Origin of the sequence: Porphyrobacter sp. AAP60, from assembly GCF_001296025.1 — a bacterium.
In the GTDB taxonomy this organism is placed as follows: Bacteria; Pseudomonadota; Alphaproteobacteria; order Sphingomonadales; family Sphingomonadaceae; genus Erythrobacter.
Map to the genome: position 1 here is coordinate 1 of NZ_LJHV01000008.1, position 230,686 is coordinate 230,686.

General features: G+C 63.5%; 197 protein-coding genes, 4 tRNA genes and 1 pseudogene (1 of these 202 cut by a window edge). 81 read left to right on the forward strand and 121 right to left on the reverse strand.

What is annotated here, in order from left to right; translation table 11 throughout:
* Positions 1-87: 87 nt before the first annotated feature.
* From IP79_RS15430 to ruvA, 3 genes are read right to left on the reverse strand one after another with little or no spacing between them, the layout of a single operon-like run.
* Positions 88-318 carry a hypothetical protein gene (locus tag IP79_RS15430; protein WP_156318147.1) on the reverse strand — a complete coding sequence of 77 codons (231 nt, stop codon included), beginning with the start codon at positions 316-318 and terminating at the stop codon, positions 88-90.
* Between the two features lie 9 nt (positions 319-327).
* Positions 328-876, reverse strand: coding sequence for a DsrE family protein (locus IP79_RS06035; RefSeq protein ID WP_054118388.1), 549 nt, complete (start codon positions 874-876; stop codon positions 328-330).
* Positions 877-885: 9 nt separating this feature from the next.
* The gene (gene ruvA, locus IP79_RS06040; protein WP_054118389.1) at positions 886-1,494 is read right to left on the reverse strand and encodes a Holliday junction branch migration protein RuvA; all 609 of its coding nucleotides are present in this window, start codon (positions 1,492-1,494) and stop codon (positions 886-888) included.
* A 79-nt stretch (positions 1,495-1,573) separates the two neighbouring features.
* Between ruvA and aroC the strand changes: the two genes are divergently transcribed.
* The 5 genes from aroC (at position 1,574) to katG (ending at position 8,767) form a co-directional block, all read left to right on the forward strand.
* Entirely contained in the window at positions 1,574-2,644 is a 1,071-nt protein-coding gene (gene aroC / locus IP79_RS06045) for a chorismate synthase (protein ID WP_054118938.1), read from the forward strand.
* 138 nt (positions 2,645-2,782) lie between these two features.
* Positions 2,783-3,613: an alpha/beta fold hydrolase gene (locus IP79_RS06050; protein ID WP_054118390.1), complete on the forward strand. Its 831-nt coding sequence runs from the start codon at positions 2,783-2,785 to the stop codon at positions 3,611-3,613.
* Positions 3,614-3,830: 217 nt separating this feature from the next.
* Positions 3,831-4,397 carry an alkyl hydroperoxide reductase subunit C gene (gene ahpC / locus IP79_RS06055; RefSeq protein ID WP_054118391.1) on the forward strand — a complete coding sequence of 189 codons (567 nt, stop codon included), beginning with the start codon at positions 3,831-3,833 and terminating at the stop codon, positions 4,395-4,397.
* Positions 4,398-4,700: 303 nt separating this feature from the next.
* Positions 4,701-6,290: an alkyl hydroperoxide reductase subunit F gene (gene ahpF / locus IP79_RS06060; RefSeq protein WP_054118392.1), complete on the forward strand. Its 1,590-nt coding sequence runs from the start codon at positions 4,701-4,703 to the stop codon at positions 6,288-6,290.
* Between the two features lie 263 nt (positions 6,291-6,553).
* The gene (gene katG, locus IP79_RS06065; protein ID WP_054118393.1) at positions 6,554-8,767 is read left to right on the forward strand and encodes a catalase/peroxidase HPI; all 2,214 of its coding nucleotides are present in this window, start codon (positions 6,554-6,556) and stop codon (positions 8,765-8,767) included.
* Positions 8,768-8,842: 75 nt separating this feature from the next.
* Here the strand turns inward: katG and IP79_RS06070 are convergent, their stop codons facing one another.
* On the reverse strand, positions 8,843-9,682 hold the full coding sequence (locus tag IP79_RS06070; RefSeq protein ID WP_054118939.1) for a LytTR family DNA-binding domain-containing protein: 840 nt from the start codon (positions 9,680-9,682) through the stop codon (positions 8,843-8,845).
* Between the two features lie 175 nt (positions 9,683-9,857).
* Here IP79_RS06070 and IP79_RS06075 point away from each other — a divergent pair, with 175 nt between their 5' ends.
* Both IP79_RS06075 and IP79_RS06080 read left to right on the forward strand, forming a co-directional pair.
* A complete protein-coding gene (locus tag IP79_RS06075) occupies positions 9,858-10,415 on the forward strand; it encodes a DUF2306 domain-containing protein (RefSeq protein ID WP_054118394.1) in 558 nt (185 codons plus the stop codon).
* A 111-nt stretch (positions 10,416-10,526) separates the two neighbouring features.
* The gene (locus IP79_RS06080) at positions 10,527-11,750 is read left to right on the forward strand and encodes a GNAT family N-acetyltransferase (protein WP_082337049.1); all 1,224 of its coding nucleotides are present in this window, start codon (positions 10,527-10,529) and stop codon (positions 11,748-11,750) included.
* Here IP79_RS06080 and IP79_RS06085 read toward each other — a convergent pair.
* Positions 11,747-13,768, reverse strand: coding sequence for a hypothetical protein (locus tag IP79_RS06085; RefSeq protein WP_233994103.1), 2,022 nt, complete (start codon positions 13,766-13,768; stop codon positions 11,747-11,749). The two genes, IP79_RS06080 and IP79_RS06085, sit on opposite strands and share 4 nt — an antisense overlap.
* 153 nt (positions 13,769-13,921) lie before the next feature.
* On the opposite strand from IP79_RS06085, the gene IP79_RS06090 reads away from it, so the two are divergent.
* The gene (locus tag IP79_RS06090; protein ID WP_082337050.1) at positions 13,922-16,264 is read left to right on the forward strand and encodes a trypsin-like serine protease; all 2,343 of its coding nucleotides are present in this window, start codon (positions 13,922-13,924) and stop codon (positions 16,262-16,264) included.
* 104 nt (positions 16,265-16,368) lie between these two features.
* Here the strand turns inward: IP79_RS06090 and IP79_RS06095 are convergent, their stop codons facing one another.
* Together IP79_RS06095 and IP79_RS06100 are read right to left on the reverse strand one after the other, a co-directional pair.
* On the reverse strand, positions 16,369-16,605 hold the full coding sequence (locus IP79_RS06095) for a hypothetical protein (RefSeq protein WP_156318149.1): 237 nt from the start codon (positions 16,603-16,605) through the stop codon (positions 16,369-16,371).
* A gap of 45 nt (positions 16,606-16,650) precedes the next feature.
* Positions 16,651-18,648, reverse strand: a complete 1,998-nt coding sequence (locus tag IP79_RS06100; RefSeq protein ID WP_197273757.1) for a TIR domain-containing protein — start codon at positions 18,646-18,648, stop codon at positions 16,651-16,653.
* 243 nt (positions 18,649-18,891) lie between these two features.
* Between IP79_RS06100 and IP79_RS06105 the strand changes: the two genes are divergently transcribed.
* Both IP79_RS06105 and IP79_RS06110 read left to right on the forward strand, forming a co-directional pair.
* Entirely contained in the window at positions 18,892-19,725 is an 834-nt protein-coding gene (locus IP79_RS06105) for an SPFH domain-containing protein (protein WP_420705624.1), read from the forward strand.
* 7 nt (positions 19,726-19,732) lie between these two features.
* Complete coding sequence (locus IP79_RS06110) at positions 19,733-19,978, forward strand: Arc family DNA-binding protein (protein WP_054118400.1); 246 nt, start codon at positions 19,733-19,735, stop codon at positions 19,976-19,978.
* Here the strand turns inward: IP79_RS06110 and IP79_RS06115 are convergent.
* The 12 genes from IP79_RS06115 to IP79_RS06170 all read right to left on the reverse strand — a co-directional run bounded on the left by IP79_RS06115 (position 19,975) and on the right by IP79_RS06170 (position 32,199).
* Entirely contained in the window at positions 19,975-20,211 is a 237-nt protein-coding gene (locus IP79_RS06115) for a hypothetical protein (RefSeq protein WP_054118401.1), read from the reverse strand. The two genes, IP79_RS06110 and IP79_RS06115, sit on opposite strands and share 4 nt — an antisense overlap.
* A gap of 135 nt (positions 20,212-20,346) precedes the next feature.
* Positions 20,347-20,751, reverse strand: coding sequence for a hypothetical protein (locus IP79_RS06120; protein WP_054118402.1), 405 nt, complete (start codon positions 20,749-20,751; stop codon positions 20,347-20,349).
* 83 nt (positions 20,752-20,834) lie between these two features.
* Complete coding sequence (gene tssH, locus IP79_RS06125) at positions 20,835-23,495, reverse strand: type VI secretion system ATPase TssH (protein ID WP_054118403.1); 2,661 nt, start codon at positions 23,493-23,495, stop codon at positions 20,835-20,837.
* Positions 23,492-24,535, reverse strand: a complete 1,044-nt coding sequence (gene tssG / locus IP79_RS06130) for a type VI secretion system baseplate subunit TssG (protein ID WP_054118404.1) — start codon at positions 24,533-24,535, stop codon at positions 23,492-23,494. The genes tssH and tssG overlap by 4 nt, the downstream gene beginning before the upstream one ends.
* Positions 24,499-26,355 (reverse strand): type VI secretion system baseplate subunit TssF, encoded by a 1,857-nt coding sequence (gene tssF / locus IP79_RS06135; protein WP_054118405.1) that lies wholly within the window; start codon positions 26,353-26,355, stop codon positions 24,499-24,501. Before tssF ends, tssG begins: the two co-directional genes overlap by 37 nt.
* A complete protein-coding gene (tssE, locus tag IP79_RS06140) occupies positions 26,355-26,885 on the reverse strand; it encodes a type VI secretion system baseplate subunit TssE (RefSeq protein ID WP_054118406.1) in 531 nt (176 codons plus the stop codon). Before tssE ends, tssF begins: the two co-directional genes overlap by 1 nt.
* Positions 26,886-26,887: 2 nt before the next feature.
* Positions 26,888-27,679: a type VI secretion system accessory protein TagJ gene (locus IP79_RS06145; protein WP_054118407.1), complete on the reverse strand. Its 792-nt coding sequence runs from the start codon at positions 27,677-27,679 to the stop codon at positions 26,888-26,890.
* Between the two features lie 30 nt (positions 27,680-27,709).
* Positions 27,710-28,192: an Hcp family type VI secretion system effector gene (locus tag IP79_RS06150; RefSeq protein ID WP_054118408.1), complete on the reverse strand. Its 483-nt coding sequence runs from the start codon at positions 28,190-28,192 to the stop codon at positions 27,710-27,712.
* A gap of 42 nt (positions 28,193-28,234) precedes the next feature.
* The gene (gene tssC / locus IP79_RS06155; RefSeq protein WP_233994104.1) at positions 28,235-29,725 is read right to left on the reverse strand and encodes a type VI secretion system contractile sheath large subunit; all 1,491 of its coding nucleotides are present in this window, start codon (positions 29,723-29,725) and stop codon (positions 28,235-28,237) included.
* A 55-nt stretch (positions 29,726-29,780) separates the two neighbouring features.
* Positions 29,781-30,302 carry a type VI secretion system contractile sheath small subunit gene (tssB, locus tag IP79_RS06160; RefSeq protein WP_054118409.1) on the reverse strand — a complete coding sequence of 174 codons (522 nt, stop codon included), beginning with the start codon at positions 30,300-30,302 and terminating at the stop codon, positions 29,781-29,783.
* Positions 30,303-30,393: 91 nt separating this feature from the next.
* Positions 30,394-31,416: an ImpA family type VI secretion system protein gene (locus IP79_RS06165; RefSeq protein ID WP_054118410.1), complete on the reverse strand. Its 1,023-nt coding sequence runs from the start codon at positions 31,414-31,416 to the stop codon at positions 30,394-30,396.
* 30 nt (positions 31,417-31,446) lie between these two features.
* Positions 31,447-32,199 (reverse strand): OmpA family protein, encoded by a 753-nt coding sequence (locus IP79_RS06170; RefSeq protein WP_054118411.1) that lies wholly within the window; start codon positions 32,197-32,199, stop codon positions 31,447-31,449.
* 231 nt (positions 32,200-32,430) lie between these two features.
* Here IP79_RS06170 and IP79_RS06180 point away from each other — a divergent pair, with 231 nt between their 5' ends.
* The 3 genes from IP79_RS06180 (at position 32,431) to tagH (ending at position 36,822) form a co-directional block, all read left to right on the forward strand.
* Positions 32,431-34,419 (forward strand): type VI secretion system Vgr family protein, encoded by a 1,989-nt coding sequence (locus tag IP79_RS06180; protein WP_054118413.1) that lies wholly within the window; start codon positions 32,431-32,433, stop codon positions 34,417-34,419.
* An 88-nt stretch (positions 34,420-34,507) separates the two neighbouring features.
* Entirely contained in the window at positions 34,508-35,083 is a 576-nt protein-coding gene (locus tag IP79_RS06185) for a DUF6931 family protein (RefSeq protein WP_054118414.1), read from the forward strand.
* The gene (gene tagH / locus IP79_RS15855) at positions 35,080-36,822 is read left to right on the forward strand and encodes a type VI secretion system-associated FHA domain protein TagH (protein ID WP_054118415.1); all 1,743 of its coding nucleotides are present in this window, start codon (positions 35,080-35,082) and stop codon (positions 36,820-36,822) included. Before IP79_RS06185 ends, tagH begins: the two co-directional genes overlap by 4 nt.
* 20 nt (positions 36,823-36,842) lie before the next feature.
* On the opposite strand, the gene IP79_RS06195 is transcribed toward tagH, so the two are convergent.
* The 6 genes from IP79_RS06195 to tssK are packed head-to-tail and all read right to left on the reverse strand — an operon-like array spanning position 36,843 to position 46,353.
* Positions 36,843-38,795, reverse strand: coding sequence for a serine/threonine protein kinase (locus tag IP79_RS06195; protein ID WP_054118416.1), 1,953 nt, complete (start codon positions 38,793-38,795; stop codon positions 36,843-36,845).
* Between the two features lie 3 nt (positions 38,796-38,798).
* Entirely contained in the window at positions 38,799-39,518 is a 720-nt protein-coding gene (locus tag IP79_RS06200; RefSeq protein WP_054118417.1) for a PP2C family protein-serine/threonine phosphatase, read from the reverse strand.
* A gap of 2 nt (positions 39,519-39,520) precedes the next feature.
* Positions 39,521-40,018 carry a type VI secretion system-associated protein TagF gene (gene tagF, locus IP79_RS06205; RefSeq protein WP_197273759.1) on the reverse strand — a complete coding sequence of 166 codons (498 nt, stop codon included), beginning with the start codon at positions 40,016-40,018 and terminating at the stop codon, positions 39,521-39,523.
* Between the two features lie 8 nt (positions 40,019-40,026).
* Positions 40,027-43,524 (reverse strand): type VI secretion system membrane subunit TssM, encoded by a 3,498-nt coding sequence (gene tssM / locus IP79_RS06210; RefSeq protein WP_054118419.1) that lies wholly within the window; start codon positions 43,522-43,524, stop codon positions 40,027-40,029.
* A gap of 25 nt (positions 43,525-43,549) precedes the next feature.
* A complete protein-coding gene (icmH, locus tag IP79_RS06215; protein ID WP_054118420.1) occupies positions 43,550-45,019 on the reverse strand; it encodes a type IVB secretion system protein IcmH/DotU in 1,470 nt (489 codons plus the stop codon).
* Complete coding sequence (gene tssK, locus IP79_RS06220) at positions 45,016-46,353, reverse strand: type VI secretion system baseplate subunit TssK (RefSeq protein ID WP_054118421.1); 1,338 nt, start codon at positions 46,351-46,353, stop codon at positions 45,016-45,018. Before tssK ends, icmH begins: the two co-directional genes overlap by 4 nt.
* A 97-nt stretch (positions 46,354-46,450) precedes the next feature.
* On the opposite strand from tssK, the gene IP79_RS06225 reads away from it, so the two are divergent.
* Complete coding sequence (locus IP79_RS06225) at positions 46,451-47,905, forward strand: peptidoglycan DD-metalloendopeptidase family protein (RefSeq protein WP_054118422.1); 1,455 nt, start codon at positions 46,451-46,453, stop codon at positions 47,903-47,905.
* On the opposite strand, the gene IP79_RS06230 is transcribed toward IP79_RS06225, so the two are convergent.
* From IP79_RS06230 to IP79_RS06285, 12 genes are all read right to left on the reverse strand, one after another.
* Entirely contained in the window at positions 47,883-48,377 is a 495-nt protein-coding gene (locus IP79_RS06230) for a DUF4123 domain-containing protein (protein WP_054118423.1), read from the reverse strand. The two genes, IP79_RS06225 and IP79_RS06230, sit on opposite strands and share 23 nt — an antisense overlap.
* A gap of 13 nt (positions 48,378-48,390) precedes the next feature.
* Positions 48,391-48,822 (reverse strand): PAAR domain-containing protein, encoded by a 432-nt coding sequence (locus IP79_RS06235; protein WP_054118424.1) that lies wholly within the window; start codon positions 48,820-48,822, stop codon positions 48,391-48,393.
* A gap of 4 nt (positions 48,823-48,826) precedes the next feature.
* Positions 48,827-51,955 carry a CHAT domain-containing protein gene (locus IP79_RS06240; RefSeq protein ID WP_054118425.1) on the reverse strand — a complete coding sequence of 1,043 codons (3,129 nt, stop codon included), beginning with the start codon at positions 51,953-51,955 and terminating at the stop codon, positions 48,827-48,829.
* Between the two features lie 13 nt (positions 51,956-51,968).
* Complete coding sequence (locus IP79_RS06245; RefSeq protein WP_054118426.1) at positions 51,969-60,722, reverse strand: filamentous hemagglutinin N-terminal domain-containing protein; 8,754 nt, start codon at positions 60,720-60,722, stop codon at positions 51,969-51,971.
* A 26-nt stretch (positions 60,723-60,748) separates the two neighbouring features.
* Positions 60,749-62,476 (reverse strand): ShlB/FhaC/HecB family hemolysin secretion/activation protein, encoded by a 1,728-nt coding sequence (locus tag IP79_RS06250; protein WP_054118427.1) that lies wholly within the window; start codon positions 62,474-62,476, stop codon positions 60,749-60,751.
* Positions 62,477-62,611: 135 nt separating this feature from the next.
* The gene (gene bchJ / locus IP79_RS06255; protein WP_054118428.1) at positions 62,612-63,220 is read right to left on the reverse strand and encodes a bacteriochlorophyll 4-vinyl reductase; all 609 of its coding nucleotides are present in this window, start codon (positions 63,218-63,220) and stop codon (positions 62,612-62,614) included.
* A 2-nt stretch (positions 63,221-63,222) separates the two neighbouring features.
* Positions 63,223-64,845, reverse strand: a complete 1,623-nt coding sequence (gene bchE / locus IP79_RS06260) for a magnesium-protoporphyrin IX monomethyl ester anaerobic oxidative cyclase (protein ID WP_054118429.1) — start codon at positions 64,843-64,845, stop codon at positions 63,223-63,225.
* Between the two features lie 192 nt (positions 64,846-65,037).
* A complete protein-coding gene (locus IP79_RS06265) occupies positions 65,038-65,577 on the reverse strand; it encodes an EF-hand domain-containing protein (protein ID WP_054118430.1) in 540 nt (179 codons plus the stop codon).
* A gap of 164 nt (positions 65,578-65,741) precedes the next feature.
* On the reverse strand, positions 65,742-66,308 hold the full coding sequence (locus IP79_RS06270; RefSeq protein WP_054118431.1) for a VOC family protein: 567 nt from the start codon (positions 66,306-66,308) through the stop codon (positions 65,742-65,744).
* Complete coding sequence (gene hppD / locus IP79_RS06275) at positions 66,305-67,414, reverse strand: 4-hydroxyphenylpyruvate dioxygenase (protein ID WP_054118432.1); 1,110 nt, start codon at positions 67,412-67,414, stop codon at positions 66,305-66,307. Before hppD ends, IP79_RS06270 begins: the two co-directional genes overlap by 4 nt.
* 82 nt (positions 67,415-67,496) lie before the next feature.
* Positions 67,497-69,020 (reverse strand): acetyl-CoA acetyltransferase, encoded by a 1,524-nt coding sequence (locus IP79_RS06280; RefSeq protein ID WP_054118433.1) that lies wholly within the window; start codon positions 69,018-69,020, stop codon positions 67,497-67,499.
* A gap of 1 nt (position 69,021) precedes the next feature.
* Positions 69,022-70,290 carry an acetyl-CoA C-acetyltransferase gene (locus IP79_RS06285; RefSeq protein WP_054118434.1) on the reverse strand — a complete coding sequence of 423 codons (1,269 nt, stop codon included), beginning with the start codon at positions 70,288-70,290 and terminating at the stop codon, positions 69,022-69,024.
* Positions 70,291-70,411: 121 nt separating this feature from the next.
* Here IP79_RS06285 and IP79_RS06290 point away from each other — a divergent pair, with 121 nt between their 5' ends.
* Together IP79_RS06290 and IP79_RS06295 are read left to right on the forward strand one after the other, a co-directional pair.
* Complete coding sequence (locus tag IP79_RS06290; protein WP_156318153.1) at positions 70,412-71,191, forward strand: crotonase/enoyl-CoA hydratase family protein; 780 nt, start codon at positions 70,412-70,414, stop codon at positions 71,189-71,191.
* 201 nt (positions 71,192-71,392) lie between these two features.
* Entirely contained in the window at positions 71,393-72,556 is a 1,164-nt protein-coding gene (locus IP79_RS06295; RefSeq protein ID WP_054118435.1) for an acyl-CoA dehydrogenase family protein, read from the forward strand.
* A 366-nt stretch (positions 72,557-72,922) separates the two neighbouring features.
* Here IP79_RS06295 and IP79_RS06300 read toward each other — a convergent pair whose 3' ends face one another.
* Together IP79_RS06300 and IP79_RS06305 are read right to left on the reverse strand one after the other, a co-directional pair.
* Positions 72,923-75,496 carry a TonB-dependent receptor gene (locus IP79_RS06300; RefSeq protein ID WP_233994105.1) on the reverse strand — a complete coding sequence of 858 codons (2,574 nt, stop codon included), beginning with the start codon at positions 75,494-75,496 and terminating at the stop codon, positions 72,923-72,925.
* Positions 75,497-75,712: 216 nt separating this feature from the next.
* Entirely contained in the window at positions 75,713-77,743 is a 2,031-nt protein-coding gene (locus IP79_RS06305) for a TonB-dependent receptor plug domain-containing protein (RefSeq protein WP_054118436.1), read from the reverse strand.
* A 127-nt stretch (positions 77,744-77,870) separates the two neighbouring features.
* Between IP79_RS06305 and IP79_RS06310 the strand changes: the two genes are divergently transcribed.
* The 4 genes from IP79_RS06310 (at position 77,871) to IP79_RS06325 (ending at position 82,245) form a co-directional block, all read left to right on the forward strand.
* Entirely contained in the window at positions 77,871-79,379 is a 1,509-nt protein-coding gene (locus tag IP79_RS06310; protein ID WP_054118437.1) for a flavin-containing monooxygenase, read from the forward strand.
* A 133-nt stretch (positions 79,380-79,512) separates the two neighbouring features.
* On the forward strand, positions 79,513-80,274 hold the full coding sequence (locus IP79_RS06315) for a competence/damage-inducible protein A (protein WP_054118438.1): 762 nt from the start codon (positions 79,513-79,515) through the stop codon (positions 80,272-80,274).
* Positions 80,275-80,342: 68 nt separating this feature from the next.
* Positions 80,343-81,323 carry a polysaccharide deacetylase family protein gene (locus IP79_RS06320; RefSeq protein ID WP_054118944.1) on the forward strand — a complete coding sequence of 327 codons (981 nt, stop codon included), beginning with the start codon at positions 80,343-80,345 and terminating at the stop codon, positions 81,321-81,323.
* A 13-nt stretch (positions 81,324-81,336) separates the two neighbouring features.
* The gene (locus tag IP79_RS06325; RefSeq protein ID WP_054118439.1) at positions 81,337-82,245 is read left to right on the forward strand and encodes a GNAT family N-acetyltransferase; all 909 of its coding nucleotides are present in this window, start codon (positions 81,337-81,339) and stop codon (positions 82,243-82,245) included.
* On the opposite strand, the gene IP79_RS06330 is transcribed toward IP79_RS06325, so the two are convergent.
* The 11 genes from IP79_RS06330 to IP79_RS06370 all read right to left on the reverse strand — a co-directional run bounded on the left by IP79_RS06330 (position 82,204) and on the right by IP79_RS06370 (position 89,971).
* Positions 82,204-82,563: a hypothetical protein gene (locus IP79_RS06330; RefSeq protein WP_156318155.1), complete on the reverse strand. Its 360-nt coding sequence runs from the start codon at positions 82,561-82,563 to the stop codon at positions 82,204-82,206. The genes IP79_RS06325 and IP79_RS06330 overlap by 42 nt on opposite strands.
* Positions 82,564-82,841: 278 nt before the next feature.
* Entirely contained in the window at positions 82,842-83,534 is a 693-nt protein-coding gene (gene rplA / locus IP79_RS06335; protein WP_054118441.1) for a 50S ribosomal protein L1, read from the reverse strand.
* Positions 83,535-83,538: 4 nt separating this feature from the next.
* Positions 83,539-83,970, reverse strand: coding sequence for a 50S ribosomal protein L11 (gene rplK, locus IP79_RS06340; RefSeq protein WP_054118442.1), 432 nt, complete (start codon positions 83,968-83,970; stop codon positions 83,539-83,541).
* Positions 83,971-84,127: 157 nt separating this feature from the next.
* Positions 84,128-84,304 (reverse strand): hypothetical protein, encoded by a 177-nt coding sequence (locus IP79_RS15660; protein ID WP_197273760.1) that lies wholly within the window; start codon positions 84,302-84,304, stop codon positions 84,128-84,130.
* A 164-nt stretch (positions 84,305-84,468) separates the two neighbouring features.
* A complete protein-coding gene (gene nusG / locus IP79_RS06345; protein WP_054118443.1) occupies positions 84,469-85,005 on the reverse strand; it encodes a transcription termination/antitermination protein NusG in 537 nt (178 codons plus the stop codon).
* 53 nt (positions 85,006-85,058) lie between these two features.
* Positions 85,059-85,301 carry a preprotein translocase subunit SecE gene (gene secE / locus IP79_RS06350; protein ID WP_054118444.1) on the reverse strand — a complete coding sequence of 81 codons (243 nt, stop codon included), beginning with the start codon at positions 85,299-85,301 and terminating at the stop codon, positions 85,059-85,061.
* A 180-nt stretch (positions 85,302-85,481) separates the two neighbouring features.
* The gene (locus IP79_RS15665) at positions 85,482-85,631 is read right to left on the reverse strand and encodes a hypothetical protein (RefSeq protein ID WP_197273761.1); all 150 of its coding nucleotides are present in this window, start codon (positions 85,629-85,631) and stop codon (positions 85,482-85,484) included.
* A 327-nt stretch (positions 85,632-85,958) separates the two neighbouring features.
* Positions 85,959-88,148 carry a xanthine dehydrogenase family protein molybdopterin-binding subunit gene (locus IP79_RS06355; RefSeq protein WP_054118445.1) on the reverse strand — a complete coding sequence of 730 codons (2,190 nt, stop codon included), beginning with the start codon at positions 88,146-88,148 and terminating at the stop codon, positions 85,959-85,961.
* Complete coding sequence (locus IP79_RS06360) at positions 88,145-89,134, reverse strand: FAD binding domain-containing protein (RefSeq protein WP_054118446.1); 990 nt, start codon at positions 89,132-89,134, stop codon at positions 88,145-88,147. The genes IP79_RS06355 and IP79_RS06360 overlap by 4 nt, the downstream gene beginning before the upstream one ends.
* The gene (locus tag IP79_RS06365; protein ID WP_082337055.1) at positions 89,131-89,637 is read right to left on the reverse strand and encodes a 2Fe-2S iron-sulfur cluster-binding protein; all 507 of its coding nucleotides are present in this window, start codon (positions 89,635-89,637) and stop codon (positions 89,131-89,133) included. The genes IP79_RS06360 and IP79_RS06365 overlap by 4 nt, the downstream gene beginning before the upstream one ends.
* Before the next feature lie 19 nt (positions 89,638-89,656).
* On the reverse strand, positions 89,657-89,971 hold the full coding sequence (locus tag IP79_RS06370; protein WP_156318158.1) for a hypothetical protein: 315 nt from the start codon (positions 89,969-89,971) through the stop codon (positions 89,657-89,659).
* Positions 89,972-90,081: 110 nt separating this feature from the next.
* Here IP79_RS06370 and IP79_RS06375 point away from each other — a divergent pair, with 110 nt between their 5' ends.
* Positions 90,082-91,119, forward strand: a complete 1,038-nt coding sequence (locus tag IP79_RS06375; RefSeq protein ID WP_233994106.1) for an endonuclease/exonuclease/phosphatase family protein — start codon at positions 90,082-90,084, stop codon at positions 91,117-91,119.
* Between the two features lie 38 nt (positions 91,120-91,157).
* Here the strand turns inward: IP79_RS06375 and IP79_RS06380 are convergent, their stop codons facing one another.
* Both IP79_RS06380 and IP79_RS06385 read right to left on the reverse strand, forming a co-directional pair.
* On the reverse strand, positions 91,158-93,323 hold the full coding sequence (locus tag IP79_RS06380; protein WP_082337057.1) for a catalase: 2,166 nt from the start codon (positions 93,321-93,323) through the stop codon (positions 91,158-91,160).
* A gap of 88 nt (positions 93,324-93,411) precedes the next feature.
* Complete coding sequence (locus IP79_RS06385; RefSeq protein WP_054118450.1) at positions 93,412-93,849, reverse strand: ferritin-like domain-containing protein; 438 nt, start codon at positions 93,847-93,849, stop codon at positions 93,412-93,414.
* A 75-nt stretch (positions 93,850-93,924) separates the two neighbouring features.
* On the opposite strand from IP79_RS06385, the gene IP79_RS06395 reads away from it, so the two are divergent.
* On the forward strand, positions 93,925-96,351 hold the full coding sequence (locus tag IP79_RS06395) for a putative bifunctional diguanylate cyclase/phosphodiesterase (protein WP_233994107.1): 2,427 nt from the start codon (positions 93,925-93,927) through the stop codon (positions 96,349-96,351).
* Positions 96,352-96,637: 286 nt separating this feature from the next.
* Here IP79_RS06395 and IP79_RS06400 read toward each other — a convergent pair.
* Positions 96,638-96,713, reverse strand: a tRNA-Trp gene (locus tag IP79_RS06400).
* 81 nt (positions 96,714-96,794) lie between these two features.
* Here IP79_RS06400 and aat point away from each other — a divergent pair.
* Positions 96,795-97,379 (forward strand): annotated as a pseudogene (gene aat / locus IP79_RS15770) (leucyl/phenylalanyl-tRNA--protein transferase); the annotation flags it as partial.
* Between the two features lie 71 nt (positions 97,380-97,450).
* Here aat and IP79_RS15195 read toward each other — a convergent pair.
* The 4 genes from IP79_RS15195 to IP79_RS06425 are packed head-to-tail and all read right to left on the reverse strand — an operon-like array spanning position 97,451 to position 99,638.
* Positions 97,451-98,038: a DUF2155 domain-containing protein gene (locus IP79_RS15195; protein WP_082337059.1), complete on the reverse strand. Its 588-nt coding sequence runs from the start codon at positions 98,036-98,038 to the stop codon at positions 97,451-97,453.
* Positions 98,039-98,043: 5 nt separating this feature from the next.
* Complete coding sequence (locus IP79_RS06415) at positions 98,044-98,475, reverse strand: NADH:ubiquinone oxidoreductase subunit NDUFA12 (RefSeq protein WP_054118455.1); 432 nt, start codon at positions 98,473-98,475, stop codon at positions 98,044-98,046.
* A 48-nt stretch (positions 98,476-98,523) separates the two neighbouring features.
* The gene (locus tag IP79_RS06420) at positions 98,524-99,039 is read right to left on the reverse strand and encodes a DUF192 domain-containing protein (RefSeq protein ID WP_233994108.1); all 516 of its coding nucleotides are present in this window, start codon (positions 99,037-99,039) and stop codon (positions 98,524-98,526) included.
* Positions 99,033-99,638 carry a RecX family transcriptional regulator gene (locus tag IP79_RS06425; RefSeq protein WP_233994109.1) on the reverse strand — a complete coding sequence of 202 codons (606 nt, stop codon included), beginning with the start codon at positions 99,636-99,638 and terminating at the stop codon, positions 99,033-99,035. Before IP79_RS06425 ends, IP79_RS06420 begins: the two co-directional genes overlap by 7 nt.
* Before the next feature lie 227 nt (positions 99,639-99,865).
* On the opposite strand from IP79_RS06425, the gene IP79_RS06430 reads away from it, so the two are divergent.
* Entirely contained in the window at positions 99,866-101,614 is a 1,749-nt protein-coding gene (locus IP79_RS06430) for a fatty acyl-AMP ligase (RefSeq protein ID WP_054118458.1), read from the forward strand.
* Between the two features lie 121 nt (positions 101,615-101,735).
* Here the strand turns inward: IP79_RS06430 and IP79_RS06435 are convergent, their stop codons facing one another.
* From IP79_RS06435 to IP79_RS06445, 3 genes are all read right to left on the reverse strand, one after another.
* Entirely contained in the window at positions 101,736-101,954 is a 219-nt protein-coding gene (locus tag IP79_RS06435) for a helix-turn-helix transcriptional regulator (protein ID WP_054118459.1), read from the reverse strand.
* 3 nt (positions 101,955-101,957) lie between these two features.
* Entirely contained in the window at positions 101,958-102,359 is a 402-nt protein-coding gene (locus IP79_RS06440; protein WP_054118460.1) for a hypothetical protein, read from the reverse strand.
* Positions 102,360-102,555: 196 nt separating this feature from the next.
* On the reverse strand, positions 102,556-104,127 hold the full coding sequence (locus tag IP79_RS06445; protein ID WP_054118461.1) for a TIGR00341 family protein: 1,572 nt from the start codon (positions 104,125-104,127) through the stop codon (positions 102,556-102,558).
* A gap of 228 nt (positions 104,128-104,355) precedes the next feature.
* Here IP79_RS06445 and IP79_RS06450 point away from each other — a divergent pair, with 228 nt between their 5' ends.
* The 3 genes from IP79_RS06450 to IP79_RS06460 are packed head-to-tail and all read left to right on the forward strand — an operon-like array spanning position 104,356 to position 106,676.
* Positions 104,356-105,567 (forward strand): toxic anion resistance protein, encoded by a 1,212-nt coding sequence (locus IP79_RS06450; RefSeq protein WP_054118462.1) that lies wholly within the window; start codon positions 104,356-104,358, stop codon positions 105,565-105,567.
* Positions 105,567-106,373, forward strand: coding sequence for a hypothetical protein (locus IP79_RS06455; RefSeq protein ID WP_054118463.1), 807 nt, complete (start codon positions 105,567-105,569; stop codon positions 106,371-106,373). The genes IP79_RS06450 and IP79_RS06455 overlap by 1 nt, the downstream gene beginning before the upstream one ends.
* A gap of 3 nt (positions 106,374-106,376) precedes the next feature.
* Positions 106,377-106,676: a polyhydroxyalkanoic acid system family protein gene (locus tag IP79_RS06460; protein WP_054118464.1), complete on the forward strand. Its 300-nt coding sequence runs from the start codon at positions 106,377-106,379 to the stop codon at positions 106,674-106,676.
* A gap of 45 nt (positions 106,677-106,721) precedes the next feature.
* Here the strand turns inward: IP79_RS06460 and IP79_RS06465 are convergent, their stop codons facing one another.
* The 3 genes from IP79_RS06465 to IP79_RS06475 all read right to left on the reverse strand — a co-directional run bounded on the left by IP79_RS06465 (position 106,722) and on the right by IP79_RS06475 (position 109,401).
* Positions 106,722-107,522 carry a class I mannose-6-phosphate isomerase gene (locus IP79_RS06465; RefSeq protein ID WP_054118465.1) on the reverse strand — a complete coding sequence of 267 codons (801 nt, stop codon included), beginning with the start codon at positions 107,520-107,522 and terminating at the stop codon, positions 106,722-106,724.
* On the reverse strand, positions 107,519-108,568 hold the full coding sequence (locus tag IP79_RS06470) for a mannose-1-phosphate guanylyltransferase (protein ID WP_054118466.1): 1,050 nt from the start codon (positions 108,566-108,568) through the stop codon (positions 107,519-107,521). The genes IP79_RS06465 and IP79_RS06470 overlap by 4 nt, the downstream gene beginning before the upstream one ends.
* Positions 108,569-108,666: 98 nt before the next feature.
* Positions 108,667-109,401: a hypothetical protein gene (locus tag IP79_RS06475; protein ID WP_054118467.1), complete on the reverse strand. Its 735-nt coding sequence runs from the start codon at positions 109,399-109,401 to the stop codon at positions 108,667-108,669.
* A gap of 109 nt (positions 109,402-109,510) precedes the next feature.
* Between IP79_RS06475 and IP79_RS06480 the strand changes: the two genes are divergently transcribed.
* Complete coding sequence (locus IP79_RS06480; RefSeq protein WP_054118468.1) at positions 109,511-112,567, forward strand: hybrid sensor histidine kinase/response regulator; 3,057 nt, start codon at positions 109,511-109,513, stop codon at positions 112,565-112,567.
* 106 nt (positions 112,568-112,673) lie between these two features.
* Here the strand turns inward: IP79_RS06480 and IP79_RS06485 are convergent, their stop codons facing one another.
* From IP79_RS06485 to IP79_RS06495, 3 genes are all read right to left on the reverse strand, one after another.
* Complete coding sequence (locus IP79_RS06485) at positions 112,674-115,946, reverse strand: TonB-dependent receptor (protein WP_054118469.1); 3,273 nt, start codon at positions 115,944-115,946, stop codon at positions 112,674-112,676.
* Between the two features lie 252 nt (positions 115,947-116,198).
* Positions 116,199-117,128, reverse strand: a complete 930-nt coding sequence (locus IP79_RS06490) for an isopenicillin N synthase family dioxygenase (RefSeq protein WP_054118470.1) — start codon at positions 117,126-117,128, stop codon at positions 116,199-116,201.
* Positions 117,129-117,180: 52 nt separating this feature from the next.
* Complete coding sequence (locus IP79_RS06495; protein WP_082337060.1) at positions 117,181-118,665, reverse strand: NupC/NupG family nucleoside CNT transporter; 1,485 nt, start codon at positions 118,663-118,665, stop codon at positions 117,181-117,183.
* A gap of 218 nt (positions 118,666-118,883) precedes the next feature.
* Here IP79_RS06495 and IP79_RS06500 point away from each other — a divergent pair, with 218 nt between their 5' ends.
* On the forward strand, positions 118,884-119,597 hold the full coding sequence (locus IP79_RS06500; RefSeq protein WP_054118947.1) for a queuosine precursor transporter: 714 nt from the start codon (positions 118,884-118,886) through the stop codon (positions 119,595-119,597).
* 62 nt (positions 119,598-119,659) lie between these two features.
* The gene (locus IP79_RS06505) at positions 119,660-119,968 is read left to right on the forward strand and encodes an MliC family protein (protein ID WP_054118471.1); all 309 of its coding nucleotides are present in this window, start codon (positions 119,660-119,662) and stop codon (positions 119,966-119,968) included.
* Between the two features lie 148 nt (positions 119,969-120,116).
* Here IP79_RS06505 and IP79_RS06510 read toward each other — a convergent pair.
* From IP79_RS06510 to IP79_RS06525, 4 genes are all read right to left on the reverse strand, one after another.
* Positions 120,117-120,192, reverse strand: a tRNA-Lys gene (locus IP79_RS06510).
* 31 nt (positions 120,193-120,223) lie between these two features.
* A complete protein-coding gene (gene folK, locus IP79_RS06515) occupies positions 120,224-120,712 on the reverse strand; it encodes a 2-amino-4-hydroxy-6-hydroxymethyldihydropteridine diphosphokinase (RefSeq protein WP_054118948.1) in 489 nt (162 codons plus the stop codon).
* Between the two features lie 16 nt (positions 120,713-120,728).
* Positions 120,729-121,607, reverse strand: a complete 879-nt coding sequence (gene aguB, locus IP79_RS06520) for an N-carbamoylputrescine amidase (RefSeq protein ID WP_054118472.1) — start codon at positions 121,605-121,607, stop codon at positions 120,729-120,731.
* A gap of 18 nt (positions 121,608-121,625) precedes the next feature.
* Positions 121,626-122,477 carry a class I SAM-dependent methyltransferase gene (locus IP79_RS06525; protein WP_054118473.1) on the reverse strand — a complete coding sequence of 284 codons (852 nt, stop codon included), beginning with the start codon at positions 122,475-122,477 and terminating at the stop codon, positions 121,626-121,628.
* Between the two features lie 97 nt (positions 122,478-122,574).
* On the opposite strand from IP79_RS06525, the gene msrA reads away from it, so the two are divergent.
* Both msrA and IP79_RS06535 read left to right on the forward strand, forming a co-directional pair.
* The gene (msrA, locus tag IP79_RS06530) at positions 122,575-123,141 is read left to right on the forward strand and encodes a peptide-methionine (S)-S-oxide reductase MsrA (RefSeq protein ID WP_054118474.1); all 567 of its coding nucleotides are present in this window, start codon (positions 122,575-122,577) and stop codon (positions 123,139-123,141) included.
* A gap of 129 nt (positions 123,142-123,270) precedes the next feature.
* Positions 123,271-124,269, forward strand: coding sequence for a glycerophosphodiester phosphodiesterase family protein (locus IP79_RS06535; RefSeq protein WP_054118475.1), 999 nt, complete (start codon positions 123,271-123,273; stop codon positions 124,267-124,269).
* Between the two features lie 240 nt (positions 124,270-124,509).
* Here IP79_RS06535 and IP79_RS06540 read toward each other — a convergent pair whose 3' ends face one another.
* Positions 124,510-125,763 (reverse strand): RsmB/NOP family class I SAM-dependent RNA methyltransferase, encoded by a 1,254-nt coding sequence (locus IP79_RS06540; protein ID WP_054118476.1) that lies wholly within the window; start codon positions 125,761-125,763, stop codon positions 124,510-124,512.
* A gap of 55 nt (positions 125,764-125,818) precedes the next feature.
* Here IP79_RS06540 and IP79_RS15200 point away from each other — a divergent pair, with 55 nt between their 5' ends.
* Positions 125,819-125,989 (forward strand): DUF1674 domain-containing protein, encoded by a 171-nt coding sequence (locus IP79_RS15200; protein ID WP_082337062.1) that lies wholly within the window; start codon positions 125,819-125,821, stop codon positions 125,987-125,989.
* A 326-nt stretch (positions 125,990-126,315) separates the two neighbouring features.
* Here the strand turns inward: IP79_RS15200 and IP79_RS06545 are convergent, their stop codons facing one another.
* The 4 genes from IP79_RS06545 to IP79_RS06560 form a co-directional block, all read right to left on the reverse strand.
* Entirely contained in the window at positions 126,316-127,713 is a 1,398-nt protein-coding gene (locus IP79_RS06545) for a cytochrome P450 (protein ID WP_054118477.1), read from the reverse strand.
* 62 nt (positions 127,714-127,775) lie between these two features.
* Complete coding sequence (hemH, locus tag IP79_RS06550) at positions 127,776-128,822, reverse strand: ferrochelatase (RefSeq protein ID WP_054118478.1); 1,047 nt, start codon at positions 128,820-128,822, stop codon at positions 127,776-127,778.
* Positions 128,823-128,901: 79 nt separating this feature from the next.
* Entirely contained in the window at positions 128,902-131,175 is a 2,274-nt protein-coding gene (locus tag IP79_RS06555; RefSeq protein ID WP_054118479.1) for a molybdopterin cofactor-binding domain-containing protein, read from the reverse strand.
* 3 nt (positions 131,176-131,178) lie between these two features.
* Positions 131,179-132,186 carry an Mrp/NBP35 family ATP-binding protein gene (locus IP79_RS06560; protein WP_054118480.1) on the reverse strand — a complete coding sequence of 336 codons (1,008 nt, stop codon included), beginning with the start codon at positions 132,184-132,186 and terminating at the stop codon, positions 131,179-131,181.
* A gap of 132 nt (positions 132,187-132,318) precedes the next feature.
* Here IP79_RS06560 and hflK point away from each other — a divergent pair, with 132 nt between their 5' ends.
* The 3 genes from hflK to IP79_RS06575 all read left to right on the forward strand — a co-directional run bounded on the left by hflK (position 132,319) and on the right by IP79_RS06575 (position 135,985).
* Positions 132,319-133,416 carry a protease modulator HflK gene (gene hflK, locus IP79_RS06565; protein WP_054118481.1) on the forward strand — a complete coding sequence of 366 codons (1,098 nt, stop codon included), beginning with the start codon at positions 132,319-132,321 and terminating at the stop codon, positions 133,414-133,416.
* Between the two features lie 5 nt (positions 133,417-133,421).
* Positions 133,422-134,270: a protease modulator HflC gene (gene hflC, locus IP79_RS06570; RefSeq protein WP_054118482.1), complete on the forward strand. Its 849-nt coding sequence runs from the start codon at positions 133,422-133,424 to the stop codon at positions 134,268-134,270.
* Between the two features lie 176 nt (positions 134,271-134,446).
* Positions 134,447-135,985, forward strand: a complete 1,539-nt coding sequence (locus IP79_RS06575; protein ID WP_082337063.1) for a Do family serine endopeptidase — start codon at positions 134,447-134,449, stop codon at positions 135,983-135,985.
* A gap of 58 nt (positions 135,986-136,043) precedes the next feature.
* On the opposite strand, the gene IP79_RS06580 is transcribed toward IP79_RS06575, so the two are convergent.
* From IP79_RS06580 to IP79_RS06595, 4 genes are all read right to left on the reverse strand, one after another.
* Positions 136,044-138,233 carry a transglycosylase domain-containing protein gene (locus tag IP79_RS06580; RefSeq protein WP_054118483.1) on the reverse strand — a complete coding sequence of 730 codons (2,190 nt, stop codon included), beginning with the start codon at positions 138,231-138,233 and terminating at the stop codon, positions 136,044-136,046.
* A 133-nt stretch (positions 138,234-138,366) separates the two neighbouring features.
* A complete protein-coding gene (gene msrB, locus IP79_RS06585; RefSeq protein WP_156318160.1) occupies positions 138,367-138,774 on the reverse strand; it encodes a peptide-methionine (R)-S-oxide reductase MsrB in 408 nt (135 codons plus the stop codon).
* 106 nt (positions 138,775-138,880) lie between these two features.
* Positions 138,881-139,549, reverse strand: a complete 669-nt coding sequence (locus IP79_RS06590; protein ID WP_054118484.1) for a glutathione S-transferase family protein — start codon at positions 139,547-139,549, stop codon at positions 138,881-138,883.
* 66 nt (positions 139,550-139,615) lie between these two features.
* The gene (locus IP79_RS06595; RefSeq protein ID WP_054118485.1) at positions 139,616-139,975 is read right to left on the reverse strand and encodes a hypothetical protein; all 360 of its coding nucleotides are present in this window, start codon (positions 139,973-139,975) and stop codon (positions 139,616-139,618) included.
* 110 nt (positions 139,976-140,085) lie between these two features.
* Between IP79_RS06595 and IP79_RS06600 the strand changes: the two genes are divergently transcribed.
* Positions 140,086-140,478, forward strand: a complete 393-nt coding sequence (locus IP79_RS06600; RefSeq protein WP_054118486.1) for a VOC family protein — start codon at positions 140,086-140,088, stop codon at positions 140,476-140,478.
* On the opposite strand, the gene metW is transcribed toward IP79_RS06600, so the two are convergent.
* Both metW and metX read right to left on the reverse strand, forming a co-directional pair.
* A complete protein-coding gene (gene metW, locus IP79_RS06605) occupies positions 140,479-141,066 on the reverse strand; it encodes a methionine biosynthesis protein MetW (RefSeq protein ID WP_054118487.1) in 588 nt (195 codons plus the stop codon).
* Positions 141,063-142,169 carry a homoserine O-acetyltransferase MetX gene (metX, locus tag IP79_RS06610; RefSeq protein ID WP_054118951.1) on the reverse strand — a complete coding sequence of 369 codons (1,107 nt, stop codon included), beginning with the start codon at positions 142,167-142,169 and terminating at the stop codon, positions 141,063-141,065. The genes metW and metX overlap by 4 nt, the downstream gene beginning before the upstream one ends.
* A gap of 109 nt (positions 142,170-142,278) precedes the next feature.
* Here metX and IP79_RS06615 point away from each other — a divergent pair, with 109 nt between their 5' ends.
* Both IP79_RS06615 and IP79_RS06620 read left to right on the forward strand, forming a co-directional pair.
* A complete protein-coding gene (locus tag IP79_RS06615; RefSeq protein ID WP_054118952.1) occupies positions 142,279-143,400 on the forward strand; it encodes a pyridoxal phosphate-dependent aminotransferase in 1,122 nt (373 codons plus the stop codon).
* Positions 143,397-144,305, forward strand: coding sequence for a prephenate/arogenate dehydrogenase family protein (locus tag IP79_RS06620; protein WP_054118488.1), 909 nt, complete (start codon positions 143,397-143,399; stop codon positions 144,303-144,305). Before IP79_RS06615 ends, IP79_RS06620 begins: the two co-directional genes overlap by 4 nt.
* A gap of 6 nt (positions 144,306-144,311) precedes the next feature.
* Here the strand turns inward: IP79_RS06620 and IP79_RS06625 are convergent, their stop codons facing one another.
* A complete protein-coding gene (locus IP79_RS06625; protein WP_233994111.1) occupies positions 144,312-144,935 on the reverse strand; it encodes an LON peptidase substrate-binding domain-containing protein in 624 nt (207 codons plus the stop codon).
* Positions 144,932-145,867: a tetratricopeptide repeat protein gene (locus IP79_RS06630; RefSeq protein WP_054118490.1), complete on the reverse strand. Its 936-nt coding sequence runs from the start codon at positions 145,865-145,867 to the stop codon at positions 144,932-144,934. The genes IP79_RS06625 and IP79_RS06630 overlap by 4 nt, the downstream gene beginning before the upstream one ends.
* 230 nt (positions 145,868-146,097) lie before the next feature.
* Here IP79_RS06630 and IP79_RS06635 point away from each other — a divergent pair.
* The 3 genes from IP79_RS06635 to IP79_RS06645 all read left to right on the forward strand — a co-directional run bounded on the left by IP79_RS06635 (position 146,098) and on the right by IP79_RS06645 (position 149,082).
* Positions 146,098-146,172, forward strand: a tRNA-Gly gene (locus IP79_RS06635).
* A gap of 163 nt (positions 146,173-146,335) precedes the next feature.
* Entirely contained in the window at positions 146,336-146,743 is a 408-nt protein-coding gene (locus tag IP79_RS06640) for a hypothetical protein (protein WP_197273763.1), read from the forward strand.
* 158 nt (positions 146,744-146,901) lie between these two features.
* Positions 146,902-149,082 carry a TonB-dependent receptor gene (locus IP79_RS06645; RefSeq protein ID WP_054118492.1) on the forward strand — a complete coding sequence of 727 codons (2,181 nt, stop codon included), beginning with the start codon at positions 146,902-146,904 and terminating at the stop codon, positions 149,080-149,082.
* Positions 149,083-149,187: 105 nt separating this feature from the next.
* Here the strand turns inward: IP79_RS06645 and IP79_RS06650 are convergent, their stop codons facing one another.
* Together IP79_RS06650 and dcd are read right to left on the reverse strand one after the other, a co-directional pair.
* Positions 149,188-150,363, reverse strand: a complete 1,176-nt coding sequence (locus tag IP79_RS06650) for a saccharopine dehydrogenase family protein (RefSeq protein WP_054118493.1) — start codon at positions 150,361-150,363, stop codon at positions 149,188-149,190.
* 112 nt (positions 150,364-150,475) lie between these two features.
* Positions 150,476-151,030, reverse strand: a complete 555-nt coding sequence (dcd, locus tag IP79_RS06655) for a dCTP deaminase (RefSeq protein ID WP_054118494.1) — start codon at positions 151,028-151,030, stop codon at positions 150,476-150,478.
* Positions 151,031-151,182: 152 nt separating this feature from the next.
* Here dcd and IP79_RS06660 point away from each other — a divergent pair, with 152 nt between their 5' ends.
* Positions 151,183-152,262 carry a fatty acid desaturase gene (locus tag IP79_RS06660; protein WP_233994112.1) on the forward strand — a complete coding sequence of 360 codons (1,080 nt, stop codon included), beginning with the start codon at positions 151,183-151,185 and terminating at the stop codon, positions 152,260-152,262.
* 22 nt (positions 152,263-152,284) lie between these two features.
* On the opposite strand, the gene IP79_RS06665 is transcribed toward IP79_RS06660, so the two are convergent.
* Both IP79_RS06665 and putA read right to left on the reverse strand, forming a co-directional pair.
* Positions 152,285-153,010, reverse strand: coding sequence for an endonuclease/exonuclease/phosphatase family protein (locus IP79_RS06665; protein ID WP_054118495.1), 726 nt, complete (start codon positions 153,008-153,010; stop codon positions 152,285-152,287).
* A gap of 60 nt (positions 153,011-153,070) precedes the next feature.
* On the reverse strand, positions 153,071-156,244 hold the full coding sequence (gene putA / locus IP79_RS06670) for a bifunctional proline dehydrogenase/L-glutamate gamma-semialdehyde dehydrogenase PutA (protein ID WP_054118496.1): 3,174 nt from the start codon (positions 156,242-156,244) through the stop codon (positions 153,071-153,073).
* 147 nt (positions 156,245-156,391) lie between these two features.
* Between putA and IP79_RS06675 the strand changes: the two genes are divergently transcribed.
* Complete coding sequence (locus tag IP79_RS06675; protein ID WP_233994113.1) at positions 156,392-156,679, forward strand: YciI family protein; 288 nt, start codon at positions 156,392-156,394, stop codon at positions 156,677-156,679.
* Positions 156,680-156,807: 128 nt separating this feature from the next.
* On the opposite strand, the gene IP79_RS06680 is transcribed toward IP79_RS06675, so the two are convergent.
* Together IP79_RS06680 and IP79_RS06685 are read right to left on the reverse strand one after the other, a co-directional pair.
* Complete coding sequence (locus IP79_RS06680; RefSeq protein WP_054118497.1) at positions 156,808-157,203, reverse strand: VOC family protein; 396 nt, start codon at positions 157,201-157,203, stop codon at positions 156,808-156,810.
* Between the two features lie 280 nt (positions 157,204-157,483).
* Positions 157,484-158,323: a flagellin gene (locus IP79_RS06685; protein WP_054118498.1), complete on the reverse strand. Its 840-nt coding sequence runs from the start codon at positions 158,321-158,323 to the stop codon at positions 157,484-157,486.
* Between the two features lie 271 nt (positions 158,324-158,594).
* On the opposite strand from IP79_RS06685, the gene IP79_RS06690 reads away from it, so the two are divergent.
* From IP79_RS06690 to IP79_RS06775, 18 genes are read left to right on the forward strand one after another with little or no spacing between them, the layout of a single operon-like run.
* Positions 158,595-159,893 carry a sigma-54 interaction domain-containing protein gene (locus tag IP79_RS06690; RefSeq protein ID WP_054118499.1) on the forward strand — a complete coding sequence of 433 codons (1,299 nt, stop codon included), beginning with the start codon at positions 158,595-158,597 and terminating at the stop codon, positions 159,891-159,893.
* Positions 159,890-160,261: a flagellar hook-basal body complex protein FliE gene (fliE, locus tag IP79_RS06695; RefSeq protein WP_054118500.1), complete on the forward strand. Its 372-nt coding sequence runs from the start codon at positions 159,890-159,892 to the stop codon at positions 160,259-160,261. The genes IP79_RS06690 and fliE overlap by 4 nt, the downstream gene beginning before the upstream one ends.
* A gap of 3 nt (positions 160,262-160,264) precedes the next feature.
* Entirely contained in the window at positions 160,265-161,926 is a 1,662-nt protein-coding gene (gene fliF, locus IP79_RS06700; RefSeq protein ID WP_054118501.1) for a flagellar basal-body MS-ring/collar protein FliF, read from the forward strand.
* Positions 161,923-162,978, forward strand: coding sequence for a flagellar motor switch protein FliG (gene fliG, locus IP79_RS06705; protein WP_082337064.1), 1,056 nt, complete (start codon positions 161,923-161,925; stop codon positions 162,976-162,978). The genes fliF and fliG overlap by 4 nt, the downstream gene beginning before the upstream one ends.
* Positions 162,962-163,603 carry a FliH/SctL family protein gene (locus tag IP79_RS06710; protein WP_156318164.1) on the forward strand — a complete coding sequence of 214 codons (642 nt, stop codon included), beginning with the start codon at positions 162,962-162,964 and terminating at the stop codon, positions 163,601-163,603. The genes fliG and IP79_RS06710 overlap by 17 nt, the downstream gene beginning before the upstream one ends.
* Positions 163,600-164,934, forward strand: a complete 1,335-nt coding sequence (locus IP79_RS06715; protein WP_054118956.1) for a FliI/YscN family ATPase — start codon at positions 163,600-163,602, stop codon at positions 164,932-164,934. Before IP79_RS06710 ends, IP79_RS06715 begins: the two co-directional genes overlap by 4 nt.
* Complete coding sequence (locus IP79_RS06720; RefSeq protein ID WP_054118503.1) at positions 164,927-165,367, forward strand: hypothetical protein; 441 nt, start codon at positions 164,927-164,929, stop codon at positions 165,365-165,367. The genes IP79_RS06715 and IP79_RS06720 overlap by 8 nt, the downstream gene beginning before the upstream one ends.
* 28 nt (positions 165,368-165,395) lie before the next feature.
* Entirely contained in the window at positions 165,396-166,823 is a 1,428-nt protein-coding gene (locus tag IP79_RS06725) for a hypothetical protein (protein WP_054118504.1), read from the forward strand.
* A gap of 47 nt (positions 166,824-166,870) precedes the next feature.
* Entirely contained in the window at positions 166,871-167,473 is a 603-nt protein-coding gene (locus tag IP79_RS06730) for a flagellar basal body-associated FliL family protein (protein WP_054118505.1), read from the forward strand.
* Positions 167,470-168,417 carry a flagellar motor switch protein FliM gene (locus IP79_RS06735; RefSeq protein WP_054118506.1) on the forward strand — a complete coding sequence of 316 codons (948 nt, stop codon included), beginning with the start codon at positions 167,470-167,472 and terminating at the stop codon, positions 168,415-168,417. The genes IP79_RS06730 and IP79_RS06735 overlap by 4 nt, the downstream gene beginning before the upstream one ends.
* Positions 168,417-168,746, forward strand: a complete 330-nt coding sequence (locus tag IP79_RS06740; protein WP_054118507.1) for a FliM/FliN family flagellar motor switch protein — start codon at positions 168,417-168,419, stop codon at positions 168,744-168,746. The genes IP79_RS06735 and IP79_RS06740 overlap by 1 nt, the downstream gene beginning before the upstream one ends.
* Before the next feature lie 15 nt (positions 168,747-168,761).
* A complete protein-coding gene (locus IP79_RS06745; RefSeq protein ID WP_054118508.1) occupies positions 168,762-169,043 on the forward strand; it encodes a flagellar biosynthetic protein FliO in 282 nt (93 codons plus the stop codon).
* Complete coding sequence (gene fliP, locus IP79_RS06750) at positions 169,043-169,846, forward strand: flagellar type III secretion system pore protein FliP (protein WP_082337065.1); 804 nt, start codon at positions 169,043-169,045, stop codon at positions 169,844-169,846. Before IP79_RS06745 ends, fliP begins: the two co-directional genes overlap by 1 nt.
* An 18-nt stretch (positions 169,847-169,864) precedes the next feature.
* On the forward strand, positions 169,865-170,137 hold the full coding sequence (gene fliQ / locus IP79_RS06755; protein WP_054118509.1) for a flagellar biosynthesis protein FliQ: 273 nt from the start codon (positions 169,865-169,867) through the stop codon (positions 170,135-170,137).
* Between the two features lie 4 nt (positions 170,138-170,141).
* Entirely contained in the window at positions 170,142-170,933 is a 792-nt protein-coding gene (locus tag IP79_RS06760) for a flagellar biosynthetic protein FliR (RefSeq protein WP_054118510.1), read from the forward strand.
* On the forward strand, positions 170,934-172,070 hold the full coding sequence (locus tag IP79_RS06765; protein ID WP_054118511.1) for an EscU/YscU/HrcU family type III secretion system export apparatus switch protein: 1,137 nt from the start codon (positions 170,934-170,936) through the stop codon (positions 172,068-172,070).
* A 30-nt stretch (positions 172,071-172,100) separates the two neighbouring features.
* Positions 172,101-173,531, forward strand: coding sequence for a flagellar filament capping protein FliD (fliD, locus tag IP79_RS06770; RefSeq protein WP_054118512.1), 1,431 nt, complete (start codon positions 172,101-172,103; stop codon positions 173,529-173,531).
* Positions 173,532-173,543: 12 nt separating this feature from the next.
* Positions 173,544-173,909 (forward strand): hypothetical protein, encoded by a 366-nt coding sequence (locus tag IP79_RS06775; protein WP_054118513.1) that lies wholly within the window; start codon positions 173,544-173,546, stop codon positions 173,907-173,909.
* 43 nt (positions 173,910-173,952) lie between these two features.
* Here IP79_RS06775 and IP79_RS06780 read toward each other — a convergent pair whose 3' ends face one another.
* The 6 genes from IP79_RS06780 to IP79_RS06805 form a co-directional block, all read right to left on the reverse strand.
* Complete coding sequence (locus IP79_RS06780) at positions 173,953-174,831, reverse strand: alpha/beta fold hydrolase (RefSeq protein ID WP_054118514.1); 879 nt, start codon at positions 174,829-174,831, stop codon at positions 173,953-173,955.
* 55 nt (positions 174,832-174,886) lie between these two features.
* Complete coding sequence (locus tag IP79_RS06785) at positions 174,887-176,377, reverse strand: lipopolysaccharide biosynthesis protein (protein ID WP_054118515.1); 1,491 nt, start codon at positions 176,375-176,377, stop codon at positions 174,887-174,889.
* The gene (locus IP79_RS06790; protein ID WP_054118516.1) at positions 176,370-177,485 is read right to left on the reverse strand and encodes a GNAT family N-acetyltransferase; all 1,116 of its coding nucleotides are present in this window, start codon (positions 177,483-177,485) and stop codon (positions 176,370-176,372) included. The genes IP79_RS06785 and IP79_RS06790 overlap by 8 nt, the downstream gene beginning before the upstream one ends.
* A 93-nt stretch (positions 177,486-177,578) precedes the next feature.
* Positions 177,579-178,412 (reverse strand): S-formylglutathione hydrolase, encoded by an 834-nt coding sequence (gene fghA / locus IP79_RS06795; protein WP_082337066.1) that lies wholly within the window; start codon positions 178,410-178,412, stop codon positions 177,579-177,581.
* Positions 178,412-179,524 (reverse strand): S-(hydroxymethyl)glutathione dehydrogenase/class III alcohol dehydrogenase, encoded by a 1,113-nt coding sequence (locus tag IP79_RS06800; RefSeq protein WP_054118517.1) that lies wholly within the window; start codon positions 179,522-179,524, stop codon positions 178,412-178,414. Before IP79_RS06800 ends, fghA begins: the two co-directional genes overlap by 1 nt.
* 54 nt (positions 179,525-179,578) lie before the next feature.
* On the reverse strand, positions 179,579-179,764 hold the full coding sequence (locus IP79_RS06805) for a DUF5522 domain-containing protein (RefSeq protein WP_054118959.1): 186 nt from the start codon (positions 179,762-179,764) through the stop codon (positions 179,579-179,581).
* Between the two features lie 152 nt (positions 179,765-179,916).
* On the opposite strand from IP79_RS06805, the gene IP79_RS06810 reads away from it, so the two are divergent.
* Positions 179,917-182,355 (forward strand): M1 family metallopeptidase, encoded by a 2,439-nt coding sequence (locus IP79_RS06810; RefSeq protein WP_054118960.1) that lies wholly within the window; start codon positions 179,917-179,919, stop codon positions 182,353-182,355.
* Positions 182,352-182,843 carry a DUF6702 family protein gene (locus tag IP79_RS06815; protein WP_156318166.1) on the forward strand — a complete coding sequence of 164 codons (492 nt, stop codon included), beginning with the start codon at positions 182,352-182,354 and terminating at the stop codon, positions 182,841-182,843. The genes IP79_RS06810 and IP79_RS06815 overlap by 4 nt, the downstream gene beginning before the upstream one ends.
* Here the strand turns inward: IP79_RS06815 and IP79_RS06820 are convergent, their stop codons facing one another.
* The 3 genes from IP79_RS06820 to IP79_RS06830 form a co-directional block, all read right to left on the reverse strand.
* Entirely contained in the window at positions 182,844-185,024 is a 2,181-nt protein-coding gene (locus IP79_RS06820) for a putative bifunctional diguanylate cyclase/phosphodiesterase (RefSeq protein WP_054118519.1), read from the reverse strand.
* A gap of 111 nt (positions 185,025-185,135) precedes the next feature.
* The gene (locus IP79_RS06825; RefSeq protein ID WP_054118520.1) at positions 185,136-185,780 is read right to left on the reverse strand and encodes an NrsF family protein; all 645 of its coding nucleotides are present in this window, start codon (positions 185,778-185,780) and stop codon (positions 185,136-185,138) included.
* Between the two features lie 3 nt (positions 185,781-185,783).
* Positions 185,784-186,308: a sigma-70 family RNA polymerase sigma factor gene (locus IP79_RS06830; protein WP_054118521.1), complete on the reverse strand. Its 525-nt coding sequence runs from the start codon at positions 186,306-186,308 to the stop codon at positions 185,784-185,786.
* Positions 186,309-186,688: 380 nt separating this feature from the next.
* Here IP79_RS06830 and IP79_RS06835 point away from each other — a divergent pair, with 380 nt between their 5' ends.
* Positions 186,689-189,721 (forward strand): TonB-dependent receptor, encoded by a 3,033-nt coding sequence (locus IP79_RS06835; protein WP_054118961.1) that lies wholly within the window; start codon positions 186,689-186,691, stop codon positions 189,719-189,721.
* Positions 189,722-189,856: 135 nt separating this feature from the next.
* Here IP79_RS06835 and hisN read toward each other — a convergent pair whose 3' ends face one another.
* The 3 genes from hisN to IP79_RS06850 form a co-directional block, all read right to left on the reverse strand.
* Positions 189,857-190,627, reverse strand: coding sequence for a histidinol-phosphatase (gene hisN, locus IP79_RS06840; protein ID WP_054118522.1), 771 nt, complete (start codon positions 190,625-190,627; stop codon positions 189,857-189,859).
* On the reverse strand, positions 190,624-190,971 hold the full coding sequence (locus IP79_RS06845) for a hypothetical protein (RefSeq protein WP_054118523.1): 348 nt from the start codon (positions 190,969-190,971) through the stop codon (positions 190,624-190,626). Before IP79_RS06845 ends, hisN begins: the two co-directional genes overlap by 4 nt.
* A 115-nt stretch (positions 190,972-191,086) precedes the next feature.
* Entirely contained in the window at positions 191,087-192,022 is a 936-nt protein-coding gene (locus IP79_RS06850; RefSeq protein WP_054118524.1) for a ribose-phosphate pyrophosphokinase, read from the reverse strand.
* A 220-nt stretch (positions 192,023-192,242) separates the two neighbouring features.
* On the opposite strand from IP79_RS06850, the gene IP79_RS06855 reads away from it, so the two are divergent.
* Complete coding sequence (locus IP79_RS06855) at positions 192,243-193,208, forward strand: glutathione S-transferase family protein (RefSeq protein WP_054118525.1); 966 nt, start codon at positions 192,243-192,245, stop codon at positions 193,206-193,208.
* 82 nt (positions 193,209-193,290) lie between these two features.
* Here IP79_RS06855 and glpX read toward each other — a convergent pair whose 3' ends face one another.
* The gene (gene glpX, locus IP79_RS06860; RefSeq protein ID WP_054118526.1) at positions 193,291-194,319 is read right to left on the reverse strand and encodes a class II fructose-bisphosphatase; all 1,029 of its coding nucleotides are present in this window, start codon (positions 194,317-194,319) and stop codon (positions 193,291-193,293) included.
* A 65-nt stretch (positions 194,320-194,384) separates the two neighbouring features.
* Between glpX and IP79_RS06865 the strand changes: the two genes are divergently transcribed.
* The gene (locus IP79_RS06865; RefSeq protein WP_054118527.1) at positions 194,385-195,023 is read left to right on the forward strand and encodes a hypothetical protein; all 639 of its coding nucleotides are present in this window, start codon (positions 194,385-194,387) and stop codon (positions 195,021-195,023) included.
* A 12-nt stretch (positions 195,024-195,035) separates the two neighbouring features.
* On the forward strand, positions 195,036-195,761 hold the full coding sequence (locus tag IP79_RS06870) for a hypothetical protein (RefSeq protein WP_054118528.1): 726 nt from the start codon (positions 195,036-195,038) through the stop codon (positions 195,759-195,761).
* A gap of 105 nt (positions 195,762-195,866) precedes the next feature.
* On the opposite strand, the gene IP79_RS06875 is transcribed toward IP79_RS06870, so the two are convergent.
* Entirely contained in the window at positions 195,867-197,171 is a 1,305-nt protein-coding gene (locus tag IP79_RS06875; RefSeq protein WP_054118962.1) for a homoserine dehydrogenase, read from the reverse strand.
* An 89-nt stretch (positions 197,172-197,260) separates the two neighbouring features.
* Positions 197,261-198,100 carry a hypothetical protein gene (locus IP79_RS06880; protein ID WP_054118963.1) on the reverse strand — a complete coding sequence of 280 codons (840 nt, stop codon included), beginning with the start codon at positions 198,098-198,100 and terminating at the stop codon, positions 197,261-197,263.
* A 445-nt stretch (positions 198,101-198,545) separates the two neighbouring features.
* On the opposite strand from IP79_RS06880, the gene IP79_RS06885 reads away from it, so the two are divergent.
* The 4 genes from IP79_RS06885 to IP79_RS06900 all read left to right on the forward strand — a co-directional run bounded on the left by IP79_RS06885 (position 198,546) and on the right by IP79_RS06900 (position 201,193).
* Positions 198,546-199,232: an energy transducer TonB gene (locus tag IP79_RS06885; RefSeq protein WP_054118529.1), complete on the forward strand. Its 687-nt coding sequence runs from the start codon at positions 198,546-198,548 to the stop codon at positions 199,230-199,232.
* Positions 199,233-199,298: 66 nt separating this feature from the next.
* Positions 199,299-200,069 carry a MotA/TolQ/ExbB proton channel family protein gene (locus IP79_RS06890; RefSeq protein WP_054118530.1) on the forward strand — a complete coding sequence of 257 codons (771 nt, stop codon included), beginning with the start codon at positions 199,299-199,301 and terminating at the stop codon, positions 200,067-200,069.
* Positions 200,070-200,204: 135 nt separating this feature from the next.
* The gene (locus IP79_RS06895) at positions 200,205-200,735 is read left to right on the forward strand and encodes an ExbD/TolR family protein (protein WP_197273765.1); all 531 of its coding nucleotides are present in this window, start codon (positions 200,205-200,207) and stop codon (positions 200,733-200,735) included.
* A 29-nt stretch (positions 200,736-200,764) separates the two neighbouring features.
* Positions 200,765-201,193, forward strand: a complete 429-nt coding sequence (locus IP79_RS06900; protein WP_054118531.1) for an ExbD/TolR family protein — start codon at positions 200,765-200,767, stop codon at positions 201,191-201,193.
* 189 nt (positions 201,194-201,382) lie between these two features.
* Here IP79_RS06900 and IP79_RS06905 read toward each other — a convergent pair whose 3' ends face one another.
* From IP79_RS06905 to IP79_RS06925, 5 genes are all read right to left on the reverse strand, one after another.
* Positions 201,383-203,911, reverse strand: a complete 2,529-nt coding sequence (locus tag IP79_RS06905) for a ligase-associated DNA damage response DEXH box helicase (RefSeq protein ID WP_420705625.1) — start codon at positions 203,909-203,911, stop codon at positions 201,383-201,385.
* Complete coding sequence (locus tag IP79_RS06910; protein ID WP_054118532.1) at positions 203,868-204,779, reverse strand: hypothetical protein; 912 nt, start codon at positions 204,777-204,779, stop codon at positions 203,868-203,870. The genes IP79_RS06905 and IP79_RS06910 overlap by 44 nt, the downstream gene beginning before the upstream one ends.
* Before the next feature lie 125 nt (positions 204,780-204,904).
* Positions 204,905-206,320, reverse strand: a complete 1,416-nt coding sequence (gene pgmG, locus IP79_RS06915) for a phosphoglucomutase/phosphomannomutase PgmG (RefSeq protein ID WP_054118533.1) — start codon at positions 206,318-206,320, stop codon at positions 204,905-204,907.
* 138 nt (positions 206,321-206,458) lie between these two features.
* Positions 206,459-206,791 (reverse strand): molecular chaperone DnaJ, encoded by a 333-nt coding sequence (locus IP79_RS06920; RefSeq protein WP_054118534.1) that lies wholly within the window; start codon positions 206,789-206,791, stop codon positions 206,459-206,461.
* Between the two features lie 3 nt (positions 206,792-206,794).
* Positions 206,795-207,652: a division plane positioning ATPase MipZ gene (locus IP79_RS06925; RefSeq protein ID WP_082337067.1), complete on the reverse strand. Its 858-nt coding sequence runs from the start codon at positions 207,650-207,652 to the stop codon at positions 206,795-206,797.
* Positions 207,653-207,750: 98 nt separating this feature from the next.
* On the opposite strand from IP79_RS06925, the gene panC reads away from it, so the two are divergent.
* The 5 genes from panC to IP79_RS06950 all read left to right on the forward strand — a co-directional run bounded on the left by panC (position 207,751) and on the right by IP79_RS06950 (position 211,956).
* Positions 207,751-208,611: a pantoate--beta-alanine ligase gene (gene panC / locus IP79_RS06930; RefSeq protein WP_054118967.1), complete on the forward strand. Its 861-nt coding sequence runs from the start codon at positions 207,751-207,753 to the stop codon at positions 208,609-208,611.
* 62 nt (positions 208,612-208,673) lie between these two features.
* Positions 208,674-208,747 (forward strand) — tRNA-Gly (locus IP79_RS06935).
* Positions 208,748-208,947: 200 nt separating this feature from the next.
* Entirely contained in the window at positions 208,948-210,177 is a 1,230-nt protein-coding gene (locus IP79_RS06940; protein WP_054118535.1) for a tyrosine-type recombinase/integrase, read from the forward strand.
* Between the two features lie 674 nt (positions 210,178-210,851).
* A complete protein-coding gene (locus IP79_RS06945) occupies positions 210,852-211,277 on the forward strand; it encodes an EF-hand domain-containing protein (RefSeq protein ID WP_054118536.1) in 426 nt (141 codons plus the stop codon).
* Positions 211,278-211,335: 58 nt separating this feature from the next.
* Positions 211,336-211,956, forward strand: coding sequence for a DUF4136 domain-containing protein (locus IP79_RS06950; protein WP_054118537.1), 621 nt, complete (start codon positions 211,336-211,338; stop codon positions 211,954-211,956).
* A 54-nt stretch (positions 211,957-212,010) separates the two neighbouring features.
* Here the strand turns inward: IP79_RS06950 and IP79_RS06955 are convergent, their stop codons facing one another.
* From IP79_RS06955 to IP79_RS06970, 4 genes are all read right to left on the reverse strand, one after another.
* Positions 212,011-212,283 (reverse strand): hypothetical protein, encoded by a 273-nt coding sequence (locus IP79_RS06955; protein ID WP_054118538.1) that lies wholly within the window; start codon positions 212,281-212,283, stop codon positions 212,011-212,013.
* A 155-nt stretch (positions 212,284-212,438) separates the two neighbouring features.
* The gene (locus IP79_RS06960; RefSeq protein ID WP_054118539.1) at positions 212,439-213,086 is read right to left on the reverse strand and encodes a 2-hydroxychromene-2-carboxylate isomerase; all 648 of its coding nucleotides are present in this window, start codon (positions 213,084-213,086) and stop codon (positions 212,439-212,441) included.
* Between the two features lie 79 nt (positions 213,087-213,165).
* Complete coding sequence (locus tag IP79_RS06965; protein WP_082337068.1) at positions 213,166-215,016, reverse strand: flavin-containing monooxygenase; 1,851 nt, start codon at positions 215,014-215,016, stop codon at positions 213,166-213,168.
* Between the two features lie 168 nt (positions 215,017-215,184).
* Positions 215,185-215,805 carry a TetR/AcrR family transcriptional regulator gene (locus IP79_RS06970; RefSeq protein WP_054118540.1) on the reverse strand — a complete coding sequence of 207 codons (621 nt, stop codon included), beginning with the start codon at positions 215,803-215,805 and terminating at the stop codon, positions 215,185-215,187.
* Positions 215,806-215,927: 122 nt separating this feature from the next.
* Between IP79_RS06970 and IP79_RS06975 the strand changes: the two genes are divergently transcribed.
* Entirely contained in the window at positions 215,928-217,403 is a 1,476-nt protein-coding gene (locus tag IP79_RS06975) for an MFS transporter (RefSeq protein ID WP_233994115.1), read from the forward strand.
* Between the two features lie 15 nt (positions 217,404-217,418).
* Here the strand turns inward: IP79_RS06975 and IP79_RS06980 are convergent, their stop codons facing one another.
* The 3 genes from IP79_RS06980 to IP79_RS06990 all read right to left on the reverse strand — a co-directional run bounded on the left by IP79_RS06980 (position 217,419) and on the right by IP79_RS06990 (position 221,491).
* Positions 217,419-218,387, reverse strand: a complete 969-nt coding sequence (locus IP79_RS06980; protein ID WP_197273766.1) for an alpha/beta fold hydrolase — start codon at positions 218,385-218,387, stop codon at positions 217,419-217,421.
* A 157-nt stretch (positions 218,388-218,544) separates the two neighbouring features.
* A complete protein-coding gene (locus IP79_RS06985; RefSeq protein WP_054118542.1) occupies positions 218,545-218,943 on the reverse strand; it encodes a DUF4345 family protein in 399 nt (132 codons plus the stop codon).
* A 7-nt stretch (positions 218,944-218,950) separates the two neighbouring features.
* Entirely contained in the window at positions 218,951-221,491 is a 2,541-nt protein-coding gene (locus IP79_RS06990) for a TonB-dependent receptor (protein ID WP_197273767.1), read from the reverse strand.
* Between the two features lie 378 nt (positions 221,492-221,869).
* On the opposite strand from IP79_RS06990, the gene IP79_RS06995 reads away from it, so the two are divergent.
* Entirely contained in the window at positions 221,870-223,543 is a 1,674-nt protein-coding gene (locus IP79_RS06995) for a sulfatase (RefSeq protein ID WP_054118544.1), read from the forward strand.
* Positions 223,544-223,556: 13 nt separating this feature from the next.
* A complete protein-coding gene (locus IP79_RS07000; RefSeq protein WP_054118545.1) occupies positions 223,557-224,387 on the forward strand; it encodes a hypothetical protein in 831 nt (276 codons plus the stop codon).
* Here the strand turns inward: IP79_RS07000 and IP79_RS07005 are convergent.
* A complete protein-coding gene (locus IP79_RS07005; RefSeq protein WP_054118546.1) occupies positions 224,381-226,171 on the reverse strand; it encodes an arylsulfatase in 1,791 nt (596 codons plus the stop codon). The two genes, IP79_RS07000 and IP79_RS07005, sit on opposite strands and share 7 nt — an antisense overlap.
* Before the next feature lie 3 nt (positions 226,172-226,174).
* Positions 226,175-226,570 carry a hypothetical protein gene (locus IP79_RS07010; RefSeq protein ID WP_054118547.1) on the reverse strand — a complete coding sequence of 132 codons (396 nt, stop codon included), beginning with the start codon at positions 226,568-226,570 and terminating at the stop codon, positions 226,175-226,177.
* Between the two features lie 131 nt (positions 226,571-226,701).
* Between IP79_RS07010 and IP79_RS07015 the strand changes: the two genes are divergently transcribed.
* Entirely contained in the window at positions 226,702-227,709 is a 1,008-nt protein-coding gene (locus IP79_RS07015; protein WP_324608177.1) for a formylglycine-generating enzyme family protein, read from the forward strand.
* Here the strand turns inward: IP79_RS07015 and IP79_RS07020 are convergent.
* The 3 genes from IP79_RS07020 to IP79_RS07030 all read right to left on the reverse strand — a co-directional run.
* Positions 227,706-228,686 (reverse strand): glutathione S-transferase, encoded by a 981-nt coding sequence (locus tag IP79_RS07020; RefSeq protein ID WP_054118548.1) that lies wholly within the window; start codon positions 228,684-228,686, stop codon positions 227,706-227,708. The genes IP79_RS07015 and IP79_RS07020 overlap by 4 nt on opposite strands.
* A gap of 11 nt (positions 228,687-228,697) precedes the next feature.
* Complete coding sequence (locus tag IP79_RS07025) at positions 228,698-229,765, reverse strand: MBL fold metallo-hydrolase (RefSeq protein WP_054118549.1); 1,068 nt, start codon at positions 229,763-229,765, stop codon at positions 228,698-228,700.
* 352 nt (positions 229,766-230,117) lie between these two features.
* Positions 230,118-230,686 carry the 3' portion of an alpha/beta hydrolase gene (locus tag IP79_RS07030; RefSeq protein ID WP_054118550.1) on the reverse strand. It continues 415 nt past the right edge of the window, so only the last 569 of its 984 coding nucleotides appear in the window; its start codon lies beyond the right edge, outside the window — the gene reads right to left on this strand; the stop codon is at positions 230,118-230,120.

Sequence of the window (230,686 nt, forward strand, 5' to 3'; positions counted from 1 at the left end):
TCCTGCCCGACGAATTCGGCCAATCGGCGCGGGCGCAGGGCCGCGTCCGGATCACCCGGCTGGCGGGCGGGGGTGTGGAGGGGGGTGTCAGTCAAACTCGCGTTCTCTCTTTGGTGCTGGCTCACAAAACGCGCTGATGAGTGCTCCGCCAATCCAGTCCCCGCCCTTGGCTTCACAAGCCTCCACTCGATCGCGGAAAGCATCAAAACGCCATAGCGCACCGGCTGCGGCGATCAGAACAAGCAGGCAAAGCCCTCCCCACACCTTAATAGCAGGGTTGAGTTTCGTATTGCCCTTGATGCCCCTCACAAAAATCATCTCACGGTCTCAAAACGGGTTCACCGTAAAGCCATTCGCCTGCAACAGCGCGTGCGCGGTCATGGCGGAAAGCGACATTTCGACGCCGGGGATCAGGTCTTCGGGCGCGATGCCGTAAGCCGCCGCGCTCTGGCCGCACAGGATAAATCGCACGTCCGCCTCCAGCAGCGCCTCGACCAGTTTGCCTGAAGGGTTATCGCCCTGACGCGAAAGCGGGTTGGCGGCGTGTGCGGCGTTGGTCAGCAGTTCCAGCGAGGCCTTGCCGTGGACGACCACCACCAACCGGATGTTCTCCGGCGGTACCCCGTTTGCCACATGCATATTGAGGAACCGCGCCGCGCTGTCGAAACCGCGATTGGTCGACCCCTCTGCGGCGGGCGTTGCCACATCGAAGGCGATCGCGAACTGGCTGTCGGCGGGCAGTTGCGTCATCCCCGGCACCGGAGCGTGTGCACCGAATTCGGTCAGCACCGGGCCGGGTTTGAACACGCTCATATCCTGCGCGGCAAGCGGTGCGGCGGTGAGCGCCAGAACCAATGTCAGAGCAATACGCATCATGTCGTCCTCCTAAGATGCCGCCTTCTTCAGCGCCACGCGGATCAGGTCGCCCTCGCTCGCACCCTCGCCCAGTTCCTCCAGCGCCCGCGCCACGGCCTGCGCGGCCACGGCAGGCTTGAAGCCGAGGTTCTCCAGCGCGCTCGCCGCATCCGCGCCCTTGCTGCCCGCAGGGGCCGCCGCAACGCCAGCCGCAAAGCCGCCGGAGCCGCCCGGCATTCCGCCCGCCTTGTCCTTCAACTCGTTGACGATCCGCCCTGCCAGCTTCGGGCCGACGCCCTGCGCGCGGGCGACCATCGCGGCATCGCTTTTGCCGCAGGCGTCGCGCAACTCTCCGGTCGAGAGCGCCGAGAGGATCGCCAGCGCGACCTTGCTGCCCACGCCCTGCACGCCGGTCAACAGCCGGAACCAGTCGCGCTCGCCGCTGTCGGCAAAGCCCAGCAGGCGCATGTCGTTCTCGCTCACCTGCAATTGCGTGTGGACGGTGCAGCCCTCTCCGACCTCGCCCAGCGCGGCGAGCGTGCGGCTGGAGCAATGGACAAGGTAGCCCACCCCGCCCACGTCAACCACGGCCCAATCCTCGCCGGTCGCATCAAGCCTGCCTGAGAGTTTCGCGATCATGGTTTGTTCTTGGCCCAAGCCGAAAACGGCGTCCAGCCTTTATGGACAGATGCCCACACTTGCGCCAGATGGCGAAACCATGAGCTGGAACACCTTCGGGCGCGTGCTGCGCTTTACCACTTGGGGCGAAAGTCATGGGCCCGCGCTTGGCGCGGTGGTTGACGGGTGCCCGCCGGGCCTCGCGATCAGCGAAGCGTTCATCCAGCCCTTCATGGATGCAAGAAAGCCCGGCACCAGCCGCTTTACAACGCAGCGGCGCGAGGATGATCTGGTGCGCATCCTGTCCGGCGCCTTCGAGGGCAAGACAACCGGCACGCCGATCAGCCTGATGATCGAGAACACCGATCAGCGGTCGAAAGATTATTCCGACATCGCCCAGCAATACCGCCCGGGCCATGCCGACTACGCCTATGATGCCAAATACGGCATCCGCGACTATCGCGGCGGCGGGCGGTCATCCGCACGCGAAACGGCGGCGCGGGTGGCAGCAGGCGCGGTGGCGCGGCTGGTGATCCCCGAAGTCAGTATCACGGCCTATGTGTGCGAGTTGGGCGGCGATCAGATTGACCCGGCGCGGATCGACTATGCCGAAATCGCGAACAACCCGTTCTTCTGCCCCGATCCCGAAGCTGCCAAGCGCTGGGAAGCCAAGGTCGATGAAGCGAGGCTGGCCGGATCATCGTTGGGCGCGGTGGTGGAATGTGTTGCAACCGGCGTCCCGGCAGGCTGGGGCGCACCGATCTATGCCAAGCTCGACAGCGATCTGGCCGCAGCGATGATGACGATCAACGCGGTCAAGGGCGTGGAAATCGGTGACGGTTTCGCCGCTGCGCGCCTGACCGGCGAGCAGAACGCCGACCGGATGCGGCCCGGCTCTGACGGCAAGCCAGAATATGCCAGCAACCATGCGGGCGGCACCGCGGGTGGCATTTCGACCGGACAGCCGGTGGTGTGCCGGGTGGCGTTCAAACCGACCTCGTCGATCCTGACCCCGGTGGAATCGATCAACGCGGCGGGCGAGGCGGTCGAGGTGGTCACCAAGGGCCGCCACGACCCATGCGTCGGCATCCGCGGCACCCCGGTGGTCGAGGCAATGATGGCGCTGGTGCTGGCCGATCACAAACTGCTGCACCGCGGACAAATAGCGTAAGCGGTAGTACGGCAAGAAAGCGGGCAGTGCGTGCAATAACGCCTTGGCCCGTTGCAGCGCTGCGCCAATCCGACGGAACATCACGCCTCCTTGTGACCTTTCCCCATGAAAGTTTTTTACAAGCAAGGAGTTTGCCGCATGCCGCAATTCAAAACCCGTGATGATACCGCGATCCGTTTCAAGGAATTGGGCGAAGGCCGCCCGGTCATTCTGATCCACGGTTGGCCCCTGTCGGCCGACAGCTGGGACCCGGTGATGATGCATCTGGCCGAAAACGGCATGCGCGCCATCGCCTATGACCGGCGCGGATTCGGCGCGTCGGATCACGCGCCCGGCGGGTATGATTACGACACCTTCAGCGACGACCTGGCCGATCTGATCGCGCATCTCGGGCTGACCGACAACATTGCGCTTGCCGGCTTCTCGATGGGGGGCGGGGAAATCGCTCGCTACATGAGCCGCCATGGCGGCAAGGGCGTCACGGCCGCCGCACTGGTCAGTTCGGTCGTTCCCTACATGCTCAAGACCGATGACAATCCCGATGGCCTGCCCGACGCGACTTTCCAAGAGATGACGCAGGGCATGAAGGACGATTTCCGCGCGTTCTTCACCGGCTTCTTCAAGGATTTCTACGGTGTCGGCGGCCCGGGTACGCAGGTCAGCGACGAAGAACGGCACTGGGCATGGCTGACCACGATGAAGGCATCGCAATATGCCACGCTGCAATCAGCCGCGGCGTTTGCCTACACCGATTTCCGCCCCGATCTGCCGCACTTCAAGGTTCCCACGCTGGTCATCCACGGCACCAACGATCAAACCGTTCCTATTGATGCAACGGGCCGTGCAGCAGCGCAGCATATCGAAGGCGCGACACTGATCGAATATGCCGATGAACCCCATGCGGTGTTCGCCACCGTCACCGATCGCCTCAAGACCGATCTGGCCGAGTTCTTCGCTGCCAATATCTGACACCAATCAATGTCCCTGCGGCGGCCCCTATGACGGGCCGCCGCAGCAGGACCGGACCCGATCATGTTTCGATAAAAGCGATCGGTTCCCGCGCCACAGATTGAAAAAAGCGATCTTCGCAATCGCAACAATCAACTTTTGTGCAGCGCAAAACACCTTATCTGGGCATCACAAGCTTCAACCAAACCTCTCAACCCCATCAAAAGGACAAACTCCCATGGGTATCATCGGTTCGACCATCCAGCCCTTCACCGCCACCGCTTTCCAGGCTGGCAAGGACTTCTTCGACGTCACCAACGAAGACCTCGCAGGCAAGTGGTCGGTGTTCTTCTTCTATCCGGCCGACTGGACCTTCGTTTGCCCGACCGAGTTGGAAGACATGGGCGAAAAGTACAGCCAGCTGCAGGCCATGGGCGTTGAAGTCTATGCCGTCAGCACCGACACGCATTTCAGCCACAAGGCCTGGCATGACAATTCGGACAAGATCAGCAAGCTGACCTTCCCGTTCCTGGGTGACCAGAATCACGTATTGTCGAATCAGTTCGGCGTGCTGCGTCAGGATTCGGGCCTTGCCGATCGTGCGACCTTCGTGGTCGATCCGGACGGCGTGATCCAGATCATGGAAATCACCTGCGAAGGCGTGGGCCGCAATGCCAACGAACTGACCCGCAAGATCAAGGCCGCCCAATATGTGCGCGCCAACCCCGGTCAGGTCTGCCCGGCAGCGTGGGAAGAAGGCAGCGACACGCTGGCCCCTTCGCTCGATCTCGTCGGCAAGATTTAAGCCGACCACCGAACCGGCCAGCGCGGGGCTTCTCCCCCCTCCCCCTCGGCACCGCGCTGGCCGTAAAATCCCGAGAGCCTGAGCCCTCGGGTCGTAGCCGGGACCGGATGTGCCCGCCCCTCCCCTTTGGGCAGGGCCACCGGTCCCGCGTTACCCAACCAAACGCCCCTTCCTCGTCATTGCGAGGAGCCGGAGGCGACGCGGCAATCCATGGCCTCACGTTACTGCCGCTGGAACGATCATTCCATGGATTGCCACGTCGCCCCTTGTGGGGCTCCTCGCAATGACGAAGGACACACTGCCATGCTCGACGCCGCCATGCAGGCCCAGCTCAAAACCTACCTCGGCAACTTGCGCGAGGGCATCGAACTTGTCGCCAGCATCGATGACAGCGAAAAGTCGCGTCAGACCCGCCAGCTGATCGAACAGATCGCCGCGCAGCACGATCTTGTCACCGCCCGGTTTGACGGGACGGATGATCGCAAGCCCAGCTTCATCATCCGCCGCGCTTCGGACGCAACGAAGTGGGTGCGCTTTGCCGGCCTGCCGATGGGCCACGAATTCACGTCGCTGGTGCTCGCGTTGCTGTGGGCCGGCGGCCACCCGCCCAAGGTTGACGCCGACCTGATCGAACAGGTGCGCGCGCTGGAAGGCGACTTCCATTTCGAGATGTTCTTCTCGCTGAGCTGCCACAACTGCCCCGATGTGGTGCAGGCGTTGACGCTGATGGCGCTGGAAAACCCGCGCATCACGGCAACACTGATCGAAGGCGGCACCTTTCAGAGTGAAGTCGAAGCACGCGACATCATGGCTGTGCCTGCGACCTTCCTCAACGGTGAGCCGTTCTACAACGGCAAGATGGAACTGGCCGAAATCCTGTCGAAGCTGGATGTGAACGCTGATGCGCGTGCAGCCGAAAAGCTGGCCGCCAAGGCTCCGTTCGAGGTGCTGGTGATCGGTGGCGGCCCCGCTGGTGCATCGGCGGCGGTCTATACCGCGCGCAAGGGTTTCCGCACCGGCATCGCGGCAGAACGCTTTGGCGGGCAGTTGATGGATACACTCGGTATCGAAAACCTGCCGGGCACCCCCTACACCGAAGGCCCTAAGCTGACGGAAAGCCTGAAGAGCCACGTTGGCGAATACGAAATCGATCTGATGGATCTCGCCCGCACGGTGGAACTGAAGCCAGCCAAGGACGTGGGCGGCTATCACGAGGTCGTGATGGCCAATGGCGCCGCCTTGCGCGCACGTTCGCTGGTGCTCTCCACCGGCGCGCGCTGGCGCAACCTCGGCGTGCCGGGCGAGGCCGAGTATCGCAACAAGGGCGTGGCCTATTGCCCGCACTGCGATGGGCCGCTGTTCAAGGGCAAGCGGATCGCAGTCATCGGCGGCGGCAATTCCGGCGTCGAAGCAGCGATCGATCTTGCCGGGATCGTCGGCCACGTGACGCTGATCGAATTCGACACCAAGCTGCGGGCTGACGAAGTGCTGCAACGCAAGCTGCGCTCCATGCCCAACGTGGAGATCATCACCAATGGCCAGACCACCGAAGTGCTGGGTGACGGCACCCGCGTGAACGGCCTTGTCGTGAAAGACCGTGCGAGCGGCGATGAACGGCAAATCGTGCTGGAAGGCGTGTTCGTGCAGATCGGCCTTGTTCCCAACACCGAATGGTTGCGCGAAACCGGCCTTGAACTCAGCAAGCACGGTGAAATCGTGATCGATGATCACGGCGCAACCAACCTGCCGGGTATCTACGCGGCGGGCGATTGCACCACCGTGCCGCACAAGCAGATCGTTGTCGCGATGGGCGAAGGCGCAAAGGCGGGCCTTGGCGCGTTCGACTTCCTGATCCGCAACGAGACGGTGGCGGAAGTGGCGCAGGCTGCGTAAGCTACGTGCCCACCCCTAACCCCTCCCGCAGGCGGGAGGGGGACTGGTTGCGCTGATAATCCCCTCCCGCCTGCGGGAGGGGTTGGGGGTGGGCACGAAAGGCCCGCCCTTTCTTTTGCCGTCTATGCTCACTAATCGCCTCAATCAATCAAACCCTCCGCATTAATCGATTGGACGCTCCATCCCGAAAGCGTCATTCTCTCTCCATAGACCACGCTCTCGGGGCGAGTCTGACGCAATCAAAACGCGAGGAGAGAACGATCATGGATGCAAAAACTGGCGAGATGAGCGGTTGCCCGTTCCACGGCAGCCAAGAGATGCGCAGCCTGCTGGGCCGCACCAACCGCGATTGGTGGCCCGAGGCGATGCAGCTCGATATCCTGACCGAAGGCGGCAAGAGCGCCAATCCCTACGGCGAAGATTTCGACTATGCCGAGGCCTTCAACGCGCTGGATTACAACGCCCTCAAGGCCGATCTGACCGCGCTGATGACCGACAGCCAGCCGTGGTGGCCGGCCGATTACGGGCATTACGGCCCGTTCTTCATCCGCATGGCCTGGCACGCGGCCGGCACCTATCGCACCGGCGACGGGCGCGGTGGTGCGAGCTCCGGTCAGCAGCGGTTCGCGCCGCTCAACTCCTGGCCCGACAACGGCAACCTCGACAAGGCACGCCGCCTGCTGTGGCCGATCAAGCAGAAATACGGCAAGAACATCAGCTGGGCCGACCTGTTCATCCTGACCGGCAATGTCGCCATTGAAAGCATGGGCGGCCCGGTGTTCGGCTTCGGCGGCGGCCGTGCCGATGTGTTCGAGCCCGAAAGCGTCTATTGGGGTACCGAAGAACAGTGGGTCAACGAAGGCGTGGCCACCCGCATCCAGCCCAAGGAAGGCATGGCGCTCGACAACCCGCTCGCCGCGATCCAGATGGGCCTGATCTACGTCAATCCCGAAGGGCCGGGCGGCGATCCGCACGATCCCGAAGGCATGGCCCGCGACATGCGCGAAACCTTCGCCCGCATGGCGATGAACGACGAGGAGACCGTGGCGCTCACCGCTGGCGGACACGCCTTCGGCAAATGCCACGGCGCGCACCCGGCCGACACCTTCGGCGGAGCGCCGGAAAGCGAAGACCTGCACCTGATGGGCTTCGGCTGGCTCAATGACGAAGCTGAAATCGCTGCGGGCAACATTACCACCTCCGGCATCGAAGGCGCGTGGACACCCAATCCGACCGCTTGGGGCAATGACTACTTCCGGCTGCTGTTCAAATATGAATTCGAACTGGTGAAGTCGCCCGCCGGGGCGCATCAATGGACGCCGATCAACCCCGATCCCGAAGACATGGCCCCGGACGCGCGCGATCCGTCGAAGAAGGTGCCGACCATCATGACCACCGCCGACATGGCGCTGAAGCGCGATCCGGAATATCGCAAGATTTCCGAGAAGTTCCTGAACGATCAGTCCGCGCTCGACGATGCCTTTGCCCGCGCATGGTTCAAACTGTGCCACCGCGATATGGGGCCGAAGGTGCGTTACATGGGCCCCGAAGTGCCGGAAGAAACGCTGATCTGGATGGATCCCGTTCCGGCTGGCACCACGCCTTCGGATGCGGAAATCGCGCGGTTCAAGGACGCGATCCTTGGCAGCGGGCTTTCGGTGCGCGAACTGGTCAAGGCGGCGTGGGCTTCGGCCTCCACCTATCGCAATTCCGACCATCGCGGCGGCGCCAATGGCGCACGCATCCGGCTAGAGCCGCAGCGCGGCTGGGCGGTCAATGATCCGGAAGAACTGGGCAAGGTGCTGGACACCATCGAAGCGCACCGTGGTTCGCTGAGCATGGCCGATGCGATAGTGCTGGCAGGCTCGGCAGCCGTCGAGAAGGCCGCGAAGGATGCCGGGTTCGATGTGACCGTGCCGTTCATGGGCGGTCGCGGCGATGCGACCGACGAACACACCGATGCCGAAAGCTTCGAGCCGCTGGAGCCGTTTGCCGATGGCTTCCGCAACTACCTGAAGACCAAGGCAAGCGTGAAGACCGAGGACATGTTGATCGACCGGGCGCATCTGCTCGGCCTGTCGATCCCGGAACTGACCGTGCTGGTTGGCGGGATGCGGGCGCTGGGTGCGGTGAGCGATCACGCCCATCACGGCCACCGCATCGGCGTGCTCACCGAAACGCCGGGCAAGCTGACGCCGGACTTCTTCCGCAACCTCTTGGACATGAACACCAAGTGGGCGCCCGTGGATGAAAGTGGTGACGAGGAATATGTCGGCACCGACCGCAAGACCGGCGAGGAGCGCTGGCGCGCGACCCGCACCGATCTGGTGTTCGGATCAAACTCGCAATTGCGCGCCCAGGCGGAAGTCTATGCCGAAGCCGGAAACGAGGGCAAGTTCGTGTGCGACTTCATCTCGGCCTGGAACAAGGTGATGAATGCCGATCGTTTCGACGTGAGCTACGCCAAGTATCACTGAGCGTATCACTGAGACGACTGGTACGATGTCAAAGGGCCTCCGGTAGCAATACCGGGGGCCCTTTTTTATGCCCCTTCACAACCAGCGCACATCGCGCAGATCGGCCACCTTGGCGCGGGCGACCGGAGCCTCGATCCCGCGCGGCAGTTTCAGGCGGATATTGCGCCCGTCGCGCAGCACATCTTCCACCGCGCCGCGCGCTACCCACCAACTGCGGTGCACCTGCATGCCTTCAAGCTCGCCCAGCAGCGCAATCCCGTCACGCAACCGCATCAGCACCAATGCCGATCCCAGCGCGGTGTGAACGCGCAGGTAGTGGTCTTCCATCTCCAGCGCGATGATATCGCTGCCAAGGTCAGCCGGAAGCTGGTCGAACAGCGGGTTGGGCGGTGGAACCGGCGGCACAGGGGCCGGGGCAAACACCGGAGAAAGCATTGGCGCAGGCATCGGGCCCGGGGCGGCCATCGGCGGCGGGGCGCCGGCGGGGGCGATTTCCCCCGGCTTGGCCAGATTGAAGAATGCGGTCACCGCGCCGCCGATCACCAATACCGAAAAATAGGTCGCCATCGCCGATTCAAGGCCGGGCCATGAAGGGGCATTCGGCAGGCTGCCGATCGTAATGATCGCAGCCGACATCGGAAAAGTCGCAATCAGACAGGTGCCGATCAGCAGCGCCCAGCGCGGCAGATCGAGCGTGCGGTGCGCCCATGTCGCCAGCGGGTCCATCGGGCGGTAAAAGACATAGCCGAGCAAGGCAAAGCCGGTCCAGCTGGCAACCCGCACAGGCAAGGGCGCGGCGCTGCTGCCGAACGGCCCGATCACCCCCAGAAACACGCCGATCGCCACCATGACCGCCAGATCGATCACGATCCGGCGCACAAGATTGCGGCGCGGGAGACCCGAAGGGCTGTTCATGTGCCCTTGGTGCCTGCCCGTTCGCGCTTCGTAAAGTGGCAAACCACCGATCTTGCGGCGGTTTCGCGCCATTTCGCGCAAACCCGGCCCCATCGGCGCAAGCGCGATTGCGCGCCAACGGGGCGGCGGCATCCTGATCCCAGCAAGCAACAACCTGCCAAGACGGAGACCTGCCATGACCGCCTTCACTCTGACCCCCGCGCCCTCAACCACCGCCCGCCGCATCATCGGCAAGCCCGCTGCCAGCTTCGATATCGGCCCGGTGGCCCGCACGGCTGTCAGCCTCGCCTGCTTCACCATGAGCTTTGCCGTGCTGCTCGCGCTGGGCAAGGCGGCGTTGGGGATGGTCGAGAACCTGCACCACTACAACAAGCTGCCGGTCATCATCCATGTCGCCGCCGTGCTGCCCACCATCCCGCTGGGCGGGTGGCTGCTGCTGGCGAAGAAAGGCACCACGCTGCACAAGCAGCTCGGCAAGCTGTGGCTGGTGCTGATGCTGATCACCGCGACATCGGCGATCTTCATCCAGTCATCGGGCGGTTATAGCTGGATCCACCTGTTCGTTCCGATCACCTTCCATGCGGCGTGGAAGGTGGTGGCGACGGCCCGGCGCGGGGATATTCAAGCGCACAAGCGGCATCTGGTGTTCACCTATCTGACCGCGCTGATGCTGCCGGGCGTTGCCGCCTTCATGGTGCCGGGCCGCCTGATGAACGTGATGCTGCTGGGCTGAAGCCGCCCATCATATTACCATCACCCTGCTGCAACATATTAACGGCCTCTTTACCGGAATCACGTAAACCCCTCATATCGAACAGGGATTTTACTTGGCAGGGCCGCAATCATGTCACTGATGGACCCCGGTTCGGTGCGCAAATTTACGGCAACACCACCGCGCGCGCCGAACCGGCTGTCATACCCGCTGATCGACCGCTGGTCGGCTGCGCTGAACACTTCGTTCGCTGCTGCGCTGGCCAAGGTCGAACTGCGCCGTCCTGCGGGCCTGCCGCAGCACGAACGCAAACGCTGGGCCGAACTGGCTGCGCGGGCCACACCGGGAAATATCTTTGCGCAAGACTGGTTCATGGAACCAGCGCTGCGCCATTGTGGCCGCGAATGGTCGTTACGGCTGGCGGTTGTGCGGCAGGCGTCTGGCGAATGGCTTGGCGCGCTGCCTCTGGTGATGAGGCCGGCGATCGGGCGGGTGCCTGTGCCCGCACTGCACGGTTGGCACGCCGCCGATCAGTTTCTGGGTACGCCGCTGGTGTTGCCGGGCGCAGAAAAGGCTTTCTGGCAGGCACTGTTGGCGCGGCTCGATCGCAAGCCAGGTGTGGCATTGGGGCTGTGCTGCGGACCGATGCCGGTAAACGACCCGGTGACGCTGGCATTGGCCAGCCTGTGCGCCGAGCAGGGCCGTATCATGCATGTGAGCGACAGCTTCACACGGCCCGCGCGCCTCGCTTCAAGCCAACCCGATCCTCTGGCCATGGGCAAGCTCGACACGCGGCTCGATGCGCTGGAGGCGCGGCTGGCAAGCGATCTTGGCCCGGTGCGGCTGGTGCTGCACGACAGCGGCGAGAGTTGCGATCCGTGGGTGGCGGCCTTCCTCGCGCTGGAACGTGCGGGGTGGAAGGATCAGGCCGGCAGCGCATTGGCCTGGGACAGTGCCAACAGCGCGCTGTTCCGCGAAGTCATCCGCCACGGCCACAGTAGCGGCACAGTGCGGCTTGCCAGCCTGACTGCGGGCGAGACAATCGTGGCGATGACCAGCTGGTTCGTCACTGGCGGCCATGCCTATGGCTACAAGCTGGCGTTTGACGAGGCATACCGCAGCGCCGCGCCCGGACAATTGCTGATGCGCCATGTGGCACGCACTCTCGACGGGGAGCCGCCGGTGCTGTTCGACACCTGCACCGCCCGCGATGCGCCCGCCGATCCGCTATGGCCCGATCGCCGTGCGTTCGGGACATTTGCGGTTGCTATCGGCAGCCCGGCGCGGCGGCGGCTGTTCGATGGGTTGATGCGCGCAAAGATCGGGGCGACCGGAAAGCCCGAGCAGATGGCTTAGGCCGGCAGCGCCAGATGCTTGGCACCGAACACCGATTGCCAGCTGGCAATTTCCTCGACCACCGCATCATCCAGCGCGTGCACCAGATCGGCGGCGGCGGCATAGGTCAGCGCGGCTTCGTCACCCGATAACAGCAGCGTGACCCGCGCCTCGATCTCGCCAAGCCGCTCTGCCGCCACCCGCGAAATCGCGCCGAAACGTTCGAAATCCCCGAAATAGCGTAGGCCTGCAAGGTTCGCGCCGAGTGTGGGGAAGGCCACGCCGAGGAAAGTGAACAGCGGCGACAGGTCGGCGGCCAACTGCTTGGGCACCACCCCTGCGATCCCCCCGCCCTTCAGCAGCAGATAGCCAACCACCGAAACCACAGCGAGAACGAAACAGGTCTCCGCCGTCTTGTCGAGCCGGTGGTGCACCTTCTCCAGCCGGTGGGCTTTGGCTTCGTGATAGGTGCGTTGGGCGGTGAGGTGTGGCAGCGCCAGCCCGGCCAGCCCGGCGCGCAGATAGTCCCGCGTCACGCGCACCTGCGGCAATCCGGCTTCGCGCAGCGCGTGACGCACGAAATGTTCGGGCCACTCGGCATTGCCCTCGCCCCCGCCTTCCCGCGCCCAGCGACCGGTGGGGCGGGCCACGCCGAGCAGCAGCAGCGCAGGCGCATGGCGCATATATTCCGCCACCCGCCGCAGTTCGAACCAGCGCCGGTGCCAGCCGAGCCGCGATCCCGCCGCCGTCAGCCCCAGAATGCCCGCCAGCAGCAGCAGTTCAACCGCGGCAAAGGCCCACTTGTATTCGCCAAGGCCGGTGGGGAGGAACGCGATCCCGATGATCACCGCCAGCGTCGCCAGCACGAAATTGACCCCCATGCCGCTGCGATAGGCATCGGCAAGGCGGCTGGCGATGCCATCGGCCCAGGCGAACAGCGGCAGCACTCCGTTGGCGAGATGCGCCGCCATCGCCGCATCGCCGCCCGGCATGGTCTGCGCAGCGGTGACGACAGGCGCGCCGCTGCCTTGCGCAATGGCATCGGGCGCTTCGTAATCGACCCGCAACGAACCGAAGATCGCACCGCCGCCGCCGAACACCCGTTCGATCCGGCGATACAGCCCGAACCACCGGCTGCTGCGCCCGCGCCACACCTCGCGCGTCAGCTGATCGGCGCTCCACCCGTCCACCGCCATGGCAGCGCCGATGATCGCTTCGAGCCGGGCGACATCATGCGCGCCTTCAGCGGGCGCTGGCTGGGCCAGTTCTTCGGGCCGGGTAACGATGCGCCATGCCCCCGACGCTGCCGGGTCGATCAGCAGCACCGGCGTGCCCATCGTCAGCGCAGTCACAATCGTGTGCCCCGTTCCACCCGGCAGATTGGCGACCTTCCCGTCCCACACTGCGATCACCAGATCGGTGCGTTCGATCATCACGCGGCCTGCCAGCGCGACATTGTCCGATACCAGCGCATCAAACGCCCGCGCCGCGCCGCGATCATCGGGATCGGCGAGACTGGCAAGCCACAGCGCCTCCACCTCGGCATCGCGGTCTGCCAGTTCGAACAATTGCGCGCGCGCCGTGATTGCCCGGATGGCCGCAGCCTTCGCCTCCACCGCAGGATCGGCAGACGGCCTGCCCGCCAGCATCGCAGCGGCATCGGCAGCGCTGGCCGGATGGGCATTGATCGCGCTGTTCAGCACCGCGCCGAACGGCAAGGGCACCGCCAGTTCCCACCCGCATTCCAGCGCCAGCCGCGCTGCCACCTGATCGGTTCCGTCCACCATCAGGCTGTGCAACCGCACCGCGCCCTGCGCACCGGGCAGCACGGCGACCATCGCTTCGATGCGGGCAAACAGTTCGGCCAGCGACGCCGCAATCGCATCGCCGTGCGCGCAGAACGAATCATTGGATGCGCGGTGCCCGGTAATGCCCAGCGCAAGATGCGGCTGCCAGCTATCGCGGATTTGCGTACCGATCTGCGCCGCCCCGGTTTCCAGCCCAGTTTCCGGCCCAGTTTCCGGCCCAGTTTCCGGCATCGCCCCGTCACCCCCTCGCCCGCGCAACGTCGCAGGCCTGTGATTGCTTAAGCCCTTGTGCTTGCCCGTTACAAGAGGGATGCGATCCGGTTTGCCGGTTTGACGGGTATTGGCGTCAGGTGCATAACGGGCGTCTCTGGGGGGAGGGTTGCGATGGCTATCCGGCTTCTATCACTGTTGGCGCTGCTGATTGCCTTGGCAAGTCCGGCCACGCCCGCGTGGGCAAATCCGGTGCCCGCCGATCTGCCGGTACCGCGCGTTTATCCAACAAAAGGCATCCCGCGTGCCGATCCTGCTAAACCCGCCGAACAGCGTGCCCGGGAAGAGGCGCAGGCCGATACCTACGAAATCGCCTGCACAGGACGAGCAGGGGCCGGAACTAGGGCAGATAGATGGGCGGCCTGCGCCGATCTTGGCCGCGCCTACTACCTCGGTGAAGGTCGGCCGCAAAACCGTCCGGTGGCCGAATTGCTGTTTCGCCGTGCTTGCGATGGTGGCAGCGGCGCCGGATGTTTCGACCTGGGAACAGTGCTTGAGGAAACAGAAAGCGATGATGACAAGCTCCTCGCCAACCTGTTTTACGCCCGTGCCTGCACGCTGGGAATGTTGAATGGCTGCGATGCAGAAGCTGACGCTTTGGCGTTCGGCACCTTTGCCGAACCTGACCTGCAAGCCGCCGATGCCCTGCGCCGCGCCACCTGCGAACGCGGCGGGCAGGCCGCGTGCCGCACGCTGGCAGCATTGTTGATCGGGCCGGACAGCTCACGCGCTCAACAGGACGAAGGCCGCGCTTTGCTGGACCGGCAGTGCCGCGCGGGCGATATGAAGGCCTGCGAGGATGCCGCAGCCCACTGGTACCGGCTGATCGAATATGACTCTGCCGCGCGGTTTGCAGAGTATCAGCAACTCGCCTGCGCGGCTGGCAGCGCCCAATCATGCGATGAACGCGGACGCGCCGTGCTGAACGATGCCTATTTGCGTGATGAGCCGGTGCGCGCGGCCGCGCTGCAATATTTCGATCGCGCCTGCATGCTGGATGAATACTCCTGTTCGCCCGCCGCCCATATCCGCGCCGAGCCGCTGCTTACCGTCCAATGTGATAGCGGGGATCAGACATCGTGCCTCACCTTAGGGCAAATGCTGGCAGATGCTGCCAGCCCTGTTGCCGATAAAATGCGCGCTCTGGCGGTGCTCGGCGCGGGATGTGATGCCGGTGCAACCAAAGCCTGCTGGCCTGCTGCCAGACTGCTGATTGACCAATCACGCGCAAATATCGCGTCCGATCCGGCCCGCCTGCAATTCTATCTCGATCGCAGCTGCGCCTCTGGTGAACGAGCCGTCTGCGAAACTCTTGCCGATCTGCTGGCCAAGGGCGACCTGTTGCAACAGGACGAAGCCGCGGCTGCCACCCTGTATCTCGATATTTGCGAAAACGCGGTCTTCTCTGGCAAGGCCTGCGATTTTCTCAAAGATTACGGGGCGCGTAATGCAGCTGCCCCGCTGGTGCTGGCCAAGGCCAATTTCGGCCCTGACCTTACACCTGAGGAAGTGGAGCAAGAGGCGGAACGGGAGCGCCAGCTGGCAGAACAGCGGAAGAAGGAAATCCAGGAAGATTACAAACGCGCCTGCACCACCACCACCGTGGTGTTCGAAGGGCAGAGCTACAGCGACACATTGTGCGTGCCCGTTGTCCGCGTGATCAGAGGCTTTACCGTGACTCGCGGCGAAGCCCCGTGGCAGGCGCTGCTATGGCGCCCCCCCGTGCTGGGGCAGGAAACCTATGTTCCGGCACAGCGGGTTTTGTGCGGGGGCACCGTAATCAGCGAAGGCTGGATCCTCACCGCTGCGCACTGTCTGACCGATCAGGATTTTTCCATCGACAAGGCCGGGCACCGGGTGCGGCTGGGTCTCAGCAATCCGCTGACGGATGAAGGCTTCAGCTATCCGATCCTGCGGGCGATCCCGCATCCCGATTATGATCGCGAGGTGCTGGCCTTCGATATTGCGCTCGTCCAGTTCGACACACGGCGGGGCACGCGCGGGCGCAAGGCAACGCCCCCGGCGCGCGTGCGGCTGGATCCCCTGCCGCTTGAACAGCGCAAGCTGGAAGCGCTTGAACCGGTGATGACCTATGGCTGGGGCGTGACCAAGGTGGGCACGGGATTGATACCCGATCACCTGCGCGGTGCGCGGTTGCGGCTGCGCGACAGGACATCCTGCACCAACCAGACCAAACTCAGGGACAGCAAGCGGCGCGATTCGGTGGTGTGCGCCGATCAAAGCAGGGCCGAAGATGGCGGACAAGCCTGCGACGGCGACAGCGGCGGCCCGCTGATCAGCTTTGGCGATGTCGACAAGGTACCAACCGTGATCGGCGTGGTCAGCGGCGGCAAAGATTGCGGCACAGCCGACAAACCAAGCCGCTATATCCGCGTTGCCCACCCGAAGGTCAGGCAATGGCTGGCACAATATCTGCCCATTTCCAGGATGCGCTAGGCTGCGGCTTGGTCGCTCCAGGTGTCGTCTAGACCCCCTCTAGACCCCGCCTTGCCTTCGCCCCGTGCAATGTTTCACGTGAAACATTGCACGGGAAGGTAGGCCTATTCAGCCGCCGGAGCAGCCCCGGCCTCGGTCATCGGCGCTTCAGCAGGGCGGATCGGATTGCTGGTCGGATCAATATCCGCGGCGGCGGCAGCGGCTTCGTCGACCGGTTCTGCGGCAGGTGCCATCATTTCGGTTTCAGCCGGTGCAGCCGGTTCTTCCGCGGTCTTGCCTTCACACGCAGCCAGTGCCAGCGCGCCACCTGCAACCGCTACGAAAGTCAGTATCTTTCTCATGTTCATTACCCCCTTTGATCACCCCACATCGGGCACGTTTTGGTATCATGACCCAAGGCGCGAAAGCAAATCCCTGAATTCCGCCTCGCCGCGCAAGGGATCAAGCAGCGGATCATTGGGTGCAAACAGCATCCCAGGATCACGCGCCACGTAAGCCTGTTCGAGCCGCGTCAAGGCCTGCGCTGCCGCACCGCGCTGCGCCAAAATCTGCGCCTGTTGGTACCGACTGACATCGCCATATTCACGCATCACCGCATCGAAGGCAGTCTGTGACGCTGCGACATCACCTTGTTTTGCCGCCGCAATGGCGGTGGCTGTCAGCCTGAAGATCGGCACCGGTTCCTTCGCCGCAGCAGCCAGTGCGCCCGCCGCATCACCCTGCATCAATCGCGCATTGGCGATGCCGAAATGCGCGCTGGAAATGCCGGGATTGAGCTGCAAAGCGCGTTCCATCCGGGTGATGACCAGCGGATAATCGCGGGCGAACAACGCAATGAACCCTGCCGCCAGAAACGCCCGTGCATTGAGAGGATCCAGTTCCAGCACCCGCGCGATCATCCGCGCGGCAAGCGCCTGATCCGTGCCGTAAGAATGGAACAATGCCACCCCGCGCAAGGCATCGGCGTCGCCCGGCGCAAGCTGTTCTGCCGCGCGGTAATGCTCCGCCGCGGCGGCGCGCTGCAACTGTCCGTTGTTCAAGGCAAATCCCAGGGCAAGGTGGCCGCGCGCCAGCTTCGGCTCGATCGCGATGGCCCGCTCTGCCGCAGTGATGGCCTGCGCATAAAGCCGCCGCGTCTCGTCGGCTTGGCTGGCGGCATTGGCGATAGCGGCCAGCATGGTCGATCGCATCGCGTGGGCCGCAGCATAGGCCGGGTCTTCCGCAATTGCCCCATCAAACTGTGCCAGCGCCGCCCGGTCTGTCTCCTGCCCGGTCGACAGGTCGTAGAGCGCAAACCCGCGCAGATATGCTTCATAGGCGATGACCGAACGGGTGCCCCCGACATCCTCCTGCGCGGCGACAGCGCTTTTCGCTTCCTGATCGGTCGCGATTTCGGCGACCAGAGAAAGCGCAACCTTTTCCGATATTTCAGATTGTACTGCGAAGATATCTTCCAGGCCCCGGTCATAGGTTTCGCCCCAGCGAACCACCCCGCCATCAATCGCCACCAGTTGTGCCGCGATCCTCAGGCGGGTGGCATCGCGCTGCACGCTGCCGCGCAGGATGTGGCCCACGCCCAGTTTGCGGCCGATGGCGAATTCATCCTCACCCTCGATCGCGCTGGACGAGGTCGGGGCCGATACCCTGAGCCGCGGATTGCGCGCGAGGACGGAGCGTAACTCATTGGAAAGCCCTTGGGAAAACCACTCTTTCTCAGGGTCGCCGGTGAGGTTGGCAAACGGCAGAACGACCATCGAGATCGCCCGTTCCCCCGCACCGCCCAGCAAGCCGGACTTCCATACACCCAGCACACCGGCACCGCCCGCCAGCGCCGCACCGCCCAGCATCAAGGTGCGGCGCGACAGTGCAAATCCGCCAGCGGGCGCGGGTCTGGAGGCAGGCAAGACAGGGTCAAGCGCGGGCAAGACAGGGTCTAACCCACCCTGCGCCCCGCCTGCCTTGGCCCGCACTGCAACCACGATCCGGGCGGCTTCGGGTGCGTCAGCCTTGCCATTCCAGCTGCTGATATCAAGCAGTTGGAACTGCCGGAAGCCCAGCGGCGCCATTGTGCCGTCAATCGACAGCGGGACAAGGCACCCGCGTTCCCGCCCGCGCTGCGCTTCGTCGCGCACCCAGTGCGAATCCACCGATGTCGCCGACCACAGCACAACCACCGCCGCCGCCCCTTCCAGCGCGGCCTCGGTAGTCCTGAGGTAATTCTCCCCGCCTTCCAGCCGCCCGTCCCACCACACATCGAAGCCCGCCCCTTCGAGCAAATCGATCACCGGACGGGCATGGGGCAGATCGACACGGGAATAGCTGAGGAACAGCACCGCTCGCCTTGGCACCGGTGGCGGCGATGGCGCATCATTGCCAGTCTGCACTGCTTCAGCCCCCCTTCGCCGCTGCATGACAACACATGCTACAGCCAAACGGGGCGGCACGCCAAGCGGCGATCCACATTGCCCGTTCCAGCCGGCAACCAAATCTGCTTGACGGCCATGCGATCTGATATAAATATGATATCATAATTATATCGCCAATGGAGATTCGTCATGTTCACTTCTGTTACCCCCGGGCTCAACCGCAGCCATGAAACCCCGGCCAGCACCCAAAGCGGATATATCATGCTGCTTGTCAGCCTTGTGCTGGTGGTGGCTGCGGTGTGGCTGTTCATCCGGGCGGTTGCGCCCGATCCGCAAGTCGATGGGCTGATGATGATCGGGGCGATCATCAGCGGCCTGATCGGCCTGTTCATCCTCACCGGTTTTTACATGATCAACCCGAACGAAGCCGCCGCGATCCAGCTGTTCGGCGCATACAAAGGCACCGATCGCAACGAAGGCCTGCGCTGGGTGCTGCCGTGGCTCGCCCGCAAGAAGATCGCGGTGCGCGCCAACAACGTCATCAGCGAGAAGATCAAGGTTAACGATGCACGCGGCAATCCGATCGAAATGGCCGCGCAGGTGGTGTGGCGGGTGACCGACACTGCGCAGGCATTGTTCGATGTCGATGATTATCGCGAATTCGTGACCGCCCAGATGGAAGCCGCCGTGCGCGCCATCGGATCGCGTTACCCCTATGATGATATCGAACATCTCGAAATCACCCTGCGCGGCAATCACGAGGAAGTCGGCGTGGAACTGCGCGCCGCCCTGATCGAGCGGCTTGCGGTTGCCGGCATCACGGTGGACGAATGCGGCCTGACCCACCTGGCCTACGCCCCGGAAATCGCTAGCGCGATGCTGCGCCGCCAGCAAGCCGAAGCCGTGATCGCAGCCCGCGCCAAGCTGGTGGAAGGCGCGGTTTCAATGGTTGAAATGGCATTGAACCAGCTGAGCGAGAAGGGCGTTGTCGAGCTGGATGATGAACGCCGCGCCGCAATGGTATCCAACCTGATGGTGGTGCTGTGCGCCGAACAGGAAGCCCATCCCGTGATCAATGCAGGGTCACTTTATTGAGGTCGTGATGCCTGCCAAGAAAGCCTTTGCCCTGCGCCTCGATCCGGCGCTTCACGATGCGGTGCAGCGGATGGCAGATGCCGAACTGCGCAGCGTCAACGCCGAGATCGAGGTGCTGCTGCGCGAAGCGCTGGCGCGGCGCGGGGTGAAGGTTGCGATCAGCAAGGGCCCGAAACGCGGACGGCCTGCGGGGGCGGCATCCGATGACACCGAGCAGGGCGGGCATGAGCGCGGTGCGGGTTCCAGAGCCTAGCTGATCCGTAAATCTTTGCCTGTCTGGAACTTGATCTGCTGGCGTAGCGGTTGCAACTCGCGCCGCATGAAGCCTATAGAATCCTCCGGTGACTTGTCGGCACGGTCAGCGCAATCGTTCAGCATTTCGATGAACTTTTGCTTCTGTGGCGAACTGACGGGCAAATATTCATCGATAAGTTGCTGGATGCTCTGGCAAAAATTACCGATTCGCTTGTCCAAATAGTCAGCCATACTTCCTCCTTTTAAAATCCGATTCGAAAATTCATTTTAATGAATTCAACGGTTATGAAATTGTGAAAAGTCAACTACTATCCTAATTTAGTACTTGAGCGCGACATACTCCATATGTCTCGATAGATTGAGCCACTACGCCGCTAATAATCCAATCCTGTCGAGGCAGCCGCCACTGTCAAACCAGTCGTAGCTGCAAGGCTTATAATTGCGATCGCACATTGATGCCTGGTACTCATTCCACCCAGAATCATCAATTTTTTGAACTTTTACCATCGCGCCAACATCTAGTACCTTCGAAGGATTGACATTTTTCAAAACGACGAAAGCGATATTGGACAGGCTTACGCTACTGAATGTGTTGAAGATCTTTAACTCCTTTGATGGAACCCTAGTCTCGACGATTTTCAGTAAATCAATACCTTTCTGTGCGAAAATGACTTCAAGTGGCTTTCCCTTTTGCGCCGCCTCTGATGCCATATCGAGGCTTGCGCTGAATATCCCCGTCAAACCGGCAATGATCGCCGTGTTTTTCGCCATTTCCTAGACTTCAGGGTTTTGCGATTGTTTAAGCAAAGCGGCAGTCTCCGTCGAACACATCGCGACCATAAATCCTTCCCCCCTCACCCGAAATCGTAAACAAACCCGCTCTCGCCCGCCTTTACTTCGATGCTGGTCACCGCCGCGCCGTCCATCTGCTTTTCCAGCAGTTGCACCGACATTTCGGGCAGCATCGTGTTGGTCAGGATATTGTCGATCATGCGCCCACCCGAATCTCCGTCGGTGCAGCGCGCCACGATGAATTCGATCACATCATCGCCGTAAGTGAAGGCGATCTTGTGGTTGCCCTGGATGCGCTTCTTGATCCGGTCGAGCTGGATGCGCACGATCCCGCCGAGCATTTCCTTGCTGAGCGGCACGTAAGCCAGCTGCACCGTGCGCCCGATCAGTGCGGGCGGGAAGACCTTGAGCAGTTCAGGCCGCAGCGCGGTGGCCATGGCTTCGGGCGGCGGGGTCAGTTCGGGATCGGACGTCATGTCCATGATCAGATCGGTGCCGCAATTGCTGGTCAGCAGGATCAGGGTGTTCTTGAAATCGATGTACCGGCCCTCGGCATCGTTCATGAAGCCCTTGTCGAACACCTGGAAGAACATCTCGTGCACGTCGGGGTGGGCCTTTTCCACCTCATCCAGCAGCACCACCGAATAGGGCCGCCGCCGCACCGCTTCGGTCAGCACGCCGCCTTGGCCGTAACCCACGTAACCGGCAGGCGCGCCCTTGAGCGTGGAGACGGTATGCGCTTCCTGAAACTCGCTCATGTTGATGGTGATCATCGATTCCTCGCCTGCAAACAGCAGCTCGGAAAGCACCACCGCGGTCTCGGTCTTGCCGACGCCCGATGGGCCGCACAGCATGAACACGCCGACCGGCTTGTTGGGATTGTCCAGTTTCGCGCGGCTGGTCTGGATACGCTTGGCAATCGCGTCCATCGCGTGATCCTGCCCGATGACGCGGGCCTTCATGCGTTCGGCCAGATCGAGCGTCGACTTGATCTCGTCCTTGACCATGCGGCCCACGGGGATGCCCGTCCAATCGGCGACGACTGCCGATACGGCATCGCTATCCACCACGCCGAACACCATCGGATCATCGCCCTGCGCGGCGTGAAGTGCATCGAGCGCCTCTTTCAGCGCGGCCATCGCAGCGGTTTCATCGCCAGCAGGCTCCGCGCCTTCTTCCACCGGGGCGCGGGCAGCGGTCAGCGCATCGCGGGCTTCGACCACCTTGGCGAGCGCGGCTTTTTCGCCCTCCCACTTGGCCATCGCCTCATCGAGCGCCACCTTGGCGTCCTCGATTTCGGCGGTGATCTTTTCGTGGCGATCATCGTCGCGGTATTGCGCGCCGCGTTCCCGCTCGACCACTTCCTTTTCGACTTCGAGCAGTTCGAGCTTGCGCTTGCGATCCTCGACCCGGGCAGGGGTGCCATGCTGCGAGACCGCAACGCGTGCGGCGGCGGTATCGAGCAGGCTTACCGCCTTGTCGGGCAACTGGCGGGCAGGCACGTAACGCTGCGACAGGGTGACAGCGGCATCAACCGCTTCATCCAACACCACGGTCTTGTGGTGGTTCTCCATCATCGGCGCGATCGAACGGATCATCAGGATCGCCTTTTCGCGGTCAGGCTCGGCGATATCGACTGTCTGGAACCGGCGGGTCAGCGCGGGGTCTTTCTCGAAATACTGGCGGTATTCGGCATAGGTTGTCGCGCCGATGGTGCGCAGATTGCCGCGGGCGAGCGCGGGCTTGAGCAGGTTGGCCGCATCGCCCGTGCCCGCCGCGCCGCCTGCGCCCACCAGCGTGTGGATCTCGTCAATGAACAGGATAATCGGGGTGGCAGAACCCTCGACCTCGTCGATCACCGCGCGCAGGCGCTTTTCGAACTCGCCCTTCACGCTCGCGCCCGCCTGCATCATCCCGATGTCGAGCGTGCGCAGGGTGACGCCTTGCAGTGACGGCGGCACATCGCCTTCGGCCAGCCGTTTGGCGAAGCCCTCGACCACCGCGGTCTTGCCGACGCCTGCCTCACCCACCAGAATCGGGTTGTTCTGGCGGCGGCGCAGCAGGATATCGACCAACTGACGAACCTCGGCATCGCGGCCGATGATCGTTTCGATCTTGCCGTCCTTTGCCTGCTGCGTCAGGTCGATGGAGTACTGCGCCAGCGCGCTGCCTTCACCTGTCGCCCCGCCCGCACCGGCCCCGCCGCCTGCATCGGAAGTGGCAGTCGCGCCTGCCACCTGTGTGGTCTCGGTCGATCCGCGCATCACGTTCTCGAAATCGCTCGCAAGGCGGTTCGCGTCGATCTTGCGGAATTCGAGGCTGATGTTCTGCAAGGCATTGCGCAGGGTGTTGGTCTTCAGCATCCCGTAAATCAGATGCCCGCTGCGCACCTTGGCCGCGCCGAATTGCAGCGAGGCGTAGAGCCAGCCCTTCTCGATCGCCTCTTCGATCTGCGGCGAGAAATCCGAAATCGCGCTCGCCCCGCGCGGCAAGGCATCAAGCGCCGCCACCGTATCGCGTGCCAATTGCGTATCATCGATGTTGAACGCCCGGCGGATCGCTGCGACATCGTTCTGGGCATCCTGCAGCAGGATATGCACCCAGTGCACCAGCTCCACATAGGGATTGCCGCGCATCTTGCAGAAGCCGGTGGCGCTTTCGATCGCTTTCAGTCCGGTCGGGTTGAGACGCCCGAACAGGGCGGAACGGCTGATTTCGGTCATGTCACTTGTCCCCCAAGACGCGCGCCCTGCTGCAATCTGGCAGAGGAGCGGCGCAAATGTACATCGCTGCGAATATCATCATTGGCCGGCTTGCCGATCCATGAAGACCAGCCCAGTCGCGCCCCATCGCCCAGCCGCGCTGGCCGCACTTCGGCCTGTGGCAGGCACAATGTCATGCCCCATTCGAGATGCGACGGCGCAAGCGCATCAAGCGCCTCTGCCGCCAGCGGAAACTGATCACCGCCGGGCAGCAACCGCCGGAATTGCTGATGGGTCTGCGCGGCGATCTTCACCTCGAACCGGTCTGCCACCAAATAGACCTGCCGCCCCAGCATCGCATCGCCCAGGCGGTGGTGGCACACCCCCAGCCGGGTCTGATCCTCTGGCGCGATATCGCGCATCACCGGCACGAATTCGCGCACTGTCACCGACAGGCCAAGCAGGTGCTGCAATCCCCCCGCAATCGCCCCGGCACTGCGGCGGGATGCAAACAGCGCGGCGTAATGCAGGCGGGCATTGGCCGAGAACGCCGATTGTTCGGTCGCGCCTTCGCGCGCGCCGGTTAACGCACCGATGAAATCGGCGAAATGATCATCCTCCACCCGGTCAGCCTGCACCGCGGGCTGCGACACGGCCCAGGCGCGGTAGAACAGTTGCAGGAAGCGCCCGGCCAGCAGATCGAGGAAATCGCCGAACGGATAGGTCTTGGCGTATTTGCGTTCATAGGCCGCAAATTCTGTCAGGTGCAGCGGCAGCGGTGACATCGGCCCGGTCAGGCCAAGCCAGTAGCCCGAAGCCTCCGCCCGCCCGCCCTCTATATCCACACGTTCAAGAGTAGCGGCAGGAAAGCGGGTGTGCGGCACCTGCCGCAAACGGACGATATCCTGCGAAGGCAGGCGGCTTTGCCCGACCGAAGGCTTGCCCAATGCCCGTGCCGCCAACCCGCGCACCAGCGCAAACAGGCTGAAGCGTTGCGGCGCGGCGGCCGCGCGCTCGGCGAAGGTCAGATAGGCTCGCGCGTCCCGATCCTCGGTGGCCATTTGGCGACCTCCCCCTGCGTTTTGCTGTGAAAATGGGTTTCGGTGAAGGAATTGACCGTCACAAACCCGCTCAGGAACCGTTCGATCACCGCGCTGAACAGGAAAATGCGCGATTGATCGAAGGCGGCATCATCCAGCTCGATATCGATCCGAAGCCCGCGCGCCAGCGCCATACGCCCCAGCCCCGGCACACGCCGGGTCACATGTTCGCCCTTCACCGCGACGATCCCGTCGATCTGCGAACGCATCACCGGATCATCGGCGCGGCCATACAGCGCAAGGTGATTGCGCAGCATCCCCCCATCACTGCTGCCTTCACCGATCAGCGTGGCGTAATTGGGGGTCAGATGTCCGATCACCCGCCATGCCGCATCGCCCAGCCCCAGCGGCGGCAGCGGGCGGGTGGGCGAACGCACAATCTTGATCGCCCGTGCGGCCACACTGGAAGCAGTCAGATGGAAATCGCCCGACACTTTCAGGTCGACCGGCAGTTCGCGGTTGGTCACCAGCGCGCGCAGGGCCAGATCATGCACGCTTTCAAGGCGGCCCGGATCACCCGGACTGGTCAGCGATATGAACATATCGGTGCCGATATAATCCTCGCGCCCGCGCATCCGGCGCTCCTTGCGCGACATCTGCCGCAGCCGCAGCCGCGAGGTATAGAACAGCGCCGAACGGTAATCATACAGCAGCGAGCCATAGGAATAGAGCGGCGCAACCTCGCGCGGGTTCTGGTTCTCGCGATCGAACGCCTCGACCTTGAGCAGCCGGAACACCTCGAAATCGAGTGGCCCGTCACGGTCTGCCAACACCTGGAATTCATGTTCCGCTTCGTTGAAGGGGATACGGCTCAGCGGCTTTTCGAACAGGTTAATCGCGGGGGTGGCAAACAGGCGCAGGTTGGCGGTCCCCACCGATTGCACCAGCGCATCGGATGATCGGCCAAACAGAATGGTGATCTCCACCGCCTTTTTCGACAGCGCCAGCGCCTTGCGCAGCGACCGCAGCTTCACGAAACGAAAGCGTTCGGGGCAGGCGAAATATTCGGTCAGCAGCCGGTAAGCCGATAGCGTACGCCCGTCATCCGGCAGCAGCGCGCAATCCTCGCCGAACCCGTGCTGCACCGGTGTGTCCAGCAGAACATGAGCCGCCCCTGCCACATCGAGCGGGCGGGCGACCACAGCAATCGCATCGCCGATCAGCTGCCGGTAAAGCTCGTTTGCGACGCCTTCGCCGCCATCGAGATAGATCGGCAATTCATCCGCAGCGATGGTGGACAGGTCGATCCCGTCCTGCGCCTCCAGCCGGATCGTCAGCGCCGCCTGCGCGCGCACGCCCGCCAGATCGGCATAACGCGCCGCACCCGCCCGGCTGCCGACATATTCTGCCGATCCGATCCTGAGCGGCCACAGCGTGACATCCTGCCCGCTTTCAAAAATCACCGGCGTGCGCGACTTGCCCTGCGGTTCGGCCGAAAACTGCGTGCGGCGCGGGATGTGATGCCCGCGGGCAAGGCCGGGATCACCCACCACCGGATCAATGCTGACAATGCACATCGAGGGCGTGGGTGCGAGGTAGTGCGGCTGCACCGCCTGCAGCAGATGCTGGGTGAATTCGGGAAACTGGTCGTCCAGCTTCAGCTGCACCCGGCTCGACAGGAAAGCCACGCCTTCCAGCAGCCGTTCGACATAGGGATCACGCTCGCCGCCAGTCAGGCCCAGCCGGGTCGCCACGGTTTCATGCTTGGCGGCAAATTCGAGCGACTGGACCCGCAGATATTCCAGTTCGGCCTCGTAATATTCGACCAGCCGGGGATCCATCACTCGCTCACTTCAACGGTCATGGTTTCCACATCGACATCGGTCTTCAGCCGCACCGGCAAGGCCTGCGGGCCGCCGGTAATCTCGCCTTCGATCACGAAACCGACCTTGCCCGATCCATCCACCCGCCCGCGCGGTTCCACCCGCAGGCTGGCCGGATTGATGCGCGGTTCGAAACGCAGGATTGCACGGCGGATCTCGCGCGCCTGTTCGCGCGCAGCGTCCCGCCCAAGCGAACGCCCGGCAAAATCGCGCACCCCGAAATTGAGCACCGAATCGCGCACCTGTGGATGGCGCGACAAGTCCTGCGTCGATTCGAACGAAATTGTATTCAGCAGCCATGCCAGGTCGCGCATGACCGAAGCCCGCAGCGATTTTTCGGTAAAGCGCTCAAGGTTGGCGACCGCGAAATTGCGGAAGTCCTCGCGCCCCACGGTGGGCATGTCGGCATCGGCAGACAGACCGCCGAAATCATTGCCCGAAGCCAGCTTGTCAAACAAAGTGGGGGTAAGACGAACCTTGACCGACATCGTCAGTTTGTTCGCATGGTCAATTCGCGCAGTTCCTGCACCGGCACTTCGCTGCCGTCCGAGAAGGCGAACAGCCGGTGGCCCAAGGGGTATTCACCATTGTCATCGGCCAGCCAGCCGGTGGCAGTGCCGCGCACCATCGCGGCGTCATCCGCCGCTTCGCTGCCGGGATAGCGCAGCGGAATGAACCCGGCGACGCGCGCGCCCTGGGTCAGCCCGAATTCGGCCTGAACCCACACCGTATCGCGCAAATCCACCGGCGCGTTGATGGTAAGATTTTCCAGCGCGCAGAACGGCATCAACCCGTACCGCCCGGCGATGATCGCCTCGGTCACCGGGCCAAGCCGCGGATCGGCATCGGCGATCCAGTCAAATTCGTGACCGGCATCGGTGGTACCGGCGGTGGTCGGCGCGGCATCAAACACCTGCGCGTAAAGATCGTCGGCGTCGCCCGCGCCGCTTTGCCGGGCCATCAATGCTGCCGACAGGGCATCGCCCCATTCGACCTTGGCGAGAATGGGCGCCGGTTCCTTGCCGGCAAACACGCTGGCCCGCACGGCTTCAGCCGCGATGCACTGCGTGTAGGCGACCGAGAGCATCCGCGCTTCGGGATCGAGTTTGGCCAGCGTTTCCAACTGCGCCTTGGCCCTGTCCCATTCGCCCAGCAGGGCACACATCTGGAACAGAAACATGCGAACCCCGACATCGCCGGGGTTCGCACGCACTTCTTCGATCAGTTGCTGGCGGGCAGCGGCGACATCGCCAGAGGCAAGCAATTCATTAGCCTTGACCATCTCTTGCCTCGCTGCCCCCCAATGGGCTGATTAACCGGCCTTATTGAGCAGAACGTCGAAGTAACCTTCGACCTTGCCCTTCGACGTGCCCTTTTCATCGCGCTGATCGTAGATCTGGCGGATCTTGGCATAGGTCAGGCTACCGCTTTCATCGGCCATGCTGGATGCCGAGAAATTGTAGTTGTTGATCACGACGTTTTCGAGTTCGTACTTGAGGAAGTCGATTTTCTTGTCGTCACCGACGTTCGACTGGAACGAGATCACGCCCTTGGGGATGACCTTGCCGGCAGCGCAGGCCTTGAACAGGGCGACCGAAGTCTTGTCGACTTCCTTTGAAAAGGCGATGTCGCCCATGTTGGCCTGGCCCTTCGAAACGGTCTTCGAAGCGTTGTTGTAAGCCGAGGAATTGAACGCCGAAAAGCTGAAGCTGCTCAGCTTGATTTCATTCGGGTGCGCTTCATCGGTGGATTCACCCTCGATCCCGTCGAGTTTCAGAAAGATCGAAACTTCCATGTTATTTCTCCATCGCTTGGAAATGCTTCACGCTATTGAAACTTACTTACCCTGAGGCAGCTGCGACACCATGCTGACGCTCACGTCCATACCTTCCAACTGGTGGTGCGGCACAAACAGGAAGCGGCTCTTATAATAGCCCGGATTCTCGGGATCCGGTTCGACAGTGACCTCGGCACGCTTCAGCGGGAGACGCGCCTTGGTTTCTTCAGTGGCCGAATCCGGGTCGGCGGTAACATACTGGTGAACCCAGTCGCTGAGATCGGCCTGCAATTGCGGCCCTTCGCGGGTGCCGCCAATCCAGTCGCGCACCATGCACTTGAGGTAATGGGCGAAACGGCAGCTGGCGAACAGGTAAGGCAGACGCGCTGCCAGCCGCGCATTGGCGGTGGCATTGGGATCGTCATACTTGGCCGGTTTGTGAACGGTTTGCGATCCGATGAAGGTCGCATCCGTTGTGCCCTTGCGGTGAATCAGCGGGAGCAGGCCGAGTTCGGAAAGTTCTGCCTCGCGCCGGTCAGAAATCGCCACTTCGGTCGGGCATTTCTGGTCAACGCCGCCATCATCGGTCGGGAAAGTCGCCAGCGGCAGATCCTTCACCGTGCCACCGGATTCAACCCCGCGGATGCGCGTGCACCAGCCGTATTCGCGGAACGCGGCATTGATGCGCACACCCATCGCGTAGGCCGAGTTGACCCACAAATGCTTGTCATGTTCGCCATCGGTCGTTTCGTCGAACGCGAATTCTTCGATGGGGTTGTCCTTCATCGAATAGGTCGCGCGGCCGAGGATGCGGGGCATCGTCAGCGCCAGATATTTGCTGTCATCCGAGCTGCGGAAGGCATTCCACGCGGCGTGTTCGGTGGTGTCGAACCGGTTGGCGAGATCGCGCGGGTCGGACACTTCCGTCCATGTGTCCATGCCCAGTAGGTTCGAATCCGCCGCCGCGATCATCGGCGCGTGCGAGGCTGCGCCGATACGGGCGAGGCCCTTCATCACGTTCAGATCTTTCGACGAGTGGTCGAAATACATATCGCACACGAAAGCGCCGAAAGGCACGCCGCCCAACTGGCCGAATTCGGATTCATAGACTTTCTTGAACAGCGGGCTCTGGTCCCAGGCATTGCCGCGATATTGCTTGAACATCGCCGAAAGTTCGGACTGGCTGATGTTCATTACCCTGATCTTGAGATCCTGCCCGGTCTCACTGCCCGAGACGAGATAATCGAGCCCGCGCCACGCCGATTCCAGAGCCTGGAGTTCGGGGTGATGGAGGATCGCATTCATCTGCTGCGACAGCTTGCGATCGATCTCGGACACCATCGCATCGATGGTCGAGAACACGTCGTCGCCCATCTTCACCGCGCCCGAAAGCGCCTGTTGTGCGAGCGTTTTGACCGCCGCTTCGATCTGACCGCGCTTCTCGTCCGAGCGCGGCTTGAAGTCGCGCTGGATGAGCTCGGCGAAATCATCGACCGTGATCGCCTCTGCGACCTGTGCTTGATCCAGCTTCGATGGATCCGATGCCATCATGTCCTCCGTTACGAACTCGAGAAAACCAACGCCCGGCGGGCGCAAGCAGAAAGGCTTATTCGCCGCCGTCAGTCGTGCCGGCACCTTGCTCGGCCTGGGCCGCGCTCAGCGCCTTGAGCAGGTTTTCGTCCTGCATCACCTTTTCGAGCAATTCGGTGGCGTTCTGCTTGCCATCCATGGCGATCAACAGATCGTTGAGCTGACGGCGGGCATCAAGCAGCTTGGCCAGCGCAGGCACAGCCTCGGCGATCTTGCCGGGATCGAAATCGTCCATTTTCTTGAACGTCAGATCGACCGCCAGCTTGCCTTCGCCTTCGATTTCATTGTCGACGAAAAACGAGGCACGCGGCGCGATGGCGCCCATGCGCTTATCGAAGTTGTCGACATCGAATTCGAGGAAATCACGATCCTTGAGATCTTTCTTGGCGACTTCGCTCTTGCCGGAAAGATCGGAGATGACGCCCATGACAAACGGCAATTCAACCGACTTGCGCGCACCATAGGTTTCGACATCGTAAGAGATGTGAACGCGCGGCGAGCGATTGCGGCTGATAAACTTCTGACCGGAATCTGACATTATATTCCCCCTTTGATCGGCCCTGGAACTGTTCCAGCAAAAACGATTTCGACTCGCCCTGCCGACCGTTGAAAGACTTGATCAACCATGATCATTCCACATCGCTGCGCTCAAGCAAAACACTTTTAACGTCATCAAGACTACGCGGGGCGATGTCTTCAAGGATTTCCATGAAGTCCTTGTTCACCCAACTGCGCATCCGTCCCATGGCAAGCCGCATCGGGTGCCCCGGTTCTGCACGGGCATAGTATTGTTCGATCGCGTTCAGCGCCTTCATCACGTCGTCACGCGATTTGACCGCGCCGCCGAAAGCGGGCCCACCGGGTCCGGCCGATTCGGTATCACCCGCCTCATCATCGCCGTCACCTTCGCCATCTTCCGCTTCGGGCACCGCGAGCCCTGCCAGCGCAAGGTAGGCTTCTTCCACCAGACTGATCGTATCACGCAGAGTGCTGAAATCGGGCCGGCCACTGACGCCCTGTTCGCGCAAGACGGCCTCGATCCGCGTCAGGGAATCGAGCATCGAGGCAAGCTGCGCCGCAATCGCGCCTTTCGCCTCATCGTCGAGTTGATCGAGCGTCCCGCGCACCGCCGGATAGGAATCCGAAGCGCCGCCATTCTCATGCACATCGAGCAGTTGTTCAGCCTTGATGCTGCCGCGATTGCCGAGGATCAGCGGCATGCCGAGGAACGGCATCGCAAATGCGCCGCGACGCGCCAGATCTTCGAATAATGGCCCGCGCAGCCGCCCGCCGGGATCATCCACCAGCGGATAGACCGTGTCCCAGTGCTCTTCCAGCAGCCGCGCAGCAAACTGCAAGCCCTGATCCACAATCTCCGGATCGCCGCGCACAATGCCGCAGCGGGCATAGCTTACGGCGAGGTAGAGATCCTTGGTCTGACCGCAAAGTTCTTCGATATTGTCGAAAGTATCCGACCAGTTGACCGGCGCCAGCCGCTTTTCACCATCGGCCAGCGAAGCCATACCGGTATCTAGCGCGAAATCCTCATCGAACGCAGCGCGCAGCGTGTCGAACTCCAGACTTTCGTCCAGATCCTCACCGCATGGCTGCTCGTCAGAGACGGGCGCCAGTAATTCTTCGATAGTCTTCAAGCTCGTTACCCCCCCGATCGAGCTGGTCGTTTAATCGATAACGACCGCCTCGACCCGGCGATTGATCCCGTGCGTGGGCGCGTAACCATCGATCGGCTGCTGGCTGCCAAACCCTTCAGCTTCAAGCATCTCTGCCGCAATCCCGCGCTCCAGCAGCGCCTGCCGCACAGCAGCCGCACGATCAGCCGAAAGCTTTGTGTTCACCTCATCATCGCCGGTGGCATCGGTGTGGCCCGCAATCCGTACGCGCTTCAGCTGACCGGCCTCGCTGTTGAGCCGGATGGCTTCTGCCAGCGTGCTGATTTCCTTGATCGCCGAAGGTTCAAGCTCGGCCGAGCCCAGGCGGAAGGTCACAAACAGATTGGCGCGCTTGGCAACCGCAGCTTCGGCTGCAACCGCAGCGCCGACCGAACTGCGCCTGCCCACCACAGGGGCTGCCATGTCACGTGATGCGACTCGCGCCACATCACGGCCCGGCCGAGTCGCAGCAGGCACCATCGCAGGGGCAGCGCCGCCGCCCTTCTTTTTCATCGCCTGAAGCGTCTTGAAATCAGGGAACGGGCTGGCCGCACGTCCGGAAGCATTGCCGGCCCGCACATCAACCACAACATCGCCGGTTTCGTCCCCCGCAGCAAGAACGCCCGCGGGCTCCCCGCACTCGCCGCCAAGCTGGCAGCGCAGTTCGGCGAGGCGCACCGGATCAAGTTCCTGTTCAGCAGCATGAGCAACCGCCGGGATGCTCAACAGAGCGGCCGCAGCAATCATCGGAAAACGGGTCATCATGATTCGACTCCAGATCGAATTGCTCTGCACAAGCAGAGCGGGAAACACTATTGCGACCAGACCGATTTTGGATTTGTCTTTTGTTAGCCTTTCGGTAACACCTTGGCCGACGACTTACAAGCCGAACGAGATCGGCACGTCCCAATTGGGAGCAGTCCTGTTGGGAATAGTGGCCGACAGCGGAACCGGGTGGCACCGCGTGTTGATCAAGTTTGTGGGGGGCTTTTCGCGATGACATCAGAATACCGCGAAATCAGGCTGGCGGTTGGCCTCGGCGGGGAGCAAGTCGAGTATGTCTCGCTCTCCACGCGAGAAGAACTGTCCAATCCGTTCGAAGTGGAATTGCAGATTGTCGCAACGCTGGGCGAGATTGATCTTGCCCCGCACATCGGCGAACCGGTGAGCGTTACGGTTTACGAAGAACAGGACATCGTCCGTTACTTCAACGGCCTGCTGGTGGAAGCCGCGCATCTGGACGAAGATGGCGACGGGTTCCATTACAATCTTTCGCTGCGCCCCTTCACCCACTTCATGGCAAGCAAGCGCGGCTTTGCGATCTTTCAGGAAAAGACCGTGATCGACATCATCAAGGATGTCTTCGCGTCGGCCGGGATCAGCGACTACGAGCTGCGCGTCACCGAAAGTTACGAGCCGTTCGAATACTGCGTCCAATATGGCGAAAGCGATTTTCACTTCCTGTCGCGCCTGATGGAGCAGGAAGGGCTGTATTATTTCTTCGAACATTCCGAAGAAAAGCACCTGATGGTGATCTGCGACAAGGCCAGCACCCACAAGCCGGGCAAACATCCGACCATCGCATTCAACGCGGCTGCGGAAACCGCGCAGGCCTATCATGTTTCAGCCGATCTCGGCGGACACCACGCGCTCGGCACCTGGGCCGAACGGGTGGCCAGCAGCGGGCACGAACAGGTTGCCCTGCGTGATTATGATTTCAAAAAGCCTGTCGATGCTGTCGATGGCAAGGCGGTGGACGAATCGCAGCATCCCAAGGATGCACAGGAGCATTACGATTACCCCGGCCAGTTCATCACCGCCGCCCGCGCCAACCGGTTAAGCAAGGTGCGGCTCGAAGAGTTCCGCGCCCGGCGCCGCACCTTCATCGGCCGCACGACCGCCAAAAGCCTGTGCGCCGGCGCGACGATCAAGGTCAGCAATCACCCGGTTGCCCGTTTCAACGATGAATATCTGATTGTCGCCACCCAGCACACCTTGCGCGCGCAAAACTACCATTCAGGCACCGGCAACATGGGGCAGGACGACGTCAGCTTTCTGGCGATCCCGGCCAAAACCCAGTTCCGCGCCGTGCGCCGCACTGAAAAGCCGCGTGTTGTGGGGGTGGAATCGGCGATCGTCACCGGGCCTTCGGGCGAGACGATCTACACCGACGAATATGGCCGCGTGAAAGTGCGGTTCCATTGGGACCGTGCCAGCACGCCGGATGAAAAGTCCACCTGCTGGATCCGCGTGTCGCAAACCGGCGGGCTGGGCAATATCATCCTGCCGCGGGTCGGCCATGAAGTGCTGGTCGATTTCCTCCACGGCGATCCCGATCAGCCGGTAGTGACCGGGCGGGTGTTCAATGCCGAAGCGATGCCCATCTATCCGCTACCCGCCAACAAGACCCGCGCGGTCTGGCGTACCCTGACCTATGGCGAGCAGACAGCCTACACCAAGGCTGAAAAACTCGACACGGGTGAGCCCAAGGCCAACGAACTCCGCTTCGAGGACAAGGGCGGCAAGGAAGAGGTCTTCCTGCATGCCGAGCGCGATATGAACGTGCGCGTGCGGTATGATACCAGCACCCATATCGGGCATGACGAAGAACTGAAGGTCGGCCACAATCGCCAGCGTTACGTCAAGGAAGACGAAAAGGTCACGATTGACGGCAACCGCGAATACAAGCTGAAGAAGAACGAAACCAACACCATCACCGATGGCAACCGCAAGACCACGATCAGCAAGGGCAATGACGATCTGACGATCAGTCAGGGCAACCTCACCATCAAGACCAGCATGGGCAAGGTCACGATCGAAGCAATGCAATCGATCGAACTGAAGGTGGGGCAGACGGTGCTCAAACTGACCCAGACAGAAGCATCGATTACCTCGCTGATGGTCAATGTGAAGGGCCAGGCCATGACCGAGGTTTCCGCCGGCGGGATTTTGACCGAAAAGGGCGCGCTGATTAAGATCAACTGATCGCGCAGCCGGCGGTCAGCCTGTCGCCCGGCCTATCGATTCGTCCTCATCGACCCGCACATGCGGTAAAGGAACATTTCGGCACATCATGACTGACTGGAATATCGTCTTCTGGAGCTCCGCCCGCCAGATCGCCGAGGAAGCGAAGCTGGCGCGCGCGCTCTGGCCTGATGAGGACGTGTCGCCCGACGGTTATTTCCGCGACCTGCGTACCAGGGGCGAAGTGATGGCGGCGATCACCTATGTCGCTGCGGCCCTGCCCAAACTGGAAGCGATCGACTGGGCGCTGTCCAGTCTGCCCCCGCTTGATCCTTCGGCCGACGATTTCGCCGCCCGGATGCTGGTGCGTGACACCATCCAGCGCTGGCTGGGCGAACCGGATGATGAAAACCGCCGCGCGGTGGAACGTCTGGTCGAACAGGCGGACCGCGATTGGCCGGAAACGCTGATCGGTCTGGCAGTGTTCTTTTCAGGCGGATCGATTGCGCCGGAAGACACTCCGCCGGTGCCTGCCGAACCGGGCCTTATGGGCCAACTGATCGCTGGTGCCATCCAATCGGTAATCGCCGCAGGCGCAGCCGAGGGAGCCGGGCTTTCAGGGCGCATTCTTGATCTGGCCGATCAATTGGCCACCAACGGACGCAAGCCGGCCCTGACGCCATGACCCTGACGCTCAAGATCATCAATGGTGCAGGTATAGAACACGGCGCCAACACCGAACTGGTGCTCAACAACCGCGGTGCCAATCTGGGCCGCTCGCTCACCTGCGAATGGGTGCTGCCCGATGAAGCGCGCTCGGTATCGAGCAAGCATTGCGAGATCCAGTTCCGTGACAACAGCTATTATCTGATCGATTACGGCAGCACCAATGGCACCTTCGTCGGCGCTTCGGATCAACGGCTTGATGGTGCGCACCGGGTGGCGCCGGGCGACCGCATCCGGATCGGCCCCTATCTAATCGAAGCCCGGTTGAGCGGCACAGCCTTGCAACAGCACCAGGCCGAACAGGAACAGGCCGCTGCCTCTGCGCGCGGGCCTTCGTGGCAGGCGTGGGACGATGTGCCCGGCGGCCGACCATCCGCGCCAGCGCCCGCGCCCGCCGCATCGGGCTTCCCCGAAGATGGGGGCTGGGACATTCCCGGAGGCGGCGGGACGGCGCCGGATCGCAATTCGGTATGGTCGGAAGATCTCGCGCGCGCCTCCAACACCCCAAGCGCCGATGACATCTTCAGCGATTTCACCGCCAAGAACGAAATCGACTGGACCAATGCCTCGTGGTCGGTCGATCCGGCGTTCGATCCCTTTGCGGTCGACGGCGGCGAACCTTCGGGCTTTGCGCCGCTACCCGGCGGCACACCACCTGCTGCGCCCGCGCCGCCCCCCGCCAGCAGCGGCGGGTTCGATCCGCTGCCCGGCGCCGCTGCCCCGGCACCACCTTCCGGGGGCGGGTTTGCGCCGCTTTCGGATGACCCTTTCGCGCCCGCACCCGGGCCTATTCCGGCGCCAGTACAGTCGCCACCGCCACCGCCAACGCCACCGCCTTCGGGCGGGAGCTTCGCGCCGCTCGATCCCGGCGCGCCGCAAGCCCCCTTCCCCTCATCGCCGCCCCCAGCCGACCCGTGGCCGGATCCGGTCGATCAACCGACTGTCGGTCCATGGGGTCCGGGTGCTGAAGCGCCCGCTTCTTCGCCCGCCCATGCACCCGCACCCGCGCCGGCCACCCCGCCGATCCATGTGCGGCCCTCGCCGGTTCCCCATGCGGCCGCAGCCGACAATGATGCTACCATGCCGGTGCCGCAACCGCCCCCGCCCGCTCGACCGGATGCCGTATTCGGCGCGCTGCTGGGCGAACTGGGCGTGCCCGCCAGCCAGATCAAGCTTTCGCCCGAGGAATCCGCCGCCAAAACCGGACGGATGCTGCGCCACCTGCTCGCCGGATTGATGATCCTGCTGGAAGCCCGGGCCCGCGCCAAGGACGAAATGGGCGCCGCCGGAACCGCGCTCGGCTTTGATGGCAACAACCCGCTCAAATTCGCCCGCAATGTCGATCAGGCGTTGCAGATGATGATGAACCCGAAGCTGCGCGGCTACATGGAAGCCGAAGACGCGATCGAGGAGGCTTACCGCGATCTTCAGGCCCACCAGATCGCCACGCTCAAGGCGATGCAGGGCGCGCTGCGCGAGACGCTGAACCGTTTCTCTCCCGCCGCGATCAAGGCCCGCACCAAGGAACAGGGGCTGCTGTCCAAAGTGCTGCCGGGCCAACGCGAAGCGGCCTTGTGGAAGGCATACGAAGCGCAATTCAGCGGCGTGGCCGAAGGATCGGCAGAGGCCTTTCTCGAAGTCTTCTCGCGCGAGTTCCGGCAGGCTTACGAAGAAGCAAACCAGCGTCCGCGGCGCTGACGCCCCGTCGCACCGAACCGTCAACCGGGCTGGCGATCCTCGGCAGTCGCCCACATCACATCTGCCGCCCAGCCCTTCGTCTTCACTCCATCGCGGAAGCGCTCCGCCCAGCCCGCATCGACGTTGCGCATATTTTCGGGCAGCGGGGTTGGACTGGTGATGACGATCAGGCCAAAATCGACCCGCTTCACCTCCGACATCAGCGCCGGGTAATACATCGAGTAACCCGATCCGGTGACGTTGCCCTTGAAGCTGGTGACGAAGGCTTCCAGTTCGCTGCGGTGCAGGCCCAGTACGCCGCGCGATCCTCCATCGGTGATCGCCAGCAAGGCGACATCGTCACCCGCCTTTACCCCTTCGATATTGATCGGCACCTTGGCATGAAGCTGTTCACCTTCGAAATCGGCGCCCAGCGATTCCATCCGTGCTTCATAGGCGAGCTGCGGGGTCTTGATCGTCACGCCGCGTCCGCGCCCTTCGCGAAGCGCGTCGATGAAGGCGCAATCATCCCTGGTAAAGCGCACGACATTGCCAAAATCGAGCGCAGGCACCCGCGCGCCGCCCGCTTCCAGCGCCCGCGCCAGTGCGGTCTGCGCCTCGGCCGGAACCGCCGCTGCGCCGGTGAATTTCGCCGCTCCGCTGTCAGCGCTGGCCAGCGTCAGCCACGAACACGGGACGTTGCCGGCTGCCTGTTTGGCGAGGGCTGCAAACTCGGGCGAACCGGGGGCAGGCCCGGCCACAGCGCCATTATCCGCTTCCGCAATCTCCGCAGCGGGCGCAGGCACGGGATCATCGCCGCCAAGGCTGACCGCGATCACCGTGCCGACCAGCGCCAGCAATGCCACAACCCCGCCGCCGATCATCAGTGGCAGGCGGTTGTTGCCAGACCCGGCGGGCAGCATGCCGCCCAGCTTTTCGGCCAGCCCTTTGCCGCCAGAGGGTTTGGCGTCGAGCTTGGTCTTCCCGGTCGGCCCGCCTGCTGCGGCGGCATCTGCCGATGGCTGCGCGCCGCCCTTGGGCCGCGCATCTGTCAGCATCAGATTGAACGCCGCCATCGATTGCGGTCGTTGCGCCGGGTCGGGCTGCAACGCTGCTTCGAAAGCGTGCCGGAACTGCGGCGGAATATCCGACAGGTCGGGCACGGTCATGCGCTTGCGCACAGCATCGGACAGCGAACCGCCCATGTCCGAATGCTTGCCCGCCAGCACCGCGCGCAGCGTCAGCGCAAGGCTGTAGATGTCCGACCACGGGCCGACATTGCGGCCATATTCGCCCAGCTGTTCGGGCGCGACATAGCGCAGCTTGCCGGCAAAGCCGTCGCCCACAATCGTGCCCGATTGTTCGCGCGCATCCTTGGCAATGCCGAAGTCGATGATCTTGGGGCGCGCCGGATCGTCCCCTGCCAGCAGGATATTGTCGGGCGCGATGTCGCGGTGAATTGCGCCCAGCGTATGCGCGGTGCCAAGACCTGCGGCGAGCTTCTGCGCCACGGCGACAAATTGGGCATCGGTCAGCTTGAGCTTGCCCAGCCGCGCTTCGAGGCTTGGCCCGTCGATGAATTCGGTAACGATATAGGGCCGCCCGAGGCTGTCGCGCGCGGCGAGCCGGTATTGCACGATCGCTTCGTGATGCAACCGGGTGAGCGTTGCGGCTTCCTTGGCGAACATCGCGGCGACCAGTTCGTCCTGCGCCAGATGCTGGAGCATCACCTTGACCGCGACCTTCTCGCTGGTCTGGTGGACATTGACCGCTTCGTACACCTCGCCCATCCCGCCCTTCGCGAGGAAGCGGGTGATGCGGTAAATGCCGTTGAGCACTTCGCCATTGGCAATCTGCTGGCCGGTCGTGTTGGGCTCTGCTGCGGGAGTCGCAGCGGCAGGTGCATCGGATGCAGGCGCCGGTTTGGGCGTCGGGGTTGGCGTGCCCTTGGGCTGGTAGACCGTGCGGTCTTCGTCTTCGGGGGGCGAGCTCATGGTCTAGAAAGCACCGATTTCGATCACAACCGCCGTAACATTGTCAGGCGCGCCTCTGGCATAGGCGCGTTCGATCAGCGCGTCGACCGCCGCCTGCGGATGTTCTGCGTGCAAAAGATCGCGAATTTCCGCGTCGGTCACAGGGCCGCTCAACCCGTCGCTGCACAACAGGAAACGGTCGCCCGGTTCAACTTCGTCCTTGATGATGTCGACCTGCACCTGCGGGGCAACTCCCAGAGCGCGGGTCAGCACGTGCGACATCGGATGGCCGATTGCATCGGCGGGGGTGAGGATCCCCTCGTCGATCAGATCCTGCACGTGGGTGTGATCGACGGTCAGCTGGAACAACCCGCCGCGCCGCATGATGTAAGCACGGCTATCGCCCACCCAGCCGGCCGCGAATTCACGCCCGCGCATGATCAGCCCCACCGCCGTGGTGCCCATCGTTCCGCCGCCATTGGCCTCGGCAGCCTCAGCGATCTCGGCGTTCACCTGATGGATCGTGCTGGCAAAGCCTTCGATCGCGCTGTCGAAATCTTCAGGCAAGCGCACCTCGGCAAAGGCATGGGCCGCCATGCGCGAGGCGGTTGCCCCGTTCTGGTGACCGCCCATTCCGTCAAACACCACCCACAGGCCGGTTTCATCATCGAGGAGCATCGAATCTTCGTTTTGCGACCGCACGAGTCCGGTTTCGCTGCGGCCAGCCGCCCTGAAGGGGATCATCGTCACACGAAGCATCCTTCCACTGAAGGCCACGAACCCACGCTGTCGGGCATGGGCAAAAGTTGTTCGGCGCCATCGGGCAGGAACCAGCGCGGCTTGCGCCCGCTTTGAGGCGCGCTGGCCGCAAGGGCGGCAAGAGCACCTCGCAGATCATCGGCCGAGGTGCCTTCAAGCAGTGCTTCGACCATCGCATCATAAACGGATTGGGTCATGCGGTCGGGCGCAGTCAGCACCAGCAGCGGGAAGCGGCGGCCGACAGCATCCATGCTTGGCAACAGCACGGCGGTGACGTTGGCGCCTTCGAATAACCACGGCGCGGCGACTTCGTAATCGGATTCGAAAGTTTCCGCCCGGTCTGCCCGTGCCGCGGCGAGCCAGTCGCTCAGCCAGTGATCAATCACGCTGCGCAGGTCACCGGACAGGCCACGGCTGATGAAATCGCCGTGCCCCGGCAGCTTGCCGAAAATCGCCGGGTGATCCAGCCCCGCAGCGTCGATCATTGTGCGGGTCAAAGCATCTGCGGGCATTTGACCGACCACAGACCGCCAAGGGTGAAAGGGTTGCGATCTTCCGGGAAGGAAATGCGGAAGACCGCGCGCGCCGGGCCGGGGTTGAACACCGCCTCCACCTCGCCTTCGGACAGGTTGCGGATGCGGGCGCGCTCCAACAGGCGGAACAGCGACCACGGGCCGCTTTCGGGCCGCCGCCAGATCACCTGATCGGATGCATCCAGCCCGTCGATCCCGCCATTGCCGATGATCTTCAGTTCGGACGCCTGCACCATTCCGCCGCCGACTTGCCAGGTCAGTTCCTCGCCCGGGTTTTCATCAAGATCGAACTGCATGGGAATGCCGCCGGTGGTCAGTTCGACCCGCCCCGCCTCACGCCCCAGCTGGGTCAGTTCGATCCGCATGGGCAGGCCTTCGCCGATGGTCAGCGTCAGCGCCGAAGCCTTCTGCATGTTGCTCGGCGTGACCGGGTTGAAGCTCGCCACCACCGGATCGCCGGTAGCCCAGCGCCAGTAATCGCCGCTGCGATCGAGATAGCCATCAAGCCGGCTTTGAACGAACACCGGTACCAGTCCGCCGGGGCCAAAGGCGGCACGCACGTCGGAAACCTCGGCATCGCTGGCGGAGGCTTTCTCGAACGGGAACTTGCCCGTTACCGCCGTCTCGCAAGCGGGCAGCACCTGCTGGCTATAGGCCAGCGTGGTTTCTCCTTGCAGCACGCTCACCTGCGCCGACCCACCGCCGCTGACGACATCGCCGGCAAACTTCTGGATCATTTCCGGCGCCTGCGTGGCGACCGTATCGAGCTCCCCCTTGATCTGCGCCAGGCGGTCTGCACTGCCGGTGACTGATCCCGGTGCGCCCGATGCGCGCACCTGCGAGAATGTCTGGCGCACGGCGGTGATGAAATCTGCCACGCCGCCGGGCGCTTCGGGCGTGCCCGTCCATGAATTGAGATCGGCAAAGGCCATGCTGATTTCGGCATCGGCCGACATTGCCCCGCCGCCGCCCGGCCCGATGATCTTGCTCGCGGTGTTCACGAACCGGTTCTGCTTGGCGCGCTTGCCCGCCAGATCGGCAGCCCGGCCCATGGCACTGGCCTGCGAGAAATCGGTATTGGCCCGCACTTCCAGCAGCACTGTGCGAAGCGGCGAAGGATCCTTGGTCAGCGCGCGGAAAGCCTGCGGATCGTTGAAGTAATCTGCCGCCTGGAGCGAATCGACCACACCCTTCCAATAGGCGATGTATTCCTGCGCATAGATGGTCGAGATGCCCTGACGCAGCCCGCCCATTTCGCTCTGCACGCTGACGGTGTTCTTGCCGAGCACCCATTGTTCGCGCTTCAGATCTGCCTGAACGGTTTCGCGCGCGACGGTATAGGCCTTTTCAAAGCCTTCGCGCTTGAAAAGGTATGGCACACGGATTGCCAGCACCTTGTCGGGATTGGCAAATGCGGCGGCATCGCCCGCTTGCAGCACTTCGGCCATCACCCAGTCTTTCGACGGGTCGGAAGCCTTTTCGCGCATGATTGCAAAGGCGCGCTGGGATAGCGACATGCTCGACACCGCCTGGCGCGATGACGCCACCAGTTGCGCATCCAAGGGCGCACGCCCGCCCGCCCATGCCGCAGACAGGTTCTGGTCTTTCGACAGGGCATCGAGGTGCAGGATCAACCGTTCGCGTACCTGCGCCATTTCAGACCCCGGATACAGATCGGTCGCCCAGTCCCTTGCCACATGACGGCGGACGGTTTCGGGGTCGATCACGCCTTCGGGCGCTCCGCCGCCCAGCATCAGATAGACCTTGAGCGGTTCGTACAGCGCCAGCGGATCGGACAGTTCCGCGCGCATCTTGTCTTCCAGCCGCAGCATGATGCGCGGCAGAAGAATGCGCCTTAGCCCGACATGATAGGCTTCGGCATTGCGCTGGGCCAGACCGCTCTGGAACAGGCCGAAACGCCGCGTCAGCGAAGGCCCGCCTGCCGCCTGCGCCTGATAGCCTTCGGGCAGATCGCGCAGGGCATCCAGCAGCGGCAGCACCTGTTCGAGCGAGGCATCGCTATTGCCGATCCGCACCAGATCGATCCGGCTCGCGTCAATCTCCTGACCGAGCGCCGAGGACGCTGCCAGCGTATCGCTCTGGAAAGAACGGTTGCCAATGAAGCTGACCGTCCACGCGACCACCGCCAGCACCACCGCGGCGGCAAGCCCGATGCTGGCTGCCATGATCTGCGACTTGCGCTTGCGTACCAGTGCAGCATCGGAAACGGGCAGGCCGGCTTCCTTGAACACCACATCCTGCAACAGGCGGTTGAGGAAAAACGCCTTGCCATCGCGGGACGCACCGCCCGCAGCCGCGCCGGTATCGCCGTAGGTCTTACTGACGCCTTGCAGGATGCGATCAATCGCGCTGCCATCTTGCGTGCCGGACGTCAGATAGAACCCGCGCAGTTTGCCGCTCGGGCGATCCTCGTTCAGAAACGCGCCTTCGATCAGGCGGAACAAGGCCGGGCGCAAGGCATGGAGCTGGCCGGGAAAGCCCAGGATCAGCCCGCGGCGGCGCATGTCTTTTTCTTCCTCCAGCCGCTTGGGCTGGCGCGCGGCGACATCATTGGTGACGTCGTCGAACGCGGAAGTCACATCCTCGGCCGACAGCCGCGGGCCTTTCCAGTCGAAGGTGTGGCCGATCACCGCGCGGCGGCCATCGACATCCAGATCGCCGAAATATTCGCCCATCCCGGCCAGCAGATCAGCCTTGGTGATCAGCAGATAGACCGGCAGTTCGACCTGCAAGACCTCGCGGATTTCGCGCAGGCGGCGGCGGATGATCGCGGCGTGATTATCGATCACCCGCACATCGCCAACCTGCAAATCGTCAGCCGGAATCGCCACCAGAATGCCGTTGACGGGTTCGAACGGGCGGTGCTTGCGCAGCAGTTCGAGCAGGCGCTTCCACCCGGCATTATCGACCGCGCTGTCCGAATCCTGTGTGGTGTATCGCCCTGCCGTATCGACCAGCACGGCTTCTTCAGCGAACAGGAAATCCAGATTGCGGGTGCCCCCGCTGCCCGCCAGCGTCTGATCGGCGAGCGGGAAACGCAGACCGGAATTGAGCAGCGCGGTGGTCTTCCCCGCGCCCGGAGGGCCGATGATCACATACCACGGCTGGGCGTTGAGATATCCGCGCTTGCCTCCGCCAGCTTCGCGCAACTGCTTCAGCGCTTCGGCCATCCGGCCCTGCACCGCGCCCGCTTCTTCGGCGCTGGCATCAGGCCCGGCAAGCTCGGCGGCCAGTGCGGCCTCGGCCTTTTTTGCCGCCCGGCGGCGCAGCAGGAACCACGTGAGCCAAACCGCCAACAGCAGCCCGGAGATGGTCAGCCGTACCCACAGCGGTTGGAGGAATTCCACAAACAGCGGCAGGCCCACACACAGCAGCAGCGCAAGCAGCACGATGGTACCGATCGAAATCGTCCACCAGCTTGTCAGGAACTTCTTCATCGGTCTTCGCCCCCGCGTGTGCTGATCACTGGCCCGTTTCGACCACGAATTCGACCCGGCGGTTCTGCGCCTTGCCCTCTGCCGTGGCGTTCGTGGCAATCGGCACGGTATCCCCCAGACCGACTACGCTGACCCGGCCCGGATCGGTCAACTGCGCACGTACAATCTGCGCCACCATGTCCGCCCGCGCTTTGGACAGGGCGAGGTTATCGGCAAACTGGATGGTCGGGCTGATCCTGTCGGAATCGGCATGGCCTTCGACAGAAACCGGGCCTTTTTCCAGCTGGATCGCTTTGCCGATCTTCTCGAAAATTCCTGCACGGCCAGTGACCAGATCGGCGGCGGCGGGTTCGAACAAAGTGCCCACCGTGGTGCGCACCCGGTTGCCCTGCACCACCACCAGCCCTTGCGCGATTTCTTCGGCAAGGAAGGTGCGCAGACGCTGCTCCGTGCCGGTCGGTGGGAGTTCGAGTACCTGCGCCTCGCGGGCCAGCGCCACCGGCTCTGCGGGAAACAGGCCCGCGACGCGATCATAGGCGTCCTGTCCGGTCAGCATCAGGGTTACGAAGAACACCAGATAGATCAGGAAGCACAGGCCCGCAGCAGCAGCCGCGGCCAGCCCGATGATGCTCCAGAAATTGTGGGGTTTGCGCGGCGCCGTCTCGCCGCGCCAATGGCTGACAACCTCGCTCTGGGACAGGCTGCGCACATGTTCGAGCGCGCCGATCAGGCTCGCCATCACCTGGCCTTTCTTGCTGTGACCATCGGGCATGGCGCGGGTGCGGCCTTCGAACCCTGCGGCAAGGCAGGCGTGAAAAAGCTCGATCAGATCGCGGTTGCGCGCCGGATCGCGCAGGATCTCGTTGACGAAATCCCAGAAACGGTCGCCCGCGATATTCTCGCGGAAGAAGGTAACCACCATGTTGCGCTGCGCCCACTGGGCGCCGCCGCCGCCCACGCCGGGCAGGTTCTGGGCGATATCGTCGATCGTGGCGCATAGCGCATATTTGGCGCGCTGCTTGACCCCGTCGGGATAGGCTGGCTGGATCGCGGCATCAAAGGCGCTGATCGCATCCTTGGCACGGCGGTGGAACTCGCCCATCGACACCTGCCAGCGGCCCGATTGCAGCGCGGCGGCCATTGCCAGCACCGGGGCTGCGTGCGCCATGATGATGTTGCGATCACGGCGCGGTTGCGGCGGCTGCGGCACCGAATCGCTGAACTGCTGCTCGGCCAGCACTGCCCCGCCGGGCGCTGCCGCCCCCCCGGCAGGTGCGGTCGCAGCGAAAGGATCGCTGCCCAGCGGACTGAACCCGCCGCCGCCCGATGACGGTGGCGGAGCCGAAGCCGGAGCGGTCTGATCCCAGTCGTCCATTCCGGAAAAACCGCCTGCTGCCGGCGGCGGCGTGCCCGGAGTTGCAGCATTGCCATCGCCCCCGCCGCGCTTCAGCGGCGAAGGCCTGAACACGGTCTTGTTGCGATCGTCGCTGGTCATTGTTTCTGCTTAACCGCCCACAGCTCGAGTTTGAGTTCGGGCCAGTCGTCGGATACGAACAGGCCCAGCGCCGCTGCGTCGTAAACCTCCGGCCAATCCGGAGATCCGCGATCGAGTTCGAAATAGACAAAGCCGGGCAGCACATGCAGCTGGCTTGGCGGGGTGGTGGTGTGGCGCAGCGTAATGCCCGGCAGCGCGGATGCCACCAGTGTCGGCATCTTGGTGTTGGGGCCGATCTTGCACACCGCGGGAAAGCGCTTGCGGATATCCTCCATTGCCTTCGTCTTGTCCGACACGGCGAGATAGATATAGCTCTGGCGCAGCAGCGTGCGGTTCTTGATCACGTGCATGAACTGCCCCGGCCCGCGCGCCACCAGCGGCAGCGGCTCGACCGAACGTTCGATCACGCCTGACAGCAGCAATTGCAGCAGGTCGATCAGCGGATCAAAGCAGCCTTGCAGATTTTCGTGATCATACAGCGGCAGTTCGGGCGGGCGGCGTTCCTTGCGGGTCAGCGTGGACACCTCGCCAGCCATGGCGCGCAGATTTTCGAACACCCTTTCGGGGTGGATTGCGGGCATGTGCGCCAGATGTCCGAGGATCGCGACCCAGCGGTTCAATGCCTGAAGCAGCAGAAACGCCTTGTAGGTATCCTGCCCGCCGTCGGTCGTTTCAGCGGCGCGCAGGGCCAGTTCGGAAACCATCTGGTCGGCCCGGCCGATCAGATCGGACAATCCGGCGCGCAACCGGCAGGCCTTGAGATCGAGCGTCGGCGCGATGTAGCGGTCATCGAACACCAGTTTCTTGCCGGCCACTTCGCGGATGCGGGCAAGGCCCAGCAGCAGCCGGCCCTCGGTCTCGTCGGGCGTGACGCCGTAACGCAGGTTGGCGGTGCCAAGTTCGATGTCTTCGCTGGTGCGCTCGGTCGAAAAATTGTCGCCGATGGTCTGCTGCGCCACCAGGAAGCGCGCATCGAGCGAGCCGCTTTCCTTGTCCATGAATTCCACCGCCCCAGACACACGCGGCGGCAGGGTGAGATAGATCACCGCATCGCGGGTTTGCGGGCTGATGGCCAGCGGCTGCGGCGCGGGCATATCGGCGGGGATCGCAAACGGCGTGCCATCGGGCATGATGCCGCGCGCCTTGCGGATCGCGAACTGGCCCAATTCTGCCAGCGCATGATCGATCTCCAGCTCGGCCACGCCCCACGAAAATGGCAAGGCCCAATCGTGCCGCGCGGCGACATAGCTTTCGACAAAGCGATCCTGCGCCTGAAAGTGTTGCGGACGCAGGAACATGCCCTCCCGCCACGCAACACGATTTCGATCGCTCATCCCTTGCCCCCCAATTCCGCAGCAGTTAAGCATAGGATGCGGGACAGATAAAGCACGGCGTTCATACCCGTTATCGTTTTCGATCCCCTGGCCGGATGTGGAACAGGTGATCGCCCGGATTGTGGAAGCGGCGGCGATGGAAACAGAATCCACCAGTTTCAATCCGCGCACCTGGGTAAGCCCGGCTCCGCCTGCCGATTCCGTATCACAAATCGCGCCCGAACCCGTTGTTTCCGAAGCTCCCCCCGCCAAGCGTCCGACAGCACTGTGGGTGGGCGGCAGTGTGATCGGGCTTGCCGCCATGGCGGGGCTTGCCCTGCTGGTGCCGTGGGGCGCTTTCTTCGGAAAGCCAGGCGCCGAAGCGCACCAGAGCGCGCCTGCGCCGGTTGCAGCTGCCGCTCCGATGGCAGCGCCGCGTTATGATACACGGATATTTCCGGCTGCCGACATGAACGAACTCGGCCTCAGTCTGGAAGAAATGGGAATCGATACCGGCGATGCCTATTTCGCTGCCGAAGAAGTGATTGCCGCGCTCGGCACGATGGAGCCGATGACTGTCACGGTAGAACTCGACAGCAAAGGCGCGAAGCCCGCGATCCACTCGCTCACCGCCGAACTGGAAAATGGCGCGGCGATCCGCCTGATTCGGGCGGGCGACGGAGGGTTCAAGCGTGAAAGCGTAGTCGAAACCGCGCAGGTGCGGGTGCGGCAGGTAGGCGGGACGATCAAGCACAACATCTTCTACCTTTCGGCAGTGGAGGCGGGGATCCCCAACAGCCTCGTCAGCGATTTCACCAAGGCTTTCGCCTTTGATATCGACTGGGGTCAGATCAAGCCGGGCGACCGGTTCAGCGCGACCTGGGAAGAAAACGTCACCCGCGCCGGACGCGAGGTCGAACCGCCGCGGCTGATCGCGGTCGAATACGAAACCGACGGGATCAAGCGTAGCTTCTATGCCTTCACTCCGCCCGACGAGGCCGAGCCGCGCTGGTTCGACGAGGGCGGGCAAGGCAACGCCCGGTCGCTGATGCGCACTCCGGTGGATGGCGCCCGCATCACATCACGCTTCGGCGTTCGCAAACATCCGATCTACAACATCCAGAAGGCGCATAACGGGGTCGATTTTGCCGCACCCACCGGCACCCCGATCTTTGCGGCGGGCAAAGGCACAGTGATCTTTCAGGCGATGGCGGGGGGCGCAGGCAATCTGATCAAGATCGATCACGGCGACGGGCTGGAAACCCGCTACATGCACCTCAATGCCTTCGCCGAAGGGCAGGGAGTGGGCGCTTCGGTGATGCAGGGACAGGTGATCGGCTATGTCGGCACAACGGGCGGTTCAACCGGCCCGCACCTGCATTTCGAAATTCGCACCGATGGCAATTATGTCGATCCGTTGAGCTTTGAAAACACCGTGACAGAAGCGCTGACGGGGGCTGAATTGCGTATGTATCTGGCGCAGCGCAAGGCAACCAGCGCCGAAATCGCGGCGGCGAACAGCCCGAAGAAGCCTGCCGCAAAACCTGCTGCTAAGCCGAAACCCCAGGGTTAGAGCTGGGCGCGGCCTGCGACATTTTCAGGCTCTCGCCCTCCCACCAGTACCGGCGGCGGCCATCGGGGCCAAGATCGATAATCACGACTTCGACCCCGTTGAAGAACGGGCCGATTTCCTCAGGCGTGGCGCTTTCGGCAAAGGTCGCAAAGACGCGTGGGTCCCAGAACCGGAACAGCACGACATCGCCCAGCGGCAGGCGCGCAGTGGTGAATTTGCGCAAGTGCCGCCGCAGGGCGCGCAGGTTCAAGGATGATTGGCACGCCATGCCCCAGAACCGCCCGGATTCGTGCCGCCGCCACAATTCGGGCAATTGTTCGCCCGGCACCATGCGGACGAGATGCGGCAGCGCCGAAAGCGTTTCTTGGGGGTAATCGGCTTCATAAAGGCAAACGTGCTGACCAGCGGTCTGGATCACCGGATAAAGGCGCGGATCGGCCGCCCCGTCGACGATCGCGAACCAATCAGCCACAGGCACTCATCCGCTATTTCTTGCAGATGCGGCAGAACGGTTTGCCTGCCTTGTGCGCGCCGATCATCGTCTTGGCCTGCAGGTTGGGCGCGGTCAGCGGCACTGGCACGGCCATACCCATGCCGCCGCCAGCCCCGCCGCCGCCACTATTGGCGGAATCGCCGATCAGCACTGTCGGCGCACCGGTCACGATCACGCCCCCATGCGCGGTATTATCGCCCATCCTCGCGGCCGGCAGGCTGCCCACCAGCACGGTTGCAGACCCCTTCACAATGATATCGGGCGGGCCAACGCAGACACATTGATCCGATACGCGCGCCTGCGGCATCATGCAGGTGAGCACGTTGGGCTGCCCCTTGATCACCGGACCGCCGACATGCGGGACCGGCCCGGGATTGACCATCGGGCAGGTGTGCATGTCGGTGATACGGGCGGCGGGGGGCATGGGCTTATCGCGCCGCCACCGTCATCTTGGCGCCGCCAAGAATGGTATTGTCGGTATCGCCCACCACAAAGAAGCTCGCCCAGAAGAACGGGTGCGAGGTTTCCGGGATATCGATCAGCGTGTTTTGCGCGACGCTGAGCGATTCCGAAATCGTCTTATCGCGTCCGGCAGCATAGAATTCCGCCATCAGCAGCGTGGTTGCATCATTATTGGCCGCTTCCCAATAGGTCGCCATGACCGACCGGCTGCCCGCTGCAAAGAAGGCACGCACCAGCCCATCCAGCGTGCTGCCCGGCTGGGCCTCGCCCGCGCGGATCTGTGTCCCTTCCCCCGTTCGCGAAGCAGTGTCGCAAGCTGAAAGAACCACCAGATTGGCATCAAGCTTGAGGCTGGCGATCTCGTCATAGCTAAGGAGCAGATCGGAGGCATCACTACCGCCGAACGATGTCAGCAGGGCAGCGGGCGCGCCTTTGCAATCAAACTGGCCTTCGGTCAGCCCGTGGGTGGCGAAGTGCAGAACCTTGTAATCGGCAAAACCGTTTGCCGCTGCGCCCCGCCGCACCATTTCGGTATCGGAGAAGCTCGCACCGCTGACCAGTGTCGGCTGGCCATTCAGCCCCAGCGCTTCGGCCGCGATGAAGATTTCGTCTGCGGCAATAGGCGAGAACCGGTTGCTATAGGCAGTAACCGCGGTGGAATCGATCAGGCACGGGCCAATGCGGAACTTGCCCCCCGTGCCGATCGGCTGCTGGCCGATGCCTTCCGGCGCAGCGAAGCCGATCAAGCCCTGCGTGGCCCGCGAAGGCGCAAATTCACGCGAAGCGATAAAGCTGCGCGGCGACATCGCCACCGAATTCGGCACCTGCTTCGCCAGAAAGGCGACCCCGCTGTAATCGTGACGGGCCTTGCCCTTGGAAGCGGGCGCGGGACGATCGGTCACAAGCAGACCGGCGGGCAGACCGGCCAGCACCGCGCCGCCATCGAACACCAGTTCCGTGCGCGCCCGCAGGTTGCCGTCAACCCCGGCGAACAGCGCCTTATACAGCGCTGTTGACGCGCCGACCGAGAAATCGGGCAGCACCCGGTCATCGCCGACTTCGGACGAACGTCGCACGGCATTGGCCAGCCCGATGATATCACCGGAGGACAGGCTTGGACGGATCGGATAGGCATCGTCACGATCGACCAGAATGCCGAACACGCGGTCATTCATCACCGTCAGGCGGACATAGCCTTCACCCGGCTTCAGCTTGGCTTGCACCGCAGCCAGATCAGCCGGCCGGTCAGACACCTGCGCAAGGCGGGAGTTGGCGGCCAGTTCGGCTTCGATTTCGCTGAAGGCGGCCTGCGTACGGGCGCGATCGGCTTCCAGCTTGTCCACTGGCTGGCCCAGATTGCGGGCATCGACAATGTTGGCCGCGATTTCGCTGAGCTGGCGGCGCAGGTCGAGCCGTTCGCGCTGCTTGACGGCAATCGCCGGGTCTTCGCCGACCACTTCCTGCAACTGGCTGAGCTGGCGTGCGGCGCTGCTTTCGCCAGCGACCTGCAAGGCATCGAAATAGCGTTTGGCCGCTGCCTTGTCGCCGCTGGCAATGCGCACGGCAAGGCGATCAAGATAGGGATGCAACAGGGCGGTCGAAAATCCTCCGCTGGCCTCACGCGCGAAAAGCATGGCGTCGAGCGCCTCGCCATAGGCTGCCTCGACCTCGCCGGCCGGGCGCCCTGCGCGATCGACCATCGATGCGCGTTCCAGCCGCAGTTCGGCGACGACCGGATCATCAGGCGCAAAGGTGCCGCCCCGGCCAGTCGCCGTCAGGGTGGAAATCGCCTTGTCGAAAGATGCAACGGCACCGGCGTAATCGCCGCTTTCGGCCTGGATGCGGCCACGCTGGCGCACCAGCCGCGCGTTCAGCCAGAACAGCCCGTCCTGATTGATGCGCTGCCCTTCAAGCGAACGGCTGAGACGTTCCAGCTCGTTCTGCGCCAGATCGATCGCCCGCAGCGCCGCCCCGCGATTACCGGACGACAATTCCGCCACGCTCAGCGCCCAGTTGCCTTGCACGCCGATCACGGTTTCGCGCGCGAGTTCGAGATTGGGCACGGCAATTGCCGAACGGATATCGCCGGTGTCGTTGCCGACCGCATTGAGCTGCACCAGCGTGGCCGGATCGTTCAACCCCTGCACCCGGGTGCTCGCCCGGTTGGCAAGCGGGGCGAGAGTCCTGCGTGCTGCGGCAAAATCGCGCTGGTTGAGCGCGTGAAGCCCGCGATAGGTATCCAGCTTGGGCCGAAGGACGCGTTGATCGGCACCGCCAAGCCCGCGAATGACGGACTCGGCCTCAGCCAGATTGCTGTCGGCGCTACGGAAGAAGCGGATGTTGGAATCCGCCAGGCCCGCCTCGAGCAGCAACTGCGCCCGCACCCGGGGCGGTGTGCCTGCGGGGAGGCGGTTGAGTTCGTTGCGCAGGAACCGTGATGCATCGGCGCTCAACCCGCGAAAGTTCAGCTCGGTCGCACGGGCCAGCAGCGTGTCGGCGGTTTCGCGCGGGCCGTCCGATTGCGGCCCCACTGCCAGATCGGTCGGCAGCGCGGCGAGGCTGGCAAGATCAACCGGCGTGCGGGCCGATGTCACATCGCCATCGCCCTGCTGTCCGGTCAGGAGCAGGGCAGCCTGATAGCCTGCACCCACGGCATTGCTGGCAGCGGATATCTGCACCGCGCTGGCACCCTTGTCGGCATCGACCACAATCGTCGCAAAGCCCAAGGCCGGATCGAAACAGCGCCGTGCGCTGGCCCGGTCAAAACCGGCCAATGCGACATCGCTGGACGCGCCGCACTGCAGATCGCCGCTGGCAGCGGTACGGGCCGCGACCGAAGGGAACACCCGGACGCGCGCCAGAGCATCGGTGACCGCGCCGGTGCAATTGACCGAGTAGATGTCCGGGTTCTTGATGAAGCCGGGATGCGCCGGATCAGTCCAGTTGGGCAAAGCCGTGCAGCGTTCCCCGCTGGCATTGTTGCCCAGCGCCAACACCCCCACAGGCCCGGAGGCCGGCACTGTAGCACAGGCCGACAGCACGAGGGTCAGCGCTGCGCCGCCGATGATATTCCGGGTCAGCCGTAGTCCTGACATGTTGCAAAGCTCCCTAGTTGCTGACGCAGACGCCGTTGGCATCCCGGTTTTCGCATTCCTCTTCGTCCGCCGAAGCGCTTGCCGCATCGGAGAACAGGCTTTCGTTGTTGGTGCCCACCAGCGGATCGAACGGCACCAGCAGCCGGTCTTCCGCGACCAGCAGCGAGATCACCTCGCGCGGTACCGTCATCACGACATTGCCGACGATGGTGGTAACGCAGTCCGCACCGCTGCCGATGACGCAGCCGTTGATGCGCGATGCATCAAGCAACACATCACCATCCACTCCGATCACCGATTGACCCAGCAGGGCTGCGGCCGATCCGTCGAACCCGTTGATGCTGCCGAACAGCGCAAAGGCATTGGTCGCCGGCCCGCTGCCACCGCCGCCCGGGGCATCCGGGGTGAGCGCCAGCGTTGGCAGTCCACTATTGCCGCCTGCCAGCACCACCCCGCTGAAGATGTTTCCGGCCGTGCGCGTCGAAGTGTTCTGGAACAGTGCCGATCCGCCATAGGTGACGGAGAGGTTGCCCGCCGTCAGATAGACCGGATTGGTGATCGCCGCGCGCGGATCATACAGGATCGAGTTCGGGTTCGAGATGAAATCGCGCACCAGTTCGGCGATCGACAAGTCGCGCGTGGCCTCATCAAACTCGGTCTGGCCGAACACGATGGCATCGCCGCGCAGTTCGAGCGCATTGGTGCCAAGGTTCACATTCGCGCGGTTGATGTCGGAAGTGATCCGCGATGCCCGTCCGGTGCCGGCTGCCGTGCCGCCGAACCGGAACGTGCGGGTCCCTGCCGTGCCGGTAATGTTGCCGGTGATGTTGATCTCGCCCGTCGTGGCAATGGCGACGGTGTCGCGGCCGGCATTCGCCCCGAAGGTGACCTCCGCGATGCCGACCCGGCTCGTCCCGGCATTGATCAGCAGGCTATCCGCCTGGATCAGGCCGAGTTCGGTATCGGTCAGGCTGAAATCACCCGTTTCCGAACCAAGCCCGACTGAGCCGTTATCGAACGAAGTCAGGATCACATTGCGCGCTTCGACCGGCCCGGCGGTGAGAGCGAGATCGCCCGCCTCGATATCGATCGTGCCGGTGCTGGCCCGCAGCGCCTGCGTGGTCACAAGGCCGCTGGCGTCCACGCTCATGTTGGCAGCCTGCGCGGCGCCATTGAAGGTGACAGTCGAAGTCCGCACCGCTGTGCCGATCGTAAGATCGCCGCCTGCGGTGATGGCATCTGTAATGACACTGCCAGCGGTGTCGATGGCGATGCCCTGTGTGGCTGTCATCGCCCCGGGCCTCACCGTTCCGCCTGCCGTGCTGTCGATATCGATCGCACCGCCAACACCGCCCGCGCGGCTTGCCGACACTGTCCCGGTGGTGATTGCGCCGCTCGCCTGCAGCAGCACATCGCCGCCGGTTGCGGCAATCGCGCCGGAATCGATCGTCCGGCCATTGGCCGCAATCGCGCCGCCACGCGCAGTGAGCGATCCGGTCATGATCGCGCCCTGCGTGTCGAGCGAGATGCCGAGATCGGCCAGCAGTGCTGCAATGTTGAGCGTGCCAGCAGCTTCTCCGGTACCGGTGCTGTCGATATCGATGGCGCCCCCAACGCCGCCCGCGCGGGTCGCGGTGATCGCGCCGGTGGTGATATCACCAACCGACGCCAGCTGGACATCGCCGCCGGTCGCTGCCACGGTATTTGCCGTGATCGTGCGGGCATCGATATCGATGATTCCACCGGTCGTCGCCAGGTTCTGACCGGTGAAGACGCCGCTCACATCAACCGTGATGCTGCCCGCCGTCGTGTCGCCGGTGAAGGATACGGTGCCCGGTTCAGCCGTACCGCCGACAACCAGCGCGCCGCCCGCAGTGATCGCGGCGACGGCGATGTTGCCGGTGGTATCGAGCGTGATGCCGGCACCCGAACCGAGCGGGCCAAGGTTAAGCGCGCCGCCCGCCGTACTGTCGACATCGATCGCGCCGGAAGAGGTGATCGAGGAGGTCTGCACACCATTGACAGCCTGCAAGGTTGCACCGCCGCCAGTCGCCGAGAGCGTCAGCGCGGTGATCGTGCCTGCGTCAATGTCGATCGCGCCCGCTGTCGAGGTCAGGTTCTGGCCGCTGAACGCCCCGCCTGCATCAACCGTGATGCTGCTGCCCGATACGTTGCCGGTGAAGGTCACCGCACCCGGTTCGCGCGCCGCGCCAACCACCAGAGCGCCGCCAGCGGTGATCGCCCCGGTGGTGACCGTGCCGAGTGTATCGAGCGCAATACCGCCACCTGCCGACAGCGTGCCGAGATTGAGCGCGCCGCCATTGGTGCTGTCGACATCGATCGCACCGGTCGCAGTGATCGAGTCGGTTGTGACGAAGGTGGTCGCCAGCAGGGTCGCATTTCCGCCGGTGGCTGAAATTGCGTCAACCGCGATTGAGGCCGCGCCGATATCGATGGCACCATTGGTCGAAGCAAGGTTGAGCGCTTCGAGCGCGCCGGTCGTATCGATTGTGATGCTTTGCGCGGAAACGTCATCGAGGAAGGTGACACCATCGGGCGCAAGCGTCTGGCCCACTTGCAGCGCGCCGCCAGCGGTGATTTCAGCAGCGGTGATGCTGCCCGCGGTGTCAAGCGCGATGCCTGCGCCCGCATCGAGCGTGCCGAGGTCGAGCGCGCCGCCATTGGTGCTGTCGACATCGATCAGGCCGGACGAAGTGATCGCCGAGGTGGTCACCCCGTCCTGCGCAAGCAGCACCACACCGCCGCCAACCGAAGTCAGCGTGTCAGCGTTGATCGAGAGAGCGTCGACATTGATCGCGCCACCGGTCGTCGTCAGATCGAGCGCATCGAACGCAAGGTCGGCATCAACCGTGATGCTGCCCGCGGCGACATTTCCGGTGAAGGTCACAGCGCCCGGCGTGCGCAGCTGGCCAACTGCCAGTGCCCCGCCCGCCATGATCCCGGCGGTGGTAATGCTGCCAGTGGTATCGAGCGCAACGCCCAGCCCGGCATCCAGCGTGCCCAGATCAAGCGCGCCGCCGCCGGTGCTTTCAGCCGTAATCCCGTCATCGGCAGTGATCGTTGCCGTGGTGATGCCGCCGGTGGCGAGCAGAGAAACACCGCCGCCATTCGCCTCGATCGCAATCGCATTGATCGAAGCTGCATCAACATCGATCAGCCCGCCGGTGGAAACCAGATCAAGCGCTGTCAGCGCGCCTGCCGCAACAATACCGATATCCAGCGCGCTGACGTCGCCAGTGAAGCTGACCGCCGATGGGGCGCGCGTGCTGCCGACCAGCAGGCTGCCGTCCGCGGTGATCGCGGCTGTCGTCAGGCTGCCGGTGGTGTCGAGCGTAACACCCGCGCCTGCATCGAGCGTGCCGAGGTTCAGCACGCCGCCACCGGTGCTTTCGGCCGCAATCGCATCGCCCGCGGCAACCGAAGCCGTGGTGATGGCGCCAAGGGCTGTCAGGTCGACACTGCCGTTGACCGCTGCCAGCGCCTGAGTGGCAATACTGGCGGCATCAAGCGTGATGTTGTCCTGCGCAGTGACAGTTCCGCTGGAAAGCGCGCCGTCTGCTGTGATAGCGACATTGCTGCCGGTCAGCGTTTCAGCCGCAAAGCCGAAGGTGGAAGCACCCGCTGCTCCGTTGAACGAAACCAGGTTGGCATCGCTACCAAGGCCGGTTGCAAGAATGTTGCCGGTGGTGACGCTGCCGCCCGCACCGATGATTGCATCATCGCCCACGGTGATCGCACCTGCGACGAAGTTGCCCGCGGCTTCGACCAGCAGATCCTCACCCGCAGTCAGCATGTCGGTGGTGATATTCTGGCCAGCATGAAGCCCGATGGTGCCTGCGGTCGAACTGCCCATCAGCGAAGTGGCTACAACGCCGGCGGTGATCGCATTGGCCGCAGTGACAAGGATATTGCCATTATTGGTGCGCAAATCGCCCGCGATCACGTTGGCACCCGCGCCGTCGGCTGACAGCGACAGGCTGGCACCAATGTTGCCCAGGGTCACATCACCAACCTGCAGGTTCGCACCAGTGGTACCCAGTGCGAGGGATTGGTTAGCCAGAATGTTGCCGGTGGTGATCCCGCCGACTGCCAGCAGCGTGATCAGATCGGCTTCGAGGTTGCCGGTGGTGATCGGGCCGCCGACATCGACGTCGATTGCGTTGGTGGCGGTCATGTCGCCAGCCATGAATGCGCCAAGCGCATCGATGGTAATCGCCGATGCCGAAACGCTCCCCGTGAAGGTTACGGCCGATGGTTCTGCGATCGAGCCGACCACCAGGTTTCCGCCAGCGGCAACAGTGCCCGCCAAAATCTGGCCTGTGGTGTTGAGCGTGATGTCCCCGTCAGCGGTAAGGCTTGCGAGATCGAGATTACCGCCTGCAGTGCTGCGTGCGTCGATGAATTGCGGCAGGCCGCCGTCTGCAGTGGCACTGATCGCGCCAGTGGTAACGCCACCGGGGGCCGCAAGCAGAACATTGCCGCCGACAGTTGTGATCGTACCGGTCGTGACAGATGCGCCGGAATTATTGTCAAGTATGGACGCGCCGATAGTAGCGTTTCCGCCCGTTGCCGAGACATTCCCGGTCACGGTATTGCCCAGGAATGACCGCACGCTGACGCTCCCGGCTGTGCTGGTCACATCGGCAACGGTGATGTCAAAGCCGGAATTGAGGTTGACACTCAATCCGCGCGTTTGCCCCGTCACCACGATTGTGCCTGGAAGCGAGCCGGTGTTCCCCACGTTGCCGCCGGTCGAAACCAAGCTCGCAAATTGCGCCTGTCCCAAGGAAGAGCCTGCGAAACTGATGTCACCGGTTGCCAGCACGTTGCCCGCAATCAGATCATCGTTATTGCCCGTCAGGAGCGAAACTGATCCGCCTGTGGCTTCGATATCTTGCGCGGCAATCCCGGTCAGGCTGGTCAGCGCGATGCTCTGCGCGGTCACATTGCCGGTGATCGTGATTCCGTTGGGGCCAGTCGTTCCGTCACCAACCTGCAGGCCTCCTCCAGCCAGGATCGCCCCGGTGGTGAGATTGCCTGCGGTGTCGAGCGTAATGCCCTGGGTCGCTGTCAGCGCGCCCAGATCAAGCGCACCGCCGCCGGTGCTGTCGACATCGATCGCGCCGCCAACCATTGCTGCAGCGGTCGCCGCAATCGAGGCTGTGGTGATATTGCCGACCGCCACCAGATTGACATCGCCGCCGGTTGCCGACAGCGCGCCGGTCGCAATCGAGGCGGCGTCGATGTTCAGATCACCATTGGTCGTGGTGATATCCTGTGACACGAACGGGTTCGCAGTTGTATACGCAAAGCTGCCCGCCGTGATATTGCCGTTGAGATTCAGCGTGGCCGGATCGTTGAGCGCCCCGATCACCAGCGCCCCGCCGACATTGACCGTGCCCAGCGTCAGCGTGCCGGTCGTATCAAGGTTGGCCGCACCGCTGCCGGTCAGCGCACCCAGATCAAGCGTCCCGCCGCCGGTGCTGTCGACATCGATCGCACCGCCCGATCCAAACGCCTGATTCGAGGTGATCGAAGCGGTGGTGATATTGTTCGTCGCCGACAGGATCACATCGCCCTCGGTCGAGGTCACCGCGCCTGCGCTGATCGCATCCGCAAGGATGTTAAGATCGCCACCGGTCGAAGCGATGTTTTGCGCCGTCACCAAACCGGTCGCGTCGATGTCGATCGCATTCGCGCTGACATTGCCGGTGAAGGTCACCGTGGTCGGCGTGGCGGTGCCGCCAATGGTCAGATCGCCCAGCGAGCTGATCGTGGTCGCGGTCACCAGGCCGCTCGTATCCAGATCAATATTCCCGTCGCTCGACAGCGCGCCCAGATTCACCGTCCCGCCGCCGGTGCTCTCGACGTCGATGAACCCGTTGACGATCCCCGGCTCGTTCGATGCAATCGAGGCCGTCGTGATGTTGCCGGTTGCGGTCAGGATCACGCCGCCGCCATTTTGCGCAGCCAGCGCGCCGGTCGCAATCGAGGCCGCGTCGATGTTCAGATCACCATTGGTCGTGGTGATGTTCTGCGACACGAATGGATTCAGCGTGGTGTAAGCAAAGCTGCCCGCCGTGATATTGCCGTTGAGATTCAGCGTGGCCGGATCGTTGAGCGCCCCGATCACCAGCGCCCCGCCGACATTGACCGTGCCAAGCGTCAGCGTGCCGGTCGTATCAAGGTTCGCCGCCCCGCTGCCAGTCACCGCACCCAGATCAAGCGTTCCGCCGCCGGTGCTGTCCACATCGATCGCGCCGCTGGCACCGATCGAGGTTGTGGTGATGCCGCCACTCGCCAGCAAGATCACATCGCCGCCGGTCGCCGAGACCGCGCCTGCGGTAATCGAGGCCGCATCAACGTCCACCCCGCCTGCGGTCGCAGTCACACCCTGCGCTAAGAAGGCACCGCTGGTATCGACAGTGATGCTCGCCGCGCTGGCATTGCCGCCGAAAGTCACGGCATTGGGTACAGACGTCCCGCCAACTGTCAGCGCGCCGCCGGCTGTAATCGCACCGGTTGTCAAACCGCCGGTGGTATCGAGCGCAACGGTACCATCTGCTGCAATCGAACCAACACCAACGTTGCCGCCCGCGTTGCTCCGCAATGATGCATTGCCACCGACCATGCCGGCAGCCGTCGACAGGACAGAGCCGACGGTGACATTGGAGATTGCGTCAATATTGACGTCACCGCCTGTGGCACTGACTGCGCCAGCATCAATCGAGACGGCAGAAAGGGTCGCATCGCCAGCAGTGGCGGTCACGTTGCCGACATTCACCACGTTGGCGCGCAGGAAGGCCGCAGCGCCCGATGTTGTTCCGGAGATCGTAATTTCGAGCGGGCTGGATCCCATGGGGCCCTGACCGATCAGTGCATCACCTGCATCGTCGCCATCGCTGTCTGCCGTGACACCCGCCGCCACAAACGAGCCAGCACCTCTGAAAACGACATCATCGGTAGCGCTGAGCAAGCCGCCTGACAGCGCGTTGGCATTCACCGCGATGCTGCCTGCCGTCGCCGTCAGATCGGCTGTCGAGACCAGACCCGGAGTGTCAATCGTGATCGACTGCGCGCTGGCGTTGCCGGTGAAGGTCACCGCGCTCGGCACCACTGCTCCGCCGACAGTCAGCGCGCCGCCTGCGGTAACCGCAGCCGTGGTAATGCCGTCGAACGTGTCGAGCGCGATGTTCCCGCCGGCTTCGAGCGTGCCCAGATCGAGCGCACTGCCGCCGTCAATGTTGATGGCACCGGTCGTGGCACGAACCGAAGTCGTGGTTATGCCGTTCACGGCGTTGAGCGTGATTGTGCCGGTGCTGGCCAAGACATCGCCCGCCGCAATCTGGTTACCCGCAACAAGGCTTGCGTTGCCAGCGGAACTTATGTCGTCTGCCGTGATCGACCCGTTGATCGAAGAGAGCGAAACGCCGCCGGAGGTGGCCGTCACATCGCCGAGGTTAAGTGCATTAATGCCGAACAGGTCAACCACGGTGCCTTGGGTCAATCCGGCAACCGAAACCGTCCCTGGAATGGCGCCGGAGACGGCGACCATGCCACCAGTCGAAACGAGGCTGGCAAACGATGCTTCGGCAGTGCCGGGCGCGGTGAAAAAGATTCTGCCCGTGGCCTGAACATCACCAGCAACCAGATTGCCGCCAAAGACATCAAGATCGATAGCACCCGCCGTCGCAATTAGATCAGCGAAGTTGGCTGAACCGCCAGCCACAAAATCGATGCTGCTGCCGGTAATCCCCGCAGCGGTGCTGAAGTTGCCATCCGTCCGCAGATCGACCGCGCCCGTGCCGGTCATAGCCTCGCTCAGTTCAACCGTGACAGTGCCCGCGCCGGCCTGTTCGGCAAACAGGCGCACACCATTATCGGTGACGGCTGCCGCATTGGCGGTGACGGTCGCATCCACCTGCAGCACCGCATTGACCACACCGGCGGCGGTGAACATCGCGAAATCGACCCCGGCGCCTTCGATCGCGCCCGCGATGGTCTGGCCCTGCGCCACCGTTGTCCCGGCGTTGACCACATAGGTCAGCGGGCTGCCGGGCGTGAAGGTGACATCGACATCAGCTGCCGTGACAAAGCTGACGCGGCCCGACCCGGCATCGAAATTCGCGTCAAGATTGAGCTGTTCGGAAACGAACATCAGCGACCCGTCGGTCACAAAGGTCACGTTGGGCGAAGCGGTGGTGATCCCATTGCCGAGCGATCCGGAGAAGTTCAGCCTGTTGGAAGGGCCGCCAAACCCCATGGTGCCTTCGTAGAAATCGAAGACATCTTGGTTCGCAACGTCGATGGTCGAGGCAAAGAACGACGCGCTGTTCACCGCAGCGCCATCGCCGAACACGATCCCGTTCTGGTTGATCAGCCACAGGTTCACGTTTTGCGCGTTGATCGTGCCGCTGATGTCCGAGAAGTTGGCACCGATCACGCGGTTGACCAGCGTCGCGGTCGGATCGACGGTTCCGTTGAGGACATTGACCGTTGTGCCGGTGGTGACGTTGAAGCGGTTCCAGTTGGCCACCACAACGCGGCTCAGCACCGTCATATCGGTCTGCGTCGCGCTGGTATCGACAACCGTCAGCTGCCCGCCATTGCCGCCGCTGTCGACTGCGCTGACCAGATCGCCCGAGTTTACCAACTGGGCATGGGCCACCCCCGGCACAGCGAAAGCTGCGACCATGGCGGTGGAGAGCAACATGCTCGTGCGGAACTTCCGGTTCGCAATTGCCATTTCGAATTCTCCTTCGCCTGAGGGGCTCAACGGAACAGTGCCGGGAAGCGGGTAGTGAGCGTGAACAGCACGCGCTCAGGCGGTTTTTCCGCATCGAATGCCAAGGCCTTGTCGAGCGGCTTGGCGTAGGCGACTTCGATATTGAGGCCTTGCCCCAGCGAATATCGCAGCCCCCCGCCGACCGACGCGAGCGTGCGTTCGGGCGAAGGGGTATTGGGATCGAGGTTTTCCAGCTTGATCATGTCGTAGAAGCCGAAAGCCTGCAGGCGGTGCTTCATGTCATCGAACAGGGTCACGCCCGGTTCGACCGAGAAGCCGATCGCGCGGTCGCCGCTGTTCGCGCCCGGATCATAACCGCGCCCGATGCTGAGGTTGCCGATCGAATATTCTTCGAAGTTGAGCAGCGGATCATCGGTCCACTGGCCTTCGACGCGGGTGCGCAGATCGAAGGTCTGGTTGAGATACCAGGTCGCATCAAAGCCGCCGCGCACCACCAGCGCAGTGGATTTGCCGAACGGACGAGAGGCGGAAATACCGTCGGTCTGGGCAAAGCCGAACGCCCCGCCGAATTCTGTCGCGCCGAACAGGCTGAGGCCCTTGCGCACTTCGGTAAAGGCCGCGTAACTCAGCCAGGTCGAACGGTCGAGCCGGGTCTTGCGGCCCCGCGTTTCGGCCCGCAGATACAGCGTGCGCAGCGCATCCTTGCTGAGCGTGGTCACGCCGACCGTATTGTCCTGATCGATGTAATCGAACCCGAGCGAAATATCCGTCTGCTTGAGCGGGGTGCGCACCAGCGGATAGGTCAGCGCGATGTTCGCCAGCAGCGTATCGGTTTCAAGATCGAGGTTCTGGATCGTCGGCTTCGCCCAGGCATAGGTCACCTGACCGCCCAGCCGCAGCCCGCTGCCGCCCAGCCCGAATTCATGGCCGCCCTGCACGATGGTCTGTTCTTCGAAATCGATGGTGGTCTGCGCGCCGATGAAGGTCACGTCCGAAAGCCCGGTCAGGCCGTTGATATCCACCCGCGCAAACGCGGTCTCGCGCCCGATGCTGCGGGCGTTGTAATTGCGGACATTGAAGAACGCGGCGTAACGCTGGAAATCGACGGAAAGGTTGCCGATCACCACACCGGGCGCTTCGCCCGATGGCGCCAGCGCCAACCGCACGCTCAGCCCAGGAATGTCATTGGCGTTAAGCAGAATACGTTCGGCATCGCGTTCGTTCAGCGGATCGAGCGCCTGCAACGGTTCAAGCACATTGGACAGCGCATTGCGATAGGGGCCAGCATTGCCGTTGACGCGGATTTCCGAGATGCGCGCCGAAATCACGTCAAGCCGCAGTGTATCGGCCAAATCCTGCTGCGGCACCTGCACGCTGGCAATCCAGCCGTCTTCGCGCAGCGCCTGATTCGCGGCATCGCGCACGTCGCAAACCACCGCGATTGATTGCATCCCCTGGGGTGCAGACACGCGCGCAAGCGACCGCGCCAGCTTTTCATCCAGCTCGCCGCCGCCAGCCTTGCCGAACTGCAACTTGTTGATGGTGACCTTGAGATCGCTGCCGTCGAACGGGCACGGCGCCTTCATCCCGCCATCGCGATCAACGCGCACGCCCTGGGCCTGCTCGTCACGCTGGGTATCGGGGAGGCGCAGATCGTTCGCTGATTGCCCGTTCGATTGTGCCAGCGCCGGCGCGGCTGTGGCAATCGCGCACAGCGAAACAAATGCGCCAATGTGGGCTGTAGCAAACTTCATTCAGCTTCCCCCCGGAACTGCTTATGGGTTGTCCGCTAGGTTAACCGCGCGAACCAGTCAGTGGTTTACCGGATATTAAGCCCCGCTAAGCGAGTCAACGTAGAGAAGTAAAATAAAACGCTGGACTCAGACCCGTTACTCTGACGCCCGATTTTGCCGCCGCGTTATATTGTATAAAACCGACAACGGCCGGTCTAGCGGGGCACCAACAATAGTGCAGTTACAGTCATCTGCAACCAACTGCAGGTAAAGTTGGGTGAACACCGCTGCATACCAGTGAAACAGACTGTCGGGCGGCGGAACCGGGTCATCGGCTGCGGTGCGATCGATCGTGAAAGCCCACGCCCCTTGTGCGGAAAATGACCCGGCGCCGATGAAAGTCCACGCATGTCTACCGATAGCCGCCATCAGCAGCGGTGCGGCGAGCATCGCGGGCAAACGCCGCAGCAGCCACACCGCAGGCTGCGGAATGCGGTTGGCGATGATGTAATCGGCGGTGCGGGCGCCCGCTTCTTCGGCGATGGTGAAGCTGCCGACGGGATCGTGCAACGCCAGCCAGCGATGGAGCCGAAGCGCCTCGATTTCGGGGATCATGTGGTCGCCCGAAGGAAGCGCGCCGATCCGGGCATCGGCGAGGATCGCCTGTGTTTCGGCCTGCCCCAGCCTGTCCTCCATCACCGCCACCGCCTGAAGCACCGCATTCGGCCCGATCAGCGCGCTCTTGCTGTGCGCCAGGCTTGCCATGGTTACAGCTCCAGCCGGTCTTTGGCGCGTGTTTGCGCCCGTTCATCGCCGCGCGCTTTCATCTGCGCGCGCACGGCATCCCGGCGTTCCTGCGCCTGTGCGGCTTTGTCGGCGTTGGTCTGCCAGTCGGTCGCGGCATCGGCGGCGGCGGCGCGGCTTTCATCGAAGTGGAAATCGACCTTTTTCGCGGTCTGCGGCCCCCAGTATCCGGCTTTGCCCAGATCATAGAAGGTACGTTTGAAGCCCGCCCGCAGGAAGGCATAGAGGCACCCCAGCAGATACCGCCGCCGGAAACCGGTGCCGCGCCACGGATAGTGGAACAGCGCCTTTTGCATATAAAACCGGCGGTAGTTCTTCATCACCCCGTTGAGCAGTTCCCCGCGCTCCATCGCGGCGGGCTTCATGATCGGGGTGACGAAGTTGTATTTCGAGAAGTCGTGGACCTCGACCTGATCCTTCAGCTCTTCGAACAAGGGCGTGTAGGGCCACGGTGTGTACATCGCCCAATTGGCGAGATCGGGCTGCCAGTCCCACGCCATCTGATAGGTTTCCTCCAGCGTCTCGGCGGTTTCATTGTCCAGCCCGACGATGAATTGCGCTTCGACGAAAATGTCGGCTTCGCGAAGGAGCCGGATCGCCTCCTTGTTCTCGCCGACCTTGGTTTCCTTGTTGAAACGGTCGAGCTTCATCTGTGCGGCGGCTTCGGTGCCCAAGCTGACGTGGACGAGACCCGCGCGGCGGTAGAAAGACAGCAGTTCCTTGTCGCGGTAGATATCGGTGACGCGGGTGTTGATGCCCCATTTCACCTTGTCGGGCAGGCCGCGGTCGATCAGCTCCTGACAGAAGCGGACGAAGGTCTTGCGGTTGATGGTCGGCTCCTCGTCCGCAAGGATGAAGAAGCCGACGCCGTGCTTTTCATGGAGTTCCTGAATCTCGTCGACCACGTCTTTCGGGTCGCGCACGCGGTAGTCGCGCCAGAACTTCCATTGCGAACAGAACGAGCAGGTGAAGGGGCAGCCGCGTGCGAGGTTGGGAATGGCAACGCGGGTGCCGAGCGGAATGTATTTGTACTGATCCCAGTCGAGGATATCCCAATCGGGCTTGATCGAACCCATGTCCTTGATCGTGGGCGCGGCTTCGGTGGCGATGATTTTCTCGCCGTCGCGGTAGGCGAGGCCCTTGATCCGCGCCCGGTCATCGAGCCAGCGGCCTTCGGCAATCGCGGTGAACAGTTCGACCGCAATCTCCTCGCCCTCGCCGCGAACGATCACGTCGATATGCGGCGCTTCAGCCAGCACCTGCCCGTACATGAAAGTCGCGTGGATGCCGCCCAGCACCCGCACCGCACGCGGCACGGTGAGCGCTGCGACCTCCAGCACGCGTTCGGCGGCGTAGATCGAAGGCGTGATCGCGGTGGTTCCGACGACATCGGGCTGCAATGCGCGCATCCGCTCGGCCAGATCGTCATCAGACAGGCCTTCGGTCATCGCGTCGATGAAGTGAATATCGTCAAACCCGGCGCGGCGCAGCGGCCCGGTGAGATAGGGCACCCAGGCGGGCGGCCAGGTTCCCGCTATCTCTGCCCCGCCGGAACGGTAATTGGGATGAACGAACAGAATGCGCATGAACCGATTCCCCCTCCTTGGATGGCCCAAAGTGCGGGAAAGGGCGCAGCTGCGCTTTGCGTTGGATCAATTTGAAAGCCCCTCCCCTGATAGGGGGCTCGGGGTGAGTATGCGGCGTCGGCTGGACTGGCGCAAAAAGCCCGGCAGGCCAGCCCGCAAGGGGCCTCGCCTGCCGGGGAATATCAGCGCATGTCAGCCCTTTGCGGTGCCGCGCGCAGCCTTGCGTTCTTCAGGGGTGACGATGCCGTCACCATTGACATCGAGACGGTCAAACCGCGCCGCAGCACGCGCCGAAAACTCTTCGCTGGTGATCAGCCCGTCGCCATCGGCATCCATCCGCGCCAGCCAGCCGCGCTTGCCCTTGGCCCGCTCACCGCGCGCCTCGGTGCCGCTGGCGGCGCGCTTGGCCCAGCGCTCTTTCATCGCCGCGCGGCGCTCTTCCATCCTGGCCTGTCGCTTGGCCTTGTCCTCTTCGCTCATCGCGGCCATCCGCTCGGCGCGTGCAGCCTTCATGGCTTCGCGGTGAGCGGCCATTTCAGCGGCATCGATCGCGCCATCGCCATTGGCGTCCAGCTTGGCAAAACGCTGATCGACCTTGGCCATCATTTCGGCGCGGGCCATCGGCTCGCTGCGATCATAGCCTGCGCGCTTGCCGTCGGGAGCGGCCATGGCAGGGGCTGCCAGAGCAAAGGCAATCGCGCCTGCAGTCAGAATCGGGAGGGGTCGCATCATTTATTCCTTTCATTGCCAGCGGCAAGCAGGGCGCCATCAACCTGTGGCCTCAGCCAATAAAGTGGCGCCCACGGGCCTGCGGGGTCAGGTCCGTTCGCGTTCATCAATACGGGCCTTTTGCTGAACATCAGGTGAGCGGCACATCGCCCTGCCGGAAAGGAAAGTCAGCCCTTGGATGCATGCTCCGCGCGGGCCAGTTCATGCAGCCAATCAGCGTGGCGCGGGGCTTTCTTGGTCTGCGACCATTCCTCCAGCATCACGGGCGCCACGCGGGCGAGTTCGGCATATTGCTCCGCCGTGCCGATATCGGCAGCGAGTTCCACGCGGTGGCCGTTGGGATCGAAGAAGTAGATCGATTTGAAGATGCCGTGATGCGTCGGGCCGAGCACGTCGATCCCCTGCGCCTCGATATGGGCCTTGGCGGCGAGCAGCGCCTCTTCCGAAGGCACCTTCAGCGCCAGATGCTGCACCCATTGCGGGGTGTTGGGATCGCGGCCCATGTCCGGCTGGTTGGGCAGTTCGAAAAACGCCAGAATATTGCCGTTCCCCGCGTCGAGGAAGATGTGCATGTAGGGATCATATTCGCCGGTGGAGGGCACGTGATCCTCGGCAAAGGCGGTGGTGTAGGTCATGCCCAGCACGCGGGCGTACCATTCCACCGTCTCCTTCGCGTCCTTGCAGCGATAGGCGGCGTGGTGGATTCCGGCGAGGGCGATGGGGTGGGCGGTCACTGTGCCTGTTCCTCTACCGACAGCACGCCGCGTTCGATCTGGTCGCGTTCCATGCTTTCGAACAGGGCCTTGAAGTTGCCCTCGCCAAAGCCGTCGTCGCCCTTGCGCTGGATGAATTCGAAGAACACCGGCCCGACCTGCGCCTGCGCGAAGATCTGCAGCAGCAGGCGGGGGCTGCCGCCTTCCGTTGTGCCATCCAGCAGAATGCCGCGCATCTGGAGCGCGTCCACATCCTCGCCGTGGCCCGGCAGGCGACCTTCCAGCATCGCATAATAGGCAGCAGGCGGCGCGGTCATGAAGGGCACGCCCAGCGCCTTGAGGCGGTCCCAGCACGCCACCAGATCATCGCAGATCAGCGCAATGTGCTGGATGCCTTCGCCGTTGAAAGCTTTCAGGAACTCGTCGATCTGGCCTTTACCGCCTTCGCCCTCTTCATTCAGCGGGATACGGATCTTGCCGTCGGGCGCGGTCAGCGCCTTACTGGTGAGGCCAGTATATTCGCCTTTGATGTCGAAGAAGCGGATCTCGCGGAAGTTGAACAGGGTCTCGTAGTAATCGGCCCAGTACTTCATCCGCCCGGTGTAAACATTGTGGGTAAGGTGATCGATGGTGTGGAAGCCCGCGCCCACCGGATAGGGATCAACGCCGGGCAGATACTCGAAATCAATGTCGTAGATGGTCAGATTATTGCCCGCGCCCGCGTAACGATCCACCAGATAGAGGATCGCCCCGCCGATGCCGCGGATGGCCGGGATGCGCAGTTCCATCGGGCCGGGTTCGTTGGCGACGGGTTCCGCGCCCTTGGCGATCAGATGATCGTAGGCCTTGGCCGCATCGCGCACGCGGAACGCCATCCCGCAGGCCGACGCGCCATGTTCGCGCGCGAAATACCAAGCCGCGCTGCGCGGTTCGTAATTGGCGATCAGGTTGATGCCGCCCTGCCGCCACAGATCGACATCCTTCGAACGGTGATGCGCCACGCGGGTGAAGCCCATCGCTTCGAACACCGGTTCCAGCACGCCCTTTTCCGGCGCGCAGAATTCGACGAATTCGAACCCGTCGAGGCCCACAGGGTTTTCGAACAGGTCTTTTGTCGGTGCATTCATCGGTGCAGTCCCCGCTGGCGATTTAGTTTCAATTGAAACCAAATACCCGAAACCAGCGATTCGCGCAAGGTCAGGCCCAAGGTCAGGTGATGCGCCCCAGCGTCCGCCCGCGATCATCCTGCGTCAGGGCGAGGCGTGCGCCGAATGGCTCACCCCCCTCGAACGCCGCAGCGGTTGCAGGGTCGGCCAAGTCGGCATTGCCCACCACCCGCTCGCCTGCGTCGCTGCGGCCGATGAAGATCGCTTCGGCACCCTTGGGGCTGCGGTTGATGGTGTAGGTTTCGACCACCGCGCTATCCACCGGCCCCTTGGCCAGTGCCACTGTGTCGGTCGCCTTGGGCAGCACGGCGAAGCGATCATTCGCGCTCCAATCGGCAGGCTCGGTCGAGTAGATGCCGGTGGCATATTTGCTCATCCAGCCGCCATTCGCCCCGACCAGCGCGAAACTGCCCCGGTCACCGCGCACCCGCTGCACCGCCTCGGCGATGGCATGGGCCGAATAATTGTTCCCTGCCCCGCCGAAGAACGGCAGGCCGCCCGTCAGAGTGAGACCTCTCGGGTCGTCCACCGCCAGCCCGAAATGGTCGCACTGGTTGAAGACGGGAATCGCAAAACACGAATAGAAGTCGAGGTACACCATGTCGGCCATGCCCTTCCCCGCCCGCGCCAGCGCGGCATCGACGGATGCGAGCGAGGCGGGATTGCCCGCCAAGTCAGGCCGCTGTGACAGCTTCAATTCGGTCGCGGCGGTGACGGCGTGGATATGCACCCACTTGTCCTCCGGCACGCCAAGCTGGCGAGCCAGACCGGCGCTGCACACGATAATCGCCGCCGCCTGATTCACCTGATCGCGCGCCACGGTCATGCGCGGATAGGGTTCTGCGACGATGCGGTTGCGGTCGGTGACGGTGGCGAGTTCTTCTGCCGTGCGCACGACCGGAGCCGCGGAATGCGGGTTCGCCGCTGCCACCCTGGTGAAAGGCGCAAATAGTGTACCGATTTCCAGCCGGTATTCCTCCAGCCCCATGCCCAGCCGGTGGCGCCGCGCATTCTCCGCCAGCGCGTAAAGCGGGATTGCCCCGCTTGCGCCATGCGCAAACAGCGCGGGCTCCATGAGTTCATCGACCCCGAAGCCCTGATCTTCAAAGTCCCCGCCGATCTCCTCCGACCAGTCAGGCGTCTCGCCCTTGGCCGACAGCGCCAGCACGGTTGAGATCGCTTCGGAACCGACGATCACCGCACACTGGCTTTCCCCCGCCGCGATGGCCTGCGCAAACTCGCCCACCAATTGCTGGTTGGCCTGCCCGCCGGTGGTCGTGAGGATCGCCCGCGCCGGGTTTGCGCCCACGCGCTTGGCAATCGCACGCGGCACATTATCCGCCGCGCCGAACGGCGGCTTCCTGTCAGGCCGCGACATTTCAAAGGCGCGGATCGCGGCGAGGGTGTCGATGGCATCGGCCACAGAACCGCTCGCCCCGGAATCCGCAATCGCCTCTGCCAGCGCCCGTCCGGCCAAGTCCATGTAGGAGAGGGCGGCATAGCCCGGCTCGCCCACCCTCTCCGAATATTGGCCCACCCCGATGATGACCGGGGTGTTATCTGGCACCTCAGTCGACAAAGTCTTCGACCCGTTCGACGATGATCGCAGGGGCCATGCCGCCCGCCGCGCACATGGTGACAAGGCCATAACGCCCGCCGCGCCGTTCCAGCTCGTCCACCACGGTGCCGATCAGGATCGATCCGGTCGCGCCGATCGGGTGGCCCAGAGCGATGGAACCGCCGTTGACGTTCACCTTGTCCCAATCAAGCTCCAGATCGCGCACGAACTTGGCGGCGACGACCGCAAAGGCTTCGTTGATTTCGAACAGGTCGATATCGTCGGTGGTGAGGCCAGCCTTCGCCAGCACCTTCTTGGCCGCCGGCACCGGAGCGTTCAGCATCAGTGTCGGATCATCGCCCATGTTGCAGGTGGCGACGATGCGCGCGCGCGGCTTCAGCCCGTGCTTTTGCGCATAGTCCTTGGAAGCAATCAGCACCGCCGCAGCACCATCGACCACACCGGAAGAATTGCCCGCATGGTGGAAATGCTGGATGTCCAGATCAGGATATTTCTGGTTGATCAGCTTGCGGAAGGTGGTGCCATTGGCGTCCAGCGGCACATCGGCGATCTTGGGGAAGGCCGGTTGCAGGTTGGCAAGGTCTTCGCGGGTGGTTTGCGGGCGCGGGTATTCATCGTGATCCAACAGCACGGTGCCATCGTCGGCCACCACCGGCACCACCGATTTGGCGAAATGCCCGGCCGCCATCGCAGCGGCAGCACGCTGCTGCGAACGGTATCCGACTTCGTCCAGTTCTTCGCGGGTGAAGCCTTCCATGCTGGCGATAGCATCGCCGCAAATGCCCTGATGCGACTGCGGATGCACGGCCTGAAGGCGTTCATTATAGCTGCCCATCATCGGCGGCTTGATCCCGGCCTTCATCTTTTCCTGCGCCATCGCGCCGGTCAGGCTCATCATCTCGGTGCCGCCCGCGATCACGCAATCTTCCATCCCGCTCATCACCTGCGCCGATGCCAGCGCCACGCTGGTGATCCCGCCGCCGCAGAAACGATCGAGCGTGGTGCCCGACGAGGTGATGTCAAAGCCCGCATCCAGCGCGGCCATGCGGCCCATGTCGCCCGCCTGCATCCCGTCCTGCGTTGAAACCGACCAGATCACGTCATCAACGGTGGCGGTGTCCAGACCGTTGCGGTCCTTGATCGCTTTCAGCACGGTCGCGGCCAGATGCTGCGGATGTTCGGCAGCCAGCGCGCCCTTGCCCTGCTTGCCGATCCCGCGCGGGGTGCGCACTGCGTCGATGATGTAAGCCTCGGCCATGATATTCCTCTCCCGATGTAGCGAAAATGCGGTTGACGCATCCGTAAACCCGCTGCACCACTCGCACAAGAATTGCGTTTCAAATTGCAATGGCAAATTCGATAGGGCCAAAGAGAGGATAATGATTGTGAGCGACACCACCGCACCCGAAGTGCTGACCGAAGTGGAGGACGGCGTCCTCATCGTCACCATCAACCGTCCCGAAGCCAAAAACGCGATGACCCGCGCTGCTGCCGAAGGAATCGCGGCCGCGATGGACCGGCTGGATGCGGAAGACGATCTGCGCGTCGGCATCATCACCGGGGCGGGCGGCACCTTCTGTTCGGGCATGGATCTCAAAGGCTTTCTGCGCGGCGAAACCCCCAGCGTCGAAGGGCGCGGGTTTGGCGGCGTGGTGCAGGCTCCGCCCGCAAAGCCGCTGATCGCGGCGGTGGAAGGCTATGCGCTGGCAGGCGGGCTGGAACTGATGATCGCCTGCGATCTGGTGGTGGCCAACGCCAATGCGAAGTTCGGCATTCCCGAAGTGAAGCGCGGGCTTGTGGCAGCGGCGGGCGGCGTGATGATGCTGCCTGACCAGATCCCCGAACGCATCGCGCTGGAACTGGCGCTGACCGGCGATTTTATCGGGGCAGAGCGCGCTTATCAGCTGGGCCTGATCAACGAAGTGACCGAAGGTCCGGCGCTTGAAGGTGCCAAGGCGCTGGCGGCGAAGATTGCAGCCAATGGCCCGCTGGCGGTAAAGGTGTCCAAGGCAGTGATGAAGCAATCGCGCGGCTGGGCGATGGAAGACCGCTATGCCAAGCAGGGCCAGCTGATCGGCCCGGTGTTCGTCAGCCACGATGCCCGCGAAGGTGCGGCCGCTTTCGCTGAAAAGCGCAAGCCGAACTGGACGGGCAAGTAAGAACAGGCCCGCGTTTCCCCGTGGCAGGCGGGAAAATACCGGTGCCAGGTCGATCTTGATGCCGGTTAGACCCCCGCTTGATGCAGGCCAGGTCGATGTTTCACGTGGAAGCGAAGCTCTACGAAGTAGAATCATTGGCGCTGGCAGGGGCCCCGCCGGGATCGAGGCGCGCCAGACGTTTTGGGATCACAGGAGAGAGAAATGCCCGTCATTGATGTGCCGCAGCCAGCCTTCATGGAAGAAGAGGAAATCGCCATCTTCGCCGACGCGGTCGGCAAGTTCTATGCCCAGCACGCCCCGCAAAAGCGGGTCGAGAAATGGCGCGAGGACGGGATGGTCGAACGCGAATTCTGGCGCGAAGCGGGCGCAGCAGGGCTGCTTGGCGTGTCGGTGCCGACCGAATATGGCGGCCACGGCGGCGATTTCCGGCACGACATGGTGGTGATCGACCAGCAGGGCAAACACGGGGTCGACGGCTTCGGCGCAAGCCTGCACAACACGATCATCCTGCCCTATCTGGTGCGTCACGGCACCGAGGAGCAGAAGCAGAAATACCTGCCGCGCCTTGTCGCAGGCGACCTCGTCAGCGCGATCGCGATGAGCGAGCCTGATGCCGGGTCTGATCTGCAATCGATCAAGACCACCGCGCTGCAAGATGGCAACGGCTACCGCCTCAACGGCTCGAAAACGTGGATTTCCAACGGTCAACTGGCGGACTTCATCATCGTCGTCGCCAAGACCGATCCGGCGGAAGGTGCCAAGGGCATTTCGCTGCTGCTGCTCGAAACTGACGGCGCGGAAGGCTTTGCGCGCGGCAAGAAGCTCGACAAGATCGGGCTGGATGCGCAGGACACCAGCGAGCTGTTCTTCGATAACGTCTTCATTCCGGCGGACAATCTGCTCGGCGGGGTCGAGGGGCGCGGGTTCTACCAGCTGATGGGCGAACTGCCGCAGGAACGCCTGGTGATCGCGATGAACGCCATTTCGGGGATCGAAAAGGCGCTCGATGTGACGGTCGAATACGTCAAGAACCGCAAGGCTTTCGGCAAGACGATCTGGGATTTCCAGAACACCCAGTTCGTGCTGGCCGACCTCAAGGCGCGCGGCACGGCGGCGCGGGTGTTCGTCAATGATTGCATCGCCAAGCTGCTCGAAAGCAAGCTGGATGTCGCCACCGCCAGCATGGCGAAATACTGGGTCACCGAGCTGCAATCGGAAGTCGTCGACAAGTGCCTGCAATTCCACGGCGGCGCGGGCTACATCAATGATTACGCCATCGCCCGCATGTACCGCGACACCCGCATTGCGCGGATTTACGGCGGTTCGAACGAGATCATGAAGATGCTGATCGCGCGTTCTATGTGATGCGTGCCCGCCTCCGCGGGCACGTCCTCGGTGCGTTTCGATCCTTGCAGGATCGAGCACCTGCGGACGGCCGGTCGGCCTTGCGGTCGCTGGCGCGACCGTTCCGGAGTGAGGATTGAAATTGGAGAAGGCGGCCCCGCAACGGGCCGCCTTTTTCGTGCCTGCACCACACCTTGCCAAGTGGCGATGGAACGACGCCGCATGCGTCGCAAGCGCGACCGCGCGCCCGCAGGGGCCCGTAGCGTAGCGGAGGAACAGCCCCGACGACGAAGGCGCGGAGGCGCCTTCGCAAACAAGAAAAGGCAGCTCGCCTAAGCGAGCTGCCCCCTCTCCCGCTCCTTTTCGGAGCTAACTTGCGCTGCGCCCTTAGAACTTGGCGCGCAGTGTCACGCCGTACTGGCGCGGCGGCAGGGTGAAGGCCGAACGCGAGTTCGCCGCACCCGATCCGCGCAGCGTGGTGTTGAAGGTCACACCGCGCACCACTTCGTCGGTCAGGTTGTTGACCCAGCCTTCGATCGCATAGGCGCCATTGGCAAACTTCAAGCCCGCACGCAGGTTCACGAAAGCCTTGCCGTCCTGAATGTCGGCGATGATCGGCGGGGCTACGTCAATCGCTTGCTGCAGACCGCCGTTGGCTGCGATTTCAGCGGCACCCGGCAGGATGATCGCCTGGGTCGAAGTGCGCTGATCGCTCTCCATCCGGACCTGACCGGAGAAGAAGAACTCAGTCGAATCGCTGATCGGCTTTTCCCACAAGGCACCGATCAGACCCACAAAGTTCGGCGCATTGGTCAGGTCATTACCGCACAGCGACAGCACCTGCACCGACGTTTGCGTGCCTGCGCAATCATCAGGGTAGCTTGCTTCGAGCAAGGTGGCACCGAGGTTCAGGGTAAGTTCGTCATTGGGCCGGATCAGGCCTTCGACTTCGATCCCCTTGGTTTCAGCCTTGGGCACGTTGAAGGTGGCGAACGCCGTCCCGGTGAATTCGAGCACCTGGAAGTTGCTGAACTCTTCGTAGAACGCCGCCACGTTCAGCGTCACCGCGCCATTCGCGGTGCGCGCCTTTACGCCCACTTCGTAAGCATCGACCTCTTCCGAAAGGAAGGTCGGGTCTGCCCCGCCAACTGCTGCAGTGGTATCAAGGTTGATACCGCCAGCCTTGTAGCCGTGGGTGAAGCTGGCGTAGCTGTTCACAAACGGGCTGAATTCATAGCCGAGCTTGATCGTGTAGATCAGTTCCTCGTCATCGAAATCGGACTGGAAGGTGCGCACCAGCGGCAGCACGGCGGCTTGCGGCAGGTCGGCCGGTGCGGTGAAGCCGAAGCAACCCAATGCGACGAACGTGGGCGCCAGAGAGGCCGGTACCACTGCGGGCCTGCCGGCCGCCCCAATCGCACCCAGCGTAGCGGGGCATATTTGGTTGTTGACTGCCGGCTGCGTGAACCCGCCCGACTTTTCTTCCCACGAATAACGGGCGCCCAGTGTCAGCTCGAGACCCTGAGCCAGCTCGAGCGAGTTATGCGTGAAAATCGCGTAGCTCTTTGCATCCTGCTGGAAGCGGTTGGTGTTGCGCGTTCCGGCCGGATCCACTCCGGTGAAAAGAGTTAGCGGATTGGGCCCAAGCGCACCTGCAGTGGCAGGAAAAAGCAACGCGCCGACATTCTCGCCGTAGTCCTGACCCAGCGCAAAGCTGATCGACTGATCGAGCCTTTCGTCAGAATAGAACCCGCCGACCATGTAGTTCAGCTTGCCACCCATACTTTCGCCCTGAAGGCGCAGTTCGGCCGTCCAGGTATCGATCTCGAGGTTCAGGGCATCGACATTGAAGATATCGAGGCCGGTGAAGTCGGAATCGTAGGCTTCGAAGCTCTCATAATGGCGGTACGAGCCGATGAAGATCAGATCGGCACTGTCGGAAATCGGGAATTCCAGTTCGCCGGTCACACCGTAGTTGTCGACATCGGCGCGCGGGGCGAAGTTGGCCGACACAACACGGTTGTCCATCGCCCGTTCGAATGCGCCTTGATCATCGCGGCTGGTGGCGACCGATGGTTGACCATTTCCGCCGTTTGCGCCCAGGCCGACCGCAGCATAGGCGCCGCCAGTTACCAACGGTGACTGAAACAGTTCAATCGCCCCGCAGCAGCTGGCCTGACTATTGGAATAGTCAGCGATGATGCGTCCGCGTAGGCCGCTTTCGGTGTCCCAGCCCAGCTGGCCGCGCACCAGCCACTGATCGACATCATTGGTTTCGCCAATCTTGGCGCCTGTGCGGTCGACCACATCGAGGAAACCGTCACGCTGGCGATAGGCGCCGGTGAGACGCAGCGCGAGCGTGTCTTTCACAATCGGTGCGTTGATGGCGCCTTGCACGCTGACTTCATTGAAGTTGCCGTATCCGGCATTCACGAAGCCGCCGAATTCGGTGACATCAGGGCGAACATTGGTGACGTTGAGCGCGCCGGCAGAAGTGTTGCGCCCGAACAGCGTGCCCTGCGGGCCGCGCAGCACTTCGACCCGTTCGACATCGACAAATTCACCAAGCGCAACGCCGGGGCGTGACTGATAGGCGCCATCAATGAAGATACCGACCGCGCTTTCGAAGCCGATGTTGTTCGACGTCGTGCCGACGCCGCGAACGCGCAGCACCACGGAGCCGGATGCCAGCTGCGCCTGCGAGCTGCTGAAGCTGGGAGCAAGCGCGGTGACTTGCTGGATGTTGACCACACCCTGGTTATCGAGCTGCTGCGGCGAAATCGCCGTAACCGCCAGCGGAATGTCCTGCACGTCCTGCGCGCGGCGGGTGGCGGTCACGATGATGACATTGTCGCTCCGAACCTCGGGGCCGTCAGCTGTTTCATCCTGAGCGAATGCGGGGGCAGTCAATGCGCTGCAGGCCATCAGGCCGCAGGCGAAAGTTGCAAACTTGCGCGTCATATTTTCCCTCTCTCCACATGCCAGCCGGTCTTTGCGCCGGGCTTGGCGTTGCGGAGGGAAGCCTATCACCCTTGCGCCGCCTAACAAGGGTAACAGGGAAGTTCTCGGCGATAGTATCAAAAATGCAACATAGTGTGTTGCGGCGCAGCATGACTTCGCAGGCGCACTCTATTCAGCAACTATATTGCGCGCGCTTCTCTGATTAGCTGGAATTCATCAGAATCCGTAACGTAAACCCAGCCACACGGTGCGCGGCACGCCGAGATCGATTGACCCACCCTGATTGCGCGTCACGATCTCCGCCCCGGTCAGGTTCTCTGCGCGCAGCACCAACGACAATTTTTTTATCAGCGGAGCGGACAGGAATGCATCCAGTGTCGTCGCGGGGGCGAGCCGATCCATCTGCAGATCATCTTCGAACTGGGCCGAGACATGGCGCAGCGTTCCGGCGAGTTGCCAGCCGGGCGCGGGCTGCCAGCCGAGGGTCAGGCTGGTGGCGAATTGCGGTGTCTGTGCCGGGCGATTGCCATCAAGGCTGAGCGATGCGCCCTCCCCGCGCACCTCGGCGTCGGTCCAGGCCATTGATCCGTGGATGCTGACCGCGCCGAACCTGGCTGCCAGTTTGGCCTCGATCCCGCGCGCGGTGATTGCCGGCAGATTCTGCCGCTGGCGCAGGTTGGGGGCGATGGTCACATTGGCGATGGCGTTTTCAACCTCGTTGTCGAACGCCGTGACCGACAGCACCAGCGCATTGACCGGCTGCCAATCGAACCCGATCTCGAACCCTTCAAGCCGCTCGTTCTCCAGCGCCGCATTGGCCTGGGTTACCACCGGGAAGACCACGAAAGGCCGGTAGAGTTCATTCAGCGTGGGCAGGCGCAGCCCGGTGTAAGCCGCCGCGCGCAGATCGAGCCTGCGGGTGGCGTTGAGCGATGCGCCTGCACGCCAGCTCAGCGTCCAGTCGCTGCGGTCAGGCGCCACCAGCGTGCTGACCGGCACACCGGCAGCGGTCACGGCGTCAAAGAACCCCCCGGTGATGCTGGAACGGTCCGCGCGCAGTCCCCCGTTCACCAGCAGCGGGCCGATCTGCCAGTCATCCTCGACAAACAGGCCGAGGTTCGCAGTGGCCCCGCCTGCACGGCGGCGTTCGGTAATCAGGCCGGTAAAGGCGCTGATCGCTTCTTCCTGCAATTCTCCTTCCGCGCGGCGGTAATCGGCGCCGATGCGGATATCGTGGCCTTCCAGCAGCGGCGGCCGCAGTTCGAACTTGCCGCCGATCCCGGTCGACGGTGTGCGGCGCTGATCGAGTGCCGGGGTAAAGCGGGTGGAGCTGATCACAATGTTGGAAAAATCGCGCGTTTGCACATAGGCCAGCGCATCGAACGCCCACGCCCCGCGGCCGACAAAGCGGATCGAGGCTTCCTCGCCCTCGCTGGTGGAATCCGCGCCTTCAAAGCGCAGCGTGCGCGCATCGCGGAACGCGGCGACGCGGGCCTGCACTTCGACATCGTCGGTCAGCGGGGCAACCGCTCGCAGCGCGGCATTCCAGCTATCGAATGCGGCGCGGGCGGTGGCAGGCAGTCGCTGGTCTTCAGGCGTGGTGAAGAACCCCTGCCCCCGATCCCAGCGCCCGCTGGCGACGGCAAAGCCGCGCCCCAATCGCTGGGTCAGCACGCTTGAAAGCTCGGTTTCGGCCCGGTCATTGATTGCCGCGCTGCCAAGGAAACCTGCGGTTGCCCCCGGCTCGGCACTTTCCAGCTCGATCGTGCCAGCCAGCGCGCCCGCGCCGAACGGCCCCGAGCCGCCCCCGCGCGTGACGCGTATTTCGCCCAGCGTTTCGGGCGCGATAGCGGACAGCGGGATATAGCCGAAGAAGGGGTCGGCCAGCGGCACCCCGTCGAGCAGCACCAGCGCGCGGCTCGTCGCATTGCCGCCCAGCGCGCGGAGCGTTACGCCTTGCGCGCTCGAGTTCGATGAGCGGCTGTCCGAGCGGCGGAACTGCTGGAAGCCCGCAACCCCGCGCAGCACATCCTCGATCCGGCCAGAGGGGCTGGCGATGATGACCTCGCGATCCAGCGTGGTCGTGGCGTAAATGCCGGTCGACAGCGCCGGATCAAGCCCGCGCCCGGTGACGATGATCTCCCTGGCCCCGAACTCATCATCGACGACCTCATCGTCCTGCGCGGCAAGCGGGGCGGCAAAGGCAATAGCAAGCGAACAGGCGGACAGGCGCAGCAAGTTTCTCATGGGCCAGCGCCTAGCGCCTCGGCCGCAGCGCGTCACCCAAAACTCAGTTGCAGTTTGCTATTCAAGACTCGCTTTTGCGCGGGCCTTGTGATTACATCTGCCGCAACACGGGAGAGAGAGACCCACCATGCTTGCAACACCCCCAGATTTTGACGTTTTGATCGTCGGTGCCGGGATTTCCGGAATCGGGATGGCCGCGCATATGCACATGAAAGCGCCGCACCATTCCTACGCCATCGTCGAACGGCGCGACAATCTCGGCGGGACGTGGGATCTGTTCCGCTATCCCGGCATCCGTTCGGACAGCGACATGCACACGCTCGGCTTCGATTTCGAACCGTGGCGCCACGAAAAGAGCATCGCCGATGCGCCCGCGATCCTCGATTACCTCGACCGGATCGTGGATGAACGCGGCATCCGCCAGCACATCCGCTTCGGTCACAAAGTGATCAGCGCCGATTTCCGTCATGATGAGGCGCGCTGGCATGTGGAGATGGAGCTGGCCGATGGTTCGCGCACGCGGCTGACGGCGAACTTCATCTACCTCGGATCAGGCTATTACGATTACGACGAGGCGTACGATCCCGGCTTCGATTTCGGCGCGTTCGAGGGACAGGTGCTGCACCCGCAATTCTGGCCTGATGATTGCGATTACGCCGGCAAGAATATCGTCGTGATCGGTTCGGGTGCGACCGCAGTGACGATTGTGCCAGCGATGACAGACAAGGCCGCGCACGTCACCATGCTCCAGCGCACGCCGACATGGATGTTCACCCGCCCGGCCAAGGATGCGGTGGCCAATTTCCTGCGCAAGGTGCTGCCGGAAAAACTGGCCTATCGCCTGACGCGGTTCAAGAACATCAAGATGCAGGATTTCAGCTTCAAACTGGCGCGTGACAATCCGCAGAAGGTGAAAGACGCGCTCTACAAGAAGATCGAGGAAGCGCTTGGCCCGGATTACGACAAGGCGACCTTCACCCCGCCCTACAACCCGTGGGAACAGCGGCTGTGTCTGGTGCCCGACCAAGATCTGTTCACTGCAATGAAGGCGGGCAAGGCCGATATCGTCACCGGCCAGATCGCTAAATTCGAACAGGGCGGCGTGCGGTTGGCCGATGGGCAGTTTCTGCCTGCCGACATCGTGGTGACAGCGACGGGGCTGAAACTGGCTGTGGCAGGCAAGATTGCCATCAGCGTCGATGGCGAACCGGTCGCCTTCAACCAGCGGTTCTACTACAAGGGCTGCATGTTCTCGAACCTGCCCAACTTGGCGGTGGTGTTCGGATACTTGAACGCCAGCTGGACGTTGCGCGCCGATATCAACTCCGATTACGTCTGCCGCGTGCTCGAACAGATGCGCAAGACAGGCAGCACCATCGCCACCCCTGTGATGACCCCCGAAGGCGAAGCCGCAATTGTCGAGGACGACGTGTTCGATTTCTCGTCCGGCTATATTCAGCGCGGCAAGCACATCATGCCGCGCAATTCGGTGGCTTATCCGTGGCGGCTCAATCAGGAATATGTGCTGGATCGCAAGCGGATGAAGGATGACCCGTTGGCCGATGGGATCCTGACCTTCTCCAAGCCCGGTGCCAATGCGCGTGGAGCCGAGGAGCAATTGGAAGCCGCAGAATAGGGCGCCACCAAACGCCGTTCATGTCGAGCGTAGTCGAGACACCTGCGCGGTGGCCTCTCGACTACGCTCGAGGCGAACGGTTTGGGTGACGAAAGACTTTTGCTGACTGCCATTCTCCCCTAACCCTCACCCCATGACCTCTCCCGAAAAAATCTGGACTGCCGGCCTCATCGTCATCGGTGACGAGATCCTGTCCGGCCGCACCCATGACAAGAACATCGCGCAGGTGGCCAGCTGGCTGCAGGTGCAGGGCATCCGCCTTGCTGAAGTGCGCGTGGTTCCCGATGTCGAAAGCCGTATCGTCGCAGCAGTGAACGATTTGAGCGCTGCCTATGATTACCTGTTCACCACGGGCGGGATTGGCCCCACCCATGATGACATCACGGTGGACGCAGTGGCTGCCGCGCTCGGCGTGCCGGTGGTGATCCATCCCGAAGCCCGCGCATTGCTGGAACGCTATTACGAAACCCGCGGCGGGCTGAACGAAGGTCGGTTGCGCATGGCCCGCGTGCCCGAAGGGTCGCAGCTCATCCCCAATCGCATGTCGGGTGCGCCCGGCATCCGCCGCGGCAACCTGTTCCTGATGGCGGGCGTGCCGCACATCACGGCCGGAATGCTCGATGCGCTCACTGGCCAGTTGGAAGGCGGCGCGCCGCTCTTGTCTGAAACCATTGGCTGCTGGGTTGCCGAAAGCGAAGTTGCCGCATTGCTGCGCCAGACCGAAGCCGCGCATGAAGCCTGCCAGATCGGTTCCTATCCGTTTTTCCGTGAAGGCCGGGTTGGCGCCAATTTCGTGATCCGGTCGACCAGCGCGGATGCTCTTACAGCCTGCGCTGAAAGCCTGTGCAAAGGCCTCGCCACTCAGGGTCACGCCTTTACCCCCGGCGGTATCTGACCGCACTCCGGTGAGGCGAAGGTAACATCATCACCTCGCTTTAACCCTTTCCGGTTATGGCCATAATCATGCCGACACGGGTCTTCATCACCATCGATACCGAGTATTCCTCGGGGCTCTACACCGGGCCGGGACTGGCTGACCGGGCAGAAAATTTCGCCCGGTCGATCGCCTGCGTCACACCGGAAGGGCCGGCGGGGATTACCCACAAGCTCGCGTTGCTCGAACTTTACGGGCAAAAAGCGGTGTTTTTCGTCGATCCCATGCCCGCGCTGGTGTGGGGCGTTGCCGCAATCGAGGATGTAGTGGGCCCGATCATCGCTGCGGGGCAGGACGTGCAATTGCATTGTCATACCGAATGGCTCGCACTGGCGGGCGGGGCCAATCCGCTGTCATCGGGACGCACCGGCCGTAACATGGCCGATTTCCCGTTCGAAGATCAGTGCGAACTGCTCGATTACGCGCGCACCACACTGATCGCGGCGGGCGCGCCCGCGCCAGTGGCATTCCGCGCAGGCAATTACGGCGCGAATGATGATACGCTGCGCGCGCTTGCGGCGGTCGGCATGGACTACGATACGAGCTTCTGTCCGGCGATACCCGATGCTGATTGCCGGATCGGCCTTGGCCCCCACCACCTTGATCCCGTGGGACACATGGGGGTGATCGAAGTGCCCATCGGCTCAATCGGAACACTGGGCGGCGGGCAAAGACACGCCCAGATCACCGCGCTGACGCTGGCCGAAATGCTCGCCGCGATCCGGCATGCGTGCGATTGCGAGCGCAGCAGCTTTACACTGGTGAGCCATTCCTTCGAACTCATCAACCGGCGCAAGCTGGCGGTGAACCACATCGTGCGTCGCCGTTTCATCGGACTGGTCAAGTCGCTGGCTTCGATGCGCAAGGTGGAGACCGCGAACTACAAGGACAATCCGCCAGGCTTGCGGATGATCACCAAGGATGACCCGTTGCTGCCCGCCAATCCGGTGCGTACGGGGATGCGGCTGGCCGAACAATTCGTATCCAACGCGCTTTACGGCGCGCGCTAGAGCGGGCCCCGCCATGGCTGCCGCCCAAACCATCAGCATCGATTTTACCCTCGGCTCTCGCCGCCTGCTGAGCGTGCCGCGGCAGCTGGCAAACTGGGCCTTCACGCTGGAAGATGTGCTCGCCGGCACTCCGCCCGAAGCGCCGCCCAGCGGCCCCGACGGATTGCGCGTACTGTCTGCCCCGACCGCCAGCCTGCCTTACGTTGCGGCGCATTTTCCCGGCTATGTCGCGGGCGGACGGCAGGATTACCGGCGCCATTATATCGACATGGGGCAGGGCTTTTCCGAATACATGGCGGGGTTTTCAGGCAAGACCCGTTCAACCCTGCGGCGCAAGGCAAGGAAGCTGGCGGACGAGGCAGGCGGTTACACCGTCAGCGAACATCGCACTCCTGCCGAGATCGACGTCTTCCTCGCGGCGGCCCTGCCCCTTTCGGCCAAGACCTATCAGGCCCGGCTGCTCGATGCCGGATTGCCAGACACTCCCGAGGCTCGCCAGATCATGCTGGCGGCTGCTGAGGCGGACCGGATGCGCTGCTTCCTGCTCCATGCTGGGGGCGAGGCGGTGGCCTATCTGGCTTTGCCAGTGACAGGGCAGACACTGGTCTATGCCCATCTCGGTTACGACCCGGCATGGGCGCGGCTTTCACCCGGCACTGTGTTGCAGATGGACGCGCTGGAACGGTTGTTTGATGAGGCGCGCTATCGCTGGTTCGATTTCACCGAAGGCGACGGTGCGCACAAGGAAATGTTCGGCACCGGCCATGCCGCCTGTTCCAGCCTTGTCCTGCTGAAGCCGACGCTGGGTAACCGCACCTTGCTGGGCGCGCGCGCCGGGTTTGATGCAGGCGCAGCGCAAGCCAAGGCCTTGGCGCAGCGATCAGGGGCGCTGGGGCGAATTCGGTCCCTGCTGCGGGCCTGACGGCATCACCGCAGCGACCGGGGCGGGAACTGGCAACGGAGCAACCCGGGCCATCTGCGCGGCCGCCAACCGGCGATTGCTCGCCTGCTGACGCACCCGTTCCACCAGCACGCTGCGTCCGGACTCCGCCGCGTTGTGCGGGGCATAGCGCAAGGCGAGATACAGCCAAACGAATCCGGCAGCGGCAAGCAGTGCGCCCGCTGCCAAACCAAGCCGGACATCATAGGTAATGATCAGCCCGAACACGACCAGCGCAAAACCGGCCACGAACCACTTGGGGTCAAGCCACGAGCTTCCATCTTGAGACGAAGCGGGCATCACAGAACCTCTTTCCGGACAACGCAGCGGGGCGGGGAGAGAGGCGCTGCACCTTATCGATACGAAATGGTGCAGCCGGGGCCGATCACAAGGGGGGCGAATGACTTAGACAACAAAGCAAAGGGGCCGAAAGCAGATGCTCCCGACCCCTTTGTTTCTTTGGTTTCCAACCGCCGAGCCCGAAGGGCTCGCAAGTCCGACCGGGCGCCCGCAGCGATGGAGCCTTCAGGCTCCGTGAGCGAGGAAAGGCGAGCGCGGACGCGGTCGCCTCGCCAAAATCACGCCCCTTCGACTTCCGAAAGGTCGACCTTCAGGCCCGGGCCCATCGACGAGGTCACTGTGACCTTGCGGACGTACTTGCCCTTGGCGCCTGCGGGCTTCGACTTCACGACGGCTTCGGTCAGCGCCTTGAAGTTGGCCTTCAGCGCGTCGTCCGAAAAGCTGAGCTTGCCGATGCCTGAGTGGATGATACCCTGCTTTTCGACGCGGTATTCGACCTGGCCGCTCTTGGCGTCCTTGACCGCTTGCGCGACGTTGGGGGTGACGGTGCCGAGCTTGGGGTTCGGCATCAGGCCCTTGGGGCCGAGCGTCTTGCCCAACCGGCCGACCACACCCATCATGTCGGGCGAGGCGATGACGCGGTCGTAATCGAGATTACCGGCCATCATGTCTTCCATCAGGTCTTCCGCGCCAACCTTGTCGGCACCGGCGGCCAGCGCCTTTTCGGCGTTGTCGCCGCGGGCGAAAACGGCCACGCGCACGTCCTTGCCGGTGCCCGAAGGCAGCGACACCATGCCGCGCACCATCTGATCGGCGTGACGCGGATCGACGCCGAGGTTCATAGCCACTTCGACGGTTTCGTCGAACTTGGTCTTGTGCTGACGCAGCACGGTCAGCGCTTCATCGACGGTGTAGAGCTTTTCGCGGTCGAGCGAAGCCAGCACCTTGGCCTTCTTGGTGATCTTGGTCATGTTTTTAGCCCTCCACCACTTCGAGGCCCATCGAACGGGCAGAACCCGCGATGATCTTCATGGCCTGATCAATATCGTTCGCGTTGAGATCGACCATCTTGGCTTCTGCGATTTCGCGGATCTGCGAGCTCTTGATGGTGCCAGCCGAAATCTTGCCCGGCTCCTTCGAGCCCGACTTCAGGTTGGCGGCCTTCTTGATGAAGTAGGTCGCCGGTGCGGTCTTGGTCACGAAAGTGAACGAGCGATCCGCATAGACCGTGATCACGGTCGGGATCGGCATGCCCTTTTCCATTTCCTGCGTCGACGCATTGAACGCCTTGCAGAATTCCATGATGTTCACGCCGCGCTGACCCAGCGCCGGACCGATCGGCGGCGAAGGGGTGGCAGAGCCCGCGGGCACCTGCAGCTTGATGTAGCCTTCAATTTTCTTGGCCATGTGGCCTTACTCCTGTCGCACTGTTGCCGCGCTGTTTCCATCGCGGCTCATGTTAAGCGGTCAAACGCCCCGGCTGCGTGCACAGCGGCGGCTCCCGCACGGAATCACTGCCCTGAAGGCAGCGAAGGCGCGCGCATAGGCGGCACGGGTTACGAAATCAACCGAAACCGCGCGGCGGACGCAGCCCCTTGGTGCGGCTGGTGAGATGGAATTGCTTACAAAGCGCGCATTTGTAAGTGCGCAAGGCAACGTCGGCCCGCAAAGCTGCCGCGTCGGCTTCTTCGCGCGAGCCATAGCGGCGCTTGCGCTGACAGATACCGGGGCGGGTTTTCATGACCTAAAATCGCAAGCGCTGGGTCGGCCTCGAAGAGGGCGCAAGGGCGGAGTCGAAGCCGAAGGCGCAGACGTGCAAAGCACACCTGCAAGGCCGCCCGCAGGCGCCCGCGCGAAGCGCGGAACAGCGCCGAGGACGCTCGCCCGGAGGGGCGAGCGCAAAACTCACTTCGCCAGTTCGACGTGCTCGAAATCGAGCTCCACCGGCGTTCCGCGACCGAAGATCGAAACCGAAACCTTGACCTTGGCCTTGTCGAAATCGAGTTCTTCCACAATCCCGTTGAAGCTGGCGAACGGGCCTTCCAGAACCTTGACCGAATCGCCGATTTCGTAATCGACGCTGATCTCGCGCTTGGGTTCGGCCTGTGCTGCGGCAACGCCGCCGAAATAGCGCGAGGCTTCCTTTTCGGAGATCGGCTGCGGCTTGTTCATCGTTCCGAGGAAGCCGGTCACCTTGGGGGTGTTCTTCACAAGGTGATAGACATCATCGGTCAGATTCAGCTTGGCCAGCACGTAGCCGGGCATGAACTTGCGTTCGACCTGCACCTTCTTGCCACGCTTCACCTCGGTGATGGTTTCGGTGGGAACCTGCACTTCCTCGACGCCTTCGGACAGGCCAAGCCGTTCGGCTTCGGAAATGATCGCGTCGCGCACCTTGTTCTCGAAACCGGAATAAGCGTGGATGATGTACCAGCGAGCCATGAAGTGTCCTTGGAATTGGGGTCTGACGGGCAGAAGGTTGCGGCCAGGCGGCCTTATTGCAGCAGGCCGATCGCGGCACGCACGATTGCGCCAAACGCGCTGTCGATGGCGAAGAAGAACAGCGACAGAATGATCATGAAAATGAACACGAAGATCGACGTGCGGATCGTCTCTTCACGAGTCGGCCACACGATCTTGCTGGTTTCGGTGCGCACCTGATTGGCGAATTCGCCGACCGAGGTCTTGCGCTTCTTTTCTTCGGCTCCGCCTTTGGCGGGGGTGTTCTGTTCGGCCATGATAGCCCGTTTCCTTCGCGTAATGCCTGCGCCTTCGCCGACCGGCTTTCAGGTAGGGGGCCGCGCCGCCCGGGACAAGGTCGCCGGAGGGGCTGGATACACTACCAATGTCGGAAAAGACGTCGGCTCCTTACGCCGGGCAGCGGACAATTGCAAGAATGCTTGGGCAGATTGCGCGGCTCAGCGCAAGCTGAACAGGCGCTCCAGCAATCCGGGCTGCTGCATCGGCACCAGCGGGCCATGAATTGCACGGCCGCGCGCAGGATCACGCGTGGGGCGCGGGCTGACCCATTGATCGGGGCGCGAGGAACGAAAGGTGTAGGCACTCATCTTCGTATCTCCTGTGCGTTGATGAACTCGTTTCATCGACAGGAATACACGTTTCGCCTTGCGACGGGATGAACAAAGGTTCGCGGGAAAGCCCCGCCAACGCTGCAATCGGCATTTCTTCTGGATAATCTGCCATCATTGCCCGCGCCCCCATCCTAAACACAGCCGCACCAGCAAAGCATTTGATTCAAATTGACATTACCGCGCATTTGATCCCGGACTTGCGGTCTCATAGCATTAATCGTTGAGCGAGCGCCCCCCTTGGAGACGCAGCTTGCCTCGCGTCTCCCCATGGCGGATTCGCGCCCCGCGGCGGCTGTTCGGCTGTCAATCAGGCATGGCAGCAATCACACGGTCTGGCGTCATCGGGAAGTCCAGAACACGCGCGCCGCTGGCATTGTAGATGGCATTGCCGATCGCCGCTGCACCGCCGCACATCCCTAGTTCGCCGATGCCTTTGGCCTGAATCGGGCTTGCGGCCGCGTCGCGTTCTTCGACAAGGATGACATCGAGGTCAGGCACATCGCGGTTCACCGGCACGTGGTATTCGGCCAGATCGCCATTGACCAAGTGACCATCGCGCGGATCGAATTCGAGTGCTTCGGTCAGGGCCGTGCCAATGCTCCATGTGATACCGCCAAGACATTGCGAGCGTGCGGTCTTGCGGTTGAGAACCCGGCCGAAGCCGAACGCGCCCAGCATCCGGTCAACCCGCGTTTCGCCGGTAAACGCATTGACCCGCACCTGCGCAAAGAAAGCGCCGAAGCCCGATGCAGTGAAATCCTCCGAGATCGCGCCGGGTTCGTAATGGCCTACGCGCGCCAGATCCTCGCCCCGCAGAAGTTCGGTAAGCTGCGTGCCGGACGATGTCGCGCCATTGCGCAGTGCCAGATCGGGCTCGTCGATATCGAGGCGCTTTGCCAATTCCTCGCGGATCGCCTTGCACGCGACATAGAGAGCCGACCCGATCGAAGGCGCCCCCCAGCTGCCGCCAGAGCCCGGCCCGCGCGGATGCCGGCTGTCGCCAAGGTCAACAAGAACACGGTCAGGCGCGAGACCCAGCATTTCGCCCACAATTTGCGCAGCGATGGTGTACGTGCCGGTGCCGATATCCGTCATGTCGGTTTCGACCACCGCCGTGCCATCGGCCTTCAGTGTGACGCGGGCCTTGGCTTCCATGACGTTATGAACGCGCGCCGCGCTCGCCATGCCGGTGCCGATCCACCATTCGCCCTTGCGCGTTTGGCGCGGTTTGCGCAGGCCATGATCCCAACCGAACGCCTTTGCGGCCTGGGTGAGGCAGTCGGCCAGCGTATGGCTGGAGAAGGGGAGCCCTTTTTCCGGGTCCTTTTCGGGAATGTTCATCAGCCGCAACTTGACCGGGTCGATACCGGCCGCCTCGGCGAGCATATCCATCGCGCATTCCAGTGCGGGCATCCCCACCGCCTCACCGGGCGCGCGAACCGATCCGGCCGTCATTCGGTGGATCCGGGCTAATTCCAGCTTCAGCTCCCGATTGGCGCCGGCATAAAGGAAATGCGAGGATTGCAGCACGGGCTCGGCAAACTCTTCCCCCGGAAGGTTGGACACCAGCGCATGATGTCCGAATCCAGTCAGCTTCCCCGCAGCATCGACGCACAGGCGAAGGCGCTGGGTGCTTTCAGAGCGGCGCATGATTGCCTGGAACACGTGCTGGCGGGTCATCACGACCCTGACCGGGCGCCCGATTTCTTGCGCCGCAATCGCGGCTGCAACCACTTCCTCGCTGATACCCAATTTTGATCCGAACCCGCCGCCGACATAGCGCGCGATCAGGCGGATGCGCTGCTCGGGAATGCCCAGCGCATCGGCCAGTTCGGTGATGTTGTAGTTGAGCATCTGGAGCGATGCGTGGACGGTCAGATCATCGCCGTTCCAACTGGCGATGGCGGCGTGAGGCTCCATCGCAGCCGAGGCATGGCCTTTGGTCGTGAACGTCACATCGACCGCATGGGCCGCTGCGCTCATGGCGGCGTCGAGGTCGCCTTGGCTGACCGTCTCTTCGGTCTGCTCCTCGGGCTTGACGGCTTCAGGGTCGACCGGCGCGTCCACCTCTTCGCCGTAGTCGACGACGAGATGTTTTGCGGCATGGCGCGCCTGTTCAAAGGTTTCGGCCACCACCAGAGCGATGGGCTGACCCCAGTAGCACACCCGCGCTGGATCCTGCTGCGGGGCCTCATCTGCGGTGCCCTGCGCGGCCCTGGTCGTGAGGCGCGGATCGTCGATCACGGCGATAACCCCGGGAAGCGCGAGCGCGGCTTTCTTGTCGATCGCGTTGACGACACCCCGGGTAATCGTGGCAGTTGCCAACACGCCTTCGGCGCAGTTATCGGCCGAATACTCGGCTGCGTATAGCGCCGTTCCCGTTACCTTGGCCAACCCGTCGATGCGGGACATGGCAGTCCCCAGCACGCCTTGCTTCATGCCGTCGAGCCGATTGGCCGTATCCGGGTTGTCCTGCTTTTCGTGGACGATCATGATGATGCTCCGGTCACTTCCTCAAGAACTGCACGAAGCGTCCGCCGCGCCAAAGGGATCTTGAAATCGTTTTCGCCGTAACCTTGCGCAGTTTCCAGCAACAGGTCGGCCGCCTTGTCGAACAAGGCCGCAGAAGGCGCTTCGCCCACCAGTAGATCGCCGATGCGCGGATCGTGCCAAGGCTTGTGCGCAAGCCCGCCGAACGCCAAATCGGCGCGGGCAATCTTGCCCTGATCGTCCATTGCAACAATGGCCGCTACCGAAACGAGCGCAAAAGCATAAGATGATCGTTCTCGCACCTTGCGATAAGTCTGCAGCCCGCCAACGGGCGCAGGCAGCGTGACCGCGGTGATGATGTCGCCCTCTTCGAGCACGTTCTCGCGCCACGGCGTATCGCCGGGCAGGCAATGGAAATCGGCGACGGGCACACTGCGCGCATGCCCGTCAGCCCCAACAATCTCGACAACGCCGCCAAGCGCGGTCATGGCCACGGCCATGTCGCCGGGATAGGTCGCGATGCAATGTTCGCTCGTGCCGAGCACGGCATGGAGCTTGGCGATGCCGCCGATTGCGCCGCAGCCGCTGCCCGGATCGCGCTTATTGCAGGGCTGGTCGGCATTGGTGAAATAGAAGCAACGGGTGCGCTGACACAGATTGCCGCCGGTGGTGGCCTTGTTGCGCAGCTGTTGCGTCGCGCCGGCAAGAATGGCGCGGGCCAATAGCGGGTAATCCTTGCGGACCCGCTGATGCACTGCGGTCTGTGTGTTCGTCACCAGCGCACCGATGAATAGCCCACCGTCCGGCGTATCGGCGATGGTCGCAAGATCAAGGCGGCTGATGTCGCACACGGCGGAGGGCGTTTCGACCTGCAATTTCATCAGATCGAGCAAATTGGTGCCGCCAGCAATAGCCTTGGCGGACGTTTCAGCCAACCGGCGGCCCGCCTCTTCCAGCGATACTGGGCGAATGTAATCGAAGGCCCTCATGTCCGCTGCTCCGCCACGTCGCGAATGGCCGCGACGATATTGGCATAAGCGCCGCATCGGCACAGATTTCCGCTCATGCGTTCCCTGATTTCCTCGTCGGACAAGGTGAGCGTGCCGACCAGATCGCCGCTTGCATCGCTGGGCCAATTCGACGCGATTTCATCCAGCAGCGCGGTGGCCGAACAAATCTGGCCCGGCGTGCAATAGCCGCATTGGAACCCGTCGTGCTCCAGAAAAGCCTGCTGAAGCGGCGAAGGCGCATCAGGCGTTCCAAGGCCTTCGATAGTAGTAACCTCGTCGTCTTCGTGCATCGCTGCAAGGGTAAGGCAACTATTGATACGGATTCCGTTGACGATGACGGTGCAGGCACCGCACTGGCCGTGATCGCAGCCTTTCTTGGTGCCCGTGAGCCTCAAACCGTCTCGCAGGAAATCCAGCAATGAGACCCGCGGATCATTGGGGAGCGGATGAGCGGCGCCGTTCACGGATATTGATCGGGTCACGTGGGTCTCCTTTCCGCCTCTAAGCCATCACGAAGCGCGAGTGTTCCATCGCCCGCACGGTTTTCTTCTGCTTGCTGCAAATCAAGCTGCAGAAGTGCGACCCCTGACCCGCAAAAACCGCTGCCCCGTTGACCGCCACATCGCCGACCGCAAAACAGAAGGTATGGGCCCGCGACACCGCATCGCGCGCGAAGATCCTGCCGCCCATCTGCTGGGTCTGCCTGCCAGCGACGCCTCCCTTGCTGCTGGTGTTTTGCTCACGGATGATTGCCGCCGGCGGCTTGCATCTGCTGCGGACCATTAAGGGGTCTCGCCATGAGGCCAAATTGTTCATATTGCGCGCATTCGATCGACAATCTGCAAAGGGATGCAAGGGCTTTGGCGCGAGAATGGACGCGATTGGGCGGCGTGGGCTTGTGGACCGTGCGTGCGTTGGCAGTGATCATGATTGCAGGGTCGCTGGCGAGCGCCACCTGGTTTGAACAATGGTGGATTCGGGTCTGGGATTTCCCGCGGCTCCAGATCTTCATTACTCTTTGCGTGCTTGCAGGTCTGACAGCCGTGCTGGATCGCAAGACCCGTCCGGTTCTGCCGCTGCTTCTGGCAGTGTGCGCAGTGTGGCAGGGCTATCGCATCTTCCCGCACAGTTTTCTCGCTGCAACCGAAGTCAAATCGGCAGCGGCTGCCAGTGACGATGCAGCGTGCATCCGCGTGTTCGCCTTTAACGTGCTGCAGGATAATCGCGATTACGCCCGAGCGCTCGAACTGATCCGCGAGGAAAACCCGGATGTCATCCTGCTCACTGAAACAGATGACGCTTGGGCTGCGGCGCTCGAACCTGTGCTGCGCAATTATCCGCACCGGCTCGATCGGCCGCTGCCCAATACCTATGGCATGATGTTCGCCTCTCGCTTCGCCATGACCGATGCAACCATTCAAGACCTTGCGATGCCCGAAACGCCTTCGGTCATGGCAACCCTGTCGGTCGATGGGCGCAAGGTGCGGTTCTTCGGCATCCACCCCCACCCGCCGCGCCCCGGCATTGACACCGACGAGCGCGACTTCGAACTGGTCAGGGTCGGCAGACTTGCCGAAACCGAAACGCGCCCGGTCATGGTGGTAGGCGATTTTAACGATGTGGCCTGGTCGAATACCTCCGAATTGTTCAAAAAGACCGCCCGCCTGCTCGACCCGCGGATCGGCCGGGGCAGCTTTGCGACCTTTCCGTCAAACATGATCTGGCTCGCCTGGCCGCTCGACCACATTTTTGTAAGCGAGCATTTTCTGTTCAAGGACATGCGCGTGCTGCGTGATATCGGATCGGATCACCGCGCGATCGTGAGCGATCTTTGCCTTGATCCTGACCGTGCCGAGCGCCTCAATGACGAGCCCGAAGCAGCGGATCGAAGCGACCGCGCCAACGCCCGTGACATTGCCGAAGACTATGTTGAGGCCCGCAAGGACAAAGCCGCCGGCAACTGAAGCCAGTCACCGGCGGCCTTGCTTTCTGTCACATAGGATTACGCCAGATCGCGGACCTTGGGTTCGCGGTGCCAATGGCGGATCGGGCCGGTCTTCACGAAGTCTTCCGGATCGACGATGCCGTCGTCCGGCTCGATATTCGCCTTGGGCAGCAAATGCTCGCGCGTGCCGCCGCAGGCGCCGATGGTCTTGCAGTGGAACCAGGCATCGGCAAACCACGCGACCGCGCCGACATCCTTGGCGAGCTTTTCGGCACGCTCGGGCATCAGGATCGCGACCACCGCATCGAACATCACCGAAGGCGTGCCGGCCAGCTGTCCATCGGCCTTGAGCGTGCCGCCCTTGACCTTCAATGGCCCGATCTTGGGCGCGACCAGGAAACTGGTGCCGCCCGCCTTTTCGACTCCGGCGACGATCTCATCGATCAACTCCTTGTTCGACCCTTCGTCGAACAGGATACCAACCTTGCGGCCTTTGAAAGTCGCCTCGGCGTTTTTCTGGATCGAGAGCGCATCAGACGTGCCCAGATCGACCGGCTCCTTGGCGGCCTTAGCCTTCGTGGGCAGATCGACGCCGAGCCCTTCAGCGACCCGCTTGGCAAGGTCTTCGTCGATGTTGCGCAAACGGGCGATGACCGCCGGCGGGATGTGTTCGATGCTCACCTTGGAAAGTTCGAACACCAGCGCGGAGGCGATGTGCGCCTGCTCGTTCTCGGTCTGCGAGAGGTAGAACATCCGCGCCTGGCTGTAGTGATCGGCAAAGGTATCGGCCCTCACGCGCAGCTTTTCCGTGGGATCGTTACGCTCGGCGTTTTCGCGGAACGATGTGAACCCGGTTTCAGGGCAAGCGCGCGGGCCGCCGTCCTCACCAGCTTCAGCGAGCGAGTTGGGTTCGTAATTCGCGCGGCCCTTGGGCACGAGCGTCTGCATCATCCCGTCGCGCTGCATGTTGTGGAACGGGCACTTGGGCGCGTTGATCGGAATCTGGTGGAAGTTGGTCGTGCCCAGCCGCGATTTCTGGGTGTCGAGATAGCTGAACAGGCGGCCCTGTAGCAGCGGGTCATTGGAAAAATCCATACCAGGCAAAATGTTGGTCGGAAGAAAGGCAACCTGTTCGGTTTCGGCGAAGAAATTGTCGACATTGCGGTTCAGCGTCATGCGGCCGATCACTTCGACCGGGATTTCCTCTTCAGGAATGAGCTTGGTGGCGTCGAGCACATCATAGGGCTGCTTGGCCGCCCACGCCTCGTCGAACACCTGCACGCCCAAGTCCCACTGCGGATAATCGCCTGCATCGATCGCTTCCCAAAGATCGCGGCGGTGGAAATCGGGATCGGCCCCGGCAATTTTCACCGCTTCGTCCCATGTCGTGCTCTGAAGACCCAGCACCGGCTTCCAGTGGAATTTCACAAACCGGCCTTCACCTTCTGCATTGATGAGACGGAAGGTGTGGACGCCGAAGCCCTCAATCATGCGCAGCGATCGCGGGATGCCGCGATCCGACATCGCCCACATCACCATGTGCATCGTTTCGGGCATCAGGCTGACGAAATCCCAGAAGGTATCATGCGCGCTGGCGGCCTGCGGGTAGCCGCGATCGGCCTCCATCTTCACGCTGTGCACGAGGTCGGGAAACTTGATAGCGTCCTGAATGAAGAACACCGGGATGTTGTTACCGACCAGATCCCAGTTGCCTTCCTCGGTATAGAGTTTGACTGCAAAGCCGCGGACATCGCGCGGCGTGTCGACGCTGCCGGAGCCGCCTGCGACCGTCGAGAAGCGGACGAACACGGGGCAGGTGGTGCCGGCGTTCTGAAATAGCCCCGCGCGGGTCCATTCGGGGATTGGACGGGTAACCTCGAAAGTGCCGTGTGCACCGGAGCCGCGGGCGTGGACGATCCGCTCAGGGATACGCTCATGGTCGAAATGGAAGATCTTCTCGCGCAGCACGAAATCCTCGAGCAGCGTCGGTCCGCGTTCGCCTGCGCGCAGCGAGTTCTGGTTGTCGGCGATGCGGTGACCGTGGTTGTCGGTCAGGTGGGCCGCGCCATCGCCATGGTCGCCGCTGGCCTCAATGTCCTGATGCAATTCGCCCGCATTGCCGGTGTTGTCAGTGAAGGTTGCCGAACCCTCGCCCTGCTGGCGGTCGCGCAGCGCGTTGCCGGTTGCCGGGGATATGTCGTCGGGGGAGGGTTTGCGGGCCATAATGGGTGTCCTCGAAAAGTGGAAAAATGCAGGAACCAGCAGCGCGGCGCGCGGGGGGGTGGGGGCGCCGCGCTGCCGGATCGAAAAATCAGTCGTACTGATCGGCCAGGCGATCGGTCATGCGTTCGCCTTCGCGGATTTCGGAAAGGGCGGACTGAACCACCGAGCGCGTGGTCGGATCGAGATCGGTTGCCTCGAGCGCTTGCTCGAACTTCTTGGCGAGGTAATCTTCGCCTTCCTCGACACGCTCGACTGCAACCTTGTCGCCGCTCGCGAACAGGTCGGTAAGGTCCATCCACAGCCGGTGCAGTCCGCCGGTTGCGGTGCCCTTGGTCACCAGATTGCCGCCCAGACGGGTCAGTTCGGCGTTGAGCTTATCAAGCGTCTTCTGGCGCTTTGCGGCCTGTTCCGACAGGATCCGCTTCAATTCGGGCGACTTGGCGGTTTCGCCAGCCTTGCGGTAGCCTTCGACCGAATCATAGGTCGTGTCGATCAGCGTTTCGAGCGCGGCGGTATTGACGTTCATAATTATGTTTTCCTCAAATTTGTCACATGCGATTTCAGCATGTGTTCGAACTTAAGGAAGATGGAAAAGCGATGAATGTTCCGTAGCCGGGTCGAGCTGCCCGCTTTTCAGGGTAGCCGCAATTGCCCGGTCGCGGCGTCAGCAATCCTGTCCGGCCGGCTTTTTCAGAAGCAGGCTCGGGATCGCAATCAAAACTGCGGCGAAAGAGACCGGCGTATGCGCGTCGGTGAATTGATCACCACCCCCGCGGCCGGGTTGCGGCGGGAAGAATACCTTTGGGATCGACTGGCGCTGAAAGATAGCTTCGATGGCATGCATTACGCTGCCTCTCTCGGGTATTCCAAGCCCGATCAAAACTTCTACCGTGCCGTAGAAGCCGCCGTTCATAGGGGGACTGCGGCATGGCTGCTTCCTCCAACTGGGGGAATCTATTTATCATCTAACACCGTTGTCTTTAACTCGGCCGCTTTAAAGTCGCGCCTTGGTGCGGTCACACGGAAGGCCACTTGTAAGGCAATGCGAGATATCATCCGACTTTTCGATCTGGACACGAGCGATCCAGAATTGATGCGAGCGCAATTCCGCTCGTTTCAGGGGCATATCCCGCTTCTTTACGGGATTCTCGTCTGCAATACGGTGGCTATCACCGTGACGTCTTTCAATGCAGCGCTGCTGGTCAAGACGCTGTTTGCTCCAATCGCCATTTCCGCAATCGCCATCACCCGGGCGATCTGGTGGCTACGACAGGGTCACGCGCAAAATTTGAATGACACACAAATCTCGAAGCATCTCAAGCGCACTTGCCTGCTTGCCGTGATGATGACTCTGACTTTCAATGCCTGGGTGATTTGGGTCTATCAGGACGCGGGTGCGTATGCTCGAAGTAACCTTACCTTTTTCCTCGCACTGAGCCAGGTCAGCACCGTCTTTTGTCTGATGACCCTGCGGGCGGCTGCGATGCTGGTCGCGGCGGTGAGCACGATTTCCTTTGCGCTCTATTTCTCATGGGTGGAAGGTGGCCAGCTGTTACCGCAATCGCTGGTGCTGTGCTGCGTGTGCATCGGCATGGCGGTTGTCACGCACAGCTTCAACCGCTCCTTTTCCGAAGTCGTGCAGTCACGCCGCACGCTGCACACCCGCCAGCTGGAAACCGAAAAGCTGAGTGAGGAAAATCGCCGTATCGCGTTTAGCGATCCGCTTTCCGGCCTACCCAATCGGCGGGAGCTTCTTGCCCGGCTTGATCGCCTGGAACAGCAGGAAGGATTGCTGAAAAACAGTTTGGCCATTGTGTTTATCGACTTGGACGGCTTCAAGTTGGTCAACGACGAACATGGCCATCATGCCGGTGACGAACTGATCCGCACCGTCTGCCAGCGCCTGCGCGAACAATGCCCCGACAATGCTATCCTGGCCCGGGTGGGCGGGGATGAATTCGCGGTGCTGCTGGAATCCGCCGGGATTGCCGAAAATGCGCATGCATCAGCCCTAACGTTAGCGCTGCGCCTGCTTGAACAGATGGCGCTGCCCGTGCTGGTTGATCGCCATGTGCTGCAAATCAGCGGATCGATCGGCATTGCCAGCAATACAGACGCGGGCGTGAACCCGCGCGAACTGCTGCGCCGGGCAGACCTTGCGATGTATCACGCCAAAACCGGGGGCAAGGGGCAGGTAGCGATTTACAGTGATGAGCTTGACAAGGGACGGCTGAGACGCATCGAGATCGAAGGCCAGATCGGCACCGGGTTGGGCAGCGGCGAATTCGATTTGGTGTATCAACCGATTATCGATGCAGCCAGCGGCGCGATTGTCGCTGTCGAAGCACTGCTGCGTTGGCCTCGCCGCGCCCAAGGCGCGCTTTCACCTGACGAGTTCATTTCAGTCGCGGAAATGACGGGCCAAATCCACCCTCTCGGCCTCTATGTGCTTGAGCGCGCTTGCCGCGAGATCCAGCCTATTAGCGGGCTGGGCCTAAGCGTGAATGTGTCGCCGGCCCAATTCCGGCATCCGGGATTTGAACGGCAAGTTCTCGATATTGTGAAGCAGACCGGCTTCCCGCCCGAATGCCTGCAGTTGGAGATGACGGAAAGTTATCTGCTGACCAATCCACGTATGGCGATCAAGGCGATGAATACCTTGAAAGCGGCTGGCATTTCGCTTGCGCTAGACGATTTTGGGACGGGTTTCACCAGCATCCACTACCTCAAGTCTTACGGCTTCACCCACATCAAGATCGACAAGTCCCTGCTGAAGGGGCTCGAGCCCGGTAGCAAGGCAACCATGCTGGTTGCCGGCGCGGTCACGCTGGCAATGGCGCTTGATATGAACGTTATCGCCGAAGGTGTGGAACACGAAACGCAAGCCAGCATCCTGCGCGATCTGGGGTGTCACGAGATGCAGGGCTACCTCTTCGGAAAACCGGTCCCATTGGCTGAGCTTAAGGGCATTCTTGATCGTGCGGGCGAAAAGCAGCGACAAAAACAAAGGCTGCATATGGTGCCGTAAATCGAGTGGGTAGATCAAGACAATGCATACGGGATGGAAACGAACCGAAATTCTTCGACTGCTTTGCCAGTGCCTGGCAATCGGTCAGGCGGATCCATTCTGGGCCACAAATATATGATTGCACGGGATAAATTGAGAAGGGATCTCCAGCCTCAAATCCCTCGCCTATTGCAGTCCAAGAGAGGCCGAATCATGATGGTCAAATCAGACCATGCCAGGGTGCCGCGGGGTTTCCGCTTGCAGGGTAGAGCAAGTCTTTTCAGCGGCTTACATTACTTTACAGTAATGGCAGGGGTGTGCGGACTCGAACCGCAGGCCCTCGGTTTTGGAGACCGATGCTCTACCAACTGAGCTACACCCCTGCAGCGCTTTGGAGCGGTGCCTTTATCGAAGGCGGGGGGGATAGGCAATCCTCTTTGCCGCCTGTATTATGCGGCGCAACCATGCACGCGCCGCAACGCCCTCCGATCCCGGTCGAAACCCTGCTCCTGGCCTATCGCAGCGGCATCTTTCCGATGGCCGATACCCGCGAGGATACCGAAGTGTTCTGGGTGGAGCCGCGCGAGCGAGCAGCCATCCCGCTGAATTATCTCCGCATGTCGAAGTCGTTGCGCAAGGTGATACGCGCTGATCGCTTCACCGTGACAGTTGATCGCGCATTCGAACAGGTGATCCGCGCTTGCGCGCAGCCACGCGCCGATCATCCCGAAACCTGGATCAGCGAACGGATCGTGCAGAGCTATCTCGGCCTTCACCGTGCCGGTCACGCCCATTCGGTCGAATGCTGGCTGGAGGATGGTGAGGGCGCGCCGCAGCTGGTTGGCGGATTATATGGCGTCTCGTTCGACCGGGTGTTCTGCGGAGAGAGCATGTTCAGCCGCGTGCCCGATGCCAGCAAGGTTGCGCTGGCGTGGCTGGTGGCGCTGATGCGGGACGCGGGGTTTGCCCTGCTCGATTGCCAGTTCATGACCGATCATCTGCGATCGATGGGCGCGGTCGAACTGGCGCAGGCCGATTACCGCAAGCTGGTGGAAGACGCCGGGGGCCAGCCGCACGCCAGCCTTGGCATGGCGTGGCGCGGCTTTACCGGGGGTGCGGCTTACGCTTCCGGCGCAGGAGCTGTCGAAGCAGCGGGCGACGGGCGCGGCGCAGCGGGTTTGGCCGCAGGCTTATCCGCCGCTGCCGATCCTTCCTCGCCCGGGAAGCGCATCGTGCAATCCTTGACCCAGACATCATAGACCGGGTGTTCGACCACATTCAGGCTGGGCGATTCGCGGAACAACCAGCCGGAAAAGACGCGGCGGCGCTGCTGGGCCCCGCGCTCCTGGATATCGACCTGGACGAAAGCGCCGGTTTCCTGCGGCATTTCCCAAGGCGCCGTGCGCTCGCAAGCGGAAAGGCGGATGGCGACCGGGCCCCTTTCGACCGATTCGCCGGGCTTAAGCCTGATCTCCTCGGAAACATTGTTGCGCTTGTTCAGCAGCCCGATCACCGCAATGCGATCTTCCATCGGAGTGGCGCCATAATCCTTGCTCGGCGCAGCAGGTGTGGCGGCTGCCGGTGCGGCAGGCGCTGCATCGTCAAGGTTGATCGTGACGGTATCGGTCGGCGTGCCCGCACCCTCCCCGCAAGCCGCCAGCGGCAAAGCGCAAGCAAGCGCTGCGGCAAGGCGGAAAGCCGGGGCCATCGGTCTCAGATATCCGCGCTACCGGGGGTCCACGCCTCGTAATCGCCCACGGCCCGTGCGCGCTGGCCGCCACGTTCCAGAGCGCCCTGCGGGACATAGGCCTGCGCGGTGCCGGTCGCATTGGGGGTATAATCGACCTCCCAGATGCGCGGCGGCGGCAGATGGCTTTCAGGCACCTCGTCATAGGTGCCGTGCAGCCAGCCGTGCCATTCGGCCGGCACGCGGCTGGCATCATTGGCGCCGTTGTAGATCACCCAGCGCTTGTCGCGGCTGGTATAGGAACCGTCCGAAGGGCCGGCGGATTTCGCCTTTGCGCGATAATACTTGTTGCCTGCCGCATCGGTGCCGACGTGGTCGCCTTTGGCGCGGCTGGCCCACAGCTGTGTGCCCAGCGTTGCGCCGTCCCACCAGGTGAAGATCTTTGCAAGGATTCCCATAGCGGCGCGCGTAGCGGAATTGGATCACAGCGCCAAGAGGGAGTTGTTTCAGGGCAGGGTATACACAACCCGGTCTCCCGGCATGATCCCAAGCTCCGCCGCGCGGCCCGCGCGCAGTTCCAGAACCGCGCTGGCAAACCCGGACGACGCCACCGAATCGAGCGAATAGGGCACGGTATTGGCCGCGATGTTGCTGATCCGTCCATCCGCGCCAACAAAGATGATGTCGAGCGATAGCGGCGTGTTCTTCATCCAGAAAGACTGCGGCTCCGGCGCGGCGGAGGGGAACAGCATTCCTTCATTATCGCCCAGTTCGGTGCGGAACATCAGCCCCTTGGCCCGTGCTTGGGGACTGGCGGCAACTTCAACCCTGAACGGCAGCGCCTTGCCCCCGCGATCGACCACCAGATCGATCACCTCCAGCCCGGAGACCGGATGGCGCGCTGCCTCTGCCGCCTCTGCCGCCGCGGGAGCCTGCGTGCGCGCGGTGGCGGTTTCGGCCGGCGAACATGCCGCCAGCATCCCCAGCGCCATCGCCCCTGCCACCAGCATGTGCCTTACCATATGCCTTCGCTTCCTTCCTGATCGGCTGCTTCTTCCAGCCACTGCTCGACATCCTCGGGCCCCTTGGCAGCGAGAACGTAGCGCACATGATCATACTGGTGGCCTGCCCGCAGCATTGCTGCAACGGCTTTTTCATGGGCCTTGCGCGCTGCCAGCGGATCGGTTGCCGGATCGCGCCCCATGCTCCACGGGCCGATCCGCTTTTTCTGTGCCATCAGCGCGGCAGCGCGGCGTCCGGCGGCTTCGCCCGGCGCATGGGCCGCCCGCACCTTTGCGCCCACACCCGCAAACCGCAGAGTCTCTTCCACCCGCCGCCCGCCGTATCCGCGCGCGCCAAGATCCCGCGCCCGCGCCCGGGCATAGGCATCATCATCGACGTAGCCGAGCTCCACCAAACGGGCGACAAGTGCAGGAATATCAACCTGAATGGTGCGGGCGCCCCCATCCCCGGCCCGATCCCCGGCACGAACCTCGGCCAGCCCGCGTTCCCTGATCTTGCGCGCCAGATAGGCCTCGACCCGCGCTGCCGTGGTCGCAAAGCGGGCGGCATAATGCAGCGCCAGATCGCGCAAGGCAGCCTCGGTCAACGGAGGTTTCACCCGCTTCCCGTCCCGACGCTGCCGCCCGGAATCTTCCCCGGCATCACTACCGGGCGATGACGAATTCGCTTTACGTGAAACCATTTCGCCTTATTCGTGCCACCTTCCAGTTTAAATGCCAATTATCGGACACTGCCGGATTATGACCGGCAATACGGGGTAATGCCAGAGCGCGCGCGGATTTACGCCAAGGGACGCGCCGCAAACAACGGGTATCGCTGAAAAATATGAACGACGCCGCCTTGATGCCGACGCCGAATGATTGCGAACTGCCACGGATTCGTGCGCAGTTTGCAACGTTCAATGACGCGATCGATTATGCCGCCCTCAGCCGCAAGGGGCTGAACTTTCACGACATGCGCGGGGAACTGGCGCGCGTCTATCCCTACGCCGAAATGCGCGAAGATGCGCTGGTGATGGCGCGTCGCCTGATCGCGGCGGGCATCGGCAAGGAAGACAGGGTTGCCCTGATTGCCGAGACCGGCGCGGATTTCGCCGCATTGTTCTGCGCCTGCGTCTATGCTGGCGCCTGGCCGGTACCGCTGCCCCTGCCGACGACCTTCGGGGGCAAGGAAAACTTTATCGACCAGCTGGCGGTGCAACTGCAAAGCTCCGATCCGAAGCTGCTGCTCTATCCCGAAGAAATCGCCGAAATGGCGTCTTCGGCGGCAGCGCGGCAGGGATGCCAGGCCGAAAGCTGGCAGGATTTCGGCCAGCGCCCCGCGCCCGAATGCGATCTGCCGCAGGCCAACCCGGACGATATCTGCTATCTGCAATATTCCAGCGGATCGACCCGGTTCCCCACCGGCGTGGCTGTCACCCACCGGGCGCTGCTGCACAACCTGTATGGCCATTCGACCACGATGGAGCTGGGCGAGAATGATCGCTGCGTCAGCTGGCTGCCGTGGTATCACGATATGGGTCTGGTCGGCTGCCTGCTGTCGCTGATCGCCAATCAGGTGTCGGGCGATTATCTGAAACCCGATGCCTTTGCCCGCCGCCCGCTGGCGTGGCTCGACATGATCAGCCGCAATCCCGGCAACACGCTCAGCTACTCCCCCACCTTCGGTTACGACATCTGCGCGCGCCGCATTTCCAGCCAGAGCAATGTTGCCGAACGGTTCGACCTGTCGCGCTGGCGCATCGCGGGCAACGGCGCGGACATGATCCGCCCGGACGTGATGCAAAGCTTCGTCAATGCCTTTGCCGAAGCCGGGTTCAAGGCATCTTCCTTCACCCCGTCCTATGGCCTTGCCGAAGCGGTGCTGGCGGTGACGGTAATGCCGCCGGGCGAAGGCATCCGCGTCGAACTGGTCGAGGAAGAACGCCTGTCGGGCGCGCCTCGTGATCTGTCGCGCCCGGCCCGCTATCGCGCGATTGTCAATTGCGGCAAGGCGCTACCCGATATGGAGGTGGCGATTCTGGGCGAAGACAGCGCAGCGCGCAGCGATCACCAGATCGGCAAGGTCTGGTGCCGCGGGCCGAGCGTGATGCACTCCTATTTCCGCAATCCCGAAGCCACCACAGATTGTCTCGTCCCAGATAAAGACGGGAACGCTTGGCTCGATACCGGCGACATGGGTTACACCGCCAACGGCTACCTGTTCATCGTCGGCCGGGCGAAGGACATGATCATCATCAACGGCAAGAACCACTGGCCGCAGGATATCGAATGGGCGGTGGAGCAATTGCCCGGCTTCAACCACGGCGATATCGCCGCCTTCTCGATCGAGATGGAAAACGGCGAGGAAGCCCCCGCCGTACTGGTGCACTGCAAGGTTTCCGATCCTGAGGAACGCGTGCGCCTGCGCGACCAGATTGCCGATAAGGTGCGGTCGGTCACCGGCATGAGCTGCATCGTCGAGCTCGTCCCCCCGCGCACCCTGCCGCGCACATCATCCGGCAAGCTGAGCCGCGCCAAGGCCAAGAAGCTGTATCTGGCGGGCGAAATTGTGCCGATCGATCTGGCAGCATAAGTCCGCCACGCGCCGCGCAGCCAGCGTCCGCTATTCGGCAGACGAATGCGCTTAGCGAACGGCACGGGGCGGGTGGAAAGGCCACATGGGACGAGGCGCTACCCGGCAAGCAAGCCGGTGTTTAGTCACCCTCCCAACCAAATACGTCTTCCAAGCCGACATTGAACACCCTCGCAATGCGGAACCCAGTTTCAAGGCTGGGGGAATAGCGAGCCTGCTCGATAGCAATGATTGTATGGCGAGTGACGCCGACCGCTTCACCAAGGGCCGCCTGGCTCATTTGGCCATGAGCCTCGCGGAGTTCACGGACCCGGTTGGTGATTGGAGGTGCCTTTCCCACTGGTCAGACCCTTGAACGAAGCAGGAAAATCTGAGCGCCGTATTCCGCAAGCTGCCCGAGAATAAGCGACGTCAGCACGATGTGAAACAGCCTCATTCCGTCTTGCGAAAGCATGAAGGCGCCAAGGCCTACAACGACCCCGGTTGCCAGAACATACGACGAGAAATGTGCTGCTTTTTCGATCACTACCCGTTCGCGCTCGTCGACGGGGCTGGACGCTTCGCGAGGCGACGCCACCGCAAGCACAATTTGGGCTGCTATCGACAAAACCACAGCGCCAAGCACGAAGGGAATTGCGGCGGATGAAGGTGGAACCCCGTCGCCGATCACAAGCTTGAGATAAAATCCACCAACCAGGACAAGCGTGCAGCCCATCACCCATGCCGAGCGTTCACGAAAGGCCATAAATTCCTCCTATGTAAAAAATCTTCTACATAGATGGCAGCATCCCGCGTGATGTCAAATATTTTTTACATGCCTTGCTCGCGCCCTCCATTTGCACGACCGTCGGAAACGGGGTCGTTTCCTGAATAACAACACTTTCCGTGGCATCACCAAAGCCGGCCCAGCAACCGGAGCGCGGATTGGGTGGGCGGCAGCGCTACTCTCCCTCGGGCGCCCATTCGGGGCGCAGCGGGCCTGCTCCGCTGCGGATGCTGACAGCGATGCCATTGCCGCGCAAAGTTTCGGCAGCCGTCTGTGCCTCGGTGGCTGGACCAGTCAGCACCACACGTCGATCAAGCCGCTGGGCTGCCCAGCCTGTCAACGCGAGAGCGGCACGGCCCGATTCGGTCAGTTCCGCACCATCGAAGGCAATGCTTGCCGGAAGCGCGCCTGCAGGCGGGATCAGTTCGATCGTCCACTCCGGCTCGCTGGCGCTGATGCGGGTTTCCAGGGTGCGATAGACAGCCAGCGGCGCACCCTCGATCCGCTTGGCCCGCACCAGCGCGCGGCGGCGGTTGCGGTCGATCAGCACCTCGGACTCGGCCACGCCGGCCGCCAGCGACAGCCGCGTGGCGAGCGCTTTCAGGCGTTCGTTGGCCGCGGTTTCCTCCCGCGCGCGGGTGGCGGATAGCTGCGCCCGCTGCGCCGCGCCCGCGCCGGTTTCGGTCTGCGACTGGGTCAGCGTCAGGTCGACCGGGCGGCCCAGCCGCAGAGTGAGGCGGCGGGCAAGGTCGCTTTCGGCGTCCGGCCGGATCACCGGCGTGAACACAATCGCGCTGACACCCATCGGACTGGCGCCAAAGTCGATTTCCACCGCATCAAGCTGCGCCGGGCGTTCGAACGTCTCGCCGAATTCGTCGCGCACGATGCGCTGGGCGTTGGTTTCCCACGCAATCTGCTGGAGCGAGAAGGCCAGCGGCACCGCCAGCCCGACGAACACCGCCAGCAAGGCGATGTTCTGGAACATGGTGTTGCGCTTGCTCAGGGAATTGCGGAAGCCATACAGTCTGGCCATCGCAAATGCCGTCAGCGCGATGGTGATGAAGTTGGTGACGAACAACAGCAGCGCGCCCGAAAAGACCGTCCAGTTGAAGGTGGCCAGGCCAAAGCCGACGACAGCGATCGGCGGCATCAGCGCCGTGGCGATCGCCACGCCGACAATCGCCCCTTCGCGCCCGCGGATCATGGCATAGGCGCCGGCGAGCGCCGAAAACAGCGCGACAAACAGGTCGAACAGGTTGGGCCGGGTGCGCGCGGCGATTTCACTGGTGATGGTCTGGATCGGTGAAAAGAACACCAGCAATGCGCACAGCAATATGCCTATCACACTGCCGACAATCAGCGTGCGCATCGATTGCTTCAGCCACGCCCAGTCGCCGATCGCGAGCGCAAAGCCCAGCCCCATGATCGGCCCCATCAGCGGCGACAGCAACATCGCACCGATCACCACCGCAGGCGAGGACAACAGCAGGCCCAGGATCGCGATCCCGCCGCTCATCGCGGTCATGAACAGATAATGTTCGGATAATGCACCATCATGGCGCCGCCGCTCGATCACTTCGGCCTGATCGACCTGGCCGATGACATGAACCGTCCACCATGACCGCACAGCTTCCACCACACCGCGCAAACCGTGGGGCTGCTCTGTGCTTTCCGGCACGGGGTTCTCTTGCGCTTCGGCCTCGGCAGCGGCTTCGGGCGAAGCGGTGGAACCTGTGGATGCGTTCATCAGTCGGCCTTTGCCAATATCATAACAAAGGCCCGCGATAGCCCGACGCGCGAATGTTTGCCAAGCCATCAGCGCACTTGCCCAATGACGCCCTATCGCGGCGATGGACGAAAGGGTGCGTTCCGCGCTAGCTTGCAACGCAAACTTGAAAGGTGTGTTTTAGATCACTAATACAGTGGAAATCACCCCGCGCCGCGTCGCCGGGTTCTGAGGGAGCGAACGACAGGCATGAGCACGGAAACACAAACGGTCACCGCGACCCCCTTTACGCTCAACGCGCCCGATCCTGTGCCCGATGTCACGCCCGAACAGGCCGCAGGGCTGGTGCCGGTCACGACCGAGCAGAAATCGAAGCTCGACACGAAGGTTGATGCCTTCGTCAACGATCTGGTCACGACCGATGCCAATTCGCCGCAATTCGGCGAGAAGGTCGATCAGATCACCCGCATGGGGCAGGAACAGATCCGCGCCGCTGCCGCGATGTCGAACCGCTTTCTCGATCGCCCGGTGCGCGCGATGGATGGCGATGGCACCGTGGGCAAGGACTTGGCCGAGCTGCGCCGCACGGTCGAAGATCTTGATCCGGGCCGCAAGGGCAAGCTTTCCGGCCCGCGCAAGATTCTCGGCATCATCCCGTTCGGCAACAAGCTGAAGAACTATTTCGACAGCTACACATCCGCGCAGGGGCATATTTCGTCGATCCTCCAGCGGCTCGAAAGCGGGAAGAAGGAACTCCACCTCGATAATGCTGCGATCGATACCGAGCGGCAGAAGCTGTGGGCGGCGATGGGCGAGCTGGAGCAGATGATCCACATCGCCAAGACGCTGGATGCGCGGCTCGAGGCCAAGGCGCTGGAACTCGACAGCTCGGATCCGGCGAAGGCCAAGGCGCTGCGCGAATCCGCGCTGTTCTATGTCCGCCAGCGCACGCAGGATCTGCTGACCCAGATGGCGGTGAGCGTGCAGGGCTACCTTGCGCTTGACCTGGTGAAGAAAAACAATGTCGAACTGGTCAAGGGCGTCGACCGCGCCAGCACCACCACCGTCGGCGCGCTGCGCACGGCGGTGACTGTGGCGCAGGCGATGACCAATCAGCGATTGGTGCTCGGCCAGATCACGGCGCTCAACAAAACCACCAGCGACATCATCGATTCCACCAGCACGCTGCTGCGCGAACAGACCGCGCAGATCCACGAACAGGCGGCGTCCAGCACCATCCCGCTGGAAACGCTGCAACGCGCCTTCCAGAACATCTATGACACGATGGACGAGGTGGACAATTTCAAGGTGCGCGCGCTCGACAGCATGAAGCAGACAGTCACGACCCTGTCTGCCGAAGTCGAAAAATCGAAAGGCTATATCGCGCGGGCTGAAGGGCAGGCACAGGCGCAGGCCAAGGTCGCCTCGCAGACGCCATCCTTGCTGGCGCTGGATAAATAATGCCCGACACAACGCCCCATTCCGACCGTATCCTGCGTGAGGCCAAGACCAGTCTCGCGGTGCAGCGCGATGGCGGCACGCATCGGCCGGGCAAAAGCATCGGCAAGGGGTCGGCTGAGCTCAAGATGAAGAGCCTGCTCAAGCGGGTGCGTAACATTGCCATCGCCATCGTCACGATCTGGCTGGGTGCGGGGATTGCCGGAGCCTTCGTCAATGGGATCGGCTTCTGGGGCGTGATGGCGGTGGTGGTGGCGACGGCCGTCGCCATTGCCGTGTTTTCGAGCTTCCCGAAGATCAAGACCCCCAAGCGCGCGGAACTGACCCTCGGCAATCCGCAGCAGATGGTGGCGCGCACCGAATTGTGGCTGGAGGCGCAGCGCCCTGCCCTGCCCGCTCCGGCGCAGGCGATCGTCGATCAGCTTGGCGTGCAACTGGATGCGCTCGGCCTGCAATTGCGTACAATTGACGCTGCGCACCCTGCAATGTCCGAAGTGCGCGAGCTGGTGGGGGAATACATCCCCGAAACCATCGATAATTACCGCAAGATCCCCGCGCATCTGCGCAAGGAAGAACACACTGGCAAAACCGCTGACGAGCGCCTGACGGAAAGCCTGTCGAAACTCTCGGGCGAGGTTGACCGCGTGACGCGGCGGCTGGCCGAAGGCGCGCTGGATGATCTCGCGATCAAGAGCCGCTATCTCGAATACCGTTACGGCGGGGCCGATGCGCTGGAAGACATGCGCGATACCGGTACCGGCGTCCCGCTGCCGGATTTTTCGGCCACTCCCGCAAAGCAGGAACGCTAACCCATGCGCGTGACCCTTCCCCACGATCTGTCCAGGGATGAAGTGCGCCGCCGGATGCGCGCCCATGCCAGCGAAATCGCGGATTTCTTCCCTCCGGGCCTCGCCAGCGTCACCACCGGCTGGCCCAGCGAAGACCGCATGGACATCACCGCCGAAGTGATGGGCATGACCATCCCCGGCGGCGTCGAAGTGCGCGACAGCGAGGTGGTCATCGAAATGGACCTGCCGATGCTGCTGAGCGTGATGCGCGGCCCGCTGGAAGCGGCGGTGAAGAAGGAAGGCGGGCGGCTGCTCGCCCCATAAAGGCCCGCTGGCAGGCTGATCCGCGCTAAATCCCGCGGGTCAGCCCTAGATCCCGCGCGTCAGCAAGGTCACACCGGCACCGCTGAAATCGAGCGCATCAAGGCCGGGGGCGACCAGACATTCCCCCGCGCCTGCCTTTGCCGAACCATCAAGCGCGACCACCTCGCCCGCCAAGGGCAGCGCCAACATTGCGCCGGGATAGGCGGCATGGGTCGCTTCATCGGGCGCGCCCTCCACCCGGTCGAGCCGGAAATGCGGGCCATCGACCAGCACCGGCCCATCGGCAATCGTGCGACGGTGGCGTGCAGCGTAGGGCGCACCTTCGGCCACCGCCAGTGCGCGATCCAGATGGAGTTCGCGCGGGCGGCCATAATCGTAAAGGCGGAAGGTGCTGTCACTGGTCTGCTGTACTTCCACCAGCGAAAGGCCGGGGCCGATGGCGTGCACCGTGCCTGCGGGCAGATAGAACAGATCGCCAGCCTGTGCCGGATGCCAGGTCAGCAGCGCTTCGATCGTGCCGTCCCGCGCTGCGGCTTCGATTTCCGCCGCCGTCACATGACGATCGAACCCGATAGCGAGCCGCGCGTCGGGTTCGGCATCGAGCACCAGCCAGCATTCCGCCTTGCCCGCCTCGCCCGCCAGCGCGGTTTCATCCGACGGATGCACCTGCACCGACAGCTTCTGCGAGGTGAACAGGTATTTGACCAGCACCTGCGGCATTTCGGGCGGGGGTTCGAACCAGATTTCACCGATCCGCTGCCCGGCGGGGGCATGGAAGGGCGCGGGCAGGCTATCGCGGCCCCAGACCTTTTCGACCATGCGGGTGGGCAGTTGCCGGAGGCTCATTGGTTTACCGCGCCCGGCAGTTTGCCGACCACCTGCGCGCCATCGCGGGTGGTGACGAGCACTTCGCCGCCGGACACGATGATGCACACATCGGTCAACCCGACGACGGAAATGCGCGGGCCGTCACTCATCGCCAGCACGCCGTCGCAATCCGCAAAGTCGGCAGGCCCGCGTGCGATATTGCCGGCGGCATCGGCGGCGCCCGGCGTGGCTGCCAGCGCATCGGCGAGCGCGGCCCAGTTGCCGATATCCGACCAGCCCATGTCCACCGGCACCATCGCGGCACGGGCGGTGTTTTCCATCACCGCGTAATCGATCGAGTCCCCGGTTATGGCGGCAAAAGGCCCCGCGGCGGGGTGGAAGCACGCGCCCTCCTCGCGCCCCTCTGCCACTGCTTGCGCGACTTGCCGCGCCATATCCGGGCGGTGCGCGGCGACTTCTTCGAGCAGTTGCCCGGCGCGCAAGGCGAAGATTCCGCCGTTCCAGCTATAATCCCCACTGGCGAGATAATCCTGCGCCCGCGCCAGATCGGGCTTTTCGACAAAGCGACGGATCGCATAGCCGCCCGCCAGCGGCTCCCCGCGCTGGAGATAACCATAGCCGGTTTCGGGCCGGTCGGGCGCGATGCCGAAGCAGACGAGATAATCTTCGCGCGCCAGCGCCGCAGCGGCCAACGCTGCGGCGCGGAAGGCGGCGCTGTCGGCAATGTGATGATCGCTCGGGCAGACCAGCATCACCGCATCGGGCGGAAGCAGCACGGCGGCCAGAGCAATTGCAGGGGCGGTGTTCTTCGCCGCCGGTTCGATCACCAGCCGCGCACCCGGCGTATCGCCCATCTGCGCCATGATCACATCGGCATGGGCGGCGCCTGCCACAACCATCGGCGGGGCAAAGCGGTCGTCACCCGCCACCCTGCGCACTGCCTGTTCAAACAGGGTTTCCTCGCTCACCAGCGGCAGGAACGGCTTGGGCAGCGCCTTGCGACTCACCGGCCACAGCCGCGTGCCGCTGCCGCCGCACAGGATGACCGGATGAATGGCTGTCACGCGAAATTCCCTTGTTTGGCCCGTGGCGCACCAACATGACGACGGCAGCCGAGCCCCGGTGACTGTTTACTCTACCCGGTCTTGACAACCGGTTTGCGTCAAAACCATTTCTGGCGCCAGTAAAACGGCGCAGCGACCGGATTTCCGGCAGCATCCATTGCCGGACGGAAGCCGAGCCGGGATACGACCAGCTCGCAGGTGATCCGGTCAGCCTCGGCATCCGGGCTGGCGCGGTAGACCGAACAATCGCGCGCGCGCCCGTCAGTGCCCACGATCACCCGCACCACCACTTCGGTGCCGCGCCGGGCATCGCGTCCGCCCGCCGGCACGGGAAAGTCGCGGGCATTATCGATCCCGCCGGAAATGTGAACCGGTTTCGACACCGCAATCCCGCCGCGCCCGCTTCCCTGATTGCCGCTGCCGGTGCCAAGGCCAGAACCTGCCGCCCCGGTGCCATCCCCGGCATTGGCCGCACCCGATTGGGTCGCAGTGCCGGTGGACGATGCCCGCGGCATGGCCGTATCCTGCTTCACCCGCACGCGCGGGGGCTGGCTGGTGACAGGCTGGGCCACCGCATCGCGGCCGGGATCGCCCTGCGCGCCCTCATCCGGTTCGGACTGATTCTCCGGCGGCGGCGGATCGGGCGGTGCAGTGATGGTGACGGTAAATGCCGACACAACCTCGCGCTCCACCCCTGCGGTGAAATCGGGCGCAAGCGCGCGGGCAAGGCCGTAGAGTGCGGCGATATGCAACAGCACGATACCCGCAATCAGCGGCAGGCTTGGCTTGCGGCGCCGGGCACGAAATCCCCGCTCGCTGGGTGTCGACGACATGACGTTTCCCGATTGCTCCATTCCGGACGTGTCTCCGCCCGCAGGTGGCGACAAGCGGTTATAACCATCCTGCAACAATTTGCGATGGAGCGCATCGATCGAGCGCGCATTGGACCACGAACAGGGCATCGCGGATGACCTTGCTGACCATGATTCCGGCCTTGTCACCGATGACAGGGTAGGCATGTCTGTGCCCGATGCCCGCACTGATGGCCGCGATGCGCCGCGCCCCGCACCCTGTCGTCCATCTGCCAGCCCGCTATTGCCGGGCGATCTGCCGGCAATGCGATCAGGCGGCAGCAATGCATCGATCGCAGTCGGCAAGATGGACCGGTCCAGCGTGCTGGCAGCAGTGCTTGGCGGGATGCTTTATCTCGGCCTCGCCTGTCTGAGCTTGTTGCTGGCGCAGGCCAGCGATTCTGTCAGCCCGGTCTGGTTGTCCAATGCTGCAGCCGTCGCGCTGTTGCTGCGCGCGCGGATCAGCAATGAAGTGCCGTTCCTGCTTGCCGCCTTTGCCGGCAGTCTGGCCGCCAATGTTGTGGCTGATCAGCCTGCTCACCTGTCATTGGTGTTCTCGCTTGCCAATCTTGTCGAAATCATCGCCGTGCTGGCACTCACCCGCAGTGCATCGCGGCGACAGCCCGACATGAACACGCTGACCGATCTCGCCCGTTTTATCTGGGCCGGCGGGTTGATGGGGCCGCTGCTGTCGGCGCTGGTGGTTGCACCTGTGATGAGCGGCACAGCCGGCGGGATTCAGGCGGGGCTGATCAAGTGGTTCCTGACTGACAGCATGGCGATGATCCTGATCGTGCCCACCGCCTTGCTGCTGGTTGACCGGATGCGGGGGCAATTGCCCGCTGGTCCGGCCCACCCGGCTGAAGCCTTCGCCTTGCTGGCCGGCGGGATGATCTGCACCTTCCTGATATTCCGCCAGACGCATTATCCGCTGGTGTTCCTGATCCAGCCGATCACGCTGCTGCATGCGTTCCGGCTGGGCAGCCTTGGCAGCGCTCTGCATGGTGGCGGGGTAGCGGTGGTTGCGGGCGGAATGAGCTTTGCAGGCTTCGGCCCGATCCATGCAGCCAGCGGCAGCACGATTACCGGACTGCATCTGTTGCAGGTCTTCATCGCCGCCAACTTCCTCACCGGCCTGCCCGTTGCGGCGATTCTGGCCGGGCGGGACCGGATGCTTGCTGCGTTGGAAGCGGGCAAGCGCCAGCTGGATCTGCTGGCGGAAAACATCACCGATGCGATCCTGCGCTATGACCTGCAAGGCGTGTGCACCTATGCCTCGCCCTCGGTGCGCGAGGTGATGGGGGCAGCGCCTGAAACCTATATCGGCAAGCCGCTGGCCGCGCGGCTGCATCCGGAATCGCGTGATCGCACGCTGCAGGCGCTGCACCGGCTGCTTGACGGGACGAGTGAGAAGGAACGCCTCACCTACCGCCGCTTTGCTGATCAGGCCGATGGCACACCCGTGTTTCTCGAAGCCGATTGCGCAGTGGTGCACAACCCTGAAACCGGGGAGCGCGAAGGCGTGGTAGTGGCCGCGCGCGATGTGACAGAGCGGGTGGAGCTGGAACAGCTGCTGACCCGCGCCCGCCGCCATGCGGAAAACGCGGCGCAGGCCAAATCCGATTTCCTCGCCAATATGAGCCACGAAATCCGCACCCCGATGAACGGCGTGCTGGGCTTTGCCGAATTGATGCTGCAAGGCGAACTCGCCGCCGATCAGCGCCGTTTTGCCGAACTGATCGTGCAATCGGGCCGGTCGATGATGATGCTGCTCAATGACGTGCTCGATCTCAGCAAGATCGAAAGCGGGCAGTTCACGATAGACCGTGCGCCGGTCGATATTCACGCCAGCCTGTCCGAATGCGCGGCGCTGCACCGGCTGGGGGCAGAAGAAAAGGGCATCGCACTCACCTTCTCGCATGACGGCGATGGTGACGATCCGCCACAGCCCTGGGTGCTGACTGACGGGTTGCGACTGCGGCAGATCGCGCTCAATCTGATCGGCAATGCCGTGAAGTTTACCGAGGCAGGGCGGATCGATGTCAGCTACGCCTTGTCCCCGCGCGAGCTGCGCGTGACAGTGGCCGATACCGGCATCGGCATCAGCGAAACCCGGCTGGAAACGATCTTCCAGCCCTTTACCCAGGCCGATGCGGAAACCGCGCGCCGCTTTGGCGGCACCGGGCTCGGCCTGTCGATCAGCCGCCAGCTCGCCGCACTGATGGGTGGGCGGATCGAGGTGGACAGCGCACCGGGCGAAGGATCGCGTTTCACCCTCGTCCTGCCCGCTGCGCTTGCCCAGCCGGTCGCCGCGCTCGCGCCGCCGGAACCGGTTGCCGCAGCCGATATGCCTGCCAATTCGCGTATTCTGCTGGTTGAGGATCACGATATCAACCGCCTGCTGATGTGCGAAATGCTGGAACGCTGCGGGCAGAAGGTCGAAGTCGCGCATGATGGGAACGAAGGCATCGCGATGGTGATCGACAGCATCATGCGCGGGCGGCCCTATGATCTGGTGCTGATGGATGTGCAGATGCCCGATTGCGATGGCTATGCCGCCACGCGCGCGATCCGCGGTGAAGGGATCGGGCCGGGGCTGCTGCCGATCATCGCGCTGACCGCCAATGCCTTTCCCGAAGACATCGCCGCCGCGCGGGCTGCTGGAATGCAGGGGCATCTGGCAAAGCCGGTGGTGCTGGCGCAACTGGCGCGCGCGCTGCAGCGCTGGTTGCCAACCCGCATTATCGAGGCCGCAGAAAACAACGCGCCGCGCGCCGCTGAGCGCGCTTCGACGCTCGCCCGTTCGCCGCAGCTGGTGGCCCGCTGGCAGATGCGGCGGGCCGAGGCAGTTGCAGCCGTGCGCCGCGCGCTGGATGATGACGGCGCGCTGGGCGGGGATGAGAGCAAGCCCGTGCCGGACGGTGCTGCGCAGGCCGAGGCCGAGGAGTTGATCCGCCTGGCGCACAAGCTTGCAGGTACAGCGGCGATGTTTGGCGAACCGGCCTTGGGCACCGCCGCAGCCGCGCTCGAACGGGCGCTGCGCCATGCCGGTAGCGCCGCCGACAGCCGGTCACTCGCGCGGCAACTGCTGGCGCTGGCTGAACGCGACGCAGCGCAGGCAAGCGACCACCGCTCAGCCAACAGCTAATCAAACGCGCGGGACAAGGGGGCCGCACCCCCTGCCTGCTGCACACAAAGCAAAAGGGCGACCCGTTGCCGGGCCGCCCTTTCGTGTATTCAGGATCGGGTTGCGATCAGAAGGCCAGACGGACCCCGAAGCGCACACCCCACAGCGAACCATTGATATTGGTTGCTTCGACGGGCGCCCGGAAGGTCGCACCCGAACGGTTGGCATAGACGAACTGGTCACATGCCGCGTTCGAGCAGGTCACATTCACCACCGGTGCGGCATAGGGGAAGCCGACCTGACGGACCGTGCCCCAATCCTTGTCGATCATGTTGAGCACGTTTTCGACATCCGCCAGAAGCTCCAGCTTTCCGCCGAGCACGAACGGCACCTGCTGACGAACCGACAGGTCGAGCTTGTGCACCCACGGGGTCTTGGCGATGTTCTTCGGCGCGATCTGGCCCTGATATTCGTTCAGTTCCGAGTTCTGGACGAAGTTCTGGAACCCGGCGAAATCGAAGCCCGGTGCGTAGATCACGTTGGCATCGGCAGTCGGGTTGCTGACGTTCGGCACATACAGCAGCCCACGCTGGTTGCGGCCAACAACGCCGAACACGTTCGAGCGGTTGTTGCCCGAAGCCTGATCCGCGAAGGCGTAGCTGTAACGCTGGCCCGAACGCACATTGTAGAAGAACTCGATGCGGGTGTTGTTGTCCCCGAACAGTTCGGCATCATAGCCAGCGCCCAGACGGAACTGGTGATCGCGCTGATAGTTCGAGATGCCCTGCGCCGCAAAGTTCGGATCATCGCCAAACACCGTGTTGGTGTAGTTCGAGAACGCCACCGAAGACGTGCCGGGGTTCTGATCGACCGCGTCCTGATAGGTGTAGGCACCATTCAGGAAGAAGCCAGCGTTCCAACGCTTGTTGAACCGCGCAACAACGCTCAGGCTGTCGCCGAAATCGGTGTTGGTGAGCAGAACATCGGTGTTGGTGCCGGTGAAACCGGGCAGGATGCTGTAGCGTGTGCGGCCATCGGGCAAGGTGGTGCCGGTTTCAACCGAACGCAGATCGGTCCAATCGAGGGCATCACGCACCTTCGAGTAGATTACATCCGCGCCAAGGTTCCAGCCGTCACCAAGGAAGCCGAGGTTGGCTTCGTAATCGACCGAGCCCGAAATACGCCATTGCGAAGGCGGGTTGAAGTTCGGGTCGAGCGCGTTGGTCGGCGCCGCGCCGGAACCAGCCGCACGAATGGCATCGACGAGCGTCTGCGGAATGCCGGTGCCGCCCGATACGTTGTTGAGCGTTGCCGCGCCGATTGCCTGCACCTGCGCCGGGGTCAGACCCGAGATGCCTGCGACCGAGAACGTGCCGTCGGCATTGCGACGCACCTGCGCGCGGCCAAGCGTCGGGCCGGGGTTCGAATAGCTGTTCGAAATCCACACGTTCGGGTTGCCGCCCCCGAAGATACCGGCCGAACCACGGATCTGCAGACGATCGCTCGCCTGCCAGTTGATGCCGAAGCGCGGCTGGAACAGATCGCGGCCGTTCAGTGTCGACGTGTTGGGGAAGCCGAAGCGATCGAGGAAGGTTTCGTTGTTGAACGGACGATCCGGCGTGTCGAGCAGATCGTAACGCATCCCGGCAACCACAGTCAGGTTGTCGGTCACGTCGATCGTGTCCATGATCCCGAAGGTCCAGCTGTTGTTCTGGAATTCGGCGGTCACAGTGTCGATCCCGCCGCGCAGTGGCACGGCAAGGTCGAGTTCGGCAGCCTGGCGGCCCTGAAGCTGGTCGATCCCGTCGAACAGCCAGGCACCCGAAGTCCGCTGGGCGAACAGGTTGCGAATGTCCTGCGTGCGACGCTCGGCGATCACCTTGACGGTGTGGTTGTTGAGCTTGAGCGTGGCAGCGAATTCGATGTTGAGCGACTGCGATTCCAGCTCGTTCGATTGGCGGCTGACATCCGGGCCGAAGCGCAGGCGACGCACCCCGGTGGGGCACTGCAGCGGGTTGCCCGAAGCCATCGGATCAAGACAGATCTGGAACTGACCAAAGTCGGTATTCCCGCCGACCGGCACCTGAAGACGCACATAATCGGCGTAAGAGACGCGCAGCTGGGTCGAGAAGCTGTCCGACCACTGGTTGTTCGACTGCACCATGCCGAAATGGTTGACCGCACCCTGCGTGTAGTTGTTCGACAGCAGGTTGAAGGTGGGGTTGGTCGCGTTAATTTCGCCCACACCGGATTGTCCGGCCAGCAGGCTGGCTTCATTCCAGATATAGGTCGCGCTGATCCGGTGACCATCGGCGACGTTCCAGTCGATCTTGGTGACGAGTTTGTCGTCCTTTTCGGTGATGGAATCAGCCACGCCCAGCGTATCGAAATTGTAGACGTTCTGCGCAATGTCACCGATCTGCGAGATCTGCGCGTCGGTGATGCCAAGCTGCGACGGGGCCACCTGCGAAGGCACGGTGTCACGGGTGCGTTCGTAAGTAACCGCGAAGAACAGCTTGTCCTTGATGATCGGGCCAGTGACCTGTGCGGTGTAGATCTGCGATTCGAACGCGCCGGTGCGGGTCAGTTCGCGGGCACGGTCGCCGCGCAGGCTGTCATCCTGGTAATAGGCGCCGCCCATGAAGGTGAAACGGTTGCCGCCTGAACGCAGCTGCGCGTTGATCGCGCCGCCCTGGAAGAAGCCCTGCTGGATATCCACCGGCGCGACTTCGACCGCAAATTCGCTGATCGCATCAAGCGGCACCGGGCCACGAGCCGACACGAGGCCGCCCGATTCGAGGCCGAAGGGATCGCCAAAGGCCACACCGTCGATGGTGAAGCGGTTGAAACGGTTGTTCTGGCCCAGAATGCTGATCGCGCCGTTGTTGGTGGCATCAAGCGTCACCAGCGGATCGCGCGCAGCAAGGTTGCGGATGTCGCGGTTGATGTTGGCAACGCCGGCAATGTCGCGGGCGGTCAGCACGGTGGCCGCGCCGGTCGCGAGCGAGATCGACGACTTCTGACGTGCACCCGAGACCACGATGGTCTGTCCGGCATCGGCCAGCGCCACGCTGATGCGTTGCGCCTGACCTGCGGAAAGGAAGCCGATTTCCTGATCGGCGGTCTCGTACCCGTCAGCGGTCACGGTGATGCTGAACGGGCCGCCCAGACGCAGGCCAGAAGCATTGAAGCCGCCTGCCGCATCGGTCGTCTGGGTCGAACGCGTGCCCGACGGCACGTGGGTCACGACGACGGTGGCACCGGCAACCGGGTTGCCGTTCGAATCGAGCACGTCGCCGCGCACGGACGAGGTGGTTTCCTGCGCGAACGCAGGCGTTGCGATCGTGGTGGTTGCGGCAAGGCTGACGATGCTGGCCGCAAGGAGATACTTAAGCTTCATGGTAGGAGCCCCTGAATACAGTGGAGAGTTATACTGACGCGGCCTGCCCTAGGCCCGAACGCTTGCGGCAAAGCGACTGTTCTGTGACAGTTTGATGAAATGCCCTGCCCCTGCGCGGCGATTCCTTAGTCGGAGTCTTTCCGAACGCCAGAAAACTATCGGAATTGCGCCAGTTCCGCACAACGGTGTTGCATTGCAGCAACGCCCGCAAGGATTTTCCTTTTGCGGATCAAAGGGGCAAAAAAGCGCCCGTCAGGCGAGATTGATCTCGCGCAGGCGCTGCATCAGGAAATCATGCGCGGTGATCGGCGGCTGCGGCTGAGTCGCGGCATCGGTATCAATGCATTCGGGCAGCGGTTCGATCAGGAAATCGGGCCGAAAATGCAGGAAGAACGGCATGGAATAACGCGCCCGCCGCGCAGCATCTCCGCGCGGGTTCACCACCCGGTGCGTGGTCGAACGAAGCCGTCCGTTGGTCTGGCGCTGCAACATGTCGCCGACATTGATCACCAGCGCGCCCGGCGGCACATCGACGGCGTGCCAGGTGCCGGCGGCGGTCAGCAGTTCCAGACCCGCTTCCTCCGCGCCCAGCAGCAGGGTGATGGTATTGATATCCTCGTGCCCCGCAGCGCGAATCGCCCCTTCGGGAGCGCCTTCGCCGAGCGGCGGGTAATGCAGCAGGCGCATCACCGAATTGCCGTCTTCCACGCTGTCCGCGAAGAAATCCCGCGGGCGACCGAGGTGCAGTGCAATCGCTTCGAGCACGCGGCCACCGGCAGTTTCGAACGCGGCGAACAGCGCAGCCATGGTTTCGCGGAAGCCTTCGACTTCGGTCGGCCAGACATTGGGGGCCATGAATTCAGACAGCGGATGGCCTGCGGGCAGATCGCGCCCGACGTGCCAGAACTCCTTGAGATCGAACACTTCGGCATCCTTGGCCTTTTCGGTGCCGAAGGGGGTGTAACCGCGCGCGCCACCGCCGCCTTCGATCTTGTAGGTGCGCTTGACCGCGTCGGGCAGGGCGAAGAACGCCTTCGAAACCGCCTCGGCCTCGTCGATCAGGGCCTGCGGGATCCCGTGATCGCGCACCACGGCAAAGCCGTATTCGCCAAAGCTGCGGCCAAGTTCATCGGCGATGGTTTCAAGCGGCTGGGCGAGCGAGACGGATGCGATATTGGTCATGCGCGCCCTCTACACCCGCGCCTGCGCGCCTGCCAAGAGGCAAGGCGGCCCGCTAAAGCGGCAAAAACAGGCTCGCCAGTGCGGCGCTCATCAGGTTGGCGAGGCTGCCCGCCGCCAGCGCCCGCAGGCCCAGTCGCGCAATCACCGGACGCTGGTTCGGTGCCAGCCCGCCGGTCACCGCCATCTGGATCGCGATCGAGGAGAAGTTGGCAAAACCGCACAGCGCAAAGGTGATGATCGCACGGCTGCGTTCCGTCAGTTCGCCCGACTGCATTGCCCCCAGATCGATGAAGGCGACAAATTCGTTGAGCACGATCTTGGTGCCGAACAATCCGCCTGCAATCTGCGCCTGTTCCCAATCCGAAATACCGATCAGGAACATCACAGGCGCAAAAATATAGCCGAGCAATTGCTGGAAACTGACATTGGCCAGCCATTCGGCGGTCGCAGGTGCCAGCGGCGCGCCCATGCCATCGGCAAAGCTCACGATTCCGCCGCCGATCCCGGCCAGCAGCCCGTTGGCCAGCGCAACCAGCGCGACGAACACCATCACCATCGCTCCAACCGCAACCGCCAGCTTCACACCCGTCTGCGTGCCTTGCGCTGCGGCTTCGATAATGTTGGCGGGGCGCTGGCCTTCCTCGAAGGTTTCAGCCGCGCTGACCTCGTCGGCCTTGGCGCCGCCTTCGAGGATCGAGGCGGGGCCGACCGCGCTGATGCGGGCCTGCGGCAGTTCGACCTCCTGCCCGTTTTCATCATACATCACCACGCGGGTCGCTTCGGTCAGCGAATTGACCTTGCCCCGCGCCTTCGCCACCGCGGCAAGGCCGACGGTGCTGTTCTGCCCCCCGGCAGGTACCGAACCATCATCCGGCATCATGATCTTGGCCATCAGGATCCCGCCCGGCGCCGACATGAAGGCGGCAGCCAGCAGAAACGGCACGGCTTCTTCCCCGATGAAGCTGGCGTAGGCGGCCAGAATCGTGCCTGCCACGCCTGCCATGCCGACGCTCATCAGCGTGAACAGTGCAGGCGGCGACAGCGCTGCGAGATAGGGCCGCACCACCAGCGGGCTTTCCGATTGGCCAACGAATATGTTCGCTGCCGCGCCCAGCGCCTCGACCCGGCTGATGCCGGTGATCCAGCCGATCGCCCCGCCCACCCAGCGCACCAGTTTCTGCATGATGCCGAGGTGATAGAGGATCGAGACAATCGCGGCGAAGAACACGATCACCGGCAGCGCCGCGATCACGAAGGTGTTGGCAAAGGGATTGTTTTCCATCGGCCCGAACACCGATGTGATCCCGACCTTGGAGAAATCGAGCAGCGCGATCACGCCCTGCGAAAGCCCGCCGATCACCGCTACGCCCGCATCGGTACGCAGCACGATCAGAGCGGTGAAGGCTTGCAAGGCAAAGGCCGATCCCACGACCCGCAGATTGATCTTCCGCTTGGCCGTAGACAGCGCAAAGGCGATGCCCAGAATCGCGAACACCCCGATGAGGCTCAGCAAGATGGACGTGATACTCTCGTTCACGGCAGCGAATTGCCCTTGTGCTTGTGCTTTTGCGGAAAAATGTGACCCCTGAAGCTGGCGGGGTGGCAGTTTGCGCCGCGAGTTGCAAGGGGCATGGCCGGGCAGACCCACAGCCGCACTGCGGCAAGCCAGCCGGATGGCGCCGGTTACAGGCCTGCCGGTGATTGGGCGGCCCGCGCCGCTTTTCTTTTGCGCGCGCGCTGGCTAGCAAGCAGGAGATGACAGAAACCGCGCCCGCCGCCACCGCCGCTCCGCTCACCACCATGCCGCCGAACATGCCGCTGGGCCTGTTCGTGTTCACGTTGGTTTATGGCGGGATGACTGTGCTGGCAGGCGTGCTGGCGTACAAGCAGGTGCAGTTATGGCCGACCGATCTGGCGGTAGAGAGCGGGATTTTCGCCTTTCTGCTGCTGGTGGTGATTTCCAGCACGATGGCGCAGATTTACGGGCGCCAGTTTGCGCAGCGGATCGTGTGGTGGGGCTTTCTGCCGCTGCTGATATCCTCGCTGCTGATGGCGCTGGTGCTGAACCTGCCCGCCTCGACCGAGATGATCGCAGGGCGCGCCGATGATCTGGCCGCGTTCGAGCGGGTGCACAGCACGGTGTGGCGGGTGTGGGCGGCGGGCCCGGCGGCTTACATTACCTCGCTGCTGCTCAACATCTGGATTTTCGACCGGCTGAAGGGGGCCGGCGCGGAATCGACCCTCGGCCTGATGGTACGCGGCGCGATTGCCTCGGCACTGTCGCAGGCGGTCGATTCGGTGATCTTCATCACGCTGGCCTTTTACGGCCTGTTCCCGATCATGAACCTGCTGATCGGACAGGTGATCGCCAAGGTCGTGCTGTCGCTGGTGCTGGTGCCGTTCCTGATCACCGGCGGGGTGAAGGCCGCCCGCTGGCTTGACGCGCGGGGAACTCGGCCCGCGCTTTGAGTGGCTGCCGAGATAGTGTAATCTTCCCGTCTGTACGGGGAGATGGACTTATAAAAATCGGAATGATCGCAATCGCGGCCAGCACCATCGCACTGGGTGCCTGCGCACCGGTCGGCGGGCCGGGGGTAAGCGCCTATTACGATTGCGGCGATGGCACACGGCTGAAGGTCGACAACCTCTCGGACGACCGGATCATGGTGCAGATGAACAATGACAGGCCGGTCACCCTGCCAGCTGACAAGGCGGCATCGGGCGCGAGATACATGAGCCCGACGCACCAGTTCTGGAGCAAGGGCGACGAGGCGACCTGGACGGTGGGCCGCATGGTGCCGATAACCTGCCAAAAGGTAGCCGTGCCGCGCGGGATGTGATGGCGCAGGCCTCTCGACCTTGAAGCGGCAGAGCTTGCCCGGTTGCAACGCAACTGCAAGGGCGACCGCCCGCCCGCAGCGGGTCCGAAGCGAAGCGCAAGACATCTAGCGAGGACGAAGCCGCGGAGGCGGGTGCGAAGAACGAAAATGGTGGACCCGTCGGGGCTCGAACCCGAGACCTACAGATTAAAAGTCCGTTGCTCTACCAACTGAGCTACGGGTCCACCGGAAGCCGCGCCGAAGCGCGAAGGGCGCTCACCTAGGCAGGGGGCGGCGGCGGGTCAAGCGGGCAAAGGCTTGCGCGATGGTGAAACCGTTCAGCGGATCGCGCCAGCCGGGGGCAATCGCCCGCGCCGGGGCCAGCACGAAATCGCGCCGCGCATAGGCGGGGTGAGGGATGGCGAGGCCTTTTGACCGCCAGATCCCGCCGCTCCACAGTACCACGTCCAGATCCAGCACCCGGTCGCCCCAGCGCTGGCCGCGCCGCCGGCCGAATTCACGCTCCATCCGCTTGAGCGCGGCGAGCAGCGCGGGCGGGGTAAGGTCGCTTTCCAGCACCAGCGCCGCATTGGCGAATCGGCGCCGCGCCGCGCCCATCGGGGCGCTGGCCATGACGGCAGAGCGCGCGCTGACGGTGCCGAGCGCGGCGATTTCCTCCATCGCGGCATGCACCACGCCCGGCGGCGGACCATAAAACCCGTGCCGCCGGTTGCTGCCCAGCGCGACGAGATAGGTGCTGGACACCTTCAAACCCCCGGGCTCAGATGTCTTGCGCGATGCGGCCGTAAAGCTGCGGGCGGCGATCGCGGAAAAAGCCCATGCCCGCGCGGTGCCGCGCCGCCTGCGCCAGATCGAGCCGTGCGGTCAGTACGCCGGTTTCCGCCGCGCCATATTCGGCAAGGAAATCGCCCCATTCATCGGTGATGAAGGAATGACCGTAAAAGGACTGCGCGCGGTCTTCAGGCCCTTCGTGTCCGATCCGGTTGCTTGCGACCACCGGCATGCAGTTCGACACTGCATGGCCCAGCATGGCGCGGCGCCACATGCGGCTGGTGTCGAGATCGGCGTCATAGGGCTCGGAACCGATGGCGGTGGGATAAAGCAGCACTTCCGCCCCCATCAAGGCCATGACGCGGGCCGTTTCGGGATACCACTGGTCCCAGCAGATGCCGACGCCGACCTTCACCAGCGCGCCATCCTCGCCCGGCACATCCCACACCTTGAAGCCATCATTGCCGGGTCGGAAATAGTATTTTTCCTCATACCCCGGCCCATCGGGGATATGGCTTTTGCGGTAGGTGCCCATGATGCCGCCATCCGGGCCGATCATCGCAAGAGTGTTGTAATAGTGGTGCCCGTCGCGCTCGAAAAAGCTGGTCGGGATCGTCACCTTCAGACGCGCTGCCAGCGCCTGCATCGCGATCACGCTGGGATGCTCAGGCGTCGGGCGGGCGAGCGCGAACAGCGCCTCGTCTTCCTCGCGGCAGAAATAGGGGCCGGAAAACAGTTCCGGCGGCAGGATCAGCTGCGCACCCTGGGCCGCAGCCTCCTCCACCAGCGCCGTGACGGCGGCAATGTTGGCAGCTTCGTCATCCGAGCCGAGGGCAAGCTGAAGGGCGGCGACAGTGATCTTGGTCATGTCGCCGCCTCTACTGCATTACATCGACTTCTTGAACAGGAGAGTCATGCGGTCGCTTTCGCCAAGGTCAGCCAGATCGGCACGCTTGGTGGCCTGCACCGGGGGCATTTCCCACACGCCTTCGGGGTGGTTGGCGGGATCCTTGGCGTTGGCGTTGATTTCGCTTGTCCCAACCAGTTCAAAGCCGTTGAGGCGCATGAAATCAACCACGTCCTGCTGCTTCAGATAGCCCTTCGTGCCATTGGCATAGGACCACGGCGCATCCGCCTTGGCGCGGTGCTGGACGATGCCGATATAGCCATCATCCTTGAGCAGTTCGCGCATCGCGCGAATCTCGGTATCCGCAATCCCGGCGCGGGTGATGCCGTGCAGCGCGCGGATCACCAGAATGCGATCGAAGGTGCCCTTCTGTTCGGCCGCCTTGTCGAGCGTCAGACCGCTGAACTTGTCTGCGGGCAACCCGGTATAACCGGCCACTTCCGCGCCGAAACCAGCCGCCATGTCGCGGACACGCTGCTGGCGGGCCGGATCGGCAGACGCGCTCAGCGGGTTGGTGTAGAGGCCGACCAGCTCGCCCTCGCCCCCGAGATAATGGCCCAGCAGGCGCGAATACCAGCCGCCCCCGGGCGAATATTCGCCCACCTTCATGTCCGGCGCGACCTGGAAGAAGGCCAGCGTTTCGGACGGGTGGCGGTGAACGTCGCGCGCCTTGTCATCCTTGCGGGTCGGATGATTGACCGCACCTGAAATCGCCTCGGCATGGGTTGCGGCGAAGCTGGAGCCTTCGGGCTTGGCGTGACCATCGGCCAGCAGCGGCGCGGCAATCGCAAGGCCGCTCGCAGCGGTGAGGGCTAGAATCAACTTTTTCACGGGTACTCTCCCTTGGAATATCAGACACTGGCGACAACGCAGCAGTGGCAAATCCGGTTTCCAGCCCTATCTCTGGCAGAAATCAGCGGAGAATTCGATGAGCAATTTGGAAACGGCATCAGAGACTGCGATCATCGCGGGCGGGTGCTTTTGGTGCACAGAGGCGGTGTTCCGCGATGTGGTGGGCGTGAGCCTGGTCGAAAGCGGCTATATCGGCGGCAGCAAGCCCAGCCCGACCTACAAGGAAGTCTGCACCGGCACCACCGGCCATGCCGAAGGCATCCGCGTGACGTTCGATCCCCACGCGATCAGCCTTGCCGAGATTTACGACGTGTTTCTTGGCACGCATGATCCGACGCAGCTGAACCGGCAGGGCGGCGACATCGGCACGCAATATCGCAGCGCGATCTTCCCGTTGTCAGACGAACAGGGCGCCGAGGCGGAAGCCGCCATCGGGCGATGGAACGCCGAAAACGGCAAGATGGCGGTGACCACCATCGAAGGCCTGTCGGGCGGCGAACAGGTGATGGAATGGTATCCGGCCGAAGATTACCATCAGGAATACTGGGACGGCGAAGGCCAGCGCAACCCCTATTGCCAGGCGGTCATCCCGCCCAAGCTGATGAAATTGCGCAAGTCGTTTCAGAAGTATGTGAAGGATTGAGCGAAAGGGCTGCTTTCGTAATCATTCGGAAAAATGCTGCCATTCTGGAAACGACCCCGTTTCCGCCATTCCCCGAGGGGCAATATGTGCTTTAAGACATGCACCTAAATCTAGGCTGGACACCGGCACATGAAACGACGTCGCGCATTTCTCCTTGCAGCAGTCTTGTTGGTCGGCGCGGTCTATTTCGCCAATGCATCTTGGCTTGCGCCTGAGCCTCAGGGCGAAGCGCGGTTGATGGCCCACAGGGGAATCCATCAGCTTTACGACCGGACTGGGATCGACAAGGACACCTGCACCGCCAACCGCATGCTGCCCCCGACGAACCCTTATATCGAGAACACCCTGCCATCGATTGCAGCCAGCTTTCAGGCAGGCGCCGACATCCTTGAGATCGATATTCACCCGACGACCGACAACGCGTTCGTGGTCTTCCACGATTGGACGATCGATTGCCGCACCGAAGGGAAGGGCGTCACGCGTGAGCTATCGCTGGAATATCTCAAATCGCTCGATGTCGGCTATGGCTACACTGCCGATGGCGGCAAGACCTTCCCGTTCCGTGGGCAGGGCAAGGGCATGATGCCGTCGCTCGCTGAAGTGCTGAAGGCCTTTCCCGAGCAACGCTTCCTGATCAACTTCAAAAGCCGCTGGATAGAGGAAGCGGATCTTCTGCATGCCTATCTGGAGCGCAACGGGATCGTTATCGATGACAAGATCATGGTCTATGGCCACGAGAAGCCCGTGGGGCGCTGGAAAGCAATCAACCCGAACGGCTTTGCTTTCTCCAAAGCGGAGATGAAGAAGTGCACCCTTGATTACATGAAGGTCAGCTGGAGCACGAACTTGCCGGCATCTTGCGTCGACAGCGTGATCGGGGTGCCGATCAACTACAGGCAACTGGTATGGGGATGGCCCAACCGGTTTCTTGAACGGATGCGCCAATCGAACACGACCGTGATCTTCCTTGGAAACGTCGAAAACGAGAATGGTGCCCCCGGCATCACGGACCCTGACGATATTGATGCTGTTCCGTCAGGCTTCAACGGACTGATCTGGACCGATGCTATTGAAAGGGTCGGGCCAGCGTGGACAAAGAAGGCAGGCGAGCGTGCGTCTGGCGCTTAGGCCCATAGCCGCATGGCCGCAATTGCGGACAAATCGATAACACCTGCATGGCTGCTGTCCACCCACTTTCGGTCATTCGCCGCGCCCGGGCACAGTCCCGAAAGCAAAATTGCAGCAAGCAACTCCATTGGCGACAATCCAAGGTTCGTCGCCCCGTGCTTGACACGGGGCTTGGCTTTTCTCTTGCTGGAACGGAAGAAGCAAGCCGAGCCCCGGATCAAGTCCGGGGCGACGGTGATTCTAGGCCTTAATCCACCGCCCCACGAAAAACCCGTCCAGCCCGCCGTGATCGGGCAGCATTCCCGGATGGGTGCGCAGCCAGCCTTCGGCGGTCGGCGCGAGGCCTGCGGGCAGTTCCTCCGCCATGATCGGCTTGGGGCTAAGGCCGCAATTCGCAGCGATCCACGCGGCCTGCTCCTCGCCTTCCTCGGCCTCCAGCGAGCATACTGCATAAACCAGCACGCCGCCGGGATTGAGCCATTCCGCCGCCTTGGCCGCGAGGCCGCGTTGCAGTTCCACCATGTCGCCGATGTGCCCCTTGCCGATGCGGTGCAGCACATCGGGGTGGCGGCGGCAGGTGCCCGTCGCGGTGCAGGGCGCATCGATCAGGATCGCGTCGAAGCGGTGCTTCGGCTCCCACGTCAACGCGTCGGCACGCACGGGTGAGGCTTTCAGGCCGGTGCGCTTGAGATTGTCCTTCAACAGCTCAAGCCGCCGTTTGGAGCTATCGAGCGCGGTGACGTTCCAGCCTGATGCGGCCAGTTGCATCGTCTTGCCGCCGGGCGCGGCGCACAGATCGAGCACGTTCTTGCCCGCTCCATTACCCAGCAACCGCGCCGGGATCGAAGCGGCGAGATCCTGCACCCACCAATCGCCCGCCTTGTAATCGGCAAGGCTTTCCACCGCGGCCCCGCGCGGCAGGCGCACATGGCCGGGCGCGAGCGTGATGCCGCCCATCGCCACAGCGCGGGTTTCGGTTTCGGCGGCGTCTTTCAGCGCCAAATCGAGTTCGGGCGGGAAGGCGAGGCCGGGCGCGATCGCGTTGGCGCGTTCATCGCCCCAGCGGTTGCGCACGGGTTCGGGCAAGGTCGGCGCTTCGGACAGCACGCTGCGGCCCGGCTTCACCAGCGCGGAGAACACCCCGTGGGCAAGGCGGCGCGGCCCGCCTTCGAGCAAGGGCAGTCCGGTTGCGATCACCGCATGGGCCGGGGTATCCAGCCGCAACGTCTGGGCCAGCATCAGCCGCAGCACCATCCGTGCCTTGGCATCATCGGGCAAGCGTTGCTGGGTGGCGCTGTCGATCAGCGCATCGAGATCGGTCAGCCAGCGCAGGGTCTCGCCCGCAATCGCCTTGGTCAGCGCACGATCGGGCGCCTTGCGCATATCGCGCAGAGCGGCGGCTTCGGCCTGCTCAAGCGTCTCGCCCCGCCGGAACACGGCATCAAGCAGGCGAAGCGCGGAGCGGCGCACGGATAGTCCGGGAGGTAAGGCCATTGGTGGGCCACTAACCAGTATTGAAACAAAGTGCCACCATGCGCATTTGGATGGAATGACCAAGCAAAAGTCCGAAGCCGCCAAGCAGTTCAAAAAGCCCGCGCATTGGAGCAATGATCCGGTGCCCGCCCCGAAGTTGACCGATCCGCTGAAAGACGAGCCGCGTGATCTTTCCCCCACCCGCTATGGCGATTGGGAGAAGGACGGGATCGCCTGGGATTTTTGAAAACCCTTCGTCATTGCGAGGAGCCGCAGGCGACAAAGCAATCCATGAACTGAGGCCGCGGGAAACCCGAAGGCGGGCCATGGATTGCCATGCCTTCGGCTCGCAATGACGATTTAGAGCGGGGTTAGACCCCCGCTAGCCTCGTCCAGACCCCCTCTAGACCCCCTCTAGCCCCGTCTCGCGCTGCGATCGAGCAATGTTTCACGTGAAACATTCTGGGATGTCTCCGGCGGCGTAGCCGCCGCAAGCACGACTGTGCGCCCGCAGTGATGCGATCTTCAGATCGCGTGAGCGAGGATTTCGCAGCGCGGACGCGCTGCGGAACATCAAAGACTCGTGAACGTCACCTGCAAGCCATCCTTGGGCTGCGGGATCGGCCAATCCTGCCAATCGGGATTGTAACCCTCGGCCGCCTCGATCCGGTAGCGTTGCAGCAATTGGGCCAGCAGGATCTTCACCTGCATATAGGCAAAGTGCAGGCCGAGGCACATATGCGCTCCGCCGCCGAACGGCACCCAGGCATACTTGTGCCGCGCCTTCACCTGATCGGGCGTGAAGCGCAGCGGATCGAAGGCGAAGGGATTGTCCCAGTATTCCTCGGAATGGTGGGTCCAGTAGATGTTGATCCCCACCATCGTGCCTGCAGGAATGCGGTATCCGCCATATTCGAATTCGCGCAAGGCCCGGCGCGGCATCGAGGGCACCGGCGGGATCATCCGCAATGATTCCTTGAACGCCATTTCGGTGAGGTCGAGCTTGCCCAGATCATCGTAATCGAGGGCACGCGGATTGCCGTCACCGTCCGGCCCGCCGGTCACCGCCATGATCTCCTCGCGCAGTTTTTCCTGCCATTCGGGGTTGGTGGCCAAGTGATAGATCAGCGATGTGGCGGACGATGTGATGGTGTCATGCGCGGCCATCATCAGGAAGTTCATGTGGTCGACCACCTCGTCGACCGGCAGCAGCGATCCATCCTCGCGGGTGGCGGTGGCGAACTGGCTGAACATGTCCTGCCCGCCGCCCTCGGCCCGGCGGCGCAGGGTTTCCTTGGTGAAATAGTCGACCAGAAAGGCGCGGCCATCCACGCCCTTTTTCATCTTGGTGAAGGGCAAGGGCTTGCGCACCGGCGCGACCGAGGCCTGCACCATATCGACGAAAGCCGCGTTGATCTTGTCCGCTTCGGGCCCCCACGGCAGGCCGATGAAACTGTCGGCAGCCAGATCGAGCGTAAGCTTCTTGATCGCCGGATAGAACTCCTTCGGCCCGGCCCAGCCCGCCACTTCGCGGGCGATCCCGCGATTGAGCGCGCCAGAATAATGCCGCATCGGTTCGGGCTTGAACGCGATCGACAGGGCGCGGCGATCGATCCGGTGATGGTCGAAATCCATCAGCATCAACCCGCGCGGGAACAGCTGATCAAGGATCGGGCCCCAGCCCTGTTCGGAACTGAAGATCTTGTCCTTGTTGAACAATAACAGCTCGTTCGCCTCGGCCCCGAGCAACGCGACCTGCCAGCCGCCGAAAGCACGGTTGCGATAGACCTTGCCGAATTGTTCGATCCGTTTGGCCACAAAGCCATGCGGATCGGCCAGCATCTTGAAGGTATTGCCCACCACCGGCCAGCCGCCCTCGCCGGGGATGTGCGCAAGGTCAGCCTCGGTCGGGTTACCTTCGCTCCAATGCGGGAAAGCGGCGGTCTGCGGGTCGGCGGCAAGCGTGGCCATGGGATCAGGCTCCGTAACGGGTTCGGATTCGCAACTGACCTTGGTGTAAATAATCCCAGCCGTCAAATCCAGCCGGAAAGCTCGCGGAGCAGGATCGTCTCGATCATGGCGACGCCGTGGCCCGAGGCGTTGAGGCAATCGAGCACAGCGTAATCCTCGCCGCCTGCCTCGATGAATTCGTCCCGCCCTTCCAGCGCCAGTTCTTCCAGCGTCTCGACGCAGTCGGCGGCGAAACCGGGGGCGGCGACCACCAGCCGCTTGGTGCCCTTTTCCCCTTCGGCAATCAGGGTCGTGTCGGTTGACGGTTCCAGCCAGCGCGCCGGGCCGAAGCGCGACTGGAAGGTGGTTTCGAACCGGACGCCTTCGAATTCGGGCCGGGTCGCCAATTCCTCGCGCAGCAAACGGGCGGTCTTGGAGCAGTGGCAGAAATAGGGATCGCCCTTTTCCAGCGTTTGCAGCGGCATCCCGTGAAAGCTCATCAGCATCACTTCGGGCTTGAAAGCCAGCGCCTGCACCTGCCGCCCCAGATCATCGGCCAGCGCGCCCAGATAGGCGGGATCATCGTGATAGGGCGGGACAAACCGCAGCGCGGGCTGCCAGCGCATGGTGCCCAGCACGCGGGCGACCTCGTCAAACACGGTCGCGGTGGTGGCGGCGCAATATTGCGGATACATCGGCGAAATCACGATGCGATCGCAACCTTGGGCCATCATCTCGGTCAGGCGCTGTTCGATCGATGGCTTGCCGTAACGCATGGCGTAATCGACCACGACCTTTTCGCCAAACCGGGGTTGCATCACCTTGGCCATCGCCTCAGCCTGCTGCGCGGTGATATCGGCCAGCGGCGATCCCCGATCCGTCCAGATCTTGGCATAGGCCTTCGCGCTTTTCTGCGGCCGGGTGTTGAGGATGATGCCGCGCAAGATCGGCTGCCACACCACCGCCGGGATTTCGATCACGCGGCGGTCTGACAGGAACTGCTTGAGATAGCGCCGGACAGAATCCGGGTCAGGCCCGTCAGGCGTGCCGAGATTGACCAGCAGGACGCCGATCTTGCCGCTCGATACAGGAGGATGGTCGCCCGGAAGGCGCTGGGTCTGCCAGGTCATTGCCGCCCTAACGCGCCGCAGCGGTTTCGTTTCCGGGCAAATGCGCTTGCCCGGGTTCTATGTTGCAAAAAAGTCCGGGTCATATGCCGTCCGAAAGTAGGGGCAGTCGGCGCAGGCGCAAGCCCGTGGCCGAAAACAATGCATTGGCGATGGCAGGCGGAGCAACCACCGCGCCCAGTTCGCCCGGATCGGACGGGGGGGCTTCGCTGGCGATGAATTCGATCCGCATCTCCGGGCAATCGTCCACGGTGGGCAGGCCGAGCGCTCCGTAAGCGGTGCTTTCCGGCAAACCGCTGCGCAGTTTCACCGGATTGCCCAGCGCGATGCCGATACCGAACACCAGTCCGCCCTCGATCTGCTGGAGCGCGATATCGTGATTGATGATCCGCCCGATATCGACCGCTGCCGAAAGCCGGGTGACGCGCACCCCGCCTTCGCCCTGCCGGGCCGTGGCGACGCAGGCGATCCGCGCGCCTTCCGGCCCTTCGCCGATGCGGGCGCAGGCAATGCCCTGCCCGCTCTGATCGGCACCGCCATCCCAGCCAGCCAGTTGCGCTGCGCGTTGCAGGCAGGCCGCCAGCCGCACATCGCTGCCCAGCATCGCCATGCGGAACGACAGCGGCTCGCGCTGATATTTCGCCGCGATCTCGTCGATGAAGCTTTCGATCGCGAAAATCGTCGGCCCGTATGAATTGCCGCGCACCCGGCCCACCGGCAGGCCGATTTCGGTCGGCAGGTGTTCGACCAGTACCGCGGGCAATTGGTACGGCGGCACCGCGCCTTCGCAGGCAAGCGGATCGGGCTTTCCGGTCGTCTCGCGGATCGCCGCCGTGGTGGTCAGATTGTCGAACAACCGCTTGCCGAACTCGCGTGCGGCCGGCGGCGTGGCAATCCGCAGGCGCATCGCATCGATCGCGCCGGGGTTCGCTCTGGAAACCTGCGCGCCGAGCAGCATCCAGGCAGGCGCACGCGGGCGGCTGCGGATCAGCTCGTCCCGGCGCGGCCAGGTCAGCTGGACGGGGCGGCCCAGTTCTTTTGCTATCAGCGCGATTTCGATGGCGTGATCATGTTCCAGCCGTGCATCGAAGCTACCACCTGCCGGCATGGGATAAAGCGCCACATCCTCGGCCGCGATACCGATGGCGCGGGCGGCAGCGATGCGCGCCTGTTCGGGCGCCTGGCTCGCCATCCACAGATCAAGCCGCCCGTCGGCATAGCGCGCCGCGGCACAGGCCGTTTCCAGCGGCGCGGCATAGGCAGGCTCGACTTCGTAGCGCCGGGCGATATCGACCCGCTGCAATGCCTCTCCGCCAAACCCGGTTTCGGCAATCGGGAAGGCCTTTCCGCCTCTGAGCGTGGTGTCGAGCCGGGCCGCGATCTGGTTGCCGCTGACCGGATTGGCAGCGGCAAAACGGGGTTTCATCGCATCCAGCGCTGCATCGGCGCTCCACCAGGTGGTGGCCGCCACCGCCAGCCACCGCTTGCTCTTGACGATCCCGGCGACCCCTTTGATCCCGGCAGCCCCTGCGGGGTTGAAGCCGGTCAGTTCGGAATCGTCCACCGGCCCGTGGCGGATCGAGGCATAGACCATGCCCGGCAAGCGCACATCACCGGCAAAGCGGAAAGATCCATCCACCTTGGACGGCAGATCAAGCCGGGGATAGGCCGGTGCCTGTTCCGATTCGGCAGACAGCGGGGCTTCGCGTAGAGGTTCGGGACGCAGGGGCGGGGGATCGGGCGGCGTCCATTCTGCCGCGGCCCCGGCCAGCTCGCCAAAAGTTGCGCGGTTGTCGCCATGCGTCACGAACCCGTCCGCGACCTCGCACGCCTCCCAGGATACGCCCCAGCGTGATGCCGCTTCCTGTGCCAGCATCGCACGCGCCGAAGCGGCAGCGGCGCGGCAGGGCATTTCGTAGGCGGCAATCGATGTGCCATCGGCGGTAGCGTTGAAGCGCTGCGATCCGGCAAAGCGTTCCGCCATCATGGTATCGGTGCCATCGGAAAGCCCGGAGAAAGTCGGATCCCACAGCCCGATCCACTTCTGCGCAAGCGGGATATTGCCATAGGCGCCCGAAACCGGCGCGGGCTCCATCGCCACCTGCCGCCAATCCGCGCCCAGTTCATGGGCCACGATCTGCGGCAGCAGTGTTGCAATGCCCTGCCCCATTTCCAGCTGCGGCACCGCGACCGATACCACTCCGTCAGACGCGATCTTCAGCCACGCGCCGAACACATATTCCCCGCTCGCGGCGACCAAAGGCGTGCGATAGGTGCGCGGCATCAGCCACCAGGCGACCAGCAGACCGCCGCCCGCTGCCGCCCCTGTCAGCACCCCCCGCCGCGTGACCTGCATCGCCTAGATCGCCCCGGTATCGAGCCAGCGGGCCAGCCGCCCGGCAATTGCCACGAAGGGCGCGGCTGTATCGTCATCGCCCGCCGCCGGAGGCTCGCCCTTGTCGCCCGCGATCCGCGTCGCCAGCGTCAGCGGCACCCGGCCAAGGAAGGGGATATCGAGCGCCGCTGCGAATTTCTCGACCCCGCCCTGTCCAAACGGATCACTCATCTCGCCGCAATGGGGGCAGACATAGCCTGCCATATTCTCGACCAGTCCGATGATCGGCACTTCGCCCTGTTCGAACAATTGCCCGGCCCGCGCCGCATCGATCAGCGCGAGATCCTGCGGGGTCGAAACAAGGATTGCGCCGTCGGGACGGTGGGCGGACAGCATCGAAAGCTGCACATCGCCCGTGCCTGGCGGCAGATCGATCAGCAGCAGATCGGTCTCACCCCAATCGGCATCGACCAATTGGGTCAGCGCCTTGCCGGTCATCGGTCCGCGCCACGCCAGGGCTTTGCCGGGCGCAACGATGTGCCCCATCGATAGCACTTTGACATCGTAGGGGCTGTCAATCGCCACCAACTGCTTGCCATCAGACGTCGCGCCCGGCTTGACCCCTTCGGTTTTCAGCAACTTGGGCTGCGAAGGGCCATAGATGTCACCATCGATCACGCCGACCTTGCGGCCCATCCGTGCAAGGGCGACCGCAAGATTGGTGGTCAGCGTCGATTTGCCGACCCCGCCCTTGCCCGATCCCACCGCGATCAACCGGCGGCGGCGGCGTTCACCCGTCAGCGCGATGTGAACTTCGGCAATGCCGGGCAACGGCGTGAGCGCGGCAGTGATCATGCCTTCAAGCTCTGCGCGGGCGGAATCGGACAGATCGCCAGCCTCAGCAACGATGATTGCACGGCCCGAAACGATCCGTGCCGAACGCAGGCGATGGTTGATTTCAGGCGAAAGCGCGGCGCGGATCAGCGCCTCTTCCGCGTCAGGTTGGCGGGGTGTTTGTGGTGAGTTGTTCATTTCGTCACGCCTCTAACACCAAAATCACGCAGCCAACCCCTGTTTTTCGTAAGATCGCGTGCCTATAACGACAGAATGCAAAGATCGGACGGTTGGAGAGAACGTCTTGGCGCAGGCCTTCGCGGCCTTGCCATGGCTGGCAAAAATAACCCCTGGGGCGGCTCCGGCAACGGTGACGAGCCCGGCAATGAAGGCGGCAGCGGGGGCGGTAGCGGCGGTGGGCCGCGCAACCCGTGGCTGCCCGGCGGGAACGAGCCCGGCAAACGCCGCTCGGCCAGCATCGAGGATATTTTCAAGACCCGCGGCCCCGAAGGCCCGCGCCGCGCCGGCGGTGGCCCCGGCGGCCCCGGCTTCCGCCTGCCCGAACGCAGCAACGGCAAAAGCTGGCTGCCCTTCATCCTCGGCGGGATCGCTGCCGTGTGGATCCTCTTGTCGAGCTTCCATTTCGTCCAGCCGGGCGAACAGGCAGTGGTGACATGGCTGGGCGGCAAATATTCGGACACGCTCGATTCGGGCACGAACATTACCGCGCCCTGGCCGATCCAGATTGTCGAAAAGGAAAACGTGACTCAGATCCGCTCGGAAGAGGTGCCCGGCACCGCCACCGAAAAGCTGATCCTCACCGCCGATCAGAACCTGGTCGATCTGTCTTACGTGATCCGCTGGAACATCTCTGACCTGACACTTTACAAATACCAGCTGGCCGATCCGCGCAACGCGCTGATGGAAATCGGCGAGGCCGCCATGCGCGGGGCCGTGGCGCGGCAGGGGCTCGACAAGGTGCTGACCGGTGAAGGCCGCGCCGAAATCGAACAGGATGTGCGCGAACGCATGCAGGCACGGCTTGATGCCTATCGTTCGGGCATTCTGGTGCAGGGTATCGAAATCAACAAGACCGATCCGCCAAGCCGGGTCGAGGAAGCGTTCAAGGACGTGTCGTCCGCGCAACAGGATGCCGACGCCGCGATCAACCGTTCACGCGCCGTGGCGCAGCAGGTGCTCGCACGGGCACAGGGCGACGCGAGCGAGTTCAACAATATTTACGAAGAATACCGCCTCGCCCCCGAAGTGACGCGCCGCCGGCTTTATTATGAAACCATGGAGGCGGTGCTGTCCAAGACCGACAAGACCATCGTCGAATCCGGTAATGTCACCCCGTATCTGCCGCTGCCCGAATTGCGGCGCCGGGCACAAACCCCGGCCCCGCCCTCGCAGGCACAGGGAGAGTAAGACCCATGAATTCTGTGCTTCAGAACTACAAGGCGCTCTTTATCGTCGCGATCATCGCCCTGGTGGCGCTGGCATCGACGGTTGTGATCATCCCCGAAACCCATCAGGCCGTGGTTATCCGCACCGGCCAGCCGCATCGTGTGTTGAACCAGTTCCGCCCCGATCAGCCTTACGGCCAGACGGGTGCAGGTATTAACTGGCGCATCCCGATTGCCGAAGAAGTTCAGATGGTCGATCGCCGGGTGCTCGATCTCGACATGTCGCGTCAGCAGGTGCTCTCGAATGATCAGCAGCGGCTTCAGGTCGATGCCTATGCGCGCTATCGCATCATCGATCCGGTCAAGCTGGTCGAACGCGCCGGAACCGAGCGCCAGCTGGAAGCGCAGTTGCTGCCAATCCTCACCTCGGTGCTGCGGCAGGAACTGGGCCGGCGCCCGTTTTCGGCGCTGATCAATGCCGAACGCGGCACGGCGATGACCAACATCACCCGCACACTGGATGCACAGGCGCGCAATTACGGCGCGCAGGTGCTGGACGTACGGATCAAGGCGGCTGACCTTCCCGAAGGCCGCCCGCTCGATGCCGCCTTCACCCGGATGGAAACCGACCGGCAGGAAGAAGCCGCGACCATCCGTGCCGCCGGGCAACGCGATGCGCAGATCATCCAGGCCGAAGCGAATGCCGAGGCTGCCCGCACCTACGCCGATGCCTATGGCAAGGATCCGCAGTTCTACGATTTCTACCGTGCCATGCAGAGTTATCGCCAGACGTTCCTGTCGGGCGAAGGCCAAAGCGCCATGGTTCTGTCGGAGGATAGCGAATACTTCCGCCAGTTCCGCGGCGGCACCCGCTGACGCGTTCGACCAGCGGCTGATAGCGTCCGGCAAACGGGGGCGATGTTCAATCGCCGTTCAGGCCCGGACAGCGCATTTGGGGCATTGAAACCAGCCGTCTGGCTGGCCCCGTCAAAGGTTTGAGGAACGCAGCGGCAACCCCGTGCATTCCTTCATTGGATAAGGACCATGAGGACGTGAAGAACGTGCGCTACGTATATGGACTTTCAAGCGCGCTGCTGGTGGGCGGCGCTGCCATTTCGCTGATTACCGGTGCGCCTGTGGGCGCGCAGGTGGCTCAGAATGATGAAACGGTGATGAACCGCGTGGTTCCGGTTGCCGGTGCGCCTGCAAGCTTTGCGGATCTGACCGCGCAGCTCCAGCCAGCCGTGGTCAATATCGCCACCCGCCAGCGGATCGAAGTGCAGAACAACCCGTTCGCGGGCACCCCCTTTGCTGAACTGTTCAACCGCCGTCAGGGCGGTGGCAGCGGCCAGCCGCAGACCCGCGAGGCGCAATCCCTGGGTTCGGGCTTCATCATTTCGGCAGATGGGTTTGTGGTCACGAACAACCACGTGATTTCGCCGCCCGATACGCGGGCAAAGCTGGAATCGATCACTGTCACCCTGCCCGATGGCACGGAATACGAAGCCGAACTGGTCGGCGCGGACGCCGCATCCGACCTTGCCGTGCTCAAGATCAAGGCCAATCGCAGTTTCCCCTATGTTGCATTCGGCGATTCCAGTGCGACCCGCGTGGGCGAATGGGTGGTGGCAATCGGCAATCCCTTCGGCCTTGGCGGCACTGTAACCAGCGGAATTATCTCGGCGGTGTACCGCAACACCGGCCAGGGCGGCGCCTATGATCGTTATCTCCAGACCGATGCCAGCATCAACCGCGGCAATTCGGGCGGCCCGCTGTTCGACATGCGCGGCAATGTCATCGGTATCAACAATGCGATCTTCTCACCTTCGGGCGGAAGTGTCGGCATCGGCTTTGCGATCCCCGCCGAAATTGCTGCTCCGATTGTGGAGCAGCTGCGTTCGGGCCGGGAAATCCAGCGCGGCTATCTCGGTGTGCAGCTTCAGCCGATCGACGAAGATTTCGCTGCCTCGCTTGGCTTGCCCAAACGGCGCGGGGAACTGGTCCAGACCGTGCAGGATGACAGCCCGGCCTTGCGCGCAGGATTGAAGCCCGGCGATATCGTCACCAAGGTCAACGGCAAGGACGTGACGGCTGAACAAACCGTCTCCTTCCTCGTCGCCAATCTCGAACCGGGCGCGCAGGTGCCGGTCGAATTGCTGCGCGATGGCAAAACGGTGGCCCTCAATGTCACCCTCGGCAAACGTCCCACCGAAGCGGAATTGCGCCAGCAGGCCCAGACCTTCGATCCCGACGCGGAAGAACCGATGGCACCGGGCGCTTCGGATGGCACGATCGAAGAAAAGCTCGGCCTGCAGGTGATCCCCATGACCGCGCAGATCGCCCGCTCGCTGGGCGTTCCGACCGATACCAAGGGCGTGGTGATCGGCACCGTCGATCCCAATTCGGACGCGGCGCGCAAGGGCTTGCGCCGCGGCGACATCGTGCTGTCGGCCAATTATCAGGCGGTGGCTTCGGTTGAAGACCTGCTGGCACAGGTCAATGCCGCTAGCGCCGAGAACCGCGAGGCGATCCTGCTGCGCGTCCAGCGCCGCACCCAGCCGCCGGCCTTCTTCCCGATCCGCCTGCGCTGAACGGTTTTACTGGCTACAAGAAAGGGCGCCGGGATAATCTCCCGGCGCCCTTTTTGTATCAGAAGACAGGCGATTGCTGGGCCTGGGATTGAGACTGGGACTGGGACTGCTGCTGGGCTGGCGGCAGCGGCGGCTGCGGCGGAACCCGGCGCGGCACCCGCGGTATTTCACCGCCCGTTGCCTCCTCCAGAAAATCCCGGCTGGCCGCAGGCGGAGCCTGTTCGCCCTCGATCCCCAGGGGGCTTTCCGCCGGATCGCGCCGACCGGGCTCGATCAGATTGCCCTGTTCATCGATGTAGTAATATTCGTCCGGATCGCCGAACATCGCCTCTTCATCGGGCTCCAGCTGCCATTCGGGCAAGTTGAGCGTCACGTCGAATTCCTCGACCGGGCGATCCCTGACAGCATAGCGCATATAGGCGGCAAAAGCCTGCGCCGGGGCCCGCCCACCCTGCAAGCCCGATACCGCCCTGGCATCATCGCGGCCCATCCACACCCCTGTGGTGATCCCGCTGGAAAAACCGATGAACCAGCCGTCCTTGTTCGATGATGTGGTGCCGGTCTTGCCCGCCACCGGGCGTCCGATTTGCGCCGCGCGGCCCGTACCGGTCTGGACTGCGGCCTGCAGGATATCGGTGGCACCGGCGACCACGTAATCGGGCACAAGCGACGACCTGCGCGTGGCTTCGTGGCTGTAGAGCACATCGCCGCTCGCGCTGGTCACTTTGGTGATGCCGTAAGGGGAGACCGCCTGCCCTTTGGCTGAAATCGCCGCAAAAGCCTGCGTCATCTCGATCACGCGCACCTCTGACGACCCCAGCACCATCGAAGGGTAAGTCGACACTTGCGAACTGATCCCGAACCGCTTGGCCATCGACGAAACAGTGCCGAAGCCGACTTCATTGCCCAGCTGCGCCGCCACAGTGTTGATCGAAAAGGCAAACGCCGTGCGCACATCGGTTTCGCCGATATTGCGCCCGTTGGAATTGCGCGGGCTCCAGCCGTTGATCGTCACCGGCGTGTCGACCACTTTGTCCTCGGGCGTATAGCCAGCCTCCAAGGCGGCAAGATAGACAAACAGCTTCCATGCAGAACCCGGCTGACGCATCGCGGCGGTGGCGCGGTTGTAATTGCTTTCAACATAATCGGTGCCGCCGACCATCGCGAGGATCGCCCCGTCACGATCAAGGCTGACCAGCGCGCCTTGCGTTCCACTGGGCGTGTTGGCCTCGATCGCGGCGGTGGCGGCGCGCTGCATCCCGATGTCGAGCGTCGTCCACACCTCGATCGGCTCGTAAGTTTCAGGCAGGATGATATCGAGCTGCGGCAGCACCCAATCCGTGAAATACCGCACCGAGTTCTGGCCCGACTGTTCCTTGAGCTGCACCGCGCTGACATCGACAGCCGCCTGATCGGCGGAAATATAGCCCTGTTCGCGCATCAACCGCAGCACCACCTGCGCACGGTCAACCGCGGCCTGCACATCGGCTGTGGGCGAATAGCGGCTGGGCGCCTTGACCAGCCCGGCAATAATCGCGGCTTCCTCGACGCTCAGCTCGGTGGCCGGGTGGCTGAAGAACTTGCGGCTGGCGGAATCGATGCCATAGGCGCCGCCGCCGAAATAGACCTTGTTGAGATAAAGCTCGAGGATCTCGTCCTTGGAAAACCGCCATTCCAGCGCCATCGCCAGCACCGCTTCGCGCGCCTTGCGGTCAAGCGAGCGGTTGTTGTTGAGGAACAGGTTGCGCGCCAGCTGCTGGGTAATCGTGGAGGTGCCGCCCAACCTTGCGCGCGTTCCTGTCAGCCCTTCGATCAGCGCGCCGGTCAGCCGCACCGGATCGACGCCGTAATGCGACCGGAAGCGCTTGTCTTCCACCGCGACCATCGCGTTGGTCATGTTTTCAGGGATTTCTTCGTAATCCAGCCACTCGCCAAAGCTGGGGCCAAGCTCCACCAGCTCGCGCCCGTCACGCGCGCGCACCACGATGGTCTGCCCCGGCTGGGTTGCCTGCAAGGTTCCGTAGCTGGGCAGGGATTGTGCCGCGAAGATCACGGCAAAAGCCAGAAACACCGCGCCCAGCAGCGCCAACGCGGCCCCGCCCAGCAGCCCGCGCTTCAGCCAGCGGCGCCAGCGCGGCGGAGGTTCGCCGCCCGCACCGTTCACCGGAGGCGTTGCTGACCGTTCGGTCGCCGCCCGGCGCTTTCCGCGCGCGTTCCTGGCCTGCAACCGCTCACCCCTTTTCGACATTGTCCATGCTCAATTGATGCCCGCCGCCAAGTGGTGAGACCCCGACGCCTTGCATAGGCAAGTTGTAACCGCGGGTGAACCGGCAATCGCGCACCATCCCCCGGACATCCCCCGTTCACCCTTTGCAGGCTGCTCAGTCTTCTGCCGGGGTGAAGATGAGCGCAGCGGAATTGATGCAATACCGCAGGCCGCCCTGTTCGGGCGGGCCATCGGGAAACACATGGCCCAGATGCCCGCCGCACGTCCCGCAGCGCACTTCGGTGCGGATCATGCCGTAAGCGGTATCGCGATGTTCTTCGATCACCTCCTCATCCGCAGGCCGGGTGAAAGCGGGCCAACCACAGCCGGAATTATACTTGGCGGTCGAATAGAACAATTGCGTGCCGCAGGCGGCGCAATGATATTCGCCTTCGTCATAGAACTTGTCATATTCGCCAGTGAAGGCGCGTTCGGTCCCGGCTTCGCGCAGCACATGATACTGCATGGGATCAAGCTTCTCGCGCCATTCGGCGTCGGTGATAGTGCGGGGATCGTCGATCATAAGGCTTCCTCTCTCGTGCACGCCAATATCGGAATGTCGAAGACATTCCGCAAGCGCGACTGCGCGCCCGCAGCGACGGGGCCTTCAGGCCCCGTGAGCGAGGATGCTACCCATCCACCTGCGCATAATGCGGCGGCGGCTTGATCTGCTCCATCCGCTCGGTCAGCAGCGGGCGAAAGCTCGGCCTGCTTTTGAATACGGCATACCAGCCACGCGATTGTTCGTGCCCGGCCCAGTCGATCCCGCCGAGATAATCCGCGACCGAAATCTGTGCCGCCGCCGCCAGATCAGCGAGGCTCATCGTGGAACCTGCCACCCATGGCCGGTTGTCGATCAACCAGTCGAGATAGTCGAGATGCCCGTGCGCCATCTTCATGGCATTGCGCAGCGCGCCGCTATCGGGCGGTTGGCGCAGGATCCGCTTCTTCATCCGTTCCGACAAAAGCGGGGCAGTGACATCGGCGTAGAAATTCTCGTCGAACAGCGCGACCAGACGGCGGATTTCGGCGCGCTGCGCTGCCGTGCCGTTGATCATCGGGGTGCGATCGACCGTCTCCTCGAAATATTCCGCAATCGCCCGGCTATCGGGGATGATGACGTTCTTTTCCTGATTGACAATCACCGGAGTGCGCCCGGCCGGATTGAGGTTGAAGAACATGTCGGATGCAGCCCACGGGTCTTCGCGCACCAGATCGAAGGGAATGTTCTTTTCGCTCAGCAGCAGCCGGATCTTGCGACTGAAAGGGCATAGCGGGAATTGATGGAGTTGCCACATAGGCCCGCTCCATGCCGCAATTCCAAAGTCAAATCCATGGCCCCGCGATGGTAAGCGGGGGAGTATTCAGATGCCGGATGCTTCCAGCATCAACAGGCACGATGGCATGATCTTGTCCGTATCCCCGCTGGCGGCAAGCGCCCTGGCTTCATCGCCCGCAAGCCGGGTGATCCCGGCGCGGTCAAGCCCGGTGGCATCCATCAATTGCGCCATCGCCAACACGAAGAATTCGCGCCCGCGGGTGCCCACATCAGGCCACTGCCGGGCGCTGGCTTCGCCCTGCGCCTGCCGGTTGGCGACCAGCGCAAAGGCCGCAGCGCAGCGCAGCAGTGCACGGTTTTCCTGAGAGATCACGGCAGGTTCGGAAGCAGCGGCCGCAGGCGCAGCCTGAAGCGCCAGTGCGGCGGCGAGAAGCGGGGTGAGCATGGCTTATTCTATGCACTGCGACATGAACCTTGCGCTACCGGAATCGGCATTGCCGCACGCCGGAATCCGTCCTAATCCGCAACCTGTCTTATGAGAGGAGACTTCTACCAATGTTCAGTCACGTGATGATCGGCACCAATGATTTCGATCGCGCCAAGGCGTTTTATGACGCCGTGCTCGCAACGCTCGGCGCAGGGCCCGGCAACATCAACGAAGCCGCCACCGGCCACAAGCGCGCGTTCTGGTTCCACAATGGCGGCATTTTCGCGATCAGCCAGCCGATCAACAACGAACCAGCGGCCTGCGCCAACGGATCGACGATCGGCTTTGCCTGCGACAGCCTCGAACAGGTTCAGGCGTTTCACGACGCGGCAGTCGCTGCGGGCGGCACCTCGATCGAGGACGCACCCGGCCCGCGCACCGGCGCGATGGGGACATTGAACCTCGGCTATGTGCTGGACCTGGACGGGCACAAGCTGTGCATGCTGCACCGCGCAGGCTGATTACCGACTGAGTTCAAACACCGCGAATTCGGCGCGCCAGTTAGCTGCTGGCGCGCCGATTTGCGTTTCATTGGCGAAGAACCACGCGCGCTCGATGGTCGCGCCCTTGGCCCGCGCCAGATCGCGGAAATCCTCGACCGTGACGTGGTGGATGTTCTGGGTCTCGTACCAGCTCACCGGCAGCGCGCGAGTCACCGGCATCCGCCCGCCGAACATCAGCGCGGCGCGGGTGCGCCAGTGGGCGAAGTTGGGGAACGACACGAAGGCGCGCCGCCCGACCCGCAGCAGTTCATCGAGGATCAGATCGGGCCGGGTCGCGGTCTGGAGCGTCTGGCTGAGGATCGCGTAGTCGAACGCCTTGTCGGGGTAATTCGCCAGATCGAGATTGGCATCGCCCTGTACAACCGAAAGCCCGCGCGACACGCAGCGTTCGACCAGTTCGCCGTCAAGCTCCATGCCCCGCGCATCGCAGCCGCTGGCACTCTCCAGCTCCGCCATCAGCGCCCCGTCACCACAGCCAATGTCCAGCACCCGGCTGCCGGGCGCAACGTGCGCAGCGATGGCGGCAAGATCGGGGCGTAAGGTCACTCGACGAACCCCTTCACCACCCGGTCAAGCTGCTCGTGCTCCAGCAGAAAACTGTCGTGCCCGTGCGGCGCCGAAAGCTCGACAAAGCTGACTTTCGCGCCCGCAGCGTTGAGCGCGTGGACGATGTGGCGGCTTTCTGCGGTGGGGTAGAGCCAATCGGTATCGAAGCTGACAAGGCAGAACCTTGCGCTTGCCCCGGCAAAGGCGGTCGCCAGCTTGCCGCCATGTTCTTCGGCAATGTCGAAATAATCCATCGCGCGGGTGATGTAGAGATAGCTGTTGGCATCGAACCTGCGGGTGAAGCCGCTGCCCTGATAGCGCAGGTAGCTTTCGACCTGAAACTCTGCGTCGAAACCAAAGCCCTTGGCCTCGCGGTCTTGCAAGCGCCGCCCGAATTTCTCGGTCAGCCCCGCTTCCGAAAGATAGGTGATATGTGCCGCCATCCGCGCCACGGCCAGGCCATTGTCGGGCTTGGCATCAGCCGCGTAGTAATCGCCTTGCGCCCAAGCCGGATCGGCCATGATCGCCTGCCGGCCGACTTCGTGAAAGGCGATGTTCTGCGCCGAATGGCGGGCGGTGGATGCGATCACCAGCACCCGCGCCGCGCGTGTCGGCCAGTTGGCGGCAAGGCTCAATGCCTGCATCCCGCCCATCGATCCGCCCACCACGGCGTGCAACCGCTCGATCCCCAACCCGTCAAGCAGCGCGACCAGCCCGCGCACCATGTCGCGGATGGTGATGACGGGAAAACGCATTGCATAAGGTGCGCTATCGGGCGTGCCAGGGTCTGGGCTCGCAGGCCCGGTCGATCCCATGCAGCTGCCGATGACATTGGCGCAGATGACGAAATGCCGGCCCGTGTCGATCGGCTTGCCCGGCCCGACCATCCGTTCCCACCAGCCCGGCTTGCCGGTGATCGGGTGCGGACTGGCAAGATACTGGTCGCCGGTCAGGGCATGGCACACCAGCACCGCGTTGCCCTTGTCAGCCGCCAGTGTGCCGTAAGTCTCATAGGCGATCTGCGCGCCTTCGAGCACCTGTCCGCTATCGAGCGGCAGGGGATCGGGAATGGCATAGACCAGCGTGGCGGGGGCAGCGTTCATGAGCGATGCGAATTGGGGGAGGCCCATGCCCATGTCAATCACAGCCACTGGCACCGCCCGCGTTTTCGCGCTGTATTCGCACCGCCAAACTGGCTATCGCGCCAGTCCGATGTCCAAGCCCAACTCAAAGCCTCTGGCCAAGCCCCAGCCCAAACCCTGGATCGCGCAGATTCACGCCTATGTGCCCGGCAAGTCCAAGTCGGCGAGCGGAAAGCCGCTGGTGAAACTTTCGGCCAATGAAAACCCGCTCGGCAGCAGCCCGGCGGCGCTGGCTGCCTTGGCCGAGGGTCACAATCCGGCCGATTACCCCGATCCCGATGCCCGCGCCTTGCGGGAAAAGATCGCCGAAGTGCACGGCCTCGATCCCGACCGGATCGTTTGCGGCACAGGATCGGGCGAATTGCTGCATTGCGCGGTGCAGGCGCTCGCCGGTCAGGGGAACGAGGTGCTGGCCTCGCGCTATTCCTTCTCGCTCTACCCGCTGCTGGCGCACAAGGTTGGCGCGCAAGCCGTGTTTGCCGAAGATAATTCCTATGCCGCTTCGGTCGATAATCTGCTGGCGGCGGTGACAGAGCGCACCAGGGTCGTGCTGCTCGATAATCCCAACAATCCCGTGGGCAGCTTTTTGGCTCCGTCCGAAGTCGTACGGCTGCACGCGGGCCTGCCATCAGACGTGCTGCTGATCGTCGACGAGGCTTATGGCGAATATGTCGATCCGGCGCTGCAACATGCCGCATTCGAACTCGCCGCCGCGAACGAAAACGTGCTGGTCAGCCGCACCTTCTCGAAAGCCTATGGCCTCGCATCGGAACGGGTCGGCTGGGTGACAGGCGCGCCGCATCTGATCGATCTCGTCAACCGGCTGCGCGGCGCGTTCAATGTGTCGGTCAGCGGGCAGAAGGCGGCTTTGGCTGCGCTGGGCGATCAGGCCTTCGTCGCTGCCACTCGCAAACACAACATGGCCGAACGCGCTCGGCTGGCAGAGGCTGTCGCGGCGCTCGGCAATCACGGCCTCAGCGCCAGCCCCAGCGAGGCGAACTTCCTGCTGGTGCATTTTGATGGCGCTGTGACCGCAGCCGGTGCTTTGGAAGCACTGTCGGACGCGGGCTATGCTGTGCGGCATCTGCCGGGACAGGGCCTGCCCCGATCCTTGCGGATCACTATCGGCAAGTCAGAGGATATGACCCGCGTGATCGCTGCCCTGCGCGCCTTGTGCGGGGAAGCGGTATGACGATTGCACGGGTTGCCATCATCGGGCTGGGCCTGCTGGGCGGTTCGATCGGTCTCGCCATCAAGGCGCGGGGGCTTGCGATTGCCACCACGGGCTGGGATCGCGACGCCGGCGTGCGCGAGCGTGCTGCGGAGCGCGGGTTGGTCGATCAAGTGTGCGAGCGGGCCGAGGACGCCGTTGCGGGCGCCGACCTGGTGATCCTGTGCGTGCCCGTGGGTGCGATGGCCGAAGCAGCGCGGGCGATTGCGCCGGGGCTCGCCCCGCACGCGATCATCAGCGATGTCGGCTCGTCCAAGGAAGCGGTTGCCAAAGCGCTTGCCAAAGCATTGCCCGGTGCCTGCATCATCCCCGCGCACCCTGTCGCAGGCACCGAACAGAGCGGGCCGGACGCAGGCTTTGCCGCGCTGTTTGCAGGCCGGTGGTGCATCATTACCCCGCCCGAAGACTGCGATCCGGCAGCGCTCGACGCCTTGAGCGATTTCTGGACCGGGCTCGGCTCCAGGGTCGAACTGATGGACGCCGCCCACCATGATCTGGTGCTGGCCGTGACCAGCCACATCCCGCACCTGATTGCCTACACCATCGTCGGCACCGCCAGCGATCTGGAGGACGTGACGCAAAGCGAAGTCATCAAATACTCGGCTGGCGGTTTCCGCGATTTCACCCGCATTGCCGCGTCCGATCCTGTCATGTGGCGCGATGTGTTCCTGACCAACAAGGGCGCGGTGCTGGAGATGCTGGGACGTTTCAGCGAGGATTTGACCGCCCTGCAACGCGCCATCCGTTCAGGCGACGGGGACACATTGTTCGACCTGTTCACCCGCACCCGCGCGATCCGGCGGCAGGTGATCGAACAGGGTCAGGACGATGAACGCCCCGATTTCGGGCGGGAACACGGCGAATGATGGCCGCTATTGCAGCGTCGTGATTTCCTCGCTGCCATCCGTGCGGCCGTAAAACTGCATCAACTGCACCAGCAGCTCGCAGCGGTCGGTCAGGGTTTCGGCTTCCAGCAGCGCCTGCTTTGACGCCGGATCGAAGGGCGCGATCTGCGAGACGCCGTTGATCAGCGAGCGATCATCCAGTCGTTCGACCGAATCCCAGTCAACGCTATACCCCTGCATATCGGCAAAGGCCCGCGCCTCGCGTTCGAACCCGCCGCGCTGGGCATGGGACAGGGTTTCGCCTTCGTCCTCGTCATAGATATCCGCTTCGATCTGGCGGAAGGCGGTGGCCACATCCAGTTCGCGCAGCAGGCGGAAACGGGCGACGCCTTCGAGGATGATATTGTAGCGCCCGTCATCCATTGCCTGCACCTCGCCGATCCGGCCGACGCAGCCGACATTATACAGCGGCGCTCCGTCAACCAGACGCTGCGGCTGGATCATCGCGATCTGGCGGTCGCGAATCAGCGCATCGCCCACCAGCGCCCGGTAACGCGGTTCAAAGATATGGAGCGGCAATTGCATGCCGGGAAACAGCACCGCGCCGGTCAGCGGGAAGATCGAGAGGCGCTTGGACATTGTCTGGGTCATCCAAACAATACGCGCGACAGGCGGCGGCGGACGCCGACCACCCATTCATCCTCAAGGCCGGTGGCCTCGAACATCTTGAGCAGCTTGGCCCGCGCCGCGCCCTCGTTCCATTCACGGTCAGCGGCGATCATGGCCAGCAGCGTGTCGGCAGCTTCATCGCGCTGGCCTGCGGCAAAGGCGGCTTCGGCCAGCGCCAGTTGCGCATCCATATCATCGGGCGCAGCGGTGGCAGCGGCGCGCAGGGCGGCCAGTTCGCTGTCATCAACGCGGGTGCCAGCCAGTTCGAGCGCGCTGCGGGCAGGCGCAATCGCCGGATCGGTGGCAAGGCGCGGATCGCTATCGATCACGGCCATCACTTGCTGCGCTTCCTCCACTTCGCCCATCTGCACCAATGCGCGCACCAGCCCTGCGTGGGCGGGGGCGTTTTCGGGGGCGAATTCGGTGATCTGGGCAAAGATGCTGACAGCGCGCTGCGGATCGGCGGCGGCCAGCGCATCCTCGCCCAGCTTGATGAACTGGGCGATTTCCTCGGACGTGGGGCCTTTCGGTGCGGCCGCGGCGGCACCTTGCGCGCCCGCCTGCACCGGCAATTGCCCCAGCAACTGGTCAAGCATGGCCTTCAGCTGCGATTCGCTGCGGGCATTGGTCAGATCGGCGACCGGCTGGCCCTGGAACATGGCATAGACCGTGGGGATCGACCGCACCTGAAACTGCGCGGCGATGAACTGTTCCTCGTCCACGTTGATCTTGGCCAGCAGCACGCCCTTGTCGGCATATTCGGCGGCGACCTTTTCCAGCACCGGGGTCAGCGCCTTGCACGGCCCGCACCATTCGGCCCAGAAATCGAGGATGACGAGGCTGGTCTGCGATGGATCGACCACATCCTTGCGGAAGCGTTCGACCGCTTTCTGTTCGTCGATGCTCAGTCCCATGCTGGCCAAGGTGCGTGCTCCTGCTTGTGGTTGTGCGCGTCTGCGCCTGTGCCCCCAATGTGGGACTTTGGTTGCAGATGTGAAGCGCTGGCGTGTGCTGGCCGTTCGGGCCGACGCGATCAAGCCCCAATCGGGCCAATTTAGCGCTTGCAGGCTTGGGAAGGCGCTGCTAATCGCGCCGCCTCTCCGGCAGAACCTACGCAATTGCGGGTTTCTGTCAGCGCCAGTGAGCGGGCGTAGCTCAGGGGTAGAGCACAACCTTGCCAAGGTTGGGGTCGAGGGTTCGAATCCCTTCGCCCGCTCCAGTTTTCCTAGACATTTGCGAACTAAAGGCCTTCGGGCCACGCCTTTGGCTGCTGATTGCGGACATTGGAAAGCGCCTGTTCAGTCTGCACGCGCCACCGTGCCTGCCCGAACTGATGGCTCAAATCGCAAGCGCCAAAAGTCGACGGAGGAGGGCTATTGGTGGTGATAATTCGCACAAGGGCCGTCTGGCTGGCCGCACTGGCAACCGCTTTGACCAGCGGCCTTCCTGTCCACGCAGGCCAGCCGGTGATCATCAGCCGCGCTCCGCCCCCCGCCGCTTCGCCTGCCCCTGCCGCACCTTCCCCTTCGGTCGACCGGATCGCACGGGCGCAGGCCAATTACGAAGCGCTCCGGCGCGGGGATATTGCGATCGGAGATCTCGCCCCGCAGGATTTGCAGGACATCGTCGATCTCGATCGCGCCCTGCGCAACGGGCAAGCGGATACCCGAACGCCCGCTCAGGTATGTGTCGATGACGAATTGCGCCGTGCAGGCGGACGGCCATCGCGGCTTGCGTGGCGGATAATCGAGCTGAAGTGCCGGGAGATCGGCGGCGGCCTTTCCCGCTGACCTGCTGACCAGAGAACAGCCCCGAGTACACAGATGTGTCGCATCACGGACACACCTTGCGTTCCTTCCTGCACGCACCTGCGGCTTTGCGGGTTGCATTTGGATCATCGGGCGCTAGATGCGTGATACGTTATCACATAAAAACTACGGGAACTGCCATGATCAACCGCAAGCCTCTTCTTGCAACCTCGCGCCTTGCCCTTGCCGCTGTGCTGGGATCGGCCTTTGTCGCCTTGCCCGCACTGGCGCAAACCACTCCGGCCCAATCCGGCGCCGCAGTGGACGATGATCTCCACAACCGTCAGTCCGATGCCGAAGGCAACATCATCGTCAGCGCTTCGGGCCTGAAGGAACTCGACGTGCTGGCAGGCACCAGCGTGCTCGAAGTGCGCGATATCCAGCGCGACATGGTGACCGGCCAGATCGGCGATTTGCTGACCAAGCTGCCCGGCGTGTCCGCCACCAGCTTTGCCCCCGGCTCCTCGCGCCCCGTATTGCGTGGCCAGCAGGGCGAGCGTGTGCGCGTGCTGGTGGACGGCGTGGGCACGGCGGATGTTTCGAACACCTCGGTCGATCACGCCACCTCGATCGAGCCGATCACGGTCGAGCGGATCGAAGTGCTGCGCGGGCCCGCCGTGCTGCTTTACGGCAGCCAGGCGATCGGCGGCGCGGTCAACGTGATCGACAAGCGCATCCCCACCCGGATGCCTGACGAAGCGTTTCACATCGATGCCTTTGGCGGGATCGACAGCGCCACCAACCTGCGCACCGGAGCGGCTTCGGTGGATGTCGGGATCGGATCGAACCTTGTGTTCCATGTCGATGGATCGTGGCGCGAGACCGATGACTTTGAAATCGGCGGCTTTCAGGTCGCACCCGCATTGCGCGCCGATCTGCTGGCCGATGCCGCCGAAGAAGCCGAAGAGGGCGAGCTGGAAGAAGCCGCCGAACTGCGCGAAGCCGCCGGTCAGCGCGGCACCGTGCCCAATTCCGCGATGGAAAGCTGGACGATCAACGCCGGGCTTGGCCTGATCCTCGGCGAAAGCACCTTTGGTGCATCGCTCGGCTGGTATGACACCACCTACGGCGTGCCCACCCGTCCGGGTGCAGGCCACCACCATCACGGCGAAGAAGAAGGCGAAGAAGAAGGCGGCGAGGAAGAGGGTGAGGAACTCGTCACCATCGGGCTCAAGCAGTTCCGCGCCGACTTCAAGGGCGACATCTATCTGGGCGAAGGCGCGATCGAGCGTCTGAAGCTGCGCGTCGGCTATTCGGATTACACCCACACCGAATTCGAAGGCGCCGAAGTGGGCACCGTGTTCGATTCGACCAGCATCGAAGCGCGCGCCGAACTGGTGCAAAAGGCCAGCGGCATGCTGCGCGGGTCAACCGGCGTGCAATTCAGCCACCGCGATTTCTTTGCCGAAGGCGCCGAAGCCTATGTTCCGCCGAACCTGACCGATCAGCTGGCGGTGTTCACGCTGCAGGAATTCGGCACCGGCCCGATCCAGATCGAAGCCGCCGCCCGCGCCGAGTTCACCAATGTCGAAGCCCAGACCATCGGGGTCGAGCGTGATTACGATACCTTCTCGGGCGCGCTTGGCCTTGTTTATGAAGGCATCGAAGGCGTGCGCGTGGGCATCAACGGTTCGCGGGTCGAACGTGCGCCGAGCGCGGAAGAGCTGTTCTCCAACGGCCCGCACATTGCCACGCAGGCGTTCGAGATCGGCGATGCCGACCTGCGCACCGAACGCGCTTGGGGGCTGGAAGCCTATGCCCGCGGCAGCATCGGGGCGGGCACCTTTGCCCTGACGGCCTATCGCCAGTGGTTCGACAACTACATCTTCCTTGAGGAAACCGGGGAGGAGGAAGACGATCTGCCGGTGTTCCAGTATCTCCAGCAGGATGCCGATTTCTGGGGGTTCGAAGCAGAGCTGAGCTACCCCGTGATCGACACCGGATCGTTCCGCCTGCTGACCGATCTGCGCGCGTCCTATGTCGAGGCGGAACTGGCCGATGACACCGCCGTGCCGCGCATCCCGCCGCTGAGCCTGCTCGGCGCGCTGGAAGCCCAGACCGGCGCGTTCGATGTGCGCGGCGAAGTGCAGTGGTTCGACAAGCAGAACCGCGTGACCACCTTTGAATCCCCGACCGACAGCTTCACGCTGGTCAACGCTCTGATTGCATGGCGTCCGCTGGCAGAAAACCAGAACGTGACGGTGCAGATCGCTGCGGACAACCTGTTCGATGTGACCGGCCGCCGCCATGCCAGCTTCACCAAGGATTTCGTGCCGCTGGTGGGCCGTAACTTCCGTGCAAGCGTGCGCCTGAGTTTCTGAGGCACAACCACTCAGGCCGCACGGCCCCGAGCAAGGGCATGCACGTGTTGCAGGAAAAGGGGGCAACCGGAAACACCGGCTGCCCCCTTTTTCATGCCCGCCCGATCAATTTTCGACAGCGAAGGTCAGTTCGGCATGCTCTTCGAGCCGTTTGACGAGGTCTTCGCCAAGGAAACTGCCGGGCGTGCCGATCCCGCCGGGCTTGTCGCAGGCCAGCAGAGCGATGCCGGTTTCCGACAGCATCCGGCAGGTCGAGCCATAACCCGGATCATAGCGGCCCTTCACGCCGAATTGCAGCCGGCCTCCGTCGGCCATGTCGGCGACGAAGACGACATCGTAGAAGCCGTTTGCGCGTTCATCGGGGGTCGGGCCTTCGCCGGGCTTGGGCGGCTTTGACCCGAACGGGTTCTTCATGAATTCCAGCGCCGCATTGGCCGCAGCCCGGCCCGCATCGCCGGGGCTGGTCAGCATCATCTCGTCATACTTGAAATCGGTGCCGTAAGGGTGGCCGAGCAGGAAGTTGGTGCGGTGCACGTTCTTGGTGTTGATCGGCGCCATCACGAAGGGTGCGGACCACTTGCCGAGGTCTTCCTCGTGGCTCGGGATCATGCCCGATGGCTGATCCGGCCCTTCGAAACCCGGTGTGAGCGCGAAAGGATTACGCAGCACGTTGATCAGCGAAGGGCTTTTCGCCGCCGCCTTCATCGTCGCGCCAAGGCTGGCTGCGGTGCCGCCCGAAAACGTGCCCTGCATCGCGCGCACGCGGCCACGGATGCGCGGGGCTGGCTTGCCGAAGCGTTCGACGCAGGCCTTCTGCGTCATCATCACGCCGAGATCGAAGGGGATCGAATCGAAGCCCGACGAGAAACAGATGCGTGCGCCGGTGGCGGCGGCCGCAGCCTGATGCTCTGCAATCTTCTCCGCCATCCATGCCGGTTCCCCGCACAGATCGGCATAATCGGTGCCGGTCGCAACGCAGGCGGCGAGCAGCTTGTCGCCATAAAGCTGGTACGGGCCAACCGTGGTGAGCACGACACGGGTGCGCAGGCACATGGCTTCCAGGTCGGCGCTGCTTTCGGCATCGGCGACCACCAGCGGCGTGGTGGCCGGCGCGGCGATCAGGTCGCGCACCTCCTCCAGCTTGGCGAGGCTGCGGCCTGCCATCGCCCATTTCGGGCCATCTTCGCGCGCACCGTAGTGGGTGGCCAGATATTCGGCGACGAGCCTTCCGGTGTAGCCGGTGGCGCCATAGATGATGATGTCGAATTCGCGGGTGGTCATGTGATCCCTCTTTCCGTTTGCCCCGAGCTTGTCGATGGGCCGTCCTGCTTCTTCAGTGTCGTGCTAGAAGAAAGTACGGTGCTTCGACAAGCTCAGCACGAACGGGAAAGGGTCACAACCGCGGCAGGGTTACCCCGCGCTGGCCCATATATTTGCCTGCGCGGTCCTTATAGCTGGTCTCGCAGCGTTCGTTGCCCTTGAGGAACAGGAACTGGCACGCGCCTTCATTGGCGTAGATTTTGGCAGGCAGCGGCGTGGTGTTCGAAAACTCCAGTGTCACGTGCCCTTCCCAGCCCGGCTCCAGCGGGGTGACGTTCACGATGATGCCGCAGCGCGCATAGGTGCTTTTGCCCAGACAGATCACCAGCACATCTTCCGGCACGCGAAAATATTCGACTGTGCGGGCCAGTGCAAAGCTGTTGGGCGGGATGATGCAGCAATCGGTCTCGCGGTCGACAAAGCTGCCCGGATCGAACGCCTTGGGATCGACCACCGATGAATTGACGTTGGTGAAAATCTTGAACTCCGGCGCGACCCTTGCGTCATAGCCGTAAGATGACAGGCCATAGGAAATCACCCCGTCGCGCCGCTGGGCCTCGACAAAGGGTTCGATCATGCCGTGTTCGAGCGCCTGTGCGCGGATCCATTTGTCGGAGAGAATCGCCATGACCAAGTGATTCCCGATGGCGATCACGCCAGCAAGGGGCAGCGCGCGATTATCCGGATGAGTCTTCGCCAGGCAGCCGATCCGGCTTCCGGTTTACGCCGAATTGTCAAACCCGCGTGACAAATTGTCTTGATCCAATTAGCGGACAGGATGTGAACGCTATTCAACACCAAACGACCTTCATCGACAGCCGCGAAAACACAGACACCGCGCCGATCGATCCCCGGAAACTGATGCGAGACCTGCAGGCGTTTCGCGATCCGCAGCCACTCCGCAGCGCGTGGGAACTGGCAGTCACGCTGATCCCGTTTCTCGGCCTGTTCGCCCTGATCGCGATGGCAGTTGATGCTGGCTGGGTCATAGCGCTTGCAGCAACGCCGCTTGCCGGCCTGTTCCTGCTGCGGCTGTTCATCATCCAGCATGATTGCGGCCACGGCGCCTTTCTGAAAAGCCGGGCGAATAATGATTGGCTGGGCCGGGCGATGGGCGTGTTCACGCTGACCCCTTATGATTGCTGGCGCCGTTCGCACGCGCTGCACCATGCCGCCACCGGCAATCTGGATGCACGCGGGATTGGCGATGTCGATACGCTGACAGTGCGCGAATACCGCGGACGCACGGCGCTGCAACGCTTCGGCTACCGCCTGTATCGCCATCCCGTAGTGCTGCTGGGCTTCGGCCCGGCCTATCTGTTTCTTCTGCGCCACCGGCTTCCGATCGGCCTGATGAAGGAAGGGTCGATCTACTGGATCAGCGCGATCGTGACCAATCTGGTGACTGCGCTGGTGCTGGCGATTCCGGTTTACTTCTGGGGCTTTGCCACCACCGCCATGGTGTTCCTGCCCGTGTTGCTCAGCGCTGCATCAATGGGTGTCTGGCTTTTCTATGTGCAGCACCAGTTCCCCGATGCGCATTGGGACAAGGCCGAAGACTGGTCGTTCCATGATGCCGCGCTGCACGGAAGCTCGCACCTTGATCTGCCGCCGGTATTGGGCTGGTTCACCGGCTATATCGGCATCCATCATGTCCACCATCTTGCCAGCAGAATTCCGTTCTATCGCTTGCCGGAGGTGCTGGAAAGCCACCCCCACCTGCGCGATCTCAACCGGTTTACCGCGCTGCAGGCGTGCGGCACATTGCGTCTGGCATTATGGGATGAAGACCGCCGCGTGATGGTGTCGTTCCGCGAAGCATCGCAAAGCCGCAACGCGCTTTCCGCAGCGCTTTCGTAAAGGCGGGAGGCGCTCTGGGCGCTTACCGTACTTCGAACTCCGCCCACACCGGCAGGTGATCGGACGCCGTCGTCGCCAGCGCGCTGCGGTGCACGCCGCATTCTTTCGCCACCAGCCGATCGCAATGCATGATCCGGTCGAGCCTGCCGATCGGCCGCTGGCTGTGGAAGCTGGGGCCGGGATCAAGCACCGAAAAATGCCGCCCGAATTCGCGGAAACACCCGGCATTCGCACGCCATTCGTTGATATCGCCCATCAACACCGTGGGCCGCTCTGCCCGCGCCGCATCGCCCAGCGCGGCAATGGCGCGGGCCTGGCGCACCCGCCACAGGCCCGACAGATCGAGATGCATCCCGAACACGCTGAGGCTCATCCCGCCGATTGCCACCGTCGCTGTCACCACCCCGCGTGGTTCAAGGCAGGGGATGTGGATGATGTCGTGGCTTTCCACCGTGATCCCCTGCCGCACCAGAATCGCATTGCCGTGCCACCCCATTGAATCGGTCTGCACATCAAGCGGCACCGGCACGTAATCGCTGTGGCTCTCGATCAGGAACGGCGGCAGCACGCTGGCGCGGGTGCCGAAGCGCAAGTCCGCTTCCTGCAGGCAGACAACATCGGCATCGACCTCTGCCAGCACCTTGAGGATGCGGGCCGGATCACGTTTGCGATCGGTGCCGATACCCTTGTGGATGTTGTAACTGCCAACCTTGATGGTGGTCGGCGCTGATTTCGGCGTGTCGGACATGGGGTGAAAGATAGGGGGGATCAGCGCCCCCGCCTACCCCTCACCCGGCCCCGCAGAAGTCTATCCCGCCGCCAGCAGGCTGGCGTTGCCGCCTGCCGCCGTGGTGTCGATCGTCATCACCCGCTCGGTCGCGAAGCGCGCAAGGTAATGCGGCCCGCCCGCCTTCGGCCCGGTGCCCGACAGGCCCTCGCCGCCGAACGGCTGGCTTTCCACCACCGCACCGATCTGGTTGCGGTTGACGTAGAAATTGCCGACCCTTGCGCGGGTTTGCACAAACCGCCGCGTTTCCGCGATGCGGCTGTGCAGGCCCAGCGTAAGGCCGAAGCCGGTGGCGTTGATATCGTCCACCACCTTGCCCAGCTCGCCCGCACGGAAGCGCGCAACGTGCAGGATCGGGCCGAAATGTTCGCGCGCAATATCGCGGATCGATCCGATTTCGACGATGGTGGGGGCGACAAAGCAGCCCTGCTCCACCCCCGGCGGCAGCGGCAGGCGGGTAACGTTGCGCTCGCTGGCGATGCAGCGCGCCACGTGGCGTTCCAGCCGCGCCTGCGCATCGGGATCGATCACCGGGCCGATATCGGTCGAAAGACGCACCGGATCGCCGATATTGAGCGCTTCGAACCCGCCCTGGATCATCGCCAGCATGTGATCGGCAATATCATCCTGCAGATAGAGCACGCGCAGGGCCGAACAGCGCTGGCCCGCGCTTTGAAAGGCGCTTCCCATCACATCGCGCACCACCTGTTCGGGCAGCGCCGAACTGTCGACGATCATCGCGTTCTGCCCGCCCGTTTCGGCGATCAGCGTGGCAATCGGCCCGTCGCGATTGGCGAGCGTACGGTTGATCGCCTGCGCAGTTTCGGTCGATCCGGTGAAGGCGACCCCGGCCAGCCGCGGATCGGCAACGATCAACTGGCCTACCTGCCCCGCGCCGGGCAGAATCTGGAACGCTTCGGGCGGAATGCCCGCTTCGTGGCACAGTTTTACCGCCAAGGCGGCAATCAGCGGCGTCTGTTCGGCCGGCTTGGCAATCACGGCATTGCCCGCTGCCAGTGCGGCCGAAGCCATGCCGATGAAAATTGCCAGCGGGAAGTTCCACGGGGAAATCGTGGCAAACACCCCGCGTCCGTGCAGCGAGAGCGAGTTCTCCTCCCCTGTCGGCCCCGGCAGAATCGTGGGCTCGGCAAACTGGCGCCGCGCCTCGGCCGCGTAATAACGCAGGAAATCGACCGCCTCGCGCAGTTCGAGCACGCTATCGAGCAGCGTCTTGCCCGCTTCGCGCTGGCACAGGCTGAGGAATTCGGCCGTATGCGCCTCGAACAGATCGGCGGCTTCTTCCAGTAGCAGCGCCCGTGCTTCCCCGCCCAGCGCGTCCCAGCCGGGCTGGATCGCGGCGGCGCGGGTGAAGGCGGCTTCAACCTCCTCGGCAGTGGCATCATGGCGGGTGCCGACGACGCTTGCCAGATCATGCGGCATGGTGATCGGCGCGATTTCGCCCGCCGCGGCGGCGGGGAAGGTCGGCTTGGCACGCCAGTGGACATTGTCCAGTTTCGCAAGCTGCGCCATCAGCGGTTCGCGCACCAGCGGATCGGAAAGGTCGATCCCGGCGCTGTTCTTGCGCTTCCCGAAAATCGCACCCGGCAGCGGGATCGCCGGATTGCGGCGCGGGCTGAGCGCCGCGAGTTCCGCCACCGGATCGCCCACCAGTTCTTCAGGCGCGGTATCGGCATCGCCCATGCGGTTGACGAAGCTGGTGTTGGCGCCGTTTTCCAGCAGACGGCGCACCAGATAGGCCAGCAATTCCTTGTGGCCGCCCACCGGCGCATAGATCCGCACCGGGGTGGGGTTGTTGCCTTCCATCCGGCGCAGCGCCTCGTAAACTTCCTCGCCCATGCCGTGCAGACGCTGGAATTCGAAGCGTTTTGGTTGGCCTACCGCTTCGCTGCTTGAGGCCGGTTGGCCCCCGCTCATCGCCTTGATCGCGCCGATCGTATAGGCGTTGTGCGTGGCAAAGGCCGGGAAGATCACATCGCTGTGTTCGAACAAGCGGGCCGCGCAGGCGAGGTAACTGACATCGGTTGCCACCTTGCGGGTGAACACCGGATAATCGCTGTATCCGCCCACCTGCGCCAGCTTCACTTCGCTGTCCCAGTAAGCGCCCTTCACCAGCCGCACGAACAATTTGCGCCCATGCCTGCGGGCGAGTTTCCCCGCCCAGTCGCATACCGCCACGCCGCGTTTCTGGTAGGCCTGGATCGCAAGGCCGAAGCCTTCCCAGCGGCTGCCATCGGGACGGCGGAACAGATCGTCATCGGCGACCAGTTCCTCGATGATGTCCATGCTGAGTTCAAGCCGTTCGGCCTCTTCGGCATCGATGGTGAAATGGATATCGGCATCGCGGGCGCGCATCGCCAGCGCACGGATCACCGGCACCATATCGGCCCGCGCCTGATCGGCGTGGAAAAACGTGTATTTGGGGTGGAGCGCCGACAGTTTCACCGAAATGCCGGGCGATCCGATCACCCCCGCCCCCGCTTCGCGCGCCAACCGGGTCAGCGCGGCATCGTAACTCTGGCGGTATTTCTCGGCATCGGCAAAGGTCATCGCCGCTTCGCCCAGCATGTCGAAACTGTGGGTGATGCCCTGCGCACGTTCGGGCGCGGCGCGTTTCAGCGCTTCTTCGATGGTGCGGCCGAACACGAACTGCCCGCCAAGGATCTTCATCGCCTGCGCGGTTGCCGTGCGGATCACCGGTTCGCCCAGCCGGTTCATCGCGCGCTTCAGCACCCCGCCCATGCCGCGTTGCCGGGCATCGGGCGAATCGAGCACTTCGCCGGTCAGCATCAACGAAAACGTCGCGGCGTTGACGAAGGTGGAACTGCTGCTTCCCAGATGATCGCTCCATTCGATAGAACCGATCTTGTCCTTGATCAGCGCATCGGCGGTGGCGGCATCGGGCACGCGCAGCAGGGCTTCGGCCAGGCACATCAGCGCGATGCCTTCTTCGGTATCAAGCCCGTATTGCTGCAGGAAGGCGTCGATCCCGCTGGCCTTGTGGGCGCGGGCGCCGTTGATCAGATCAATCGCAAGGCGGGCGGCCTCCGTGTGGACCCGCGCGGCAGGGGCGGCCTGTTCCAGCCGTTCGATGATGCAGGCTTCCTCCTCCTGCCGGTAGGCACGGCGCAGATCGGCGCGGTCAAGCTGGGGGAAGGTCGCGGCAACGTCAGCCATATGTGGTTTCACCTGAAACGATTCGGGAGGGATACTCGGCCTCTGAACCCCGCAGGGCTTCGCTTCAAGTTCAGTGTTTGCAACAGGCCTGCTTGATCGCTTCGGCACGGGCGGTTAGCCTGCTGCGCAAACCGGGGGATCATTCACATGCGCATGTTCTGCTTCCACTGCCGCGACGGAGAGGATGGCGGACGGCTGCGGGCGATCCACCGCCCGGCGCATCTCGATTTCGTCCACGCCAACGCCGATCATTTCGTGATCGTCGGCCCGTTGAAACGGTCTGACGGGCTGATCATCGGATCGCTGCTGATCGTGAAAGCCGCCGACGAAGCGGCAGCGCGGGCCATACTGGCGGATGATCCCTACCTTACTGGCGGCGTGTGGCAGGCGATCCGGGTGGACGAATTCACCCCCCTGCTGGGCGATTGGGCCTAGCCCGGCGATAGCGGCTTTCGGGCATCGTGGGATGGTGTGTGGGTGGCGGAAGATGGGTGGAGAGCGGAAAGGCCGCTCCCCACCGGTCACTGCCCCGGCGATGCAGGCTGGGGACGAGTTGAAAAAGCCTATCCGGGGATGTGAATTCCGCACAGCTTGTTACCATCAGGGTCGCGCACGTAGGTCAGGTGGATCGTTCCCATCGCAGACTCCCGCGGGCCGGGAGCGTCTTCGATTGACGTTCCGCCGTTGGCGACGGCCACATCATGAAATTGCTGAACCTGTTCGGGCGAATTGCACGAGAAAGCAACCGTAGCCCCGTTCGCCACGGTCGCCGGTTCATCGTTGATCGGCTGAGTGACGATGAAGTTTGTTCCGCCCGGGTTAGGGTAGAATAGGCGCATATGCCCGCTTCCGGCAATATTGTTCATCGGTTCTGGCATTCCCAGAACACCCAGAACCGCGTTGTAGAACTGCCGCGACCGCTCGATGTCGTTGGAGCCTACCATTGTGTGGAACAGCAATCACTTTCTCCCGATCATTTCGCGGACGCTTGTGGAGGCAGTGGGAGATCAGGGCAAGCGGCGAGTTGCGAACTATGCCGTTGAACATCTAAGGCCGAATGGACGGAAAGTTCCGATTGCAGCGGTTCCCGGCCCCACGAATACGTGGCCGCTTTTGTCCGGGCAGGCGGGAAAACTGCCTTTCTCCGAAACCTCACAACAAAAAGCCCGGAACCTTGCGGCTCCGGGCTTGCTTGCCTGCCTGCCCCCAGGGGAGAGGGGCGGGCGCGGGGTTGAGGGATTAACGCAGCAGCGACAGCACGTTCTGCTGCGACTGGTTGGCCTGCGCCAGCATCGCGGTGGATGCCTGACCAAGGATCTGGGCCTTGGCGAGCGCGGTGGTTTCCTGCGAATAATCGGTGTCTTCGATCCGCGAACGGGCGTCCGACAGGTTGGTGATGTTGTTGTTGAGGTTGTTGATCGCCGATTCCAGCTGGTTCTGCGAAGCACCCAGATTGGCCCGGGTGGTCGAGATCACCTTGATGGCATCATCGAACAGCGCCAATTCGCTGCCGTCGCCAGCCAGACCCGTCACGTCTACCGCTGCTGCGGCAGCCAGATCGGCATCCGAAGTGAGGTCCGTCGACAGATCGAGCGTGACATCATCGGCCGCATTCGCGCCAGCCTGCACCCTTACCGAGCCATCGCCCGCTGCACCGGCCGTGCCGTCGAACAGTTTCTGGCCGTTGAACTCGGTGTTGGTCAGAACCGCAGTGATCTGCGTGTTCAGAGTGGTCATTTCCGCACCGATGGCGGCAAGGTCGTCGGAAGAATAGGTGCCGTTCGATGCCTGAACGGTCAATTCGCGCTGGCGCTGCAGCATGTTGGTGACTTCGTTCAGCGCGCCTTCTGCCGTTTGCGCCATGGAAATGCCGTCGTTGGCGTTGCGAACGCCCTGGCTCATACCGCGCACCTGCGAGGTCATCGAGGTGGCGATGGCCAGACCGGCGGCATCGTCCTTGGCCGAGTTGATCCGCTTGCCGGTCGAAAGACGCTCCATCGCGGTACCAAGCATGTTGTTGGCCTGAACGCCGGCGTTGGTGGCGCGCAGCGCCGAGATATTGGTGTTGATCACGCTCATTATCGAAACTCCTGAATGGTCAGGCAGGACGAACTGGCCCGTCGCTGCTGGCCAATAGAGCGGCTGCCGTGCGGGATGTTTAAGCGAGAAAAATAATCCTTCTGAATCATGTGTTTGTTTTGGGCTGCCTAAAGGCGCGCTGTCTTGCCGCGCCGCTGGATAGGGGTTTGCCCTGATCCCGGCATAGGGGAAGCTACGGGGGCTTAAATTTGCCACATGTGCAACGTGCAGGCGGCATTGGATTGCCGGTAACACAAAGTCAGGGGCAATCATGACACTCACAGCGACCACCACCGCTGCCACTTGCGATAGCGGCCACGAAGCGCTGATCGGGATGACCGTTCCGCTGATGGGCGGAACCTGGCAGCGCGATCGCATTGTGCTGGGCGAGGCGATCCGGCCCGCGCTGGCAGCGGGGCTGGCGCGCAATGGCATGGTCGCAATCGATCTGGCGCATGATACCGCCCCGTCGCTGGCGCTGGCGGCGGCGCAGCGGGTTGCCTTGCGGTATGATCCGGCCGCCCCCGGCGATGCGCGCCCGGCATTGATTGCCGCTTCGGCGCAGGGCGGCTGGCCGATTGCAGGCGATCCGCAGACCCTTGCACTGCTGACTCTGGCCGAACGTATTGCGGCGAGCGAGATTCCCGTCCTGCTCGAAGGGCCGACCGGCACCGGCAAGGAAGTGATGGCGCAGTTCGTCCACCGGCTTTCCCCTCGTGCCGATGGCCCGTTTGTGGCAGTCAATTGCGCCGCCATGCCCGAAGCGATGCTGGAAGCGCTGCTGTTTGGCCACAAGAAGGGCGCCTTTACCGGGGCTGCCGAAGCAGGCGAAGGCCTGTTCCGCGCTGCCGACAAGGGCACGCTGCTGCTCGACGAGATCGGCGAACTGCCGCTGGCGTTGCAGGCCAAGCTGCTGCGCGCATTGCAGGAAGGCGAGATCCTGCCGCTGGGCGCGACAAAGCCGGTCACGGTCGATGTGCGGGTGGTCGCAGCCACCAACCGGCATCTTGCTGCAGAGGTTGAAGCCGGGCGCTTCCGCGAGGATCTGCTTTACCGCCTCAATGTATTCCCCATGACGCTGCCCGCACTGCGGGACCGGCCCGGCGATATCGCCCCGCTCGCCTTCGGGATGCTGCTGCGCCACGCGGCCGCAGCAGGCTGCCCCGGATGGATTGCGCGCGAGGCATTGAGCTTGCTGGAAGCGCATCCGTGGCCCGGCAATGTACGCGAGCTGGAAAATGTCATCCGCCGCGCAATCCTGCTGGCCGACGGGGCGAGCGTGATTGCGCCCGAACACATCGTCTTCGACACAGCGGTGCGCCCCGCAACCGATAATGGTGCGGCAATTCCCGCCGCCGCCGCTTACGCCTCCTTGCAGGCCGCCAAAACCCGTTCGCTGTCGGACGTGGCTTTTGCCTCTGAAGCGCGGGCGATCCTTGAAACTCTCGCCAACAACAGCGGCAACCGCGCCGCAACCGCACGCAGCCTCGGCATTTCGGAACGCACCTTGCGGTACCGCCTCGCCTCGATGCGCGGGGCCGGAATGCTTGCCGCAGCAGGTGCGGCATGAACGGCCTGCGTCCGATGACAGGGGTGCAGGACGTGATGGCGCTGCGTTCGGCAGTGCTCGAACGCAGCAATGCCCTGCGCGAAGTGCGCGCCGCAAGCGAAGCTGGTCAGGGTTTTGCGCCCGCCCAGGCCCCTGTTCAGGCACCCGGTGCAGGTTTTGCCGATACGCTCAATTCCGCGCTGCGGCAGGTCAATGCGGTGCAGCAGCATTCGGGCGACATGCAGGTTGCCTATGAACGCGGGCAGGTGACCGATATCGCGCAGGTGATGCTGGCGCGGCAGGAAGCGGGCGTGGCTTTCGAGGCGACCTTGCAGGTCCGCAACAAGCTGCTGAACGCCTATCAAGATATCATGCGGATGGGGGGCTGATAGATGGCTGACGTTTCCCTTCCGGTGCCCGCGACCGGCGCGGCCATGCCTGTTCCTGCGCCCACCAGCTGGCGCACCATGTTGCCACCTGCGGCAGCGGATTTCATCGCCCAGCCCGCCCTGTCACGCGCCTTGCCCGCGCTGGCGGGTGTCGGCGCGCTGGCAGCAGCCGGCGCTTTGTGGATGAGCATGGCGGGCGGGCCTGACCGGCTGCTCTATTCCAGCCTCACCGATGCCGAACGCGCCAAGGTGGTTGCCACGCTGGAGGCTGGCGGGATTGGCTATGCCATCGACAATGGCACCGGCGCGATTTCCGTGGCGGAGGACGATATCTACCGCGCGAAGATGCTGGTTGCCAGCGATGCCGGGATCGCCGCACCCGAAGACGCGTCTGCCATGCTCGATGCGATGCCGCTGGGCACGTCGCGCACGCTGGAAGGCGAACGCCTGCGGCTGGCACGCGAGCGCGAACTGACCCTGACCATCCGCGAAATCGACGGGATCGAATCCGTCCGCGTCCATCTCGCCACGCCCGAACGATCGGTGTTCGTGCGCGAAAACAACGCGCCTTCGGCTTCGGTGATGGTGCGGCTGGTCAGCGGGCGCAGCCTTTCGCAATCCCAGGTCGATGCAATCGTCAACCTTGTCGCCGGATCGGTGCCGGGCCTAAGCGCCGATGCGGTGCGGGTGGTTGACCAGAACGGCCGCCTGCTATCCGACCCGCGTCAAGATCGCGCCGATGGCCTGCTGCTGCAACGCGAACATGAAGCCAAGCTGCGCGAACAGGTGGACAGCCTGCTTTTGCCCTTGCTGGGCGAAGGCAATTTTTCAGCGCAGGTGCAGGTCGAACTCGATCAGACCGAGGTGACATCCGCGCGCGAGACCTATGAAAAGGAAGGCGTTGTCCGCAATGAAAGCGAACGCAACGCCAGCCGCACCGGCGCAGCGCCTGCGGGCGGGGTGCCGGGGGTAACCGCCAACACCCCGCCGCCGCAGGCCGAGCTGGTCGATGGCCCGCCGCAGCCTGCTGCTGCTGCAGCAGGGACCGGGCCGACCGACACCGAAACCGCGACCCAGCGCAGCTATGAACTCGGGCGCGAAGTTGCTGTCACCACGGCGCGGCCCGGCGGGCTGAAGAAGCTTTCGGTGGCGGTCGCGATCAGCGATGCCGCGCTCAAGAAAGCCGCCCCGATGACAGCGGCGCAATTGGAAGCGCTCGTCAGCGCTGCCGTGGGCGCCAATGTGCAGCGCGGTGACCAGATCGAGGTGGTGGCGAGCAAGTTCGAACCCGCCGATCTCGCGCCGCCCGCCTTTTACGAACAACCGTGGTTTGCGATGCTCGTGCGTTATGGCGCGATGCTGCTGGCGGTGCTGCTGGTGCTGCTGCTGGCGGTGCGCCCGCTGATCGCCAAACTGAAGGGCAAGAGTGATCCTGCACCGCTCGCGGCAGATGCGGTGCCGGAAAACGCAGAGGCGGATGGCGGCGAACAAGCCGGCATGGCAATCGGCCGCGACGGCAATGGCGCATCGCTTGGTGATCTGCCGCAACAGGTCGATCTTGCCCGGCGTCTGGCGACCAGCCAGCCCGAACGCGCCGTGGAAGCCTTGCAGCGAATGCTGCTGGAAGGCCCGGACAATCATGTGTCGGGGGCGCGCGCATCATGAGCCTCGCCGCCGATCTGACCGAAGCCGAAGATGCAGGCGCAGGCGGCGCTGCCGCCGACTCGCTGCTGAGCCGGGTTGACCGGGCGGCAGTGTTCCTGATGCTGCTGGGCGATGACGAGGCGACCAGCCTGCTTTCCCGCCTTGGGCCGGACGAGCTGGAAAAGCTGGGCGCAGCGATGATGGCGCTGGGCGAGATCGATCAGCCGCGCATGGCCGAAGCGCTGGCCGATTTCACCGGCGAGGCCGCACGCGAAATCCTGCCGCAGCGCGGGCGCACCGACCGGGTGCGAAGCCTGCTCGACAAGGCGCTTGGCCCGGCGCGGGCGGAAAGCATGATGGCGCGGATCGAACCCGATGCCGCGCCGCGCAGCCTGGAAATGGCGCGCTGGCTGGCGCCGACAGTGCTGGTGAAGCTGATCCTTGACGAACACCCGCAGGTGATCGCCGCGCTGCTGCTGCTGATCGAACCCGAACCGGCAGCGGAAATCCTCGCCATGCTGCCACTGGATCTGCAATCGCAGGTGGTTGAACGGGTGGCGCGCGCCGGGGCGATATCAGCCCAGGCGATTGCCACCATCGATACTCTGCTGACCCAGCGGATCAGTGCCACCTTCGGCACCGCCGCGCTGACGCTGGGCGGCCCGCGTGAAGCAGCCAACCTGATCAATCTGGCGGCAGGCGAATTGCGCCACACCGTCTTGCCCACCATCGCCAGCCGCGATGCCCCCTTGGCGGAGCGGATCGAGGAGGAATTGTTCACCTTCGAAATGCTGTTCGCGCTCGATCCCATGTCGATGGGCCGCCTGCTGCGCGATGTCGACAACGAGAAGCTGGTCGACGCGCTCAAGGGTCTTCCCGAAGCCGACCGTGCCCCCTTCTTCGCCGCCATGTCGAGCCGTGCGGCCGACGGCGTGCGCGACGAGATCGAACTGCGCGGCCGCCTGGCCAAGAGCGAAGTGGCAGCGGCGCAGAAGACCATCGTCGAAATTGCCCGCGGCCTTGCGGATTCAGGCGAAATCGTGATCGGAAGCGGTAGTGGCGAATTCGTCTGAGTGGCTGGGCGTGATGGACGCCCCGCCCCCTTCCGCCCCCCGTCCGCAACCCGGCTGGCTGGCGTTGCTGGAAGGGCCGACCGCCTTCAGCGAGACGATGCCCTTCGGCATGGCCGAGGCGAAGCCCGCGTCCATCGCGCAACCGGAGCCCGATTTGCCCGATCCGGCAGAAGACGCCCTCGCCCGCGCCTATGCCGAAGGGCTGGCGGCAGGGCGCGCCATGGCCGAGGCCGAGGCAGATGCTGCCGCCACCCGCCAGCGTGCGCTGCGGCTCGCCCTGCGGTCGCTTGATGAAACGGCGCAAGGTGTGCTGGCCGATGATCTGGCCGCTACCGTGATCGCGCTGTGCGATGCGGCGCTGGCCGGATGCGCGCTGGATCGCGATACCTTGCTGGCGCGCTGCCATGCGGCGGCGCAGCGGATCGGCGGAGCTGCGGAAAGCCTGACGCTGCATTGCCACCCTGAAGACCTTGCACTGCTGGATGCAGCGGCGCTGGGCGGCTGGAAGGTGGCTGCGGATGCGGCGCTGGAGCGCGGGACGGTGCTGATCGAAGGGCCGGATGGCGCGGTCAGCGATGGCCCGGCCGAATGGCGCCGTGCGATTGCAGCGGCGGTGCGCGGATGATCGGGGAATTGCAGCTCGATCTGGCGCGGATGCGTGCGGCCACGGTCGAATCCGGCCCGGTTCTGACCGGGCGCGTGGTCGCCTGCGATGGCGGGTTGATCGAGGTTGCCGGCCTGCCGCTGCCGGTGGGATCACTGGGCGCAATCGAAAATGATGCGGGCGAGGAATGCCTTGCCGAGGTGATCGGCTTTCGCGCCGGACATTCGCTGATGATGCTGCTGGGCGATGCGATGCTGCTGCGTCCGCAGGCGCGGGTGCGCGCCCTTGGCAATCCGGGCGAGGTGCGGGTCGGGCCGGGCCTGCTGGGCCGCGCGGTCGATGCGCTGGGCGATCCGATTGATGGCGGGCCAAGGCTCGATCTGAAACAGGCATGGCCGCTCGCCGGACAGCGCGAAGCGGCGCTGGAGCGGGCGAGCGTGCACGTGCCCTTCGATTGCGGGGTGCGGGCGATCAATGCGCTGGCCACCATGGGCGTCGGCCAAAGGCTCGGCATCATGGCCGGATCGGGCGTCGGCAAATCGGTGCTGGTCGATACCATCGCGGGCCACGCGGTGGCTGATGTGACCGTGGTGGCGCTGATTGGCGAGCGCGCCCGCGAAGTTTCGGATTTCGTTTCCCGCCACATGGCGGGGCATCGGCGGGGCGGCATCGTGGTGGTCGCCGTCCCCGCCGATCACGCACCCAACCTGCGGCTGCGCGCGGCGCAATATGCCAGCGCTATTGCGGAATATTTTCGCAGTCAGGGCAAGCGGGTGCTGCTGATCCTCGACAGCCTGACCCGCGTTGCCCACGCCGCACGCGAATTGGCGCTGGTGCTGGGGGAACCGGGCGCAGCGCGGGGCTATCCGCCATCCGCGCTGGCAGCCGTTACCCGTCTGGTCGAGCGTGCAGGCAATTCGGCGCGCACCGGCGGGGCGGTGACGGGAATCTACACCGTGCTGGCAGACGGCGATGATGGCAATGATCCGGTGGTCGATACCGCCCGCGCCATTCTGGACGGGCACATCGTGCTCAGCCGTGCGCTGGCGCAGCGCGGGCATTACCCGGCGATTGACGTGCCCGCATCGCTGAGCCGGGTGATGGATGATCTGGTGCCGCGCGATATTGCCGCCGCATCGCGCCGCCTGCGCGCCCTGATCGCCGCGCGCGAGGATAACCGCGATCTGGTGCTGATGGGTGCTTACCGTGCCGGCAGCGATCCGCTGCTGGATGAAGCGCTAGCGCTGTCAGGCGTGATCGATGCCTTTCTGACACAGGGGCGCGGCGCGGCTGAAGCGCTGTCCGCCAGCCATGCAGCGCTGCTGCAACTGATGGACCCACAGCATGGTTGAGGCCCGCCGCCTCGCCCTGATCCAGCGCCAGAGCATGATCGCAGACGCGGCGCGCAAGCAGGCCTTGCGCGGGCTGTCCGAAGCGATCGAGGCCGAAGCGCGCAGCCAGGCTCTGGCCGCCCGCAGCCGCGCACTGGTCGGCTCCAGCGCGCCTGCGCCGGGCGATACCACCGGCGCGGCGCTGATGGGCCGCGCTGCCTTCACCGCCAGTCTGGCGCAGTTGGCCACCACTGCCAGCGATGCCGCCAGGGACGCTGCACGCCAAAGCGAGTGGCAGGCCGAAACCCTCGCCCGGATCGAAAGCCGCGCCAAACGTCTCGCCGAACGGCAGGACGAAGCCCGCGCCGCGCTGGATGCAGCCAAGGCGCGGCGCGAGGCTGCACATGAGGCCAGCACAATGGCACGCAAGTTGCAAAGCAAACGCGAGACCTGACCAGCCCCTTTCTTTCGAGGACTTGCCGATGATCCCGACGCTTCCCGATCTCCCCCCGCCCCCCGGCGCGCCCGCACCCGGTCTGCCTGCACAGCCGGGTGCGGCGTTGCGCGGAGAAGCCGGGCCCGCAGAGGGCGGCGGTGGCCTTGATTTTGCAGGCCTGCTGCACGCCGCCATGCCCGAGACCACGACGCTGGTGCCTGTCACGACGCCTCCCGCCACTGTGGCCCCGCCCCATATCGTGCCCACCGGCAGGATCTTGCCGGATAGCGGCACCAGCTTGCCGCCCAAGGCCGGTTCGGCGGCGGAGGTGAAGCCGCTGCCCTTCGCGGGCCAGTTTGCGCCGGTCGCCGAAGCCCTGCCCGAGACGCTGGCCGAGACTCTGCCTGAGACTTTGCCTGAGACGCTGTCTGAGACTGGGGCCAATCCGCTGCCAGTCCAGACCGCGGCGGTGATCCCCCCTGAAACCGAAGCGCCGGAGGCGGCGAACCCTGTGGCTGCTGCCGAACCTGTCGATCCCCCGCAGGACGAGGCTGGCACGCAGCTGCAAGAACCTGTTGCCGAACCCGCGGCAGAACCGCTTGCCGCCGCGCCGGATACCGGAACGCCCGCCGCCACGGTCATCGCCGCAGTGGCTGCGGCGGTGCAGCCCGCGCCAGCGCCCGCCCCTGCCTCTGCGATTGCGCCCCGCGTCGCTGTGCGGCCCCCCGCCAGCACCCCGGTCAGCGCCGCATTGGCCGCCATGCCCGAAGCAACGGTTTCGCCCGATCTGCCGTTCGATCCGGTTCCGGCCTCTGGCCCCGCTGCCGCATCCGCGGTGCTTGCGGGTGAGGCTGAGGCCGCCCCGGCCCCCGGCCCCGGTTCCGCGTCCGCCGCACCGGCCAGCCAGCCAGCCCCGGCCCCTGCCGCACTCGCCGCCGCACCGGCATCTGCCCCCCTCGCCCCCGCGACCGAGCGGATCGAACCGCGCAGCCCTGGCGTCAATCAGGAAAGCACCATCGCCGCCGTGGGCGAGATCCGTGAAGCCCTGCGCGCCGCGCGCCCCGAAATGACTGTGCGCCACGCCGATTTCGGCTTCGTCTCGCTGCGGCTGGAGACCACCGGCACCGAAGGCTGGCGCGCGGTGCTGGCCAGCCGCGATCCCGGCTTTGTCCCCGCGATCCACGCGGCCTTGGCAGACCGCGCCGTGGCCGCCGCGTCTGACAGCGCCGCAACCAATACGGGCCAGAATGGCACGGCTCAAAATGGGTCAGGGGACGCACGCTACGGGGCTTCCCCTAACGGGGGGCAAGGATCGTCTCAACCATACCTGGGGCAATCACAGGCTCGTGATCAGGGCGGTTCGTCCCACCCGCAAAGCCAGCGTCAGGCCAACACCACCGATACGGTGGCAGGCAGGACCGGCGCGGCGGATGCAGAACGGCCCGATCCGCAGCAGCGCGGCGTTTTCGCCTGAAGCGGCTGCGGCCGGGGGCAAGAAGCGAACAGGGAAGGTGAGTACGCATGTCCAAGACCAAGGACAAAGCTGAAAAGGACGCAGAAGGCGGCGGCAAGTCCGGCAAGGGCGGGATGATCAAGATCGTCCTCGGCGCGGTGCTGCTGCTGGGCCTTGGCGCGGGCGGTGCCTATGGCGCTTTCGCCATGGGCGTTTTCGGCGGCGATCATGCGAAAGCCGAAGTCGACACCCCCAAGCTGGTGATGAAGGGCGATGAAGAAGCCTATCCCCTGCCCGGTGCCGAAAAGAAAAAGGATGCCGCCCCGCCGGTCTATGGCGAAGGTGGCAGCAAGTATCGCACCGCCTATTATTCGTTCGAGGAAAGCTTCACCTCCAACCTCGCGGATTCGCCGGGGCTGGTGCAGATGGAACTGGCCGTTTCCACCCGCCGCGATGGCCGGGTGCTGCAATGGGTGCAGAACCACGAGCTGGCGATCCGTTCGGCCATTCTCACGCAGCTGGCCGCAACCCCCGAAGCCGAGGTCTATGATGTCACGGGCAAGGAACGCCTGGGCAAGCGGCTGACCAAGGCGATCAATGATGTGCTGGAGGAAAACGAAGGCTTCGGCGGCGTTGATGCCGTGCACTTCCGCGGGTTCATCGTTCAATGAGGGTTTCCCACGATTTCGCGCCCGTGCGCGCCGCCGCGCAGCATTGCGCCGAACTGACCGCCCATAGCCTGGCGCGCGGCCCGCGCCCTGAAGAGCGCGCTGAAATGCTGGCCGCATGGCGGCGCGATCTGGCCCGTACGCTGGCCGATGATCTGTCACCATTGCTGGCAGGAGACCGGCTGGAAGTCAGCGTGTCCGAACCCGAAGCGCTGAACGGCGCGGATGCGCTGCGGCGGATCGGGATGGTTGCCGCCAACAGCCTGCTGCGGGTGGGCGCAAGCGGAGAAACCGCGCTGCTCAGCTTCGATTTTGCCACTGCGCTGGCCTTGACCGATCGTTCCTTCGGCGGCGATGGCAAGCCTGCCGGAACCGCGCCCGAACAATTGCCGCGCTCTGCCGCGCTGCTGGTGGATGAAGCGGCGGCGATGATCGCCGGGGCGATTACCACCGTCAGTTATGGCGACACGCCGCCGACTTCCGGCGTCATCGCGGGCGGTGAAGTGATCGTGCGCAGTGAAAGCGCGGCGCGGCTGAAACCTTTCGCACTGGACGCTGCCTGCGTGGTGTTCACATTGTCCATCGCCAACCCCGCTGGCTGCGAATGGCGCGCCAGCCTTGCCGTTGCAGCCGAACGGATGGACCGGCTGTTGCCCGGTTCCGGCAGGCCAGCCCGCCCGCTTTCTGGCCGGGCCGCCGCCAGCCCATTGGCCGCGCCCTTTGCCGCTGTGCCGCTGCCGCTGCATGTGGTGCTGGCCGAATTCGATCTGTCGCTGACCCGGCTGCAAAGCCTGAAAGCGGGCGATACCATCCCGCTCGCCATGGGCCGTCAGGTGCCGCTGATGGCGGGCGAAACGCTGATCGCGCACGGCGCTGTCGGCACCAGTGAAGATCACATGGCGATCCGCCTGACCCGTTTTCCCACCCCTTCAGAAGGTGTCGCGTAATGACTGCTTTCCAACCAGCTGCCTTTCACCGTTTCGGCGATGTTGCCGTGCGCCTTTCGGTTGAACTGGGCCGCACCGAAATGCCGCTGCGCGATGTGCTGATGCTGGGCGAAGGCAGCACGGTCGCGCTGGACCGGCTGACGGACGAACTGCTCGATGTCACCGCCAATGGCCGTGTGATCGCGCGCGGCGAAGTGGTGGCCGAAAAGGGCCGCTTTGCCCTGCGGATCGTCAGCCTGATCGGTGAAGACGGGCAGAATATGCCGCCCGCCGCTGATCTTGCCGCCGCAGTTGCCGAACCGGCCGTCGGCGCTGGCGACGCCGCGTAACCGGGGCGCGGGGCGATGCTTGAATACCTCCTGCGGCTTGCGCTGCTGCTGCCGCTGCTGGGCGGGCTGATCTGGGGGAGCCTGTGGCTGACCCGCTGGCTGCAAACCCGCCTGCACGGCGCACCCGGTGCCGCTGGCGCGCGGCATCTGCATCTGATCGAAACCAGCATGGTCGCCCCCGGCATGAAGCTGGCCGTGGTGCGTTTCCATGACCGCGAAATCCTGCTGGGCTGCACCCGCCACGGACTTGTCCGTCTGGGTGAAGCCCCCGCGACCGGCCTGACGGAGAGCGAATGATGCGAAGCGTCTTTACGCTGCGAACGGCACTGGTGTGCCTGATCGCGTTAACCATGTTTTGCGCCCCGCAGATAGCTTCTGCCGCCGCGCCCATCACCGCGCCCGATCCGGTCGCGGCCGGGGTCGGCTCTGCGATCGAGCGCGCATTGGGCGATCAGGGGGCCGGCGAGGACACGCCGCTGAGCATGTCGTTGCAGCTGCTGGTGGTGATGGGCCTGCTCACCATCCTGCCATCGCTGGTGCTGATGATGACCAGCTTCCTGCGCATTCTGGTGGTGCTGGCGATCCTGCGGCAGGCGCTCGGTCTGCAAGGCTCCCCGCCGGGGCAGGTGCTGGCGGGCCTTGCGCTGTTCCTCAGCCTGTTTGTGATGGCGCCGACGCTGGATCTGGTGAACGCGAACGCGATTGCCCCCTATGCCGCCGGAACCATCGGCGCCGATGCCGCGATCATACAGGCGGGAGAGGCGTTCCACAGCTTCATGCTGCGCCAGACGCGCGAGAGCAACCTGATGATGTTCACCGATATTGCAGGCGGCGGCACATTCGCCAGTGGCAAGGACGTGCCCTTTTCGATCCTGTTGCCCGCCTTTGTCACCAGCGAATTGGAAACCGCATTCCAGATCGGTTTCATGATCTTTCTGCCCTTCCTCGTCATCGATCTGGTGGTCGCCAGTGTGCTGATGAGCCTTGGCATGATGATGCTCAGCCCCACCATCATCTCGCTGCCGTTCAAGCTGTTGCTGTTCGTGCTGGTCGATGGCTGGGCGCTGCTGATGGGCAGCTTGGCCCTTAGCTTTTCCTAGTGGGGAGCTTCGCCTGACATGCAGGAAGATGCTGCCCTTCTCGCGCTGGCCGACCAGACGCTGTGGGTGACCGCGCTGATCGCCGGGCCGGTGCTGATTGCAGCATTGGTGGTGGGTCTTGTTGTCGGCATCATCCAGGCCGCCACATCGGTCAACGAACAGACGCTGTCCTTCATCCCCAAACTTGCCATCACCGCGCTGGTGTTCGTGGTGCTGGGCGCTGCGATGATGGGCCTGCTCGCCGATTTCACCCGCGAGATCATGGCGCAGGTCGCGGATATGGCGGCGTGACGCCGTGAACGCCCTCGATCCCGGCCTCGGCTCTATCGAGGCGCAGCTGTGGCAGATATTCTTCCTGTCGATCCGCTGCGGAGCCGCCTTCATGGCTGCACCGATGGTGGGAGGCATGGCCGTGCCCGCGCCGGTGCGCATCCTGCTGAGCATCACCTTCGGCTATTTCATCGCTGTCTGGGTGCCGGTTGCAGCCTTGCCCGAAATGCTGAGTTTTGCCGCGGTGCTCGCCGTGCTGCACGAAGTGCTGGTGGGCACGGCGCTGGGCTTTGTCCTGCAACTCGCCTTTGCGATCCCCCTGATCGCGGCCGAGCAGATTTCGGGCACGATGGGCCTTGCCATTGCCACCTCGATCGATCCCAGCAGCGGCGCGCAATCGGGCGCGCTGGGCACGTTTTTCGGCATTGTCCTCAGCCTGCTGTTCTACGCCATCGGCGCGCATCTGCTGTGGTATGAATTGCTGGTCGAATCCTATCGCCTGCTGCCTGCGGGCAGCGGCGGGTTTGGCGCGTGGCAGGCGCAAAGTGTCGTGATGTTCATGGGGTATGGCCTTGCCACAGCCGCAGCGATTGCGCTGCCGGTGGTGCTGGTGCTGCTGCTGGTGCAGGTGGTGACGGGCCTGATCGCGCGTTCTGCCCCCGCGCTCAACCTGTTCGCGCTCGGCCTGCCCGCAGGCGTGCTGGCCGGGATTGCCGCGCTGATCATCGCCATGCCGGTGATGACCGGGCAGCTGCGCGGCGTGCTCGAAACCGCGCTCGATCATTCCGCCGGCCTGATCGCACCGGAGACGCCGTAAATGGCTGAAGAAACTCCGGGCGAAAAGACCTTCGACCCCACCGAAAAGCGCAAATCCGATGCCGCCAAAAACGGCGATGTGTTGCGCTCCAAGGAAGTCGCCACGCTGGTCGGTACCGGCACCGGCGCGCTGGCGCTGATGGCGCTCGGCGGCTGGCTGAACGACGGGTTGGCGCAGGTCGCCCGTGCGGGCTTCAGCTTTGATCGTGCTGCGCTGGATGGCTTTGCCCCCGGCGCGGTGATCGGCAATGCTGCGCTGGCTGCCCTTCCGCCGATCATGGCGCTGGGACTGATCGTCGCCACATTCACCATCGCTTCGCAATTGCTGCTGGGCGAGGGGCGCTTCAACCCCGGCAACATGGCCTTCAAGGGATCGCGCATCAATCCGCTGTCCGGGCTGAAGCGCATCCTTGGCTGGCAAGGTTTGATCGAACTGGGCAAGGGGCTGCTGAAACTGGCGCTGCTGGGCGGCATCGCGTGGTGGTGGGCCACTGGCCGCCTGCCCGCCTTGCTGGTGCTGGGGGCCAGCCCGCTGGAGGCGCAGCTGGGCTTTGCCGTGGACGCCTTCACCTCGCTGGTCGGCGCGCTGCTGCTGGGCCTGCTGGTGATCGCGGGGATCGATTACCCGCTGCAACGTTTCCAGCGCGGCAAGCGGCTGAAGATGAGCCTGCAAGACCTGCGTGATGAACACAAGCAGTCAGAAGGCTCGCCCGAAATGAAATCCGCCCGCCGCCAGCGCCAGCGCGATCTGGCGCGCGGCGGTGTGGCCAAGGCGATGCAGGAAGCGCAGTTCGTGATCGTGAACCCGCTGCATTTCGCGGTCGCGCTGACATATGATCCCGCGCTGGCGCCTGCGCCTGTGGTGCTGGCACGCGGGCGCGGCGACGTTGCGCTCGCCATGCGCGAAATCGCGGGCGAAACCGGTCTTCCCTTGTTGGAATATCCGCAGCTTGCCCGCGCGGTCTATTTCACCACCAAACCCAACCAGATGGTGCGCGAGGAATTATATGTCGCCATCGCCGCGCTGGTGGCTTTCGTGCTGGCGCTGAAACGCGGGGCAAACCCCCGCCGCCCGGTGATCGAAGTGCCCTCCGAACTGCGGTTCGATGGTGACGGCAGGCCGGAAAACCGCGCTTAAACTCCGCCGCCAGCGCCCGTTCTGACAGGCATGGAAACCAGCGGTTCATCAATCATTTCGGCCCTTGGCGCAGGCAGCGGCGTGGATTTCATCAAGCTGGCGGGCGACATTTCGGACGCCAGCTTTGCCGCGCAGCGCCAATCGGTCACTTCCCGGCGCGAACGGCTGGAAGCGCAGATTTCCGCCGCTGCCCAGCTGCGCGGATCGATCACAAGTCTTGCCAGCGCGCTGGGCGACCGGATTCGCAACGGCGATCTGGCGCCGCGTGCGGAGATCGGCAATCCTGCCGTGGCGCGGGTGAATGTGCCCGCCGGCCTTACGCCGCGCGGCAATTTCAATCTGGAAGTGCGACAGTTGGCCGAAGGGCAGACGCTGGTTTCCAGAAACTATGCCAGCCGTGATGCGCTGGCAGGCGCAGGCACGTTGACCGTGCGGTTCGGCACGGTTGACGGTGCCAGCTTCAACGGCGATGCAGCGCGCGCGCCGCTGAATATCGAAGTGACCGCCGAAGACACGCTGGCGAGCGTCGCGGGCAAGATCACGCAGGCCGGCGGCGGGACGATCAGCGCCTATGTCGCCGAAGGGCCGAATGGTGCGCAACTGGTGCTGAAAGGCGCCGAAGGCGCGGCCAGCGGTTTCGTGCTCGAAGCGGCAGGTGCAGGCGGCGGCACGGTGGCGGGCGATCTGGCCTATCTCGGCTGGGAACCGGCAAGCGATGCGGGCGAGTTGCGCAACACCGCGAAGGATGCGGTCTATCTGCTCGATACGGTGGAACGCACCAGCCCCACCAACCGCGTGACCGGCCTGCCAGGCGGTTTCGGTCTGACGCTGACAGGCACGAACACCGGCGCAGCCACCAGCCTTGCCTTTACCAGCAACACCGAAGCGGTGTCGGGCCTGATGAATGATTTCGTCGCCGCGATGAATGATATCGTCGGCCAGCTTGCCACGCTCGCCGCGCCAGTGGGCGGGGAACTGGGCAATGATCCGGGGGCGCGCGAATTGCGCCGCGATCTGGCCGGATTGGCCGGGCAGATCGTGATGCCCAATGCCGCCGGCGGCGCGCCGCGCACGCTGGGCGATCTGGGCCTTGCCATCACCCGCGAAGGCACCTTCCGGCTGGATACGGCGCGGCTCAACCAGGCGCTTGATAACAATGCCGATGCGGTGGCGGCGATGTTCACCATCGGCCCCTCGGGCGTGTTCGCCACGGTCGATCGCTTCGCCCGTGAAAACAGCCTGATCTCCGATCCCGGATCGCTGGGCGGATCGCTGCGGCGGTTCGAAACCCAGCTTGCCAGCGCGGACGAACGCCTGAGCGCGATTGCCGAGCAGCAGGAGGGGTTACGCGAAAGGTTGACCAGACAGTTTGCCGCCAGCGAACGGCGCGTGGCCGCTTCGCAATCGACGCTCAACTTCCTGCGTGCGCAGGTCGCCGCATGGTCTTCCGATGATCGTTAAAAGACAGACGCCATGCTGATGCTCGCCCGCAATCCTGCCGCCGCCTATCGCCGGGTCGAACTCGATGCGCGGATCGAGGCATCGGGCAGCGGCGATCTCACCCGCATCTGTCTGGAAGAAGCGGCAGGCGCGCTAGGCACCGCCTTGGCCGCGCTAGACCGGGGCTTGCCTGTGCCCAGCCATCCGCTTGCCCGTGCGCAAAGCATCCTGTTGTGGCTGGCCCAATCGGTCGCCCCGGCCCACCCGCTCAGCGCCAGTCTCAAGGCGTTCTATGGCGGGCTGGCAGGGCGGGCGGGGGCCAGTATCCTACAACCCGATGCTCAGGCACTTTCCGAAATACAAAGCGATATCAGGGATCTATTGGCCGCCGCCGGTTAGCTTTCGGCCAATGTTTCACGTGAAACATTGATCGCAGGGGGTTTCAGCCCAGCCATTCGCCAATGATCCGGGCGGCATCGGCCGGATCTTCCAGCGGGTGGAAATGGGTGCGATCGGGCCGGTGCAAGTCCGTGCCCTGCGGCAGGATCGAAGCCAGCTCGGGCCAGGTCGGCGAGCTTTTGAAATCCTGAAGATCGGTTTGCTTGGCGCGCACCACCAGCACGGGCATTTCGACGCGGCGGGCCGCATCCAGCAGCGCGCCATTGCTGCGGCTTGAGGCATAGACGCTCGCCTCAACCTCGGGCGAACAGGCCAGTTCCATGCCCTCACCCGATGCGGCGGGGACAAGGCCGAAACGGCAGTAATCGGCAAAAACGCGGGCGTCGAACAGGTTGTAGGGATCGCGGCTGGCGAACCGTTCCATCATCGCTTCAGGAGATGCAAAATCGCGTTTGCGGCGGATTGCGGGGTGCGGATTGTCGGCGGTGAAGATCGTTTCCGGCGCGGTGTAATATTCCGGCGCAAGGATCACGGGATCGAACAAGACCAGCCGGGCAAAGGCCTGTGGGTGATCGGCGGCCACCTGCAACAGCGTGTGCGCCCCCATCGAATGGCCGATGCCGACCGCGCCGGTAATCCCGGTTTGCGCAAGGAAGTCAGCGACATCGCTGGAAACCAGCCGCCAATCGTCGATCGGCCCTCCGCCCGATTGCCCATGCCCGCGCAGGTCGATGGCGAAGGCGTGGTGACTGGGGAAGCTTTCGATGATGGCATCGAACACCCGTCCGTGAAACCCGGTGGCATGGGCGAACACCAGCGGCGCAGCAGTGCTGCCCTCGGGTGCGGCCCAGTGGTGCACGGCAAGGTCTATACCATTGATGTGGTGTGTGCGGGTGACGGGGGCAGGACGGGTCGCAATCATCCCGCTGCCCAACCGGATCGGGCCGCAGGTGTCAATCGCACGGTTTTGACAGGGCCTATTCCGCCGGAGCGGCAACGGGATCGGCCTCGGCGCGGTAGCGGATGAAATGCAGCGCTTCGGCAATCCGCGAAGGGGCGATCAAGTGCAACAGCCCGCCATACAGTGCCACGCCCAGCACAACGGCGCTCACCAGCCCCAGCAGTGGTGACAGGCCAGCAGGCATAAGCGAAAGCACCCCCGCGACCCCCGCCGCCATCACCAAGGCAGCGGCCAGCGGCGGCGTTACCGCGCTCGCCAATCCGGCAAGGCGCAGCCCTACGATCCGGCCCGACAAGGTAACGGTGGCCATGGTCAACATTGCCATTCCGCCAACCCAACCCCACGCAAATCCGTTCACGCCGAATTGCGATCCGATCAGAAAGGCTGTGGGCATGATCACGCTGCCGATCATCGCAATCCGCAAGGCCGCCCAAGGCACCCCGCGCGCGTTGGTGGCGGGGGCAAACAGGATCTGCAATGTCATCATCGCCATCGCGCCCGCCAGGATCGGCAGCAGCGGGACGATCTCAAGCCACTTGTCACCCAGCAGCACGGGCACCAGCACCGGCGCGACCACGGCGATCCCGGCATAGGCGGGCATCGCTATCAGCATCACCAGCCGGATCGTGGCCAGCAACGGTTCGGGCCCGGTTCCCTGCTGGCGCGAATAGGCGGCATAGGCGACTTCGTTGATCGGCGGCACAAACTTGGCAGCGAGCAATTGCGCAAGGAACAGCCCGGTGGTGTAAACCCCCAGCGTATGCGGATCGAGCACGCGGCCCGCGATCACCACATCGGCCTGGCTCTGCACGAACCAGAACAGCTGGGTCATCGTCATCACCCCTCCGAAACCGGCGATATGGCCTGCGCCTGCAAAACGGAAGATCGGGCGGATCGGTGCACGCGCGGCGCGGGTCATGCCGATCGCTTCGGTCAGCAGCATCACCATCGGCGCGGCGACCAGCGTCCACACGCCCCAGCCCGAAAGCGCCCCTGTCAGCGCGGTGACAGCGCCCGCCACCGCCGCCACCAGCCGCACCTGTGCCGGGCGGCGGAAATCCATGCTGCGGCTCAGCATGGCATGCGGCAGCGCGCAGAACGGCACGGCGAGATAAAGCAGCGATTGCACCCGCAGCAGGTCTGCCACCAGCGGCTGATCGAACCACAACGCCACCAGCGGCGCGGCAAGGAACTGCGCCAGCGCCAGCCCCGCGTTGAGCAGGATCAGCATCCCCAAAGTCTGCCGCAGGCGTTCCTCGCTGACATGCTCCTCGCGGATCAGCGCGCTCGCCAATCCCCAGCCGTTCATGGTGCTGAGCAGCATCAGCATGACCTGCGCCATCGCAAACAGGCCGTAATCCTGCGGGGCCAGCAGGCGGATGACGATCAGGGTGGAAGCCCAGGATACAATCTGGGTCAGAACCTGGCTGCCCGAACGCCAGATCACTGCCGTGCGCACCTGCGCGGCGAGCGACGGGCCGGTGGCGGCAGGATCGGCCTCAGCCACGGGCGGGCTTCGATGAAGGCATGGAAAAGAGCCGGGCCGGGGTCAGTTCGGCGCCCCATACCGGGGCCAGCAGGCGCGCCGCAGTGCGGCTGCGCACGAACAGCAGATCGGCCATGTCATAGCCTGCCGCCGCGCCCATTTCGCGTTTGTAGCCGCTGTCACCCAGCCCCATGTCCAGCACGCGCTGGCCATCGGCAATGGCATCGTCCATTGCCCGGAAATTCACGATTTTGCCGATGTTGAGCCGCGCCAGATCCTCGGCATAGCTGCCTGCAATGCTGTATTGCACCGGCCCGTCATCGAGATCGAAGCTGAAGGCAATCGGGCGGTCATCCAGCATCAGAATGGTCGCGGAAAGCCGTTCGGCAAGTTCCGGATCGGCAAGCACGCCTTGCCAGAAAGCGCGCGTTTCGCGGTTGATGAACTTCGCGCCGCTGCCATCGGTCGAGCGGGCGATCCAGCTTTCACCTTCGATCCGGGCAAGATCATCCAGCACGCTTTCGCTCCACTGGTTGCCGCGCACATGGCGCCAGTGCGGCGTGCCGAGCGCTTCCAGCTTGCGCCATCCAGCCCGCAATTTCTTGGCGACCGAAGTGCGCGGGTATCCCGCAGCGCGGGCGGCATCCAGATCGATCACCCAGCTTGTGCCCACGGCACGCGCCAGCACGGCCCATCCCGCCATCTGCGCCGCGTCGATCAACACCTGCACACCCGGATCACGGGTCCGCGCCGGGCCAACCCGCAACACCGGGCCAAGCGTGCGGGCCGCCGGATGCTCCAGCGCATGGGCCAGGTCGAAGGCGTTGCAAGCAGGCGCGATCAGGGGCGAACGGAACGGCCAATAGGCACCCGGCACCTTGCGCGCACGGGCCAAGGCGGGGCCGAAGGGCACAGTCGGAATGGCGGCGATTACAGTGCTGTCCGCCTCCGCATCTCCGCGCCGAAGCAGCAGCGTGCGCCCGCCCGTGGCAGCGCCCGCGCGATACCACGCGGCGCGCAAAAACCCGTGCCCCGACAGGTTGCAATCCGCCAGTGCGTCAATCGCGGGCGGGAAGCCCGCAGTCGCCGCGACTGTCAGATGATCGGCTGCAATCCTGCTTTCGTACATTACTCACCCTGGGCGCCGGAGGCCGCTATGGTTTCAGGCCATAACGTTACGGTGTAACCACACGGTTAACCACAGGCCCCGCCACATCAGCGCCTAGGCCAGACGCGCCGCGTGCCATGCGATGTGATCGGCCATAAAGGTGGAGATGAAATAATAGGAGTGATCGTAACCCTCCTGCATCCGGATATCCGCCGGAATGCCCGCAGCCTGACACGCGGCGGCAAGCAGCGGGGTGCCCAGCTGTTCGTCCAGAAAATTGTCGGCGCTGCCCTGATCTACGAGCAGGCCGGTCAAGCGGGCGCCGCCTTCGATCAGTGCGACCGCATCGTGCTGCGCCCACACGGCGCGATCATCGCCGAGGTAGCGACCAAACGCCTTTTCGCCCCATGGCACCTGCGAAGGCGCGCAGATCGGTGCAAAGGCGCTGACCGAGCGGAACCGGGCCGGGTTGCGCAAGGCGATGGTAAGCGCGCCGTGGCCGCCCATCGAGTGGCCGGTGATGCCCTGCCGCGCCATGTCGGCAGGGAAGCTTCCGGCGATCAGCGCGGGAAGTTCATCTTCGATATAGCTGCGCATCCGGTAATGCCGCGCCCATGGTTCCTGCGTGGCATCGAGGTAGAAGCCGGCCCCCTTGCCGAAGTCATATTCGTCCGCCGCATCGGGCACATCATCGCCGCGCGGTGAAGTATCGGGGGCGACGAAGATCACACCATGCTGCGCGCAGGCGGCACGGTATTCGCCTTTTTCCATGACGTTGGCATGGGTGCAGGTGAGGCCTGAGAGATACCACAGCACCGGCAGCCTGGCCCCCGGCGCATGGTCGGGAACGAACACCGCAAAGGTCATGTCGGTGCCGGTCGCGGCGGACACATGGCGATAAACGCCCTGCGTGCCGCCGTGGCTGCGATTTTCCGAGACGGTCTCCATCAGAATACCACGACAGAACGGATCGACTTGCCTTCGTGCATCAGATCGAAAGCGGTGTTGATTTCCTCGAGGCCCATGACGTGGGTGATCATCGGGTCGATCTCGATCTTGCCGGTCATGTACATGTCGACGATCTTGGGCACATCGGTGCGGCCCTTGGCCCCGCCGAATGCGGTGCCGCGCCAGTTGCGCCCGGTGACGAGCTGGAACGGGCGGGTGGCGATTTCCTTGCCCGCTTCGGCCACGCCGATGATGATGCTGGTGCCCCAGCCGCGATGGCAGGCCTCCAGCGCGGTGCGCATGACTTCGGTGTTGCCGGTGGCATCGAAGGTGTAATCCGCCCCGCCATCGGTCATTTCGACCACCTTGGCGACGGTTTCCTCGCGGCTCATGCCCTTGGTGTTGAGGAAATGGGTCATACCGAAGCGCTTGCCCCATTCCTCGCGGTCGGGGTTGATATCGACGCCGATGATCAGGTTCGCCCCCGCCAGCCTTGCACCCTGAATCACGTTGAGGCCGATCCCGCCAAGGCCGAACACCACGACATTATCGCCCACCTGCACCTTGGCCGTGTTGGTCACCGCGCCAACCCCGGTCGTCACCCCGCAGCCGATGTAGCAGGCGCTCTGGAACGGCGCGTCCTCGCGGATTTTGGCGACTGCGATTTCGGGCAGGACGGTGAAATTGCTGAAGGTCGAACAGCCCATGTAATGATAGATCGGCTGGCCTTTGTAGCTGAAGCGCGTCGTGCCATCGGGCATCAACCCCTTGCCCTGGGTGGCGCGGATCGCGGTGCACAGGTTGGTCTTGCCGCTGAGGCACGACTTACACTGGCGGCATTCCGGCGTGTAGAGCGGGATCACGTGATCGCCGGGCTTCACACTGGTCACGCCTGCGCCAACCTCGCGCACGATGCCCGCGCCTTCATGGCCCAGCACGCTGGGGAAGATGCCCTCGCTGTCCAGCCCGTCCAGCGTATAGGCATCGGTGTGGCAAATGCCGGTCGCCATGATTTCGACCAGCACTTCGCCAGCCTTGGGACCTTCGAGATCAAGCTCGACGATTTCAAGCGGTTGTTTGGCGGCGAAAGCGACGGCGGCGCGGGTCTTCATGGGTCTGTCTCCTTGGCCCCCGCCTATCCCCGCAGCGTGGACGCTTTGCAAGTGTCAGCGTGGCGCAGGCACGGCTTCGTGGCCGAAAGGACAATGGCGGCAGGCCGATCCGCAGCACTTGCCGCGTTTGAGATGGGTGAACCGCGTGAACACGGTGTAGCCGGTTTCGGGATCGCGATAGGTGCTCTCCCCGCGCGCGCAGGCGGCTTCGTGCAGGGCGTGCCAGGGCGGTTGGGTCATCGGCGCCAAGGATAGGGCAAACGTGCTTGCGATGCCATCCACGAAACAAAATTGCGCCTTCAGGCAGGATACCCGCTTGCGCGCCCCGCGCTTTTGCGCTCTCACCTGCCACCGATCACACATCGCAATTCCGGAGAACGCCCTTGCGTTTCGTGCTGCTTGTCGCCGCTTTGCTGTTCGCCGTCCCTGCCGCCGCGCCCCTTTCGGCTCAGGGTGTGCAGCAGACCAAGGGTTCGTTCGAAGACAAGTTCCGCCAGCTCGATGAAGTGCTGCCCACGCCCAACACCTACCGCAACGCCAGCGGTGCGCCGGGGCATGAATACTGGCAGCAAAAAGTCGATTACACGATCCAGGCCGAACTCGACGAAGCCAAGCGCCGCCTGACTGCGCGGGCCACGATCCGTTACACCAACAATTCACCCGATAGCCTGCCGTGGCTGTGGATGCAGCTGGATCAGAACATCTTCCGCAACGATTCGATGGCAGAACTGACCGATGCGTTCGGCGGCCCCGGCCGGCGCGGGCCGAAGGTGACGCTGGGTTCGGGCAGCGAGCCGACCAGGCTGTCGATGGAAGAACTGCGCCGCCAGCAGGCGATGGCCGACAACCAGTATGGCTATGACATCAACGCCGTCCGCACGCTGGCGGGCGCCGATCTGCCGCACACCATCGTCGGCACGCTGATGCGGATCGATCTGCCCGCGCCGCTGGCATCGGGCGAGACGACAGAGTTCACCATCGAATGGGCGTTCAACATCGTGGAGGAAGACGCGGTCAGCGCGCGTTCGGGTTACGAACATTTCCCCGATGATCCGCGCAAGGGCGGGAACGACATCTACCTGATGGCGCAGTGGTTCCCGCGCATGGTGGCCTATTCGGACTACGAAGGCTGGCACAACAAGGAGTTTCTGGGCCGGGGCGAATTCACGCTCGAATTCGGCGATTACCAGGTCGAAATGACGGTGCCCGACGATCACATCGTCGCCTCCACCGGCGTGCTCCAGAACGCCGAAACGGTGCTGACTGCCGCCCAGCGCCAGCGGCTGGAAGCGGCGAAGAACGCCGATGCACCGATGTTCATCGTCACCCCGCAGGAAGCCGCCGCTGCCGAAGCCGGCAATCCGCGTGGGAAAAAGACGTGGCAGTTCAACGCCGCCAACGTGCGCGATTTCGCCTGGGCTTCCAGCCGCAAGTTCATGTGGGATGCGCAAGGGCACAAGCAGCCCGGCGCGGAGCATGAAACCGTGCTCGCCATGAGCTTCTGGCCCAAGGAAGGCGGCGATCTGTGGCGCAAATATTCAACCGCCGCGGTGGTTCACACCATGAAGGTCTATTCACGCTTCAGCTTCGATTATCCCTACCCCACCGCCCAATCGGTCAACGGGCCGGTTGGCGGGATGGAATATCCGATGATCACCTTCAACGGCCCGCGTACCAACCTCAACAAGGATGGCAGCCGCACCTATTCCGAAGCGGAAAAGGTGTTTCTGGTGGGCGTGGTGATCCACGAGATCGGCCACATCTACTTCCCGATGACGGTCAATTCGGATGAGCGCCAGTGGACGTGGATGGATGAAGGGATCAATTCCTTCCTCGATTCGGTTGCTGGCTACGAATGGGATCCGGACATGCCGTGGACCCGCAGCCTGCCGCGCGACATGATCAGCTACATGGTGTCGAACGACCAGCAGCCGATCATGACGCATTCGGACTCGGTGACCAATCTGGGCGCGAACGCTTATGGCAAGCCATCTGCCGCCTATCATCTGCTGCGCGATACCATCATCGGGCGCGAGCGGTTCGATTTCGCGCTGAAGGAATATGCGCGGCGCTGGAAGTTCAAACGGCCCACCCCGTCCGATTTCTTCCGCACCATCGAGGAAGCATCGGGCACCGATCTCGACTGGTTCTGGCGCGGCTGGTTCTACACCACCGATCACGTCGATATCAGCCTTGATTCGATCTACCGGCTGAAGATGGACACCAAGGATCCGGACATCGACCTGCCCCGCCGCCGCGCCGAGCGCGCTGCCGAGCCCGAGGTTATCGGCAACCGGCTCAACCGTGAACAGCGCCTGCCGATCTGGGTGCTGGAAAACCCCGGCGTCACGGATTTCTACGATGACAACGACCAGTTCACCGTCGTCCCCAAGGATCGCAAGAGCTACACCGATTTCCTCGACGGGCTGACCCGCTGGGAACGCGCCGCGTTTGATCGCGCGGTCAAGGAAGACGCGAATTACTACGTCCTCAATTTCAGTAACAAGGGCGGGCTGGTGATGCCGATCATCCTTGGCCTGACCTTTGCCGACGGCAAGACCGAAAAGATGATGATCCCGGCCGAAATCTGGCGCCGCAACGCAAAGGAAGTCGCCAAGCTGCTGGTTTTCCCGAAGGGCAAGGAACTGGTGCAAGTGGTGGTCGATCCCGATTGGGAAACCGCCGATGCCGATATCGAGAACAACCACTACCCGCGCCGGATCATCCCCAGCCGGGTCGAAGCCTTCAAGGACGAAGCCAGCAAATCGCGCGTCAGCCGCGATCTGATGGGCGAGGCCGCAGGGGCTGAAAAGCAGAAAGACCGCAAGTGATCCGCCGTCTTCTTGTTGTTGTGGCAATGCTGCTGGCCGCGCCGCTCATGGCGCACCAGCAGAAGATCGCGATCAGCACGGTGTCGCTCAACCCGCGCACCGACCGGATCGAGATCACCCATCAGGTGCCAGTGCACGATGCAGAACACGCGCTGCGGATGCAGGGCGCAAGGGTGCCGGATATCGTCGGCAGCGCCAAGAGCCGCGAGGAATTCGCCGCCTATGTCACGCGGCGTTTCCTGCTGACGGTCAATGGCGAAACCGTCACCCCCGGCTATGTCGGCAGCGAGATCAGTGGCGGCAGCCTGATGGTCTATCAGGAAACCCCCGCCCCGGCAGGCGAGGCACGACTGACAGTCAATTCGCAGATTCTCACAGATGTCTGGGCGCGGCAGGAAAACCGGGTGAACATCGGCGCAGGCACGCAGGTAGAGACTTTCATCTTCGGCGCCGGTGATACGCCGCGCGACGCGATGCTGGGCGGGTAATCAGGCGCTTTTGCGCGCTTCGGCCCCGGCTGCGAAACGGCTCTGCATATCCGGCAGCAAGGCCGGTCTGCCAAAGCGGTAGCCCTGCACATGGCGGCATCCGATCGCGCGCAGGAAAATCTCCTGTTCCTCGGTCTCGACCCCTTCGGCCACCACCCGCAGCCCAAGGCTGTGCGCCATCTGCACGATCGCCTGAATGATCAGCCGTGACTGGTGGTCATCCGCGATCCCGGCAATGAAATCGCGGTCGATCTTGACCTTCCTGATCGGGAAGGCGCGCAGATGCGTGAGCGAGGAAAAGCCGGTGCCGAAATCATCGAGACAGATGGTGAAACCGCATTCGTCCAGCATCGCCAGCGACGCCCGCAAATTGCCGCGCGCATCGATCAGCATCGTCTCGGTCACTTCGATGGTGATGTTTGCCGGGCTGAGCGGGCTGTTGTCGATCACTTCGATCAAGTGGCGCACGAAATCGCCCTGCCGCAAATCCGCTTCGGACATGTTCAATCCGATCCGGCAATCGGGGCCGAACAGAGCCAGAATTGCAGGGCCATCTGCGATGACGCAATCGAGCATCACGCGCGACACCTGCCGTGACAATTCGGGATCGAGCAGTGCGGCAAACACATCGCCTGCGGCAAGCAGGTTGCCGCATTCGTCGCGAAGCCGCAGCAGCGCTTCGACCGATACGATCTGTCCGCTCTCCAACTCTACGATCGGCTGATAGGCGGCCATCGCTCTCCCGGCCTTGAGCGCGCCGCGCAGCCGCCCGATGGCCTGCTGGCGTTCGGACTGGCGCGCCTCGATCTGCGGATCCCAACACACCACCTGGCCGCCGCCGTCTTCCTTGCCGCGATACAGCGCCAGATCGGCGCGGCGCATGATTTCCTCGCTGCTCGCAGAGCTGTGCATCCGCGCCACCCCGCAGGTCGCCCCGATCTTGAGCATGGTGCTGCCAAGCGGCGCAATCTCGGTAAATTCGCCGAGCAGATCACCGAGGAAGCGGGTCACATCGTCCAGCGTCATCGATGCGGGAAACAGTATTGCGAATTCATCGCCGCCCCAGCGGGCCAGGAAAACCCCGGAGGTGGTCCTGATCTGGAGCTGTCCGGCGATCGCTTCCAGCACCCGGTCACCCACCAGATGGCCAAGCGTGTCATTGACATCCTTGAACCCGTCGAGATCGAGCAACGCCACCGTGACCGGTTCCAGATCGGCCCGTTCCATCGCCGCGGCAAGCCGCCGGTCAAAGCTGGCGCGGTTGAAAAGCCCCGTCAGCCGGTCGCGTTCGGCGGCGCGTTTCAGCGCGACATTGCGCAGGTGTTCCTCGGTGCAATCGAGGATGATTCCGGCCACGCTATCGGGCCGGCCATCAATGTCGATCCGTTCCCCCACCATGCGGATGCGGCGCTGTTCGCCATTTTCGCGGGTGATGCTGGTTTCGACCACAAAGGGTTTGCCTTCTTCGATCGTGGCGCGCAGCGCCGCGCTGACCATTGCCCGGTCATGGGGCTGGTAGAGCTTCACCGCATCGTCAATGCTGACCGAATCGCACGGCTCCAGTCCGGCGATCAGGTAGACCTGATCCGACCATTGCAGCCTTCTGCGGGCAATATCGACGCGCCAGCTGCCGACATTGACGGCGCGTTCGGCTTGCCGGAAGATTCGGGCCGATTGGCCCAGCGCCGTATTGGACGCCGCCAGTTCACGCGTGCGTATGTGCAGCGAAATGCTTTGTTCGGCCAGTTCGGCCAGCATCGACAAGGTAGCGGTCTGATTGGCGGTAAAGGCGCCGGTTTCAGGTGAAATCGCGCAAAGCGCACCAATCAGAACCCCGCCGTCAGCCCGAATCGGGACACCCAGATATGACCGGATATATGGCTGCCCGGTGACAAGATTGCTGTTGCTCAGGCGGGGATGGGTGCGCGCATCGTCAATTAACAGCGGCACGCCTTCCTCCACGCACAAAGCGCAGAACGAATCTTCGATCGCAGTCTCGCGCAGCTCTGTTCCTGTCTGCCCGAGAAACCACTGGCGATCCTGCTCGATTACCGAAAGCAACGCGATCGGGCATTTCAGCATGGTGCTGGCCAGCACGGTGATCCGTGAAAACAGGTCCCGGTCAGGCAAATCCTCCAGCCCGAGGCTCTGGATCGAATCAAGGCGGGAGAGATCAGTCACACGGTGCCGATGGCAGACAAGCCCTTAAGAAAACGTGGCAATCGGCACGGGTTTTGCCGCAAGATCCAGCACGGGATCTACGGCCCCGGACTGGGGTATTTTGGGCCGCTGTTACCAGCGCACCAGCAGGGGCACCACAGCGCGGCCGACTGCGCCCATGGACAGCACCACTGCGCTGTGCCAAACGCCGATGTGGACGATATCGCTTTCGGGGCAATGCAGCGAAAAGGCGAAGATTCCGAAGCTTCCTGCCGCAATCCCTGTGACAAGACCGGCCCGGTCCGGCGCGGTCGGCGCGCCCTTGCGCAGCCACCATACGAGAATAGCCAGCACCAGCACCGAACCACTGCTGCCGATGGCAAAGCATGTCAGCCCGTGGTTGAAGCTTTCCTGCGAAACCAGATCCCCGCCGCCGGCCAAGCCGACGATCAGCCCTGCTGCGGGCAGCAGCGCTGCCATCGCGGCCGCCCATCTCCAGCCGCCATGATCACTGCCCACACAAGGGCGGCTCATCACGATCACAGTAACGCTGGCAGCCACGGCGAGGCCCAGGAACAGTCCGGTGGCAATCAGATGCACCGGATTGACCATTCCAGCCTGAAGATCGGGACGCATCCCGAACAGCGCGATCACGACCGCCACCGAAACCGCAGCCGCAATCAGCGTAATTGCCATGCCGTGGGCAAAGCGCAGCGGCTTTACCGGTTCAAGCCCGCCGGCCAGTTCTGCAATCAGAACATCGCAATTGCGTACCATAATTCAGGCTTTCTCGATCATGTGGGCCAGCTTTTTCAGGCCGCGGTGGATGTTCACTTTGACAAGGGATTCGCTCTGGCCGGTTGCATGCGACGCTTCGGCTATGCTGAGGCCTTCGATCTTGACCAATGCGATGGCGCGGGCCTGGGCTTCGGGCAGCACACCGAACAATCGTTCCAGGGTGATGCGGGCCGCGATCGCGGGTTCATCGTCGTTTCCGGCGATCTCGGCCTGCAGCTCGCATTCTCCGGCGCGGTACAGGCGTCGCAGGTGATCGACCCAGCGATAGCGGGCAATCGCCGCCAGCCACGGCAGGAAGGGGCGGGCCGAATCCCACGAAGCGCGCTTGGTGTGCAGCGCGATCAGGGTTTCCTGCACCAGATCGTCAAGCTGCGCAGGGGCCACGCGCCGCGCATAATAGCCGCGCAGCCAGCGCTGGCAGGCCTCCAGCAGGCTGGCATAGGCCTGCTTGTCACCCTGCTGCGACATGACCATCAGGCGGGCGAGGGTCGCCTCGTCGGCTCTCATGCGGCACATGCTTTCGCCAGCAGGTCCGGGGTTCCGAAAGGTTTACAGCCCGGCCCGCCTATGGCCCCGCCAGTTGCACGGGCAGAAACGGCAGAAATGGCGTTCATTCTTCTTCCCCCCTGCCCCCGGCTGCACCGCTGAGGGGCATCAAACGATGCATCCCCGTGGCGGTGGTCACAGGCCTGATTATCCGCCGGTTCGTCGCAAGCGTCCAGAAGGTTACCGGCGGCGCTGGGGTTTTGTGCAAGGTGCGGTGGCCGGGCGCCGGTGGCACCTTTGCCGGATCTGCGTAACCTTTGGCTTGCGCTGCACGAACTCCGCCGCAACAGGCCAATCGCCACGCGCCTTGCGCGCCAATTGAACAGGGGAATACGGTGATCGTGACTATCCTTCGGACTGGCGCAGCAGCAACTGCGCTGGCCGCGGCGGCATTGGTTGCCGCTACGCCTGCGCAAGCGCAGCAGGCCGGGATTGAAATCACAGTGGTCGATACCGCAGGCGCGCCGGTGGCCGGTGCCGAGGTGACAATCGCCAACCCCGCCATCGGGCTGAGCCGCACTGTGCGCACCAACGAACGCGGAACGGTGCAGGTCGATGGTTTGACGACTGCGGGGGAGTATCTGGTTTCGGTACCCGCTTCGGATCGCTACGCTGCAATCGCCGCGCAACCGGTTGAACTGCGCGCAAACTTTACCCGCAGCGTGATCCTGCAACTTGCCGCTGCCCAAAGCGCGGGCATTATCGTGACAGCATCACGCGCCATCACCGGATTGAACACCGCCAACGCCGAAATCTCCGCTTCGCTGGGGCGCGAGCAGCTGGTCGCCCTGCCCATCGAAGGCCGCGATGTGCTGGGCGCGCTGATCCGCCTGCCCAATGTCGTCCCCTCGACGGGATTTTTCCCTGAAGCGCCCTCCATCTCGATCAACGGATCGAACGGGCTCGATACGAACTACCTGATCGACGGGCTGGACAATAACGAGAACTTCCTGGGCGGCATCCGCTTCCCCGTGCCGCTGGGCTTCACCCGCGAAGTGACGGTGCTGGCGAACTCCTATTCGGCAGCATACGGACGCACTGCCAACGGCATCGTCAATTATACTACCCCCTCGGGCAGCAATGATTTTACCGGCGAGATTTATAGCTTGGTTCGCCCCGGCAGGCCGCTCGATTCCCGATCGCCCTTCCCCCGCCGCGACCTGTCGGGCAACCCCGTCGGCGAAAGCTTTGAACGCTATCAGACGGGCTTTGCCGCAGGCGGGCCGATCAGCCGCGACAAGACCTTCTTTTACGCGAATTACGAATATACCCGTGATCGCAACACGCAGGTGGTGGATGCGCCCGCGCTGGCCATTGTCGATACTGTCACCGGCAATAACACCTTTCACCTCGCCTCGCTGCGGATCGACCACCGGTTGACCGAAGACTGGACGCTGGGCCTGCGCGGCAATGTGGGCCGCGTGACGATCGACCGGCCCGGCGGCGGATTGGGCGGAGGCAATGCCACCTTCCCCTCTGCCGGATCGCAGCAGGACAGGAACTCCACCCTTGTTGCCGCCACCGCCAGCTATGCGGGTAGCGAATGGTCTTATGACGGGGCGGTTCAGTTCAGCCGGTTCCGCTGGGATTATGGCGAGGCGGTGGGCGCGCCGGGGCCGCAAGTGGTGGTGCGCGATACCACCGGGCTGGTCGCCGCAGTGGTCGGCAACCCCGGCTTCGTGTTCGATAGCCTTGAAGAGACATGGCAGACCACCCACCGGCTGCAACGCGCCTTCGGTGCGCACACCTTGCGGGTGGGCGCGGATGTGATCCGTTCGGACTTCGCGCTGCTGGGCGGTGGCAATCCCGATGGCAATTTCACGGTTGATCTGACCGCGGGCCAGCTGGCCAGCCTTGCAGGGCGGGGCCTCGCGCTGAATGCGCAGGATGTGCTGGCATTGAACCCAGTGGTGGCGAACTACGCGGTCGAACTGCGCCCGCAAAGCTTCGGCACCAGCCAGACGCTGCTGGCCTTCTACCTTGAGGATCAATGGCAGCTGTCCCCCACGCTCACCGCCACGCTGGGCTTGCGGTGGGATTACGACACCCTGACGGAAGAAGGCAGTGGCAGCGGTGATACCGACAACATCGCGCCGCGCCTTGCCCTGAACTGGCAGCCGGGCGCACGGTCATCAGTGCGGTTCGGCGCAGGGATTTTCACCGGCAAGCTATCTTACGCCGTTGTGTCCGACGCCTTGCAGCGCAACACCACCGCGCCGGGGTTCCTCGCGCAACTGGGACAATTGCAGGCAGCAGGGCTGATCCCGGCTAGCACCGACCTTTCAGACATCACCTTTGACGGCAACCTCACCGTGGCGCCGCCCTGCGCCACCGTATCCGCCTGCCCCTCGCCTGAAGCGGTGCAAGCGTTGCGCGGCACGGCAACGCTGGGCGAGGGACGCATTCTCTCCCCCACCGGCTATGACAATCCGTGGAGCGTGCAGCTGAGCGGCGGATACCAGTATCAGGCGGCGGAACATCTTACGCTGTCGGTCGATGCGCTTTACAGCCGCTCGCATAATCTGGTGCGGCTGCGCGATCTCAATGCGCCCGCGCCGTTCAGCCCCAACCTTGCCAATCTCACCGATGCCAACATCGCCGAGTTGCGCGCTTTGCCGGACAATGCGGCGCGGTTTGCGCTGGCACGCAGCCTTGGTCTGGTACGCTCCCAGGCCGATGCCGATGCCACCCGTCCGGTGGCGCTGGTGCCCGGCGGGGCGCGGCAGATCACTGTTTCCGAAACCGCGGGCGAGGCCGAATATCTCGCGCTGATCCTGCAGGCGATCAAGTTGCGCGGGGATGATGATTACGCCTTCCGGGTCAGCTACACCCTGTCGAGCCTGAAGAACGACACCGACGACATCAATTTCCGCGCCGCAAATGCCAATGATTTCAGCACCGAATGGGGCCCGTCCGCGAATGATCGGCGGCACGTGATTTCGGCGGTGGGGTATCTCTATCCGGCAAACGGGTTGACCGTGACGCTGGCAGCCCTGTTCCAGTCTGGCCAGCCGGTCAATCTGGTGCCCGATGCGCGGATTTTCGGCACGCAGGATCTGAACGGCGACGGGGCGAGCTTTGGCGAAAACTTCCTCGGCAATTCGGATCGCTATCCGGGCGAAGGGCGCAATTCCGCCCGCCTGCCGTGGTCGGCCAGCATTGATATGGGTGTCCGATATGCGCTGCCGGTGTTCGGTGGCCGGATCGAGGCGAGCGCAGATGTGTTCAACATTCTCAACGCCAACAATCAAAGCGGATTTGCCAATGCCGCGACCACATCGAACCAGATCCAGTTCGGCGGGGGCGCGGATTTTGTGCAACGCAATGCCGGCCCGCCGCGCCAGTTCCAGTTCGGGCTGGGTTACAAGTTCTGATATCGGCGTTTAAGGCCTGCCCGCCGATCGGGGCGGCGGGGCCATAGGGCATCGGTCTGGCGTGAGTGCCGGTGCAACGGGATCGCTTCCCGCACGGCAACCTTGCGCTGAAACAGCAGCAAAGCGGATGCAACCCTATCCCATCGCCTCCAGCACATCTTCCAGCCGCGCCGGATCGCCCAGCGCGATCACCGTGCCGTGACTGCCTGCGTCGAGCGGGTTGCCCTGCCAGTCGGCCATCATGCCGCCTGCGCCCTCGACCACCGGCACCAGCGCGGCGTAATCGTAAAGCTTCAGGCCGGCCTCGATCACTACGTCGACATGCCCGGATGCGACGAGGCCGTAATTGTAGCAGTCGCCGCCGTAGATGATCTTCTTTTCCGCCACATTCTTGGCCACCGACATGAAGGCATCGGCTTCCTCATTGGTGAAAAGATGCGGGCTGGTGGTGGCGAGCACCGCGTCGGCGATGTCTTTCAGCGGGCGCGCTGCGGCAGGCTTGCCATTGAACAGCGTCGGCTGGCCGATGCGCCCCACCCAGCGTTCACCCGCAACCGGCTGATCGATGATGCCCAGCACCGGCCAGCCATCCTGCAACAACGCGATCAGCGTGCCGAAGATCGGGCGGCCGGCGATGAAACTGGTGGTGCCGTCAATCGGATCGAGCACCCATTGGCGGCCAGCGCCTTCGTTGCGAGTGCCATATTCCTCACCGATGATCCCGTCGCGCGGGAACTCGGCCTCGATCAACCGGCGCATCGCGGCTTCGGCGGCGCGGTCGGCTTCGGTCACGAAGCTGCGGTCGGCCTTCTTTTCCTCGCTCCATGCTCCGCGAAACAGAGGACGGATGGCAGCGCCAGCCAGATCGGCAAGGCGCAGGGCGAGAGCGAGGTCTTTGTCAGTCATGGTGCTTTCCAATAATCGAACGCCTCGGCCTGTCGAGCCTCGGTAAACCTGCGCGCCTCCGGTCCCTCCCACTCCAGCGGCAAGTCGTCGTAAACGCCTGTGCGGCTGACGAACCAGCCTTGCCCCGGCAGCCCGTCAGACTGGCGCACCACCAGCACCGCAAGGCCCGGTTCGCCGCAAGCGCGCCCATTCTCGTCAAGCGCGTCGAGCACCTTGCACAACTGCCGCATCAGCGGGCGGGTGAAGGCGTGGCCAAGGGTGCCCAGCAGCGCGCCGTAGGTAAAGACCTGCCGCGCGCGGGCCGCTTCGATCAGGTGACTGCGCACTTCGGCGGGATCGAACATTTCCCTCACCTCGTCATTGCGAGGAGCGAAGCGACGCGGCAATCCATGGATTGGCGTAGCGATTGCCGCAATGTCTGGCCATGGATTGCTTCGCCTGCGGCTCGCAATGACGAACTTAATCGAACAGCGAACTCACCGAGCTTTCATCCGCAATCCGGCGGATCGCTTCGCCCACCAGCGGGGCGATGGGCAGGATGCGGATGCGGTCCGATGCTTCGGCGGCTTCGGTCGGGCGGATCGAATCGGTGATCACCAGTTCCTTCAGGCTCGATCCGTTGATCCGCGCCACCGCTCCGCCCGACAACACACCGTGGGTGATATAGGCCGCGACCGATTTCGCACCGTTTTCCAGCAGCGCTTCGGCCGCGTTGCACAGCGTGCCGCCCGAATCGACGATATCGTCGATCAAGATGCAATGCCGCCCTTCGACATCGCCGATGATGTTCATGACTTCCGATTCGCCCGGACGATCGCGGCGCTTGTCGACGATGGCGAGCGGGGCATTGTCGAGCCGCTTGGCCAGCGCCCGGGCGCGCACCACGCCGCCGACATCGGGGCTGACGACCATCAGCGATTGATCGCCGTACCGCGTCTGGATATCCGCCGCCATCACCGGGGCGGCATAAAGGTTGTCAGTCGGGATATCGAAGAAGCCCTGGATCTGGCCAGCGTGGAGATCCACCGCCAGCATCCGGTCGGCACCCGCCTCGGTAATCAGGTTCGCCACCAGCTTGGCCGAAATCGGCGTGCGCGGGCCGGGTTTGCGATCCTGCCGGGCATAGCCGAAATAGGGCACCACCGCCGTGATCCGCTTGGCCGAAGCGCGGCGCAGCGCATCGATGCAGATCAGCAATTCCATCAGGTTGTCGTTCGCCGGAAAATTGGTCGGCTGGACGACGAACACATCCTCGCCGCGCACGTTTTCGTGGATTTCCACGAACACTTCCTCGTCCGAAAAGCGCCGGACGCTGGCATCGGTCAGCGGGATTTCGAGATAGGCCGCAATGGCCCGGGCAAGCGGCAGGTTCGAATTGCCGGACATGATCTTCATGATGTGCGAATCCCCGAGCGCAGGTGGTGCACTCCGCCTAGCGCGGCGTCATGGAATTGCAACGTGGGAGGGAGCTTTGTCGACCGGTTGGATGATACGACGGTGTTTCCTCTTGATCCCATGCGGGCCACGCCCTGGCCCGTGCAGCAGACAGTACCGCGCCAGTCGGGAACCCAAACGCTTCCGGCCTGCTTTCCCTCCCATAGCAAAAAGGTGAAGCATGGGTTTTCTCAAAGACGGCGAATGGCATGACGAATGGGATTATAACGACGCGGATAGCGGCGCGTTCGAGCGCGACGAGAGCGCCTTTCGCAACTGGATAACGCCCGACGGATCGCCCGGCCCGACCGGGACAGGTGGTTTTCAGGCCGAACCGGGGCGCTATCGGCTCTACATCAGCCTCGCCTGCCCATGGGCACACCGCGCCAATATCGCCCGCCACCTGAAGGGGCTTACCGGCGAGATCGAACTGGTGGTGGTTCACTGGCTGATGAAAGACGGAGGCTGGTCTTTCCGGAAGGGCGAATGCGTGACGCCCGATCCACTGTGCGGCGCGCAAGCCCTTCATCAGGTCTACACCAAGGCCAAGCCGGACTATTCGGGCCATGTCACGGTGCCGCTGCTGTGGGACACGAAGACCGGCACCATCGTGAACAACGAAAGCGCCGATATCCTGCGGATGCTGGGCAGCGCCTTCGACGATTGCGGCGCAAATGATCGCGATCTTTATCCCGAAGCGTTGCGGGCCGAGATCGATGTACTGAACGACCGCGTGTACGGCGCGGTGAACAACGGCGTGTACAAGGCCGGTTTCGCTGCCTCGCAGCAGGCCTACGAAGATGCCGTGATACCGCTGTTTGCGATGCTGGACGAGCTTGAGAAACGTCTGGAAGGCCAAGACTGGCTGGTCGGCGGACAGCTTACCGAAGCCGACATCCGGCTTTGGACAACGCTGATCCGCTTCGATCCGGTTTATCATGGGCATTTCAAGTGCAACATTCGCCGGATCGCGGATTATCCGAACCTCGCCGCGTTTACCCGCCGGTTCTACGCGCTGGAAGACATCGCCGAGACGGTCAATTTCCGGCACATCCAGCGTCACTATTACGAGAGCCATTCGCACATCAATCCGACCGGCGTGGTTCCTGCGGGGCCGGATCCGATGGTGCCGGGCGCGGCGAATTAGCGGCTGACGCGCCGTTGTGTGCCTGCGGGCAGACGGTGCGGAGGGCCTTGGCGGTAGCAGCGGCCCTGCGCCCTTTAACCGATCACGCGATCCTGTGCTCTCCGCGAATCCACCTTACCGTCCCCGATGATGCCCGCATCACCACGCTTTCGGTGGTCATGTAGACCTCTCCCGTGGGCTTGCGGCGGCGCTTGACCCCGTCGAGCAGCGAGCCGTCGGTCACGCCGGTGGCGGCGAAGATGCAGTCGCCCTTCGCCAGATCTTCCAGCTTGTAGATGCGGTTCAGATCCTCGATCCCCCACTTGCGGGCGCGGGCCTTTTCATCTTCGTTGCGGAACACCAGCCGCCCGTTGAACTGCCCGCCCACGCAGCGCAGCGCGGCTGCGGCCAGCACGCCTTCGGGTGCGCCGCCCTGGCCCATATACATGTCGATCGTGGTTTCCTCGTCGGTCACCGCGATCACGCCCGCCACATCGCCATCACCGATCAGCACCACACCGCAGCCGATGCTGCGTAGCTCTGCGATCAGTTCGGCATGGCGCGGACGATCCAGCACGCAGACATTGATGTCGCGCGGCTTCACGCCCTTGGCCTCTGCCACCGCCATCACATTCTCGGTCGCGGACTTGGCCAGATCGATGATGCCTTCGGGGTAACCGGGGCCGACCGCCAGCTTGTCCATGTAAACATCGGGCGCGTTCAACAGGCAGCCTTCTTCCGCCGCCGCCAGCACGGCCAGCGCATTGGGCCCGGCCTTGGCGGTGATGGTGGTGCCTTCCAGCGGATCGAGCGCGATGTCGATCTTGGGGCCTTTGCCGATACCGACCTTTTCACCGATGAACAGCATCGGCGCTTCATCGCGCTCGCCCTCGCCGATCACCACGGTGCCATCCATATAGAGCGTATCGAAAGCGCGGCGCATGGCTTCGACAGCGGCGGCATCGGCGGCTTTTTCATCCCCGCGCCCGATCAATTGCGCAGCGGCAATCGCCGCCGCTTCGGTGACGCGCACCATCTCCAGCACCAGAACGCGCTGGATTGCATTGTCGCTGGCTGCGTCGCTGGCTGCTTGATCAGCGGCGGTGAGGTGGGTATCGTTTGACGAGTTCATGCGCAATTCAGCCCTTCTTCGCTCTGGATGCGACCAGACCATGTATCGGCAGGGGGCTTAAGCGGATGGAGACGGGTTTGTCGAGCAATGCCATGCCTATCGTGCCGGGTTTCCGCGCCGTTCTGCCGCTTATGGCCCTTTTGATCAGCGCCCCTGTGATCGCGCAGGATGACACCGCAGCGACTCCGCCCGCCGATCCGGCGGCAACCACCTCCCCGCCGCTCGACGTGCCGCCGCGTCCGCGCGTCAATGTGATGGTCACCGTGCCGCGCGGGGAGATCAATCAGGCGCAGGTACAGGAATGCGAAGACCGCGCCGATGCCGGCACAATCAGCGGCGAAATCGTGGTGTGCCGCCAGGTGGGCGATGATGGCAGCAATTCGCTTTCCGAAAGCCGCGCCGCCGCGCAAAAACGCTATGCGCAGGAAACCATGCTCAAGGGTGGCACGCGTGCGCCCGAAGCCTTCGGCATTCCCAATCACGGCAATCCGATCAGCTTTGGCGGGGTGCCGCCGCCAGCGCTGATGATCGATGTCGAAGCCCTGCCGCAGGCGCCCGCCGGTTCCGATGCCGACCGGATTTCACGCGGGCTGCCGCCGCTGAACGAAGAACGCGAACTGACCGAGGAAGAAGAAAGGGCCCGGCGCGAAGCGGCAGGCATCAAGACCGCCACTCCGCCGAGGGGCAAGAAGAAGGGCAGTTAGGCAGCATAGGCCGTGCCCTTCCCCTTCTTCTTCATCGCGCTGGCTGCGCAGGTGGCAACCGAGCCGCAGGTGCCCATCGGGCCGCAGGTGCCGCCCGAGCAGACCCTCCGCCTGCCGCCCCTGCGCGAGGCGACCCGCCCGCCGCAGCGCGCCCCGCTGAACGCGCCGCCCGAGCCGGAGCGCATTCCGATCGATCTCGGCCCCGATGCGCCGACCGGCTCGCCGCCCGAAACCATCGACATCCTCGCCCCGCCGCCCGCGCCCGAGGCTGCCAATGCCGCGCTGGTCAAGGAATGCGAAGACCAGCGCGAACGCGGCATCATTGATGGCGAGATTGTGGTGTGCCGATCGCTGGAGGTCGACACCTCGCAGCTTTACAGCGGCAGCCGCGCCGCATGGCTGAAAGATTACGCCGAACGCACCCAGAACGCCGGCACGATTGCGCCTCCGGATGTGGCCGGGCCGGGCATCTTTCGCGGGCCGCCCACGATCAGCGGACTATGCTTCATCGGGCCATGCCCCAAGGATGAGGCGCTGATCATCGACGTCGAAGCCATCCCGCCGCCGCCCGCCGGATCGGATGCCGAAAGGGTGGCGCAGGGGTTGGCCCCCTTGCAGGGCGACGACGCGCCACTTTCAGATGAGGCCCGCACCCGGCTGGAAGCGGAACTGGGCTTGCCGGAGGTGGGTGGACCCGAGGAACCATCAGCCGAAGAGCCCTTACTCCGTTCGTCCTGAGCTTGTCGAAGGACCGTCCTTCTTCTTCCGTCACACACTTAAGCCCAAAGGAAAAGCAGCCCTTCGACAAGCTCAGGGCGAACGGAAATGGTGCAATGCTTTACCCTAGAGCGGCAAAATCGGCAGCACCAGCGGCTCGCCCGAAAGGCTGTCCGACCCTTCGAGCAGCGCCAGCGCCTTGGCCACACAGCGTTCCGGCCCTTCGTGCGTGACCATCGCCACCATCACCTCGCCCCCGCTTTGCGAACGGCCTTGCTGGATCAGGCTTTCAATCGAAACGTCACCATCGCGCAGCGCGGCGGTGAGTTCGGCCAGCACGCCGGGGCGGTCTTTCACCATGAAGCGGATATAGGTGCGCTCGGTACGGTGGCCCGGTTCGGCCGGTGGCAGCGCGGCCAATTGGCTGCTGGGGATCGAGAAGGGCGCGCCCACTTCGTCGCGCGCAATGTCGATCAGGTCGGCGGCAACCGCGCTCGCGGTCGGCCCGTCGCCCGCGCCTGCGCCCTGAAACAGCAGGCGGCCGGAGAAATTGCCCTCCGCCACCACGGCATTGGTGGCGCCGTCGACAGCGCTCAAGGGGTGGCCTCTGGCGACAAGGCAGGGCCGCACGCGCTGGAGCAGGCGCGCCCCATCGGCAGTCTCTTCCACATCGGCTTCCCCGATCAGCCGGATCACAAAGCCCAGCGCATCGGCCTGCGCGATATCGGCGGCGCGTACCTGCGTAATGCCGCTCACCCGCACGCCAGCGAAATCGACCCGCGTGCCGAACCCGATCGCGGCCAGGATCGCCAGCTTGTGCGCCGCATCCACGCCTTCGATGTCGAAGGCCGGATCAGCCTCGGCAAAGCCCAGCTTTTGCGCCTCGGCCAGCACATCGGCGAAATCGGCCCCGGTGCGCTCCATGGTCGAGAGGATATAATTGCAGGTGCCGTTGAGGATGCCGTAAACCTTCGTCAGCGCATTGGCGCTGGTGCCTTCGCGCAGGCCCTTGATCACCGGGATGCCGCCGCCGACGGCTGCTTCGAACTTCAGGGCGGCATTATGCCCTTCGGCCAGCTGTGCCAGTTCCAGCCCGTGATGCGCGACCATTGCCTTGTTGGCGGTGACAAGGCCCTTGCCCGCGCTCAACGTTGCGCGCGACAATGTCAGCGCCGGGCCGTCCGAACCGCCGACCAGTTCCACCACCACATCCACATCATCGCGCCGGGCCAGCGCGGTCATATCGTCTTCCCACGCAAAGCGGGCGATATCGACGCCGCGATCCTTGCCGCGATCGCGCGCGCTGACAGCCACCACCTCGATCCCGCGTCCCGCCCGCGCCGCAATCAGAGCGCGGTTGGTATCAAGCAGCCGGATAACCCCTGCGCCAACCGTGCCGAGACCGGCGATGGCGATACGTAGCGGGGCCATAGGTGCAGGGGCAGGTGCGGTGGTGGTCAAGCGGCGCTCCATCATGAATCGCAACGCCGCTTAACCACGCAGCCCGTGCGGTCAAGCTGTCAGCTTGCCGCAGGGGCCTGCGTGATGCGCCGCGTGCACGGGCCAAGCTGGGCGATCACATAGGCATAATCCCCCGCCGCCAGCCGCCGCGCCTCCGGTTCGCGCGCGAGATTGGCGTTGCTCGGCAATTGCGCGGGCAGCGAACAGGCGAGGCGATACCAGCGCAGCGTTTCGGGTGCAGGCGGGCGGGCCGAGGAATCGATGATTTCGCCCCACGAAACGCCCCACTGCGGGGTCTGCCCCGGACGCCGCAGCACCGTGATCGACACGGGCGAACGGTTTTCGGTTGCCAGAAAAATCTGGGTTTCCGATTCGCCCGTCAAGGTGCCCGCCACCGCCAGCGCATCGCTGATGCCGGTGATACGCGGCGGCACACTGGCAGCGTAGATTTCGCTCAGCAGCGGGCGCAGCCGTGCCTCAAGCGCGGGCGTATATTCCAGCTGCGCGCCCGGCGCGACCAGCCGCACCTCGCCCGCGCGGCCTGGCACGCTATCGGCAAACAGCACGAATTCGCGCTTTTTCAGCTTGGGCACCTTGCCCTTTGCATCAAGCGGGACATCAACCAGATATGCCAGAGCGCCGCCCACCGAAGCGCGGCCGGCGATCAGCGCCACCGTGTCAGCCTCGATGTAAAGACGCGCGAATCCCGCTGCGAGGCCGGGCGCACGATCAGGCTTCAGCACCGTCTGGCGGCGAATCTGGACGCGCACGACAAGGTCTGCCGCGTCAGAAAATGTCGCCAGATCGGCATAAGTCGGCCCATTTGTTGCCGCCGCCGTAGGGGCAGATGAAGTTTGTGCACGGACTGCATCGGGGGCTGCAAGGGGTGCAACCACCATCCCGCCCAGGACCAATGCGGCTGCCGCCATAGGCCTGAAAAAGCGGGTTAATTCGTCTTTAACCTGTGGTGTCATCATGGTTCTCATCGATCGGTTCCAGCATGCAGCTTTAGCACTCCCTATTGCACATGGCTCGCAGTGAATCCGCCCTGAACCGCAAAAGCGTTTGATCGGCTTGGGGTTGCCCGTTAAAGCCCGAGTGCTGACTGCGCGGGACTGGGGACATTGCCACGCAGACAGCTCAGGTTGCGTTCAGGACTAAGGCGTCCAGAACGTACCAGTCGGGATCAGGTTCGGGCGGCGTGCATATCCAGCACACGCCCGTGCCGTGTTTTTCGACATGGGAGGGCCAAAATAACCGGGATCCATTCGCCCGTCCGAAAGGGCGGAGAATGGGGAGTGTGCCGATCCCCTGATCGGCGAGTAATTGGAGAGAAAGCGCTGGATGTCCTACGCTAGCCAACAACAAGGATTGACCGGCCCCAAGCTAGTCTCACTGATCATCGCACTAGCGATCGTCGGGAGCGTCGGGCTGGGCATGGTCGTCTTTCTTGCCGTCGATGCCGTCAAGGAAATGGTCGAACGTGTGACCACCGTCGAAGTCAAGGAAGAAGAACCGCCGCCGCCACCGGACGAGCCACCGCCGCCCGAAGAAGTGCCGGAGCAAACTTCGCCCCCGCCGCCGGTAGCGCCGCCGCCGCCGTTTGACATCGCGCCGAATCCGCCAGAGGTGAAGTCGGTGCCAATTCCGCCGCCGCCGCAGCCGGTGAATACGCAAGCGAGCAACGTGGCCCCTCCGGGCCCGCCAACCCCGCCTGCCCCGCCGGCGCCTTCGAAGGCTCGCGGTGCCCGCACCAAGAACGAACGCAGCTGGGCTGCGCGCATTCAGGAAAACTACCCGGCTCGCGCTCTGCGTGAGGAAACCGAGGGTACCGTGGGTGTGCGCGTGACGGTGACAGCCGATGGCCGGGCAACCGGATGTTCGGTAACCGCATCAAGCGGTTCGTCCATTCTGGATCAGGCGGCCTGTGTTGGGATGGAGCGTTATTCACGCTTTGAACCGGCACTGGATGCCGCCGGTAACCCGACGTCGGGCAGTTACACCACCCGCATTACCTATCGTTTGAACTGACGGATTATCCGGCGGGCGGTGCAGCCGCCCGCCCCCGGTACAACATTTTCAAGAGGACTTTTCGCAATGAACCTTTATCTTCTCGCCGCAGCAGCCGGTGAAGCAGCACCCGAAAACAAGTTCGGCTTCGTCGAAGCCATGCGCGAGGGCGGCCCAGTCGCCTGGACGATCCTTGCCGTGATGGTCATCATGTCGGTCGGCTCGTTCTACATCATGTTCACCAAGCTGTTCGAACAGAACAAGGTGATGAACCAGTACAAGAACGTGCAGACCGCCTTCTGGCGCGCCGGCAGCCTGCGCGAAGGCGCGACCAAGCTCGACAAGGACAGCGCATGGCGCCAGCTCGCCGACGACGCCGTGAAGGCGCAGGACGAGCACGGCAAGATGACCGACAGCCTTGAATCGCATGATTACATGCACGGTTCGCTGCAGCGTTCGGAAGATTCGATCAACGCCGTGCTCGCGGGCGGCCTGCCGTTCCTGGCAACCGTCGGTGCGACCGCACCTTTCGTGGGTCTGCTCGGCACCGTGATCGGGATCTACCGCGCACTGATCAACATCGGCATCGCCGGCAACGCCTCGATCGACAAGGTCGCCGGCCCGGTTGGTGAAGCGCTGATCATGACCGCCATCGGTCTGCTCGTGGCTGTGCCTGCCGTGTTCGCGTTCAACTGGCTGCAGTCGCGCAACCGCCGCATCGCCGCCATGCTCAGCACCTTCACGACCGATCTGCTGGCCTACATGAACTCGAACGGCGCGGTGAAGCCGACTGTGACGGCAGCAGCTCCGGCTGCCAAGCCGGCTGCCAAGCCCGCAGCGCCTGCCCCGAAGGCCTGATCACCATTGTCACAAGCGGCGGGGGCCGATCGTGATGGTCGCCCCCGCCACTTCCACCCGGATACCGTCCCTGTAAACGGGGCCGTCCGGGGCAAGTCTTCAAGTCAAATTGTTTGACACAGGTAGGAATTCACAATGGCGATTTCGATGGGAGGCGGGGCGGATACCCCACTGTCCGACATCAACACCACGCCGCTGGTGGACGTGATGCTGGTGCTCCTGATCATCTTCCTCATCGCGGTTCCGGTGGCGATTCAGACGATCGAACGGCTGGAAATTCCGGTCTTCGAATCCGAAGAATCCAAGGACAAGGTGGAAAACCTGCTGCTTACGATCAGCACCACCGATGCCGCCGGACGCAGCGCAGGGGAGCCGGGCTTTGCAGGCGCCTCGCGCGGGGGCGAATGCCGGGTCTATTTCAACAACATCACGCCTGTTACCTCGGCCGAACTGGAAAAGATGGCGTTTGATCGTCTCGATGCCATCGTCCGTCGTGCGGGCGGCGCCGAAGCGCTGATGCAGGATCCCGAAGCGATCCCGCAGGTGCATATTCGCGGTGACGTTCAGGCTCCGTGGCGGTGTGTTGCCGGCGCGATCTACAACGTGCAGCGCGCGGGCTATCCGATCGTCGGGTTCATTTCGAACCCGGTTGATCCGAACGGCTGATTGTTTAGGTTTTTCAAGGAGTAACTGACATGGGTATGGCCGGAGGAAAACTCGACGGCGAGCCGATGATGGAAATGAACATGACGCCGCTGATCGACGTTCTGCTCGTTCTGCTGATCATGTTCATCATCACCATCCCGGTGGCGACCCACTCGGTCGACATCGATTTGCCGCAGCCCAACAATTCGCCGCCGCCGCTGGTCGAGCCGACGAAGAACAAGCTGGTTCTGTCGCAAGACGATCTGATCCTGTGGAATGGCGAATCGATCAGCGAAGGTCAGCTGGTCTCTGCCCTGCAGCAATCGACCACGATGGTGCCCGAGCCCGAACTGCAGTTCGAGCCTGAAGCGCTTGCCAGCTATCAGCTGTCGGCCCGCGTGCTGCAAACCATCAAGGCATCGGGCGTGACCAAGTTCGGGTTTGTCGGCAACGACAAGTATCGCGAATTCGGCAAGTGATTTGCCGGGGCTAGACCGGCCTTAGGTCGGTCTTGACCCCGTCTAGCTTCGCCTAGACTATCACCAAAAGGGGCGTTGCGAGCGATCGCAGCGCCCTTTTTGAATGGATTGGCGCGGGTTTCGTCGCTTGTGCCACCGCGCCGACAGCCTGATCGGGCAATCGCAATGTTTCACGTGAAACATTTTGCGCTAATCGGCCTCCTGCTCCGGATCGGGCCGCATCGCGGCGGCAATCAGCCCCTCGGCCTCCAGTAGCAATTCATCATCCACCGCGCCTTGCGGCACCGCCTCACGCCCGATCATCGTCATGACCGGCACCGCCAGCGGCGACACCCGCTCCAGCGAGACATGCACCAGCTCGCGCTCCGACCGTTCAAGCAGACCGGCAAGCCGCCCCACATCCGTCATCCGCGCCCGCGCATCGGCCCATGCTGCCTCGATAAGCACATGATCCGGCTCGTATTTCTTCAGCACATCGTAAATGAGATCAGTCGAAAAGGTGACCTGTTTGCCGGTCTTCTTCTTGCCGGGATGCTGGCGTTCCACCAGCCCGCTGATCACCGCCACCTCGCGGAATGCGCGGCGCAAAAGGTGGCTTTCGGTGACCCATTCGACGAACTCGTCGGTCAGAATATCGGGCGATAACAAAGGGGCAGGGTTATCGACCGGCTTCAGCCCCCATACCGCGAGACAATAATCATTCGCCACAAACCCGCCCGGCATCAGCCCGCGATCTTCCATCCGCCGGGTAATCAGCATCCCCAGTGACTGGTTCGCGTTCCACCCCTCGAATGTGTAGTAACAGGTGTAGTGTTTCCCTGCGTGCGGGAAGCTCTCGACCAACAACTCGCCCGGCGCAGGCAGCCGGCTGCGATAGTCCTGCATCTCCAGCCATTCGCGCACATCATCGGGGAACCGCCCCCAGCCAGCCCGGTCTGCCAGCATCGCCTGCACGCGGGTCGCCAGGTGGGTGGTGAGCGGCAGGCGAAGGCCGCCATATGACGGAATAGTGGCGCTTTTTTTGGCAGCGCGCACCACCACGTCCATGTCCTTCACGCTTTCAACCTCAAGGCTGATGCCCGCGAAGAAGAAAGTATCGCCGGGTGAAAGCTGTGCGGCAAACCGCTCCTCGACCTTGCCCAGACTTCGGCCATTCTTGAACCGCACAATGAGCATTTCGGAATCGACGATGATCCCCGCATTCATCCGGTGGCGCTGCGCCTGATTGGGGTGGGAAAGCCGCCAGACACCTGATTTGTCACGCACAATCCGCTGGAACCGGTCATAGGCCCTGAGCGCATAGCCGCCATTCGACACGAAGCTCAGCACACGGCCAAAGGTCGCATCGTCCACCCAGCTATAGGCGAGGCTGGATCGCACCTCGGCCAGCAACTCCCCTTCGTGAAACGGCCCCGCACAGGCGCAGGCCATCACGTGCTGGGCCAGCACATCAAGCCCGCCGGGCCGGAACGCCTCGCCATCGCGCTGGCCCTGATCGACCGCATCCTTGGCCGCCATTGCTTCAAGGAATTCAAAGCGATTGCCCGGCACCAGCACCGCGCGGCTTGGCGTATCCAGCCGGTGCCCCGCCCGCCCGATCCGCTGGAGCAGGCGCGAGGAACCCTTGGGCGCCCCCATCTGCACGACGAGATCGATATCGCCCCAGTCAATCCCCAGATCGAGGCTGGCAGTGCAGACCAGCGCACGCAATTCCCCGCGCGCCATCGCTTCTTCGACCTTGCGCCGCGCTTCCACCGAGAGGCTGCCGTGGTGGATGCCGATGGGCAGGTGGTCCTCGTTCGCCTCCCACAGGCACTGGAAAATGAACTCTGCCAGAAACCGCGTGTTGGTGAAGACCAGCGTGGTGCGGTTGGCCTTTATCGCCTCGTAAAGCTGCGGCACCGCCCAGCGCCCCGCGTGCCCGCCCCACGGCACGCGTTCTTCGATCGGGAGCAGGATTTCCACCTCGGGATCGGCCCCGTCCTCGCCCAGTACCAAATCGGCCGCGGCAATTTCGCCCCCCGCATCAGCGTGTTGCGGGGCCAGCCATTCCTGGAAGTCGCGTGGATTGGCGAGGGTGGCAGACAACGCCACCCGCTGCGCCTGCGGTGCCAGGGCGTGCAACCGGGCAAGGCTCAGCGCCAGCAGATCGCCGCGCTTGTCGGTCGCAAAGGCGTGCACCTCGTCGATCACGATCCGCTTCAGCCCCGCGAACAGGTCAGCGCTTTCAGGGTAGGATAGCAGCAGCGAAAGACTTTCCGGCGTCGTAAGCAGCACATGCGGCGGGCGTTCACGCTGGCGTTTCTTGCGGTCCGACGGAGTATCGCCGCTACGGGTTTCGACCCGGATCGGCAGGCCGATTTCCTCGATCGGGGCCAGCAGGTTGCGCTTCACATCCTGCGCCAGCGCCTTCAGCGGCGAGACGTAGAGCGTGTGCAAACCTTCAGGCGGCAGCACACCATCAGAGGACGCAAAGTCGCACAGGGTCGGCAGAAACCCCGCCAGCGTCTTGCCTGCCCCGGTATCGGCCACCAGCAGCGCATCACGGCCCGCCCGCGCCTTGGCAAGCATTTCAAGCTGATGCCGCCGCACCCGCCACCCGCGCTGCACGAACCACGTTGTGATTTCGGGGGGTAGCGAAGCGTCGGCGGGCCCGGTTTGCTGTGCGGTCACATCACTCAGCGTCAGCCTCGGCGGCGGCCTCATCGGCAGCAGCATCGGCGGCATCCATCGCCTCCCATGATGCTTCTTCGGTGGCATAAAGATTGGCTTCAATCTCCTCGACCGCATAGCCGGTCAGTTCGGCCACTCTGGCCTGTTCGGCTGGAGCGAGGTCGGCGAAATTGCGTTTGGCCGGAAGGTCGGCCGTGGCCTCGGCCAACTTCTGCTCAATCGATCCGATAGTGCCCATCATCGCCGGCATCGCCTCCATCGTCGCGCTGAGGACGCGCGGATCGCTCGACATGGTGAAGCTTTTGCGGGCGTAGTTCGTGCCGGTTTCGGTGAGGAAAAACGCCTCGATCTCGGCCAGTTCGGTCGGGTTGAAGTTGATCGCATAAAGCTCGGCCATCGCCTTGCGCATGCCGGGTTCCATCGCGTCCATCATCTGCGTCATCATGTCGGGAAGCATCGCCATTTCGCGTTCCTGCCGCACGGCCCACGCCGGATCGAAGAGGCCCGCCAGTTCCTCGGTCTGTTCCGGGGTCAGATCGAGATCATAGGTGCTCAGCCCCGTTGCCGCCGTCACGGTGGTGGTAGCGGCAGAGCCGCCCATCTGCATGATCGGGCCAAGCATCTTGTCGAACATTGATCCCATCATTTCGGACAAGGTCCCGTCAGGGATCATCCGGTTGATGATGCGCTGCGCCTGCGGCAGGCGGGCCTCCTGTTCGGCGGTCAGCGGCTCGGCCGGGAACATCGCGCCAAGCATCGCCATCGCCTGCGTCAACTCGTCAGGCTCATCGGAAGCGACGGCATCATCGATCATCACATCCTCTGCCTGCGCCTCCGGGTTTTGCGCGCATAGTGCGACCGGAGCGGCCAGCAGGGAAAGCGCGGCGCACGCGGCAAACAGAGTGGACTTCATTGATTCTCTCCAAGTGTGTTGCCCATCACTGCCCCAGCATCGCGAATTGCGCCAGCCTGTGTTGCGGGTGACTTACAATCCCTTGAGTACATCGTCGGGCACCGTCATGGCACAGCGCAACCGCATCAGTGGCCCACGCTTTCGCCCCGCTCCAGCCCTGACAGAGCTAACTGCTCGTCGATCTGCGCCATCAGCCGATCCAGCCCTTCAGCGCTTTCGCTCTCCGCGCGCGCAACCAGCACATCCTGCGTGTTCGAAGCGCGCAGCAGCCACCATCCGTCCGCGGTGTTGACCCGCACGCCATCGGTGGCGTTGACGCTTTCGACCCCGGCACCGGGAGCAGTGGTGAGACGCGCTGAAATCTCCGCCATGGCGGCAAACTTGCGCGCCTCATCAACCTGAAAACGCAGTTCGGGCGTGTTCAGCATAGGCGGGATCGCACCACGCAACCCAGTGACCGATTTACCCAGCCGCGCCGAAGCGGCCAGCAGCCGGACACCGGCATAAAGCGCATCGTCGAAGCCGTAGTAGTCATCGGCAAAAAACACGTGTCCGCTCATCTCGCCGGCCAGCGGCGCCCCGGTTTCCTTCATTTTGGACTTAATCAGCGAATGGCCGGTCTTCCACATAAGCGGCTCCCCGCCCAGTTCCGCCACCCGGTCAAACAGCGCCCGGCTGGCCTTAACATCGGCGATAATCGTCGCACCGGGGCGATTTTTCAGCAGATCTTCGGCATAGATCATCAGCAGCTGATCGCCCCAGATGACCCTGCCCGTGCCATCGATCGCACCGATGCGGTCGCCATCCCCGTCAAAAGCTACTCCGAAATCGAGGTTCTTCTCAGCGACGAGAGCCCGCAAGTCGGCCAGATTGGCTTCAACAGTCGGATCAGGATGGTGGTTGGGAAAATGTCCGTCAACATCGGTAAACAGCAAATGATGCTCCCCCGGCAGCCGGGCAGCCAGCGCTTCGAGCGCAGGGCCGGCAGCGCCGTTCCCGGCATCCCAGCCGACCTTCAGGCCTTCGAGCTTGCCAGTATCGATCCCGGCCAGTCCTTCGAGCAGGCGCTCGACATACTCGCCCATGATGTCGCGCGTGGTAACCTCACCCACGCCGCTGGCGAAGGCCCCGTCTGCTGCCAGTTTCCCGAGCTTCTGGATATCGGCGCCGAAGAACGGCCGGCCAAGAAATACCATCTTGAAGCCATTGTAATTGGGGGGATTGTGGCTGCCAGTTATCTGAATGCCGCCATCCACCTGTTCGGCTGACGCCTCGGCATAATAAAGCATCGGGGTGGCGCTCAGGCCGATCCGCACCACATCACACCCGCTCGCCGTCAAGCCTTCGACCAGCGCATGTTCGAGCATGGGTGAACTGATCCGTCCGTCATATCCCACCGCTACAGTCGCTCCGCCAGCCTCGCGCAGCAGGGTTCCGAATGCCCGACCGATCGCCCGTGCGTCATCCGCCCCCAGCGTTTCGCCGATGATACCGCGGATGTCGTATTCCCGCAGTACGGAAGGGTGGAACTGGTGTTGCATGGTGCGGGGTGGCTCCTCGAAAGCGGTTCGGCAGGGTTGCTGCCACGTCGTCATTATGGCTGGTAAAACGGTCGGTATCGCAAGAACAATCCTGCCGCCTTGCCGATCATTGGCCAAGACGCCTGCCGCCGAAATGTGTCAATCCCGCGATTGATCGGAGCCATTGCCCTCGTCGGGCGGTAAAGGTGCAGCGGGGAGGTTCGCCAGCAGAAGATCGCGCGCTGCATTGGCTTCCTGCATGGCGGCAGTCGTTCCGCCCCGATCGGGATGCACCAGCGCGGTCAGCCTCCGGTGGGCGGAAATCACATCGTCGCGGGTGGCGGCGGCGTTTACGCCCAGCAGGTTGCGTGCGCGTTCGATGGCTTGCTGGCGCACGGGGACAGAGCGCAGATATTCCCACGGCCACTTGCCCAGTCCCCAGCGGCACAGCACACACACCGCCACAATCAGGATAAGGGCGCGCACCAGCATCGTTCAGGCCGGCGCCAGTTCGCTGCGTCCGGGCGTGAACTGCGGCAAGGCCAGCGCCATCACCAGCGCACGCAATTCCTGCCGCGCGATCAGGTGACTGGTGCCAAGCTCACCGAGATGCCCCTTGTCGAGCAGTGTCAGCCCCGAAGGAAACAGCTCGCGGTAAATCACGCGCTCGCTAAGACCGGGCGTTACGCGGAAACCGACGCGTTTGGCCATTTCCCCCAGCGCTTTCTGCAAACGCGCCTGGTTGCGCGCTTCGACGTGGCCGGTGCGGTTGCGCACCACGATCCAGTCCATTTCGGGGCGCTGTTGCTCCAGCGTCATCCGGCTGCGCTTCATCCGCGCCTCCCAGATCAGTTCGGCAAAGAACGACAGCTTCTTGACCTTGAACGTCTCGGCATCGACCTGACCGATAAGGTCGAAATCGACAAAACTGTCGTTCATCGGCGTCACCAGCGTATCGGCATGTTCCACCGCGATCCGCGCATAGGGATCATCGCGGCCCGGATTGTCGATGATCAGGAAATCGCAATTTGCCTCCAGCCGCCGGATCATGGCCATCAGATCGCCGGTGTTTGCCCCGCGAAACACTTCGCAATCGGGCGTTGGCAGGGTCAGCCCGCGCTGTTCCAGCGTGCCCAGCCGGTTTTCGATATAGCGGTGCATCGTGCGCTGGCGCGGGTCGAGGTCGATCGAGGCTACACGCGCGCCGAGGTATGACAGCGCCACCGCAACGTGCACCGCAGTGGTCGATTTGCCGGTGCCGCCCTTCTCGTTGGCGAAGACGATGCGGTGCGCCTGTCCCGGCCGCAACTTGCGCGGTGGAAGCGGTTGATTTGCAGGCTGGGCGGGCGGCATGGCGGGTTACTCGCTCGGCGGCCGCAGTGCAGCCGCTTGAAATGGGACAGGAAGCACCGCTAGGGCGCTGCCAGCGGTTTATCCTTGGAGGCGAAGCGGTGCAAACGGTCAAGACGCTCGATATGTTGAGAACCGCGCTGGGACAGTTGCGCGGCGATGGCAAGCGCATCGCGCTTGTGCCAACGATGGGCGCGCTGCACGAAGGCCATCTGACGCTGGTGCGCCGTGCGCAAGCGGTTGCCGATCACGTCGTTGCCTCGATCTTCGTCAATCCCAAACAGTTCGGGCCGAACGAGGATCTGGACGCCTACCCACGCCAGCTCGCCGCCGATGCCGCCATGCTGGAGGGCGAAGGGTGCGCGCTGCTATGGGCTCCCTCGGCCGAGGCGATGTATCCCGCCGGCTTTGCCACCAACATCAGCGTGACCGGCGTCAGCGATGGCCTGTGCGGCGCCGCCCGGCCTGGCCATTTCGACGGGGTGGCAACCGTGGTTTGCAAGCTATTCAACCAAGTGCAGCCCGATGTGGCGCTGTTTGGCGAGAAGGACTTCCAACAGCTTGCGGTGATCCGGGCGATGGCGCGCGATCTCGATCTCTGTCGCCCGCACGTTGACGCGATCATCGGCGTGCCGACCGTGCGCGAGGCTGACGGGCTCGCGATGAGCAGCCGCAACCGCTATCTCGCGCCGGAACAGCGCGCCGCTGCCGCCGCCCTTCCACGTGCCATGCGGGCAGCGATTGCGGCCATCAAGGGCGGAGCGGATGTCGCCGGTGCGCTTGCCGGGCTGGAGGCGGAAATCGTCGCTGCCGGTTTCGACCGCATCGATTACGCGGTACTAGCCGACAGCACATCGCTCACCCCACTTCCTGCGCTGACAACCGGGCCCGCCCGCCTGCTGGTGGCGGCAAGGATCGCAGGCACCCGCCTGATCGATAACATGGCCGTGAACCCGCAATAGCCGCAGCGCCAAAACAGCGTTGACGCAAGCCCCCGCCTGATGGCATTGGAGCGCGCGAGCGGGCGGGTATAGCTTAGTGGTAAAGCTCCAGCCTTCCAAGCTGGCTATGCGGGTTCGATTCCCGCTACCCGCTCCAGCCCTCCCTTCCCAAACAGCCCCAGAAAGTCTATAAACCCCTTGGAAATCCGAGGGATTTAGGCCCTCGGTCGTCCGAGAATGTCCCTATTCTTCCCGCTGCATCCGGGGCCCTTGGGGGCCACATCGCGGGGCCAAGGCATTTCGGGCAATTGGACTGGCCCCCACGTGGGGCCACCAGCTAGGAAAGGACCGAGGGCCATGCCGCTGACAGATGTTGCGATCCGGAACGTCAAGCCGCGCGAGAAGCCCTATAAGGTGGGTGATACTCTCGGTCTGTTCCTCTTGGTGCAGCCGTCCGGCGGCAAGCTGTGGCGGGTCAAATATCGCATCGACGGCAAAGAGAAGAAGCTGGCGATCGGCATCTACCCTCAGGTTGGGCTCGCGGAGGCGCGGCGCAGGCGTGATGACGCCCGCGAGTTGGTCGCTGCTGGAAAGGATCCCGGCCGCGAAAAGCAACGCGAGAAGGTGCGATCGCGCATCCAGGCCGAGACAACCTTCGACGCCATTGCCGCCGAGTTCTGTGCGAAGCGGCGGCGCGATGGTCAAAAGGCCTGGGCAGTGAGCACGGCCACGCGCAGCGAGTATCTGCTGTCGCTGCTCAAGGGATCGATTGGCAAGCTTCCCATCACCGATATCGAACCTGCGGACGTGCTGATTGCCGTCCGAAAGATCGAGCGGAAAGGCCAACTGGAAAGCGCTCGCCGTACCCTTCAACTAGCCGGCGCAGTATTCCGCTATGCTGTAGCGACCGCCCGCCTTTCATCGGACCCCACGCGCGACCTGCGCGGCGCGCTGACCGCTCCCACCGTCACCCACTACGGCGCAATAATCGACCCGGTGCGCGTGGGCGAACTGCTGCGCGCCATCGACGGCTATGAGGGCCAGCCGATTACAAAACTGGCTATGCAGCTGGCCCCACATGTCTTCGTCCGCCCCGGCGAACTGCGCCATGCCGAGTGGAACGAGTTCGATTTCGAAGGGGCCTTGTGGACCATCCCAGCGGGCAAAACCAAGATGCGCAAGGATCACCTCGTCCCGCTCTCACGCCAGTCGATTGCGATCCTCGAAGACCTCCGCACGCTAACTGGCCCCGACGGCTACGTCTTCCCTTCGATCCGCTCCCGCAAGCGTCCGATGAGCGACAACACGATCAACGCAGGCCTGCGCCGCCTCGGCTATTCCACAGTCGAGATGACCGCCCACGGCTTCCGCGCGATGGCATCAACCCTGCTCAACGAAAGCGGCAAGTGGCACCCCGATGCGATCGAGCGTGCCTTAGCTCATGGCGATAGCGACAGAGTCCGTGCCGCGTACCACCGCGGAGCCCACTGGAAGGAGCGCGTAGCCATGGCGCAATGGTGGAGCAATCACCTCGACCAGCTGCGGAAGGGCGCGGAGGTCGTGCCGATCAAGGCGGGGAAGCGGTGATCGGAGGTTTAAGCCGCAACTCGTCTACGACCCGCATTAAATCGAAGAATTTCGACTTCTATTCAACTTGTTATGGCTAAGCGAGTTGCCCACAACTCGCCGCAAACCCGCATAACTCGCAGGCGGATCATTTGTGCACAAACCGTGTTTCCGTCGAAATATCAGAGATATGCAACCCGAATTCGCGGGGTAGGGTGTGCTCACTGTTCCCCAATCGCGCGGTTCGGATTCAATGCCTCTGACTCCTTGAGCTCGGAACTCTCAGACATTCGCCCAGAACGGGAGCCTCCGGCAGGTTGGGCTGAAAAGCCGGGATCGAGTTCTGGCGGTTGAACGGCACGCAACATGTCAGCGATTCGCCACTTGCCGAGTGGATTGTTTCGGCGAACAGAAGCCCAAAACAGTAGCCCTATCAGCTATTCGAAGACGGCAGCTGCCGACCCAAGGCCGGTCGTTCGCGACAGCCACTATGAACGTCCGCTTTTGACAGAAGCTGTCAACAGAATGCACCAAAGCGGCCAATGAGGTTTGCGCTTCCATATCGGTCATTAGGCCCGTCAGAAACCGCTGTTGGCCATTGATCACCGCAAGCAATTAATGTATCACATTAGCTGTGCCCTCTACGCGGTCAGAGCCGTGATCGGGGACCGCCCCGCAAAGCCAAAAGGTGTGACATGAACAAGGTTTTTCCAATACTCGGTGCGCTTGCCGTTTCCATGTCGCCCGTGACCACTGGCACCCTGTCGGCTCAGCCGAACATTGAGGCGCTCGAAAAGATTGCCGAGATGATGATCGAGGCCGACCTCAACGGTGACGGAAAGACGACGCGTGCCGAGCTCATTCAGCATCGCGCGCAGATGTTCGCCAGGCTCGACCGCAACGAGGACGGGGTCATCGACAAGCAGGACAGACCTAAAAGGCCCATGGCAAAGCGAAAGTTTGAACCGGCCTTCGATCAGGTCAAGTCAGTGTTCGATAGCAATAAGGATGGGCGCGTTACCCTTGATGAGTGGAACAGGTCCGATCCCGACATCTTCGCCATGCTGGATCGAAACGGCGATGGCGTGGTGACCCGTGCAGAGCTTCCGTCACCCAAGTGAGCCGGAGTTTGGCGCAAGCCATGGGCGGCATGCTGCCGTTGGATTTTGAGCGGAGAACATGATGACCAAACTTCACCTTGCCATCGCTGCTGGCGCTCTGATGCTGTCTGGTTGCGCCACCACCAAGTTCACCTCGGACTTTGATCAGGCCCATGATTTCGGGACCTACAAAACCTTCGCCTGGGCGGGAGAAAGCCCGATGACGGTGCTGGGCGCAACCCGCGTGCCGCCGATGCTGGAGCCGCGGCTCGCCCGCGAGGTTCGCGCCGAGCTCGAGGCGAAGGGCTATCGCTACGTCGAAGCGCTCGAACAGGCCGATTTCGGCGTGTCGTTCACGGTCGGCAGCCGCAGCACCACCGAGGTGATCAAAAGCCCCGAGACCTTCTGGGTGAACCAGACCAATTGGCGCTGGGGCCGGGCCTATTACCCGGCCTATCGTCGGCCCGTCGCGGTGGGCGCGATCACCCCGGTGACCGTCACCACCACCGAGGTGGAGGCCTACACCGAAGGCACGCTGGCGATCGACATTTATGATGTGAAGACGAAATCCCCCGTCTGGCACGGGGCGGGCACCAAGACGGTCAATACGTCCGAGGTGGTGGGCCGACGGGGCAATCTCGATTCGGCCAAGATCCGCGAAGGGGTTACCAAGGTTCTGAAGGATTTTCCGCCAGAATAGCAAAGGGTGCGGAGCGCGCCGATCCACCACATCGGCGCGCCCCGCGCTGGCCGCTTACTTGAAGCGCGCAGCCATCTGAGCCTCGAGTTGGGCGAGGGTGACAAAGCCGTCCTTGTCGGTATCGATCCGGCTGAAATTGGCAGCAACGCGGGTCATCCCGCCGTCCTTGGCTTCCTTGTGCGTTAGCTTGCCGTCCTTGTTGGTGTCGGAGGCCTTGAACTTGGTCCGCAGCTCGTTGAGCCGGTCCTGGTACATGTCGGCGTGGGCCGCCGGGGCAAGGAACATCGCCGCTGCCGCGAAGGCAGCAATCTTTGCAAGGGTCTTCATCGGTCAATCTCCAAAGGTTTATGGGTCAGGCAGAAGCTCGGGGCCGAAGAATCGCGGGACCCGCGACCAACCGCCCTGAAGCCCTGATATAATGCATAACATTAACCGGAGCCATACCGCAGTGGATTGGGCGATAATCTGGCGCCGCGCAGCGCCTAGCTCTTGGCGAGACCGGCGCGGTCAAGCCGCCAGCGCAGGGTATCGATCCGGTCCTGCCCGAAGAATGGCTCCTCGCGAAACACCATGGTCGGCACGCCCCAGTGCCCAGCGGCATCGAGCGTGTCTTGGTTGCACGCGATCTCTTCGAGATGATCGCCGCTTTCAATGGCCGCATCGAGCTCGGCAAGGTCCAGCCCAGCATCGGCCACGGCTTCCTTGAGCAGGTCGCCCTGATCCCACCCGCGCGTGCCGCCAAAGATCAGCGCGGCGACCCGGTCAGCCAGCTCAACGCCCCGACCCCGGCGATTGGCCTCCACACCCAACTTCGACAGGCGGTAGATATAGGGCTGCTCCTTGGCGACCTCCATCGTACGGAAATCCTGCACGATCGGATCGGGATCGGCCGGGAAAACGATCGGCCGGCCGAGCATTTCGCCCCGGCGGACGCTGTCCATGACAATGTAGCGCGGCGGCCTACGGTTGGAGGAATCGAACAGCGCCTGCGGATTGCGCACCGCCAGCGGCAGCACGACGCGCAGCTGGACATCGACAGCATAGTCGTCGCGCAGCTGGAGGAGGTCTGCCGTCACCAGCCGCGAATAGGGGCTGCGGAATGACCAGAAAACGTCAACAGTTTCGCTCATGGTGCCTCTCCCCGCGCTTGTCTCACAGCTAACTTACCGGTCTGCACGCGCGGCGCAAACCCCGGTGCGCCGCTGGCGCCTACGCGCTGAACACCAGACCTCGGAAATCCCCCGCGCGGCGCCAGGCAGCAATGTGGCGGAAGAAGCCGTCCGCACCGCCGGGGTGACCTTGAGAGCGGCGGAATTTTTCGTCCCAGCCTTGCCCCTCGTTGTTCCAGAAGCCGGGCGTGCAATCGGCCGAGGTGATCATCGAGGGCGGTGTGCTGAGGATTAGCTTGACCCATGCGTCGACGGCCTCCTGCGTGGGCTCGACCTCGGCATAGCCGTGGTGCTCGGCATGGGCGACGACCTGCGCGATGGTGGCGGCGTGATCGACGATGTTGTGCGGGATGTTGGAGACCATGTTGGCCCCCTGGTTCATCTGCACCGCAAACGCATTGGGAAAGCCGTGCATGTGGAGGCCGTGCAGCGTCTGTAGACCATCGGCCCAATATTCGGACAGCATTTGCCCGCCGCGCCCCTTGAGATCAAAGCCCGTCTTGAGCTGGAAATTGGCCCCAAATTCGAAGCCCGAGGCGTAGACGATGCAATCGACCTCATAGTGCTTGCCGCCGACCATCAGCCCGGTTTCGGTGATCTGTTCGACCCCCTTGCCATCGGTATCCACCAGCGTGGTGTTAGGGGCGTTGAAGGCGGGCAGATATTCGTCGCTGAAGCAGGGCCGCTTGCAGAGCTGGGAATACCACGGCTTCAAATGCTCGGCAGTGTGCGGGTCGGTGACCAAGCTGTCGACCCGCCCGCGGATCCTTTCCATTGTCTCGATATCGGCATCCTCGAAGGCCGCCCGCACCCGCGCGGTGCTTTCCTGGCTGGGCGTGGTGCCGAGCGCCCGGCGCAAACGCGCGAGCAGCCGAGCCAACCACAGCGGCGTGCCGCCGAGCGCCCTTTCGCGGATGCGGCGCGAGATTGCGGTCCAGCCATCATTGATCAGGTCTTCGGACGGAATGCCCCCGCCCATGTTCTCGACGAAATTGTCCATCCAGCGCTTCTGCCAGCCCGGCTGAGCAATGTTGGCGAACCATTCGGGGTCGATCGGATGATTACCCCGCACATCGACCGAGGACGGCGTGCGCTGGAACACGTAAAGCTGCTTTGCGGTCTTGGCGACTTGCGGGATGCACTGCACGCCGGTTGCCCCGGTGCCGATGATGGCGACCCGCTTGTCGGCAAGCTTGTCCATCGGCGCGCCCAGCGCATCGCCGCCAGTATAGTCGTAATCCCAGCGGCTGGTGTGGAACGACTTGCCCTGGAAATTCTCGATCCCCGGAATGCCCGGCAGCTTGGCGACATGCAGCGGCCCGGTGCCGATCGCGACATATTTGGCGGTGAAATCATCGCCCCGGTTTGTGGTGATCCGCCAGACCCGCGCGGACTCTTGCCATTCGATGCTCGACACTTCGGTGTGGAACAGAGCCTTGTCGTAGAGGCCGTAATGCTGGGCGATTCGCTCGCAGTGGGCGAGGATTTCGGGCCCGCGGACGTATTTTTCGCTCGGGCGGTAGCCGGTCTCTTCGAGCAGCGGCAGGTAGATCATCGCTGCCGTGTCGCAGCGCGCGCCGGGATAACGGTTCCAGTACCAGGTCCCGCCGACCCCGCCGGCCTTGTCGATCAGCCGGAAACTATCGATCCCCGCTTCCTTGAGCCGCGCGCCGACTACCAGGCCCGACATGCCTGCTCCGATAAAGGCGAACGTGACGTGATCGGCCACCGGATCGCGCTCAATATAGGGCGTGTAGGGATCGGCCGCGAGCGCGGCGAACTTGCCCGACAGCCGCTGGTATTGCGCATTGCCATCAGGGCGCAGGCGCTTGGCGCGCTCGGCGGCGTATTTCGCCTTGATATCAGCCTTTTCGAGCACCGTCGTCATCATGCAGACCCCTCACCTGGTTTGTGCGCTGCACCGGATGGCCTGCCATCAACGGCAGGGTGCGACCCGGCGCCATGGGTAGGCGGCGAAGCGCAGCGGCCATCGCACTGTGATGAGGGCAATTTAATGCATTACATTAGATTGTCAAGCGAGCGCGGCTATCACCGGCGCTTAAGCAGGCGCGCTCAGATAGGCCACCTGACAGATGGCCGCTTCCCTGACCGCGGCTTCAATCGGCGCTGCTGTCCCCGCCTCGACCGCGCGGGCAAAGCTCACGGCCTGAACCATCGCGATGACGAAACTCTGTCGCATCCGGGGCTCCAGCGTTGCGAGCGGGATGTGCGGCAGGCAAGCGATGATCTCCTCGCTCAGCCGCACTAAGGTGTGCGCCCCCGCGTTCATGATCAGCTTGGCGTAGTCGAACCGCGGATCGGAAACGAACTGCAAACAGAACCGTGCGTAGACTCGGCCGTACTCTTCAAGGCAGACTTCGAGAAAGGGCCCGATCGCCGCTTCGACCAAGGCCACCAGCCGAGCCTGCGGATCGCTCTCGGTGACCCGTTCGAGCCGCACCGCCCGCTCGGCCTCGATTCCGCGGTAGCGCTTGGCGAAGACTTCCTCGATCAGGCTTTCGATGCTGCCGAAATGGTAATGCACCGCGCTGGGATTGCGCGCGCCCGCATCAGTGGTGATCATTTTGACCGAGACCGCGCCGAGCCCCTTCTCGGCAATCAGCCGCTCGGCTGATCGCAGCAATTCGGCCTTGGTGTCCTGACGGCTTGAAACTTCCATATCACTCGCTAGTAATGTCAAGCATTAGAATGGCAATGCCGGGTCCACTTATCCTCGCACAGAAATAGCAAGTTGAGGAAAAATTGTAAGGACCCGCGTTACGCCTCTTGGGGAGAGCGCCTGTGCATGATGCTGACCGCGGCGCGGCCGCCGCTGCAAGGCCGCTGGTGTTCCCGGTCGCGGCCCCGCCGCTCGGTCGCTGGACCAGGCTGGCGTTTGGCCTTGGCGCGATTGCCCCGGGTGTGGCAGCGGGCGGGTTCGAGTTCTTCCTGCTCATCTACTATAGTCAGGTGGTCGGGCTCGATGCGCGGCTGGTGGGTCTTGCGATCCTGATCGCACTGATATGCGATGCGATCAGTGATCCCATCGTGGGCTATTGGTCGGACAATTTCCGCTCGCGCTGGGGGCGGCGGCATCCGATGATGTATGCTTCAGCGATCCCGGTGGCGCTGAGCTTCTTCCTCCTGTGGTCGCCGCCCCAGGAGGGGGCAAGCCAGAGCGTGCTGTTCTGGTATCTGCTGGTGCTGGCCGTCACGGTCCGCACCGCGCTCACCTTCTACCGCACGCCGTCATCCGCGCTGACCCCCGAACTGACCGCCGATTACGGCGAGCGCACCTCGCTGATCAGTCTGCGCTATTTCCTGGGGTGGACCGGCGGCAATGCGTTGTCGGTATGGATGTTCTTCATCCTGTTTCCGCGCTCGAAGACCCCGGAGATTGCCGATGGCCGTTTCAATCCCGAGGCCTACCTCACTTACGGCACCGTGGCGGCGGTGGTGATCTTGCTATCGATCCTGATCGGTTCCATCGGTGTGCATTCGCGCATCCCCTACCTCACCCCGGCACCGCCCAAGCGCCGTGTCACCTTCAGGCTGATCTTTGGCGAATTGCTCGAAACCCTGTCAAATCGCTCGTTTCTGGCGCTGTTCGCAGGCGCCATGCTGTTCGGCATCGCGGCGGGGCTGAGCTCGGGCATGTCGCTCTATTTCTTCATCTATTTCTGGGGCTTCAGTGAAATAGAGACCGGTATGCTGTTCCTTGGGACGTTCGTGGCTGCGCTGATCGGCTTTGTGCTGGCCCCGATTGCCTCACGGCGCATGGGCAAGAAGCGCGGGGCAATCATAGTCGGGTTGGTCGCCTTCCTCGGCGCCCCGTTGCCGATTGTCCTGCGGCTCGCCGGCCTGTTGCCGCCCAATGACGATCCTTTCGTGTTCTGGTTCGTGCTGGTGGCACAGATTATCGATGTCGGCTTGATCATCTGCTTCCAGATCCTCTTTTCCGCAATGCTGGCCGATCTGGTCGAGGATAGCGAGGTCACAACCGGGCGACGCTCGGAAGGCGTCTTCAACGCGGCGGAGACCTTCGTTGACAAGTCAGTGCGCGGCCTCGGCGTGATGGCGGCGAGCGCGGTGCTGACACTCGCCGCCTTGCCGACCGGGGCCAAGGTCGAAGAGGTCAGTGCCGACACGCTGTGGTGGATGGGCGCCCTTTACGTGCCGCTGGTGCTGGCGCTGTGGCTCAGCATGATCGCGGTGATCGCGCGCTACCAGATCGATGAGGCCAAGCACGCCGAAAACCTGCGCCAGCTTGGCCGGTAGCGCGCGCGGGGGCGGTTACTCCGCCTCCACCGCCGCCACGACGCGCTCGATAGCCTCGGCGATCTCGACCGGCACTTCTTCCTGAAGGAAGTGGCCTGCCTCGGTCTCGGTCACCCGTGCCGCCGGGTACATTTCGATCATCGCGGGCAAAAGGCGGGCGAGTATGGGATCGCGCGTGCCCCACACGATCTCGGTCGGCACCTTGAGCGCCCGGGCATAGGCCTCGACCTTGCTCATCAGCGGGGAGGTCGGGTGATCGGGGCCGGTGGGGACCATCCGCATCAGCGCCAGAGGCCCCTTGATGTTGCCGCTCTCGCGCACCGGGCGAGCGTAGAGCGCGGCGACTTCAGGCGGGATCGAGGCCGGATCGCCCTGCGTCTCATGCAGGCGATCGAACACCGAGACGACGTTTTCGAGCAGGACCTCGCCCATGATCGGGGTGGCGGCGATGGCGTGCGGGCGCGAAAGCTCGAACTTCTCCTTGGGCGCCATGAACCCGGTGTTGAGAATGACCATGCCCTTGAGCAGCTCGGACGAACGCATCAGCGCGCCGAGGCCAACCGCTCCGCCCCAGTCCTGCCCGACATAAACGAGCCCGCCCGGATTGATCTGGCGCAGCGCTTCATTCATCCAGCGCACGTGGTTTTCCAGCGTGTGGTCGCTCGCCGGGATCTTGGTGGAAAAGCCGAGGCCCACCATGGTCGGCATGATCAGCCGCATCCGGTCGGTGGGGAGTTCCTGCCAGATCTTGCGATAGAGCAGGCCATTGGTCGGATTGCCGTGCTGAAGATAGATCGGCGTGCCCTCTCCGGCTTCGAGCACGTGGATCTTGATCCCCGGTTCGACTTCGACGAGGTAGCTCTTGTAGCCCTGCGGCAGGGCTGCGGCGGCATAGTCGGGCAGGGGGAAGCCTTCGAATGTTCCTGAAGCGGTGGTGACCCCTCCCGATCCCTGCGGCGTCACCATCGCGCCGTCACGGGTCATCCACAAGAGGCCGACCGCCACCGGGATCATAACAAGGCCAAGTCCAATCAACAATTTCATCATCATCGACTCTCCCATATCCTTCGGGCCACGCTGCCATTGTCGCGGTGTAATGCGATGCATTATTCCCCCGCTTTAACGTGGTTCGACCCGCTGTTCAAGCATCGCGCGGCGCTGCGGTCGCCCGCGCGGCGAGATAGAGTAGGGCGACGAACACCAGCTCGGGAATGAACCTTCCAGGCAAGGACGGCGCGCCATGCAGGGTGCCCGCCACGATCCGCCCGAGCGCCAGAAAGCCCAAAATCATCATCGGCGGATAATACCAGAATCGCTGCCGCCGGATCAGCGCCAGCAGCAGGCACACCGCGATGGTCAGCGACCAGCCCGCCAGCGCGCCGATCATCGAACTGAGGCCCATCCCGCCTTCCGGCAGGGGAAAGCCCCAGAACCGGACGGCCCTGGCGGGATTGACGAGCCACATGATCCCCTGCGCCCCGAAGATCAGCGCCAGCAGCACCGGCGGGAGCTGCGCGAGGTATCGCAGGAAACGGGCCATCCCCGCCTCAGAACGACCGGCGCACGGTCAAGCCGAAAGTGCGCGGCTGGCCGGGCGCGCCGCTGAAAGACCCAGCCTGAAGCACCGTCGGGCTGGCAAAAACGAGATATTCGTCATTGAACAGATTGCGCGCCCACAGGCTGACCGCAAAGCCCTTCTGCGTGCGGATGCCGAGCGAGGCGTTGATGAGGTTCTGTTCGCGCGTGTAATCAAACGCGTCAATGATCGCCTGTTGCGCCGGATCGTCGAAGAACGGCGAATCCCCGATATGCTGCCAGTCAGCCCGCACGAAGGCATCGAGGCTGCCAATGGTGAAACCGTAATTGGCCGCAAGAGTGAACTGGGTCTCGGCGATGCCTTGCGGCTGCTGGCCGGAGATGTCGACCCCGTTCCCGAAATTGGGGAAGCTGTCATAGACCGGATCGAGGAAGGTCGCCCCGCCCGACAGGATCAGCCCTTGATAGGGGTTCCAGTTGAAATCGAACTCCACCCCCATGGTCGATTGCTCCGCCGCGTTGGCAAGCACGAAGCCATTGTCGAGAAAGACATTGGTCTGGAAGTTCTGGATCGTCTGATCGAACACCGTCAGGTTGAAGCTCACCCGATCGAACGCGGCCTTGAGGCCGATTTCGTAAACTTCGGCATCCTCGGGCCCAGCGAAGCGGGTGCCCGTGGACAAGTTGACGCTGCTGAGACCCGCATCAGCGATCGGGGAAGCGGGCGTCACGAACACCGGACGCTGGGTGAAGCGATCAAACACTGGATTGCCCGCCGTGTAATCGCCCGCGAACGGGCGGCTCTGGCGCGAAAGATTCCACGAGGTCGCCTTGAAGCCCGTCGCATAAGATGCATAGACATTGATGTTGTCGGTCACATCATAGGCCAGCCGCACGGTAAAGTCGGTGCTGCTGTCGTTGCTCCGCCCGTCTTCGACCGCATTGGGATAGCCGAGAAAAGCGGGAAAGGGCTGCAGCGCGCGCAAAGCATTAAAGGGATTGTTCGGGCCGCGGGCCACGGTCAGAGCCTGCTGCTGGAGCTGCGCATAGGCCTGCGGGTTGGCTTGGATGAAGCTCCCGACCTGAGCGGGGTTGGTGGGGTTGATGCCCCGCCCCGACAAAAGCTGTGACAGGGTTGCTGCATAGCCCAGCTGGTCAAGATTGAGGCTCGACAGCGCCTCGGTGCTCACCGCCTCAAAGCTGACCTGCTTTTCGTCCTCGGTGTAGCTGATGCCAAACGTGGCGGTCAGCCGGTCGGTGAGGTTCAAGTCAACCGACGCGAACACCGACCAGGCCGTGTTGTCCTGATTGCCGCTATCGGCAACCCCCTGGCCGGCACCGCCCAGCGTGGGCGGACGGGTTCCGGTGCTCTGGGTGATAAAGTTCTCGAGATTGGCGAGCACTTGCGGGTTGCCGATCGCATCAAGATAGCGGCGGTAATCGGCGCCGTTGAGGATCTGGTTGTTGACCGCCAGCTTCTCGTCAAAATAGAACCCGCCAACCGTCCAGTCGATGAAATTGCCAGTGCCTACCGATTGCAGCCGGATTTCCTGCGTGAAGGTCTCGATATCGCTCTGCTGCGCGACCGTGCTGAACAGCGAAAGATTGGTGATGTCAGCATCGAAATCGGATGAGCTTTTGTTACTGCGATAGGCGGTGATGCTGGTCAGCGCGGCAAAGCCAAGATCGGCATCGCCCTGAATCGAGACGCCCGCGTTCTCGATTTCATTGGCGGGAGCTACGTCATAATAGACATCGTAGGAAAACGGGTCTTCCGAGACAAATTGCCCGCCGATGGCGCGAATACTGGCGCCAGTCGGGCCTTCGATCAGATTGGTGATGCCGCAGCACACTTCGTCGATTTTGTCGTAATCGGCAATCAGCCGAAAACTGACATCGAGCGTGGGCTCCCACAGGATGTCCCCCCGCACGCCCCAGCGATCGCGCTGATTGGTATCGGCGCCGGTGCCAAGATCGTCGAAAAACCCGTCGCGGCGGTTGTAGTTGCCCGACAATGAGGCCGCGAGGTTCTCGGTGATGGGGCCGGTGACAAAGGCATCAACGCGGCGGTGATCATAATTGCCGATGCTTGATTCCACCCGGCCGCCGAATTCGAATTGCGGCTTGCGGGTGGTGACCGAAATGACCCCCGCCGAGGCGTTCTTGCCGAACAGCGTCGATTGCGGCCCGCGGAGCACCTCGACCCGTTCGAGATTGGGCAGGTCCGAAATCGAAGCCGCCGAGCGCGAACGATAGACCCCGTCGATGAACACCCCGACCGAAGGCTCAAGCCCGATCGCGTTCTGGCCGTTGCCGAACCCGCGAATGAAGAAGGTGGTGTTGCCCGAAGTCTGCCCTTGGCGAACCGCCAGTGAGGGGACCAGGGTTTGGAGATCGAGCAAGTCCTGAATCTCGGCAGCCTCGATCTCCTCGGCACTTACGACCGAAACCGCGACCGGGGTTTCCTGCAGGGTCTGTTCGCGCTTGGTGGCGGTGACCACGATCACCGGAATGCGAGGGGTCTGCACCTCCTGCGGTTCGGACTCGCCCACGCCTTGATTCTGCGCATGCAGGGGCGCGGCGAGGCCGACCAGCAAAGCTGGCAGTGCGGCCCCAATCGCCAGAGCCGAACGAAGTGCAATGGGCGCATGGCCCCGGTGATCTTGCTGCAATTTACCCTCCCAAGGTCGTCCGCCACCATTCTGTCTGCGACGGCTGCTACATTGCATTAATGGTAGACATTATTTTCTCCCTCGCAAGAGCCGAGTTGCAGGCAGCCGGTGCAGGTTGGAATCCTCGCCTTTCTGCGGAGTGGATTGCGTTTTCTAATTGCTTCCATTAATTCTGTGCGGGAGCGGCGTGCCACTGCGGTGGGCAAGGCTCCAGCGGTAAGGCTTAGGCGCCGCGATGCCGCGCTGAGAGGAAACGGAATGCTCAAGAAGATAGGGATCGGCACGCTTGTCGCAGTGTTGCTGATCGGCGCGTTGGGGTGGTTCAACCGGGCGGCAATCATTCAGGCCATCGCGCTCAACCGGGCCGAGGCGAACCGGATCGAACCCGGGCCCACGCAGGTTGTCGCATGGAACCAGGGTCCGGCCGAGGCCACCGCGCCGCTTACCGAGCGACCGCCCAATATCGTCTTCATCCTGCTTGATGATCTGGGCTACAACGACATCACCACCTTTGGCGGCGGCATCGCCGGGGGCCGCGTGCCTACCCCCAATATCGACAAGCTGGCGGCACAAGGCGCGATCTTCAGCCAGGCCTATTCGGGCACCGGCACCTGCGCGCCATCACGCGCGATGCTGATGACCGGGCGATACCCCACCCGCACCGGGTTTGAATTCACGCCCACGCCCGATGGCATGACCAATGTGATCGCCGCTTTCGCATCAGGCCGCGAGCAAACCCACCTGCCCCCGCTCGAGGTCAATCCCGCGGTGAATGACGATGACCTGCCGTTCCGCAACAAGGGCCTGCCGCAATCGGAAATCACCATTGCCGAACTGCTCAAGCAGCAGGACTACCACACCGTCCACATCGGCAAATGGCACCTCGGCAACAGCCCGCAATTCCTGCCCAATGCGCAGGGTTTCGATGAAAGCCTGCTGATGCACAGCGGGTTGTACCTGCCCGAGGATGACCCGAACGTCGTCAACGCCCGGCTCGATTTCGATCCGATCGACAAGTTCCTGTGGGCCGCGATGAGCTACGCCGCGTCCTACAATGGCGGCGAGCCCTTCACGCCGGGCGGCTATCTCACCGACTGGTGGACCGACGAGACGCTGCGGGTGATCGAGGCCAACCGCAACCGCCCGTTCTTCCTCCACCTCGCGCATTGGGCGCCGCACACGCCGCTGCAGGCGACCAAGGAGGATTTCGACGCGGTCGGCGAATTCGGGACGCATCGCGAGCGGGTCTATGCCGCTATGATCCGCGCGGTGGATCGCAGCGTCGGGCGGGTGCTCGACAAGCTGGAGGCCGAGGGGATGGCCGACAACACCATCGTGGTGCTCAGCAGCGACAATGGCGCGCCGGGTTATATCGGCATCCCCGAGGTCAACGCCCCCTATCGCGGCTGGAAGATCACCTTGTTCGAAGGCGGCATCCGCGTGCCGATGTTTGTGAAATGGCCGCAGCGGATCGCGCCGGGTACGGTGGTCGATACTCCGGTAGCGCATATCGACCTGTTCCCGAGCCTTGCCGCGGCCGCTGGCGTGCCTCTACCGACCGACCGGGTGATCGACGGGGTCAACTTCATGCCCGCCGCCTCCGGCACTGGCCCGCTCACACGCAAGGATGATGCGATCTTCTGGCAATCGGGCAACTACCGGGTGGTGCGCGCGGGCGACTGGAAGCTGCAGGTGGATGGCTACCAGAACAAGCTGTGGCTGTTCAATCTCGCCGCCGATCCGACCGAGAAGGCCAACCTTGCGCGCCAGCAGCCGCAGAAGGTCGCCGAGCTGAAGGCCCTGCTCGCCGCGCACCACGCCAATGCGGTGCCCTCTCTCTGGCCACACAGCCTGATCAGCCCGATCGTGATCGACAAGACCCTCGATCAGGCCGCCGCCAAGGGGGATGAATACATCCTCTGGCCCAATTGAGGGATCGACGAGAATGAACATCGTGCTCACGGCTCTGGCCGTCATTGGCGGGCTTGTCGTACTGGCCATCGCCGCGGCCATGATCACCGGGCTGCGGCAGCCATCGCGGCGCATCTATCGGCATGACACGGTCATTTTTGCAGCGCTGCAGCGGGATGATCCGGCGTTGCGTCTGATCGCTCCTGACGCCCTGTGGGCTTCATCGTCCCTGTACACTCTGATCGGTGACGGCGAGCCCTACTGGACCGATTACCTGATCTTGCCGCCCGACCCGCGCGCTCTGCAGGAGCTGAAGGCCCAGCCAAAGGTGTCAGACCTGTTTGTGGCCGAGGTCGCCCTGACTCCAGTCCCCGCGATGGCCCTCGGAGTGCTTCGGCTGCGGCATCTGCTCGGCCTCACCCGCAGGCCTGCGGCGCCATTGCCGACCGCGCTCGACCAGATCGATGGGCGGCGCGATGTGCTGCCCACTATGGAAGCCATCGCCAAGGCCCAGGCCCTGCCTCAGGATTTGCCCGTAACGATGATGAATTACCTCGAATATCCCGCCATCGCCAAGGGTGACGCTGCGGACGGGCGCGCGGCCTATCATCGCTATGGCCGCCAGGCCATGCGGGCCGTTCACGGCGTCGGCGGTCAATTCCTGTTTGCCGGCCGGATCACAGCGGTGCTGGCTGCGCCAAATAGTCCGGACTGGCAGGCGCCCTGGGATGACGTTGCAGCGATGATCTACCCCGATCCGACTGCGATCTTCGCCATGGAGCAATTCCCTTTCTACCGCCGGGCGCTCAGCGACCGCGACGAGGGCCTCAAGCGCACCCGCGTGATCGCGACGCAGGCCTATTGAGCGGTGCGGCGCCGGCGCAGCAACGCCCGAACCAAACGCACCGCCAGCCAGATCACCGCAGCAAACATCAGCAGGATCCCGCCCAGCACACCATAAAGCCAGGGGTAATTGTTGAGCAGCCGCGCGCCGGTGTTTCTGGTCACCTGGACGAAGGAATCATAGCCCTCCGGCATCTCCAGCACGCCCACCCGCTTGGCATAGGCGCTGTATTCGGCGAGCAGCCGCTGCATGACCACAGGCTCGCTGGCGCTGAGATCGGTGGTCTCGCCCGGATCGCGCGCGAGATTGTAAAGCCGCCAAATGCCATCGCCGACCGGGGGCACGCTGCGGGTGATCTTGTAATCGCCGAGATAGAGCGCCGAATTGCCCGAGACCTCAACTGCGCGCGCCTCGCCAGGGCCATAGGCGCTTTCGGCTGCACCGCTGAGAACCGGCAGCAGGCTGCGGCCGGTCATCGGCTTGCCCTTGGCTAGCTTCGGGTCGATCTCAAGCCAGTCAAGCACGGTCGGGGCGACATCGGTGATCATCGCCGGGCTGGTGACCCGCTGCGGAGCAATGCCGGGCCCCGCCATGATCAGCGGCACGCGGATCCCGCCCTCTGTGGCGTAAAACTTGAACCACGCGCCGGGTGTGGCGGCGGCGGCCGCCCATTCCGGGCCGATAAAGCCCCATGACCCCGGACCGCCCATGTTATCGGCGCCGACGTGATAGCCGGCCAGTCTGTGGAACAGGCTGATGACGGCGCTGTCGTCCCCTCGCGAAGGTTCTGGGCCATTGTCGGAGGAGACGATGAAGATCGTATTGTCGTACGCACCCTTGGCCTTGAGGTGCGCGATCAGCCGCCCGATGTGGAAGTCCATCGCCTCCAGCATCGCTGCATTCACTTCCATCCGCGCCGCATAGAGCGCGCGGTCCTCGTCTGTCAGGCTCTCCCAAGCGCGGTGACCGGGGGCAAGCGCAGCGAGCGGCGCACCCTGCGGGATCAGGCCCAGCGCTTGCGCCTTCCGGTGGCGCTCCTCCCGCAACGCCTCCCAGCCCCGATCATAGCGCCCCTTGTAGCGGTCGATGAATTCCTGCGGGGCCTGCACCGGAATGTGGATCGCCTGAAACGGCAGATAGGCGAAGAACGGCTTGGCCGGATCGGTCTCGGCCAGATATTCGATCGCCGTATCGACAATGAAGCGCGAGGAATAGAAATCCTCTGGCAGGCTCGTCTCGACCCCGTCCTCGAACCACGGCGCGTCCTTGTAGTAGGGCATGTAGGAGCGGTCGTCCCAATTGTCCGCGCCCGAGGCTGCCAGCGCAAAGCTGCGGTCGAAGCCGTGGGCCTGCGGCATTTCGTCCGCCGCCTCGCCCATGTGCCACTTCCCCGCCATCACCGTCCGATAGCCCTGCGCCCGCAAGCGGTCGGCGAGCGTCAGCACGCCCGGCTCCAACGCCATTTTGTATCCGGGCTGGCCGCGCTGCTCCTTGGGCAGGACTTCGGGAATGGTGGCGACCCCGGTGAGGTGCGCGTCCATCCCGGTCAGCAGCATCGCGCGCGAAGGCGAGCACAGCGGCGAGGCGCGGTAGTGCGTGAACAGCGCCCCGCGCCCCGCCAGCATGTCTATATTGGGGGTGCGCGCCTCCCCGCCATAGGCGCCAAAGTCCATCAGGGCGACATCATCGGCAAGGATGATCACGACGTTGGGGCGCTTGTCCGCCTGCACAGCGGGTCCGGTTGCGCCCACCAGAGCGGCGATGGCAAGGAACGGCAGCAGCAGTCGCGATCGTAGGGTCTGCATGGCCTAGCCGTTGCTCTCGCGCCCGCGCCCGAGCACGCGGCTGGCGGTGATGAGAATGGAGCCCATCACGATCTCGATCCCCACCATGTGGGCGAGGAAAGGGGCACCGTGGAACAGGAAGGCGCCGGTGCGGTAAGCGGCCGCGCCCAGCAGCATCACCGACGCCGCGATGAACCACGGCCGGTCGCGCGTGAACAGTGCGAGGGCCGCGAAAGTGGCCGCGCTCATGAAGAATGCGCCAATATCCATCTGGCTGCTCAGGCCCGAGCCGGTCAGCAAGGGCATTTCAAGCACCTTGGCCGCGCGCGCCGGGACAATCAGCCAGAGGCCCGCGTTGAGCCCCATGAACAGCGCAATGAGGGTAACAAGACCCAGCAGAACCAACCGACCCACTTTCATGCCACGCTCTCCCACTTGTGGATTAATGCACTACATTTTTGGTCGATGTGGTGTCAATGGACGCGTGGCGATGCGGCATGATGTCCAGCGTGGGTGGACCGGATAGAGCATATTGACGCAAGATGTGCCACATGGTCGATGACGATCCGGGTGAGGCAGGAATGATTGGGCACAACGACAAGTGGGCCGAGCAGGCGCGGTCCAATCGGCGGCAGTTCGCAAGCGGGCCATTTGGGCTAATGCTTGCCTTGCTGTTTGCGGTTTCCGCCTGCGGGGAGGCGCCGCAGCAGGACCGGCGGAAGGTGGTTGCCGCCGCCTGCACCGGCCTGACCGAACCAGGCATGGTGTGGATTGCGGGCGGCCACTTCACCATGGGTGAGGATGCCCGCTACTCCGAGGAGGGCCCACCGCGTGAGGTTGAGGTGGCAGGCTTCTGGATGAGCCAGACCGAGGTCACCAACGCCCAGTTTTCCCGATTTGTCGCCGCCACCGGCTACCGCACCGAGGCCGAGCGCGATCCGCCCAGCTTGCCGGGCGCGCCGCCCGAAATGCTTCTGCCCGGATCGGCCGTGTTCCGGGTGCCGACGTCCGACAATCGCAATTGGTGGAATTGGGTGCCGGGCGCCAGTTGGCGTAATCCATCTGGCCCTGAAAGCGCGATCGACGGGCGCGACAATGATCCAGTGGTGCAGGTCACCTATAATGACGCACTCGCCTATGCGCAGTGGGCCGGGCTGTCGCTGCCGAGCGAGGAGCAGTGGGAATTTGCCGCACGCGCTGGCGCCGAGAGCCTGCCCGAGCCCAAGGATGCGGCTGGCAACCCGACCGCCAATTATTATCAAGGCGTCTTCCCCGCCCGCGACCTTGGCGAAGATGGCTTCACCGCCCGCGCGCCGGTCGGTTGCTTTCCGGCCAATGCCTTTGGCCTCCACGATATGATCGGCAATGTCTGGGAATGGACCACCGCCGCAGCGCGTCCGGGCCTGCCGGTCAACGTGATCAAAGGCGGGTCATACCTGTGCGCAGCCAATTACTGCGCCCGGTACCGCCCCGCCGCGCGCCAGTTCCAGGAACGTGACCTCGGCACCGATCACATCGGCTTCCGCCTCGTCGACAACCAACTGCCCGCGCCGCGTTAGGCGAAGAGTGCCAGCATATCATGGCGCGCCAGCAGCGCGTCGACCTCGGCGCGCGCGGCCGGGGGCAGTTCGGCATAGCTGCGGCGCAAGGCATTGAGGCACTTCACCTGATAGCCAAAAGTACCCTGTTCATAGGGCAATCCGTCGACCTCAATTCGGAAGCTGCTTTGCCCCGCCGCAAGTGCAGCTTCGTTGGCGAGCAAGAAAGACGCGTAAACCCGGCCTGCTTCGCTCAGCAGCGCCTCGACCACCGGGGGCCATCCCGGCGCCCAATCGCCCTCCACGCCCGAGGCATCGTCGACATGGGCGAGCCAGCGATAGGTGTACGGATAGTCGCGGCGCATCATCGCCTGCGCGGTCGGATCGACTCCGAGTTGCGAGAACTGCCCGTAAATCCCGAACTCCGCCAGCGACGGGCGGGTGCCGAACAGCCAATGGCCCGTGGTTACATGCGCTTCCAGCGCGGCCAGCACCCGGCGGGTGGAGGCCTCGATCAGCGGGAAATTTTCGCGCGTGCAGCCAACCAGCGCCATGCGCCCGACCTGCCGGTCACGGAAGGCGCTGGCGAAGCTCTCGATCTGCGCCAGCCCGCCGCCCTGGAACAGGTCGAAGGCGAGCCAGTGGCTCATCTGGTCCTGATCCACCGTCTCTAGCCAGCGATAGCCGAACATCGCCTTGGTCAGCCATTCATCGGCAAAATCCTCGATGAGATGCGCGACGAACGCCTGCGCCGGATCGTCGGGGACGATCGAGCGCTCGGCGTGCCGCGCTTCGAGATCGTGGATCAGCGCCGTGCTGTCATTGGCGAAATGGCCATCGGGATATTCCAGCACCGGGATCACCGGCGCCTTCACATGCGCCTGCGCCGCGCGCGCCGCCGGGCCTTGCGACCAGACATGCGGGATCCGGCGATAGCGCAGGATCGCCCGCATCTTCATCGAATAGGGTGACGCCAGCGCGCCGTGGAGCTTGTACATTGGGCCCTGCCCTATAGCAGACTGCGGCGATCAATAGCCTCGGTTTGCGGCGGTAGCGAGAACAGCATCCCATCCTCGCCGACCACGATTCCGCCGTCGAACCGTTCGGGCGCGTCGCCGAGGAAGGCGGGGTAGAGATAGGAGAACGGCAGCGGCGGGACGAGGTGCGAGAGCACCAGCATCCGCGCGCCCGCCGCTTGCGCGCTCTCTGCCGCCTGTTCGGGCGTGGAGTGGTAATCCTCGATGTCGGTGAAGATCTTCGCGGTGCTGGCATTGCCGTCAGCCGCGAAGGCCGCCCCGACCTTCCTGAGCATCTGCGGCTGCAAGGCATCATGGACAATCAGATCGGCCCCCTTGCAGCTCGCGATCAGGTTGTCGGATTTGGCCGCATCGCCGCTGATGCACACGCTGCGCCCCTTGTAGTCAAAGCGATAGCCGACCGCAGGCTTGATCGGGTCGTGATCGACCTTGAACGCCGTCACGGTGAGGCCGCCGCTCTGAAAGATGACGGCGGAGTTGCCCTCCAGCGCAAAGGGCCGCGCCGTAGCCCCTCCCCCGCTGGATGGCACGACCTCTTCGCCGTGATGCGCGATCCGGTAGCTGTGATCGAGCGCATAGGCGGCATTGAAGCCGGCCACCACCTGCTCGACGCCTTCGGGGCCATAGACCGGCAGCGGGGCGGTGCTGGTGCCGCGGGTCCAGTGGTACAGCATCAGCGGACCAAGGCCGTCGATATGGTCCGAATGGAAATGGGTGAGCAGCAAGGCGTCGACATCGCCGGCGCTGATGCCCATCATGTTGAGGTTGCGATTGCCATTCTCGCCCATGTCGATCACCAGCACCTGGTTTCCGGCGACAACCACATTGCAGGGCCCGGCGCGGGTCGGGTTGGTCATGGGCGAGCCGGTGCCGCACAGCCCGACATGAAGACCGTCGCCTAGGCTTGCCAGCAGGTCGCGCCCGGGCACTGCCTGCGCCGCACGCTGGTAGAGGGCCGCACCGATCGACTTCTGGAACACGAAGCCCGCCGCCAGGACGATCACCACCAACACCAAGAGCCCGAGCCCGATTCGCTTCATTATCCTTCCCCTTCAGCCGACTTGATGGCTTAATCGTTCGCATTAGGCAATTGCTCAAGCTCGGGCTTGATGATGCGGGTGGTGAGGCGCCTTGCCATGGATGGGTGACCATTTGCTCATGGAACACGAGCAGCACGTACGCAGACAGGCGGCATCTTGACTTAGCGTTCTGAATGCTCGTTGTCGGCTCGTGGCGAAACCCGCCGTTCGCCACGCCTCCGCGGGACGGCAGGCACGCCCCAAGACCTTCCGGCAGATCTCGACCCAGAGCTGGGCGGAACGGCGAATGGCGGCAACGCCCATTCCCGGTAATGCTTGCACGGGAAAGAGGCGTTGCCGCTTGCAACTCTCCCTAAGGCAAATCAAAGCGGCCATAGGTTGGCGTGCCGCCAGTCAGATGATCCACCGCAAACCTGACCGAAGCCTCGACGCCGGCGGCGGTCTGCGCCTGATTGTTGGTGTCGAAACCGTGCCCGGTGCCGACCAGCGTGTAGAAGGCATAGGGCACCCCCACCGCATCGGCCCGCGCCGCCAGATCACGCGAGACCTGGATATCCACCAGCGGGTCATTTTCGCCATGCAGGATCAGGAACGGAACCTCGCCCGCTTCAAGGTCGCTGATACGGAAAAGCTCGCCCCACCAGGCGTTGTGGAAGCGCGGTTCGGGCCGGGCAATGCCGAACTGGTTGAGCCCATAGGCAATCTGAGCGGTGATAATCGTGCCTGCCGACGAGCCCCAATAGCCCATGCGATCTATGTCGAGGCAATATTCGTCCGCGTTTGCGTCCATCCAGCGCAGGGCGGTGACTCCGTCCTCAATGGCGCTGACCACGGCGGGGAAGAGATTGCTTTGGGGATTGGCGAAGCCATCATCGACCAGCGCCTGCGCGAAGGCGGAAAATTCCTGCGAAAAGACCGGAC

Bases quoted from the DNA above. Each gene is read 5' to 3' on its own strand.
- IP79_RS06375 (WP_233994106.1), top strand. From the start codon at position 90,082: ATGATTGCAGGGTCGCTGGCGAGCGCCACCTGGTTTGAACAATGGTGG.
- ahpF (WP_054118392.1), top strand. From the start codon at position 4,701: ATGCTCGACGCCGCCATGCAGGCCCAGCTCAAAACCTACCTCGGCAAC.
- IP79_RS06395 (WP_233994107.1), top strand. From the start codon at position 93,925: ATGTTCCGTAGCCGGGTCGAGCTGCCCGCTTTTCAGGGTAGCCGCAAT.
- IP79_RS06855 (WP_054118525.1), top strand. From the start codon at position 192,243: ATGGGTTTTCTCAAAGACGGCGAATGGCATGACGAATGGGATTATAAC.
- fliF (WP_054118501.1), top strand. From the start codon at position 160,265: ATGGCTGACGTTTCCCTTCCGGTGCCCGCGACCGGCGCGGCCATGCCT.
- IP79_RS06555 (WP_054118479.1), bottom strand. From the start codon at position 131,175: ATGCAGGTCACGCGGCGGGGGGTGCTGACAGGGGCGGCAGCGGGCGGC.
- IP79_RS06735 (WP_054118506.1), top strand. From the start codon at position 167,470: ATGAGGGTTTCCCACGATTTCGCGCCCGTGCGCGCCGCCGCGCAGCAT.
- IP79_RS06315 (WP_054118438.1), top strand. From the start codon at position 79,513: ATGACCTCTCCCGAAAAAATCTGGACTGCCGGCCTCATCGTCATCGGT.
- IP79_RS06970 (WP_054118540.1), bottom strand. From the start codon at position 215,805: ATGGAAGTTTCAAGCCGTCAGGACACCAAGGCCGAATTGCTGCGATCA.
- IP79_RS06330 (WP_156318155.1), bottom strand. From the start codon at position 82,563: ATGCCCGCTTCGTCTCAAGATGGAAGCTCGTGGCTTGACCCCAAGTGG.
- msrA (WP_054118474.1), top strand. From the start codon at position 122,575: ATGAGCAATTTGGAAACGGCATCAGAGACTGCGATCATCGCGGGCGGG.
- IP79_RS06645 (WP_054118492.1), top strand. From the start codon at position 146,902: ATGATCAACCGCAAGCCTCTTCTTGCAACCTCGCGCCTTGCCCTTGCC.
- IP79_RS06115 (WP_054118401.1), bottom strand. From the start codon at position 20,211: ATGGCTGACTATTTGGACAAGCGAATCGGTAATTTTTGCCAGAGCATC.
- IP79_RS06845 (WP_054118523.1), bottom strand. From the start codon at position 190,971: ATGTTCGATCCCGCCGAAGTGCGCAGTCACCTGATCGAAGCGGCCCGC.
- nusG (WP_054118443.1), bottom strand. From the start codon at position 85,005: ATGGCTCGCTGGTACATCATCCACGCTTATTCCGGTTTCGAGAACAAG.
- tagF (WP_197273759.1), bottom strand. From the start codon at position 40,018: ATGATCGACGCTGCGGGGCTGGATCACCCGGCGATTTTCGGCAAGCTG.
- tssE (WP_054118406.1), bottom strand. From the start codon at position 26,885: ATGTCGGTCAAGGTTCGTCTTACCCCCACTTTGTTTGACAAGCTGGCT.
- IP79_RS06070 (WP_054118939.1), bottom strand. From the start codon at position 9,682: ATGAACAGCCCTTCGGGTCTCCCGCGCCGCAATCTTGTGCGCCGGATC.
- fliQ (WP_054118509.1), top strand. From the start codon at position 169,865: ATGCAGGAAGATGCTGCCCTTCTCGCGCTGGCCGACCAGACGCTGTGG.
- IP79_RS06370 (WP_156318158.1), bottom strand. From the start codon at position 89,971: ATGAACAATTTGGCCTCATGGCGAGACCCCTTAATGGTCCGCAGCAGA.
- IP79_RS06540 (WP_054118476.1), bottom strand. From the start codon at position 125,763: ATGGCCTTACCTCCCGGACTATCCGTGCGCCGCTCCGCGCTTCGCCTG.
- IP79_RS06675 (WP_233994113.1), top strand. From the start codon at position 156,392: ATGCGCATGTTCTGCTTCCACTGCCGCGACGGAGAGGATGGCGGACGG.
- IP79_RS06780 (WP_054118514.1), bottom strand. From the start codon at position 174,831: ATGATTGCGACCCGTCCTGCCCCCGTCACCCGCACACACCACATCAAT.
- IP79_RS06450 (WP_054118462.1), top strand. From the start codon at position 104,356: ATGAGCACGGAAACACAAACGGTCACCGCGACCCCCTTTACGCTCAAC.
- tssC (WP_233994104.1), bottom strand. From the start codon at position 29,725: ATGATGGCATCGGATCCATCGAAGCTGGATCAAGCACAGGTCGCAGAG.
- IP79_RS06920 (WP_054118534.1), bottom strand. From the start codon at position 206,791: ATGCTGGTGCGCGCCCTTATCCTGATTGTGGCGGTGTGTGTGCTGTGC.
- IP79_RS06665 (WP_054118495.1), bottom strand. From the start codon at position 153,010: ATGTCCGACACGCCGAAATCAGCGCCGACCACCATCAAGGTTGGCAGT.
- IP79_RS07015 (WP_324608177.1), top strand. From the start codon at position 226,702: ATGGTCGATGACGATCCGGGTGAGGCAGGAATGATTGGGCACAACGAC.
- IP79_RS06955 (WP_054118538.1), bottom strand. From the start codon at position 212,283: ATGAAGACCCTTGCAAAGATTGCTGCCTTCGCGGCAGCGGCGATGTTC.
- msrB (WP_156318160.1), bottom strand. From the start codon at position 138,774: ATGATCGACGATCCCCGCACTATCACCGACGCCGAATGGCGCGAGAAG.
- fliG (WP_082337064.1), top strand. From the start codon at position 161,923: ATGAGCCTCGCCGCCGATCTGACCGAAGCCGAAGATGCAGGCGCAGGC.
- IP79_RS06740 (WP_054118507.1), top strand. From the start codon at position 168,417: ATGACTGCTTTCCAACCAGCTGCCTTTCACCGTTTCGGCGATGTTGCC.
- IP79_RS06720 (WP_054118503.1), top strand. From the start codon at position 164,927: ATGGTTGAGGCCCGCCGCCTCGCCCTGATCCAGCGCCAGAGCATGATC.
- IP79_RS06950 (WP_054118537.1), top strand. From the start codon at position 211,336: ATGATGACCAAACTTCACCTTGCCATCGCTGCTGGCGCTCTGATGCTG.
- IP79_RS06475 (WP_054118467.1), bottom strand. From the start codon at position 109,401: ATGTCGTCGACACCCAGCGAGCGGGGATTTCGTGCCCGGCGCCGCAAG.
- IP79_RS06355 (WP_054118445.1), bottom strand. From the start codon at position 88,148: ATGATCGTCCACGAAAAGCAGGACAACCCGGATACGGCCAATCGGCTC.
- IP79_RS06455 (WP_054118463.1), top strand. From the start codon at position 105,567: ATGCCCGACACAACGCCCCATTCCGACCGTATCCTGCGTGAGGCCAAG.
- IP79_RS06830 (WP_054118521.1), bottom strand. From the start codon at position 186,308: ATGAGAGCCGACGAGGCGACCCTCGCCCGCCTGATGGTCATGTCGCAG.
- IP79_RS06535 (WP_054118475.1), top strand. From the start codon at position 123,271: ATGAAACGACGTCGCGCATTTCTCCTTGCAGCAGTCTTGTTGGTCGGC.
- IP79_RS06360 (WP_054118446.1), bottom strand. From the start codon at position 89,134: ATGAGGGCCTTCGATTACATTCGCCCAGTATCGCTGGAAGAGGCGGGC.
- glpX (WP_054118526.1), bottom strand. From the start codon at position 194,319: ATGAACTCGTCAAACGATACCCACCTCACCGCCGCTGATCAAGCAGCC.
- IP79_RS15660 (WP_197273760.1), bottom strand. From the start codon at position 84,304: ATGAAAACCCGCCCCGGTATCTGTCAGCGCAAGCGCCGCTATGGCTCG.
- hppD (WP_054118432.1), bottom strand. From the start codon at position 67,414: ATGAATGCACCGACAAAAGACCTGTTCGAAAACCCTGTGGGCCTCGAC.
- IP79_RS06290 (WP_156318153.1), top strand. From the start codon at position 70,412: ATGATTGTGAGCGACACCACCGCACCCGAAGTGCTGACCGAAGTGGAG.
- hflC (WP_054118482.1), top strand. From the start codon at position 133,422: ATGAATTCTGTGCTTCAGAACTACAAGGCGCTCTTTATCGTCGCGATC.
- IP79_RS06690 (WP_054118499.1), top strand. From the start codon at position 158,595: ATGACACTCACAGCGACCACCACCGCTGCCACTTGCGATAGCGGCCAC.
- metX (WP_054118951.1), bottom strand. From the start codon at position 142,169: ATGAACGCTGCCCCCGCCACGCTGGTCTATGCCATTCCCGATCCCCTG.
- IP79_RS06050 (WP_054118390.1), top strand. From the start codon at position 2,783: ATGCCGCAATTCAAAACCCGTGATGATACCGCGATCCGTTTCAAGGAA.
- IP79_RS06900 (WP_054118531.1), top strand. From the start codon at position 200,765: ATGGGTATGGCCGGAGGAAAACTCGACGGCGAGCCGATGATGGAAATG.
- IP79_RS06080 (WP_082337049.1), top strand. From the start codon at position 10,527: ATGTCACTGATGGACCCCGGTTCGGTGCGCAAATTTACGGCAACACCA.
- IP79_RS06980 (WP_197273766.1), bottom strand. From the start codon at position 218,387: ATGACCCGTGACGGCGCGATGGTGACGCCGCAGGGATCGGGAGGGGTC.
- bchJ (WP_054118428.1), bottom strand. From the start codon at position 63,220: ATGGCAAGCCTGGCGCACAGCAAGAGCGCGCTGATCGGGCCGAATGCG.
- IP79_RS07025 (WP_054118549.1), bottom strand. From the start codon at position 229,765: ATGAAGCGAATCGGGCTCGGGCTCTTGGTGTTGGTGGTGATCGTCCTG.
- IP79_RS06445 (WP_054118461.1), bottom strand. From the start codon at position 104,127: ATGAACGCATCCACAGGTTCCACCGCTTCGCCCGAAGCCGCTGCCGAG.
- IP79_RS06890 (WP_054118530.1), top strand. From the start codon at position 199,299: ATGAACCTTTATCTTCTCGCCGCAGCAGCCGGTGAAGCAGCACCCGAA.
- IP79_RS15195 (WP_082337059.1), bottom strand. From the start codon at position 98,038: ATGGCCCCGGCTTTCCGCCTTGCCGCAGCGCTTGCTTGCGCTTTGCCG.
- IP79_RS06825 (WP_054118520.1), bottom strand. From the start codon at position 185,780: ATGGTACGCAATTGCGATGTTCTGATTGCAGAACTGGCCGGCGGGCTT.
- IP79_RS06945 (WP_054118536.1), top strand. From the start codon at position 210,852: ATGAACAAGGTTTTTCCAATACTCGGTGCGCTTGCCGTTTCCATGTCG.
- IP79_RS07000 (WP_054118545.1), top strand. From the start codon at position 223,557: ATGAACATCGTGCTCACGGCTCTGGCCGTCATTGGCGGGCTTGTCGTA.
- IP79_RS06325 (WP_054118439.1), top strand. From the start codon at position 81,337: ATGGCTGCCGCCCAAACCATCAGCATCGATTTTACCCTCGGCTCTCGC.
- IP79_RS06865 (WP_054118527.1), top strand. From the start codon at position 194,385: ATGGAGACGGGTTTGTCGAGCAATGCCATGCCTATCGTGCCGGGTTTC.
- IP79_RS06145 (WP_054118407.1), bottom strand. From the start codon at position 27,679: ATGGTCAAGGCTAATGAATTGCTTGCCTCTGGCGATGTCGCCGCTGCC.
- IP79_RS06295 (WP_054118435.1), top strand. From the start codon at position 71,393: ATGCCCGTCATTGATGTGCCGCAGCCAGCCTTCATGGAAGAAGAGGAA.
- IP79_RS06430 (WP_054118458.1), top strand. From the start codon at position 99,866: ATGAACGACGCCGCCTTGATGCCGACGCCGAATGATTGCGAACTGCCA.
- IP79_RS06485 (WP_054118469.1), bottom strand. From the start codon at position 115,946: ATGAAGCTTAAGTATCTCCTTGCGGCCAGCATCGTCAGCCTTGCCGCA.
- IP79_RS06940 (WP_054118535.1), top strand. From the start codon at position 208,948: ATGCCGCTGACAGATGTTGCGATCCGGAACGTCAAGCCGCGCGAGAAG.
- rplK (WP_054118442.1), bottom strand. From the start codon at position 83,970: ATGGCCAAGAAAATTGAAGGCTACATCAAGCTGCAGGTGCCCGCGGGC.
- IP79_RS06745 (WP_054118508.1), top strand. From the start codon at position 168,762: ATGCTTGAATACCTCCTGCGGCTTGCGCTGCTGCTGCCGCTGCTGGGC.
- IP79_RS06985 (WP_054118542.1), bottom strand. From the start codon at position 218,943: ATGGCCCGTTTCCTGCGATACCTCGCGCAGCTCCCGCCGGTGCTGCTG.
- IP79_RS06305 (WP_054118436.1), bottom strand. From the start codon at position 77,743: ATGAGAAACTTGCTGCGCCTGTCCGCCTGTTCGCTTGCTATTGCCTTT.
- secE (WP_054118444.1), bottom strand. From the start codon at position 85,301: ATGGCCGAACAGAACACCCCCGCCAAAGGCGGAGCCGAAGAAAAGAAG.
- IP79_RS06875 (WP_054118962.1), bottom strand. From the start codon at position 197,171: ATGGCCCCGCTACGTATCGCCATCGCCGGTCTCGGCACGGTTGGCGCA.
- IP79_RS06765 (WP_054118511.1), top strand. From the start codon at position 170,934: ATGGCTGAAGAAACTCCGGGCGAAAAGACCTTCGACCCCACCGAAAAG.
- IP79_RS06075 (WP_054118394.1), top strand. From the start codon at position 9,858: ATGACCGCCTTCACTCTGACCCCCGCGCCCTCAACCACCGCCCGCCGC.
- IP79_RS06380 (WP_082337057.1), bottom strand. From the start codon at position 93,323: ATGGCCCGCAAACCCTCCCCCGACGACATATCCCCGGCAACCGGCAAC.
- hisN (WP_054118522.1), bottom strand. From the start codon at position 190,627: ATGACTGACAAAGACCTCGCTCTCGCCCTGCGCCTTGCCGATCTGGCT.
- IP79_RS06880 (WP_054118963.1), bottom strand. From the start codon at position 198,100: ATGGTGGTTGCACCCCTTGCAGCCCCCGATGCAGTCCGTGCACAAACT.
- putA (WP_054118496.1), bottom strand. From the start codon at position 156,244: ATGGCTGACGTTGCCGCGACCTTCCCCCAGCTTGACCGCGCCGATCTG.
- IP79_RS06085 (WP_233994103.1), bottom strand. From the start codon at position 13,768: ATGCCGGAAACTGGGCCGGAAACTGGGCCGGAAACTGGGCTGGAAACC.
- hemH (WP_054118478.1), bottom strand. From the start codon at position 128,822: ATGACCTGGCAGACCCAGCGCCTTCCGGGCGACCATCCTCCTGTATCG.
- IP79_RS06960 (WP_054118539.1), bottom strand. From the start codon at position 213,086: ATGAGCGAAACTGTTGACGTTTTCTGGTCATTCCGCAGCCCCTATTCG.
- ahpC (WP_054118391.1), top strand. From the start codon at position 3,831: ATGGGTATCATCGGTTCGACCATCCAGCCCTTCACCGCCACCGCTTTC.
- IP79_RS15200 (WP_082337062.1), top strand. From the start codon at position 125,819: ATGACCAAGCAAAAGTCCGAAGCCGCCAAGCAGTTCAAAAAGCCCGCG.
- IP79_RS06460 (WP_054118464.1), top strand. From the start codon at position 106,377: ATGCGCGTGACCCTTCCCCACGATCTGTCCAGGGATGAAGTGCGCCGC.
- ruvA (WP_054118389.1), bottom strand. From the start codon at position 1,494: ATGATCGCGAAACTCTCAGGCAGGCTTGATGCGACCGGCGAGGATTGG.
- IP79_RS06150 (WP_054118408.1), bottom strand. From the start codon at position 28,192: ATGGAAGTTTCGATCTTTCTGAAACTCGACGGGATCGAGGGTGAATCC.
- IP79_RS07005 (WP_054118546.1), bottom strand. From the start codon at position 226,171: ATGCAGACCCTACGATCGCGACTGCTGCTGCCGTTCCTTGCCATCGCC.
- IP79_RS06265 (WP_054118430.1), bottom strand. From the start codon at position 65,577: ATGATGCGACCCCTCCCGATTCTGACTGCAGGCGCGATTGCCTTTGCT.
- tssM (WP_054118419.1), bottom strand. From the start codon at position 43,524: ATGAAGAAGTTCCTGACAAGCTGGTGGACGATTTCGATCGGTACCATC.
- IP79_RS06465 (WP_054118465.1), bottom strand. From the start codon at position 107,522: ATGAGCCTCCGGCAACTGCCCACCCGCATGGTCGAAAAGGTCTGGGGC.
- IP79_RS06790 (WP_054118516.1), bottom strand. From the start codon at position 177,485: ATGTACGAAAGCAGGATTGCAGCCGATCATCTGACAGTCGCGGCGACT.
- tssG (WP_054118404.1), bottom strand. From the start codon at position 24,535: ATGGCCACCGAGGATCGGGACGCGCGAGCCTATCTGACCTTCGCCGAG.
- IP79_RS06385 (WP_054118450.1), bottom strand. From the start codon at position 93,849: ATGAACGTCAATACCGCCGCGCTCGAAACGCTGATCGACACGACCTAT.
- IP79_RS06240 (WP_054118425.1), bottom strand. From the start codon at position 51,955: ATGTCAGGACTACGGCTGACCCGGAATATCATCGGCGGCGCAGCGCTG.
- IP79_RS06725 (WP_054118504.1), top strand. From the start codon at position 165,396: ATGATCCCGACGCTTCCCGATCTCCCCCCGCCCCCCGGCGCGCCCGCA.
- tssF (WP_054118405.1), bottom strand. From the start codon at position 26,355: ATGGATCCCCGGCTGGTCGAATATTACGAGGCCGAACTGGAATATCTG.
- IP79_RS06120 (WP_054118402.1), bottom strand. From the start codon at position 20,751: ATGGCGAAAAACACGGCGATCATTGCCGGTTTGACGGGGATATTCAGC.
- IP79_RS06185 (WP_054118414.1), top strand. From the start codon at position 34,508: ATGACTGACTGGAATATCGTCTTCTGGAGCTCCGCCCGCCAGATCGCC.
- IP79_RS06715 (WP_054118956.1), top strand. From the start codon at position 163,600: ATGATCGGGGAATTGCAGCTCGATCTGGCGCGGATGCGTGCGGCCACG.
- IP79_RS06910 (WP_054118532.1), bottom strand. From the start codon at position 204,779: ATGAAGTCCACTCTGTTTGCCGCGTGCGCCGCGCTTTCCCTGCTGGCC.
- IP79_RS06420 (WP_233994108.1), bottom strand. From the start codon at position 99,039: ATGGTAAGGCACATGCTGGTGGCAGGGGCGATGGCGCTGGGGATGCTG.
- IP79_RS06650 (WP_054118493.1), bottom strand. From the start codon at position 150,363: ATGACCACCCGCGAATTCGACATCATCATCTATGGCGCCACCGGCTAC.
- IP79_RS06195 (WP_054118416.1), bottom strand. From the start codon at position 38,795: ATGAGCTCGCCCCCCGAAGACGAAGACCGCACGGTCTACCAGCCCAAG.
- IP79_RS06500 (WP_054118947.1), top strand. From the start codon at position 118,884: ATGACAGAAACCGCGCCCGCCGCCACCGCCGCTCCGCTCACCACCATG.
- IP79_RS06965 (WP_082337068.1), bottom strand. From the start codon at position 215,016: ATGATGACGACGGTGCTCGAAAAGGCTGATATCAAGGCGAAATACGCC.
- tssB (WP_054118409.1), bottom strand. From the start codon at position 30,302: ATGTCAGATTCCGGTCAGAAGTTTATCAGCCGCAATCGCTCGCCGCGC.
- hflK (WP_054118481.1), top strand. From the start codon at position 132,319: ATGGCTGGCAAAAATAACCCCTGGGGCGGCTCCGGCAACGGTGACGAG.
- IP79_RS06620 (WP_054118488.1), top strand. From the start codon at position 143,397: ATGACGATTGCACGGGTTGCCATCATCGGGCTGGGCCTGCTGGGCGGT.
- pgmG (WP_054118533.1), bottom strand. From the start codon at position 206,320: ATGCAACACCAGTTCCACCCTTCCGTACTGCGGGAATACGACATCCGC.
- IP79_RS06440 (WP_054118460.1), bottom strand. From the start codon at position 102,359: ATGGCCTTTCGTGAACGCTCGGCATGGGTGATGGGCTGCACGCTTGTC.
- rplA (WP_054118441.1), bottom strand. From the start codon at position 83,534: ATGACCAAGATCACCAAGAAGGCCAAGGTGCTGGCTTCGCTCGACCGC.
- IP79_RS06245 (WP_054118426.1), bottom strand. From the start codon at position 60,722: ATGGCAATTGCGAACCGGAAGTTCCGCACGAGCATGTTGCTCTCCACC.
- IP79_RS06600 (WP_054118486.1), top strand. From the start codon at position 140,086: ATGTTCAGTCACGTGATGATCGGCACCAATGATTTCGATCGCGCCAAG.
- IP79_RS06895 (WP_197273765.1), top strand. From the start codon at position 200,205: ATGGCGATTTCGATGGGAGGCGGGGCGGATACCCCACTGTCCGACATC.
- IP79_RS06285 (WP_054118434.1), bottom strand. From the start codon at position 70,290: ATGGCCGAGGCTTACATCATCGACGCAGTGCGCACCCCGCGCGGGATC.
- IP79_RS06625 (WP_233994111.1), bottom strand. From the start codon at position 144,935: ATGACCCAGACAATGTCCAAGCGCCTCTCGATCTTCCCGCTGACCGGC.
- IP79_RS06415 (WP_054118455.1), bottom strand. From the start codon at position 98,475: ATGGGAATCCTTGCAAAGATCTTCACCTGGTGGGACGGCGCAACGCTG.
- IP79_RS06250 (WP_054118427.1), bottom strand. From the start codon at position 62,476: ATGAAGTTTGCTACAGCCCACATTGGCGCATTTGTTTCGCTGTGCGCG.
- IP79_RS06580 (WP_054118483.1), bottom strand. From the start codon at position 138,233: ATGTCGAAAAGGGGTGAGCGGTTGCAGGCCAGGAACGCGCGCGGAAAG.
- bchE (WP_054118429.1), bottom strand. From the start codon at position 64,845: ATGCGCATTCTGTTCGTTCATCCCAATTACCGTTCCGGCGGGGCAGAG.
- IP79_RS06235 (WP_054118424.1), bottom strand. From the start codon at position 48,822: ATGCCCCCCGCCGCCCGTATCACCGACATGCACACCTGCCCGATGGTC.
- IP79_RS06590 (WP_054118484.1), bottom strand. From the start codon at position 139,549: ATGTGGCAACTCCATCAATTCCCGCTATGCCCTTTCAGTCGCAAGATC.
- IP79_RS06320 (WP_054118944.1), top strand. From the start codon at position 80,343: ATGCCGACACGGGTCTTCATCACCATCGATACCGAGTATTCCTCGGGG.
- IP79_RS06595 (WP_054118485.1), bottom strand. From the start codon at position 139,975: ATGCTCACCCCGCTTCTCGCCGCCGCACTGGCGCTTCAGGCTGCGCCT.
- IP79_RS06615 (WP_054118952.1), top strand. From the start codon at position 142,279: ATGTCCAAGCCCAACTCAAAGCCTCTGGCCAAGCCCCAGCCCAAACCC.
- IP79_RS06090 (WP_082337050.1), top strand. From the start codon at position 13,922: ATGGCTATCCGGCTTCTATCACTGTTGGCGCTGCTGATTGCCTTGGCA.
- IP79_RS06995 (WP_054118544.1), top strand. From the start codon at position 221,870: ATGCTCAAGAAGATAGGGATCGGCACGCTTGTCGCAGTGTTGCTGATC.
- IP79_RS07020 (WP_054118548.1), bottom strand. From the start codon at position 228,686: ATGTACAAGCTCCACGGCGCGCTGGCGTCACCCTATTCGATGAAGATG.
- aroC (WP_054118938.1), top strand. From the start codon at position 1,574: ATGAGCTGGAACACCTTCGGGCGCGTGCTGCGCTTTACCACTTGGGGC.
- IP79_RS06800 (WP_054118517.1), bottom strand. From the start codon at position 179,524: ATGAAGACCCGCGCCGCCGTCGCTTTCGCCGCCAAACAACCGCTTGAA.
- IP79_RS06545 (WP_054118477.1), bottom strand. From the start codon at position 127,713: ATGGCCACGCTTGCCGCCGACCCGCAGACCGCCGCTTTCCCGCATTGG.
- IP79_RS06095 (WP_156318149.1), bottom strand. From the start codon at position 16,605: ATGAGAAAGATACTGACTTTCGTAGCGGTTGCAGGTGGCGCGCTGGCA.
- IP79_RS06925 (WP_082337067.1), bottom strand. From the start codon at position 207,652: ATGCCGCCCGCCCAGCCTGCAAATCAACCGCTTCCACCGCGCAAGTTG.
- tssH (WP_054118403.1), bottom strand. From the start codon at position 23,495: ATGACCGAAATCAGCCGTTCCGCCCTGTTCGGGCGTCTCAACCCGACC.
- IP79_RS06805 (WP_054118959.1), bottom strand. From the start codon at position 179,764: ATGACCCAACCGCCCTGGCACGCCCTGCACGAAGCCGCCTGCGCGCGC.
- IP79_RS15665 (WP_197273761.1), bottom strand. From the start codon at position 85,631: ATGAGTGCCTACACCTTTCGTTCCTCGCGCCCCGATCAATGGGTCAGC.
- IP79_RS06505 (WP_054118471.1), top strand. From the start codon at position 119,660: ATGATCGCAATCGCGGCCAGCACCATCGCACTGGGTGCCTGCGCACCG.
- IP79_RS06630 (WP_054118490.1), bottom strand. From the start codon at position 145,867: ATGGGACTGAGCATCGACGAACAGAAAGCGGTCGAACGCTTCCGCAAG.
- IP79_RS06310 (WP_054118437.1), top strand. From the start codon at position 77,871: ATGCTTGCAACACCCCCAGATTTTGACGTTTTGATCGTCGGTGCCGGG.
- fliP (WP_082337065.1), top strand. From the start codon at position 169,043: ATGCGAAGCGTCTTTACGCTGCGAACGGCACTGGTGTGCCTGATCGCG.
- fghA (WP_082337066.1), bottom strand. From the start codon at position 178,412: ATGGAGACCGTCTCGGAAAATCGCAGCCACGGCGGCACGCAGGGCGTT.
- dcd (WP_054118494.1), bottom strand. From the start codon at position 151,030: ATGGCGATTCTCTCCGACAAATGGATCCGCGCACAGGCGCTCGAACAC.
- IP79_RS06775 (WP_054118513.1), top strand. From the start codon at position 173,544: ATGCTGATGCTCGCCCGCAATCCTGCCGCCGCCTATCGCCGGGTCGAA.
- IP79_RS06105 (WP_420705624.1), top strand. From the start codon at position 18,892: ATGCTGCTTGTCAGCCTTGTGCTGGTGGTGGCTGCGGTGTGGCTGTTC.
- IP79_RS06110 (WP_054118400.1), top strand. From the start codon at position 19,733: ATGCCTGCCAAGAAAGCCTTTGCCCTGCGCCTCGATCCGGCGCTTCAC.
- IP79_RS06300 (WP_233994105.1), bottom strand. From the start codon at position 75,496: ATGACGCGCAAGTTTGCAACTTTCGCCTGCGGCCTGATGGCCTGCAGC.
- IP79_RS06685 (WP_054118498.1), bottom strand. From the start codon at position 158,323: ATGAGCGTGATCAACACCAATATCTCGGCGCTGCGCGCCACCAACGCC.
- IP79_RS06170 (WP_054118411.1), bottom strand. From the start codon at position 32,199: ATGATGACCCGTTTTCCGATGATTGCTGCGGCCGCTCTGTTGAGCATC.
- icmH (WP_054118420.1), bottom strand. From the start codon at position 45,019: ATGACCAGCGACGATCGCAACAAGACCGTGTTCAGGCCTTCGCCGCTG.
- IP79_RS06560 (WP_054118480.1), bottom strand. From the start codon at position 132,186: ATGAACAACTCACCACAAACACCCCGCCAACCTGACGCGGAAGAGGCG.
- IP79_RS06180 (WP_054118413.1), top strand. From the start codon at position 32,431: ATGACATCAGAATACCGCGAAATCAGGCTGGCGGTTGGCCTCGGCGGG.
- katG (WP_054118393.1), top strand. From the start codon at position 6,554: ATGGATGCAAAAACTGGCGAGATGAGCGGTTGCCCGTTCCACGGCAGC.
- aguB (WP_054118472.1), bottom strand. From the start codon at position 121,607: ATGACCAAGATCACTGTCGCCGCCCTTCAGCTTGCCCTCGGCTCGGAT.
- fliE (WP_054118500.1), top strand. From the start codon at position 159,890: ATGAACGGCCTGCGTCCGATGACAGGGGTGCAGGACGTGATGGCGCTG.
- IP79_RS06850 (WP_054118524.1), bottom strand. From the start codon at position 192,022: ATGAAGATCATGTCCGGCAATTCGAACCTGCCGCTTGCCCGGGCCATT.
- IP79_RS06035 (WP_054118388.1), bottom strand. From the start codon at position 876: ATGATGCGTATTGCTCTGACATTGGTTCTGGCGCTCACCGCCGCACCG.
- tagH (WP_054118415.1), top strand. From the start codon at position 35,080: ATGACCCTGACGCTCAAGATCATCAATGGTGCAGGTATAGAACACGGC.
- IP79_RS06730 (WP_054118505.1), top strand. From the start codon at position 166,871: ATGTCCAAGACCAAGGACAAAGCTGAAAAGGACGCAGAAGGCGGCGGC.
- IP79_RS06885 (WP_054118529.1), top strand. From the start codon at position 198,546: ATGTCCTACGCTAGCCAACAACAAGGATTGACCGGCCCCAAGCTAGTC.
- IP79_RS15430 (WP_156318147.1), bottom strand. From the start codon at position 318: ATGATTTTTGTGAGGGGCATCAAGGGCAATACGAAACTCAACCCTGCT.
- fliD (WP_054118512.1), top strand. From the start codon at position 172,101: ATGGAAACCAGCGGTTCATCAATCATTTCGGCCCTTGGCGCAGGCAGC.
- tssK (WP_054118421.1), bottom strand. From the start codon at position 46,353: ATGAGCGATCGAAATCGTGTTGCGTGGCGGGAGGGCATGTTCCTGCGT.
- IP79_RS06200 (WP_054118417.1), bottom strand. From the start codon at position 39,518: ATGATCCCCTTCAGGGCGGCTGGCCGCAGCGAAACCGGACTCGTGCGG.
- IP79_RS06905 (WP_420705625.1), bottom strand. From the start codon at position 203,911: ATGCTGCTGCCGATGAGGCCGCCGCCGAGGCTGACGCTGAGTGATGTG.
- IP79_RS07010 (WP_054118547.1), bottom strand. From the start codon at position 226,570: ATGAAAGTGGGTCGGTTGGTTCTGCTGGGTCTTGTTACCCTCATTGCG.
- IP79_RS06490 (WP_054118470.1), bottom strand. From the start codon at position 117,128: ATGACCAATATCGCATCCGTCTCGCTCGCCCAGCCGCTTGAAACCATC.